Below are 229,041 nucleotides of genomic sequence, written 5' to 3'. Positions count from 1 at the left end.
CAATCGCCCGTGGCCTGGCCTACGCGCCATACGCTGACCTGATCTGGTGCGAAACCGCTAAACCAGACCTGGAAGAAGCCCGTCGCTTCGCCGAAGCGATCAAGAAGGAATACCCGGACCAGATCCTGTCGTACAACTGCTCGCCTTCCTTCAACTGGAAGAAAAACCTGGACGACGCGACCATCGCCAAGTTCCAGCGCGAACTGTCCGCCATGGGTTACAAGCACCAGTTCATCACCCTGGCCGGCATTCACAACATGTGGCACAGCATGTTCAACCTGGCGCACGACTACGCCCGCAACGACATGACCGCCTACGTGAAGCTGCAGGAGCAGGAATTCGCTGACGCCGCCAAGGGTTACACCTTCGTGGCTCACCAGCAGGAAGTGGGCACCGGCTACTTCGACGACATGACCACCGTGATCCAGGGCGGCACGTCCTCGGTGACCGCGCTGACCGGTTCGACCGAAGAAGAACAGTTCCACTGATCGACTTCACCGAGCAAACGGCCTTTGCGGACCGTATAGAAAGCTAACCGCATTGCCGAAAGACTGACGCCCCGACTGGTTCGGGGCGTTTTTTTGCCTGTGACGTGCTGATCGCCTCAGGACTGGCACAGCCTTTCACGCGAAACATTGATCCAGAGCGGTATCCACGTCACAAAAATCGGTTAAAACGGGCGCCGCCGCTACTTGCAGTAACGCGGATATAAGACAACTTCCCAACTGCCCAATCGCTAAACAGTTACAAAACCACTCCAAACGATATTAATTATCATTTAGCAGCAACTATGTTCGTTACATTTCCTACAAAACATAATTCGTGAAATCCCGGCTAATGCCCGCAACGCATGGGCTACAGGGCCATAGAGGTGCGCTATGTCCTTATTCCAATAAATAATTTCGCTATAGGAATTTTACTTGCAGGGTGTTTAGCCATAAAATCAGCGCGATTGATTGCTGCGACATATCGTCACTGCCTTATTTCTTTATCAAGCTCAGAGACCTTTGCTCTCTGTTAAGGATTTCCAGCATGCCCGAAGCGACAGGACTCATGGCCCACAACTGGGGCTTTGCCATTTTCCTTCTGGGTGTAGTCGGCCTGTGCGCCTTCATGCTCGGCGTCTCCAGCCTCCTCGGGTCAAAAGCCTGGGGCCGCAGCAAAAACGAACCGTTCGAGTCCGGCATGCTACCTACCGGTGGCGCCCGCTTGCGGCTCTCAGCCAAATTCTATCTGGTCGCGATGCTGTTCGTGATCTTCGATATCGAAGCCCTCTTTCTCTTTGCATGGTCTGTGTCCGTCCGCGAAAGCGGCTGGACCGGATTCGTCGAAGCTCTCGTTTTCATAGCAATTCTGTTGGCAGGTCTTGTCTACCTGTTCCGAGTGGGCGCCCTTGACTGGGCTCCGGAAGCTCGTCGCAAGCGGCAGGCGAAGCTGAAACAATGAGGCTTTGGCAATGCAATACAATCTCACCAGAATCGACCCCGATGCTCCTAACGAGCAGTATCCGATCGGCCAGCGGGAAACCGTTTCCGATCCGTTAGAAGATCAAGTCCACAAAAACATTTTCATGGGCAAGCTGGAAGACGTGCTGAGTGGCGCGGTCAACTGGGGACGTAAGAACTCCCTGTGGCCGTACAACTTCGGTCTTTCGTGCTGCTACGTGGAAATGACCACCGCCTTCACGGCGCCCCACGACATCGCGCGCTTCGGCGCCGAAGTTATCCGGGCATCACCGCGTCAGGCCGACTTCATGGTTATCGCCGGGACCTGCTTCATCAAGATGGCGCCGATCATTCAGCGTCTCTACGAGCAGATGCTCGAGCCGAAATGGGTTATCTCCATGGGTTCGTGCGCCAACTCCGGTGGCATGTACGACATCTACTCCGTGGTTCAAGGGGTGGACAAGTTCCTGCCCGTGGACGTCTACGTACCTGGCTGCCCGCCCCGTCCAGAAGCATTTCTGCAAGGCTTGATGCTGTTGCAGGAATCCATTGGCCAGGAGCGTCGCCCACTTTCCTGGGTCGTTGGCGATCAAGGCGTTTATCGCGCCGACATGCCTTCGCAGAAGGAACAGCGCCGCGAACAGCGAATCGCAGTCACCAATCTGCGTAGCCCTGACGAAGTCTGATCCAGATCTGTTTCAAAGAAACGAGAAGCTGGCTTCATTCTTTACGTTGACCGAAAGCGAAAAAATAACCATGACTACAGGCAGTGCTCTGTACATCCCGCCTTACAAGGCAGACGACCAGGATGTGGTCGTCGAACTGAACAACCGTTTTGGCGCCGAAGCGTTCACCGCTCAGCCGACCCGCACCGGCATGCCGGTGCTGTGGGTGGCCCGTGTCAAGCTCGTTGAAGTCCTGACTTTCCTGCGCAACCTGCCCAAGCCGTACGTCATGCTCTATGACCTGCACGGCGTGGACGAGCGTCTGCGCACCAAGCGTCAAGGGCTGCCATCGGGCGCCGACTTCACCGTGTTCTATCACCTCATGTCGCTGGAACGTAATAGTGACGTGATGATCAAGGTCGCCTTGTCCGAGAGCGACCTCAGCTTGCCGACCGTCACCAGCATCTGGCCGAACGCCAACTGGTACGAGCGCGAAGTCTGGGACATGTACGGCATCGACTTCAAAGGTCACCCTCACCTGTCGCGCATCATGATGCCGCCGACCTGGGAAGGTCACCCGCTGCGCAAGGACTTCCCGGCGCGCGCCACCGAATTCGATCCGTTCAGCCTGAACCTGGCCAAGCAACAGCTCGAGGAAGAAGCCGCGCGCTTCCGTCCGGAAGACTGGGGCATGAAGCGTTCCGGCCCGAACGAGGACTACATGTTCCTCAACCTCGGCCCGAACCACCCTTCGGCTCACGGTGCGTTCCGCATCATCCTGCAACTGGACGGTGAAGAGATCGTCGACTGCGTTCCGGACATCGGCTACCACCACCGTGGCGCCGAGAAGATGGCCGAGCGTCAGTCCTGGCACAGCTTCATTCCGTACACCGACCGTATCGACTACCTCGGCGGCGTGATGAACAACCTGCCGTACGTGCTCTCGGTCGAGAAGCTGGCCGGCATCAAGGTGCCAGAGAAGGTCGACGTCATCCGCATCATGATGGCCGAGTTCTTCCGGATCACCAGCCACCTGTTGTTCCTGGGTACCTACATCCAGGACGTCGGCGCCATGACCCCGGTGTTCTTCACCTTCACCGACCGCCAGAAGGCGTACACGGTGATCGAAGCCATCACCGGTTTCCGTCTGCACCCGGCCTGGTACCGCATCGGTGGCGTCGCCCACGACCTGCCGCGCGGCTGGGAAAAACTGGTGAAAGACTTCGTTGAATGGCTGCCAAAGCGCCTCGACGAATACACCAAGGCGGCCCTGCAGAACAGCATCCTCAAGGGGCGTACCATCGGCGTTGCCCAGTACAACACCAAAGAGGCCCTGGAATGGGGCGTCACCGGTGCCGGCCTGCGTTCCACCGGTTGCGACTTCGACCTGCGTAAGGCGCGCCCGTACTCCGGCTACGAGAACTTCGAGTTCGAAGTACCGCTGGCCGCCAACGGCGATGCCTACGACCGCTGCATGGTTCGCGTCGAAGAGATGCGCCAGAGCGTCAGGATCATCGACCAGTGCCTGCGCAACATGCCGGAAGGCCCGTACAAGGCGGATCACCCGCTGACCACGCCGCCGCCGAAAGAGCGCACGCTGCAGCACATCGAAACCTTGATCACGCACTTCCTGCAGGTTTCGTGGGGCCCGGTCATGCCGGCCAACGAATCCTTCCAGATGATCGAAGCGACCAAGGGCATCAACAGTTATTACCTGACGAGCGACGGCGGCACCATGAGCTACCGTACCCGGATCCGTACTCCGAGCTTCGCCCACCTGCAGCAGATCCCTTCGGTGATCAAAGGCAGCATGGTCGCGGACCTGATTGCGTACCTGGGTAGTATCGACTTCGTTATGGCCGACGTGGACCGCTAAGCATGAACAGCACGCTTATCCAGACAGACCGTTTCACCTTGAGTGAAACCGAGCGCTCGGCCATCGAGCACGAGTTGCATCACTACGAAGACCCGCGCGCGGCGTCGATCGAAGCCCTGAAGATCGTTCAGAAGGAACGTGGCTGGGTGCCGGACGGCGCTCTGTACGCCATCGGCGAGATCCTCGGCATCCCGGCCAGCGACGTAGAAGGCGTGGCCACGTTCTACAGCCAGATCTTCCGTCAGCCGGTCGGCCGTCACATCATTCGCGTCTGCGACAGCATGGTCTGCTACATCGGCGGCCACGAGTCGGTGGTCAGCGAAATCCAGAACAACCTGGGTATCGGCCTGGGTCAGACCACCGCCGACGGTCGTTTCACCCTGCTGCCGGTCTGCTGCCTCGGCAACTGCGACAAGGCACCGGCGCTGATGATCGATGACGACACCTTTGGCGATGTCCAGCCTGCCGGCGTCGCCAAACTGCTCGAGGGCTACGTATGACCCTGACTTCTTTCGGTCCGGCCAACCGCATCCAGCGTTCGGCCGAGACTCACCCGCTGACCTGGCGCCTGCGTGACGACGGCGAAGCCGTATGGCTCGACGAGTACCAGGCCAAGAACGGTTACGCCGCTGCGCGCAAAGCCTTCGCCGACATGGATCAGGACGCCATCGTCCAGACCGTGAAAGACGCCGGCCTCAAGGGTCGCGGCGGTGCAGGCTTCCCCACTGGCGTGAAGTGGGGCCTGATGCCCAAGGACGAATCCATCAACATCCGTTACCTGCTGTGCAACGCGGATGAAATGGAGCCGAACACCTGGAAAGACCGCATGCTGATGGAGCAACTGCCCCATCTGCTGATCGAAGGCATGCTGATCAGCGCCCGCGCGCTGAAAACCTACCGTGGCTACATCTTCCTGCGTGGCGAGTACACCACCGCCGCCAAGCACCTGAACCGTGCCGTGGAAGAAGCCAAGGCAGCGGGCCTGCTGGGCAAGAACATCCTGGGCAGCGGCTTCGATTTCGAGCTGTTCGTCCACACCGGTGCCGGGCGTTACATCTGCGGTGAAGAAACCGCACTGATCAACTCCCTCGAAGGCCGCCGCGCCAACCCACGCTCCAAGCCGCCCTTCCCTGCCGCCGTTGGCGTGTGGGGCAAGCCGACCTGCGTGAACAACGTTGAAACCCTGTGCAACGTGCCGGCGATCATTGCCGACGGCGTGGACTGGTACAAATCGTTGGCCCGCGACGGCAGCGAAGACATGGGCACCAAGCTCATGGGCTTCTCCGGCAAGGTCAAGAACCCTGGCCTGTGGGAACTGCCATTCGGCGTGACCGGTCGCGAGCTGTTCGAAGACTACGCCGGCGGCATGCGCGACGGTTACAAGCTCAAGGCCTGGCAGCCAGGCGGCGCCGGTACCGGTTTCCTGTTGCCGGAACACCTCGACGCCCAAATGTACGCCGGCGGCATCGCCAAGGTGGGCACCCGTATGGGTACCGGCCTGGCCATGGCGGTGGACGACAGCGTCAACATGGTGTCCCTGCTGCGCAACATGGAGCAGTTCTTCGCTCGCGAATCCTGCGGTTTCTGCACCCCTTGCCGTGATGGCCTGCCATGGAGCGTCAAGCTGCTGATGGCCATCGAACAAGGTCGCGGCCAGCCAGGCGACATCGAGACCCTGCTGGGTCTGGTCAACTTCCTCGGCCCGGGCAAGACCTTCTGTGCTCACGCACCGGGTGCCGTGGAGCCGCTGGGCAGTGCCATCAAATACTTCCGTCCAGAGTTCGAAGCCGGTATCGCGCCTGCAAGCGCCGCCGTCCCGCCTCTGGCGAAGCCGATTGTAGTCGGCGCGTAAACGCTTAAAAAAAGGCGAAGGGTCCGTGCCCTTCGCCTTTCGTCCGATGACGCCTTTCGGGGCTGACTGGATTCGGACGGATAACAAGATTCCATTAGCCACGCCCGCTGACACCGGGCCAACGAAGACCTTTGAACCATGGCCACTATCCACGTAGACGGCAAAGCGCTCGAAGTCGACGGGGCAGACAACCTGTTACAGGCATGTCTGTCGCTGGGCCTCGACATCCCTTATTTCTGCTGGCACCCCGCGCTTGGTAGCGTCGGGGCCTGCCGCCAGTGCGCGGTCAAGCAATACACCGACGAGAACGACACCCGTGGTCGTATCGTCATGTCCTGCATGACCCCGGCCACCGACAACACCTGGATCTCCATCGACGATGAAGAATCCAAGGCGTTCCGCGCCAGTGTCGTCGAATGGCTGATGACCAACCACCCGCACGACTGCCCGGTCTGCGAGGAAGGCGGTCACTGCCACCTGCAAGACATGACCGTGATGACCGGCCACAACGAGCGCCGTTATCGCTTCACCAAGCGCACCCACCAGAACCAGCAACTGGGCCCGTTCATTTCCCACGAAATGAACCGCTGCATCGCTTGCTATCGTTGCGTGCGTTTCTACAAGGACTACGCCGGCGGCACCGACCTCGGTGTGTACGGTGCCCACGACAACGTGTACTTCGGTCGCGTTGAAGACGGCACCCTCGAAAGCGAGTTCTCCGGCAACCTCACCGAGGTCTGCCCGACCGGTGTGTTCACCGACAAGACTCACTCCGAGCGCTACAACCGTAAGTGGGACATGCAGTTCTCGCCGAGCATCTGCCATGGCTGCTCCAGCGGTTGCAACATCTCCCCGGGCGAGCGTTACGGCGAACTGCGTCGCATCGAAAACCGTTACAACGGTTCGGTGAACCAGTACTTCCTGTGCGACCGTGGCCGTTTCGGTTATGGCTACGTCAACCGCACCGACCGTCCACGTCAGCCATTGCTGGCCGACGGCACCAAGCTGAGCCTGGACGACGCGCTGGACAAAGCCGCCGACCTGCTGCGCGGTCGCAATATCGTCGGTATCGGTTCGCCGCGAGCCAGCCTCGAAAGCAACTACGCGTTGCGTGAACTGGTCGGCGCTGAGCACTTCTACTCCGGTATCGAAGCCTCCGAGCTGGAACGCATCCGTCTGGTCCTGCAAGTGCTGAAAGACAGCCCGCTGCCAGTGCCGAACATGCGCGACATCGAAGACCACGACGCCGTGTTCGTCCTCGGTGAAGACCTGACCCAGACCGCCGCCCGCATGGCCCTGGCTCTGCGTCAGTCGGTAAAAGGCAAGGCCGAAGACATGGCCGAAGCCATGCGCGTCCAGCCTTGGCTCGACGCCGCCGTGAAGAACATCGGTCAGCACGAGCTGAACCCGCTGTTCATCGCCAGCCTGGCTGAAACCAAGCTCGACGACATCGCCGAAGAGTGTGTACACGCCGCTCCGGACGACCTGGCCCGCATCGGTTTCGCCGTGGCTCACGCCCTGGACGCCAGCGCACCGGCCGTCGAAGGTCTGGACGCCGAAGCCCTGGAACTGGCCAAGCGCATCGCCGATGCACTGCTCGCCGCCAAGCGCCCGCTGATCATCGCCGGTACTTCGCTGGGCTCCAAAGCCCTGATCGAAGCGGCTGCGAACATCGCCAAGGCCCTGAAACTGCGCGAGAAGAACGGTTCGATCAGCCTGATCGTGCCGGAAGCCAACAGCCTCGGCCTGGCCATGCTCGGTGGCGAATCGGTTGATGCCGCGCTGCAAGCGGTCATCGACGGCAAGGCCGACGCCATCGTCGTTCTGGAAAACGATCTGTACACCCGTACCGCCAAGGCCAAGGTCGATGCGGCACTGAACGCTGCGAAAACAGTGATCGTTGCCGACCACCAGAAGACCGCCACCAGCGATCGCGCGCATCTGGTTCTGCCAGCTGCCAGCTTCGCTGAAGGCGACGGTACGCTGGTCAGCCAGGAAGGTCGCGCCCAGCGCTTCTTCCAGGTTTTCGACCCGCAATACATGGACGCGAGCATTCTGGTCCACGAAGGCTGGCGCTGGCTGCACGCCCTGCGCGCCACCCTGCTGAACCAGCCGATCGACTGGACGCAACTCGACCACGTCACCTCCGCCGTTGCCTCGAGCACCGCGCAACTGGCCGGCATCGTTGATGCTGCACCGTCCGCCGCGTTCCGTATCAAAGGCATGAAACTGGCCCGTGAACCGCTGCGCTACTCCGGCCGCACGGCAATGCGCGCCAACATCAGCGTTCACGAACCGCGCACCCCGCAAGACAAGGACACCGCGTTCGCCTTCTCGATGGAAGGTTACTCGGGCTCCGCCGAACCGCGTCAGCAAGTACCGTTCGCCTGGTCGCCGGGCTGGAACTCGCCGCAAGCCTGGAACAAGTTCCAGGACGAAGTCGGTGGTCATCTGCGCGCTGGCGATCCGGGCACCCGCCTGATCGAAAGCACCGGTGATTCGCTGAACTGGTTCGCCGCAGCGCCACGCGCGTTCAACCCGGCGCCGGGTACCTGGCAAGCCGTGCCGTTCTTCCACCTGTTCGGCAGCGAAGAGAACTCTTCGAAAGCAGCTCCGGTTCAGGAACGCATCCCGGCGGCCTACGTTGCTCTGGCCAAGTCCGAAGCCGATCGCCTGGGCGTCAACGACGGCGCACTGCTGAGCCTCAACGTTGCCGGCCAGACCCTGCGTCTGCCGCTGCGCATCAATGAAGAGCTGGGCGCAGGTCTGGTGGCATTGCCTGCGGGCATCGCCGGCATTCCACCGGCATTCGCCGGCGTATCCGTTGATGGTCTGCAGGAGGCAGCGCAATGACCTGGTTCACCCCTGAAGTGATCGATGTGATCCTGACGGTCATCAAAGCCATCGTGATCCTGCTGGCCGTTGTGGTCGCAGGCGCGTTGCTCAGCTTTGTCGAACGTCGCCTGCTGGGCTGGTGGCAGGACCGTTACGGTCCGAACCGCGTTGGCCCGTTCGGCATGTTCCAGATCGCAGCGGACATGCTGAAGATGTTCTTCAAGGAAGACTGGACCCCGCCGTTTGCCGACAAGGTGATCTTCACCCTGGCACCGGTGGTGGCCATGTCCGCCCTGCTGATCGCGTTCGCGATCATCCCGATCACCCCGACCTGGGGTGTGGCGGATCTGAACATCGGCCTGCTGTTCTTCTTCGCCATGGCCGGTCTGTCGGTCTACGCGGTGCTGTTCGCCGGCTGGTCGAGTAACAACAAGTTCGCCCTCCTCGGCAGCTTGCGTGCCTCGGCGCAGACCGTGTCCTACGAAGTGTTCATGGGCCTGGCCCTGATGGGCATCGTGGTGCAGGTCGGCTCGTTCAACATGCGCGACATCGTCGAGTACCAGGCGCAGAACCTGTGGTTCATCATTCCGCAGTTCTTCGGCTTCTGTACCTTCTTCATCGCTGGCGTGGCTGTGACTCACCGTCACCCGTTCGACCAGCCGGAAGCGGAACAGGAACTGGCCGACGGTTACCACATTGAATACGCCGGTATGAAATGGGGCATGTTCTTCGTCGGTGAATACATCGGCATCATCCTGATCTCGGCGCTGCTGGTCACCCTGTTCTTCGGTGGCTGGCACGGTCCGTTCGGCATCCTGCCGCAACTGTCCTTCGTCTGGTTCGCACTGAAGACCGCGTTCTTCATCATGCTGTTCATCCTGCTGCGCGCTTCGATCCCGCGTCCGCGTTATGACCAGGTGATGGACTTCAGCTGGAAATTCTGCCTGCCACTGACCCTGATCAATTTGCTGGTGACCGCTGCAATCGTGTTGTGGAACACGCCTGCAGTTGCGGTTCAGTGAGGATTTGACCCATGTTCAAATATATTGGCGACATCATTAAGGGTACCGGTACCCAGTTGCGCAGCCTGGTCATGATCTTCGGTCATGGCTTTCGCAAGCGCGACACCCTGCAATACCCGGAAGAGCCGGTCTACCTGCCGCCACGCTACCGTGGCCGTATCGTCCTGACCCGCGACCCCGATGGCGAAGAACGCTGCGTAGCCTGCAACCTGTGCGCCGTGGCGTGCCCGGTGGGTTGCATCTCGCTGCAGAAAGCTGAAACCGAAGACGGTCGCTGGTACCCGGACTTCTTCCGTATCAACTTCTCGCGCTGCATTTTCTGCGGTCTCTGCGAGGAAGCCTGCCCGACCACCGCGATCCAGCTGACCCCGGATTTCGAGATGGCCGAGTTCAAACGTCAGGATCTGGTGTACGAGAAAGAAGATCTGCTGATCTCCGGCCCCGGCAAAAACCCTGATTACAACTTCTATCGTGTTGCAGGTATGGCCGTTGCGGGCAAGCCGAAAGGCGCCGCACAAAACGAAGCCGAGCCGATCAACGTGAAGAGCTTGCTGCCTTAAGGAAGAACGATGGAATTCGCTTTCTATTTCGCATCGGGTATCGCTGTTGTGTCCACACTGCGTGTGGTCACCAACACCAATCCTGTGCACGCCCTGCTCTACCTGATCATTTCGCTGATCTCCGTGGCCATGACCTTCTTCGCCCTCGGCGCTCCGTTCGCCGGCGTGCTGGAAGTGATCGCCTACGCCGGCGCCATCATGGTGCTGTTCGTGTTCGTGGTGATGATGCTGAACCTGGGCCCGGCCTCGGTTCAGCAGGAACGCACCTGGCTCAAGCCCGGCATCTGGGCAGGACCGGTGATTCTCGCCGCCCTGCTGCTGGCCGAACTGCTGTATGTGCTGTTCGCTCACCAGAGCGGTCAGGCCATCGGTCAAACCACCGTGGACGCGAAAGCCGTGGGCATCAGCCTGTTCGGTCCGTACCTGCTGGTGGTCGAACTCGCCTCGATGCTGCTGCTCGCTGCAGCCGTCACGGCGTTCCATTTGGGCCGTAACGAGGCGAAGGAGTAAGACATGCCTGCTATCCCTCTCGAACATGGTCTGGCGGTTGCCGGCATCCTGTTCTGCCTTGGTCTGGTCGGCCTGATGGTCCGCCGCAACATTTTGTTCGTGTTGATGAGTCTGGAAGTGATGATGAACGCCTCTGCACTGGCCTTCATCGTTGCGGGCGCCCGCTGGGCGCAACCGGATGGACAGATCATGTTCATCCTGGTGATCAGCCTGGCAGCCGCCGAAGCCAGTATTGGCCTGGCGATCCTGCTGCAACTGTATCGCCGCTTCCACACGCTCGATATCGACGCTGCCAGTGAGATGCGCGGATGAACCTACTCTTTCTGACTTTCGTATTCCCTCTGATCGGGTTCCTGTTGCTGTCGTTCTCGCGCGGCCGCCTCTCGGAAAACCTGTCGGCGCTGATCGGTGTCGGCTCCATCGGCCTGTCTGCCATCGTCGCGGCCTACGTGATCTGGCAGTTCAACGTCGCTCCACCGGAAGGTGGCGTGTACGTGCATGTGCTGTGGAAGTGGATCTCGGTCGAAGGCTTCCAGCCTAACTTCGCCCTGTACCTGGACGGCCTGTCCGTGACCATGCTGGGTGTGGTGGTCGGCGTGGGTTTCCTGATCCACCTGTTCGCTTCCTGGTACATGCGCGGTGAAGCCGGTTACTCGCGCTTCTTCGCCTACACCAACCTGTTCATCGCCAGCATGCTGTTCCTGGTGCTGGGCGACAACCTGCTGTTCATCTACTTCGGTTGGGAAGGCGTGGGCCTGTGCTCGTACCTGTTGATCGGTTTCTACTACAGCAACCGCAACAACGGTAACGCCGCACTGAAAGCCTTCATCGTCACCCGTATCGGCGACGTGTTCATGGCGATCGGCCTGTTCATCCTGTTCCAGCAACTGGGCACGCTGAACGTCCAGGAACTGCTGGTGAAGGCGCCTGAGCACTTCAAGGTCGGCGATTTCTGGATCGTGCTGGCAACCCTGATGCTGCTGGGTGGTGCGGTCGGTAAATCGGCTCAACTGCCGCTGCAGACCTGGCTGGCGGACGCGATGGCCGGCCCTACCCCGGTTTCGGCACTGATCCACGCCGCAACGATGGTTACTGCGGGTGTCTACCTGATCGCCCGTACCCACGGTCTGTTCGCCCTGGCGCCGGACATCCTGCATCTCGTGGGAATCGTCGGTGGTGTGACCCTGGTACTGGCCGGTTTCGCCGCACTGGTACAAACCGACATCAAACGTATCCTCGCCTACTCGACCATGAGCCAGATCGGCTACATGTTCCTGGCACTGGGCGTTGGCGCCTGGGAAGGCGCGATCTTCCACCTGATGACTCACGCCTTCTTCAAGGCCCTGCTGTTCCTTGCGTCCGGTGCGGTGATCGTTGCCTGCCACCACGAGCAGAACATCTTCAAGATGGGCGGCCTGTGGAAGAAACTGCCGCTGGCCTACGCCAGCTTCATCGTCGGTGGTGCCGCTCTGGCCGCCCTGCCGCTGGTGACCGCAGGCTTCTACTCCAAGGACGAAATCCTTTGGGAAGCGTTCGCCAGCGGCCACAACGGTCTGTTGTACGCCGGCCTGGTCGGTGCGTTCATGACCTCGCTGTACACCTTCCGCCTGATCTTCATCGCGTTCCACGGTGAAGCCAAGACCGAAGCCCACGCCGGTCACGGCATCGCTCACTGGCTGCCACTGTCGGTGCTGATCGTGCTGTCGACTTTCGTCGGCGCCATGATCGTTCCACCGCTGCACGGCGTACTGCCTGAGAGCGTTGGCCATGCCGGTGGCGAAGCCAAGCACAGTCTGGAAATCGCCTCGGGCGCCATCGCCCTGGCCGGTATCCTGCTGGCGGCCCTGCTGTTCCTCGGCAAGCGTCGCTTCGTGACCGCGATCGCCAACAGCGGCATCGGCCGTCTCCTTTCGGCCTGGTGGTTCGCTGCCTGGGGCTTCGACTGGATCTACGACAAACTGTTCGTGAAGCCGTACCTTGCGATCAGCCACATGCTGCGCAAAGACCCGCTCGACCAGACCATCGGTCTGATCCCGCGCATGGCCAAGGGTGGTCACACTGCCCTGAGCCGTACCGAAACCGGTCAACTGCGTTGGTACGCTGCTTCGATGGCTGCTGGTGCCGTACTGGTAATCGGCGCTGTCGTGCTGGTAGCGGTCTGATATGAACCTTGCGAATTTGCGAAAGGAAACGAGCCCGTCATGATTCTGCCTTGGCTAATCCTGATCCCCTTCATCGGCGGCCTGCTGTGCTGGATGGGTGAGCGCTTCGGCGCTACCCTCCCCCGCTGGATTGCGCTGTTGACCATGACCCTGGAACTCGCCCTCGGCCTCTGGCTGTGGGCCCACGGTGACTATTCATTTGCTCCGGCGCCTGGCGCCGATCCGACCTGGGCGCTTGAGTTCAAGCATGTCTGGATCCAGCGCTTCGGCATCAACGTGCACCTGGCCCTCGACGGCCTGTCGCTGCTGATGATCCTGCTGACCGGTCTGCTGGGTATCCTGTCGGTACTCTGCTCGTGGAAAGAAATTCAACGTCACGTTGGCTTCTTCCACCTGAACCTGATGTGGATCCTGGGCGGTGTTGTCGGCGTATTCCTCGCCCTCGACCTGTTCATGTTCTTCTTCTTCTGGGAAATGATGCTGGTGCCGATGTACTTCCTCATCGCGCTCTGGGGTCACAGTTCTTCGGACGGCAAGAAAACCCGTATCTACGCAGCGACCAAGTTCTTCATCTTCACTCAGGCTTCCGGCCTGATCATGCTGGTGGCGATCCTGGGCCTGGTACTGGTCAACTACAACAGCACCGGCGTGATCACCTTCAACTACGCCGACCTGTTGAAGACCAAGATGTCGATGACCACCGAGTACATTCTGATGCTCGGCTTCTTCATCGCCTTCGCGGTCAAGCTGCCGGTGGTTCCGTTCCACTCCTGGCTGCCTGACGCTCACGCCCAGGCGCCGACTGCAGGTTCCGTCGACCTCGCCGGTATCTTGCTGAAAACCGCGGCCTACGGTCTGCTGCGTTTCGCCCTGCCGCTGTTCCCGAACGCCTCGGCCGAGTTCGCGCCGATCGCCATGACCCTCGGTCTGATCGGGATTTTCTACGGTGCGTTCCTGGCGTTCGCTCAAACCGACATCAAGCGTCTGATTGCCTTCTCGTCCGTTTCCCACATGGGCTTCGTACTGATCGGCATCTACTCCGGCAGCCAACTGGCGCTGCAAGGCGCCGTGATCCAGATGCTGGCCCACGGTCTGTCGGCGGCGGCACTGTTTATCCTGAGCGGTCAGCTGTACGAGCGTCTGCACACTCGTGACATGCGTGAGATGGGCGGTCTGTGGTCGCGTATCGCTTACCTGCCGGCGATCAGCCTGTTCTTCGCAGCCGCCTCCTTGGGTCTGCCGGGCACCGGTAACTTCGTCGGCGAGTTCCTGATCCTGATCGGTACTTTCGCCAGTGCGCCATGGATCACCGCGATTGCCACCTCCGGTCTGGTGTTCGGTTCGGTCTACTCGCTGATCATGATCCACCGTGCCTACTTCGGTCCGTCGAAATCGGATTCGATCCTGCATGGCATGGACGGTCGCGAACTGATCATGGTGCTGGGCCTTGCGGTACTGCTGATTTACCTCGGCGTCTACCCGCAACCGTTCCTCGACACTTCTGCCGCCACGATGCATGGCGTGCAGCAGTGGCTCGGCACCGCCTTCACTCAACTCGCTTCGGCCCGGTAAGAGCGCTATGGAATTCACGATTCAACACTTTATTGCGCTAGCGCCACTGTTGATCACCAGCCTCACCATTATCGTGGTGATGCTGGCAATCGCCTGGCGCCGCAACCACTCGCAGACCTTCCTGATTTCGGTGGCGGGTCTGAACCTGGCCTTGCTGTCGATCCTGCCGGCCCTGAAAGTCGCGCCTCTGGCCGTGACTCCATTGCTGCAGATCGACACCTTTGCCTGCCTGTACATGGCGCTGATCCTGGTCGCCACCCTCGCCTGTGTCACCCTCGCCCACGCCTACCTCGGCGACGGCGGTTCGGGTTACCCGGGCAACCGTGAAGAACTGTACCTGCTGATCCTGATGGCCGCCGCCGGTGGCCTGGTTCTGGTCAGCGCGCAGCACCTGGCCGGTTTGTTCATCGGTCTGGAACTGCTGTCGGTACCGGTCTACGGCCTGGTGGCCTACGCGTTCTTCAACAAGCGTTCGCTGGAAGCCGGCATCAAGTACATGGTGCTGTCGGCCGCCGGTTCCGCGTTCCTGCTGTTCGGTATGGCGCTGCTGTACGCAGACTCGGGTTCCCTGAGCTTCGTAGGTATCGGTCAGGCACTGGCCACCACCAACCTGCCAAGCTCGCTGGCGCAACTGGGCCTGGGCATGATGCTGATCGGTCTGGCGTTCAAGCTGTCGCTGGTACCGTTCCACCTGTGGACGCCGGACGTGTACGAAGGGGCTCCGGCACCGGTGGCCGCGTTCCTCGCCACCGCGTCAAAAGTGGCTGTGTTCGCGGTAATGGTTCGTCTGTTCCAGATCTCCCCTGCCGCAAGCAGTGGTGTTCTGAGCAACGTGCTGACCATCATCGCCATCGCCTCGATCCTGTTCGGTAACCTGCTGGCCCTGACCCAGAGCAACCTCAAGCGTCTGCTCGGTTACTCCTCCATCGCGCACTTCGGCTATCTGCTGATCGCACTGGTGGCGAGCAAGGGTCTGGCGGTGGAAGCCATCGGCGTTTACCTGGTCACCTACGTGATCACCAGCCTCGGCGCCTTCGGCGTGATCACCCTGATGTCCTCGCCGTACAACGGCCGTGACGCAGACGCCCTGTACGAGTACCGCGGCCTGTTCTGGCGCCGTCCGTACCTGACCGCCGTACTGACCGTGATGATGCTGTCCCTGGCCGGTATCCCGCTGACTGCAGGCTTCATCGGCAAGTTCTACATCATCGCTACCGGTGTCGAATCGCACCAATGGTGGCTGGTAGGTTCGCTGGTACTGGGCAGCGCCATCGGCGTGTTCTACTACCTGCGCGTGATGGTCACCCTGTACCTGATCGAACCGAACCTGCGCCGCCACGACGCCCAGTTGCACTGGGAACAGAAAGCAGGCGGCGTAATGCTGCTGGCCATCGCTGTGGTCGCGTTCTTCCTCGGTGTGTACCCGCAACCATTGCTGACCCTGGTTCAGCAGGCGGGTCTGGCGGGCTGATTGCCCTGCTGGAATGGCTGCAAACAGAAACGGCACCTTCGGGTGCCGTTTTTGCGTTTATGCCATCACAGTTTCTTCACCATCGGCACGCAGGCCAGTTGCAGACCTGAAGGTGAATGATAAACCGCACTCCCCTCGCCGACGTAACCGCAGCGTCGATAAAAATCAGCGGCATTCAATGTCGCATCCAGACAAACCTCTGCCAGTCCCAGACTCCGTGCCAGCGCTTCAAGAAAGCTCAGCACTCGTTTGCCCAGACCGCGCCGCATGAAATCCGGGTGGATGAAAATTGCGCCAATTTCGCGATGCTCCAGATCGAGCAGGCCGGTTGCCACAGGCTCACCCTCAACGTAACCCAGATAAAAATGCTTTTGCATGAGCGTGTCGTAACCGTCCTGCGCCGAGCCTTTTGTCCAGTCGAGCATTTGCTGCCCGCTGTAGGCACCGATGCATTGGTGACGGATCGCCAGTCGCCGGATCTCGAACGCTATCCAGGCATCCTCCGGGGTAGCTCTTTTGATTTCGAACATTTCTCTCTCCATGAGCCATGTGCGGACAGGCAACGAAAAAGCCCCGTCCATTTCTGGCGGGGCTTTGGGTAACACGTCATTGACCAGACATGCATGACCTTATGGCCCGCCGGAAGCGGTCATAGCGGAGCACATCATGGTCATTCGGTGTTGGGCAGTCATGGCTGGATAGTGCTGCGGATTGTTCGGTCACGTCAATTACAAGGTTCCTCCCTATTCAGTCGAACGCTCCCGCCATACTGGCTGATTCGTCCTACAGGCGTTTTTGCGATCGGTGACTACCGTTGAAAAGGGGGCGAAAAGGATGGCCTGGAGGCCTTGACCAATTCGATCATCGGGACAAAACTATACGCAGGTAACGTACAGAACATGGATGCTCTTTTTATCGAATTACCCGCGTTCCAGAAGCACCGGGACGATTACCTGGATGATGATCTGTTCCGCAGCTTTCAGTTGGAGTTGCTGAAAAATCCCGAAGCGGGCGATCTCATCGAAGGCACGGGCGGGCTGCGCAAAATTCGCTTCTGCGACCAACGACGCGGTAAAGGCAAGCGCAGCGGATTACGAGTGATTTATTACTGGTGGTCCGGTTTTGACCAATTCTGGCTGTTCACCGTGTACAGCAAAAACGAGCATGACGATCTGTTGCCTTCCCAGAAAAGAGTCTTCAAACAGGCGCTGGATAAAGAAATCAACACGAGAACCCAAATATGAAACGTGACATTTTTTCCGAACTGATGGAGGGCCTTGAGTCTCTGGCCGACGAGCGCCAGGGCAAGGTCACCCTTCGTACCCACAAAGTCCAGTTACCAAAACTATTGCCGATCACGGCCGAGGAAGTGGTTGCGATCCGCCAGCAACTCAACCTTTCCCGGTCAGTTTTCGCCATGTACCTGCGAACCAACACTCGAACCCTCGAAAACTGGGAACAAGGTCGAGCAACGCCAAATGCCCAAGCAACGACACTCATTCGACTGGTCGAGCGTTTTCCACAAACGATCGACCACCTTGCGGCTCTGACCTGACTTCCGGGATCTAACAAAATTGTAATCCCCCAATCACCTCCCCGTTATCCGCAGCCTGCAACGATGTCACCCGGCGATCCTACCGGCGGGCCCTTGCCCGTCGAACAATAAAACCCACGCCGAAGCACGTTCCCGTTCTGCCGAACCCAGGAGTGATTGATGGTTAACAACACAAAAATATCGATGGCCGCTTTAGCAGTGGTTGTCGGCGCCGGGCCGTCCACGGTGTTTGCAGAAGACAAACCCGAAGGGTTTATCGAAGGCAGCAGCCTGACGGTGCTCAACCGTAACTTCTATTTCAATCGTGATCACCGCAACGGCCAGTCCAGCCCAACGGGCAATGGTTATTCCGAGGCCTGGGCCCATGCTGTCATCAGCAAGTTCGAATCCGGTTTCACCCAGGGCACCGTCGGGGTCGGGGTGGATGCTTTCGCGATGATCGGCCTGAAACTCGACACCGGTGACGGACGCAACGGTGGCCGCAGTTCGTTCGATGTGTTGCCGGTCGACAGCGACGGTAAAGCGCGGGACGAATACACCAAGGTCGGCGGTGCCGCCAAAGTGCGGGCCTTCGATACGGTGGTGAAAATCGGCGATGTGTTCCCGGCCAACCCGGTGGTTGCGGCGGGTGACTCGCGATTGCTGCCGGAAAGCTTTCGCGGTGTGACGGCGACCAACACCAGCATCGAGGGGCTGTCGATCCAGGGTGGCCGGTTGCATGCGATGAGCCAGCCGGTGTCCAGCGACATGCGCGATAATTTCGCGACCTTCTATGCCGGCCCGGTCAACTCGCCCTGGATCGCTTACGGCGGCGGCGATTATGCGCTGAACAAAAACCTCAGTTTCAGCCTGTACACCAGTCGCCTGAAAGAGGCCTGGAACCAGTATTACGCCGGCACCGCCTGGACGTATCCGCTGTCGGATGACCTGTCGCTGTTCGGTGGCCTGAACTATTACAAAGCGGTCGACGAGGGTAAACAATTGCTCGGCGAGTTCGACAACAACATCTGGAGCGGCCGGGTCGGCGTGAAGCTCGGCGCCCATTCCGTGGCCCTCTCCCACCAGCGCAACAACGGTAACGATGATTTCGATTACCTGCGCCAGTCCGACTCGATCTTCCTCGACAACTCGATCCAGTACAGCGACTTCAACTCGCCGAAAGAGCGCTCATGGATGGTGCGCTACGACCTCGACATGACCACTTACGGCGTGCCGGGCCTGTCGTTCATGACCCGTTATGCCCGTGGCACCGACGCCGATTACTCCAACGCCAACGCCGTGTACATGCGCCGCGATGCCGAAGGCAATCCGCTGACCGACCAGAAGCGTTGGGAGCGTGATATCGAAGTCAAATACGTGGTGCAGAGCGGTTCGATGAAAGATCTGTCGCTGCGTCTGCGCCAGGCCACCACCCGTGCCACGGCATTCGAGTCGGATCTGGATGAAGTACGGGTGATTGTCGAATACCCGCTGGCGATTCTCTGAGTTTCACGAGCAACACATTCACCTTTAGAAGCTCCTTGCTCCTTTGGTAAGAGGTGAATTTTTTGGCGTCCTTCGGGGCGCCTTTTTTATGCCTGAAAAAAGCCCGACTCACTGAACATGAACCGGGCGCTTGTGCCGCTACAGGCGCTATCCACCCTGCTGACGGCAGGTCCCCATTACGCTGTACGTGACGGTGTTGAGCTGCCCTTTGGAATCTTCATAAGTCATCGCAGCCGGCACCACCGCACATTCATTTTTCGGCCGGACAACGCTCACCACTTTCTTCACATCCAGCTTCATTCCGTACGTATATTCCTTGACCACCGGCGCCGCTTTGCCCTGGGCGGCCGCGTACTGCTCCATGGCCTGGGCATTGGCGCTGAGCGCCCGGTCGAACGTTCTGTCGCCACCGCCTTCGGCCAACGCATTCAAGGACATCGCCATGACACCGGTGAATGCCAACAACTTGAGAAATTTCATATCCAGCTCCTTCAAAACACGACTCATAAAAAAGCCCACCATCGATGCGCGATGACGGGCTCATTCACTGGCAGCACGCTTACAGGTCTTGGGTCTGTTCGGCCTTCTTGTCGTTCACGACAACGGGATCCCGGGCCTTTTCCTTGGCAACGAACAGCTCCATGGAACGGTCGTTGTTGGTCATCATCCGGTCGAAGGTCCGGTCACCGCCACCTTCGGCCATCGCCAGGGAAGACACCGCCAACGCCAAGAAAAACGCACCGATCTGTACAGGTTTCATGTTTGATTCCTCATTTAAGTAACTGACGGGATCAAGGTAACAATCCGAACCTTTCGTGACGGTGGCGCCGAAATTACATATCCGTTATGTAGAAAGGCCCGCATTTGCGGGCCTGTTGTTGAGGCTAAAAGTGACTAGGCTGCCGTGGGCGACTCCTCGTCCCGGCGATGCGCAATCTGATACAGCGCTGGCAGGATCAGCAGCGTGAGAATGGTCGAGGACAGGATTCCGCCGATCACCACCGTCGCCAGCGGTCGCTGCACCTCGGCCCCGGTGCCGGTCGCCAGGGCCATCGGAATGAAGCCAAGGGACGCCACCAGCGCGGTCATCAACACCGGTCGCAGGCGCGTGAGTGCGCCGACGTTGATCGCCTCGGACAGCGAACGCCCCTCCTCCCGCAGATTGCGGATGAACGCGATCATCACCAGCCCGTTAAGCACCGCCACGCCGGACAAGGCGATAAACCCGACACCCGCCGAAATCGACAGCGGAATGTCCCGCAACCACAACGCCATGACCCCGCCAGTCAGTGCGAACGGAATCCCGGTGAACACCAGCAAGCCGTCCTTGAGGTTGTTGAACATCATGAACAGCAACCCGAACACCAGCAGCAACGCCACCGGCACCACGATCTGCAAGCGCTTGGCCGCCGATTGCAGTTGTTCGAACTGCCCGCCCCAGGTGGTCCAGTAACCCGCCGGCACCTGCACGTCGCGCTCGATCACTTCGCCCGCCTCGGCGACGAACGATCCGATATCACGCCCACGCACGTTGGCGCTGACGATCACCAGGCGCTTGCCGTTCTCGCGACTGACCTGATTCGGCCCCAGCACCAGATCGAGGCTGGCGACGTCCTTGAGCGCAATGAAACCGATCTGACTGGCGGCATCACCACCCGCTGCCGGCACCGGAATCAGCAGCGCCGACAACCCTTCGATGTCCTTGCGCATGGCGTCGGACAAACGCACGACCATGTCGAAGCGCCGGTCGCCCTCGTACATCGTCCCGGCCTTCTGCCCGCCAACAGCCACCGCAATGGTGTCCTGCACATCGCCGACGTTGAGCCCGTAACGCGCCGCCTTGTCGCGGTCGATGTTGATGGTCAGCACCGGCAGACCGGTGGTTTGCTCGACCTTGACCTCGGACGCGCCATTGACCTTCTGCATCGCGGCGGCAATCTTCGTCGCCGTGGCGTTGAGCACGTCCATGTCATCGCCGAACACCTTGACCGCCACGTCGCTGCGCACGCCGGAGATCAGCTCGTTGAAGCGCAACTGGATCGGCTGCGACAGTTCATAGTTGCTGCCCGGCAGCGTCGCAGCGGCCTGTTGCAGCTCGGCCATCAAGGCTTCGCGGGATTTGCCCGGATCCGGCCACTGGTCTTTCGGCTTGAGCATTACATAGCTGTCGGAGATGTTCGGCGGCATCGGGTCGGAGGCGATTTCCGCCGTGCCGGTGCGAGCGAACACGCGCTCGACTTCCGGCACTTTATTAAGGATCAGTGTTTCCAGCCGCTGCTGCATGTCCACCGATTGCGTCAGACTGGTGCCGGGCACGCGCAACGCCTGCAAGGCAAAATCGCCCTCACTGAGGCTCGGCACAAACTCGCTGCCCATGCGACTGGTAACTACGCCACTGAGCACGATCACACCCAGCGCCGCACCCACGGCAACAGCACGATGCGACATCACCCAGGCCAGCGCCGGTGCATAAACGCGACGTGCGCCGCGCATCACCACGCCCTCTTCTTCCTTGACCTTGCCGGTCACGAACAACGCAATCGCGGCCGGCACAAAGGTGACGGACAAGAGCATGGCGCCAAGCAACGCAATGACCACGGTGAACGCCATCGGATGGAACATTTTCCCTTCGACGCCGCTCAGGGCGAAGATCGGCAGGTACACCACCATGATGATCAACTGGCCGAAAATCAGCGGTCGCCGCGCCTCTTTCGCTGCGGCGAACACTTCATGGAAACGCTCGGATCGGGTCAGCAGACGCCCGTGATGCTGCTGCGCATGGGCCAGTCGCCGCAGGGTGTTTTCGACGATCACTACCGCGCCGTCGACGATGATGCCGAAGTCCAGCGCACCAAGGCTCATCAGGTTGGCGCTGACCTTGTTGCTGAACATGCCGGTGAAAGTGAACAGCATCGACAGCGGAATCACCATCGCGGTAATCAGCGCAGCGCGGATGTTGCCGAGGAACAGAAACAGAATGGCGATCACCAGAATCGCGCCTTCGACGAGGTTCTTCTTTACCGTGGCGATGGCCTTGTCGACCAGATGCGTGCGATCGTACACCGGCACCGCGATCACGCCGCCGGGCAAGGATTTGTTGATTTGTTCGAGCTTGGCGGCGACGGCCTGGGAGACCGTGCGGCTGTTTTCGCCGATCAGCATGAACACCGTACCCAGCACCACTTCACGGCCATTTTCCGTGGCGGCGCCGCTGCGCAGCTCGCGGCCGATATCCACGGTGGCAACGTTCTTGATCCGGATCGGCGTGCCGTCGACATTGGCCATGACGATGTTGGCGATGTCCTCGGTGCTCGCCACTTGCCCCGGTGCGCGAATCAGCAATTGCTCGCCGCTGCGTTCGATGTAGCCGGCACCGACGTTGGCATTGTTGCGTTCCAGCGCCGTCACCAGATCGGTGAGGGTCAGCTTGTAGGCCGCGAGTTTTTTCGGATCGGGGGCAATCTGGTACTCCTTGGCAAAGCCGCCGATGGTGTTGATCTCGGCCACGCCGGGGACGTTGCGCAGTTGTGGCTTGATGATCCAGTCCTGGATCACCCGCAGATCGGTCGGCGTGTAGGGCGTGCCGTCATCCTTCAGCGCGCCTTCTTTCGTCTCGACCGTCCACAAAAAGATCTCGCCGAGCCCGGTGGAGATCGGCCCCATCACCGCCTCCACACCTTCGGGCAATTGCTCCTTGGCGGACTGCAACCGCTCGTTGACCAACTGCCGGGCAAAGAACAGATCTGTGCCGTCCTTGAAGATCACCGTGACCTGGGACAACCCCGAGCGCGACAGCGAACGGGTCTGCTCCAATGCGGGCAGGCCGGCCATCGCGGTTTCAATCGGAAACGTAATGCGCTGTTCGGTTTCCAGCGGCGAAAACCCGGCCGCGCCGGTGTTGATCTGCACCTGGACGTTGGTGATATCGGGCACGGCGTCGATCGGCAGTTTCTGATAACTGGCGATGCCGAGGCCGGCCATGAGCAGAACGGCGAGCAGCACGATGATGCGCTGCTCGATGGCAAACTGGATCAGGCGTTCGAACATGGGAGTCTTCCGCGATTAATGACTGTGCTCGGCCGAGGCTTTGCCCAGCTCCGATTTGAGGACGAAGCTGCCGGCGCTGGCGACTTGCACGCCCGGTTCCAGTCCGGCGGTGACTTCCACCTGCCCCGCCGCGCGGCTGCCCAACTCCACCGCTTGCGCCTTGAAGCCGTCGTCGGTGCGCACGAATACCGTGGGTTTGTCCTCGACGGTCTGGATCGCGGTTTCCGGTACGGCGACCTTGGCCTGACGGCTGTCGGTCGCGACCAGCGCGGTGACAAACAGGCCGGGGCGCCATGAGCCTTGCGGGTTTTCCAGAGTGACGCGCACGGTCGCGGTACGGGTCTGTTCACCGAGCAGGCTGCCGACGTAAGCCACGGTGCCGCGGACTTCAGCGTTCAATTCCGCCGCGCTGACGGTGACGGGTTTGCCCACTTGCACCTTGTTGAGATCTTTTGGCGAAACACCGAAGGTGACCCACACCCGCGACAAGTCCGAGAGCGTGAACGCCGCCGTGGTCTCGTCGACCACCTCCCCCGGCGTCAGGTGTTTTTCCACCACCACGCCATCGAACGGCGCCCGCAGTTCATAGCGATTGCCACCGGTGGCGACCACGCTGCCGCTGAGAACGCTGATCTTTTGCCGGGCGTTGCTCACGGCAATCTCGGCTTCTTCCAGGGCTTGGCGGGCCTGGAGGAAATCCTGTTCGGCGGAGATCTTGTCCTGCCACAGTTTTTTCTCGCGCTCGAACGTCGTGCGCGCCAGGGCCAGACGGCGTTGTGCGGCCGCCTGTTCGCTGCGCTGATCGGAAATCTGCTGACTGGCGATCACGGCCAGCAACTGACCCTTCTTCACCGACTGACCGAGATTGACCGACACCGACTCGACCACCCCCGGTACACGCGGCACCACATGGGCGGTGCGGTCCTCGTCGAAGCGCACTTCGCCGGGGAACGGCAGGCCAAGACTGATGCTTTGCGCTCGCGCTTCGGCCAGTTGAATCCCCGCCGCCGTGATCTGCTCCGCCGTCAATTCGATGTGTCCTTCTTCGCCATGCTCGCCTTCAGCGGCGGCGCCTTCTTCAGCGTGATCCGCATGTTCGGAGGCCTCATCGGCGTGCGCATCGATGCCTGCGTTGCCCGCCCACATCGAGCCGATACCAATGCCGAGCGCCAAGGTCGCCGCAGCGACCACGATCATTTTTTTATCCATGGAAACTCCTCTGCGCCGTGCCATCGCGCAGTGATCAGAAAATTGAAATTCAACGGCTGACGCCGAGGTCGCCAAAAATGCGTTCGATGCGGACCCGGGCGTCGGTCGCCTCGCTCACCGCCTGGATGTATTGGCTGCGAGCGGCGATCAATGTGCGCTGAGCGTCGAGCACGTCGAGGAAGCCGAACTTGCCCATTTCGAAACCGTGAGTGGCGCTGTCGACCGCACTTTGCGCGGCGGGCAGGATGGTCCGATCGAACGCCTGGATTTCACCGTTGGCGGTCTGCCATTGCTCAAGCGTGGTCTGGATTTCCGTGCGCAGGCGCAGCTCGGTAGCGTTGCGCAGATCCCGTGCCTGATCGGCACGCCGCGCCGCTGCCAGCACATTGCCCTGATTGCGGTTGAACAGCGGAATCGGCATCGACAGCCCGACCACGTTGACCCGCTCGCGCTCGGTTTCGCTGTACTGACTGCCGATGCTGACGGTGAGATCGGGAATCCGCTGGGACTTCTCCAGCCCCAGCGATGCTTCGCGCTGATCGATCTGCAATTTCGCCAGACGCAGCTCCGCCGTTTCGTTGAGGCGCTCAAGCAAACGGGTGGGCGGTGGCGCGCTGGAAAGGCCTGGAGTCGAAGTTTGTACCGTGGTCGAAGACGGCAACGGTGCGCCCATGACCTGCGCCAGTTGCTGGTACGCATTGGCCTGATCACGCTCGGCGCGGCTCAGCTCCAGGCGCACTTCCGAGAGCTGCACTTGCGCCCGCGTGCCTTCCACCGGCGACGACTTGCCCGCCTCGATCCGCCCTTGGGCCACACGCAAGCCGTGTTCGGCCAATTGCAGCGACTGACGGCTCAGTTGCAAACGTTGCTGCGCAGTTTGCGCACCGTTGAACGCCTGGATCACGTCGGCGCGCAACGCATTGCGCTTGCGCTCCAGTTCCATGCCGGCGGCATCCTGAGCACGGCTCGCTACATCGATCCGCGCGCCACGCTTGCCGCCTAGCTCGATCGGTTGGCTGAGCATCACCGTGGTGGTGCGCGACTGGCGTCGGGTGTCTTCGGCCTCCCACGAAACCTCGGGATTGGGGATCAGGCCCGCCTGTTTGCGGTCACCTTCGGCAATGCCGATTTCCCACTGCGCAGCGGCCAGATCCGGGTTACTGGCGAAGGCGGTTTGCAGGGCTTGATCGAGGGTCAGGGTCGATGCACTGGCAAGACCTGTACAGGCCAGCAACAAGAGGCCGCTGGCGGTTTTTTTCAGGCGTGAGCGCGCCGTCCGTTCTATTAAACCGGGCAATGGAAGACTTCCTTTAATCAAGAATCTTTGATTGCGCCACGGTAGGGTTTTGAACTTATCGACAAGGTGACTGGAAAATTACAAATCCGTTATCAAGCGTTCATCGAAGTTGTTTTGCTCTAGGATTCCGGATTCGAATGGCGTTGTAGCAACACATGGAAACAAATACTGATTAGTTATCTGCCGAACAGCACTTGCCGAATTCTAATGCAGGAAAAAACCGCTCCATTGCTGCGACAGGCTGTCGCGGATGGCCGTTTTAAAGGGCTTACACGTTGACTCTGTAGCCACTACAGCCTTTACCTTGCACACCATTCAGCAACAAAAACCGTCCGGAAGACCTTACAAAAACAACAACTTTCCGGGCCACCTTAATTAAATATCCATTGAATAAAAGTGGTGAAAGATCATGCGAATCCTTGTCGTCGAGGACGAGCTTAAAGCTGCCGAATACTTGCATCAGGGTCTGACCGAAAGTGGTTATATCGTTGACCACGCCGTTAATGGCGCCGATGGATTGCATCTGGCGCAACAACAGGTTTATGACCTGATCATTCTGGATGTGAATCTGCCGGAACTCGACGGCTGGAGCGTGCTTGAACAACTGCGTCGTACTCACTCCACCCGGGTGATGATGCTCACCGCACGGGGGCGCCTGGCGGACAAGATCCGGGGACTGGATCTGGGCGCCGACGACTATCTGGTCAAGCCGTTCGAGTTCCCCGAACTGCTGGCCCGGGTACGGACCCTGATGCGCCGCAGCGAAAACATCCCGGTGCCCCAGGTACTCAAGGTCGCCGATCTGGAACTCGACCCGGGCCGTCACCGGGCGTTTCGCGGCACGCAGCGCATCGACCTGACCACCAAGGAATTCGCTCTGCTGCATCTGCTGATGCGCCAGTCCGGCGAAGTGCTGACCCGCACCCAGATCATCTCGCTGGTGTGGGACATGAACTTCGACTGCGACACCAACGTGGTCGAGGTCTCGATCCGTCGCTTGCGGGCGAAGATCGACGACCCGTTCGACAGCAAGCTGATCCACACCCTGCGTGGTGTCGGCTATGTGCTGGAGGCCCGGGAATGAAACCGGCCAGCCTGTCGCTGCGACTGGGCCTGACCGTCAGCATTCTTGGTGCGCTGCTGGTGGTGTTTCTGGCGATCCTCGCGTATTTCGCCCTGACCCATGAACTGAACGCGTTGTCCCGTGACAGCCTGGAAAAGAAAATGGCGCAGGTGGAACACAGCCTGTCGCTGTACGTCGATGCCAATGAAGTCAGTGGCAAGCCGCACATTCTGCTCGATCAGGTCATGGGGCATGACAACCTGACGCTGACGATTTATGACCGGGGCAATTTGCGCTCGCCTCTGCTCAAGTCCGGGTCAGGATTGACGGACCCACGGATCGAATTGAAAGCGGTGCGGGCGACGACCGATCAGCTGTCGTACACCGACAGCATCGATGCCGAAGGTGCGAAATTTCTCACCGCCTCGAAGCTGATTCGCCTGAAGGACGGCAGCAACGTGCCGGTGTTGTTGTCGATGGACAATGCCCACGATCAGGCCCTGCTCAGCGCCTATTTGCGCTCGACGCTGATGGCCTTGCCGTTGCTGCTGGTGTTCATCGGTCTGACCGCCTGGGGCGCGGTGCAGCGTGGACTGGCGCCGCTGCGCGAGTTTCGCAAAGTCGCGGCCCGGGTGACCACACAGGACCTCGACCACCGGTTGTCGGTACTGAACATGCCTCAGGAACTGAGTGAACTGGCGCAGGGCATCAACGTCATGCTCGATCGCCTGGACAGCGGTGTGCAGCAACTGTCGCAGTTCTCCGACGATCTGGCCCACGAACTGCGTACGCCGATCAACAACCTGATGGGCAAGGCGCAGGTCACCCTCTCGCGCAAGCGTACGGTCGAGGAATACACGGACGTGCTGGTGTCGTGCACCGAAGAGCTCGAACGCGTCGCGCGGATTGTCTCGGACATGCTGTTTCTGGCCCAGGCCAGTCAGCCGCTGGCGCACGCGTCGTTCGAACCGATTGCACTGGAAGATGAGGCGTTCCGGGTGGCCGACCTGTTTTCCCTGTCAGCGCAGGACAAACAGATCCATCTGAAGGTGGTCGGCAGCGCCCGGGTGTCGGGCGACCGTTTGATGATCCAGCGGGCGATATCGAACCTGCTGTCCAATGCCCTGCGCCACTGCCCGCCCGGCAAAACCGTTTCGCTGTTCATTGAACAGTCACCGACACAAGTGGCACTGCGGGTAAGCAATCCTGGCGCGGGTATCGAAGCGCAGCACTTGCCACATCTGTTCGACCGTTTCTACCGGGTCGACAGCAGCCGCACCCGCTCACAGGGCAGCACGGGACTGGGGCTGGCCATCGTGCGCTCGATCATGAGCCTGCATTCGGGCACCGCACAGGTGCAAAGCCGTCCGGGGGCGATGACGGTTTTCAGTCTGGTGTTCCCTGTTCTTGCGGAAAGGCACTAAACCCTTCCAACAAATTTGTCCGGTGTTTTCTCAATCTTCGTCAGAAAAATCACCGCACAAGTGCGCCATACCTCCATGCAAATCCTTCAGTGCGATTTTGCGTCAGTCTCACGATGAAGCGTCTGACAAGGACAAGGAAAAACTTCGCAGACGACGGGTTCCTGATCGTGTCGTTCGCCGTCTTGCAAGCAGCTCTATCCCCTCTAAAACAAGCCTTTGCGTTGATCCTGATGCGTCCATTCAAGATTTTTCAGTACGTATTTCGGCGCGGGTAAAAACCGCGAACGGAAACGTCTGGATATTTTTGACCCCCTCGTCACTGCCCTCTTAGATTCGGCTCGTGCTTGCAACAGCACACTCAAACAACAAACCAAGGAGAAACCTCATGGGTTACATGGGAAGCTGGAACGCCAACCAGATCGATGAACTCGACGAACAGGAAACCCCTTCGGCCGAGCAGATCGAAGCAATGCAACTGACCGAAGAAGAACAGGCGGAACTGAACGCCGAGTGACAAGACCCGCGAGGGCCGCGCGCCCTCGCGGGTTTTCCAGGAAGGTACCCATGGACAAGACAAGGATGGCCGAACGTGAGCTGACGGCCGATCAGGCAGAGCGACGGATTCAGGCCGAGCTTTCACGCCTCGGCCTCACGCCGGTAACCCGCACACTCGGCAGCAAGGTGGTCGCCGTTCAGGCGAGTCTTCACGGCAGCGACAATCGTCATGCCCGTGGCGGCGGCAAGGGTTATGCGGATCAGGCACACCTGGGCGCGCTGTATGAAGCCCTCGAACATTATTGGACGGATGAACTCTCTGCGACCGATGTTCACCACGAGACGGAGCGCTATTTCAAAGACTCGCCGATCTTTGCCGATGACTCGCTTCTGCACAGGCTCACCTGTCAGCAAAACGTGCGCATCCCCTGCAGAACCTATGTCTGTCCACCGTGGCATGACCGTTTTTCCTATCCGGTTGCGCTGACGTCTCCCAACGGTTCACTTCAGCCTTCTTCACCGGGCACTGCGGACTGCCGTGCCGTGCGACGTTACGCCAGCAACAGCGGCACCGCCATTGGCGCCACTTACAGCGAAGCGATGCTGCACGCCGCCAACGAATGCATCGAACGCGATGCCGTATCGCTGTTTCTGCTCAACCATTTCTATTACGAAAACTACCCGCCTCTGCGACGGGTGGTCCGCCTCAGTGACGGCGATGACCTCGGTCGTCTGTGGGCCGATGCCGAACAGGAAATCGGCGGCGAAATCGTGCTGGCGGATATCAGCAGCGAATTCAAGGCACGAACCTTTCTGGCCTTCACGACGAAGCCGGGAGCTCATCCACAGGTATACGGCAGCGGCTGTTCACTCGACCCACGTCACGCCGCATGGCGTGCGCTCAGTGAACTGGTGCAATTGCAATTGAATGCCGCCGAGCCCGAATACCACCAGACCCTGACCAATGCACTGCGCAACCTGCAGCCCTTCCCGCGCCTGCTGCGCTGCGCGCAATTTGATCCGCAGACGCTGTTGCATCGCTGCCCGCAACACGAAGTAGCGCTGCCCGGCGTCAGTGAGGACATGTCCGTGGACGATCAACTCCACTTGCTGACTCAAGACCTGCAAAGCCACGGCCGTACGCCGGGTGCTTCGATCCTGCAGCGAACCGGGCTCGGCACAACCCTGCTCAACGTGGTGATTCCCGGACTGGAGAGGTTCTTCGTGGTCGCCAGCGGTAACGTTGTCATTCCGCAGGCCCGGGGTCGTACTCTGGAGAGAGCCGCCCCATGAACCGACTCGATCGCTCCCGGGAACTGGCATTGGCAAGCTCCATGGCCCGACACCTGAACGAGAACGGTGGCATCGGCCATTACCTCGAACCGCCAGGCAGCGGACTGCATCACGTTTTTTTCCTGCGGGTGAATGGCGAGGTCTGGGTCGGCCGCAAGCGCCTGCAACGTGACCGGCATTTTCGATGGCGGGCCAGCAGCGTGCTCAAACCCTGCATGTTGCTGGGTCCGCTTCTCCACTCACTATGGGGGGATGAAGGTTTGTCGATCGGCTATCGGACGGCCTCTGTCGAACAGAAAGCGCAGGTCTTTGAACGAGCACTGCGTCTGGCTGACAGCGAGATTCTGTTCCCGTTTCCAATGGTTGACGCGGCAGGACGGGAAGCGGTCTGTCCGGATGATTTCTGGCAATGCAGCGAATCACTGGCCGAACAGTTGAACAACGATGAACAACACCTGCGCGAACAGTGCGCGGGGCTGCTCCAGGCAATCACCGAAACCGGTGCGTTGATCTACGACCCCGCCTGTTCGACGGGCGAATTCATCGCTCACCTCGCCCGCGCCCTGCCCGACTGCCTGTGCCTGGGGAGTGATCGCTCAGACTCGATGATCGAACACGCCCGACAAGTTCATGGGAGCACGTCCGTCGAGTTTCGTTTGCTCGATGCGCGTGACGCCTTTGATGCCGGAATTCACTGCGATGTACTGATCCTGCGTTTCCTCAACGCCGAAGTCTTGACCCGCCGTGAAGCCCGGACCGCATTCGAATCACTGATCCGTTGCATCAAACCTGGCGGCACCCTCCTCGTTTTCGGTCACACCCCGGTGCTGATCCCTGTCGTCTGGCTCGCCGCCGCCCACAAACTGCAACTGGAATCCAGCGTCGCGGCACGTCCGGGACAAACGGAACTGTTCCAGTTCTATTACCTGAAGGTCGCGACCGCATGACGTTTTCCCTGCAAGGCAGAGGCTTTTACCCGACGGACGACGGTCATCAACTCTATTGGGAACGGCACGGAATCACAGGAGGCGAACCGGTGTTTTTCCTGCATGGAGGCCCCGGCGGGCGAATCAGCCGCCATCACCTGGAATTCTTCGACCTGCGCCGTTTCGACATCATCCTGTTTGACCAGCGCGGTTGCGGCCGCTCGAGGCCTTACGGCGAATTACGCGACAACACCACAGGCCAGTGTGTCGAAGACATCGACGCTCTGCGCCAGCATTTCGGCTTCGAAAAGATCAGTGTGCTCGGCGTTTCGTGGGGCAGTTGGCTGGCAATCCAGTACCAGCAGCGCTATCCGCAGCACCTGCTGAAAACCACACTGGTTTCGGTTTTCGTTCCTTTTGCAGCCAATGTCCGGGCGTACGACCGGGCACTCAATTAGGGGCCGGCACAATTGCCGCAAACCGCGTCAGGCCATCGCGCCAGGGACATCTTCCGGATACTCGGCGAAGGCTGCCCGTTGCAACAGCGCGTTGCCGCCATCGAATGGCTGAATGCTGTTCTGCGCCGCACGGGCCAGACGGTTTGCCCCGGCACACTGGAGAGCTTCGTCGATCAGGAAGCGGTACTCGCCATCCGTCTGGAATTGCATTACCACCTTCAAGGCTATTTCTTCCGGCCAAGGGACCAGAAGCTGACCCTCGACGACAACACCCTGCTGATCCAGGGCATCCGCGATACCTTCGGCATGGCCAGCGTACGCTGGCTCAGGCAACGCATGGACATTCACTGCCGACTGCTGCATGCCGGGCACAACGCCTTCGAAAGCGCCATCCTCAAAACCGTGCGCCGGGCGGTGAAACGTGAAATCGAGGGCTGAAAAAAACGGCACCCGAAGGTGCCGTCCCGTCCCGCAAAAACGCTTATTTGCGTGCCGCTTCCCACGACTTGAGCAGTTCGTTGTAGCTCACGGTCTCGCCTTTCGGTTTCTCGTTGGCCAGTTTCGGCTTCGGTGCACCCGGTTGGTCGAACCAGTATTGCGCGTCGCGCTCGGGGTTCATTTTCGGGGCGCAGGTTGCCTGGGCCTTGGAGCGTTCCAGACGGGTCATGATCGCGTCCTGATCCTTGGCCAGGCCGTCGAGCGCCTGTTGCGGGGTCTTGTCGCCACTGGCGGCTTCGGCGATGTGGCTCCACCACAGTTGTGCCAGACGTGGATAGTCCGGCACGTTGGTGCCGGTCGGCGTCCATTGCACCCGGGCCGGGCTGCGGTAGAACTCGACCAGACCGCCGAGTTTCGGTGCCAGGTCGGTCATGGCTTGCGAGTTGATGTCCGACTCGCGGATGGGCGTCAGGCCGACGATGGTTTTCTTCAGCGACACGGTTTTCGAAGTCACGAACTGCGCATACAACCAGGCCGCGAGTTTCTGTTTCTCAGGCGTGGATTTCATGAAGGTCCAGGAACCCACGTCCTGATAACCCAGCTTCATCCCCTCTTCCCAGTACGGGCCGCGCGGCGACGGTGCCATCCGCCATTTCGGCGTGCCGTCGGCGTTGACCACCGGCAGGCCCGGTTTGGTCATGTCGGCGGTGAACGCGGTGTACCAGAAGATCTGCTGGGCAATGTTGCCCTGTGACGGCACCGGGCCGGACTCGGAGAAGGTCATGCCCGCCGCTTCCGGTGGCGCGTAGGCCTTGAGCCAGTCCACATATTTGGTCGTGGCGAACACCGCCGCCGGGCCGTTGGTGTCGCCGCCACGGGTCACGCTGGAACCCACCGGGTGGCAGTCCTCGACGCGGATGCCCCACTCGTCCACCGGCAAGCCGTTGGGCAGGCCCTTGTCGCCGCCACCGGCCATGGAGAACCAGGCATCGGTGAAGCGCCAGCCAAGCGACGGGTCTTTCTTGCCGTAGTCCATGTGCCCATAGATGCGCTTGCCGTCGATTTCCTTGACGTCTTCGCTGAAGAATTTGGCGATGTCTTCATAGGCGGACCAGTTCACCGGCACGCCCAGGTCATAGCCGTATTTTTCCTTGAACCTGGCTTTCAGGTCGGCGCGTTCGAACCAGTCGGCGCGGAACCAGTACAAATTGGCGAACTGTTGGTCAGGCAGTTGGTAGATCTTGCCGTCCGGCGCGGTGGTGAAGGAAATGCCGATGAAGTCCTTGATGTCGAGGGTCGGCGAGGTGAAGTTCTTGCCTTCGTTGGCCATCAGGTCGGTGATCGACTCGGTCTTGCCGTAGCGAAAGTGTGTACCGATCAGGTCCGAGTCGTTGACCCAGCCGTCGTAGATGTTCTTGTCCGACTGCATCACCGTCTGCATTTTTTCCACGACATCGCCTTCCTGCAGCAGGTCGTGGGTGAGCTTGATCCCGGTGATTTCGCTGAAGGCCTTGGCCAGCACCTTGGATTCATATTCGTGGGTGGTCAGGGTTTCCGAAACAACCTTGATGTCCATCCCGCGAAACGGCTCGGCGGCCTTGATGAACCACTTCAGCTCTTCGAGTTGCTGCTCCGGTGTCAGGGTCGACGGCTTGAACTCGCTGCCGATCCATTTTTTTGCCGCGTCCTCGTAGGCATCGGCCCAGGCGGATGCGCTCAAACCGCTGAGTGCCAGCATGGCTGCCAATGAAATGCTATGTCGCAGCTTATTGTTTTTGTCGAACATAGAGACCTCCTGTTTAAGTTCTGGAGCAACATTGCCGAGCGATTCGACTAGCCCCAACGCATCACAGCCAACAGCCACACCAGGGACAACGCGGACGCCACCCAGATGCTCCAGTCGGTTACGCCGATCACCAGCAGGTGCAGGTAGGCGCTGCCGAGAAGACCGATGAACAAGCGATCGCCACGGGTGGTGGCAATCGGCAGAAACCCGCGCCGCAGGATGCTCGGCGAGCGCAGTTCCCAGGTGGTCATGCCCACCAGGATCAAGCCAATCACGATGAAAAACGCCGCCGTCGGGACGGTCCAGCTCATCCATTCCATCATCAGTTCCTCAGACCCGGCCCAGGGCAAAGCCCTTGGCCACGTGGTTGCGAACGAACCAGATCACCAGCATGCCCGGCAGGATGGTCAGCACCCCCGCCGCTGCCAGCACGCCCCAGTCGATGCCGGACGCCGACACCGTGCGCGTCATCACCGCCGCGATCGGCTTGGCATTCACCGAAGTCAGCGTGCGTGCCAGCAGCAGTTCGACCCAGGAAAACATGAAGCAGAAAAACGCCGTCACCCCGATGCCGGAACCGATCAGCGGGATGAAAATCTTCACGAAGAACTTGGGAAAGCTGTAGCCGTCGATGTAGGCGGTTTCATCGATTTCCTTGGGCACGCCGGACATGAACCCTTCGAGAATCCACACCGCCAGCGGCACGTTGAACAGGCAGTGCGCCAACGCCACCGCGATGTGGGTGTCGAACAGACCAATCGACGAATACAGCTGAAAGAACGGCAGCAGAAACACCGCCGGCGGCGCCATGCGGTTGGTCAGCAGCCAGAAGAACAAGTGCTTGTCGCCGAGAAAGCGATAACGGGAAAACGCATAAGCCGCCGGCAATGCCACGCTCAGGGAAATCACCGTGTTCAGGCTCACGTAGTACAGCGAGTTGAGATAACCGGTGTACCAGCTCGGATCGGTAAAGATCACCTTGTAGTTGTGCAACGTGAAATCCTGGGGAAACAGCGTCAGGCCGCCGAGGATTTCGGTGTTGCTCTTGAACGACATGTTCAGCAGCCAGTAGATCGGCACCAGCAGGAACAGGATGTAGAGCAGCAACGGGATCACTTTTCTCTTGCTCATGGCCGGGCCTCAGCGGTTGGCGTCGCTGTGGGTCATGGCGGTATAGAACAGCCAGGACACCAGCAGGATGATCAGGAAATACACCAGCGAAAACGCCGCCGCCGGCCCCAGGTCAAATTGGCCTACGGCCATCTGGGTCAGCGTTTGACTCAGAAAGGTCGTGGCATTGCCCGGCCCGCCGCCGGTAAGCACGAAGGGCTCGGTGTAGATCATGAAGCTGTCCATGAAGCGCAACATCACCGCGATCAGCAGCACGCTCTTCAGCTTGGGCAACTGGATGTGACGGAACACCGCCCAGGCCGAAGCCCGGTCGATCCGCGCCGCCTGGTAATACACATCGGGAATCGCCCGCAGCCCGGAGAAACACAGCAATGCCACCAGCGACGTCCAGTGCCAGACGTCCATCACCAGAACCGTGACCCACGCATCCATGGTGTTGGCCGCGTAGTTGTAGCTGATACCCATGGCATTGAGGCTCGAACCCATCAGGCCAATGTCGGCGCGGCCGAAGATCTGCCAGATGGTGCCGACCACGTTCCACGGAATCAGCAGCGGAATGGCCAGCACGATCAGCACCACCGACGACCAGCGGCCCTTGGTCGGCATGGTCAGCGCAATGGCAATTCCCAGCGGAATTTCGATCAGCAGCACACACGCCGAATAGATGAACTGGCGCAGCAACGAGTCGTGCAGACGCGGATCAAGCAGCACCTGCTTGTACCAGTCGGCGCCGACGAAGTAGCGGCTGGACTGGTCGAAGATGTCCTGCACCGAGTAATTGACCACGGTCATCATCGGGATCACCGCACTGAAGGCCACCAGCAGAAACACCGGCAACACCAGCCACCAGGCCTTGTTGTTCTGCACCTTGTTCATGGCTGCACCTCTTCGCTGGCTTCGAGCAGGAACTCATCGGCATAGACCATCAGCCACTGCGCCGGAAAACTGATGTACGCCGTGCCCTGGGGCACCGGTTTGTCTTCGGCCAGACGCACTTTCAGCGGTGCGCCGTCCAGATCCAGGGTCATGATCTTGTAGGTGCCAAGGTCTTCGACGTGTACGACCCGCGCCTGCATCGCGTCGTCAAACGGCTCGTCCCACACATGAATGAACTCGGGGCGGATGCCGACCTTCAGGTTCTTCCATTGGCCGTGTTCGATATGCCGTTGCAAGGCGTCGGACAGCGGCAGATGGGTCGAGTTGAAACCCACCCCGCCCGGTTGCGGCTGCACCTCGATCAGGTTCATTCCGGGGCTGCCGATGAAGTAGCCGACAAAGGTGTGGCTCGGGCGCTCGAACAGCTCCCGGGGCGTGCCGAACTGAACAATCTGACCGCCGTACATCACCGCGATCTTGTCGGCGAAGGTCGAAGCCTCCAGTTGATCGTGGGTGACGTAGACCATGGTGATGTTGAATTGCTCGTGGATCTGCTTGAGCTTGCGCCGAAGTTTCCACTTCAGATGCGGGTCGATCACCGTCAGTGGCTCATCGAAGAGGATCGCCGAAACGTCGTCGCGCACCAGACCACGGCCCATGGAGACTTTCTGTTTTTCGTCGGCGGTGAGGTTGCGCGCCTTTTTGCTCAACAGGTTTTGCAGGTCGAGGACTTCGGCGATTTCCTGCACCTTGCTGTGGACTTTGGCCTCGGCCATGCCCTGATTGCGCAACGGGAAGGCCAGGTTGTCGAACACGGTCATGGTGTCGTAGACCACCGGAAACTGGAAAACCTGGGCGATGTTGCGCTTCTCCGGGGTCAGGTCGTTGACCGCTTTGCCGTCGAACAGCACATGCCCCTGCGAAGGGCTGAGCAGGCCGGAAATGATGTTGAGCAAGGTCGACTTGCCGCAACCCGACGGCCCGAGCAAGGCATAGGCACCGCCCTGCTCCCAGATGTGGTCCATTTCGCGGATCGCGTAATCTTCCGGCCCGCCTGGGCTTTTGCTGTAACTGTGGGCGAGGTACTGCAAACGGATTTCGGCCATCAGGCAACCCTCGCGACACGCCGGCCCGGTGCCTGCACCAGACGGCCCTGCGCATCGAACACAAACAGTTTATGGGTCGGGATATAGATGCGGATCGGCGCATCGACGTCGTATTCGTGAACGCCGGGCAGGTGCAGCACCAGCAGGAAATGCTCGTTGCGCACGTGCAGGAAGGTTTCCGAACCGCTGATTTCCGCCACCTCGACGGTCACGGCCAATTCAAGGTCGTCATCGTTGCTCGGCACCAGCGAGATATGGCTCGGGCGCACACCGAAACGGAACTCGCCCTCGCCCACCGGGCGCAGATCGACGTTCAACGGGAAGTGCACGAAGTTGGCGAAACTCACTTCGTTACCGGCGATGCGCCCCGGCATCAGGTTGATCGGCGGCTCGGAGAACAGCTCAGCCGCGAGCACCGTTTGCGGCTGGTGATAGACCTCGGTCGACGGGCCGCTCTGGATCACCCGGCCTTCGTGAAGAATGGTGGTGGTGCCGCCCAGCGCCAGCGCTTCGTTGGGCTCGGTAGTGGCATAGATGGCGATGGTGTGGCGCGCCTTGAACAGCTCGCGCATTTCCTGACGCAGTTCTTCGCGTAGTTTGTAGTCGAGGTTGACCAGCGGTTCATCGAACAGGATCAGCTCGGCATCCTTGACCAGCGCCCGGGCCATGGCCGTGCGCTGTTGCTGGCCGCCGGACAGCTCCAGCGGATAGCGCTTCAAGAATTTCTCGATGCGCAGCATCTTCGCGGTGTCCTGCACCTTGCTCTGGATCTGCTCGTTGGAGATCCCGGCTTGACGCAGTGGCGAGGCGATGTTTTCGAACACCGTCATGGTCGGGTAGTTGATGAACTGCTGATAAACCATCGACACGTTGCGCAGACGCACCGGGCGCTGGGTGACGTCGACGCCGTTCATCAGGATGCGGCCGCTGTCGGGCTTGTCCAGACCGGCCATCAGGCGCATGAGGCTGGTCTTGCCGGACAGCGTGCGCCCGAGCAGGACGTTGAAGGATCCGGGTTCGAATTTCAGGTTCGCATCGTCGATCCAGGTCTGGCCCTCGACGGTGCGGCTGACGTGCTCCAGGGTGAGTGACATGGCTCGGCCTTTTTATTATTGGAGTCAAGCGACGTGTGCAACAGAGCGACATTCGTGCCAGAAATCCCAAGCCGTTGATTCACCGCGAAAATCGCCGAAAACGCGGGCAAACCACCTTCATTGCTGAACACATTTGAACAGTTCAACGATTGACAATGAACAATAGTGAACAACACTCTATCGATGCTTTTCAGGTCCCAACGGGCCTAATAACAATAATAAAAACGCTGCTTTCAGAGGCTGACTGCCATGTCCGCACCTGCCCCGCCGCTTTCCCACGAAGCCATCGTCCAGGACTCCTGGTCCCGTTGCCGCGCCTTCGGTCTCAAGCATCAAAGTGCTCCGGCGTTCGATCAGTTGCCCGCCTCCGGTATCGCCCGGTTGCTCGACAGTCACCATTCGCTGGTGCAGACCACCCACCAGGAAGTGCTGCCGTACTACGAGAACATCCTGAGCAATTCCAACTGCCTGATCATGCTGGCCGACAATCAGGGCCAGGTGCTGACGTCCTGGGGTACCCAGCGCTTTATCGAACCGAATCTGGCGCGGGGTTTTCAGGCCGGGGCAAGCTGGATGGAACACGCCAGCGGCACCAATGCCATCGGTACGGCGCTGGCCTGCGAGCAGGCGGTGCACATCGAGCACGACGAGCATTTCCTCAAGGCCAACCGCTTCATGACCGGTTCCGCCGCGCCGATTTTCAACGCCGAGCGCAAGGTCATCGCCGTGCTCGATGTGTCCAGCGACAGCTACCTGCCGCCCTCCCATACCCTCGGCATGGTCAAGATGATGAGCCAGACCGTGGAGAACCGGCTGATCCTCAACCTGTTCCACGGCCAGCATTTTCAACTGACCTTCAACACCGGGTTGAACAACCTCGACAGCCAATGGGCGGGTTTACTGATCTTTGATGAGAGCGGTCAGGTGCTGTCGGCCAACCGTCGGGCTGACAATCTGTTAGGCGTGCGGCTGTCGCGGGTGAGTGTCGAGAGTTTGTTCAAGGTGTCGTTGCTGGAGTTACTCAATCAACCGGACGGCTTGCCGTTTTCCTTGCAGACGTCGGGGCGCAATCGATTCCAGTGCCTGTTGAAGCGGCCTAAACAGGCACCGATTCAGGCGCGGGTGTTTGCGGAGTCCGGACCCACCGAACCGAAAGTCGCCGCACCGACGGGAATCAGCCTGAGCACCCTGCACTTCGGCGACAGCCGCGTGGAAAAAGCCGTGCGCCAGGCGGAGCGACTGCTGGAGAAAGACATCCCGCTGTTGATTCACGGTGAAACCGGGGTCGGCAAGGAAGTCTTCGTCAAAGCCTTGCATCAGGCCAGTTCCCGCAGCAAACAGGCGTTCATCGCCGTGAACTGCGCGGCGATCCCCGCCGAACTGGTGGAGTCCGAGCTGTTCGGCTACGAGAAAGGCGCCTTCACCGGCGCAAACCAGAAAGGCAGCATCGGCCTGATCCGCAAGGCCGACAAAGGCACGTTGTTCCTCGACGAAATCGGCGACATGCCGCTGCCGACCCAGGCCCGCCTGCTGCGGGTGTTGCAGGAGCGTTGCGTGCAACCGGTGGGCAGCAGCGAGTTGTTCCCGGTGGATCTGCGGATCATCTCCGCCACCAACCGCTCGTTGCGCGAACAGGTGCAACTGGGGCGCTTTCGCGAAGATTTGTACTACCGCATCGGCGGCCTCACCCTGGAACTGCCACCGCTGCGCGAGCGCAGTGACAAACAGGCGCTGTTCAAGCGGTTGTGGGAACAACATCGCGAACCGACGCAATGGGCGGGATTGAGCCGCGAAGTGCTGGAGTTGTTCGACCGCCACCCTTGGCCGGGCAATCTGCGTCAGGTCAGCAGCGTGATGCAGGTCGCGCTGGCCATGGCCGAAGAACAACCGGTAAGGCCTGAGCATCTGCCGGATGATTTTTTTGTCGATCTGGAGATGGAGCCGCTGGAAACCCCAGAACCGTTGGGGATCGATCTGAATGACAGTGAGGCGTTGAATCGGGAACTGCAGGCGGCCGGGGGCAATATTTCCCATCTGGCGCGGCGGTTGGGGGTGAGCCGCAATACCCTTTATAAGCGCTTGCGCCAGGCTGACTGCTGACGGCTGCGCCGTCAATCGCGAGCTAGCTCGCTCCCACATTTAATCTGCGCCGTACCCCAATTCCTTGTGGGAGCGAGCTTGCTCGCGAAGGCGTGGGTCCGATCACCCTAAAAAACCCTTCACTGCACCCATTGACCGTACCCGCTAGACTGTGACGAAATGTTTCAGGTTTTCGCCCCCTCTTCCTGATCCTCACAGGGTAAGTTCTTTGACCAACATCTGTTCTACCGGCCTTGATATCGGCTTCGCCTCGCTGGATTACCTGCAAATCGGCATCCTCGGCGTCATTCAAGGCATCACCGAGCTGTTGCCCGTTTCCTCCACCGCCCACATGCGTATCGTCCCGGCCCTGCTAGGCTGGCCGGACCCCGGCTCGGCGTTTTCCGCCGCCATGCAACTGGCCGCACTGGCGGCGGTGGTCAGTTATTTCTGGCGCGATGTGAGACAGGTTGCGACCGGCAGCCTGGAGGCGGTGCGACAACGGGATTTCAACAATCAGTGGTTCATCCTCGCGGTGGCCATCGTGCTGGCAACCATCCCCATCGGTATTGCCGGCATCGCCTTGTCCTCGACGCTCAACGCCTGCAACTCGCCGTTGCGCGGTTTGATGGTGATCGGGATTTCCTGCGTGGTGATGGCGGTGCTGCTGGCCATCGCCGAACTCACCTGTCGCCATCGCCGCACCGTCGGCGAAATGCGTCTGCGCGATGCGCTGATCGTGGGTATCGCTCAGATCGGGGCGCTGATTCCCGGCGTTTCGCGCTCTGGGTCGACGCTGACGGCGGCGCTGTTTCTCAATTTCAAGCGTGAAGAGGCGGCACGTTTCTCCTTCCTGCTCGGGCTGCCGGCCATCGCGCTGGCGGGGTTGAAGGAGTTGTGGGTGTTGTTCCATGCGCAATTGCCGGCGCAAGCCTGGGCGCACCTGATTTTCGGCCTGGTGATTGCCAGCATCTCGGCGTTTTTCGCGATCTGGGGCCTGATGCGCTTTCTGGAGAAGTTCTCCACCTGGCCATTCGTGATTTACCGCGCAGTACTGGGGGTTTTCCTGATCGTCGCGGTCAGCACCGGGCTCTTGAGTTAAGACCCGCCACAAAAAACAAAACCCGTCTGATGCGGGTTTTGTTTTTTGTGGCTTCATACAACGCAGGTTACTGGCAGGTCGGTTCAACACTCATTGATACGGCACCCAAGGTACGCAGCCCCGCCAGCACCACTATCAGCATCCCCAGCCCGGCGAAAACGGCTACGCCGAAACCTGCCCGAGCGCCATAGGCATCAACGATCAAACCCGAGAGCAAACCTCCCAGGGCGACGCCGATGCTGATGCCGGTGGTCATCCAGGTCAGCCCTTCGGTGATCCTCGATGGCGGGATGATGATCGTCCCCAGCTTCATGACCACGACCATGGTTGGCGCAAAGGATATGCCGGCGATAAACAGCATCGCCGAGAGGACGTAAACGTCAGGTGAGAACAAAGGCAATACGCCTGTGATGGCCGTGACCAGGATCCCGATAAAGAACTGCTTTTCTATCGGCAGGGAAATCCTCAAGGCCCCGAACGTCAGGCCCGCCACCAGCGAGCCGAACGCATAGGCGGCGAGGATGAAGGTCGCTGAGGCAGGCCAGCCTTGCGCATTGGCGAAGGCGACGACGGCGACATCGATCGAGCCTCCGATTGCCCCCATCGCCAACAGCGCCAGCACGATGGTGGGAACGCCGGGAATCAGCAAAGTTGACCCCGTATGTCTCGTTTGACCCACAACAACCTTGGGTTCGGTCTGACGCTGCAGGACAAACGCCGTCACCCCGACGGCCAGCAACCCGACCGCGACCAGCGGCCCGGCTTCGGCAAAAAGGCTCACGCTCAAACCGATCGCCAAGGGTGGGCCGATGATGTAAGCGAGTTCGGTCAGCACCGTATCCAGGGAGAACGCCGTATGCAGCTGCGGCTTGCCCCGGAACAGTTGCGTCCAGCGGGCCCGGATCATCGACGGCATGCTCGGCATGGTGCCCGCCAATGCAGCCAGGACAAAAAGCAATGCCGCCGGTGCCCTCATATAGACGGCAAGGATCAGCGCCAGCAACATGCCGATGCTGAAAGTCGTCACGACAGGCAGCACACGGCTCTGGCCACGCTGATCGACGAGTTTCGAGATGTACGGGCCGATCAGTGCATTGGCGAGGGTGAACGTTCCGGCGACTGCACCGGCCAGCCAGTAGATACCGGTTTGCTCCACCAACATGGTAATGATGCCAATGCCGATCATCGCCTGCGGCAATCGCGCGATAGCGCTCGCGAGCACCAACCCCGTTGCGCCGGGGGTTATCAGGAGTTCGCGATAGTGGTTTGCCATGATGTCTCCGTTGTTGGATTCGCCGCTGATGAGCTTCCTGCTGCGTGCAACATCAGGACCTACGCGAACGCCAAAAGCAACCCCTCACCCCAGCCCTCTCCCAAGGGGAGAGGGAGCCGACCGAGGCGTCTGGCGTACTACATCGACCTGAAAGATCCAGTCGATTGTTGATTCAAAGCTTTATTTTCAGGCCACCGGATATCTTCAGCATCCCCCATTCAGTCCCCTCTTCTGGGGGAGAGGGTTAGGGTGAGGGCGTAATCTCAGGTCAACACAAGTCTCCCAACCAGCAGAAAAACAAAAACCCGCACAAGGCGGGTTTTGTTTGTAGCAATCACAGCAATCAGTCAGCCAGACGCCAGGTCGTGCCGCCCTTGCCGTCTTCCAGCACCACGCCCATGGCGGTGAGCTGGTCGCGGATGCGGTCGGATTCGGCCCAGTCCTTGCCGGCACGTGCCGCCAGACGCGCAGCGATCAGCGCTTCGACTTCAGCTGCATCGACACGCCCTTCGGCGCCGGCCTGCAGGAAGTCATCGGCTTCGAGCTGCAACACACCCAGCACGCTGGCCAGTTCTTTCAGGCGCGCCGCCAGACCGGCCGCCGCATCGAGATCGCTCTCGCGCAGACGGTTGATCTCACGCACCATCTCGAACAGCACCGCGCAGGCCTCCGGCGTGCCGAAGTCGTCGTTCATCACCGTGGTGAAACGCTCGACGAAGGCTTCGCCGCCAGCCGGCGCCACGTTCGGCAGGCCTTTCAACGCGTGGTAGAAACGTTCCAGGGCGCCCTTGGCGTCCTTGAGGTTGTCTTCCGAGTAGTTGATCGCGCTGCGGTAGTGGCTCGACACCAGCAGGTAACGCACGACTTCCGGGTGGTACTTGTCGAGCACGTCGCGAATGGTGAAGAAGTTGTTCAAGGACTTGGACATCTTCTCGCCATTGATACGGATCATGCCGCAATGCATCCACGCGTTGGCGTAGGTCTTGCCGGTGGCCGCTTCGCTCTGGGCGATTTCGTTTTCGTGGTGCGGGAACTCGAGGTCGCTGCCGCCGCCATGAATGTCGAAGGTCTCGCCCAGGCAGCAGGTGGACATCACCGAGCACTCAATGTGCCAGCCCGGACGCCCGGCGCCCCACGGCGATTCCCAGCTCGGCTCGCCCGGCTTGACGCCTTTCCACAGCACGAAGTCCAGCGGATCTTCCTTGGCTTCGTCGACCTCGATCCGCGCACCGATGCGCAGGTCTTCGATCTTCTTGCGCGAGAGCTTGCCGTAGCCCATGAACTTGCCGACGCGGTAGTACACGTCGCCATTGCCCGGGGCGTAGGCGAAACCCTTGTCGATCAGGGTCTGGATCATCGCGTGCATGCCAGGGATGTGATCCGTGGCGCGCGGTTCCATGTCCGGCTTCTTGATGTTCAGGCGCGCTTCGTCTTCGTGCATCGCCGCGATCATGCGCTCGGTCAACGCTTCGAACGACTCGCCGTTCTCGTTGGCCCGGTTGATGATCTTGTCGTCGATGTCGGTGATGTTGCGCACGTAGGTCAGGTCATAACCGCTGAACCGCAACCAGCGGGTCACCAGGTCGAACGCGACCATGCTGCGGCCATGGCCCAGGTGGCAGTAGTCGTACACGGTCATCCCGCAGACGTACATGCGCACCTTGTTGCCATCCAGCGGCTTGAAGACTTCTTTGCTCTTGGTGAGCGTGTTGTAGATCGAAAGCACGGTCATTCCTTAAGACTTGATCACTGGCCCCACGAATCACGCAGGGTCACGGTACGGTTGAATACCGGCTGACCTGGTTTCGAGTCCTTGATATCCGCGACGAAGTAACCTTCGCGCTCGAACTGGAAACGGTCTTCCGGCTGTGCGTTGCCCAGCGAAGGCTCGGCACGACAACCGGTCAGCACTTGCAGTGAGTCAGGGTTGATGTTGTCCAGGAAACTCGCGCTGTCTTCGGCCTTCTCCGGGTTCGGAGAACGGAACAGGCGATCGTACAGTCGCACTTCGCACTCGATGCTGGCAGCGGCCGGCACCCAGTGGATCACGCCCTTGACCTTGCGGCCTTCAGGGTTCTTGCCCAGGGTGTCCGGATCGTAGGAGCAACGCAGTTCGACGATGTTGCCGTCGGCGTCCTTGATCGCTTCGTCGGCACGGATCACGTAGCTGCCGCGCAGACGCACTTCGCCGTTCGGCTCCAGGCGCTTGTAGCCCTTTGGCGGCTCTTCCATGAAGTCATCGCGGTCGATGTAGATTTCACGGGCGAACGGCAGCTTGCGCACGCCGAGTTCTTCTTTCTGCGGATGACGCGGCAGTTCGAGGTTGTCGACCTGGTCTTCCGGGTAGTTGGTGATCACGACCTTCAACGGACGCAGCACGCACATGGCGCGCGGAGCGTTGGCGTCCAGGTCCTGACGGATGCTGAACTCGAGCATGCCGAAGTCGACCACGCCGTCGGAACGGTTGGTGCCGATCATGTCGCAGAAGCTGCGGATCGACGCTGGCGTGTAGCCACGACGGCGGAAGCCCGACAGCGTGGACATGCGCGGATCGTCCCAACCGTTGACGTGCTTTTCATCGACCAGTTGCTTGAGCTTGCGCTTGCTGGTGATGGTGTAGTTGAGGTTCAGACGGCTGAATTCGTACTGACGCGGGTGCGCCGGCACTGGCAGTGCGTCGAGGAACCACTCGTACAGCGGACGATGGCTTTCGAACTCCAGGGTGCAGATCGAGTGGGTGATGCCTTCGATGGCGTCCGACTGACCGTGGGTGAAGTCGTAGTTCGGGTAGATGCACCACTTGTCACCGGTCTGATGGTGATGAGCGTGGCGGATGCGGTACATGATCGGGTCGCGCAGGTTCATGTTCGGCGAGGCCATGTCGATCTTGGCGCGCAGCACGCGGGCACCGTCCGGGAACTCACCGGCGCGCATGCGGGCGAACCAGTCCAGGTTCTCTTCCACCGAACGGTCGCGGAACGGGCTGTTCTTGCCCGGCTCGGTCAGGCTGCCGCGGTATTCCTTGGCTTGCTCAGGCGTCAGGTCGTCGACGTAGGCCTTGCCGGCCTTGATCAGCTCGACGGCCCAGTCGTGCAACTGGTCGAAATATTGCGAGGCGTAGCGCACTTCGCCGGACCATTCGAAGCCCAGCCATTTGACGTCGCTTTCGATCGCGTCGATGTATTCCTGGTCTTCCTTGGCCGGGTTGGTGTCGTCGAAACGCAGGTGCGTGACGCCGCCGAACTCCTGGGCCAGGCCGAAGTTCACGCAGATCGACTTGGCGTGGCCGATGTGCAGGTAGCCGTTGGGCTCAGGCGGGAAACGGGTGACGATCTGGGTGTGCTTGCCCGAGTCCAGGTCTGCCTGGATGATCGGCCGCAGGAAATTGACCGGCACGGCAGGGCCGGACTTGGCATTCGAGGTAGGGTCGACAGTGGGCTTGCTCATAGGATCCTTGACTTACATGTGCGCGGCCGCAAAGGGGGCCAGACAAAACAAAGCCGCTATCATAGCCGATGCTGTCAAGGGCCTGACAGAGCACACCCTTATAAAGGCGCGCATTTAATCGCCGGCAATTGAAAAACTGCCTCGAAATTCGCGCCTGTCACGCTAAACTGCCCACCTTGGCCTAAGCAGGCTGAACCGGTTGCGGGGCGTGAGGCTCCAAGACCACGAATTCCTTATGAAGAGTACTGACCATGACTCAAGTCAAACTGACCACCAACCACGGTGACATCGTCATCGAACTGAACGCTGAAAAAGCCCCGATCACCGTGGCCAACTTCATCGAGTACGTCAAAGCCGGTCACTACGAAAACACCGTTTTCCACCGTGTCATCGGTAACTTCATGATCCAGGGCGGCGGTTTCGAGCCAGGCATGAAGGAAAAGAAAGACAAGCGTCCAAGCATCCAGAACGAAGCCGACAACGGTCTTTCCAACGACAAGTACACCATCGCCATGGCCCGCACCATGGAGCCGCATTCGGCTTCCGCGCAGTTCTTCATCAACGTGGCCGACAACAGCTTCCTGAACCACAGCGGCAAGAACGTTCAAGGCTGGGGCTACGCGGTATTCGGTAAAGTGACCGCCGGTACTGAAGTGGTCGACAGCATCAAGAAAGTCTCGACCGGCTCCAAGGCTGGCCACCAGGACGTACCAAGCGACGACGTGATCATCGAGAAAGCCGAGATCATCGAAGCGTGATATTGCTGATTTCAGACTTGCATCTGGAAGAGGAGCGCCCGGACATCACCCGGGCGTTTCTGGATTTGCTCGCCGGACGCGCCCGCTCGGCGAGTGCTCTGTACATTCTGGGCGACTTTTTCGAGGCGTGGATCGGCGACGATGCCATGACCCCTTTCCAGCGTTCCATCTGCCAGGCCCTGCGCGAATTGAGCGACAGCGGCACGGCCATTTTTCTGATGCACGGCAATCGCGACTTCCTGCTCGGCAAGGCTTTCTGCAAGGAAGCCGGCTGCACGCTGTTGAAAGATCCGAGTGTCGTGCAGTTTTACGGCGAGCCGGTCTTGTTGATGCACGGCGACAGCCTCTGCACCCGCGACGAAAGCTATATGAAGCTGCGTCGCTACCTGCGCAACCCGGTCACTCTGTTCATCCTGCGGCACCTGCCGTTGAGCACCCGGCACAAACTGGCGCGCAAACTGCGCAGCGAGAGCCGGGCGCAGACGCGGATGAAGGCCAATGACATCGTCGATGTCACGCCGGAAGAAATTCCGCGGATCATGCAGGAATACGGGGTGAAAACCCTGATTCACGGGCACACCCACCGCCCGGCCATCCACAAGTTGCAGATCGGCGATCAGGCGGCTAAGCGGATTGTGCTGGGGGATTGGGATCGTCAGGGCTGGGCGTTGCAGGTGGATGAGAACGGGTTTGTGTTGGCGCCTTTCGACTTCGCACCGCCGCTGGCATTGCCGCACGGCTGAAGATCGCCACCCCCTCACCCCCCGCCCTCTCCCCCAGGGGGGCGAGGGGGAAAGGGAGCCGATCTTCATGCTGTTCAAACCTGAGTTCGACTCGCGCTCGCAAGCTAGATCCTTCAAGCCCTGAGTTCGACTCGACATCTCAGGTCGGTGTAATCCGAACATTCACCTCGGTCAGTCCCCTCTCCCCCCGGGAGAGGGTTAGGGTGAGGGGCTTTTGATCTTAGTGCCCGGACGCAGCAGGGCCTGCCTTCGCAGCAAACGGCGGCTTGGCCAGCCAGACAATCAGAATCAACCCCATAAACCCCCACCCCAACAGCGTGAAGTAATCCACGGTGGAAAGCATGTACGCCTGACTCGTCAGCACATGATCGAGCTGCGCATACGCCGGATTACCCGCCCCGCCCAATTGATTCAACGCCTCACGGGTCGCGGGCTCATAGGTGCTGATGCTTTCACTCATGTAGGCATGATGCTGGTCCGCCCGGCGAATCCAGATCCAGGTGGTCAGCGACGCCGCAAAGCTGCCGCCCAGTGTCCGCAGGAACGTCGCCAGGCCGGCGCCGTCAGCAATCTGGCTTGGCGGCAGGTCCGACATCAGGATGCTCAGGGTCGGCATGAAGAACAGCGCCACACCGATGCCCATGAACAGTTGCACCAGGGCGATGTGCTGGAAGTCCACCTCGTTGGTGAACTCGGCACGCATGAAGCAGCTCAGGCCGATCGCCAGGAACGCCAGCCCGGCCAGCAGGCGCAGGTCGAACTTGTGCGCGTACTTGCCGACAAACGGTGACAGCACCACCGGCAGAATGCCGATCGGCGCCACCGCCAGACCGGCCCAGGTCGCGGTGTAACCCATCTGGGTCTGCAGCCACTGCGGCAGGATCAGGTTGATACCGAAGAACCCGGCGTAACCCAAAACCAGCACCAGCGTGCCGATGCGGAAGTTGCGGTGGGCGAACAGCCGCAGATTGACCACCGGATGCTGGTCGGTCATTTCCCAGATCACGAACACCGCCAGGGCAATGACCGAAATCGCCGCGCCGATGATGATGAAGTTCGACTCGAACCAGTCCAGGTCATTGCCCTTGTCGAGGATCACCTGCAACGCACCGACGCCGATGATCAGCGTGATCAGCCCGACGTAGTCCATCGGCTGACGGCTGGTGACCACCGGACGCTTGGCCAGTTGCGAACGCACCACCATCACCGCGAAAACGCCGATCGGCACGTTGATGAAAAAGATCCACGGCCAGCTGTAACTGTCGGTGATCCAGCCGCCGAGAATCGGGCCGGCAATCGGCGCCACCACCGTGACCATCGCCAGTAACGCCAGGGCCATGCCGCGCCTGGCGGGCGGATACACCGCGATCAGCAGCGTCTGGGTCATCGGGTACAGCGGCCCGGCCACCAGCCCTTGCAGGACCCGGAAGCCGATCAGCTCGGGCATCGAAGTGGAAATACCGCAGAGAAACGAGGCCAGCACGAACAGCATGGTGGCCCAGAGAAACAGCTTCACCTCGCCGAAACGCCGGCTCAGCCAGCCGGTAAGCGGCAGCGCAATGGCGTTGCTCACGGCGAACGAGGTGATGACCCAGGTGCCCTGCTCCGAACTCACACCGAGGTTGCCGGAGATAGTCGGCAGCGCCACGTTGGCGATGGTGGTGTCGAGCACTTGCATGAAGGTCGCCAGCGACAGGCCGATGGTGCTGAGCAACAGGCTGGGCGGCGAAAAAGAGGCGTTATTGCTCATCGCGAATCCTTTGGAGCCGAATTTTCTGGAGCGGAGACGGGCGCCGCGCCCGTTACGGGGCGCAGCGAAGGGATTGGCGAATCAGCGTTGCGCGGTCTTGCTGACTGCAGCGCTGTTGTCGTGGATCAGTTGCGCGATCATCGCGTCGGCTTCGCCCAACTGACGGTCGTAGACGCTGGTGCTGAACGAGGCCTGTTGCGGCGGCTGCTGCGCCAGTACCGGGCCGCTCTGGTCGTGCAGGTTGACCTCGACATTGGTCGACAGACCGACGCGCAGCGGATGCTTGGCCAGCTCTTCGGCGTTGATGTGAATCCGCACCGGTACACGCTGCACGATCTTGATCCAGTTACCGGTGGCGTTCTGCGCCGGCAACAGGGCGAACGCGCTGCCGGTGCCCGCCCCGAGGCTGTCGACGGTGCCGCTGAATTTCACGTCGCTGCCGTAGATGTCGGATTCGATGTCCACCGGCTGGCCGATGCGCATGTCACGCAGCTGGGTTTCCTTGAAGTTGGCGTCGATCCACAGTTGATCCAGCGGGATCACCGCCATCAGCGCGGTGCCCGGCTGTACACGCTGACCAAGTTGCACGGTGCGTTTGGCGACGTAACCGGTGACCGGCGCGATCAGCGTGCTGCGAGCGTTGGTCAGGTAGGCCTGGCGCAGATCGGCTGCGGCCGACATCACGTCCGGGTGCGACGAAACCACGGTGTCATCCACCAGCGCGCTGGTGGTTTTCAGTTGTTGCTGGGCGTTGGCCAGGGCGTTTTGCGCCGAGGTCAGGTCATCACGAGCGTGGGACAGCTCTTCCTGGGAAATCGCGCCGCCGGCGGCGAGGTTTTTCCGACGGTTGTAGTTGTCCTGGGCTTTCTGCACGTTCGCCTGTTGCGCGTTGACCTGGGCTTTCATGCCGTCGACGTTGCTGTACAAGCCGCGAACCTGACGCACGGTGCGCGCCAGTTTGGCCTGGGCACTTTGCAGGCCGACTTCGGCGTCGTTCGGGTCGAAGTTGACCAGTACCTGACCTTCGTGGACCAGATCGCCATCGTCGGCGCCGATGCTGACCACGGTGCCGGTGACCAGCGGGGTAATTTCCACGACGTTGCCGTTGACGTAGGCGTCATCGGTGCTTTCGTTCCAGCGACCGATGAATTCGTGATACGCCCAGACGCCGGCACCGGCGAGGGCAACCACGACGGCCAGCACCAGCAGCATCACTTTGCGTTTGCGCGGATTGCCGGTGTCGGGGGTGTTGTCTTGAGCTTGAGTGTTTTCGGCAGTGGCCATGACAAATACCTTGAATTAGTTGTGCGTGGTGGCTGGGCTGGCGTTGGCGGCAGTCAGGGTCTGCCCCTGGAAGCCGCCACCCAGCGCTTGCATCAGTTGAATCGACAGGTCGATCTGCTCGGCATTCAGGGTCGCCAGCTGACGCTGGGCCTGCAGCAATTGCTGCTCGATGCTGAGCACGTCCAGGTAGTTGCCGATTCCGGAACCGTAACGCTGGACCACGGTGTTGTAAGAATCCTGGGCAATCTCGGTCGCGTGCTGCTGGGCGCCGATCTGCCGGCCGATGTCACGCAACTGGTTGATGGTGTCGCCGACATCACCCAGGGCTTTCACCAGGCTTTTGTTGTACTGCGCCACGGCCAGGTCGTAATCGGCGTCGCGAGCGTCAAGGTTGGCGCGCAAGCGGCCACCGTCGAAGATCGGCAGCGAAATGGTCGGCGCGATGTTGAAGAAGCGACTGGCGGAACCGAACATCGCGTCACCCAATAACGATTCGGCACCAGCGGAGGCCGACAGGTTCAAGTTGGGATAGAAGCGGGTCTTGGCCGAGTCGATGTCCTTGCTCGCGGCCTCGACACGCCAGCGCGCGGCAACCAGATCCGGGCGACGACCGAGCAGTTCCGCGGGCAGAACAGATGGAACAGCAACGGCACTGGCCTGCAGGACTTTCGGCCGGGCGATTTCGTTGCCGCGATCCGGGCCTTTGCCGAGCAGTACCGCCAGGGCGATTTTCGCGCTGTTCAGGCGCTTTTCGGCGTCGATCAGGCTGGCTTCGGAGCTGGCTTCCAGGCTTTGGGTCTGCTGGAACTGGTACTGGCTGTCGATCCCCGAGCTCAAACGACGCTGGCTCAGGTCGAGCATCTGCTTGGTGCGCTTGAGGTCTTCGTTGGCCAGGTCATAAACGATATGGGCCTGACCCAGATCGCTGTAGGCCCGGGCCACGTCGGCGGCGAGGGTCAGCTGCGCCGCCTGACGGTCGACTTCAGCCGCGCGAGCCTGACCAAGTGCGGCTTCCCAGGCGTCACGCTGACCGCCCCAGAGGTCGAAGTTGTAATTGAAGCCGGCGCTGATGTTGCGCACGGTGGCGTAGGCATCGCCCTGCCCTCGCGGGTCCTGATCCTTGGCCAGGCGCGAACGGGTAATTCCGGCGCTGGCGTCGAGGGTCGGATAACGCTCGGCATCGGCGGCATACGCGGCGGCGCTGGCCTGATGGGCGCGGGCGTCGGCGATCTGCATGTCCGGGCTATCGTGCAGGGCTTCGCGGATCAGACCATCGAGTTGCGGATCGCCGAGGCTGGTCCACCAGTCGCTCTTCGGCCACGCGGCCGGGGACAGTGTCACGCCGTTGAGGGACTGGCCGACCTTGAGGTCTTTCGCATCAAGGTTTTTGCCATGGGTATCGAGGCCACTGTAGTTGGCGCAACCGGCGAGGATCATCGCCGACAGCACCAGTGTCAGGCTGCTGCGCAAGGTTTTACCGCTCATTGTGTTCACCTAACCGCTGGATGGTGATGGGGTCACCGGCCGCCAGCAAAATTTTCTTGAGGATGTATTCCAGGGTTTTCAACTCGTCCGGAGTAATGCCGCCGGCCAACTCGTTCATGGCGTCGGCACCGATGTGCGGCAGACGATCGGCCAGCGCCTGACCTTGCCCGGTGAGCTTCAACTGCACCTGACGGCGATCGCCTTCGCTGCGCTGGCGCACCAGGAAGTCTTTCTGCTCCAGACGGTCGAGCATGCGGGTCATCGAACCGCTGTCCAGCGACAGGTGGCGGCACAGCTCGGCCGGGGTGTCGACGCCGTACTGGGCCATGATGATCAACACCTTGAACTGCGCGGCGGTGATGCCGTGGGGTTCCATGTGGGTGTCGATGATCCTGTCCTTGAGCAAGGCTGCACGGCCGAGCAACAGGCCGAGATGGCAATGCTTGAATTCGTCCGGGGTGAAATGCTTCATGTGCGCACCTAATAACTGCCTAGGCAGTGAATGTATGTCGAGATGTTACTGCCTAGGCAGCGAATGTCAACGTAATAGTTAGGTTGCTTTGTAATTAGTTGACCAGCGGACTGGGTTTTTCTGCCGGGCAGCGACTCGGCATGAAGCCGCTCAGGATTTGTCGGAGGGATGATTCATCGAGGGTGGCTGAAGGGGATGGACTTCCTGTCCACGCAAAGCGGTCGCCATATAACCGCAGGCGCGTCGGGCTCCCGCGTAAATGCCGTGCCAGCCCGGGGGCGCCGGCTCGATGGCGGCATGCAATGCCAACGCATAATCGAGCACCAACCCCGGCGTCCAGGCCATGGCTTCGGCGCGCTTGCGCACCTGGGCCGCGACCCAGAACTCGGGGCTGATGATGACCCGGGCAAAATCCAGCATGCTCGAATGGCCGCGATTCATCGCACCTTCCAGTGCCGCTTCCAGGCTGTGCGCGACGGCACTTGAGCAATTGCGACTGGTGAGGTTGTAGGTGGTGTTCTGCCGATAGTCCGCCCAGAACGCCTGCAGCCGTGCGGCGTCGTAATGCACGAAACTGACCTGAACCGACGACGGGCACCAGTCGGCAACTTCGCTCGCATAGTCCTGCAGAAACCTGCCGGGAACATCGTTGTTCGGCGTGGCCCGCAGCAACCGTACGAAATCCCCCGCCGAACGATCAATGTCGTCCAGCGGATAATGGCTGATGTAGAGATCCGGCCCACATTCCAGTGCCGCATGGCCGGCGGAGATAACGCCGTTGATATCGACCGCCGCGATATAACGGTTGAGCAACCGGTTGCGCACCAGGGTGTCGTCAACCGTACCGCTGGGCGTCCAGACATGGATCACCAACGCGCCACCGTTTGCCGGTGCGTACACCGGGGAAGGTGCCACCGGCGTATGCCCGTTCCTGAACCGCAAGGCCTGCTGCAACAAGGCGCAGCCCGAGAGAAAGATACTCATGCCGATGCAGAACGGTACCGTCCCCTTGTAAAGCGTCGGGTACGGTTCGAGGATGAACAGCGCGAAACCAATCTCGAACAGCCCCGCCAGCAGTGACATTTGCCAACCGACGAAGCGCACCACTACTGCTGCTGCCAAACGAAAGCCGCCGTCGAGCAGAAAAGCCGCACCGAACAGCACCGCGAGAATCAGGCCGGCAGCATGTTGCCGGTCGACGATCAGCAGCCCCAACAGCAGAAAAGCCAGCCCCCGCGCCTTGCGCAACGCCGCCGCCGTGCCGGTTTGCGGGGCCGGCACCAGCAAGATGATCAAGGCTTCGAGCAACAACAGATAGCCGAACACATGCAGCGGGAAATACAGGACACCGTCCAGCGCATCGATGAAGATCGCCCCCCCGGCCGCGCCCCAGACAACACCGGTCAGCGCCAGTGCTGACCAGCGCCGGCGGACAAAGTCGTTACCGAGCAAGACCATACTCAAACGGACCATAGACGCCCCCGGGACGTTTCGGGCAGTCGCAATCTGCAGCCTTGAAGCTGAGGTCAGTCTAATACATCAAAAAAAAGCCGGATCGTGGTGACACGATCCGGCTCTGTGGGAGCGAGGCCTAGAAGTCCCGCTTGTAGAAGATGTCCAGCGAACTGGCCACGCCGCTGGCGGCTTCGAGGTAGACCTTTTTGCTCAACTTGTAGCGCAAGGCAATGGTGTTGGCCGGCTCGAACACGCCGACGCCGTAACGCAGGCTGAGCTTCTCCGAGATATTGCCGCTGGCCACCACGCTGGTGGTATTGCCGCTGCCCTGGGTGTCGAGCTGGAAATCCTGGATGCCCAGATCCTTGGCCAGGTTGCTGGTCACGCCGGAACTGCCCATCAGCCCCAGACCCAGCGCCGCTTGCGCGAGCATATTGTTGTCTTCGCCGTTGCTGCTCAGCGGACGCCCCAGCACCAGATAGGACAACGCCTGCTCCTGGCTCATCGCCGGCTCGGAGAAGATCTGCGTGGTCGGCTGCTCGGCGCTGCCGCTCAGGCGGATGCCGGCGATCACGTCGTCGGTCTGGCGAATCGCCTCGATGTCGAGATACGGCTGATCGATCGGCCCGGCAAACAACAGACGCGCACGACGTACGGTCAGGCGCTGGCCGTAGGCGCGGTAACGACCGTCGTTGAGCCAGAGTTCGCCACGGGTGTCCATGTTGTCGCCGATGTGCACGTGACCTTGCAGATTGGCGGTCAGGCCGAACCCGGCGAAGCTCAGTTTGTCCTCGCCGACCACCACGTCGATGTCCATCTTCATGGCCATCGGTGGTTTGCCCTCTTCGGTCTGCGCGCCGACGATGATCGTGTCATCGGAGACTTTCACCGTCGATGGCGGCAGTTCGCGCACGGTGATTTCACCTCGGGGCACCAACACCTTGCCGGCAATCGCCAGCTCGTCGCCGGCCATGGAAATCTTCAGGTCCGGCGCCACTTCAAGCTTGGCGTAGGGTTCGACGGTGACCGGCAGTTGCGTGCCCTTGAGCGCCAGATCCACCATCAGCGCCTGACCCCAGGCGACGTTGCCGCTGAGGCTGCCTTGCCCGGTCTTGCCGCTTTTCCAGCCGCCATCCAGGCGCACCGATTCGCCGGCGATCACCGCTTGCAGTCGCAGATCCTGCAACTGCAACGGCAGTTCCGGGCCGGACACTTCGCCGTCACTGAGTTGCACGGTGCCGTTGACCAGCGGCGCGAGCAGCCCACCGGAAATCGTGCCGCTGCCATTCAGGCGCCCGGTGAGTTTCTCGACCATCGGCACGAACGGCCGGGCCACCGACAAATCCAGCCCGCTGAGACGGAACGAGCCGTTCAGCGGTTTGTTCTTCGGCAGCGGATTGAGCTGCGCCTGCACCATCAGTTCACCGAGTTTGCCGCCGACGAAATTGAGATCAGTGTCGATGCGTTTCGGCGTCAGTTTGCTGGTCAGCTTGAGGGTCTGATACGGGAAGTCCAGCCACTGATCCTTTTCCTTCATGCGCAAGGTGCCGCCGCTGGCATCGACGCTGATCTGGCCGTTCGGGCCGCTGGCCGGCAGGTCCAGTTGCAGGTCGGCATTGAGCTTGCCCTGCCAGGCGAAATCCTTGGGCAGCCATTGCGCCAGGCTTTCGATCGGGAATTGCTTGAGGTGGTAACGCAGCTTCGGCTCCGGCATCAAACGCTGGTCTTCGCCGCACAGGCTGGCATTGCCGGACATCCAGCAATGGGCGCCGAAGTTGATCTTGCCATCGGCCAGACGCTCGAGTTTCGCCGGGTTTTGCAGCTTCCAGTCCTGACCACCGGCCTGAATGTCACCGCTGGCCAGACGCCCGCGCCAGTTGCCTTTGTCCAGATTGCCGTCCAGCCCCAGCGCAAGTTTCAGCTTCGGCCCGAGCAGGTCGAGGTTGAGCTTCTGGTTTTTGATATCGCCCTGAGCGCCGACGGTCAGCACACCCAGGTTCGTGTCGCCGGCCTGGATGCCGCTGCCCTTCAGATCGATTTTCGCCCGCTGCGCGCTGTCGAGGGTGGCATCGAGGTTGAGGCTTTGCAGGCGATTATCCTGGAACACCAGTTGCGAGCCTTGCAGGTCGAGCTTGCCTTGCGGGGCTTTCAGCGTACCCGCGACATCGACCCGACCGTTGACCTGCCCGCGCAGCTGCGGCCAGAGCTGGGCCAGACGCGGCAGCTTGATGTCGATCTGCCCGGCGAGCTTCTGTTGCAGGCTGCCCTTGCCGTTGATGCTGTTGTCGCCGAGGCGGATTTGCAGGGCATTCAGATTCCACTGTTCGCCGGCGCCGTCAGCCTTGGCTTGCAGCACTGCGGGTTGCCCGCGCAGTTTGCCTTTGAGGTCGAGGTCAGCGTTGAGGCTCAGGCGTTCATTCTTCATTTCGCCCGTGCTTTTCAGCGGCCCGGCCAGTGTGCCCGGCAATTCCGCCATCCAGTACGCCGGGTTGAGCGCAGACAGTTCCAGCGCCGTGTCCCAGGCAATACCGTCGGCGAACTGCACGTTCACATGCCCTTCAGCCTTGCCCTGCCCCGCTTCGAGTTTGAATTGCGGCAGGAAGATCTGCTTGAGGTTGCCGCTGAACGGGCTGCTCAGACTGAACGCCCCCGCCGGGCCATCCAGTGCGGCGACGAAGTTACCGAGGTATTGGCCGTCGGTGTAGGAGACTTCGCCAGTGAACGTGCGCAAGGCGACTTGCGGTTCGTCGATCTCGGAATAGAGCCGATGCCACGGGAAATCCTGCCAGTTGATATTGGCCTGGGCGCTGAGGCCTTTGCTCCAGTCGACATTGCCGGTGAGCTTGAGGCTTTGTTTGTCATTGGCGGTCAGATCGAGGCCGGCGATCTGTGCGCCCTTGGTATCGACCTTGCCCTTGAGCAACAGCGCCACCGGGCCTTTATCCGCAGGCAGCGTCGCATTGCCGAGCAATTGGTAACCGTTTTTCAGGTCGCCTTCGCCGGTCAATACCAGTTGATTGAGTTGCAAAGTGTCCGGCAGGTCGGCGCTCGGCTTGAACGCCTCCGAGGTGATGCGCACCTTGGCCGGCAGGTTTTCCGCCAGCGGTTGCAGCTCGCCGCTCAACTGGCCGTCGAGGTAGCCACGGCTGTCGGCGTGCAGTTTGAGGGTCTTGAGCAGATCGCCGTCGACTTTGAGTGCCAGCGTCCATGGACCGGTTCCCGGCGACGGCAGGGTCAGATCACCGGCGATGTTCAACGGCCAGTTACCGGTCGGTTGCAACAGGCCGGAGAGATTCAGACTCAGGTCGTCGCGTTGCAGTTTCACGCTGTCGATCTGCATGCCCTTGGCGGTCCAGTGCGCCGCCAGTTGCAGGCCTTTGAGCTGTTCGCTGCCGTTGAACAACAGGCTGCCGACTTGCACGTCACCCAGCTCGATGGCCACCGGCAATTGCAGGTCCGGGAGTTTGATCGGGCCGCTTTCGGTGGTTTCTTCGCCGGGCGGGAATTGCAAAATGACCTGATCGGCCTTGAGCTGCTCGATGCACAGCGTCATGCGTGTCAGGCACAGCGGCGACCATTCGAAGATCGGCTTGTTGAGCTCGACGCGGCTGCCATCCTGTTGCCAGAGCAAATGATCGGCGCTCCACTGTCCACCGAGGCGACCCTGGAAATTGTCGACAATCAAACCCGGAACCAGCCCCAGCACCCAACGGCTGCCAGCCTGGGTGCCGAGCACGGCGGCAATGCTCAATACAATAAGCAGCACCAGCGACAACAGCGCCAGCGCCGAAATTTTCAAACCACGCTTCACAGCTCAGGCCCCATGGAAAAGTGCAGCCGGATGCCGCCGTCGTCGTCCAGCGCATGGGCCAGGTCGAGGCGGATCGGCCCCACCGGCGAGACCCAGCGCACACCGATACCGACCCCGGTCTTGAGGTTCGGCAGTTCGAGTTTGTTGAAAGAGTTGCCCTGATCGACAAAGGTCGCGATCCGCCACTTCTCGGCGATCGAGTATTGATACTCGACGCTGCCGGCCACCATGTAGCGCCCACCGATGCGGTCGCCTTTGGAGTTTTCCGGGGACAGGCTCTGATAGTCGTAACCGCGCACACTCTGGTCGCCACCGGCGAAGAACCGCAGCGAGGGCGGCACCGAGCTGTAACCGTTGGTGGCACTGCCACCGACCTGGACACGCCCGAGGAATCGGTGGTTGTCGAACACCGTGGTCAGGCCTTTGATCAGCGCCGTGCCGTACAGCAGGTTGTTGTCCGAGCCGAGGCCTTCTTTCGCCACCTTGCTTTCGAAGGTCAGGCGATAGCCGTTGTGCGGGTCGATGCGATTGTCGCTTTTCAGGTAGGAGTAACTGATGCCGGGCATCAGCAAGGTACTCAGACCCGAATCGTCACCAAGCTGGTATTCCTCGCGCTGCCATTTCAGCGAAATCACCCGTTGCCAGCCGCTGGGCAGCTTGCTGTGCCATTCCGGGCCGAAGGTCAGCAGTTTGCTCAGGGTGTCGGAGCCGTCGATGTCTTCGTACTGATAACCACCGGCCCAGCGCAGTTTGTCGGTCAGCGGCGGGTCCAGCGGAATGTCGTAGAACAGACCGACGTTCTGCCGAGGCGCCGAGAGCTCGGCCTCCCAGCCGTAACTGTCGCCCTGCGGATTGACCCAGTGACGGGTCCAGTTGGCCTTGATCCGCGGGCCGACGTCGGTGGAGTAACCGAGACCGAGGCCCATGGTGCGCGGCTTGCGCGTGTCGAGTTTGACCGCGACCGGGATCACGTCGTCCTTGGCGGCGGTCGGCGCCGCGTCGACCCGCACGCCTTCGAAATAGCCGCTCGATTGCAGGTCGCGATTGAGTTCGGCGATCAGCTCGGAGTCGTAAGGCTCGCCCGGTTTGAACGGCACCATGCGCTGGAGCAGGTCTTCGTCGAACGGTGTGTCGCCTTCAAAACTGACTTTGCCCAGCGCATAACGCGGGCCGCTTTCGTAGATCAATTCGACGTCGGCAACTCCGGCGCGGGGATCGACCATCAGTTTCTGACTGGTGAAATGGCCACTGAAGAAACCGAAGCGCGACGCCTGATTCTGGATCAGGCGCTTGGCGTCTTCGTAGCGGCCATGGTTGAGCACCGCGCCGGGCTTGAGCACGTCGCTCTTCGGTACACGAAAGGATTTGAGGGCGGCAGCGGCTCCGTCGACGCGCACGGTGACATTGCGCAGGCGAATCGGCTCGCCGGGATCGATTTTCAGCACCAGGCGCGGTTTTTCACCGCCCTTCACTTCGCTGTCGATCTGCGGCTGGTAGTAGCCCAAAGCCTGGGCGGCCTTGCGCGCCTGCTCTTCGGCACCGCGACTGAAGCGCTGCAAGGCTTCTTCGTCACGATCGCCGAGGCTGCCGATATAGCCTTCTATATTGGCCTTGAGTTCATCGTTGGACGGTTTGACCCGCACATCCAATTCACTTTGCGCCAGCGCCGCGCAGCTGGTTAACAGCATGAGCACGCCACTGGTAAATCTTCCTGGAAACTTCATAGGGGCGGATGCTATCACGTGCTTGGGAGCGTGATAGAACCAGACTTTTCTGAAAAAGTTCGATGGTTATGCCGTTGCAGTTTGTAACACCTGCGGATTGGCATGGAAAAACACGTGCTCACGTACCGGTCCGACGGCGACTTCGCCGATCTCCTCATAACCCTGACGTTTGTAAAATTCCAGGTAACGCGGGTTGCCGGTATCAAGGATCACACCCTGGGAGCTTTCGTCCACTGCACACCAGTTGTGCACCGCTTGCAGCAGCTGTTCGCCGAAGTGTTTGCCCTGAAATTGTGGATGCACGCCGAGCAGCGGCAACATGTGTACCGAATCGGTCGGCACGCAGGCTTCAACGGCGGCGTGGTATTCCAGATAACGCCGGGTGCAGCGGAAACCGGTGCTCAACACCATGCGCAAACGCCACGCCCAGCTCTCGGTGACGCCCAGACGCCGTTGCGGCGGCGCGATCAGGGCGATGCCGATCAACCGATCATTGACCAACAGGCCGATGGCCGGCAGATCCTGCAGGAAATGCTGTTTGACCAGCTCCCGAACCGTGGCTCGCACCCGTTGTTCGTAACCCGGGCGTTCGGCCTCGAACAGGTAAGCGAAGGTCGGCTCGTGACGGTAAGCCTGATACAGCAGGGATCGCGCTTCACGGGAATAGCCGCGGTCGAGCATGTGGATGTCGGCGATGGCGGTCGAGGTTTCAGGCATGACGGTGATTCTCCCTGGACGGGACTCAACAGGCCCCGTTCTTGTTATACGAGCCTTGGGCTGAAGGGATCGTTCCCACACCCGAAAGACATTAGCAGCGCATATGGACTACCGCCACGCTGGCCCAGATCCTACATGTCAGCTAGCATCGCCCTTTTGCCAGGACTGCCGACCATGAAGATCGTTTCCTTCAACATCAACGGACTGCGGGCCCGCCCGCATCAGCTGGCGGCGCTGATCGAAAAGCATCAGCCGGACGTCATCGGCCTGCAGGAAACCAAGGTCCACGACGACCAGTTCCCGCTGGAAGAAGTGCGGGCCCTGGGTTATCACGTGTATTTCCACGGTCAGAAAGGCCATTACGGCGTTGCCCTGCTGTCGCGCCAGGAGCCGATTGCCGTGCACAAAGGCTTCGCCACCGATGAAGAAGACGCGCAACGGCGCTTTATCTGGGGCACTTTCGCCGACGCCAACGGCGTGCCGGTGACGATCATGAACGGCTATTTCCCACAGGGCGAAAGCCGCGACCATCCGACCAAGTTCCCGGCCAAACAGCGCTTCTACAGCGATCTGCAAACGCTGCTGGAAAGCCAGTTCAACAATGAACAGCCGCTGGTGGTGATGGGCGATGTGAACATTTCCCCGGAAGACTGCGACATCGGCATCGGCCCGGACAACATGAAGCGCTGGCTGAAAACCGGCAAATGCAGCTTCCTGCCGGAAGAGCGCGAGTGGATGGTCCGCCTGAAAAACTGGGGCCTGACCGACAGCTTCCGTCACCTGAACCCGGACGTGGCCGATATCTTCAGCTGGTTCGACTACCGCAGCCGTGGCTTTGAAGACGAGCCGAAGCGCGGTCTGCGGATCGACGTGATTCTGGCGTCCCATGGCTTGCTGCCACGGGTGAAAGCCGCCGGTGTCGACTATGAACTGCGCGGGATGGAAAAGTCTTCGGATCATGCGCCGATCTGGCTTGAATTGAGCTGATAGCGCAATTACCGCAAATGGCTGTGGGAGTTCGCTCCTACAGCCTGAACACTGTCATCTTTCAGAAACGTCCCTGACTTAATCTCCCCGGCAATCCCCTTGGCTGCATTCGGTGCCGGCATGACCCTGCGCGTTTTGTTCGTCTTTCTCCTGAGTGCCTGGCTGCAGGTTTCGGCCGCGGCATTGCCCATTCCCGAGAACGGCCCGGTATTGCGCATCCAGGGCTCCAACACCATCGGCGCGGCCCTCGGCCCGGCGCTGGTTGAAGGCCTGCTGGAAGAACAGGGACTGGTGAAAGTCCACAGCGAAACCCCGGACACTGCCAACGAGCAACGGGTCGTCGGCCTCACGGCTCAAGGTAAACGGGTCGTGGTGGAAATCGCCGCCCATGGTTCCAGCACCGGTTTCTCCGCGCTCAAAAACAACAGCGCCGATCTGGCCGCCTCTTCCCGCCCGATCAAGGACAGCGAACTCGCCAGCCTTGTTTCGCTTGGCGATCTGAAAAGCCCCGGCGCCGAGCAGGTCATCGCCATCGATGGCCTGGCGATCATCCTTCACCCCGACAATCCGCTGAACCAACTGAACACCGAGCAACTGGCGCGGATCTTCAGCGGCGAGGCGAAGACGTGGGAAGAACTAGGCGGCAAGGGAGGGACGATTCATCTGTATGCGCGGGATGATCAGTCCGGCACCTACGACACGTTCAAGGAACTTGTCCTCAGCCGTCGTGGGAAAACTCTGAACAGTTCGGCGAAACGTTTCGAGTCCAGCGAGCAATTGTCCGATGCAGTCAGCGCTGATCCGCAGGGCATCGGTTTCATCGGCCTGCCCTATGTGCGCCAGGCCAAGGCCGTGGCCATCGTCGACGGGCAGTCCCAGGCCATGCTGCCACTGGCCAGCCTGATCGCCACCGAAGACTATCCGCTGTCCCGCCGGCTGTTCTTCTATTTGCCACCCGACAATCAAAATCCATGGGCCGCAGCCTTGGTGGATTTTGCGCAAAGCCGCCAGGGCCAGGCGATTGTCGCGGCCAACGGTTTTATCGCCCAGACCGTGCACGCCATTTCGGTCACGCCGAATGCGCTGATGCCTGAGGGTTATCAATCCCTCAGCCGGCATGCCCAGCGTCTGACGGTGAATTTCCGTTTTGAAGAAGGCAGCGCCAGCCTCGACAACAAGGCCCGCCAGGATCTGGCCCGGGTGTTCGACTATATAAAGCACCACGACAAGACCGACCGCGCGGTAACACTCGTGGGATTCGGCGATGCCAAGGACGACCCGGCCCGGGCGGATTTGCTGTCGAAGCTGCGGGCGATGGCTGTTCGTCGGGAACTGGTGAAGAACGGCGTGGTGTTGCGCGAAGTGCGCGGGTTTGGCGCGTTGATGCCGGTGGCGACCAACAGCGGGGATGAAGGCAGGATCAAGAATCGGCGGGTTGAGGTGTGGGTTTACTGAGCTGACGCTGTCCGATCCCACGTTTTGCGTGGGACCGAACAGGCGCTGAATCAGCGCTCGCTACGCAGCATTTCCTTCGGCACATACTTGCCGATCTCGAACTTTCCGATCGCCGCGCGGTGCACTTCGTCCGGGCCGTCGGCCAGGCGCAGGGTGCGTTGCATGGCGTACATGTAGGCCAGCGGGAAATCGTTCGACACCCCTGCCCCGCCATGAATCTGGATCGCCCGGTCGATCACCCGCAACGCGACGTTCGGTGCGACGACCTTGATCTGTGCGATCTCGCTCTTGGCGACCTTGTTGCCCACGGTGTCCATCATGTACGCCGCTTTCAGGGTCAGCAGGCGAGCCATGTCGATCTCCATCCGCGAGTCGGCGATCTTGTCGACGTTACCGCCCAGACGCGCCAGCGGTTTGCCGAACGCGGTGCGGCTCACCGAACGTTTGCACATCAGTTCCAGCGCGCGCTCGGCCATGCCGATCGAACGCATGCAGTGGTGAATCCGGCCAGGGCCAAGGCGACCTTGAGCGATTTCGAAGCCGCGTCCTTCACCGAGCAGGACGTTTTCGTACGGCACCCGCACGTTGTCGAACAGCACTTCGGCGTGGCCGTGAGGTGCGTCGTCGTAACCGAACACCGGCAACGGGCGGACGATCTTCACGCCGGGGGTGTCGACCGGCACCAGGATCATCGAGTGCTGGGCGTGGCGCGGGGCGTCGGGGTTGCTCAGGCCCATGAAGATCAGGATCTTGCAGCGCGGATCGCAGGCGCCGGAGGTCCACCATTTCTTGCCGTTGATCACCCACTCGTCACCATCGCGCACGGCACGGGCGGCCATGTTAGTGGCGTCGGAGGACGCGACGTCCGGCTCGGTCATGGCGAACGCCGAGCGGATCTCGCCGCGCAGCAGCGGTTCGAGCCAGCGCTGTTTCTGTTCTTCGTTGGCGTAACGCACCAGCACTTCCATGTTGCCGGTGTCCGGCGCCGAGCAGTTGAACGGCTCGGGGCCGAGCAGCGAACGGCCCATGATTTCCGCCAATGGCGCGTATTCGAGGTTGGTCAGGCCGGCGCCCAGTTCCGACTCAGGCAGAAACAAATTCCACAGCCCTTCCGCCTTGGCCTTGGCCTTGAGCTCTTCCATGATTGCGGTCGGCTGCCAGCGGTCGCCCTCGGCAACCTGCCGTTCAAACACGGCTTCGGCCGGGTAAACGTAAGTGTCCATGAACGCGGTCACGCGCTCACGCAGTTCCTGAACCTTGGGCGAATAAGCGAAATCCATGAGCAATTACCTTCTGTGGCAGAGGTTGTTTAAGTCATGCAATCGATGCTAGAACAGCGTTGATAATTTACCTAGCCTATTCTCGGCGTGTATAAACATTCATCACCGATATATGATTGGTTGATTTTCCTGGCCGCCCTGACCCGTGCCATCCATCTATAACAAGAGAGCCGCGTAATGAATCTGAGCAAGGTCGACCTCAACCTTTTCATCGTCTTCGACGCGATCTACACCGAAGCCAACCTGACCCGAGCCGGGCAGATTGTCGGCATTACCCAGCCGGCGGTGTCCAACGCATTGGCGCGGTTGCGCGAGACTTTCAACGACCCGCTCTTCGTGCGCACCGCCCAAGGCATGGTGCCGACGCCCATGGCGCAGAACATCATCGGCCCGGTGCGCAACGCGCTGTCACTGTTGCGGGTATCGGTTCAGGAAAGCCGCATTTTCAACCCCTCGCAAGCGGTCAAGACCTACCGCATCAGCATGACCGACCTGACCGAAGCGGTGATTCTGCCGCCACTGTTCCAGCGCCTGCGTCGTCTGGCGCCGACGGTGATCATCGAAAGTTTCCTGTCCAAACGCCGGGAAACCACCAAGGAACTGGCCGCCGGGCGTCTCGACTTTGCGGTGGATGCACCGCTCAACACCGACCCGCAGGTGCGTCACGTCAAGCTGATGGAAGACCGTTACGTCTGCGCGATGCGCAAAGGCCATCCGCTGGCGACCAAGGAAAAATTCACCCTCGACGATTACCTGTCGCTGACGCACATTCATATTTCCAGCCGTCGCAGTGGTCTGGGCCATGTTGATCTAGCGCTGGGCAAAATGGGCATCCAGCGCAAGATCGCCCTGCGCTCGCAGCATTACCTGATGGCGTCCCAGGTGTTACAGCAGACCGACATGGTGATGACCGTGCCGGAGCGTTTCGCCCGCCGTCATGACTTGCATGCGTTCAATCTGCCGGTCAATGATGTGCCGCCGGTGGAAACCCATTTGTACTGGCACGAAAGCACCGATCAGGACCCGGCCAACCGCTGGATGCGCGAGCAGATGATCGAGTTGTGCCAGCAAGTGACGGCGCACGAGAAGAAGCTCGACAAGCTGCAGGCGCCCGCCACTTGACGTAAACGTCAACCTGCCATTAGCTTAGCGCCAAGACCTTTTTTCGAGCGCTTTCATGAGCAGCCAGACCTACAGCATTTCCGACCTCGCCCGCGAGCTGGACATCACCACCCGGGCGATCCGCTTTTATGAAGAACAAGGCCTGCTCAGCCCTGAGCGCCGAGGCCAGGAACGCATCTACTCGCCACGCGACAAGGTCAGCCTGAAACTGATCCTGCGGGGCAAACGCATCGGCTTTTCGCTGGCCGAGTGCCGCGAGCTGATCGAGCTCTACGATCCTTCCAGCGGTAACACCAAACAACTCAACAGCATGCTGGCGAAAATCAGCGAGCGCCGGGAACAGCTCGAGCAGCAATTGCTGGACATCGAACAGATGAAGCTGGAACTCGACACCGCCGAAGAACGCTGCGTGCAGGCGCTGGAGCAGACGCTCAAGAGTCAGCAAGTCGCGCAGTAGCATCCCGATAATTACAACAGGTCAACGCCATGTCCCTCCCCTCCCAAGTACGCCTGATCGAAGTCGGCCCGCGTGACGGTCTGCAGAACGAAGCCCAGCCCATCAGCGTTGCCGACAAAGTGCAACTGGTCGACGCATTGAGCGCCGCCGGCCTCGGCTATATAGAAGTCGGCAGTTTCGTCTCGCCCAAGTGGGTGCCGCAGATGGCCGGTTCCGCCGACGTGTTCGCGCAGATCCAGCGCAAGCCCGGCGTGACCTATGGCGCACTGGCGCCGAACCTGCGCGGTTTTGAAGACGCGCTGGCGGCCGGGGTCAAGGAAGTCGCGGTGTTTGCGGCTGCATCGGAAGCGTTTTCGCAGCGCAACATCAATTGCTCGATCAGCGAAAGCCTGGCGCGGTTCGCACCGATCATGGAATCGGCGAAACAGCACGGCGTTACCGTGCGCGGTTACGTGTCCTGCGTGCTGGGCTGCCCTTATGAAGGCGAGGTCGCGCCGGAACAAGTGGCCATGGTGGCCCGCGAGCTGTACGCGATGGGCTGCTATGAAGTGTCGCTGGGCGACACCATCGGCACCGGCACCGCTGGCGCCACCCGCCGTCTGTTCGAAGTGGTATCGAAACAGGTACCGCGAGAAAAACTCGCCGGCCACTTCCACGACACCTACGGCCAGGCCATGGCCAACATCTACGCCAGCCTGCTGGAAGGCATCGCGGTGTTCGACAGCTCTATCGCAGGCCTCGGCGGCTGCCCGTACGCCAAGGGCGCCAGCGGTAACGTCGCCACCGAAGACGTGGTGTACCTGCTCAACGGCCTGGGCATCGAGACCGGTATCGACCTCGACGCCTTGATTGCCGCCGGCCAGCAGATCAGCGCGGTACTGGGTCGCCCGACCGGTTCGCGCGTGGCCAGGGCCCGTAGCGCACAGTGAGGGCGAAGGTGTTACCGCTGTGTCCGAAACGTGGGCATAGGCGAGTAACACGGAAACAAACTGTCTGGTTTTGCCTGAAGGAAAAATCCTTCAAAAATCTCAAGCCATTGATTTACAAGGGTTTTTAAAAGTTGGCACGGCTTCTGCTATCTCTATGGCATAACAAGAATAAAAAGCAGCAAACCAATAAAAATAAGACGTACCGACTCTGACATAACAAAAACAACACGGCAGAGACGCAGCTAACAGATTTTTTTGGAGAAGGTGTGCTTTTCAGGGTGTTCCTCGGAATGACCCGCAACCGGGCAGAGAACAATAAAACTACCTTCAGGTAGCTCCCGAATCGGTTGGATCGCTAGACGAGAAAGCAGATCAGCGCTCAAAAAAATACGTTTGCTCTTGACCCCGGATGGGGGTCGCCAAAAACAGCGGTAAAGGGCCACGGTTGCCAAAAACAACAACAGACCGCCCCTCAATAATAAAAAAGAGCACGCGACGACAAAATTAAAGGGGAGCTTCGGCTCCCCTTTGTGCTGTCTGGCCTTCCGAAACCCCGCAGGACGCTGTGGGAGCAACGCCCCCACAGATCCCACCGTCAGCCCTCGTTGCTACGCAACTCCTCGATACTGATCTCGCGCATCCGGAATTTCTGGATCTTGCCCGTCACCGTCATCGGAAACTCCTCGACGAACTTGAAATGACGCGGCGTCTTGAAGTGGGCGATGCGTTCCTTGCACCACGCTTGCAGCTCTTGTTCGGTGGCGCTGTGGCCGGGGTGGAATTTGATCCAGGCGACGATTTCCTCGCCGTAACGCGAGCAAGGAATGCCGATCACCTGCACGTCCGCCACCGCCGGGTGGGTGAAGAAGAACTCTTCCAGTTCGCGCGGGTAAATGTTCTCGCCGCCACGGATGATCATGTCTTTGTTACGGCCGGCGATGCACACGTAACCCTCGTCGTTCATGCTCGCCAGGTCGCCGGTGTGCATCCAGCCCGCCGCGTCGATGGCTTCGGCGGTGGCCTGCGGGTTGTTCCAGTAGCCGAGCATCACACTGTAGCCGCGGGTGCACAGCTCGCCGATGGTGCCGCGTGGAACCGGGTTGCCGGCCTCGTCGATGATTTTGCTTTCGAGTTGTGGCTGGGTGCGGCCGACGGTGGTGACGCGCAGTTCCAGTTCGTCGGATGGCCCGGTCTGCAGGGACACGGGGCTGGTTTCGGTCATGCCGTAGGCGATCTGCACTTCGCTCATGTGCATTTCGTTGATGACCCGGCGCATCACTTCGATCGGACAAGTCGCGCCGGCCATGATCCCGGTGCGCAGGGTCGACAGGTCGAATTCGGCGCGTTGCGGCTGATCGAGCATGGCGATGAACATGGTTGGTACGCCGTACAGCCCCGTGGCCTTTTCTTCGGCGACGGTGTTCAGGGTCAGCAGAGGATCGAAGGCATCGTTCGGATAAATCATGGTGCTGCCGTGGGTGATGCAGCCGAGGTTGCCCATGACCATGCCGAAGCAGTGATACAGCGGCACCGGGATCACCAGGCGATCGGCAGCGGTCAGGCCGAGGCTTTCGCCGACCATGTAACCGTTGTTGAGGATGTTGTAGTGACTGAGGGTCGCGCCCTTGGGGAAGCCGGTGGTGCCGGAGGTGTACTGGATGTTGACCGGTTGATCGAAGTGCAGGCTGTCGCGGCGTTCACGCAATTGTTCTGGAGAGACACTGGCGGCCAGATCTGCCAGTTGCGACCACGGGAGAAAACCCGAAGGCGGCTGCGGATCGAGGCTGATCAACCCGCGCAGTTCCGGCAGGCGCTCGCTGTGCAGTTCGCCGATGGATTGCTCGGCCAGTTCCGGGAGCAAGCCTTGCAGCATGCCGTGATAGTTCGAAGATTTGAAGGCGCCGGCGCAGACCAGCCATTGGCAGCCGGATTGCTTGAGTACGTATTCCAATTCGGAACTGCGGTAGGCCGGGTTGATGTTGACCAGAATCACGCCGATTTTCGCAGTGGCGAATTGAGTGATGCACCACTGCGCGCAGTTCGGCGCCCAGATGCCGAGCCGGTCGCCGGCCTGCAAACCCAACGCCAGCAACGCTCTGGCATGCACGTCCACAGCGTCGGCCAGTTGCCGCCAGGTGTAACGCAGCTGCTGATGGCGCACCACCAGCGCCTCGCCGTCCGGGTACTGCGCGACGGTCTCGTCGAACTTCTGCCCGATGGTCATCGCCAGCAAGGCTTTGTCCTGGGAACCACGGGTATAGCTGCGTTGCGGGTTTGCACTGGGTTGATCCATGACGACCCCTATTGTCTTTATTAGTGGGTGTTGGACCGGAGCCATATCAGCTCCGACCGTTCAGAACTGGCCCTACTCTCGCTCAAGTTGACGTTAACGTAAAGGGTGATTGACAGCCATTCGTCACAGGCTTACGTTAACGTAAAGGTGAGAACTGAAACGCCCTTCTCCCTACCCTACAAAAAAGCCAAAAGGTGACCCATGAGCTACCCATCCCTGAACTTTGCCCTCGGCGAAACCATCGACATGCTGCGCGATCAGGTTCAGTCCTTTGTCGCCAAGGAGATCGCCCCGCGCGCCGCGCAGATCGACAGCGACAACCTGTTCCCGGCCGATCTGTGGCGCAAGTTCGGCGACATGGGCCTGCTGGGTATCACCGTGCCGGAAGAGTACGGCGGCGCGGGCCTGGGTTACCTGGCGCACGTCGTGGCGATGGAAGAAATCAGCCGTGGCTCGGCTTCCGTGGCGTTGTCCTACGGCGCCCACTCCAACCTCTGCGTGAACCAGATCAACCGCAACGGCAACCACGAACAGAAATCCAAATACCTGCCAAAACTGATCAGCGGCGAACACGTCGGCGCACTCGCGATGAGCGAACCGAATGCCGGTTCCGACGTGGTCTCGATGAAACTGCGCGCCGATAAACGCGGCGACCGTTTCGTGCTCAACGGCAGCAAGACCTGGATCACCAACGGCCCCGACGCCAACACCTACGTGATCTACGCCAAGACCGACCTGGAAAAAGGCCCGCATGGCATCACCGCGTTCATCGTCGAGCGCGACTGGAAAGGCTTCAGCCGCAGCAACAAGTTCGACAAGCTCGGCATGCGCGGCTCCAACACCTGCGAACTGTTCTTCGATGACGTCGAAGTGCCGGAAGAAAACATCCTCGGCGTGCTCAACGGCGGTGTGAAAGTGCTGATGAGCGGCCTCGATTACGAGCGCGTCGTGCTGTCCGGTGGCCCGACCGGAATCATGCAGTCGTGCATGGACCTGATCGTGCCGTACATCCACGACCGCAAACAGTTCGGCCAGAGCATCGGCGAATTCCAGCTGATCCAGGGCAAAGTCGCCGACATGTACACCCAGCTCAACGCCAGCCGCGCCTACCTCTACGCCGTGGCCCAGGCCTGCGAGCGCAACGAAACCACGCGCAAGGACGCCGCCGGCGTGATCCTCTACACCGCCGAGCGCGCCACGCAAATGGCCCTCGACGCAATCCAGATTCTCGGCGGTAACGGTTACATCAACGAATTCCCGGCCGGCCGTCTGCTGCGTGACGCCAAGCTGTACGAAATCGGTGCTGGCACCAGTGAGATCCGTCGCATGCTGATCGGTCGCGAACTGTTCAACGAAACCCGCTAACCGGAGCTGTCCATGGCTATCCTGCATACCCAGCTCAACCCTCGTTCAGCGGAGTTCGCTGCCAACAGCGCGGCGATGCTCGAACAGGTCGACGCCCTGCACACCCTGCTCGCCCAAGTGGCACAGGGCGGTGGCGCGAAAGCTCAGGAACGGCACACCTCGCGCGGCAAACTGCTGCCCCGTGAACGGATCAACCGCTTGCTCGATCCGGGCTCGCCGTTTCTGGAAATCAGCCAGTTGGCCGCCCACGCCGTTTATGGCGAAGACGTGCCGGCCGCTGGCGTGATTGCCGGGATCGGCCGCGTGGAAGGCGTCGAGTGCATGATCGTCGCCAACGACGCGACCGTGAAAGGCGGCTCGTACTACCCGCTGACCGTGAAGAAACACCTGCGCGCCCAGACCATCGCCCAACAGAACCGCCTGCCATGCATCTATCTGGTGGACTCGGGCGGCGCCAACCTGCCGCGTCAGGATGAGGTGTTCCCGGATCGTGAGCATTTCGGGCGGATCTTCTTCAACCAGGCCAACATGAGCGCCATGGGCATTCCGCAGATTGCCGTGGTCATGGGCTCCTGCACCGCCGGTGGCGCTTATGTGCCGGCGATGGCTGACGAAGCGATCATGGTACGCAATCAGGCGACGATTTTCCTCGCTGGCCCGCCCTTGGTGAAAGCTGCGACCGGTGAAGTGGTCAGCGCCGAAGACCTCGGCGGGGCCGACGTGCATTGCAAGATCTCCGGGGTCGCCGACCATTACGCCGAAAGCGATGAGCACGCCCTCGCCCTCGCCCGCCGCAGTGTCGCCAACCTCAACTGGCGCAAGCTCGGCGAAGTGCAGCAGCGCGCGCCGATTGCGCCGCTGTACGCCAGCGACGAGTTGTACGGTGTGGTGTCGGCGGACGCCAAGCAGCCGTTCGATGTGCGCGAAGTGATTGCGCGCCTGGTCGACGGTTCGGTGTTCGATGAATTCAAAGCCTTGTTCGGCACCACGCTGGTGTGCGGCTTCGCCCATCTGCACGGCTACCCGATCGCGATCCTCGCCAACAACGGCATCCTGTTCGCCGAAGCCGCGCAAAAAGGCGCGCACTTCATCGAACTGGCCTGCCAGCGCGGCATCCCGCTGCTGTTCCTGCAGAACATCACAGGCTTCATGGTTGGCCAGAAATACGAGGCCGGTGGCATTGCCAAGCACGGCGCGAAACTGGTGACCGCCGTGGCGTGCGCCAAGGTGCCGAAATTCACCGTGATCATCGGCGGCAGCTTTGGCGCCGGTAACTACGGCATGTGCGGGCGAGCCTACGATCCGCGTTTCCTGTGGATGTGGCCGAACGCGCGAATCGGCGTGATGGGCGCCGAACAGGCAGCCGGCGTGCTGGTCCAGGTCAAGCGCGAGCAGGCCGAACGCAGCGGCCAGGCCTTCAGCGCCGAACAGGAAAGCGAGATCAAAAAACCGATTCTCGACCAGTACGAAGAGCAGGGTCATCCCTACTACTCCAGCGCCCGGTTGTGGGACGACGGCGTCATTGACCCGGCGCAGACCCGCGATGTGCTGGCCCTGGCCTTGTCCGCGTCGTTGAACGCGCCTATCGAACCGAGCCGCTTCGGCGTGTTCCGGATGTGATCGGGAGAACCTCATGAGCGACTTCAACACCCTCGAATTGCAGAGCGATCCACGGGGTTTCGCGACCCTGTGGCTGAGCCGCGAAGAAAAGAACAACGCGTTCAACGCCGAGATGATCCGCGAATTGATCCTGGCGCTGGACAAGGTCGCCAGCGACGCCAGCCTGCGTTTCCTGCTGGTACGCGGACGCGGTAAACATTTCAGCGCCGGCGCGGATCTGGCCTGGATGCAGCAATCGGCCGAACTCGATTACCACACCAACCTCGACGACGCCCGGGAACTGGCGGAGCTGATGTACAACCTCGCCAAACTGAAGATCCCGACCCTGGCAGTAGTGCAAGGCGCGGCGTTCGGCGGCGCATTGGGGCTGATCAGTTGCTGCGACATGGCGATTGGCGCCGATGACGCGCAGTTCTGCCTGTCGGAAGTGCGCATTGGCCTGGCGCCGGCGGTGATCAGTCCGTTCGTGGTGCAAGCCATCGGCGAGCGTGCGGCGCGGCGTTATGCGCTGACGGCCGAACGTTTCGGCGGGCAGCGGGCGCGGGAAATCGGTTTGCTGTCCGAGAGCTATCCGGCGACTGAACTGGAGCAGAACGTCGAACAATGGATCGACAACTTGCTGCTCAACAGCCCGGCCGCCATGCGCGCCAGCAAGGATCTGCTGCGTGAAGTCGGCAACGGCGCGCTGACTCCGGCCCTGCGCCGCTACACCGAAAACGCGATCGCCCGCATCCGCGTCAGCCCGGAAGGCCAGGAGGGTCTGCGGGCATTTTTGCAGAAGCGTCCGCCGAGCTGGCAAGCCGCAACCACCATCAAGGAGCCGCGTTGATGAGCGCACCTGTTCTCACCACCCTGCTGGTGGCCAACCGTGGCGAAATCGCTTGCCGGGTCATGCGCACCGCCAAGGCGCTAGGCTTGACCACCGTGGCCGTGCACAGTGCCACCGACCGTGAAGCGCGGCACAGCCGTGAAGCGGATATCCGCGTCGATCTGGGCGGCAGCAAAGCGGCTGACAGTTATCTGCAAATCGACAAACTGATCGCGGCGGCCAAGGCCAGCGGCGCTCAGGCGATTCATCCGGGTTATGGCTTTCTTTCGGAGAACGCTGGTTTTGCCCGCGCCATTGAAGCGGCCGGCCTGATCTTCCTCGGCCCGCCCGCCTCGGCCATCGACGCGATGGGCAGCAAATCCGCCGCAAAAGCGTTGATGGAAACTGCCGGCGTGCCGCTGGTGCCGGGTTATCACGGTGAGGCCCAGGATCTGGAAACCTTCCGCGATGCTTGTGAGCGTATCGGCTATCCGGTGCTGCTCAAGGCCACTGCCGGCGGTGGCGGCAAGGGCATGAAAGTCGTTGAAGACGTCAGCCAACTGGCGGAAGCGTTGGCCTCGGCTCAGCGTGAAGCGCAGTCGTCGTTCGGCGATTCGCGGATGCTGGTGGAGAAATACCTGCTCAAGCCGCGCCACGTGGAAATCCAGGTGTTCGCCGACCAGCACGGCAATTGCCTGTACCTGAACGAGCGCGACTGCTCGATTCAGCGACGTCACCAGAAAGTCGTCGAAGAAGCACCGGCTCCGGGGCTGAGTCCGGAACTGCGTCGGGCGATGGGTGAAGCGGCGGTGCGTTCGGCACAGGCCATCGGTTACGTCGGCGCCGGCACGGTGGAGTTTCTGCTGGATGCTCGTGGCGAATTCTTCTTCATGGAGATGAATACGCGGTTGCAGGTCGAACACCCGGTCACCGAAGCCATCACCGGGCTCGATCTGGTGGCCTGGCAGATTCGCGTCGCCCGTGGCGAAGCGTTGCCGATCACTCAGGATCAGGTGCCGCTGAACGGGCATGCGATTGAAGTGCGGCTGTATGCGGAAGATCCGTCGAATGATTTCCTGCCGGCCACCGGGCGTCTGGAGCTGTATCGCGAATCCGCCGCGGGTCCGGGGCGCCGTGTGGACAGTGGCGTTGAGGAAGGCGATGAGATTTCGCCTTTCTACGACCCGATGCTCGGCAAGCTGATTGCCTGGGGCGAGGATCGTGAGCAGGCGCGGTTGCGGCTGCTGAGCATGCTCGATGAGTTTGCGATTGGCGGATTGAAGACCAACATCAACTTTCTGCGGAGGATCATTGGTCATCCGGCGTTCGCGGCGGCGGAGTTGGATACCGGGTTCATCCCGCGTTATCAGGAACAGTTGCTGCCAGCGCCTGCTGCGCTGAGCGATGAATTCTGGGATGCGGCGGCGCAGGCTTTTGCGCAGAGCCTGCCGGGGACGGCTCGAGTGGATGATCCGGCTTCGCCTTGGGCACTGCACAGCGGTTTGCGTGCCGGATTACCCCGTGAGATCACTTTGCATTTGAGCTGCGAGGGGCAGGATCGGGCGTTGACGCTCGGTGCTGGCGGCAGTGCAAAACTGATTGGCGAGCAACTGGTGATCGAGCATGACGGGCTGCGTCGACAGCTGCGTGCGATTCGTCGTGGAGAGGTTCTGTATCTGCAATGGGACGGCGAGTTGCGACGCGTTGAAACGTACGACCCGATCAGCGCTGTCGAAGCCAGTCACAGTCATCAGGGCGGTCTGACGGCACCGATGAACGGCAGCATCGTGCGTGTGCTGGTAGAGGCCGGGCAATCGGTTGAGGCCGGTACTCAATTGGTGGTGCTGGAAGCGATGAAGATGGAGCACAGCATTCGCGCGCCCCATGCCGGCGTGATCAAGGCGCTGTATTGCCAGGAAGGCGAAATGGTCAGCGAAGGCAGCGCGCTGGTCGAGCTGGAAGACGCTTGAGAGGTGGATCGATCCTACGCCTGGCGAGGATCGATCTGACTAGTATTTGGCCGATGCCTGAACCACGACACCGATGATTCGGCACTCGTCGGTGAACAAGGCTTTCGGCCAGGTCGGATTGAGCGGCATCAGGTAACGCTGGCCGCCCTCTTCGATCAGTTTGCGAAAAATCGCTTCATCGCTGTCCGGCCATTGGACGATCACCAGTTTTCCGGGCTCTGCCTCCAGCGCGGGATCCACCAGGATCATCATCCCCTCGCCGATGCTCTGCCCGGTGGGCGCGGTCATCGCATTACCCGTCACCGTGAGCCAGAACGCCGGGCCACGGGCGTGGTAGTCCGTCAGTTCGAAACGTCGCTTGTCCTTGCCGCTCGAATAGGCCGGTTGGGCTTCACGGGCCTCGATGGGCGTCTTCCAATCGCTGACCGGGTAGCGGAAGTAAGGGTTGTACTTCTGCGCCAGCGGCATTTCGTCGTCCTTGTCGACTTGCGGTTCGCGGATCACCACCGCGACTTCGAGATACTCCATGCCCAGCGCTTTCAGCACGCGGTTCATCTGCGTGATGCCGGGCTCACGGCGTTTGTTCAGCCAATGGCCGATACCGCCCTGAGACATGCCGACGCGCTCGCCGAGTTCGACTTGAGTGACGTTGAGTTCACTCATTTTGGCCTTGACCAACTCAATCCATTTATCCATGTGCGGCACCATACGTGCCCGCCTTCGGCCGGCAAAACACATATTGTAGTATTTAAATTCTGGTCACAAATACTCTAGGTACTATTCTTGGTTCACGGATTTGAATCGACCAAGGAGTGACCTTTCACCATGAATATCACCAGCAACGACCTGCCCGACCTCCAGATGGATACCACTTTCAAGTCTCCACAGGGTTGCGCTGCCGCGCAGCGGGCATTGGACTATTACTTGAAACCGGCTGTGTCAGAACAGGAAGTGGAAGAACGTTTTTTCGGCGTGAACAGTAATTTGAGTGGCGAAGAATCCCTGGTCCACGCCTCGGATTTGCTGCGATGTGCGGCGGCCACTGCATTCAAGGCTGCAGACGGCTTGCAAGGCGTCAGTCGGGATCTGGCGTTTTCGGTCGTGCACATGGTGGACATGGCACGGGCGATGGTCGATCACTCGCTCGATGGCGGTGTTCGCTAAAGACGGACAGGAAAGAATTTTCCAATCGCGCAGATAAAAACGTTTGACTTGCAAATGATAATGATTATTATTGCAAGCAACTGGTCGCGAGATCAGTCGATGGACCAGAGACCTCAGGTCGGTCTTCTGGACTATCTCCTCATCAGGCTAATCACGGTTTTTGACCCGGCTTTTTGCCGGGTCTTTTTTTTGCCAGTTTTCTGGCTTTTGGCTTCAGGCTAATGAAGTCTTTGGGTGCTGCAAATTCGGTGGCGCGGATAATATCAAAAGAATATCGCTTGGCAAGGGAACCCCGTCCGCATTGGGGAAAAGTAATGCCAATTAGCACTTGAGAATCAATCGCACAGCTACTAAGCTGCACCCGCGTCATGGAAGACGCCCCCCGCCACACCCCGCAATTTCCCTCGGTTTCACCCCTGTCTTGCGTGTAAAGTAGCCGCCATAAAAATCATATTCAGGAACCGATTATGACCGTGGCCAAATCTTCGTTCGACATCAGCGCCAACTTCGACAGCGGCAACATCCAAGTCATCGACATCAGCAACCCGCTCAACCCGGTTCTGGCAATTCGGCCAGATACCCGCAGCGCCCATTTCCAGTGGTTCCACTTCAAAGCCAGCGGCCTGCATGTTCATCAGGAACACTGGTTCCGCCTGGTCAACGCCAGCCAGTCCTCCTACAACAAGGCCTGGACCGGCTATCAGGCCGTCGCTTCCTACGACCACGTCAACTGGTTCCGCATTCCGACCCAATTCGAAGGCGACAGCCTGCGCTTCTGCCTTGAAGCCGAGCAGACCCACGCCTGGTTCGCCTACTTCGAACCTTACAGCCGTGGCCGTCATGACTGGCTGATCGAGCAAGCGCTGACCAAGGCCGGCACCGAACTATTGGCCACTGGCAAAAGCGTCGAGGGCCGCGACATCCAGCTGCTACGCAAAGGCACCGGCGCCGAAGGCCGGCGCAAGATCTGGATCATCGCCCAGCAGCACCCGGGCGAGCACATGGCCGAGTGGTTCATGGAAGGTGTGATCGAGCGTCTGGAACATCACAACGATCCAGGGCTGAACAAGCTGTTGGAAAGTGCCGATCTGTACCTGGTACCGAACATGAACCCGGACGGCGCGTTCCACGGCCACCTGCGCACCAACGCCATGGGCCAGGACCTGAACCGGGCCTGGCAGAGCGCCAGTCAGGAAGTCAGCCCGGAAGTGCTTTTCGTACAGCAGCAGATGGAAAAGTACGGCGTCGATCTGTTCCTCGACGTACACGGCGACGAAGAAATTCCCCACGTATTCACCGCCGGCTGCGAAGGCAATCCGGGCTATACGCCACGGATCGAGAAACTCGAAGAGCACTTCCGCAGCCACCTGAAACACACCACCAAAGACTTCCAGACCAAGTACGGCTACACCCGTGACGAACCGGGTCAGGCCAACATGACCCTGGCCTGCAACAGTGTCGGCCAGAAGTTCGACTGCCTGTCGTTGACCCTGGAGATGCCGTTCAAGGATCACGACGATGCGCCGAACCCGCTCACCGGTTGGTCGGGCCAACGCTCGAAACAATTGGGCAAGGACGTGCTGACCACCATCGCCGACATGGTCGACACCCTGCGCTGATCCCCCCCCTGCTTCTCGCCCCATGAAAGATCGTAGCCCTGTCTGCGATCTTTTTTTGCGCCGCACTTTTACCCAATCAGGTTGCAAAACAAAACCAGATTACTTACCGTCATTCCAGTTTCCATTTGAAACCAGAAAAGGAATCAGGACATGAACGCGCAAAATCTCGGCAGTGGTGTTGTGCTGCTGTTCGCCATTGCCTGCGGCCTGGCCGTGGGCAACGTGTATTACGCGCAACCGTTACTGGACGCCATGGCCGAAGCCTTCAACCTGTCGCCCGCGAGCATCGGTATCGTCATCACGCTGACCCAGGTCGGCTATGGCGTCGGGCTGGTTTTGCTCGTGCCGCTCGGCGATCTGCTCAACCGCCGACGTTTGATTGTCACGCAAACCCTGCTGTCGGCCGCAACATTGCTGATGATCGCGCTGGCCACCAACAGCATCTGGCTGCTGATCGGCATGACCCTGACCGGCCTGCTCGCCGTCGTCACTCAAGTACTGGTGGCCTATGCCGCCACACTGGCCATCCCGACGCAACGCGGTCGTGTCGTAGGAGTGATCACCAGCGGCATCGTGGTCGGCATCTTGCTCGCGCGCACCGTGGCGGGCGGGATGGCGGATCTGGCAGGCTGGCGGGCGATTTATCTGTTGTCGGCGGGGCTGACGCTGGTCATGGCACTGCTGCTGTATCGCGTGCTGCCCAGGGACGAGAGTCCGCAACCGGCAACCTCCTACGCCGCGTTGATTACCTCGGTGCTCAGCCTGTTTCGAGAGGAACCAGTGCTGCGGCAACGGGCGATTCTGGCCCTGCTGACCTTCGCCAGCGCCATGGTCCTGTGGACGCCGATGGTTTTGCCGTTGGCCGCCCCGCCGCTGTCGCTTTCCCACAGTGAAATCGGATTGTTCGGTCTGGCCGGCGCGGCGGGTGCACTGGCCGCCGCAAGAGCCGGAGACCTGGCGGATCGCGGATTCGGGCAATGGGTCAGCGGCCTGTCATTGCTGCTGATGCTCGGCTCCTGGCTGCCGATTGCGTTCACCCAAACTTCGTTGTGGGCGCTGTTGCTCGGCGTGATCACCCTCGATCTGGGCTTGCAGGCAGTGCACGTCACCAGCCAGAGCATGATCTACAGCGTCCGCCCAGAGGCACAAAGCCGACTGACCGCCGGCTACATGCTGTTTTACTCGATTGGCAGCGCCCTGGGCTCCATCGCCTCGACGGCCATGTACGCCTGGGCAGGATGGCCGGGCGTCTGCTGGCTGGGGGCGGGAATCAACATCGTCGCGCTGCTGTATTGGTGGCGAACATTGGCACCGCAAAAACGTGGCGAGCAAATATGCTCCCTCGCCACGCCGGATTAACGTCTGCGGTCAGTTGCGATTGCGTCCCCGCAGCATGCTGTCGAGCACCTCGTCGCGGCGCACCCAACCATGGAACAGCGCCGCCGCCAGGTGCAGCAGCACGGTCAGAAACAACAGATACGCCAGATAACCATGCGCCTTGCGCAACAGCGCAAACACTTGGGCATCTGCCGGCAGGATCGACGGCAATTGCAACGAATGGCCAAGCATTACCGGATCCCCCGCCGCGCTGATCATCGCCCAGCCCAGCAGCGGCAACACCAGCATCAAGGCGTACAGCAACAGGTGCGACGCCTTGGCTGCCATCACTTGCCAGCCCGGCAGATCCTCCGGCAGTGGCGGCTGACGCGTACCCAATCGCACCAGAATGCGCACGATCACCAGCAACAGAATTGCGATGCCTAAAGGTTTGTGCAGGTTGATCAGCCATTCATGCCGCGCCGACACCGAAGTCACCATGCCGGCACCGATGAACAACATGGCGATGATCATGAGTGCCATCAGCCAGTGCAGCAGTCGCGCCAGCGGATTGAAATGCGTCGGTGGCGTTCTCATGGGCGTGCCTCCTGTTTGCCAGTGGGCAATTGACTGACTTCGCTGGTGCGACGCAGGTAGGAATCGGCGTAGCCGGCTGAACGAGCAGCGAGCAACGGGTCGTCGGAACCTTCAATCCCGGCAGGCAGGACCAGTGGGTCGTAGTTGATGTCGCGGCATTCGCCACTGAGCTGCGGCTGAGTCTTTTCCAGCACCAGGGTGCCGGCGTTCAGCATTTTGCGACCGGCAGGCCAGACCTTGCTCGCGTCGTTCACCGGATCGTCAGAATTGGCCAACGTAATGTTCAACTGAAAGCGCAGCGGCCCCTCGGCCAGACGTTGCACCAGGTCCTTCTCAAGAAAGTCGCTACCTTCCGGAGCCGCAGCACCCGCAGCGTCCTGGGCCAATGGCATCATGCTCCAGCGCACGGCCTGCTTCTTGCCGCTGGCATCAACCAGATAAAACGCATTGATACTGTTGTAGGTTTCCGTGGCATAGCTGGCCGAAGGTTTGGCCATCTTCACCCAGGTCAGGAACGGCACGGCTTCCGGGTGGGCAGCAAAAAATGCCGGGACCTTGGCCGGATCAGGCTTGCCGGTCGCCGGATCCGGCGATTGCGCCTGCTGCAACTGATAGAACGCTTCAGGGGTGCCCACCGGGAACACCGGCATGCTGTTCATCCCGGTGCGCCACTGCTGGCCGTTGGCCTGAGTAAAACGCAGCGCCAGGCTGCGAATCGGTACAGCGCTGTCCGGCGCATAAGGATTACCCGCCGGCAGCGCGAATCGACCGACTACCGGGGTGCGTGGCTCATTGAACACTTGTGCGACAGAGTAAGGACGCGCCTCACCACTGCTTTCGAAATGGCCGATGACGCAAACACCCTTGGCATGATTGCGACGAAACCCGGGATGCACGCCGTTGTTCTTTTCCAGCACATCGACCAACGCCTTGGGCGTCAGTCGTTGTGGGTCAAAGTTGCCGTGAACGTAGGCAAACGTCCCGGCCACGGCTGCGACAACCACGGCGATACCGCCGAGACGCAACACCAGGCTCGCGGCACTCAATGGCGGGCGTTGTGGCCCGCCGGGCGGTGAGCTGCGATCAACCATGAAAGACTCCAGGGCCATCGGCCATAGGGAAAGGTGCTATGAGACGCACGCCTCGTAGGTTTATTCCCTTTGAACTGTAGTTTCTTTCACGCGGTGACGCGCGAGCCCACCTCCGGTCCGACTACATCAGATCAAACCGTGGCTCGCGCTTTTCCAGAAATGCCTGCATGCCCTCCTTTTGGCCGGGCGTGGCAAACAAGCCGTGAAACGAGCGTCGCTCGAACAGAAGGCCTTCGCGCACCCCTGATTCATCGGCCCGGTCCACCGCCTCCCGCGCAGCTCGTGTCGCGATGCGAGGGAATCCGCCAATCCGCCGTGCAACCGCCAATGCCTCTTCGAACAAATCCTCGGTGGCGACCACCCGCGATACCAGACCCGACTGCTCCGCCTCACAAGCGGACATCGAGCGGCCCGTGAGAATCATGTCCATGGCTTTTGCACGACCGATCAAACGGGTCAGACGCTGCGTGCCACCCATGCCCGGCATCACTCCCAAAGTGATTTCAGGCAGACCAAACGTTGCGGACTCGGCCGCCACAATTACGTCACACATCATTGCCAACTCGCACCCTCCGCCATAGGCAAACCCCGCGACTGCCGCGACCTTCGGAGTACGCAGCGCGGCGAACGCGTCCCAACCAGCAAAGTAATCCTCCTGAATCATGTCCAGACAAGACTTTTCGTACATCTCCTTGATGTCGGCGCCTGCCGCGAAGTAATCCTTCGTACCGATGATCAGGAAACACCCGACGCCAGGATCACCATCCAGTGCTTGCAGGGCTTCCAGCAGCTCACGCATCAATTGTGCGCTGAGCGCGTTACGGGCGTGGGGCCGGTTGAGGCGGATCAACACCACGCGCCCCAGTCTTTCGATCAATATATTCATCGCAGTCTCTTTCTATGTAAGGGGAAGGAAAACGGTAATACGCCCGTCAGGAATCCCAGATCGCGCCGTAGGCCGGAATGCCCCGCCCCTCCATTTCCTTGACCACACGCTCCGTCAACGTCTGGTTGGAAATGCAAATTACCGCCTCTGCGCCGTGGCTTTGAACCGCCGAGTAAGCCAGCGTCACCAGGTCTGGCTTGCCCAACAGATCGGTGTCCCAGATATGGGCATCGGGTTGGGCCTGAAGAATTTCATCGACCAGCGCATCGCCGTAGGTCTTTCGCGGACTGCGGGTCGACCAGATCAGATGAATGGGTACCTGCTTCGCTAAAAGATGCGGCAGCACCGGGCCGATCCCGCTGCCGGTGGCGACATAAACCACTGACTTGAACAGGGTTTCGATACGGGCGACCCCGGCGGTGGTGATGCCCTTGACCCAGACATGGGTTGGCGGTTGCTCGATCAGTTCGCCTGTCCAGTCACCCGCCCGGGAAATGATCAAACGAAAACCGCGCTCGCCTGGTGCAGGAATGTTGGCAAAGGAATGCCATTCCCACAGCGGATTGCGACTGATCGCGGTGGAGGATCCGGCGAACGGCGTATGGTGATCGAAGCGGGCAATGACCGCGTGTGACGAGGGTTTGACCAACGTCACCGGCACCCTGCGCAGACGCAGCCAGGGCAACGCGATGCTGAGCGTCAGCACCGGCAGCATCCAGAACGACACCGACGTCAGCAACACCTGTGTCAGATCCATCGCAGGATTGCGGTCCCGGGCAAACACCAGCGTCATGGCCCAGAACAGCAGCAAGGCAGCCCAACCGGCAAAACGGTGTGTACGTTCAAAACCGTTGTGAAAGCGCGAACGAATCCCTGGCATCGCCATGATCGCCATCAGCAACAACAACCCCAGCAACGTGCCGCTGATCGCCAACAGCGTCAGCGAAACCCCACCTACGCCTTCGATCCGTTGCCAGACCAGCGAGCCGAACAACGCGATAAACCAGGCAATCGCCACCATCGCGCCACCACTGTGCAAACCACCAAAGTGATAGACCTTGGCCAGAGACCGACGAATCGCCAAAGGCCAGGTCGTGGGCGCACGAGTGGCCAGCCAGAACAACACGTTGATCAGGTATTGCTGACGAACCAGAATCGCCATCGACAGGTTGAACAACACCAGCTGCGATAGCGCTTCCAGATCGCTTCCCGACGCTGACCACCACTGTCCGGCAGTCAATCCATGCCCGAGCGCAGCGAAATTGCAGATCAGCACAAGCGCGACCAGTCGGTTGTAATGGGAAAACAGCGGCAGCGTGCCCAAACGTCGCCATAATGCACGCGGCTCGGGCAAAGTGACGCCTGTGTCCAGGCCACTCATTGCACCGCCTCCTGTTCGGCGGCGACACGCTGTGCGTGGTGCGTCTGCGCTCGCTCGAGCAACAGCCGTTTGTCGACCTTGCCCCGCGAGGTCAGTGGAATTTCATCGACCGGCAGAATCATCGAAGGAACGCAGTAATAGGCCAGACGCTCTTCGCAACGGCGTCGTGCCGCATCGACATCCGTGGAAGCGGGATAGACAAAAGCCACCAGATTGCGGTTATCGAACTTCAATGTGACGGCGCGCTCACAACCCGGTGTCGACTCCAGTGCGGCCGACACCGAATCCAGCTCGACCCGAAAGCCCCTGACTTTCACCTGATCATCCACACGTCCCAGGTGCTCCAGTTCGCCCTCATCGGTCCAGCGCCCCAGATCGCGGGTGCGAAACATCATGCGTCCCTGCCCCAGAAATGGATCGAGACGATAGCGTTCGGCAGTCAGTGCGGGGTTGCCCAGATAGCCAGCCGTCACGCAATCGCCACCGGCCCACATCTCGCCCTGCTCGCCCGGCCCGCACAATTGCCCCGCTTCATCCAGCACATAAACCGTGTTGTTCGGCGTCGGTTTGCCGATCGTCAGCCGGCCCGTGCCTTTGTAATGCTGCAGGGTGTTGATGATGGTGGTTTCGGTGGGCCCACAGGCGTTGTAAAAATTGCAAAAGGACGCCCAGCGATCAGCCAACGGCTGCGGACAGGGTTCGCCTGCAAGGGCTACCACCTTCACCTGACTGCAGCGCGCGGGGTCCAGCGTGGCGAGAATCGATGGCGTTGCGATCAATACATCGCATTGCTCGGCCGTCTCGGCGATGTCCTTGCCGCGAATCATCAGTGTTGCGCCATGAGCCAGGCAGCCCAGAACTTCCCAGGCCGCCATGTCGAAAGCGATGTTGAGGATCTGGCCGACTTTCAAACCTGGCCGCATACCGAGATTGCCGGGAGCGGTCAGCAGAATATTGCAGACATTGCGTTGGGTAACCCTGACGCCATTGGGTTGCCCGGTCGTGCCGGACGTGAACAACACAAAGCACAGCGCATCCTCGGACGGCGCGCCACTCCCCACGTTCAAGTCATCGGCGATCGAACCTGGCGAATCGATGAACGCGTCCAGATGAATGCAGTGCTGCCCCGCCGTCAGGGGAATGGCAGGCGCCAGTGTGGAAAGCGTCAGCACCACCCGCGTCGAAGCGACTTCCATGATGTGGCGCAATTGAGTCGCAGGCGTTATGCCAACATGCTGGGGAATATAGGCGGCCCCTACCTTCAATGCGGCAAGCATGCCCACCAGCATCGGGATAGACCGCTCGACAAACAGGGCGACATGATCACCGGGCATCACGCCATGAGCCTTCAGCACTGTCGCCAGCCGGTTGGCCTGGCGGTTCAGTTCACCGTACGAGAGTGTTTGCCCCTGAAAACATGCGGCCAGATTCTGCGGATTTGCCGCAGCCTGCTCTTCGATTGCGCGATGGATCAACGAGAATCCAGGTTCGACCACCGGACCGCATCCGAACTGACGCCACGCATCAGATTCGACAGGCGATGTGAACGGGGTACCCATTGCGATTGCATGCATCTCAAACATCCCTATTGCTCAAATTGTCGTTCCAGCCAAATCAGCCACCCGCCGCCGTCAGGCTGCTTCGGTGGTTGTTTGCGCTTGTCGGACGGGTTGAGCCGGGGAATTTGAATCCATTACACGGACTACAAGATGCGGTGAGTTTTCCTACGTAGCGGGTTATAAAATCTTTCAGCCCGCGGGATGGAATAAGCTGTGTCGAGAGGCGTCTTTCTTTATGACTACCGCGCTTCTGAGCCAGAGCATGCCCCTGCCATGAACACACTCGACGAACAACTTCGCGAAGTGATCCCCCGATTGCGGCGCTTTGCCGTGTCGTTGACGCGCAACACCAGCAGCGCCGACGACCTGGTCCAGGCCAGCCTTGAACGTGCCCTCTCCAGTTGGGGTGACAAGCGCGCCGAGGGCGATCTGCGCGCGTGGCTGTTTTCGATCCTGTACCGCCAGTTCCTCGATGCGCACCGGCGTTCCCGGCGCTACGCGCGGATGCTCGAATTCTTCACCGGTCGCGATGACGCCGAGCCCTCGGTGGAACGCACTGTCATTGCCCGATCGACCCTGCAAGCCTTCGATCGCCTGCCCACCGAACAGCGCGCCCTGTTGCTGATGGTGTCGGTGGAAGGCTTGACCTATAAGGAGGTCGCCGAGATTCTCGACGTCCCCACCGGCACCGTGATGTCGCGCCTGTCCCGCGCCCGCCAGGCTTTGCGCCAGCTCAGCGACGGCGAAATCAGCAGCCCTTCCTTGCGGATACTCAAATGATCAGCCTGCCCCCCAGCGAGCGTGATTTACACGCCTACATCGACCACCAGCTCAGCGACGCCGACCGGCGTGTGCTGGAAAACTGGCTGGCCAGCCACCCGGAAGACGCCGCGTTGATCCGCGCCTGGCAACAGGATGCCCAGCACCTGCGCGCGGCCCTCGGTGGCGCCTTGCAACAACCGGCCAACCCGGATCTGGACCCGGCGTTGATCCGCCAGCGGCTCAAGCATCGATCACACCGACGCTGGGCCAGCGCGGCCGTGTTGCTGATAGCGGTCAGCCTCGGCGGTGTCAGTGGCTGGCAGGCCCGGGAAATGACCCTCGTGCGCTCGATTGCGCCGATGAGCGATGCCCTGCAGGCGTACCGCCTGATCGCTCAGCAAGGGATTCTGCCGGCGGACTACAAGGACGGCGGCGCAGGTGACATGCAGCGTTGGCTCGACCGCTACTTCACGCAGGCCAACCGTCTGCCGGACCTGACGGCAGCCGGGTTTCAACCGGTCAGCGGCCGCCTGCTGAGTACCGATGAAGGCCCGGCAGCGATGGTCATGTATGAGGATCAAACCGGGCACAAGGTCAGTTTCTACGTGCGCCCGCCGGGGCCGAAAAACACCTTCCTGCCACGGGGTAGCCGACGTGACGGGGATCTGCAGGCCGAGTACTGGTCCGGCGACGGTTACAACTATGCAATGGTCAGCCCGACCGACACCCCGGCGGCGCCGTTGCTCCAGCACACCGAGCGCTTCTGACCGGTTCAGAACCCGACATCCAGCACCACATTGTCCAGATAGGTGCCGGCGGGCGGCGTGGTCTGGTCGGTGTAGATCTTCGCGTTGTAATTGAAGATCTGGCTGCCGGTGCCCAGGCCGTTGCCGGGATTGACCTCGGCATCGGTGCTGGCCCGACGCGCCGCGCCGACACTGCCCCAGCGGGTGGTGCCGGCGCTTTTGAAAATGTCGTAGGCCAGATAGTTACTGCCGGAAATCATTCGCCGTCGGCCACCGACACTGATCGCGTTCTGCCCGTCGCCCAAACCCACGGTGTAGGCGCTGCCCTTGGTACAGGCCAGATTGATGGTCTGCCCGGTCACCGGGGTAAACGCACTGATCACCGGTGCGCTGCCGAAAGCGATGTTGGGCGCGGTGATGGTGCAATCGTTGGACACGGTCAGGTTGACCGTCAGCGTCGTGGTGCCGCTGTTGATGTCGCGACCCAGGCAGAGTCCCCCGACCCCGATGCCCGAACAGTAATTCCAGTTCCAGAAAATGCTCAGGGTTTCGGTGTACACCCCGGCTGCCACATTGCTGCCAATCGTGGTGCCGAGGTACAGCGGCACGGTTTTCGGCACCGTGCCGCCTAGCAATCCCAGCGCATCGATAATGCCGTTGCGGGCGAAGTCATAAGCCGTGCCCCGGGTCAGCGGGTAACTGGTGCTGTTGTTGGCGTAGATCGTGTAGCCGATGACATCTCCAGTGGGCCCGAGCAAGCCGCTCTGGGTGGAGGTCACCGTGGCCCAGAAGTGATCGTTGTTGGCCAGCAGCGACAACAGCGACCCCGTACAGCTCAAACCACCGTTCAGCGTGGAACTGGGTTGCGACGTGGTGCGAACCGCAATCGAACTGATCGTGCCGAACCCGGCCGGTGTGGTGGTGACCACCGAACACAGCGCCTGCGCTGCCCCCGGCAACATCAGTGCCAGCCACAGACAGAGCCGTACCCACGTCATTGGCACACCAATGGCCCGATCAGTGGAATCTGATCCTGTTGCAGGTCAACTTTGAACTGCGCCTGGCAGGTCTTGCCATCTGCCAGGGTCACCCGCAGCGAATTCTGCGCCTGCAGGTTTTCCAGATAGACCAGTCCGTCCCAGCCCACCACCGTGCGCGTGCCACTTTCCTCATGCAGCACGCCACTGCCGAGCGGCAACTCCTGCTGCTGCGCATCCACCAGCACGATGCTCGCGGCAATTACCCGGCTCAGCGGAAATTCCAGCAGATAACCGCTGCCACGGCGCACGGCAATGCGCTGTTCGACATTCGGGCTGCGCACGTTGGCCGGCAGGTTCAATGGATCGATTTCATATTTGCCACGGTAGTAGGCGCTGCTCCACGGCACCAGCAAATGGCCGTTGCGGTCGGTCTGGCCTACCTGCTGGTTCTCGTAATGCACCGGCACATCCGCGTAACCATCGGTGCTGACCACGACGAAGGCATCATCGATGCGATTGGCCGTGAACACTTGGTGATCCATCCACACCAGCGAACCGCTGGCATCGGCCCAACGGGTTTCGGCGTCCGAAGTGCCGTAGACACCGGCCTGCAATTGCACCGATTGCAGTCGCCACGTCACGTCAGCCTGCCGGTAATCAGGACCGTCGCCGTTGGCATAACCGAGGTTGAAGCCCACCCCACCCTCGGACGGTACGGCGCGGCTGTAGTTGACGCGTTGTTGAGTCTGCCCGGTCTTGCTGCGTTCGCTGCTGATGGCGAGGCTGCCGCGCAGGTCGAAGGGGATCACCAGTTGCGCCTGCACCGCCCAGTTGGCATCGCCGATTTCGCGGTTGGCCGACAGGTAGAAACTGCTGTTGCGCCACAAGGGTTTGCTCCAGCTCAGGTTGAGCAACCGCGTGCGGGAATCGTCCGCCGCCCGGATATCGAAATAGCCGACACCCAGACTGCCCCAGCGCTCAAGGTTGAGGCTCAAGGTCGCCTGCTCGCTGCGCTTGCTGAGGCTGGTGTAAGGACTGTCGACCACCGTGAGGTCGGCGTACTGGTCACGCCGCTGCAGCCGTTGCCAGGAAAAGCTGAAACGCTGGGCGCTGTACTGATAACCGAGGCTGTATTGCTGACCGCCCTCACCATCGAAACGGCTCTGGCTGATCGCACTGTTGAGCACCCCGAAATTGCCCAGCCGCAGATTGCCGCCGAGCCCGCCGAGGGTCAGTGAATCGGCCGCTTCTGCGTGGCTTTCCAGCGTGAAGCTGTCGCTGATGCCATAACGCAGGCTGCCCGAAGTCACGCCCGGCCCGTAACTGAAGTCCTTCAGCCCGTAATCCCGGCGCAGCGTACCGGCGCTGATCGAGAAATCGCTCAAGCCCTTCTGCAACAGGCTGCTGGTGACATAGAACGGCACGGTGGTCGACACCTGTCGGCCCAGTGCATCGGTGGTCACCACCACGGCTTCGCCCGCACCGTTGATGAAGGGGATGTTGGTCAGGGTGTACGGCCCCGGTTGCAAATCGGTGCTGCTGGACTTGTAGCCGTTGATGAACAGATCCACCGAGGACGGCACTGCCGCCTCACCGGCGAATTGCGGCAGCGGATAAGTCACCAGATCCGGACGCACCGCAAAATCCCGGGAGAACTGCACGCCCCCCAGACGCACCGAACTGCTCCACGGCAAGGCGCCGCTGACCACGTCCCCCGCCTCGTAGCTCAGCATCCGCTCGTCGTCGGAGTAACGCCATGTGGTGTCGTAGCGCAGATAGCCATTGTTCAGCGTACTGACCGAATCCCCCGACAAGGTGCGCCGGTACTGCCCGGTGTTGGACAGCGTGCCCCAGCTGTCGAACACCCGCACCTCGTTCCACGCCGCCAGATAAGTCCCCGCGTCGTCGGTGTCGTTGAGGTACAGGTCATAGTTGAACAGAGCGCCGAAACTGCTTAGCGCCGGGGTACGTGGATAGACCTGACGATTGCCGATGAACTGCTCCGGCAGCCAGTCCGGCGGCACGTCGAGCAGCAATCGCTGGCCGACGCTGTCGTAGTCGCTGTGCAGCCCCGGCAGACCGTCGAGATCGACTTCGGTGCCGGCACTTTCGGGCAGTGTCATGCCGGTGTCGCGCAACACGCTGGCCGGCAGGAACAGCCGCCCGCCGCGCTGTTCCACCGCCACTACGCGTCCGGTATTCATCTGGTTGACCACCAGTTCCAGAAACAACTGTGCATCGCTGACGGCCTCCATGCCGCTGGGAGGCGGCGGCAGTTCGCCGGCCCCGGATGGATGAATGAACATCAGGCAACACGCGCCGGTGACAAGCCACAACGGACGCTGAATACGGCGAGCCCATCCCGGGCTCATTAGCGTGCTTCGTCCGTCAATGGACTGGTTCCTCCTGAAACCGCTGCTGCCCGCCGGCCAATCGCTTGCCCGGCGGCCCCGCACTACCCGGCCCGCAGGCCGAAATCCTTACTTCGCCGGAGCGATGCTCTGCACCTGTGCCGCGCCATTGATCCGACCGGCCAGCTCTCCCGTTGTTGATCCCGGCGCCGGCCAGCGCATGACCGCGCCAGGCAACACATAACCCAACAGACCCTCCGCCAACGGCTTGCTCTGCCCGCCCTGCTTGAGCGCGACATCGGTCAGCCGCGCATGCACCGCGCCCTGGTTGCGCACTTCCACATAGGGTTTGCCGTCGACCGAGACCGTGCGCCAGCTCAGTTGCGGCAGGCCGATGCCCTTGGGATCACGCTGCCGGGTCGTGTCTTCCTTGCTCCACAGGCCGGCACCGTAAGCAAACAGGGGCACCGAATAGCGCATCTGGAAGCGAATGGCCGCAGCCGTCTTTCCTGCATCAGCGACAGGCGGCTGCGCCGAAGGAATCTCGTCGATGATGATCCGGTAAGCCAGTTCCTGACCGGGCGGCACCTCTTTGGTCCGGGTCAGGCGCACCAGTTGTTTCTGCCCCGGCTCAATCTTCGCCACGGGCGGACTGCCGATCACGTCACGCTGGTTCTGGTATTGCTCCTGGTAACCGTTCTGGCTCCAGCCAAACACGCGAATCTGCAGATTCGCGGTTTCACTGCCACGATTTTCCAGCCATAACGCGCTGGCCTGCTGATCGGCTTCGAGCACCGGATCGATGGGCCAGATCAGCACAGAACTGGCCGCCTGAGCCTTGACCGCTCCGAGTGAAGCCAACACCAGCATTGCGCAACCCGCCCGTAACAGCCGTGACGAGACAACCCCCATAAACCCGCTCCTTGTGCCATTCATCACCACGACAGTTGCACCTGCAACACGTCGCTGTACGTCCCCCCGGGCTGATTGCCCGGCAATTGCACCTGACCGTAGATCGGCAGGCTGATGTTGTTCGCATCGCTATAGGCCACCGCCACGCTTTGCCCGATGCCCAGGCTCTGGCTGTAGGCCGCATCGCGAAACAGCGCATAGGCCACCTTCGCGCTGCCACCACTGATCTGCATCCGGCGCCCGCCGCTGTTGTACTGACCGCCATCTACCGTCATGTTCAGCGTCACCCCCGGCGTACATTGCAACTGCACGCCGCCGGTCAATGCCACTTGCACCGTGCCGGTAGCCAGGGCCGAGCGCGATCCGAAGTTCAACCCGCCATAGTTCGATACGCCCCCCACCACCAGGCAGCCCGGGGTGATCGTCGCGCTGACCTGAAAGCTCTGGCTGGTCACCGCCGCCAGCGGCAACGGCACAGCCCCCGCACACAACAGAAGCAGCGCCGCACAACCATGCCGGCCCATGGCACTAGAACGTCAGTTCAACGGAAATCGTGTCGGTGTAAGTACCCGCCGGCAGGCCGGCCTTGCCCACCGCCTGACCATAGATGTTCACCGTTTGCGCCACACCGGTGCTGGCGGCGAGGTTGATCACGCCGTCGATGGCCAGCAATTGCGAGTGCCCGGCATCGGTGTACAAGTCGTAGGGCACGTAGTTGGCAACACCGTCGTAAAGCGCGCGGGTACCGCCGGGCGACAACCCGTCGTGGGCGCCGGCCCGCACCTTGACCGACGGCGTGGTGCCGGCCGAGCAGAGAATCGACAACGCCCCGCCACCGCCGCCCAGCACCTGCCCGGTCGCGGTGGTGAACAGGCTGTTGGCGGTACCGAAGTTCAGGGCACCGAAGTTCAGCCCGGTGGAACCGCCCGAACCGTTGACCTGGCAACTGCTGATCAGGATCAGGCTGGACGTGATCTGACCGGTGACCGTGGTAGCGGCATTGACGCTGGTGGCCAGCGTCAGGCCGAGCAACGACAAACCTATCCTTGATGCAATCGTACCCATGGTGTCCTTCCTCTACGGTTTACCAATCGAGCGTCACCGTCAGGGTGTCGGTATAGACACCGGCCGGTACCGCACGGGTGTTCGCCACCACCGAGCCAAATACCGGAATCGGTATCTGCGCGCCGCTGGTGACAGCGAAATTGTGTTGCTGGCCGATGCTGTAGCTCTGGCTGCCCGACGCATCGAGAAACAGTTGATAGGGGATGGTCTGGCGGCCATTGCTCAGGCGACGGGTATTGCCGTCACCATGAGTGCCGCCGTCGATGCTCACGGTGAAACCGGTCACCGAAGGGTTGCAGGCCACGTTGAGCCTGCCGCTGCTGTCGTTGGCCAGGCTGGCCTTGATGGGGGCGTTCCAGGTCGGGCCCTGCTGGCCGAAATCGAGTTTGCCAAAATCGCCCACCGGGCTGGCGGGGCTGGATGTATTGGTCACTTCGCAGCCGGCGATCAGGGTCAGACGGGCGTGAATCTGCCCGTTGATGGCCGCCTGGGCATCTTCGGTGAGCAACAGCAATGCGCCTGCGGTGATGACCAGCCAGTGCTTGCCTGTCATTGCATCCCTACTCCTTCCGATCCCTGACCGCGTTCGTCATTGAACGCTCCTGCCGCACATGCTCCCGGCCGATCACCAGGTCACCGTCACCTTGACCAGATCCGAATACCGACCGGTTCTCGGCACCTCGGCCATCCGCTCTATCCGGCCGTACAGCGGCAGGTCCACCGAACCGCTGTCGGGCACCCGCCCGCTGACCGGCACGTCCACCACCAGCGGCACCCGCCGTGCGGCGTCCTGGTACAAACGGTAAGGAATGGCTTTGCCACCCGCCTCGCCCGTCATGTAGCGCACTTCGCCGGTCCCGCCATGCAGTCCGCCATCGACGCGCAGCTGATACGGCGTGTCGGGATTGCATTCCAGGCGCGGCAATCGCGCATTCATCAGCGCCGCCCCGAGTGGCCCGGCCGGATCGTCAAGGCGCGCGGCGCTGCCGAAGTCGAGCACGCCCAGTTGCTCGATGCCGGCTCCGCGCTGCTGACCGATCAACTGGCAACCGCGCTGCACATCGACCCGCACTTCGACCTGCAGGTCGGCCGCCTGCACCGGTGTTGCGAGCCCGCCCAGCAATGCCCAGACCACCCTTGCATTCACCGTCCGATCCTTGATGGCGACAGCGTCTCTGCCGTTACAGTGTTTCAGGTTAGCAACGGACGCCGATTGCGCCAGTCGATTGGATCCACTGAACGTGCGGGATATGTTTCGAAAAGTTGTCGATCCGTTACCCCATGGCACTGAAAAAACCTGTACGCGCCGCAGATTACTGTCCAGAAAGACTCTTGGCCGATAAAGCGCAGTGGAAGGCAAACTACCCATCTGGTTACACTACGCCGCCGCGCTCGGGGGGAGCCGGCCCGACGATGACGGAGTGACCTCACCGTGCCCGCCCGACCGCCCGAACGTTCGCGTCTGTCCCAGCGCCTTTCAGGGTTGCGCCGTTTGTTCGGCAAGCGAAATCTGGCCAGTGCCGGCCATTGCGCCAGCGCCCAGTCAATCCGCGATTACTTCCGGCTTAAAGCCCATGGCCAGGGCTATACCCTCAGCCACAGCCAGCAGCGGGTGATCGACTGCATGGCGCAACAGGCCGGAATGTTGTTCGGCCCTGCCGCGCAAACCCCGCCGAGTCTGTACCTGTACGGTGCCGTCGGACGCGGCAAGAGCTGGTTGCTCGACGGCTTCTTTCAGGCCTTGCCGATCCAGCAAAAACAACGCCTGCACTTCCATGAGTTCTTCGCCCGCCTGCATCAGGGCATGTTCCGGCATCGCGAACAGGACGACGCCCTCGGCGCCACCCTTGATGAATTACTGCAGGACTGCCGGGTACTGTGCTTCGACGAATTCCATGTGCATGACATCGGCGACGCGATGCTCATCACCCGGTTGTACAAGGCCTTGTTCCAGCGTGGGATCCTGTTGCTGGTGACCTCCAACTATCCGCCGGAAGGCCTGTTGCCCAACCCGCTGTATCACGCGCGGTTCAAACCGGTGATCGACCTGATCAACGCGCGCATGCAGGTCATGGAAGTCGGCGGCCCCCACGACTATCGCAGCCAGGCGCGCAATCACGCACATCAGCTGTTCACCCAGGGCCATTACGTGTGGCCGGCCACAACGGCACAACGGCTGGCGCTGGATTTGCCGCCACGGGATACCGCGCCGCAACCGATAACGGTTGGCAACCGGGTCTTGCAGGCGCGTCTGTGCGAAGGCCGCCGCGTCGGTTTCACCTTCAATGACCTGTGCGAACAGCCCACGGCCGTGATGGATTATCTGGAACTGTGCCGGCGCTTCGACCACTGGATCATCGATGAACTGCCGGAGCTGGACGAATGCTCGATCGCCATCCAGCAGCGCTTCATCAACCTGATCGACGTGCTCTACGACCAGGACAAACACCTGACGCTGCTCGGGCGCCAGCCTTTGCATGAAAGCCTGGCCGGCAACGCCATCGATCTGGCTCGCACCCGCAGCCGGCTGGGGCAATTGGCGGAAGTGCGCGAACCGGCCTGATTTGCCGTTATCATGCCGCCCATTCCCGGCGTCACGGCGCCCTCTCGATAGCGACCTTTTTACATGCACACCCTTGCTCAATTGCGCGCCGGCGAACTGTCGGGCATCACCCGGCTGGATCTGGTCGAAGGCTTGACCGAGTTCCCACAAGAGATCTTCGACCTGGCCGACACGCTGGAGGTACTTAACCTAAGCGGCAACAAACTGAGCAGCCTGCCGGACGACTTGCATCGTTTGTCCCGTCTGCGGGTGCTGTTCTGTTCCGACAACCGGTTCACCGAGTTGCCCGAGTGCCTCGGTCAGTGCCAGGCCCTGAGCATGATCGGCTTCAAGGCCAACGGGATCGTCCGAGTGTCCGGCGCTGCACTGCCACCGAAGCTGCGCTGGCTGATCCTGACCGACAACCTCATCGAAACCCTGCCCGCCGAACTGGGCGAGCGGCCGCTCCTGCAAAAGCTCATGCTTGCCGGTAACCGTCTGCGCGCGTTGCCGCCATCGCTGAGCCAGTGCCATCGGCTGGAATTGATCCGCATCGCTGCCAACCAGTTGACGGAACTGCCGCAGTGGCTGCTGACCCTGCCGAGCCTGACCTGGCTGGCCTACGCCGGCAATCCGCTGGAAACCGAAGCCGATGCCGTCGCGCTGGAAGCCACGCCGTTGATCGACTGGTCGAGCCTGCGTCTCGAACAGCGGCTGGGCGAAGGCGCGTCCGGGGTCATTTCCCGTGCGTCGTGGCAGCCGGGCGGCCAGCCTGAGCGTTCTGTGGCGGTAAAGCTCTACAAGGGCGAGATGACCAGTGACGGCTCACCGTTGCACGAGATGAACGCCTGCATCACCGCCGGGCTGCACCCGAACCTGATCCGGGTCGAGGGCCGCATCGGCAATCATCCCGAGGGCCAGCAAGGGCTGGTGATGCAACTGATCGATCCGAGCTATCGCAACCTCGCCGCGTTGCCGAGCCTGGCGTCCTGTTCGCGGGATATCTACACCGATGACTGCCGGTTCAGTGCCGATGTCGCCTTGCGCATCGCCAAGGGGATTGCGTCGGTCGCCGAGCATCTGCACGAACAAGGCATCACCCATGGCGATCTTTATGGGCACAACATCTTGTTGAACGATCAGGGCGATTGTCTGCTGGGGGATTTTGGCGCGGCATCGTTCCATGCCACCACCGACAACCTGGAAACCCGCGCGCTGCAACGCATCGAAGTGCGAGCCTTCGGCATTTTGCTGGGAGAATTGCTGGCGCGAATCGACTCGGGGCTGAGTGCGGATCGGCGTGTGCGGCTAGAGGCACTGGAACAGCGCTGCTGTCAGCCGGATGTGCTGGCGCGGCCGGGGTTCAGCGAGGTCGTGCAGCAGTTGGAAGCGTTGTAAACGCTACACCGCCATCGCGAGCGATCTCGCGATGGCGGCGTCATTGACGCAGCGGATCAGCCGGCCAGGCCGACGAACATTTCCTGCACGTCGTCGTGGTTGTCGAGGCCTTCGAGGAACGCTTCAACTTCTGCCATCTGCTCGTCGCTCAGGCCGCTGACCGGGTTCTTCGGCTGATAGCCCAGCTTGGCCGACAGCACGGTGAAGCCTTGCTCCGGCAGGGCTTTCTGCACGGCGTCGAGGTCGGTCGGATCGGTCAGGAACAGGGTCGCGCCCTCTTCGCCCGGCTCGAAGTCCTGGGCACCGGCTTCGATCGCGGCCATTTCCGGATCGGCGTCCGGGGTGTCCGGCGAGGCTTCGATCATGCCGACGTGGTTGAAGTCCCACGCTACAGAACCGGAAGCGCCCAGCTGGCCCTTGCGGAACGCCACGCGGATTTCCGCCACGGTGCGGTTGATGTTGTCGGTGACGCACTCGACGATCAACGGAACCTGGTGCGGAGCGAAACCTTCGTAAGTCACGCGATGGTACTGAACGGTCTCACCCAGCAGGCCCGCGCCTTTCTTGATCGCGCGATCCAGGGTTTCCTTGGGCATCGAGGCTTTCTTGGCCTGTTCGACCACCAGACGCAGGTGTGCGTTGGTGGCGGTATCGGCACCGTTGCGGGCAGCGATGGTGATTTCTTTCACCAGTTTGCCGAAGATCTTGCCCTTGGCGTTGGCTGCCGCTTCTTTGTGTTTAACCTTCCACTGTGCGCCCATTACTCACTCTCTTGATCTGTGGCGCCGAGACATCTATTGGCCGACGCGTGGCGCCAAGTTTATACGGCCTAAAGTCGGCAATCGACCAAAAATTCCGTCACGTGTCGACATCTTCTACGCACCTTGTAGGGCGATTCTGAAAAACCGGTTTGTCATGCCCATTTTGCACTGCGGTTTCGTAACCTCTGTGGCCCGTATTACCCGACAGAGCCCGTCCGAATGCTCAATGACAAGGAAAGTCCCTTCACGCTGACACTCACCGACGGTGGCCTGTGCCTGCCGGTACTGCGCTTCAGCGGCCACGAAGCGTTGAACCGACCCTACCGATTCGAAATTGAAGTCATTGGCCTGGCCCCGGCCCTGGCTCCCGCCAGTCTGTTGCATCGCCCGGCATTCCTGCAGTTGAGTGAAGATCATGGCCTCCACGGCACCCTTCACAGCGCCGGTTGCGAACACCGCGGCACCCACCGGATCGGTTATCAGGTGGTGCTCGTGCCAGACCTGCAGAAACTGGAGCAACAGCCCAGACGCCGGGTGTTCACCCGGTTGAGCGTGCCGGACATTCTCGAGCGGTTGCTGACAGAACATCGCCTGCCCGCGCACGGCTTCCGGTTCGATCTGACAGTGGGGTACTACCCGCCGCGCCCGTTCTGCATCCAGTACGACGAGTCGGACCTGGCGCTGCTGCATCGACTGTGCGAAGAAGAAGGCATCCACTATCACTTCGAGCACCGACCGGATGGCCATGTCGTGGTGTTTGCCGATGACAGCCTGAATCTGTCGCAGCCCCCGATACCCGTGCCCTTCAACCCGGAGAACGAGACACGTGCCCCGTCTCTCAGCACGCTGTTTCTGCGTCACGACCCCGTCACGGCGCAGGTGTCGCCCACCGTCCGAGAACGCGGGCAGCCAGGCAACGAAAATGAAGCGGCCAATCACGCGGTGACAGGCGTCATACCCCTGCGAGGACTTCCGCCAACCGGCCAACGCTACGCTGATCAGCGCAGCCGTCGACAGATGGAGCGCCAGCGCTGCCACTACCGCTGCATTGAGGGGCGCAGCGATTGCCTGCAGCTGCTCAGCGGCCGATTGCTGCAGGTCACGGATCATCCGGTTCGCGCGTTCAACGACCAATGGCTGATCACCGAGTTGCGCCATCACGGACAGCAACCATCGATTCTCGATCCGATGTCCACACCCCGTCGTTATCACAACGATTTCACTGCACAGCCCTGGTCGACGGAATATCGCCCGCCGCTGCGGCAACCGCGCCCGAGCATTCCGGGCTACCACCCGGCGCAAGTGCTGGGCTTGCCCGGGCAACCTGCGCAGCTGGACGATATGGGTCGACTCGCCGTGCGGTTATGGCCCGCGCTGACACACAATGCCGACACTGACGGCATATGGCTGACGATTGCCGTGGTCGGCACCGGTGGCCGGGTCAACAGGGAAGTGCTGCCCCGTGCCGGCAGCGAAGTGTGGGTGAGTTTTCTCGACAGTGACCCGGATCGGCCGATCCTGTGCCTGGACGTCAGCCAGCCTCGCCCGGCACGCAAAACCCGGGAACCGTCCGACAACGGCCTGTTGCTCGACTGGCTGCTCAACCGCGCCCCGCCTTCGTCCTGATGCTCACCCCTTGTCGGCCTTGCCGGCAGCGGCGGCGAATTTCGCCAGGCGCACATCGAGATGCCGAGGCCGCCGACCGTGATCCTCGGCGCGCTCCTTGCGGCGAATGGCGTTGCGCACCATCAGCGAACCCAGATAGCGGATCGGTTCCGGCGGGAAGTAACCCAGTGGTCCGTTGACCAGCGGCGAGCGCGTCCACGGGTTGTCGAGGCCTTGCACCAGCGAGGCGAGAATCTGCCCGCCCATGTGGCACGGTCCGACACCGCTGCCGGAATAACCGAAACCGTAGAACACATTGCCGCTGGCACTCATCTGGCCGAAAAACGGCAGGCCGGTGACCGAGCGATCCGACGGGCCGTTCCACGTTGCGTCGACCTTTACATCGGCGAAAGCCGGGAAGAAATCGTCGAGGCTGCGCTTGAGCAATCCGGCATAAGGCGATGGCTGGTCGAACACCGGCAGCATCCGCCCGCCGTAGGCAAAGGTGTTGCCGCCCTTGCCGAGCATGATCCGGCCGTCCGGGGTGTTGTGGTAGTAGTGCACGAAGATCCGCGAATCGAGCACGGTCACGCCGCTGGTCAGGCCGATTTCCTGCAGCAGTTCCGGGCGCGGTTCGGTGATCAGCATGTCGCTGGAAACGATCGCCACACTGCGTTCGAACTGCGGGAAGGCACGGGCCATCCACGCATTCATGGCCAGAACCACACGGTCGGCGACTACGTTGCCACTGGCCGTCTGAATGCGCGCCGGACGGCCCTCCTCAAGCCCGGTCATCGCGGTGTTTTCATGGATCCTGACGCCGAGTTGCAGCGCGACTCGACGTAAACCACGCACCAGTTTGCCCGGCTGCACACTGGCGGCGGCCGGCGAAAACCAGCCTTCCAGATGCTTGTCGGAACCGGCCATGCGCTGCACGTCGGCAACGGGACGCTGGGTGAACGAGTTGATGCCGTTGCGCTCGAGCGCGGCAATCACCGCATCGGTCGAACCGCACTGCGCGCGGTTGGTGGCGGTGTAAAGCGTGCCGTCGAGGCGGTAATCGGCATCGACGCCGTACTGTTCGCAAAACTCGCCGATGGCGTGGATGCTGCGCTCGGACTCCTTGACCAGCCGCACCGCTTCTTCGACGCCGAACAGCCGCTCGAGGGTGAAATACTTCGCCGACCAAGACAGCGCACAACCGCCGTTGCGCCCACTGGCGCCGGCGCCGCAGATGTCGGCCTCGATTAGCAACACATCGAGTTCGGGGTTCTGCTGCTTGAGCATGATCGCCGTCCACAACCCGGTGTAACCGCCGCCGACGATGCACACGTCGGTGCGCACTTCGCCTTGCAGCGGCGGGCACGGTTCGGACGAATCGAGCTGCAAGGCCTGCTCCAGCCAAAACGGTCTCATGAATATTCTCCAGTCAATCGGCCACGGCACAGCCTGCCGCGAATGCCGCAGCAGGCCGCGAGGCAGGTTTTTCAGTTACGCAGAGGCTTGATGGTCAGGGCCCGATTGGGCACCGAGGCACGGGGTTCCATGACGCCGACCGGGCGGCTGTTCCAGTGTGGTATCAGCACCAGCGCCGAAAACAGCGCGCAACCGGCGAACACGATGAACACCGTCACAGAGTCGAAGTAGCCCGGCAGCAAACCACCAAGTACCGCGCCGACCGAGCCGCAGCCGTTGACGAAACCGGCCGCCGTGGCGCCGGCCTTGGCCTTGCCGAAATCGATGGCGGCTGCGCCGCTGATCATCGAGTCCGGGCCATACAGGGTCAGGCCCATCACGAACAACAACGCGACTACCAACATCACGCTGCCGGTGTGCAAGGCGCCCATGAACAGCGCGAGGGTCACGGTCAGCGCCAGCAGGCTCAACACGCAGGCCGGCATGCGCCGGGCGCCGAACAGTTTGTCCGAGGCCATGCCGATCATGATCGGCCCGAGCAGCCCGGCCAGTTCGAACGCGGTCGGAATGATCGCCGCCCCGACCTTGCCGACCGTGGGCATCTGTTCAAAGACGATCACCGGGCCCCACAACAAAATCGCGTAACGCGCCGGTTTCAGCAGGAAATACGCCAGACCCAGCACCAGCACCGTGCGGTTGCGCAGGATTTCCTTGAGCGGTTCCCAGACGCTGAGTTTGCTGTTGGCTTCGGCTTCTTCGGCGCTGATGAGCGGCTCCGGCTCCACGGCGGGCAGGCCGACATCTTCCGGTTTGTTGCGCTGAAAGATGAAGAACAACAGCGCCACCACGGCCACCACCGCCGCACTGGAAATGAACGCCGCGTGCCACGAACCGATCAGTGTGTAAGCCCACCAACCGGCGAACGGCGACGCCACCAGGCCGCCAAACGCGTAGCAGGAACTCCATAACCCGAGCACCCGCCCGCGCTGTTCGGCGGGGAAGAAACTGCCGAGGTTCTTGCACAATCCCGACCATCCGGTGGATTGCGCCAGGCCCTGAATCAGCATGCAGGTGGCGAAGATCGGCAAGGTCGCGAAACTGCCCATCACCAGCGCGGCAGCGGCGGAAATCAGCAAGCCGCCGAGCACCACGACCCGCGGGCCGAAGCGGTCGGCGAGCATGCCCCAGGTGAACTGACCGATGGCGTAGGCCGCCAGATAAATCGCGTCGAGGTTGGCCATGGCCATTTTGTCGAGCATGAAGGTGGGGTCTTCGGCGATGCCCAGTTTGGCCACCGAAAAGGCTTTGCGGGTGAAATAGAACGCGGCGTAAGCGAGCCAGGTGACAGCGAAGATCTGCATGCGCCAACGCGCAATGGTGCCGATGTGCTTGTTCATTGTGGTTCTGACCTCAGGGTGTGAGTGTGCCGGCAGAATCGTTAAGTAAACGCCTGTGTTTTTTATTGTTGAGCACTGCGATATCACCCCGTCCCTTCGGCGATACCGGTCAGATGAGTCCTGCTGTTGCACGCACAGGCTCATGGCCAGCGTCGCTGCCCGACCGGGCAGTCAGCGTTGGCGTGAGCGGATCAAAGCAATTACTGTTTAATAAATAAAATCGATTTATCGTATTTCACACATAAGCTCAGCTTGTTACTGGAGTCAGTCATGTCGGTTTCCCACGCCCAGCTCAAAGCCTTTCACGCCGTGGCCGTGCACGGAAGCTTCACCAAGGCCGCCGAGCGGCTTTATCTGACGCAACCGGCGATTTCCGATCAGGTGCGCAAGCTGGAGGAGCGCTTCGGTGTGTTGCTGTTCCATCGCAACAAACGCTCGGTGCGCCTGACGGATCTGGGCGAACGCCTGCTGGCAATCACTCAGCGCCTGTTCGTGGTCGAGGCCGAAGCCCAGGAGTTGTTGCAGGAATCTCAGGCTCTGCAGACCGGCAGCCTGATTCTGGCGGTGGACGCGCCGGTGCACGTGCTGCCGCAGATCGCCCGGTTCTGCGAGCGCTATCCGGGGATCAGCGTGAAGATCGAAACCGGCAACACCGATGAATCGCTGTTCCGCCTGTTCAACTATCAGGCCGATCTGGCGCTGCTCGGGCGCGATGTCAGCGATGAACGCTTGCTGTGCGTGCCATTGCGCAACGATCCCATGGTGGCGTTCGTGTCGCGTCATCATCCGTGGGCCGAACGCGAATCGATCTGCCTGGCCGACCTCGATGACACGCCACTGGTGCTGCGTGAACACGGCTCGGTGACTCGTCAGACCCTGGAAGAAGAAATGGCCCGCGCCGGTTTCCGCATCCGCCCGGCGATCCAGGTCGAAGGCCGGGAAGCGGCGCGTGAGGCGGTGGTGGTGGGGATTGGCGTGGGCGTGGTGTCGGCGGCGGAGTTTGGTGCGGACTCACGGGTTTGCGCGCTGCCGATCACCGATTGCACCCGGCGGTTGACCGAAACGTTGGTGTGCCTGCGCGAACAAAGTTCGCGGCGGGTGGTGGCGACGTTTCTCGAGATGGTGCGCGAAAGTCTTGTTCAGACCGGCACCAAACCGAAGAACGCCTGAATCAAGCGCAATTCCCGCCGCCGCTCCACGCAACCGATCATGTGCCGGTTCACCAGCCCTTCTCCCGCGATGGGAACCGCCACCACTCGGGGGTCGTGGCTGACCTCCACCGATGACACCACGCCAACCCCCAATTCAGCCGCCACCGCCTCCGTCACCGCCTCGCGACTGTCCAGTTCCAGCAACACCCGTGGACTCACCGAAGCCTGCGCACAGGCCTGATCAAACGTGCGCCGGGTAATCGAACTCGGTTCGCGCAGGACCATGATCACCTGATCCAGCTCCTTGAGCCTGACCTCGCCGCTGCGAGTCGCCCACGGATGCGCGGCCGGCACCAGTGCGCAGATCCGCGATTCGCTCAGCGCTTGCAGGTGCAGGCCCTTGCGCGGCTCGACTTCGGTCAGCACCGCCACGTCGGCATGCTCGGACAACAACGCCGCCAGAGTCTCTTGGGCATTGCCCAACCGCAAATTCACCGTGATCCCCGGATATCGCGCCCGCAGGCTGGCGAGCATCGGCATGACCATGTGCGGGCCGTCCGCCGCGACCTCCAGACGCCCGGTCAGCAACTGCCGGTTGGCTTCAAGCAGTGCCTGGGCCTCTTCGGCCATGCCGAACATCGCCCGGGTGATTGCCGCCAGTTTGGTGCCCTCCTCCGTCAGCTCGACCCGGCGCGCCGTCCGTCGCAACAGGGTGATCTGGTAATGCTCCTCCAGCGCCTTGATGTGCCCGGTGACCGCCGGCTGGCTGATGAACAACCGCGCGGCGGCACGGGTGAAGCTGCCTTCCCGGGCCACGGCGTCGAAGGCGCGGAGCTGGAACAGGTTCATGAATAACCCTCACTGATGGCTGGCATAACAACAAACAATTTGATTGATGATCCACCGAATTGCAACGTATGCCTCGTAGCTTCATCCCACAGCGCTATCGCGAGGACATACGAATGAGTACTGCCGCACCCATCCTGCTCACTCCCGGCCCGTTGACTACCTCGGCCCGCACCCGTCAGGCGATGATGGTCGACTGGGGGTCATGGGATGACCGCTTCAATCAACTGACCGCCAGCCTCTGCGAGCAACTGCTGGCCATCATCAACGGCGCCGACAGCCACCACTGCGTGCCTTTGCAGGGCAGCGGCACCTTCGCCGTCGAAGCTGCCATCGGCACCCTCGTCCCTCGCGATGGCAAGGTGCTGGTGCTGATCAACGGCGCCTACGGCAAGCGTCTGGCGAAAATCTGTGAAGTCCTCGGCCGCTCGTTCAGCACCTTTGAAACCGCTGAAGACGAACCGACCACCGCCGCCGACGTCGACCGTCTGCTGCGTGCCGACAGCGACATTACCCACGTCGCGCTGATCCACTGCGAAACCAGCACCGGCATCCTCAATCCGCTGCCGGAAATCGCCCAGGTCGTCGCACAGCACGGCAAACGCCTGATCATCGACGCCATGAGCTCCTTCGGCGCGTTGCCGGTGGATGCACAAAAAGTCCCGTTCGATGCACTGATCGCCGCCTCCGGCAAATGCCTCGAAGGCGTACCGGGCATGGGCTTCGTGTTCGCCCGCAAGGAATCCCTGGCCGCAGCCGCCGGCAACTCCCATTCGCTGGCGATGGACCTGTTCGACCAGCACAGCTACATGAAAAAGACCGGCCAGTGGCGCTTCACCCCGCCGACCCACGTGGTCGCCGCGCTGCACGAAGCCCTGCTGCAATACAACGAAGAAGGCGGCCTGCCGGCGCGGCATGCGCGTTACGCCGCCAACTGCCAGGCGCTGATGGAAGAGATGGGCAAGCTCGGTTTGCGCAGCTTCCTGCCCGCCGCCATTCAGGCGCCGATCATCGCGACCTTCCACGCACCGAAAGATCCGCGCTACCAGTTCAAGGACTTCTACGAACGGGTCAAGGCCAAGGGTTACATCCTCTACCCCGGCAAACTGACCCAGGTCGAAACCTTCCGCGTCGGCTGCATCGGCCACGTCACCCCGGCGCAGATGCGCGAAGCCGTCGCGGCGGTGGGCGAAGTGTTGCGCGAGATGGAAGTGCTCGACATCTGATTCACCCGGCCCGCTCCCCCATTTGAATTGCATTGCCAACACAGGATTCTGACCAGCATGAACTACAACAACCCAAGCAAGCTGCAAGCCGCCATCCTCGACTGGGCCGGCACCGTGGTCGATTTCGGTTCTTTCGCCCCGACCCAGATTTTCGTGGAAGCCTTCGCCGAATTCGATGTCCAGGTTTCCATCGAAGAAGCCCGGGGCCCGATGGGCATGGGCAAGTGGGATCACATCCGCACCCTGTGCGACCAGCCGCAGGTTGCCGAGCGCTATCGCAAGGCGTTCGGCCGCACCCCGACCGACGATGACGTGACCGCGATCTACAACCGCTTCATGCCGCTGCAGATCGAGAAAATCGCCGAGCACTCGGCGCTGATTCCCGGCGCACTGGAGACCATCGCCAACCTGCGTCAGCAAGGGATCAAGATCGGCTCCTGCTCGGGCTATCCGAAACAGGTAATGGACAAGGTCGTGGCATTGGCCGCCACCAATGGCTACATCGCCGACCACGTCGTGGCCACCGACGAAGTGCCGAACGGCCGCCCATGGCCGGCCCAGGCCCTGGCCAACGTGATTGCGCTGGGCATCGACGATGTCGCCGCCTGCGTGAAGATCGACGACACCGTACCGGGAATTCTCGAAGGTCGTCGCGCCGGGATGTGGACCGTGGCGCTGATCTGCTCCGGTAACGCGCTGGGCCTGGATTACGAAGGCTATCGCGCACTGGGCAGCGACGCTCTGGCCCGCGAACGCAAGCGTATCCACGCCCTGTTCGAAGGCTCGCGTCCGCACTACATGATCGACACCATCACCGACCTGCCGGAAGTGATCGCCGACATCAACAAGCGCCTGGCCAAGGGTGAGATGCCGCAAAGCAGCTGATAACGCGGCCTGCAGCAAACAAAAACGCCAGTGTCTGCCCGACACTGGCGTTTTTTTTGGGCAAACCCCTGATTTCGCGCAATGAAAGAGTTTTTAGACGCGGGCAATTCGGCCAAAGCGGATTACAGTTAAAGCATGCCGTCGCTCAAGAACGGCACGTTTCGACCCTGATCCGTGAGGAAATACCGTATGCCGTGGACAAGTTCCGAATCACGCTACAGCACCGTGTCAGTCCTGTTGCACTGGTTGATGCTGGTGTTGTTGGTGCTGGTGTATGCCAGCATGGAATTGCGAGGCATCTTTCCCAAGGGCAGTGGCGGCCGCTCGCTGATCCGCGAAGTGCATTACATGCTCGGCCTGACCGTGTTCGTGCTGGTGTGGTTTCGCCTGCTGGCCCGCAGCATAGGCCCGGCGCCGAAGATCTTCCCCGCCTCACCGCAGTGGCAGACCGCACTGGCCCGGCTGATGCACTGGGTCTTGTACCTGTTCATGATCGCCATGCCGATCCTGGGCTGGCTGATCACCAGCGCCGAGGGCCATCAAGTGATGTTCTACGGTTTCGACCTGCCGTTGCTGGTGCACGAGGACAAAGCCTTCGCCAAGCAGGTTGAACACTGGCACGTACTGATCGGCAACATCGGCTACTGGCTGATCGGCCTGCATGCGCTGGCCGGGCTGTATCACCATTATGTGGTGGGCGATAACACGCTGTTGCGGATGATGCCCAAGCGCAATCAGGGTTGACCGTCGAATCCACGCCGGCCCTGCAAGCCGCCGGTATGGACGAAGATCAGGCGCGTTCCACGCTTGAAACGGCCCGCCTCGATGTGTTGTTTGAGCGCGAGCAAGGCCTTGCCGGTGTACAGCGGCTCGAGGGGAACACCGCTGGCTCGTTCGGTCTGCGCGATGAATTCAAGCAACGGCGCATCGACTTTGGCGAAGCCGCCACGGCTGGCGTCGATCAGTTCGTAGTCGCCGATATCACCGACAATCGCCTCGACATTGCCCGCGACGCCGTGATCATCGGGCACGGCCATTGCCCCGTACACCGGGTGTTCACCCGCCTCTGCCAGCACCAGTCCCGCGAGCGTGCTGCCGGTGCCACAGGCCAGCCACCAGCCGTGATAGTCATCCCAGCCGAGCTTGCCGAGTTGTTGACTGACCTGATCCTTCAGTGATGCGCAACCCTGTGCACCCGGCAACCCGCCACCACCTTCGGGCACCGGATACAGCGTCGGGTATTGCTCCCGCCACGGCTGCCAGAACCCCGGTTCATGCCGCGCCCGATAGCCGCCAAACCCGAGCCAGTGCAACTGCATGCCGAAATCCTGCAGATCCCTGACCGTCGGCGTGTCCTGCTGATGCCCGCGCAACAGGCCGACCGTTGAAAATCCCAGGCGCTTGCCCGCCGCAGCCAGTGCATGCAGATGATTGGAGTGCGCGCCGCCCAGGCTGATGATGCCTTCGGCACCCGCATGATCGGCGGCTTTCAGGTGTTCGACGAGTTTGAACCACTTGTTGCCGCTGATCAGCGGATCAATCCGGTCCAGACGCAGGATCGCCACTTCAATGCCGGCGGCAGTGAGCCAGTCCAGATGAAGCGGTTCGAGGGGGGCTGGGGCCAGCCAATCGGAGGGAGGCAGAAACATGAAAGCCGGCTCTGTAAAAAGAGCCGGCATTCTAGGGTGGATCAGAGCTCGGCGGCCAGACGCGAACCCTGATTGATCGCACGCTTGGCATCCAGCTCGGCCGCCACGTCAGCGCCGCCGATCAGGTGCACATTCTGCCCGGCAGCCACCAGACCGTCGTGCAACTCGCGCAACGGATCCTGACCGGCGCAGATGACGATGTTGTCCACCGGCAGCACTTGCGGCTCGCCGGTTTCGCCGATGCGGATGTGCAGGCCTTCGTCATCGATCTTCAGGTATTCGACGCTGTTGAGCATCTGCACCTGCTTGTTCTTCAGACCGGTGCGGTGAATCCAGCCGGTGGTCTTGCCCAGACCGTCGCCGACCTTGGATTTCTTGCGTTGCAGCAGGAATACGTCACGGGCCGGAGCGTGCGGTGCAGCCTTGATCCCGGCCACGCCACCACGGGCTTCCAGGTTCGTGTCGATGCCCCACTCTTTCCAGAACGCAGCACGGTCCTGGCTGGTGGCCACGCCTTCATGGACAAGGAATTCCGACACGTCGAAACCGATACCGCCGGCACCGATCACCGCCACGCGCTTGCCCACCGGTTTGCGCTCGAGCAGCACATCCAGATAGCTCAACACTTTGGCGTTCTCCACGCCCGGAATCGCCGGTACTCGCGGCGCAATGCCGGTGGCCAGGATGACTTCGTCGTAACCGCCCTCGACCAGTTTCGCCACATCAACGCGAGTGTTCAGGCACACCTCGACGTTGGTGGTCTGTAACTTGCGTTTGAAGTAACGCAGGGTTTCGTAGAACTCTTCCTTGCCCGGCACGCGCTTGGCGACGTTGAACTGGCCGCCGATCTCGCTGGCCGAATCGAACAGCGTCACCTGATGGCCGCGTTCGGCAGCCACGGTGGCAGCGGACAGACCGGCAGGGCCGGCACCGACCACGGCAATCTTCTTGATTTGTTTGACCGGCAGATAGTTGAGCTCAGTCTCGTGGCAAGCACGCGGGTTGACCAGACAACTGGTGAGCTTGCCGCCGAAGGTGTGATCGAGGCAGGCCTGGTTGCAGCCGATGCAGGTGTTGATTTCGTCGGCGCGGCCTTCAGCGGCTTTGTTGACGAAATCCGGGTCGGCGAGGAACGGCCGCGCCATTGACACCATGTCGGCATCGCCTTCGGCCAGGATCTGCTCGGCGACTTCCGGGGTGTTGATACGGTTGGTGGTGATCAGCGGAATCTTCACCGAGCCACGCAGCTTGGCCGTGACCTTGCTGAACGCCGCACGCGGCACTTTGGTGGCGATGGTCGGAATCCGCGCTTCGTGCCAGCCGATACCGGTGTTGATGATTGTCGCACCAGCCTGCTCGATGGCTTTGGCCAGGGTGACGATTTCTTCCCAGGTGCTGCCGCCTTCCACCAGATCGAGCATCGACAGACGGAAGATGATGATGAAGTTCGGGCCAACCGCCTCACGCACCCGGCGAACGATTTCCACCGGCAGGCGCATGCGGTTTTCGTAACTGCCACCCCAGCGGTCAGTGCGGTGGTTGGTGTGGGCCGCGAGGAACTGGTTGATGAAGTAGCCTTCGGAACCCATGATTTCCACGCCGTCGTACTCGGCGGTCTGGGCCAGTACCGAGCAGGTGACGAAATCGCTGATCTGTTTCTCGATGCCTTCTTCGTCCAGCTCTTTGGGCTTGAACGGGTTGATCGGCGCCTGGATTGCGCTCGGTGCGACCTGTTTCGGGCTGTAGGCATAACGGCCGGCGTGGAGAATCTGCATGCAGATCTTGCCGCCCGCTTCATGCACCGCACGGGTGACGATGCGGTGCTTGAGGGCTTCTTCCTCGGTGGTCAGCTTGGCTGCGCCGGAGTACACACCGCCCTCATCGTTCGGGCCGATACCGCCGGTCACCATCAGGCCGACGCCGCCACGGGCGCGCTCGGCAAAATACGCCGCCATCCGCTCGAAGCCACCCGGCTTCTCTTCCAGGCCGGTGTGCATCGAGCCCATCAGGGTGCGGTTGCGCAGCGTGGTGAATCCCAGGTCCAGCGGGGCCAGCAGGTGCGGGTAAGTGGCGGTCATCGGTAACTCCACAGCGAGCGATCACGGAAAATGCGGGAGCTCTGCGTCCCCCGTCAGTCATGTTCGACAGCCTAAGAGTCGCATCGCTGTCACTCAATGACCGTAACTGACAAGTTATTGATCCAAATGCGCAGCGCCCCTTGGCAAGCGCAGGCATGGGCCCTACCCTAGTCCCACACTCTGTACCCGGCTGTTGTTGGATTTCATGCGCAAACTTCTGTACCTGACCTTTTCCATGGCGCTCGTCGCCGCGCTCACCTTCTACGCCATGTGGGCGGCTGACCGCCCGGCCGGTCATTACCTGTCGGACCTGCGGATCAAACTGGCGGTCGATCAGGGCACCCGCGCCGATCGTGGCAACCTGCTGGGCATTCAGCCGGAACTGTTCCCCACCGACTACCAAAGCTCCGAGCGCCTGCACCGCAAACTCGCGGCCTATCTGCAGCAGGCGCAGGATCAGGGCCTGCTGAATGACAAAACCATCGTGGTGCTGCCCGAGCATGTCGGCACCTGGCTGATGATCAGCGGCGAAAAAGACGAGTTGTACCAGGCGCCCACCCTCGAAGAGGCGATGAACTGGCTGGCCGCCAGCAATCCGTTGCAGTTCGCCCGCGCCTGGCTCACCGCCAGGGGCAGCAGTCGTCTGGATGACGCCCACCTGCGGATGAAATCCCGAGACATGGCCAAGGACTATCAGCTGCTGTTCGGCGGTCTGGCCAGGGAATTCCACATCACTCTGGTGGCCGGCTCGATCGTGCTGCCCGAGCCGAACATCATCGACGGCCGACTCAAGGCCGGCAGCGGTGCGCTGTACAACACCAGCGTGGTGTTCGGTCGTGACGGCGCCCCGCTCGGCCAGCCACAGCGGCAGATGCGCCCGATCTTCGATCAGGATCAAGCGACCGGCACCGGCGAGGCTTCACAGATCAATGTGGTCGACACCCCCGCCGGACGCCTCGGCGTGCTGATCGGCAACGACAGCTGGTATCCGGACAACTACCGCAGGCTCGACGAACAAGGTGCGCAACTGATCGCGGTTCCTGCGTTCGTCATCGGGCATGGCGTGTGGGATCAGCCCTGGCAGGGTTACAGGGGCTTGAATGTGCCGGACTCGGTCAGCCTCAAGCCGGGAGAGGTCAGCGAAGGCCAGGCCTGGCACCGTTTGACCCTGACGGCACAACCACCAGCGAGCCGGGCGATTGCCGGCATGAGCGTGTTCCTGCGCGGGCAGTTCTGGGACAAGCCGAGTTCCGGGCAGAGCTTCCTCAGCAGCAACGGCCAGCAGTTCGCCGACGGCGAGGCCCGTGGCGCGCGTTTGCTCAATCTCTGGTTGTAGACCATGAAGCCGCTGCCGATGCGTCTCGGGGATCTGTCGGTGGGCTTCGTCCATAGCCTGGCCGATGCCGTGCGCAGCCATGGCGCCGACCCGCAGCCGTTGCTCGAACAATACGGCCTCGACACCGCACGACTGGCCGAGGCCGGCGCACGCCTGTCGATCCCGCGCTACATGCGCCTGGGGCATGGTGCGATCCAGTTGACCGGCGATCCGGCACTGGGTTTGCGCATGGGCCAGCTCAGTCGCCTGAGCCAGGCGGGATTGGCCGGCGTCACGGCCGCACAGGCACCGACGGTGCGCGAGGCCGCCCGCTGCCTGACGCGCTTCGAACCGCTGTACGGCTCCAATTACCGTGGCCAGTCGAGTTTCCACGAAGACGCCAGCGGCGCGTGGCTGCGCTTTTACTCGATCAGCCCGTACAACGCCTATAACCGTTTTGTGGTGGATTCGATCATCGCCGGCTGGCTGCATCAGTTGTCCGGCGTCAGCCCCAAACCGTTGCGCGCGGAACGAATCGAAATAGAGTTCGACACACCGGACTACCGCGACGCCTACACCGTGCTCGGCGAGTGCCCGATCCAGTTCGGCGCCGAACACAATCAACTGCGCCTGAGTCTCGCCAGCCTGGCCGCACGCAACCCGGAACATTGCCCCAGCACCTGGAAACATCTGCTGCAACTGTGTGAACGGGAACTGGAACAACTGACGCGAACCCGCAGCCTGCGTGAACGCATCACGCAATTGCTCGGGCCGTTGCTCAATGGCGGCCGGGAACCCGACCTGGAAGAAGTGGCGGCACGCCTGAAGCTGCCGACCTGGACGTTACGGCGCAAACTGGCCGAAGAAGGCACGCAGTTTCGCGCGATCCTCAACGACACTCGCCGTGATCTGGCGATGACCTACATTCGCGACACCGAACTGGCGTTCGGTGAAATCGCCTATCTGCTGGGCTTTGCCTCGGCCGAAGCTTTCCAGCGCGCCTTCAAGCGCTGGAACGGCCAGACACCGGGCGAGTTTCGCCGCAGTCACCGCAAGACCGGTTGAAGCCTCAGAGCTCGGTGGCGTCTTCCGCAGGCTCCGGCGAATCCAGTTCGTAAGCCTGGAATTCAAGCAGTTCTTCTTGATAGTCATCCATCGTGTAACCCCCCTCACTGCTTTGCTGAAATGGCCTGGAGCAAATGACCAGCGCCTCGAGCATAAAGTGCCCGTATGAAGGAAAAATGAAACACGGCCTTCATGAAATAAACGTAGCAGGCGGTCAGGGATTTATCGCGGGATTTTTCGATGAAAACGCCATGGGTCCGACAGTTGTCGAACCCATGGCGTGAAGATCATTGCCCGGAGGCAGGCATGGCCGGAATCGGCTCGGAAGGTGGCGGCAGGTCGGTCGGGTTGGCAGGTGGCGTAATGACTTCAGTTGCCGGCATTGGTGTAGGCACCAGTTCCGAACCCGGTGCCGGGGTGATCGGTGCGGCTTCGGCCGGCGGAACGACCGGCTCCGAGCTGACCGGCGTCGGTTCTGCAGCCGCAGGGGCCGGAGTCGCGGCAGGAGTTGCAGGCACGGCAGCAGGTGTCGCTTCAGCAGCCGGCGCCGGGGCCAACGCTGCTGGTGCAGGGGCCGCCTTGGGTTCCGGTACGCCCAGATCGGCCTTCGGCTTCTCGGTGATGTGGGCAGCTTTCTTCGCTTCGGCCGGCAGGAACAGCTCGACCAGGGTGAAGAAGCGCTCGTAGAACTTCTGCGAGGACACGGTTTCGCTGGCCACCTTGACCATCGAGTCGTCAGAGGAGCCGATCGGCATCGACACCGAGCCCAACACGCCAACCCCGAGGCTGGCCGAGTTGTTGGTCTTCTTCAGCGCGTAGCGGTCCTGCAGGGCGTTGGCGAACACTGTCGCGTGGTGTGCGGAGCTGCCGTCATCGGTGCACACCACGTTGAAGCTGATCTCCATGTGGGTTTCACCGGTCTGCTGAAAGCTCTTGTGCCCGCTGACCAGTTTCGGGTCGCTGCTGGTGATGATGTAGCCCTGGCTGAGCAACGCACGGCGCGCGGCTTCGCAGCTGGCGGCATCGGTGACCGGATAGTTGCGCGAAAAGGTGCCGGAGTCGTCGAAGTTCTCATGCTCGTAGATAGGCTTGTCCTTGGAGCAGCCGGCAGCGGCGGTCAGCAACAACGCCAACCCGAAAAAACGCACGGGAATAGAATTCAACATTAAACATCCTGAGGGAAAACGGTCCGGGGCGTATTGTGCAACAGATCGCTGCCCCGCGGCGTACGGATTAGTGTCTTAAAACAGTTACAACTCTACTGACCCTCGGCGACCGGAAAAAGTCGCGCCGACAAATGATCGATGAACACCCGCAATTTGGCAGTTGCATGGCGACTTGATGGCCATAGCACCCAGAACTGTCCGACGTGCTCCAGATGCTCATCCAGCACCCGCTGCAGGCGCCCCTGCCTTTGCGCCTCGTGGATCATGAAGTCAGGCAGGCAGGCGATGCCCAGGCCGGCCAGTGCCGCATGGCCGACCGCTTCAATTGATGTGCTGACCAGGCGTGTCGGCAAACTCGGCTCCGGAACGCCCTCCTCGCGCTTCAGCGGCCAGGGTTCCAGTTTGCCCGTGGCGTGAAACGTGTGGCGCAAACAGGCGTGCTTTGCCAGATCGGCGGGGATCAGCGGCACACCGCGTTCGCGCAGATACCCGGGGCTGGCCACCAGCACCATGTGAAATTCCCCCAGGGGCCGGGCCATGAGTCGCGAATCCCGAGGTTTTCCTGTACGGATGACCGCATCGAAGCCTTCCTCGACGACATCGACCATGCGATCGGTCAGGTCCAGATCCAGCTCGATCTGCGGGTACAGCGCCATGAATCCATTCATGACCGGCATCACCAGTTCATGCACCTGGGGCAAGCTGACCCGCAACTTGCCATGAGGCGCCGATGCGGCATCACACAACTCGAATTCAGCCGCCTCGACCTCGGCGAGAATCTTGCGGCAGCGTTCGAGAAACAGCGCGCCTTCACTGGTGAGCGTGATGCTGCGGGTGGTGCGATGGAACAACCTGACCCCAAGCCGCGCCTCCAGCCGCGCGATGCTCTTGCCCACCGCCGAAGATGACACGCCCTGCAAGCGGCCCGCCTCGGTAAAACTGCGGGTTTCCGCCACCTGCACGAACACCGAAATGCTGCCCAGACTGTCCATTCTTTCCCCCTGATTCACGACATTCCTGTCCGAGATGTTCGGAACCCTAACCTGTTTTTCCCGAATGTGCAGAGCCCTACCCTGTGGCCTTCATCTCCCTCGGCAAAATGGATGCTGGCTCATGAACGATGCACAACTCACTTCTGCAACGCTTGCCAACCCGGTCGAACCCGCAGAGCGATTACCGTTGGGTGCCCTGCTCGCACTGGCCACCGCCGGATTCATTACCGTACTGACCGAAGCCATGCCCGCCGGACTGTTACCGCAGATGAGCGCGGGTCTCGATGTCTCTCAGGCACTGATCGGGCAACTGGTCACGCTGTACGCCATCGGATCGATGCTGGCGGCCATTCCGCTGACCATCGCCACCCGAGGCTGGCGTCGCCGACCGCTGCTGTTATCGGCCATTGGCGGTTTTGCCATTGCCAACAGCATCACCGCGTTGTCGGAGTGGTACTGGTTGACGTTGATAGCGCGCTTTATTGCCGGCGTGTTTGCCGGACTGCTCTGGGCGTTGCTGGCGGGGTATGCGAGCCGCATGGTTGCCCCGCATCTGCAGGGCCGCGCCATCACTGTGGCCATGCTCGGCGCCCCTCTCGCGCTTTCGTTGGGCATACCGGCCGGCACGCTGCTCGGCACCGTGGTCGGCTGGCGGTTGAGCTTCGCGATCATGAGCGCGATGACCGTGCTGCTGGTGATCTGGGTACGCTGGCAAGTGCCAGACTTTGCCGGCGAGCGCGCCGGAAAACGCCTGCCCCTGCGTCAGGTGTTTACCCTGCCGGGCGTGCGGTCCGTGTTGTTCGTGACGCTGTCCTACGTGGTCGCTCACAACCTTCTGTACACCTACATCGCGCCGTTCCTCGAACCCTCCGGGCTCGGTGCCCAAATCGACCGGGTGTTACTGGTATTTGGTCTGGCGTCGGTATTGAGCCTGTGGATCGTCGGCAGCCTGATTGATCGCTGGCTGCGAGAGCTGGTACTGATCAGCGCCACATTGTTCATGCTTTCCGCCGTGGCCCTGGCTCTGTGGCGGGAAATGCCCGGCGTGGTCTACGCCGCCACGGCGGTATGGGGACTGGCCTTCGGCGCAATGCCCTCACTGCTGCAGACGGCCTCGGCAAAAACCGCGAAGGACGCCGCCGACACCGCACAATCGATGCTGGTGACCCTGTGGAATGTCGGCATTGCCGGTGGCGGACTGGCGGGTGGCCTGTTGCTGGCGAATTCGGGCGTCAGTGCCTTTCCCTGGATCGTTGCGGGCTTGTTGATTCTGACCCTCTGGGCGACCGCGAATGCCCGGCAACATGGATTCCCACGCGCTGAATAGCGGGCAAAAAAAAGCCCCGGACTTTCATCCGGGGCTTCTTTTATCGCTCAGTCAGGCATCAAAAACGCTTGATGTCCGCTTCGCTTTCCAGCTGCTTGCGGTACGCCGCGAAGTCCTGCTGGCCTTCACGCGAAGCGAGGAAGCGACGGTATTGCGCTTTCTCTTCATCGGTCGGCGCAGCGGCTTCGTTCACAGCGTTCAGACGCACGATGGTCAGGCTGCCATCAGGCAGTGTCACGCTGCTGAAAGTCGGCTTGTCCTTGGCCGCCGGTTTCGGCATGCGGAACAGCGCTTGCAGCACGGCAGGATCGACACCTTCCTGGGCACGGGTCGCCGCCTGGGTGACTTTCCAGTTCTGACCGTCGATGGCCTTGTCCAGTGGGGTCTTGCCGTCACGCAGACCGGCGATCAGTTGCTCCGCCTTGGTCTTGGCAGCCGCGCTGGCGTGCTCTTTGGCCAACTGGGTGCGAATGGCAGTCGCCACGGCTTCCAGCGGCAGTTGCGCAGGCTTGAGGTGTTCCTTGGCACGCAACACGATCACGGTATCCGGATCCAGCTCGATGGCGGTGCTGTTGGCACCATCATCCAGCACTTCGTTGCTGAACGCGGCAGTGACCACGGCGCGGTTGGCCGCAACACCTTCGCCACCCTCACGGCCGAACGGCTTGGAGGTGTGCACGGTCAGTTTCAGATCCTGCGCCGGCTGAGCCAGATCAGACGCCTCGAACGAGGAGTCTTCCAGCTGCTTGGTCGCCTCGACGAAACGCTGCTCGACCTGCTGGGCTTTCAGCTCGTGGGTCAGCTTGTCTTTCAGGCTGGCGAAGGTCGGCACTTCCGGCGCTTCGACGCCCAGCAGCTTGATCAGGTGGAAACCGAAATCGGTGCGAACCGGCTCGGACACTTGATCCTTGTTCAACGAATACAGGGCTTTCTCGAAGGCCGGGTCGTAGACACCAGGACCGGCATAACCCAGGTCACCGCCGTTGTTGGCCGAGCCCGGATCCTGCGAGAACTCCTTGGCCAGCGCTTCGAACTTCTCGCCCTTGGCCAGACGTGCCTGGACTTCCTCGATCTTCGCCTTGGCCTGGGCCTCGGTGGTCTTGTCGTTCACTTCGATCAGAATGTGCGCCGCACGACGCTGTTCCGACAGGTTGGCGATTTCTTTCTGGTACGCCGCCTGCAGGTCTTCGTCCTTGACGGCGACCTGGTCGAAGAACGAAGCCTTCTTCAGCTCGAGGTAATCGATGACTACCTGATCCGGGGTCATGAATTCCTTGGCGTGTTCGTCGTAGTAAGCCTTGACCTCATCGTCGGTCAGCTTCACGGCGGCCGGATCAGCCTTGATGTTCAGCGAGGCGAAATCACGGGTCTGCTTTTCCAGGCGGGCGAAGGCCAGCACTTGAGCGTCAGTCACGAAACCGCTACCCGCTACACCGGCGCGCAGCTGACCGATCAGCATTTCCTGAGCCAGCATCTGGCGGAATTGCATGCGGCTGTAACCCAGCTGACGGATCACCTGGTCAAAACGGTCGGAGCTGAACTTGCCGTCAACCTGGAATTCAGGTGTTTGCAGGATCACTTGGTCCAGCGCCGCGTCGGAGAAGGCGAACTTCGATTTTTCTGCGCCTTGCAGCAGCAGCTTGCGATCGATCAGACCCTTGAGGGCCGATTCGCGCAGCATTTTTTCGTCGAGCAAGGAAGCATCGAAGTCCTTGCCCAGCTGTTGCATCAGCTGACGGCGTTGCATGTCAACGGCCTGGCTCAGCTCGTTCTGGCTGATTTCTTCACCATTGACCTTGGCCGCCTCGTTGGTGTGAGTCGTGGCCTTGAAAATGGCATCGAAACCGGTCAGGGCCATCAGTGCAACGATGACCCCGATAATGGTCTTGGCAATCCAGCCTTGTGAATTGTCCCTGATATTCTGCAGCATGCGTCCCCCAGAAACGGTTGAACTTCAAAAATTAGGCAACCGTGGAGCGTGGGTAGAATCCGGATAGAAGAAAGGCGCATCCGAGGATGCGCCTTCTCGTAACTGGCGGAGCGGACAGGGCTCGAACCCTCGATCCCGGCGTAGCAGACAATTATTCCAAACTGCCTGCTCTACCGCTCCGCTGCCAAGTCAGGCATGACCCCGACCCGGATGGGTAAAAACCTGAATCAAACTTAGTTGACGGCTTCTTTCAGGGCTTTACCGGCTTTGAAACCTGGCTTCTTGGCTGCCGCGATTTCCAGAGTCTTGCCGGTCTGTGGGTTACGACCGATGCGAGCTGGACGATCGGTTACCGAGAAAGTACCGAAACCTACCAGAACTACGGAGTCGCCAGCCTTCAGAGCGCCAGTGACGGATTCGATTACAGCGTCCAGCGCACGGCCAGCAGCAGCTTTCGGGATATCAGCGGATGCAGCGATAGCATCAATCAGTTCCGACTTGTTCACTCTAAGTCCCCTTATATCTATTTTGAGATGATTCTAAGTTTTTTGGTGAAAGCAAAAACGAGTGCTGAATGGCCTACAGACACTTAAGAGCCGCTTTATAACAAGGGCTCTAAAAAACTGTCAACAAGCCCCCCAGCCAAAGACGTATTAATGCGTGCTAATTCTTTCCTTGGAATCGGACTCGCGTTTTTCATCCTTCGCGACAATCTCCGGAGCCACATCCGGCAAGGGCTCCGGCGCGTATTGCAGCGCAATTTGCAGGACCTCGTCAATCCATTTAACCGGTTTAATCTGCAGATCCTGCTTGATATTGTCAGGAATCTCCTTCAGATCACGCACGTTCTCTTCCGGAATAATCACGACCTTGATTCCACCACGGTGTGCGGCGAGGAGTTTTTCCTTCAGGCCACCAATGGCAAGGACTTGACCACGCAGGGTGATCTCGCCGGTCATGGCGACATCAGCGCGCACAGGAATACCCGTCAAAGCCGACACCAGCGCGGTGCACATGCCTACACCGGCGCTCGGACCGTCTTTCGGCGTAGCACCTTCCGGCATGTGAATATGGGTGTCGCGCTTCTCGTGGAAGTCCAGGGGAATGCCCAGGCTCTTGGCACGGCTGCGCACAACTGTCAGGGCCGCAGTGATCGATTCGACCATTACGTCGCCCAGCGAACCGGTCTTGATCAGTTGCCCTTTGCCCGGCACGACGGCCGCTTCGATGGTGAGCAATTCACCGCCGACCTGAGTCCAGGCCAGGCCGGTCACCTGACCGATCTGATCCTGCTGCTCGGCCAGACCGTAGCGGAATTTGCGTACGCCAAGGAAGTGTTCCAGCAGATCAGCTGTCACTTTCACCGAGAAGCGTTTTTCCAGCGCATGTTCTTTGACTGCCTTGCGGCAGACCTTGGCAATCTGCCGCTCGAGGCCACGCACACCGGCTTCACGGGTGTAGTAACGGATGATGTCGCGGATCGCTTCCTCGTCGAATTCCAGCTCGCCTTTCTTCAGGCCGTTGGCGGCAATCTGCTTTGGTGACAGGTACTTGACGGCGATGTTGATCTTTTCGTCTTCGGTGTAGCCCGGCAGACGGATCACTTCCATCCGGTCCAGCAGCGCCGGCGGAATGTTCATCGAGTTCGAGGTGCAGAGGAACATCACATCCGACAGGTCGTAATCGACTTCCAGATAGTGATCGTTGAAGTTGTGGTTCTGCTCCGGATCGAGCACTTCAAGCAACGCCGACGCCGGATCGCCACGCATGTCGCTGCCCATCTTGTCGATTTCATCGAGCAGGAACAGCGGGTTGCGGACGCCCACCTTTGTCATCTTTTGAATCAATCTTCCTGGCATCGAACCGATGTAAGTCCGACGGTGACCACGGATTTCCGCTTCGTCACGCACGCCACCAAGGGCCATGCGCACGAATTTACGGTTGGTGGCGTGGGCAATCGACTCCGCCAGCGAGGTTTTACCCACGCCCGGAGGACCGACCAGGCACAACACCGGGCCACGAATCTTTTTCACGCGTTTCTGCACGGCGAGGTACTCAAGGATGCGTTCCTTGACCTCTTCCAGGCCGTAGTGATCGGCGTCGAGAATGTCTTCGGCACGGGCCAGATCCAGGCGTACCTTGCTCTGGGCCTTCCACGGCACCTGTACCAGCCAGTCGATGTAGGACCGCACGACGGTGGCTTCAGCCGACATCGGCGACATCTGCTTGAGCTTGTTCAGCTCGGCGGTGGCCTTGGCCAGGGCGTCTTTCGGCAGACCCGCAGCGTCGATGCGCTTTTTCAGGTCTTCGATTTCGTTGTGGCCTTCGTCGCTGTCGCCGAGTTCCTTCTGAATGGCCTTCATCTGCTCATTCAGGTAGTACTCGCGCTGACTGCGCTCCATTTGCTTCTTGACGCGGCCGCGGATGCGCTTTTCGACCTGCAGCAGGTCGATTTCGGCGTCCAGCAGAGCCAGAACGTGCTCGACCCGGGCAGCCAGGTCGATGATTTCGAGGATTTCCTGCTTCTGCTCGATCTTCAGCGCCATGTGGGCAGCCATGGTGTCTACCAGACGGCCCGGCTCATCGATGCTGTTGAGCGACGACAGGACTTCAGCCGGGACTTTCTTGCCCAGCTGAACATATTGTTCGAATTGCGACAGCAGCGTGCGCACGAAGACTTCGGACTCGCGCTCGGCGGCGTCGACTTCGTCGATCAGGGAGACTTCGGCACGGCAGTGGCCATCGACCTCACTGAAACGCTCGACAGTACCCCGCTGCTCGCCTTCGACCAGAACCTTGACGGTGCCGTCAGGCAGCTTGAGCAGTTGCAGTACTGTGGCAATGGTACCGACGCGATACAGAGCGTCTTCTCCGGGATCGTCGTCAGCCGGGTTTCTCTGGGCCAGCAGGAGGATCTGCTTGTCGCCCGTCATCGCGGCCTCGAGGGCTTCGATGGATTTCTCGCGCCCCACGAACAGCGGGATAACCATGTGCGGATACACAACGACATCACGCAATGGCAGGAGAGGCAATTCGATGGTGGTCTTCATGATTTCGCCTCTACGGCGGCCATATGGCCGTAATCAGATGGAATTAAGCTTGAAACCAAGATGGGGGCTGCCTTGAAAAAAAACAAGCGCAAAGCGGATGTAAAAAACGACATAAAAAAAAAGAGGCCCGAAGGCCCCTTCTTTGTTCCGGCAGGGTGGACACTTACGCGTCCGGCGCTGCCTTGGCCGTCGGCTCACTGTTTTCGTAGATATACAGTGGCTTGGACTTGCCTTCGATCACGCTCTCATCGATCACGACTTTGCTCACCTCGGACTGCGAGGGGATTTCATACATCGTGTCGAGCAGCACACCTTCGAGAATCGAACGGAGGCCACGGGCACCGGTTTTACGCTCCAGGGCACGTTTGGCGACCGATTTCAGCGCGTCGGAACGGAATTCCAGATCCACGCCTTCCATCTCGAACAGCTTGGCGTACTGTTTGGTCAGGGCATTTTTCGGCTCGGTGAGAATCTGCATCAATGCAGCCTCATCCAGCTCGTCCAGCGTCGCGAGGACCGGCAGACGACCGACGAATTCCGGAATCAGACCGAACTTGACCAGATCGTCAGGCTCGACTTCACGCAGGGATTCACCGACTTTCTTGCCTTCTTCCTTGCTGCGCACTTCTGCGTTGAAACCGATGCCACCCTTGGTGGAACGATTCTGGATCACTTTCTCCAGACCGGAGAACGCACCACCACAGATGAACAGGATGTTACGGGTGTCGACCTGCAGGAACTCCTGCTGCGGATGCTTGCGGCCACCTTGCGGCGGAACGGAAGCGACCGTGCCTTCGATCAACTTGAGCAAGGCCTGCTGCACGCCTTCACCGGAAACGTCCCGGGTGATCGACGGGTTGTCGGACTTGCGCGAAATCTTGTCGATTTCATCGATGTAGACAATGCCCATCTGGGCCTTTTCCACGTCGTAATCGCACTTCTGCAGCAGCTTCTGAATGATGTTCTCGACGTCTTCTCCCACGTAACCCGCCTCGGTGAGGGTGGTTGCGTCGGCGATGGTGAACGGAACGTTCAGCAAGCGGGCCAGGGTTTCGGCCAGCAGGGTTTTACCGGAGCCTGTCGGGCCGATCAGCAGGATGTTGCTCTTGCCGAGTTCGACGTCGTCAGCCTTTTTATCACGCTGGTTCAGACGCTTGTAGTGGTTGTACACCGCTACCGCGAGAACCTTCTTCGCACGCTCCTGACCAATGACGTACTGGTCAAGGATGCCGCTGATTTCTTTAGGCGAAGGCAATTTATGCGCGCTGCTTTCGGCCTGTGCTTCCTGCACCTCCTCGCGGATGATGTCGTTGCACAGGTCGACGCACTCGTCGCAGATAAAGACCGAGGGGCCGGCAATCAATTTGCGCACTTCATGCTGGCTTTTGCCACAGAAGGAGCAATAGAGCAGCTTGCCGTTGTCCTCGCCGTTGCGGGTGTCAGTCATTCGTTCGATCCAAATCCGATAGGCTTGCAACACAAGATGAAGGCTATTGCGGGCTTTTTCAAGCCCGCCACTGATCGGACCAGCCGATCAGGCCTGTTTTGAGCTGCTTATTTTAAGCTGGACGCTGGTTGATCACTTCGTCGATCAAGCCGTATTCCTTCGCAGCTTCTGCACTCATGAAGTTGTCGCGGTTGGTATCGCGCTCGATTTCTTCAAGCGTGCGACCGCTGTGCTTGGCCATCAGCGTGTTCAGACGCTCGCGGATGAAGAGGATTTCCTTGGCGTGGATTTCGATATCCGACGCCTGACCCTGGAAACCGCCCAGTGGCTGGTGAATCATCACTCGCGAGTTCGGCAGGCAGTAACGCTTGCCAGGTGCACCTGCGGTCAGCAGGAATGCGCCCATGCTGCAGGCCTGACCGATGCAGGTGGTCGACACGTTTGGCTTGATGAACTGCATGGTGTCGTAGATCGACATGCCTGCAGTAACCGAGCCGCCCGGGGAGTTGATGTAAAGATGGATGTCCTTGTCCGGGTTTTCCGCTTCAAGGAACAGCAGTTGCGCGCAGATCAGGTTGGCCATGTAGTCCTCTACCGGACCCACCAGAAAGATTACCCGCTCCTTGAGAAGACGCGAGTAGATGTCATAGGCGCGCTCGCCACGAGCAGATTGCTCGACAACCATCGGGACCAGGCCGCCGGCGGCCTGGATATCAGAGTTCTGCTGAATATAGGAATTACGGAACATGCTCTGCAGTCACTCCCAAATAGTCATGTCTTGAATACGCATAAGCCAGCTCGAAGGCTGGCTTATGGTGTGTGCTTCTAACGCAGAAACAATCAGTCGGCTTTTGGAGCTTCTACCGGCTTGACCGCTTCTTCGTAAGAGACCGATTTGTCGGTCACGCTAGCTTTCTGCAGAACAGTATCCACAACTTGTTCTTCCAGCACAACCGAACGGACTTCGTTCAGTTGCTGGTCGTTCTTGTAGTACCAGGACACGACCTGCTCAGGCTCTTGGTAAGCCGAAGCCATTTCCTGAATCATTTCGCGAACGCGGGCTTCGTCTGGCTTCAGGTCGAATTGCTTGACCACTTCAGCCACGATCAGACCCAGAACAACGCGGCGTTTGGCTTGCTCTTCGAACAGCTCGGCCGGCAGCTGGTCAGGCTTGATGTTGCCGCCGAACTGCTGAACAGCCTGCACGCGCAGACGGTCAACTTCATTGGACAGCAGAGCCTTTGGCACTTCGATCGGGTTGGTGGCCAGCAGACCGTCCATTACCTGATTCTTGACCTTGGATTTGATAGCCTGACGCAGCTCACGCTCCATGTTCTTGCGAACTTCGGTGCGGAAGCCGTCGATGCCGCTTTCCTTGATGCCGAACTGGGCGAAGAACTCTTCGTTCAGCTCAGGCAGTTTTGGCTCGGAAACGGTGTTGACAGTTACGGTGAACTCGGCGGTTTTGCCAGCCAGGTCCAGGTTCTGATAGTCCTCTGGGAAGGTCAGGTTCAGAACGCGCTCTTCGCCGGCTTTGGCGCCAACCAGGCCTTCTTCGAAGCCAGGGATCATGCGGCCGGAACCCAGCACCAGCTGAGTGCCCTTGGCGGAGCCGCCAGCGAACACTTCGCCGTCAACCTTGCCAACGAAATCGATGTTCAGCTGGTCTTCGTTCTGGGCAGCGCGATCGGCCACTTCGAAACGGGTGTTCTGCTTGCGCAGGATGTCCAGCATCTTGTCCAGATCGGCGTCAGCCACTTCAGCGCTCAGACGCTCAACGGTGATGCCTTCGAAACCGGCAACGGTGAACTCAGGGAACACTTCGAATACGGCTACGTATTCCAGGTCCTTGCCAGCTTCGAGCGACTTGGGCTCGATCGACGGCGAACCGGCCGGGTTCAGCTTCTGCTCAACCACAGCTTCGTAGAAAGAGGACTGAATCACGTCGCCAATCGCTTCCTGACGCGCATCAGCACCAAAACGGCGCTTGATTTCGCTCATAGGCACTTTACCAACACGGAAGCCAGCAATCTTGGCCTTTTTGGCAGTCTGCTGCAGACGCTTGTTGACCTGAGTCTCGATGCGCTCAGCCGGCACGGTGATGCTCATGCGGCGCTCAAGAGCAGTAGTATTTTCAACAGAAACTTGCATGGATATTCCTCGTTGCACAGACGTTAGCCGGCCGTTTCCGACCCAAGAATCAAGGGCAAGCATTCTAGTAGGTCAAACTCAAGAAGTCACCCTACTGAAAACGGGTAAAAAAACAGCAGGCAAATTGAAGGCGGGGACAAACGGTTGCGCCTCGCCCTGTTAGCAAATACAGCCAATCAAGCCAGGGCCCTGCGCCAACCTCTTCTATATATAGAGGCGGTTGAATCACCTCCCTGACAGCCGACCTCGCAAGCAAGGTCGACGGGCAGTGCAGCATCATCGAGCAACATTGATACGACGAAGCGCCCTGCCCTGCGACCCGAAACCGGCAGTCGCCGAAATCTCGAAACCGTAAAACAAAAAAGGCGCCAGACTGTTAAATCTGGCGCCTTTCGAAATATGGGGTGGACGATGGGGATCGAACCCACGACAACGGGAGTCACAATCCCGTGCTCTACCAACTGAGCTACGCCCACCATATTGCGTGTCAAAGAAGCCAAACAACTTCTTTGTAGAACTTCACCCTACCAACGGCATGAATGAAGCTTTGATTGGTGCGGATGAAGAGACTCGAACTCTTACGCCTCGCGGCGCTGGAACCTAAATCCAGTGTGTCTACCAATTCCACCACATCCGCGGATGAAGCTTTTTAAAGCAAAGGCGCCAGACTGTTACATCTGGCGCCTTTCGAAATATGGGGTGGACGATGGGGATCGAACCCACGACAACGGGAGTCACAATCCCGTGCTCTACCAACTGAGCTACGCCCACCATATCGCGTTACTTGTGCCAAAGCTGCCTAATGGCGCACCCGGCAGGACTCGAACCTGCGACCATCCGCTTAGAAGGCGGATGCTCTATCCAGCTGAGCTACGGGCGCCTTGTTAGCTGTACCCTTGGAGGACTACAAACTAAGTGCTTTCCAGTCTCGCAAAACCTTGATTTCGCTCGACCTTCTTAACCAGTGCTAGGCTGTGCCCGACAAGTGCGACGAATAGTATAGAGCGACCTGCAGGTCGTCAAATCCTTTTTGAAAAAAATTCATTTAATTAAAGGGCTTAGGGGAATTTGCTGACCAAGCGCCTTTGCCCTCACCGTTTGACATGCGAGAATGCGTTCTCTTTTTTTCCCCTCTCGATGGTTAATCACGCGCAATGACTGCACAACTAATCGACGGCAAATCAATCGCCGCCAGCCTGCGCCAGCAGATCGCTCAACGGGTAGCCGAACGTCGCGAGCAAGGCTTGCGTACTCCTGGCCTCGCGGTGATCCTGGTCGGCAGCGATCCTGCCTCTCAGGTTTATGTCTCGCACAAGCGTAAAGACTGTGAAGAGGTCGGCTTCCTCTCCCAAGCCTACGACCTGCCTTCCGAAACCACTCAGGAAGCACTGACCGATCTGATCGATCGGCTGAACGACGACCCGGCAATCGACGGCGTTCTTCTTCAACTTCCTCTGCCTGAGCACCTGGACGCGTCCAAACTGCTGGAACGCATCCGCCCGGACAAGGACGTCGACGGTTTCCATCCTTATAACGTCGGTCGCCTGGCCCAGCGCATTCCGCTGCTGCGTCCGTGCACGCCGAAAGGCATCATGACCCTGCTGGAAAGCACCGGTGTCGATCTGTACGGAATGGATGCGGTGGTCGTCGGCGCTTCCAACATCGTCGGTCGTCCGATGGCCATGGAGCTGCTGCTGGCCGGCTGCACCGTGACCGTGACCCACCGCTTCACCAAGGACCTGGCCGGCCACGTTGGCCGCGCCGATCTGGTGGTGGTTGCCGCCGGCAAGCCGGGCCTGGTCAAGGGCGAGTGGATCAAGGAAGGCGCGATCGTGATCGACGTCGGCATCAATCGTCAGGACGACGGCAAACTGGTCGGTGACGTCGTGTACGAAACCGCCCTGCCCCGCGCTGGCTGGATCACACCAGTACCAGGCGGCGTCGGCCCGATGACCCGTGCCTGCCTGCTGGAAAACACCCTCTACGCGGCAGAAACCCTGCACGCTTAAAGCGCTTTTTCCGCTCCAGAAGAACCCCGCCTTGTGCGGGGTTTTTCGTATCCTCGAAAAAACCTTTACCGTTCGCCGGAAACCCCTATTTTTACAGGGCTTTTCACGACTTTTTCATGCCCTTCAAACAACCATCGACAGATCTTCAGCCATACTCCTAGAATGCGTCGTTTTACGACACAGTCCGTTACAAAAAACGGCATTTCCAACCTTCATGAGTTCGCCCGCGTGAATATTCGTCTGTCCATCCTGAGCCTGGTTTTTGCATTTTCAGGCACGCTCCTCACGCCAACGGTCAACGCCGCCGAAACCACCGCTGCCCCACGAGACGCTTCACAGTTGAAGATTGCCTCCGGCAGCGCCCTGCTGATGGATCTGCAGACCAACAAAGTCATCTACTCCAGCAATCCGGACGTGATCGTGCCGATCGCTTCCGTCAGCAAGTTGATGACCGGCCTGGTCGTGGTTGAAGCCCACCAGAACATGGACGAATGGATTGACGTCGACATCAGCCACACCCCGGAAATGAAAGGCGTGTTTTCCCGGGTCAAACTGCGCAGCGAACTGCCGCGCCGGGAGATGCTGCTGATCGCTTTGATGTCCTCGGAAAACCGCGCCGCCGCCAGTCTCGCCCATCACTATCCGGGCGGTTATGCAGCCTTCATCGCGGCGATGAACGCCAAGGCCAAGGCGCTGGGCATGACCAGCACCCACTTTGTGGAACCGACCGGCCTATCGGAGCGCAACGTTTCCACCGCCCGCGACCTGAGCAAGTTGCTGATGGCTGCGCAAAAACATCCGATCCTGACTGAACTCACCACCACCAAGGAAAAAACCGTCTCGTTCCGCAAACCCAATTACACCCTGGGTTTCCGTAACACCGACCACCTGGTGAACAAGGCCGACTGGGACATCAAGATCACCAAGACCGGCTTCACCAATCCGGCCGGGCATTGCCTGGTGCTGGTGACCCGGATGAGCAACCGCCCGGTCGCCCTGGTGATTCTCGATGCGTTCGGCAAGTACACCCACTTCGCCGATGCCAGCCGCATCCGCAGTTGGGTGGAAACCGGCCGGAGCACCAACGTTCCGGCGGTGGCCCAGCAATACAAGGCCGAGAAGAACCTCAAGGGCCGCCAGAGCGGCGTGGTCGAAGCGTCCAAGTAAATCGCGACACAAGAAAAAGCCCCGAACATTCGGGGCTTTTTTTCGCCTGCCGGTTCAGTCGTTGGGCAGCGGCATCTGGTCATCATCGGGAATTCCGTCGCCGGCACTGGGGTCGCGCCGATGTTCCGGAGTCACCACAGCCGGGCGAGCCAATGGATCGCGCAGCGGACTGTCCGGATCCAGCACCGGATCAACGTCCGGCTCCGGCGTGGTCGGCACACTGTCCGGTTTATGGTCGTCAAAGCTCGAATCGGTACTCATACGCACCTCTCGTTCGGGTAATCACCCGAAAAAACCGGGCATTACCCTTATGAGCGTAGCTGCGCGCCAGGGTGCCCGTCAGGAGACGGACGGAACCTCACTGCCCCGCCAACGCCTTGCGCGCCTGTGCCGCCTCGCGCTCCTGGCCAGCCTGCGCCAGTTCATCAGCGGCTTTCAGCCAACGCTGACGATCGACCGCTGCCGGGAGCTGCGAAGGTTTCTGAATCAATACCGCCCAGCCACCCGACTTCTCGAGCGCAGACTCGAATGAACTGAAACTCATCAACTCACGACGGTTCATCCCCGCGCGCAGCAGAACCTTCTGCTTCTTGCGGTCATAGCCGGAAAGGATCGCGTACCGCGGCTCGGCCCAGAACGCCGATCCCTCGCTGAAACGCACCATCACCGGGTAACCCGCCGCCACCTGAGTCAGCAACGCCGGCAAACGGGCATCTACCGGATACACGACCATGCCGTATTCGCGGGCCAGGTTCTGCATATTCTGCTGAAGCTTGTCCTCGGCGCCCGGCAGGTGGAGTGGTTTTTCCAGCAGGCCCGGAGTGATCACGATGCCTTGCTGCGACAGCAGACTGGCCAACACCTGTGGCCCGCTCTGATTGGCTTCGCCACGATAGAAGGTGCCACTGAGCTCAACGCGCTCCGGCAGGCGCTGGACTTCCGGCGCCACGCTGCCCGCACACCCCACCAAAGCTGTCACACAACCGGCCACCAGCAGTGCCATGCGAATCCGGGAAAATAGCTGCACCATCGTCACTCTCTTGATCAGTTACCGGTCATCGTGTTCCGGCTTGGTCGAGGATCATAGGACGGCACAACGCTGCGGTATAGCCCAAAGGGGCAGATGCATCGGCTGCATAGAGCGAAGTGATTGGTCACCACCGACCTTTGGTCAATAGCCTGAAACACGCCAGCGACTAGACTGTCACTCGAAAGACAGCAAAAGAGTGAGCGCCCGATGCAGGGCAAAGAGGAGGCACCGATGAGCCTGACCATGACCATTGTGATGTTGATTGCCGGCTGGCTGGCCGTTGCCGCCGCCATGTTGTGGGGCGTGCTGCGGATTTCCCGTCGCCATCACCACCCTGTGCAACCAGCACCGATCAAGAAGATCGAGAAACACAGCGCCCGTCACGCCACCGCGCACTGACGTCTTTCAATCGATTCAAACGAAAAAGGCCGCGTGACTCTTGCGAGTGACGCGGCCTTCGCTTTTCCAGCGGTTACGCCTGGGCAGCCAGTTTCTTCTGCTTGGCGCGACGGGACATCATGTTCAACACCTCGATCGCAGCCGAGAACGCCATGGCGGCATACACATAACCTTTCGGTACGTGGGCGCCGAAACCTTCGGCGATCAGCGTCATGCCGATCATGATCAGGAAGCCCAGGGCCAGCATCACCACCGACGGGTTGTCGTTGATGAACTTGGCCAGCGGGTCAGCCGCAAACAGCATCACCAGTACCGAAACCACCACCGCGATCACCATGATCGGCAAGTGTTCGGTCATGCCGACCGCGGTAATGATGCTGTCGATCGAGAACACCATGTCCAGCATCAGGATCTGCCCGATGGCGGCGGCAAAACCCAGAGTCACCGTCGAGGTCGCCGACTTCGGATCGTCCGGCACCGGGTCCATGCTGTGATGGATTTCGGTCGTCGCCTTCCACACCAGGAACAAGCCACCGGCGATCAGGATCATGTCCTTCCAGGAAAACGCCTGGCCCAGGATCTCGATGACCGGCGCGGTCAACTGCACGATGAACGCAATGGTGCTCAACAGGGCCAGACGCATGATCAGCGCCATGCCGATACCGAGGCGGCGGGCCTTCTGCCGGTACTGCTCGGGCAGCTTGTTGGTCAGGATCGAGATGAAGATCAGGTTATCGATGCCGAGCACGATTTCCATCACCACCAATGTGGCCAAGGCAATCCAGGCCGTCGGGCTGGAAGCGAGTTCTAAAAGGTATTCCATGGGTCAGTCCTGACTCTTGTAAGACGGTTTAGATGGTCTTGGAGGAAGATTCGGATTTTTCCGCATCTTTTTCCGGGGCTTCTTTTTTCTCGATCAGGCCGCCAGTGGCTTCGCTGAGCGCCTGCTCGGCGGCTTTGTGCGTGTCGTCGATCGCCTGTTTGGCGCTCTCGGCGGCCTTGCCCATCAATTGCTGGGCGCTTTTTTCAGCCTGGTCGCAGCCCACCATAAGCAGTAAAGACGTAAACATCAGTGCCGGGATCGTGTATTTCATAAGGCTTCCTTCGAATGAACAGACAGGGTCACAGACCGCCCGTCGATGGCTGGGCATTCTAGGGAGACAAACACTTCAGGAAAATTCGTATTTTTAGCGGCTATACTTCGATTTATACGAACTGTATTTGACGGACCGAACGCCATGCTCAATTACCGACAACTGCATTACTTCTGGGTGGTAGCCAAGACCGGCAGCATCGTGCGCGCCTGCGAGCAACTGAACCTGACGCCGCAGACCATCAGCGGGCAGATTTCCCTGCTGGAACAGACCTACGGCATCGAGTTGTTCCAGAGAGTCGGCCGGCAACTCGAACTCACCGAAGCCGGGCGCCAGGCCCTGCCCTACGCCGAGCAGATGTTCCAGCTCGGCGGCGAACTGGAACTGATGTTGCGTGCCCAGCCCAACGAACAGCAGATCCTGTTCCGGGTCGGCGTGGCGGACGTGGTGCCCAAATCCATCGTCTATCGCCTGATCGCGCCGACCATGGAGCTCAGCGAGCCGCTGCGCATCACCTGCCGCGAAGACAAACTCGAGCGATTACTGGCGGACCTGGCGATCCAGCGCCTGGACCTGGTGATCTCCGACAGCCCGATGCCGTCGCACCTGGACATCAAGGGCTACAGCCAGAAACTCGGGGAATGCGGGATCAGTTTCTTCGCCACCGCCGAGCTGGCGGCGTTATACGGTCGGGATTTCCCCCGTAGTCTGCACGGCGCGCCGCTGCTGATTCCCGGCGCGGAAACCGTGGTGCGCAGCCGTTTGCAGCGCTGGTTCGCCGAGCAGCAAATTCAGCCAAGAATTGTCGGGGAGTTCGATGACAGCGCCTTGATGCAGGCGTTCGGCCAGTCCGGCAGCGGGATCTTCATCGGGCCGAGCGTGATTGCCGATGAGGTGAAGCGCCAGTACGGCGTCGAGTTGATCGGTCAGACCGATGCGGTGAGCGAGTCGTTTTACGCGATTTCAGTGGAACGCAAGGTCAAGCACCCCGGCATCAAAGCGATTACCGAAGGTGCCCGACGCGAGCTGTTTACAGAGTTTTAAGCCGGCGCGCAGACGTCGCGCGGCTTGAGCACCATCAACACCATGGCGAGGAAGATCGACAGCAGAATGAACCCGGCTGCGGCGAAACCGACGAAGCCCAGGCCGGCACTGTCAATCACCCGACCGCCAATGATCGCGCCCAGACCAATCCCCAGGTTGGCCCCGGCGATGTTCAGCGACGCGGCGAAAGCCGGCGCCTCAGGAGCGGCTTTCATCAAGCGCACGTGGCTGACCAGAAAGAGCGCCGCCTGCGTCACGCCCCAGATGCCCATGGCCGCCGCCAGACCCAGCGAGGAATTGATGTTGGGCACCAGCGCCACCATCCCGGGGATCATGAACGCACAGAACATCACCGAGGCCATCAGCGGATGGCGATCCACCGCGCGCCCGCCCAGCGAGTTACCGATTAGCCCGACCGCGCCGAAGCCCATCAGGCACCAACCGACCACGGTGCCATTGAAGCCGGCCAGACGCTCGAGAATGTCCGCCAGATAGGTGTAGGCGGTGAACATGCCGCTGAACACCAGGATCGACAGCAGCACATGACCAAGCATCAGCGGGCTGCGCAGGATCTTGAACTGCGAAGCGAAGCTGACCTGATGCTGGTGCAGGCTGGTTTTCGGCAGGTAGACAAACAGCAGCAAGGCCTTGGCGAACGCGATCACCGCCAGAATGGCGAACGCGCTGCGCCAGCCGAATGCATCGGAAATCAGCGTACCCACCGGAATGCCGAACACCGTGGCGCAGACGATGCCGAAGCCGATCTTGGCAATGGCGCGACCGGCGAAGTCCGGGCCGACGATGTCCACGGCGGTTTCACTGGCCAGCGCCCAGAACACCGGCAACCCCAGTGCCGGGATCAACCGCGCGAGGGCCATGACCCAGATGTTCGGCGCCAATGCCGCTACGGTGTTGGCCAGACCGAACATGATCAGGATGGTGATGAACAGTTTGCGCCGTTCGAATCGGGCGAAATAGGCGGTCAAGAAAGGACCGAACATGGCCACGGTGAAAGCGAATAGAGTCACCAGCAACCCGGCTTGCGGGATGGTGACTTCCAGGTCGCGGGCAATCGCCGGCAACAGGCCGACGATGACGAACTCCGTGGTCAGCACCGTGAATCCGGCGGCAGACAACAGAAGGATGGGCAACAGCATGAGGAACTCCAGCAAAACGACGACACCAGCGCTGACCCGAAGGCCCGCCGGCAGAACTTGAAAATAAGGATGCGCAATCTTAACAGAGTGTTTCCCGAGTGACTTGCACAAACCTGTCTATGTTGCCGAACGTTTCGGTGGCAGATCGTCACAGGCCTGAAGGATAAGGCCTACGCTGTGATAAAGTCCGCGCCCTGAAAAACGTACACCCTGTTCAGCCACCCGTTCAACGGCGTGGCTGTCGCGTCATTCCTTTCGGTTCGTGTCTGTGGCCTGCCCCCGATTCATCGCCCGGATCACGCAACCTTGCACCCTATAAAAAAGCAGAGATGCCGTTATGACCGCTTCATCCCCTTCTCTAATGCAACGCCTGAAAAGCCTCAGTCTGGTCACGCAGATCCTGATCGGCCTGATTGCCGGCATCGCCCTGGCGCTGCTCGCACCGGAGGCCGCGAAAGGCACCGCTTTCATCGGCAAGGTGTTCGTCTCGGCACTGAAAGCCGTGGCGCCGATTCTGGTGTTCGTACTGGTGATGGCCTCGATTGCCAACCACAAGCACGGCCAGGAAACCCATATCCGGCCAATTCTGTTCCTCTATCTGCTGGGCACCTTTGGCGCTGCGGCGGTGGCCGTGGTTGCCAGCACCCTGTTCCCGTCGCATCTGGTGCTGTCCACCGACAACGTTGCCGTGACGGCACCGGGCGGCATCGGTGAAGTCCTGCAAAGTCTGCTGCTGAGCGTGGTCGATAACCCGGTCACCGCGCTGATGAACGCCAACTTCATCGGCATTCTGGCCTGGGCCATCGGCATGGGCGTCGCCATCCGCCACGCCGGTGATACCACCCGGGAAGTGGTCAGCGACCTGTCCAACGGCGTGACCCTGATCGTGCGCGTGGTGATCCGCTTCGCGCCGCTGGGGATTTTCGGCCTGGTGGCTTCGACCCTGGCCACTTCCGGTTTTGGCGCACTGGTCGGTTACGCCCACCTGTTGGCGGTGCTGTTGGGCTGCATGGCCTTCGTGGCGCTGGTGATGAACCCGCTGATCGTGTTCTGGAAGCTGCGCCGCAACCCGTACCCGCTGACGCTGAAATGCCTGCGTGAAAGCGGCATCACCGCGTTCTTCACCCGCAGCTCGGCGGCGAACATTCCGGTCAACCTGGAACTGAGCAAACGCCTGGGCCTGCACGAAGACACCTATTCGGTCTCGATTCCGCTGGGCGCGACCATCAACATGGCCGGTGCATCGATCACCATCACCGTGCTGACCCTCGCCGCCGTGCACACCCTGGGCATCGCCGTGGACATCCCGACCGCGATCCTGCTCAGCGTCGTCGCGGCGATCTGCGCGTGCGGTGCGTCCGGTGTAGCCGGCGGCTCGCTGCTGTTGATCCCGCTGGCGTGCAGCCTGTTCGGCATTCCGAGCGAAATCGCCATGCAGGTGGTGGCGGTCGGCTTCATCATCGGCGTGCTGCAGGATTCGGCCGAGACGGCGCTGAATTCCTCCACCGACGTGCTGTTCACCGCTGCGGCTTGCCTGGGCGAAGAACAGAAAGCCCAGCGTCCGGCGTAAAAACCGAGCGCAACAAAAAGCCCGCCAAGGCGCAAACCTTGGCGGGCTTTTTTGTTGCCGGGCTGTTTAGAACGCGCCCATGTAATCGCGCTTGCCGATTTCAACGCCGTTGTGACGCAGCAGGTCGTAAGCAGTAGTCACGTGGAAGAAGAACTGCGGCAGGCCGTAGCTCAGCAGGTAGGCCTGGCCGCTGAAGCGCTTCTCTTTCGGGGTGCCCGGACGGGTCACGATCTCGATGCCTTCCTTGCCGTTGATTTGCTCAGGCTTGATCTCGCCGATGAAGGCCAGGACCTTGGCGATCAGCGCTTGCAGCTCGGCGAAGGTGGTTTCGGTGTCGTCGTATTTCGGGATTTCGACTTCAGCCAGACGCGAGGAAACGCCTTTGGCGAAGTCCACGGCGATCTGCACCTGACGCACCAGCGGGAACATGTCCGGGTACAGACGCGCTTGCAGGAAGGCGTTCGGGTCGATGTTTTTCGCGGTGGCGTGGGCTTCGGCTTTTTTCAGCACATCGCTCAGGGCGTTGAGCATTTGTTGGAAAACCGGGACGGATGCGGCGTACAGGGAAATGGTCATGGCAGTCTCACGTGGTGGCTGGGTGAATCGTGGGGCGATTATAGCCATGCTCGCGGGCCGCGCGACTTGTCTTTTATCCAGCAAGGATTAGGCTAGGCGCCTTCGACTGCAGAGGGAACGCGCGATGTCCACAGAACTTGAAACCAACGTCAACGAACCACGGCTCAACGCCACGGAAATCCGCATTCTGGGTTCGCTGATCGAGAAACAGGCCACCAGCCCGGAAACCTATCCGCTGACCCTCAACGCGCTGGTGCTGGCCTGCAATCAGAAAACCAGCCGGGAACCTGTGATGAACCTGACTCAGGGCCAGGTCGGCCAGAGCCTGCGCGCTCTCGAAGGTCGCGGTTTCGCCAAACTGGTCATGGGCAGTCGCGCCGATCGCTGGGAGCACAAGGTCGACAAGGCCCTGGAGCTGGTGCCGGCACAGATGATTCTGACCGGGCTGATGTTCCTGCGCGGCCCGCAGACCGTCAACGAACTGCTGACCCGCAGCGGTCGCATGCATGAATTCGAAGACGCCGAACAAGTGGTGCATCAACTGGAACGCCTGATCGCCCGGGATCTGGCGGTGCTGATTCCGCGTCAGGCCGGCCAGCGCGAAGACCGCTACACCCACGCGCTGGGTGATCCGGCTGACATCGAGGCGATTATCGCGGCGCGACAGAGTCCGAGTGATCGCGGCGCTGCCAGCGGTGTGTCAGTGGAGCGTATCGAAGAGCTGGAAGCGCGGATTGCGGCGCTGGAAGAGCGTCTGGCCCGCCTCGAATAAGTGCAATAGGGGCGGCGTCACTCGCCGTCCCAGTAATCCACCCCGTCCGACTGCCGCGCCACTGCGACGAACCCCGAGGCATTGCCCTCGGCATCGATGCTGAAGTTATCCATCACCGCGTATTTGTTCGAGTCCGGGTACTCGCAGATGTCCGGTTGCTGCTGGGTGCTGACCGCCAGATAGCGCAGCTCCTGCGAGCTGGTGTTGATGATTTGATGCGCCTTTTCCGGGCCGCCCGGCGGGCAGGCGATCACGTCGCCGGCGCGGATCGGGAAACGCTCGGCCCCCAGACGCACCTCCCCTTCCCCGGCCACCACGTAGAACATTTCCTCATTGACCCGATGACTGTGGAACGGGCTGCCGCGCATGCCCGGCGGCAGCGCATACAGCCGATAACCGAGCTTCTGCGCGCCCAGTTGCTGGCCGACCCGGGCGAACCGCTGCTGGTAACGCCCGGCGGTTTCGCCTTCAGGGGCCAGGGCTTCGGGCAACGGTTCGAGTTCGACATCATTCAGGTTGAGAATGGGCGGGTGCATGCAAACCTCGGTTTTTGTCGTGGGGCAAGTCTGTGCCTGCTGATCCGGCAGTATAGGCAATGACCAACCCCGACACCGGGATCAATCAACTGCGGGCAAACGCCACCGCTGCATCGAACTGCTCGACCGTCGGCCGCACGCCGGTGTACAGCACGAACTGCTCCAGCGCCTGGATCGCGATCACTTCCAGCCCGGTGATGACTTTTTTGCCTTCGGCGCGGCCACGCACGATCAGCGGGGTTTCCGAGGGGATCGCCACCACATCGAACACAGTATCGGCAGATTTGATCACGTCGACTTCAAATGCCAGTTGCCCCGCTTCTGGACCACCGTCCATGCCCACCGGCGTCACGTTGATCAGCATCTGCGGGCGCTCCTCACCCAGATCCGCCTGCCAGCGATAACCCAGGGAATCGGCCAGCGCACGGCCGGCGCGCTCGTTGCGGGCGACAATCAGACCATTTTTGTAGCCGCCGTCACGCAAGGCACTGGCCACAGCCTTGGCCATGCCGCCGCTGCCGCGCAGGGCGAAAGTCGAGTCCTTCGGCACCGCGTGGGTTTCCAGCAACTGGGCGATAGCAATGTAATCGGTGTTGTAGGCCTTGAGATGGCCCTTGGTGTTGACGATGGTGTTGATCGACTGGATCGCCGCTGCCGAGGCATCCAGCTCGTCGACCAGCGCAATGCTCGCTTCCTTGAACGGCATCGACACCCCGCAACCGCGAATGCCCAGCGCCCGGATCCCGCCGACGGCTCCTGGCAGATCCTGGCTGCTGAAGGCCTTGTAGTAGAAATTCAGGCCCAGTTGTTCGTACAAATGGTTATGAAAACGCAGACCGAAATTCCCGGGACGCCCAGACAGGGACATGCACAGTTGGGTGTCTTTGTTGGGGTTCATCTGCATGGGAGTCTCCTTCGAATGCACTTTCGGATGGACGGGATTAGCCAGACCATCGGGTTCTGAACGATCATAAGGCGGTCTGTTCCGGGCATCACAGCCGTTGCCTGAAACCCGGTAAGCAAGTCGGTACAGACCTTACACAAAATTTACCCAGCCGCCGTGCTGTTTTTCCAAATGTTGCTGTCTTAGAAGTATCCCCGCGCTATCCCGAGCCTGTTGCAGGCCCGGACGCCGGGTCGAAGAACCGAGGATTAATCATGATTCGTAAACTCCCCATCGTGGCCTTGTTGATTGGTGCATTCGCGATCACGGGTCAGGCAGAAGCCCACGGCGGTGGCTGGCAGGGCCCGGCGGTATTTGGTGCGATCGTCGGCTCGGCCATCATCGGCTCGGCGCTCATCAACCAGGATCGTCCGGTGTATGTTCAACAGCCTGTTTACGCTCAACCGGCGCCGGTGTACGTGCAACAACCGCCACCACCGGTCTACTACCAGCCGGCCCCGGTTTACGTACAACAACCGGTTTACGTTCCAGGCCCGGTCTACTACGGTCCGCCCCGTGGTTATTACGGCCACCCGCACTACTACGGTGGTCGCTGGTAAGCACACAGACAGAGCCCCGCTTTTACAGCGGGGCTTTTTATTGGCCTCAAGAAAGCCAACCGTCCGTCGGCCAGCGTCTGAAAAAATCTCGCCAAGGTCGCTGTGGGGACAGTTTGAACCGTTAAAGTCGGCATGATGGACTCGACCGTCGGGCCGAAACACAAAACGGTCATCTATTTGTCATGACGGAACCGCAATCTGAATCCGTCCGCATACAACAGGTTGATAAAAACAAGGACGACTGGAATGCCAACACAGAATCCGCACCGCATCGTCGGTTTATGCACCTCGAGCAAGGTCTACAACGCACTGACCGAGCTCAAGCACCTTGAAGGCCATCGCACGGCGAAATTTGTGTCGCTGCTGGCGGAAAACCTGGTGCGCAAGGGCTTGCTCAACGAGCATGAGATCGTGCACATGCTCGATCAAGTGGTCGATTGACCAAGCCCTCAACGGTATCAATGTCCACTATCGAAAGCGTTGATTGTCCCTGAAACGGCCAAGTCCCTAAGGTAGCTCCATAGATTGATGGAGGTACTTTTCATGGCACAGGTTCAAATCATGTCCGTTGTCGGCAGCGCGGTTCCCGCCTCCCTCAGAGAGCTTGGACTGCTCGCCTGCTGGTATCTGGTGCGCGACGGCGAACCGGTCAGCGGCCCGCTCACTTCGCTGCCAGCCGCCCAGGCGCTGTCGCAACGACTGATCAACGGCCCGTTCAAGGCTTAAGGCAACTGCACCTTAGGTCTGGTTTCGACGAACAGAGCCCAGCTCGACATGAACAATGCAGCGATCAGCGGCCCGATCACGAAACCATTAAGACCAAACACCGCCATCCCGCCCAGCGTCGAAATCAGGATCATGTAGTCCGGCATGCGCGTGTCCTTGCCCACCAGCACCGGACGCAGCACGTTATCCACCAGGCCGATCACGAACACCCCGAACAGCCCCAGCACCACGCCCTGCCAGATCATCCCGCTGAGCAGGAAGTAAACCGCCACCGGCGCCCAGACAATCCCGGCCCCCACCGCCGGCAGCAGTGACAGAAACGCCATCAACACTGCCCAGAGCAACGCGCTGGGTATGTCGAGAAACCAGAAAATCGCCCCGCCCAGCGCGCCTTGCGTAATGGCCACCAGCAGGTTGCCTTTGACCGTGGCGCGCACCACCCGATTGAATTTCAGTTGCAGGCGCCGCTTGTGATGCTCTTCCAGCGGCACCGCCGTGCGCACCTTGCGCGCCAGTTCGGCACCGTCGCGCAGAAAGAAGAACAGCAAATACAGCATGATGAAAAAACTCACCACGAAATCGAAGGTGCCCTGGCCGAAACTGAATGCCTGGGTCGCCAGCACCTGACTGCCCTGCATCGCCGCCTTGACGATCTTCTCGCGCACGGCATTGAGTTCACCCATGCCGAAACGGTCGAGCAGATGCTGAAAATACGGCGGCAGGCTGTGCTTGAACTGCGCCAGATACGCGCCGATGTCGAGCTTGCCGCTTTCGATGTTGTCGTAGAGCGTCGCCCCTTCCTGCACCAGCAAGACGCTGATGACGATCACCGGCAGAATCGCGATCACCACGCAGACACTCAGGGTGCACAGTGAAGTCAGGTTGCGTTGCCAGCCGTACTTCTGCTGCAACCGGCGCTGCATCGGCGCGAACACGATGCCGAGGATCACCGCCCAGAACACCGCGCCGTAGAACGGCAGCAGGATCCAGATGAAGGCCACCGTCACCAGCAGCAACAGCACGGTGAGGGATTTGAATTGCAGACTCTTTTGGTTCATGTCCGGTCCATGTCAGTCAGGCGCCACGCGCGCCCGCCCAACTTAGTCAGCCCACGCCCGCGCGAGTGCCATCTTTGTTCATGGAGCATAGATCCAGATCAATAAACCCTCGCTGCACCTCGTTTACCCTCCCGCGCTTTTGCGACCGACACCGCCATGACGCCCTCCTTCACCCCGGAACTGCTCGCCCCCGCCGGCACCCTGAAAAACATGCGCTACGCCTTCGCTTACGGCGCCGATGCGGTCTACGCCGGCCAGCCGCGCTACAGCCTGCGGGTGCGCAACAACGAGTTCGACCACGCCAATCTGGCCCTCGGCATTCGTGAAGCCCAGGCCCAGGGCAAGCGTTTCTATGTGGTGGTCAACATCGCGCCGCACAATGCCAAGCTCAAGACCTTCCTCAAGGATCTGGCGCCGGTGATCGAGATGGCGCCGGACGCACTGATCATGTCCGACCCCGGCCTGATCATGCTGGTGCGCCGGCACTTTCCGCAGATGCCGATTCACCTGTCGGTGCAGGCCAACACGGTGAACTGGGCGAGCGTCGAGTTCTGGCAGCAACAGGGGCTGAGCCGGATCATCCTGTCCCGGGAGCTGTCGCTGGAAGAGATCGGCGAAATCCGCGAGCAGGTGCCGGGCATGGAGCTGGAAGTGTTCGTCCACGGCGCGCTGTGCATGGCCTATTCCGGCCGCTGCCTGCTCTCCGGCTACATGAACAAGCGCGACGCCAATCAGGGCACCTGCACCAACGCCTGCCGCTGGAAATATTCGGCGCAGGAGGCCACCGAAAACCAGCTCGGCGAGATCGTGCAGACCTTCGAACCGCAACCGACCCTCGGCCTCGGCGCCCCCACCGATCAGGTGTTCCTGTTGCAGGAAGCCAACCGCCCCGGCGAGATGATGCCGGCCTTCGAAGACGAGCACGGCACCTACATCATGAACGCCAAGGACCTGCGCGCCGTGCAGCACGTCGAGCGCCTGACCCGCATGGGCGTGCACTCGCTCAAGATTGAAGGCCGGACCAAATCCCACTTCTATTGCGCCCGCACCACTCAGGTCTACCGCCGGGCCATCGACGATGCGGTGGCCGGTCGCGAATTCGACCGCAGCCTGATGACCGATCTGGAATCCCTCGCCCAACGCGGCTACACCGAAGGTTTCCTGCGCCGGCACGTGCACGACGAATATCAGAACTACCAGAACGGCAGTTCGGTGTCGGAACGTCAGCAATTCGTTGGCGAGCTGACCGGCGAGCGCCGGGATCGGCTGGCCGAGGTCATAGTGAAGAACCGCTTTGCCCTGGGCGATCATCTGGAACTGATGACGCCCAAGGGCAATTTCCATTTTGATCTGCATGAATTGCAGAGCCTCAAGGGCGAGGCCATCGACGTGGCGCCGGGGGACGGGCACACCGTGTACCTGCCGATTCCGGATGCGGTGGATCTGCGCTTCGGCTTGTTGATGCGCGACGTGAGCGGGACCTGATCCGGCTCAGGCAAACTCCTCGCGCAACATCGCCACAAACGCCTCACGCGCCGGGTGCACCCCGGCATTTTCATGCCAGTAGAACAAATTGTCGATGGCCGTCAGTTCGGGGAATTCGTAACCCGCACATCCGGCGCCTTTGGCGTACTGCTCGAACACGCCTTTGGGCACCAGCGCCACGCCAGCGCCGGCACTCACGCAACCGACAATCGCCCCGTAACTGGCCAGGCTGACAATCGGCAACGCCAGGCCCTGACGCAACAGCCAGTGCTCCAGCGCGGCGCGATACGGACAGCCCTGCGGCCACATGAACACGGTCTTGTCCTGCAAATCGTCGAGGTCGCGTATCGGCCCGAAAGAAGTCGAAGCGATCAGCAGCAGTTCCTCTCGATACATCGGCGTGCGCTTGAGCTGCGAACGCTCGACGTCCACCGCGACGATGGCGCCGTCCAGACGATGACTGACCGTATCGTCGAGCAACTGGCCCCAGGTGCCGGTGGTCAATTCCAGCGCCACATTCGGATAGCGCTTGTGAAATTTCGCCAGCAAGCGCGGCAGACGCCCGGTTGCCGAAGACTCGATGGCGCCGATGCGCAGCGGCCCGGACGGCTCGGCAGCGGGATCGACCGCCCGCTTGGCTTCGACCGTCAGTGCCAGAATCTTCTCTGCATAAGCCAGAAAGGTCTGCCCGGCAGGACTGATCCGCAATCCCCGCCCTTCGCGCAGAAACAGCGCCACTCCCAGCTCCGCTTCCAGGGATTTGATCCGCGCCGTGATGTTCGACGGCACGCAAAACAGCTTTTCCGCGGCTTTGGCGATGCTGCCGACCTCGGCCACGGTCTTGAACATGCGGATTTGCGCCAGCTCCATATTCATCACTCTGAGTGAACGGTTCGCGCAGTATAAGTCAGTTGTGGCGAATGATTGGCCGCCCGGATACTCGGTGCATCAACCCTGCTGGTGCCTCGCTCATGCCCTCCACTTCGCCTTTGAAAATCCTCTTGGCCATGGCCTTCGTCGTCGGCTGCTGGGCCTATTCGCCGACCGGCATCCACATCGGCCTGCAAGCCTACGATCCGGGTCATCTGGCGTTGCTGCGCTTTCTGCTGGCGTCGCTGTTCATGGCGGTGATTGCAGGCTTCAAGGGCATTCACCTGCCGCGCCTACAGGATTTGCCACTGTTGTTTGCCTTGGGCTTCTTCGCCGTCAGCCTGCATCACGTCGTGTTGAACATCGGCCAGCAAAGCGTCAGCGCCGGCGCGTCGAGTGTGCTGGCGCAATCGACGCCACTGTTCAGCACGCTGCTGGCGCGGTTTCTGTTCAAGGATCGGGTCAGCGTCTGGCGCTGGGGTTGTGTGCTGACAGGATTCGTCGGCGTGGTGATTGTGGTGAGCGGCGATCGCGGCCTCGGCAGCATCGACGCTCATGGTTTGCTGATTTTGCTGGCCGCCGTTTCGTGGAGCGTTTACTTCGCCCTGCAAAAACACCACGCCCGGCGCTACGACGGGCTGACGCTGGTTTGCTACACGGTGTGGTCCGGCACGCTGCTGTTGTTGATCTACTTGCCGGGGCTGGCCGACAGCGTGGCCAGTGCGCCGCTGCGGGTGCAATGGGCGGTGCTCGCTCTGGGGGTATTTCCCAGCGCCCTCGCCTATCTGGCGTGGGCGTTCGTGCTCAAGCACGTGGACCTGAGCCGGGCGACGATGACGCTGTATCTGATTCCGCCGACCGCGATGGGGATTGCTTCGGTGTGTCTGGGCGAACGCCCGACACTGCTGGTGCTGGTGGGGTCGGCGGTGGTGTTGATCAGTGTACTGGCGTTGAATCTGGAAAGGCCGGCGGTGGTCCGGGCCATCGAGACTTGAGTCGCGGCGGCATCAGGCGCCGCCCGCCGAAAACCGGTCGCGACTGTTGCTCAGGTGCAACCACATCGCCGCACGCGCCGCCTCCGGATCCTGGCGTTTGATCGCGTTGAAAATCGCCTCATGCTCCAGGTTCGCCAATTGCCCGAGCTTGCTCAAATCCACCGCCCCGCGCTCGGCCGCATTGACCCGGGTGCGCGGAATCATCGCGCTGCCCAGGTGCTGCATGATTTCGGTGAAGCAGACATTGCCGGTGGCTTCTGCAATCAACAGATGAAAGCGCCGGTCGGCCTCGACGCAACTGTCGTTGTTGGCCAACAGACTCTGATAATCGTCCAGCGCCTGACGCATCTGCAGCAGTTGTTGTTCGCTGCGACGTTGCGCAGCCAGCGCCGCCGCTTGCGTCTCCAGACCCATGCGCAATTCGAGAATGCTGCGCACCCCCAGCGCGGTATCGACATTCAGCCGCAGCCCCTGCTCCGGCGCGCGCTCGATCACGAACGTGCCGATGCCGTGCCGCGTCTCCACCAGCCCCGACGCCTGCAACTTGGAAATCGCCTCACGCACCACGGTGCGGCTGACGCCGTGTTCCTGAACGATCGAGTTCTCCGACGGCAATTTGTCTCCGGGCAGCATCTGGCCGAGCAGGATGCTCTGGGTGAGTTTCTCGACCAGGTCATGGGCCAGGTTGTGCGCGCGTTTGCGGGCGGGGGCGTCGAGGTCTTCTTGCATGGTCGGTTCCGGTGATCGGGGCAAGCCGATCGTAGCACTGCAGGCGATGACTTGTATGAGCTCCTATGATTTCAGGCGCTCAACTTGTATGACAACAAGCGATTTTCGCTAGAAAACTTTCACTGTTTTCACGCCAACACTCCACTTTTGCTGGACTGGCACTCTGCACCCTGGCCCGCAACCATCCTTTAAAGCCCAACAAATACGGCACATCAAATCCAGAAAAGCATAAAAACCCTTCCCCGTAGATAAATTTGATTGAGCGCTCTCACTTGTAGGACAAAAAAATTCAGTTGTATGATGTCTATCAACAACGCAGCACTCAGCCACACCCCGCATAAAAATAACGAGTGGGAGAAAACCAAGTGAAATCATCCATTGCCGGGATGAACGAGGGCGCCGATTCGGTGCTGTCCTCCGCCATTGCCAAAGTCAAACGCCACGTCCTGCCGCTGTTCGTCATCATGTTCATCGTCAATTACATTGACCGGGTGAACATCGGTTTCGTCCGCACCCACATGGAACATGACCTCGGCATCGGTGCCGCGGCCTACGGTTTCGGTGCCGGGCTGTTCTTCATCGGTTATGCGCTGTTCGAAGTCCCCTCCAACATGCTGCTGCAAAAGGTCGGCGCGCGAATCTGGCTGACCCGCATCATGCTCACCTGGGGTCTGGTGGCCGCCGGCATGGCGTTCATCCAGAACGAAACCCACTTCTACATCCTGCGTTTTCTGCTCGGCGTGGCCGAGGCCGGATTCTTTCCAGGGGTGATCTACTACTTCACTCGCTGGTTGCCGGGGGCCGAGCGCGGCAAGGCGATTGCGATTTTCCTCAGCGGTTCGGCCGTGGCCTCGCTGATTTCCGGCCCGCTGTCCGGCCTGCTGCTACAGATCGAAGGTCTGGGCCTGCACGGCTGGCAGTGGATGTATTTCATTGAAGGGATGTTCTCGGTCGGCCTCTGCGTATTCGTCTGGTTCTGGCTCGACGCCAAACCCCACGACGCCAAGTGGCTGACCCGCGCCGAGCAGGATGCGCTGGTCAAAGCCATCGACGACGAACAGAAGGCCCGCGAAGCCGCGACGCCGGTCCGGCCGTCGCTGGGCAAACTGCTCAAGGATCGCCAGATCATCCTGTTCTGCCTGATCTACTTCTTCATTCAATTGACGATCTACGCCGCGACGTTCTGGCTGCCGAGCATCATCAAGAAGATGGGCGAGATGAGCGACTTCCAGGTCGGCCTGTTCAACTCGATTCCGTGGCTGCTGTCGATCATCGGCATGTACGCGTTCGCCTCGTTCTCGGCGAAGTGGAAACACCAGCAGGCGTGGGTCGCCACGGCATTACTGATCGCCGCTGCGGGGATGTTCATGTCCACCACCGGCGGGCCGATTTTCGCGTTCGTTGCGATCTGCTTTGCCGCACTGGGTTTCAAATCCGCATCGTCGCTGTTCTGGCCGATCCCGCAGGCCTATCTCGATGCGCGGATCGCCGCTGCCGTGATCGCGCTGATCAACTCGGTGGGCAACCTCGGCGGCTTCGTCGCCCCCACCACTTTCGGCTTGCTGGAACAACACACCGGTTCGATCCAGGGCGGCCTCTATGGTCTGGCCGCGACCTCGATCATCGCCGCGATCATCGTGTTCGCCGCCCGCATGACACCCAAATCCGCACCTGACGTCGCCGTGGCCGATGCCGCGCCGAAACACGCTTGAAAGGACAATCCCAAATGACCGCACACGACATCGCCAGAGCCCCGATCATCACCGAGATGCAAGTCATCCCGGTGGCCGGCCACGACGGCATGCTGCTCAATCTGAGCGGCGCCCACGGGCCGTTTTTCACCCGCAACATCGTCATCCTCAAGGACAACGCCGGCCACACCGGCGTCGGTGAAGTGCCCGGCGGCGAACGCATCCGCCAGACCCTCGAAGACGCCCGCAGCCTGGTGGTCGGCAGCCCGATCGGCACTTACCAGAAGATCCTCAACCAGGTGCGCCAGACCTTCGCCGACCGCGACGCCGGCGGCCGTGGCCTGCAAACCTTCGACCTGCGCATCACCATTCACGCGGTCACCGGGCTGGAAGCTGCCCTGCTCGACCTGCTCGGCCAGCACCTCGACGTGCCGGTGGCGGCATTGCTCGGCGAAGGCCAGCAGCGCGACGAAGTGAAGATGCTCGGTTATCTGTTCTACGTGGGCGATCGCCGGGAAACCGACCTCGCCTACCGCAGCGAACCGGATGCCGACAATGACTGGTTCCGCGTACGTCACGAGAAAGCCATGACCGCCGACGCCGTGGTGCGTCTGGCCGAGGCTGCCCACGCGCGGTATGGCTTCAAGGACTTCAAGCTCAAGGGCGGCGTGCTCAGCGGCGATGCGGAAATCGAAGCGGTGACCGCACTGGCCGAGCGCTTCCCCGACGCCCGCATCACCCTCGACCCGAACGGCGCTTGGTCACTGAAAGAAGCCATCCGTCTGTGCCGCGACCAGCATCATGTGCTGGCCTACGCCGAAGACCCGTGCGGTGCGGAAAACGGCTATTCGGGCCGTGAAGTGATGGCTGAATTCCGCCGCGCCACCGGCCTGAAAACCGCCACCAACATGATCGCCACCGACTGGCGCGAAATGGGCCACGCAATCCAGTTGCAGTCAGTCGACATCCCGCTGGCCGACCCGCATTTCTGGACCATGCAGGGTTCGGTGCGCGTGGCGCAGATGTGCCACGAATGGGGCCTGACCTGGGGCTCGCACTCCAACAACCACTTCGATATTTCCCTGGCGATGTTCACCCACGTCGCGGCCGCCGCGCCGGGCGACATCACCGCCATCGACACCCACTGGATCTGGCAGGACGGCCAGCGCCTGACCAAGGCACCGCTGCAAATCGTCGACGGCTGCGTGCAGGTGCCGAAGAAACCGGGGCTGGGCGTGGAACTGGACATGGATCAGGTGGCCAGGGCCCACGAACTCTATAAAGGCATGGGACTGGGTGCACGGGATGACAGCGTGGCGATGCAGTTTCTGATTCCGGGCTGGACGTTCGATAACAAACGGCCGTGTCTGGTGCGCTAAGCCTGCGCGGCCTCCAGCAACCAGTGCCTGAACGCCGCCATCGCCGAGGTCTCCGGCCGTGACTGCAACCGCGTCAGCCAGTAGCTGCCAGTGGTGATTTCGATGGCAAAGGGTTGGCGGATCAAATCCGCCGCCAGTTGCCGGGCAAACATCAACGGTGGCGCCAGTGCCACCCCGCCGCCCTGCAACGCCGCTTCCATCATCGCCAGCGACGAGTCGAACACGATGCTCTGGGGCGGCGCGGCATGGGTCGCCAGACCGGCCGCGTGAAACCAGTCCGGCCACTCATCGGTGCGATAGGAACGCAGCAGACGCTGCTGCAAAAGATCCCCCGGCGTGTGCAATTGCCGGGCGATTTCCGGCACACAGAGCACTGTCAACGGCGCCTCCAGCAACCGGGTCGCCTCGATACCGTGCCACGCCCCGGCGCCAAACCGGATCGCGTAATCCAGCCCTTCGGCGGCCACGTCCACCCGGTTGTTGTTGGTCGACAGCCGCAAATCTATGAGCGGATGTTTCGCCTGGAAGTCCGCCAGCCTCGGCAACAACCAGCCCACGGCGAAAGTACCCACCGCGCCGACCGTGAGCATTTCCCGATATTGCCCGCCCGCCAGACGCTCCAGCATCTGCGCGATATGATCGAACGACGTGGTCAGCACCGGCAGCAGGGTTTCGCCCTCGCCGGTCAGCATCAGCCCACGGGGCAGGCGTTTGAACAGGATCACGCCGAGTTGCGCCTCCAGGCTTTTGACCTGATGGCTGACGGCGGCCTGGGTCACGCACAACTCCACGGCGGCGCGAGTGAAGCTCAAATGACGCGCAGAAGCTTCGAAGGCGCGTAATGCATTCAAAGGCAATTGAGGTCGAATCATGCCAAGTCCCAAATTTTTCTAATGGCTCATCCGAGTTTTCATCGTTTGTCGAAAGACGCCGGACTGCCTAGATTTGGCGGCGCCGATCAGCCGGCCCGACGGAAAACGCTCGCAGTGTAGCGGGATAACACCATCAACACTCATGGAGAGTGGTTCAAGCATGTTTTCGATCAACCTGAACAAACTCAAGTCCCTCAGCGCTTTCGGACTCTTCTTCGCCGCCGCCACTTGCCTGGCCGCCCCGCAAACCGACGATCAGTTGCAGGCGCTGGTGAAGGCCACCGTGACACCGGTCATGCAGAAACAGGACATCGCGGGTCTGGCCGTAGCCGTGACCGTCGATGGCAAAGCGCATTACTTTAACTACGGTGTTGCCGACAAGAGCACCGGGCAAGCGGTGAGTGAAAACACCCTCTTCGAAATCGGCTCGGTGAGCAAAACTTTCACCGCGACCCTCGGCGCCTACGCCCAGGCCAGCGGCAAACTGGAATTCTCCGACAAGGCCAGCCAGCACTGGCCCGAGCTGAAAGGCAGCGCCTTCGACCAGATCAGCCTGCTGCAACTGGGCACCTACAGCGCCGGCGGCCTGCCGCTGCAATTCCCGGATGCCGCGGATTCTTCCGACAAGATGCTTGGTTATTACCAACAGTGGAAACCGACTTATCCGGCCGGCAGCCAGCGTCTGTACTCCAACCCGAGCATCGGCCTGTTCGGTTACCTGGCAGCAAAAAGCCTCGGCCAGCCGTTCGATCAGATCATGACCGAAACCCTGCTGCCGAAACTCGGACTCAAGCACACCTTCCTGTCGGTGCCGGCGTCTGAACAAAAGCTCTATGCCCAGGGCTATGACAAGAACAACAAGCCGATTCGAGTCAGCCCCGGCGCACTGGACTCCGAAGCCTACGGCGTGAAAACCAGCACCGCCGATCTGCTGCAATTCGTCCAGGCCAACCTCGACAGCGCGAAACTCGAAACACCGCTGCAAAAAGCCATCGCCCTCACCCACACCGGCTACTACACCGTCGGGGACATGACCCAGGGCCTGGGCTGGGAACGCTACGCCTACCCGATCAGCCTCGAGCGCCTGCTGGACGGCAACTCCACGCCGATGGCCATGGAACCGCACAAAGTCAAATGGCTGAATCCGCCACAACCTGAGCCGGCGAACGTGCTGCTGAACAAGACCGGCGCTACCGGTGGCTTCGGTGCGTACGTGGCGTTCGTGCCGTCGAAGAATGTCGGGATCGTGATTCTGGCGAACCGCAATTATCCGAATGGAGAGCGGGTGAAAATCGCGCACAGGATTCTGGGTGAGTTGACCCGGTAATCACGCCATAAAAAACGGGCGACCTGAGAAGGTCGCCCGTTTTTGTTTGAGGGTTTGAAAACTACGCCTGTAGCTTCCAGCCCAGTACATCCATCAGGTCGCAGCTGTCGCGCAGCGGGATCGCCAGCACCCGGGCGAAATCCTGCAGCAGCAAGGCGTCGTGGCCAGAGCCTTCTCCGAGCGAAATGGTTTCCAGCAATTGGGTCACGCTGCGCAAGCGGTATGCAGCGGTGCCGTGGAGTACGTCTACCGGAGCTTCGCGGTCGATCAGGAGGCAGGGGATCTGGCAGTCGATGCCGGTGATGGGGATGTAGCGGGGTTTGGGGGTGACAATGTGTTCGGGGGACTCTGGGTTCGTGGGAGTTTCCGGCCTGTTTGGATCTGTTTTTTTCATGTGTGAATACCTCTGACATTAAGGGAGAAACTGCCGAACTCCCTTCCACGAGAGGGTGGCAGCTTTGCGCAGGTGTGGAAGTCCGGGGTCAGAGAAACCCGGTGCACTTGAGAGTGCTCCTGCGCATAGCTGCCATAAACGACGATGGTGGCATAAAAAATACCAACATCTGGTCAAAGGCGCACATACGCTTCCCTGTTATCCCCGGACTTCCACATCCGACCGCTGATTTTGCAGCGGCCCGGAAAGGTTATCGGCATGGGTCTCGGAGCACCAGATCACCAGTGCCGACGCGCGTTGCAGGAAAAATCCGATGGATTTGAAGGGTGTTGCGTAACTCATTCCACTGGGAATATGCGGCAACTATTTTCATAAGGCGGGTATCACTACAACGGGTGACACGCGGGCAATAAAAATGGCGAACGGTAAAACCCGTTCGCCATTTTTTGTTCAGGTCACCCGAACCGCGCTCTCAATCATCCGGCATTTCCGGCGGCTTGGCGGGTTTCGCAGGTTTTGCCGGTTTGCCGTTCTTCGTCCCCTTGGCCGGTGCTGCCTCGGCGGCCGCTGGAGGTGGGGGCGCGGCGACCAGTTCCTTCTCGGCGGCCGGCAATGCATCGATGGTGTCGAAGACTTTCTTCAGGTCCACCGACTTTGCCTCGTCCCCGGCGGCCGACAGTTTGGTTTCCCCGTCCTTGCCCATCAGAAAAACTTTCGGATAGGCCCCGGCGCCCAGCTTCAGCGAGCGCAGCAACGCCATGGTGTCCTGTTGGCCTAGATCCTTGCCGTCAAGCTGCCCGGCCATATTGAGGATGGTGTAGACCTTGAGCTTGCGGTCGGCGATCCCCTGCTTGTTGGCCGGATCCTCAAGGGACTTTTTCAGGCTCACCCAGACCGGGTCGACCGTACTGCTGGCGATGACGATCAAGGGGCGGTAGTTGCCTTTGTCGACATCCAGAGGGGAATCGTTGTCCCCGGCGAACAAGGGGCCGGCAATCGCCAGCAAGAGTGTCAGGGTCAATGACCTGATGAGCATGCGCATCTCCTTTTGATATCCACGCTCTAATGATTGCGCATCGTGGCGATTGTTCCGGGGTTGCCCGGCAAATATGTTTCGCCTTGTTCAAAGCGTAGGTCAGCAACGATTTTGCGCAACCGGACGGGCGCGATCCTGTCGCCCGTTTGTTTACCTTTTATGACCGCCCCGGAGCGACTGTCGAGCTTGCCGGGTCATGCCGGCACGCGGATCAGAACGCCAGCTTGTAACCGATCAGCACCAGCATCGTCGCCAGGCACGGGCGCAGCAGTTCATCGGAGACCCGACCGGTCAAGTGGCTGCCGAGCCAGATGCCCGGCAGCGACCCCACCAGCAGGAAGCCCAGCACGCCCCAGTCCATGTTGCCCATGCTCGCGTGGCCGAGACCGGCGACCAGGGTCAACGGTACGGCGTGGGCGATTTCGGTGCCGACCAGGCGGCGGGTCGGTAGCAGCGGGTAAAGGATGAACAGCGCAACGGTGCCGAGGGCGCCAGCGCCGATGGAGGTCAGGGCGACCATGGTGCCGAGGATCAGGCCGGTGATCACCGTCATGATATTCAAGCGAGTGCCGCTGGGGTTGTAGTTGCCGCCGGCGCGTTTATGGGCGAATTCCAGCAGGCGCTTCTTGAAAAGAATCGCCAGCGCCGTGGCGAACAGCACGAAGCCCAGCGCCTGCTTGATGATTGCGTTCATCGCGTCCGGCGCGGTGTGCAGGGTGCTGAGGAACCACAAGGTCATCGCCACCGCCGGGACACTGCCCAGGGTCAGCCAGCCGGTGATGGCCCAGTCGATGTTTTTGTTCTTCCTGTGCACCAGCACGCCGCTGGATTTGGTGATGGCGGCGTACAGCAGGTCAGTGCCCACCGCCGTGGCCGGGTTAATACCGAACCACAGCAGGATCGGCGTCATCAACGAACCGCCGCCGACACCGGTCATGCCGACGATAAAGCCCACCACCAGCCCGGCAATCACCAGACCGAAATTTGCCAATTCCATGAAGACATCCAGAAGACGACAGGAAAAATCTGGCCCGCAGCATAGCGATTTTTCTTATAACCTCCTATATCGATCCGATCTATCGTTATGCCATTTCATGCTTCAGTGCTGTCGCCGACCAGGTTTGAAACTGTGGGTGGAATTGATCCACACCGTAGCCAGCGCAATCAGCGACAAAATCAACAGCGCCCACGGAAACGACATCGCCCCGGCCCGGTCCAGCAGCAACCCGCCAAACAATCCGCCACCGGCAATCGCCACGTTCCACGAGGTGGTGAGCATCGCCTGCACCACATCGACATGTTCACCGGCAGAGTCCGCTGCGGCGGTGAGCAGCAACGTCGCCGAACCGCCGAACGACAATCCCCACACCGCCATGCAGGCATAGATCAGCCACGGCGACGGTGCGGCCAGTGCCAGCACCAGTGCGGTCACGGCAAACACCGCGAGGCTGATCAGCGCCAGTCCGCGCAACCAGCGATCCACCAGTAGGCCGATGATCCAGATCCCCAGCAGCGAACACAGACCGAACACCAGCAACACCAGATCGACACGCTCGGCGAGGCCGGCCTGCATCAGGAACGGTGCAATATAGGTGTAGAGAATGTTGTGGCCGAGCATCCAGGTCAGCACCACGAACAGTACCGGGCGCACGCCGGGCAAGCGCAGTGACTGCATCAGCGGCAAACGTTCGGCGCGGGCCTGGCCCGGACGGTCCGGCACCGCGATGACGATCCACGCCGCCAACACCAGAGCCAGTGCCGACATGATCCCGAACGAGGCGCGCCAACCGATCACATTGCCCAGCCAGGTGCCGGCCGGCGTGCCCAGCGACAACGCCACCGGGGTGCCGAGCATGGCAATCGCCAGCGCCCGGCCCTGCTGATGCACCGGCACAATCCCGCGCGCGTAACCGGCCATGATCCCCCAGGAAAGCCCTGCCGCCATCCCGGCCAGAAACCGCGACGCCAGGGTCACGCCATAATGAGTGGAAAACGTGGTGACGGTGTTGAACAGCAGAAACCCGCCAACCGTCATCAGCAGTACCCGCTTGCGCCCCCAGCCCCGGGTGGCGACCGTCAGCGGAATCGCCGCGACAATCGAGCCCAGTGCATACAGCGTCACCAGTTGCCCGGCCAGCACTTCGCTGACGTTGAGGCCGGCGCCGATCTGCGGCAACAGACCGGCCGGCAGGGTTTCGGTGAGGATGGCAATGAAGCCGGTCATGGCAAACGCCAGCAACGCGGCGTAAGGCAGTTTGTCGGTGCGGGTGGCCCTTTCCAGGCTCGTGTATTCGGCGCTTGCGGGGTCGGTCATGACAGGTGCAGCTCCCTTTGAGTCAAATCGGACGAAAGATTGTATACAAACCTTATCGTCCGCCACTCTACCCGACTCAGCTCACTGCACTGGCAAAAAATTCAAAAACAGCAGGCTCTGGGCGTAATTCAAACCGATGCGCCGGTAGCGTTCGTCGAGCATCTGGGTCAGCAGATCCAGGCGCGCCACGACTTTGCCGAACTCTGTCGCGAAGCTCAGGTTGCTGCCCTCTTCTGAAATTTCGTTGGAGAACAGCAGCGGCTGACCTTCCTTGTTCTGTCGCTGGGCGAGGATCCACGTGGCTTTTTCGATGTTGCGCGCGGCGTTGTTGACGAAGGTCGGGTTGATCGCATCGGTCATGTAGAACTCGATGCGGTTGCCGTGGGCCGTGACCAGCATGCTGCCGATCGCATAGATGAACGCGCCGACCCGGTCACCGAGAAACTCCGGGCTCATGGCGTAACTCAGTGCCGCCAAATCTTTTTTGCCGCCAAGGGTCGGCAGCGGTTGCTGCTGTTCGATGGCCAGCCGCACCTGCTTGACCGCCGTGCGGATGTCGAGGAAACCGGATTTGCGCAATTCGTCCGGGTTGCGCAAGTACAACTTGCCCATCAAGCGATAGAGGCTGTCGAGGTTGTCGCGCATCGCCAGGGTGGCCATGCGGTCGACGCTGGTCTGAAGAAACTCCTGAGGCCTGCCCTCGCGCATCTGGCTGATGAAATTGTTGCCGTCCTGATGGCTGCAAGCGCCGAGCAACAGCGTCGACAGGCAGGCCAGCAACAGGCACGGGCGATGAATGAATGCAGCGATGTGGGGCAAAAATCTCGGCATGAATTCTTTGACGGACACATTCCTGTGCGGCGGGAGTCACCGCAACCTGGCCATGGATAGAGCCGGGGATTGCGCAAAAGTGCAGTGCCGCAGCGGTTTCCCGACTTTCGGCGTTTGACGAACCACTATTTAGTCCGACTTTATTTTTGCAATAAACGTTTAATCGTCTATAAATTTTCATTCGCACGACAATTAGCATGACTATTTAGTGATTTTGAAAACAACAACAAAAAAGGAAGGTCAACCATGCTTCAATCCCGACACTCACTCTGCGGCCTCGGACTGTCCCTGATGATCGCCACCCTCACCGCCCAGGCCGCCGGTCTGTCCAGCGAACACAAAGCCTTCGGCAAAACCAATGACGGCACGCCCGTCGAGCAATACATCCTGCGTAACAGCCACGGCATGCAGGCCACGGTCATCACCTACGGCGCGACCTTGCAGGCGCTCCAGGTGCCGGACAAACACGGCAAGCTCGACGACATCGTCCTCGGTTTCGACGATGTGCAGGGTTACCAGAAAGGCACCGCGTACTTCGGCGCGACCATCGGCCGCTTCGGCAATCGCCTGGCCGGCGGCGCCTTCGAACTCGACGGCAAACGCTATCAAGTGCCGCAGAACGACAAGACCAATGCCTTGCACGGTGGCACTCAGGGCTTCGACAAAAAGGTCTGGAAGGCACAGGAAACCAAAGACAAGGATTCGGTCGGCGTGACCCTGACCTACCTGTCGGCGGATGGCGAAATGGGTTTCCCCGGCAACCTCATCACCGAAGTCACCTACCGCCTCACTGATAACAACGAGCTGCGCATCGACTACAAGGCCAGCACCGACAAACCGACAGTGCTCAACCTGACCAACCACAGTTACTTCAACCTCGCCGGCGCCGGCAACGGCGATATCCTCAAGCAAGTCGCCACCCTGCACGCCAGCCATTACACGCCGGTCACCGCCAAACTGATCCCGACCGGTGAACTGGCGCCCGTGGCCGGCACGCCGATGGACTTCACCCAACCCACCGCCATCGGCCAGCACATCAAGGTCGATCACCCGCAACTGAAATTCGCCGAACCGCAACACGGCGGCTTCGATTTCAACTGGGCGCTGGACACCAAGGGTAACGTCAGCAAACTCGCCGCCGAAGTCAGCGACCCGCAATCCGGTCGCCACTTGCAGCTGTTCACCAACGAACCCGGCGTACAGTTCTACACCAGCAACTTCCTCGACGGCACGGTCAAGGGCAAGGGTGGCAAGGTCTACCCGCACTGGGGTGCGTTCACCCTGGAGACCCAGCACTATCCGGACTCGCCGAACCAGCCGAACTTCCCGAGCACCCGGCTGGATCCAGGACAGACCTACACGCAGAGTGTGGTGTTGAAGTTTTCGGCGAAGTAGCCGCCCTCGCCTCCTTTCTGGAACCGGACGGAACCCGTGGGCTATCCTGCTGCCCACCAAGGTATCGACCGTTTCGGAAAGGAGGTTTGAATGCGTACCCTCGAACTGGCTGGCGTACAGGTTCCGGTGATTGGCCAGGGCACCTGGCGCATGGGCGAAGACCGCTCGGCGCACAAGCGTGAAGTGGCGGCCCTGCGCAGCGGCATCGAGCTGGGCATGACCCTGATCGACACCGCCGAAATGTACGCCGAGGGCGGTGCCGAAAGCGTGGTCGGTGAAGCCATCGCCGGCCTGCGCGATCAAGTGTTTCTGGTGAGCAAGGTCTACCCGCACAACGCCAGCCGCAAAGGCATTCCCCAGGCCTGCGAGCGCAGCCTGCGCCGGCTCGACACCGATTACATCGATCTCTATCTGCTGCATTGGCGCGGCCAGTATCCGCTGGACGAAACCGTCGAGGCCTTCGAGCGCCTGCGCGAGGACGGCAAGATCGGGCGCTGGGGCGTGTCGAACTTCGACGTGGACGACCTCGAAGAACTGTCTTCATCGGCGTGCGCGACCAATCAGGTGCTGTACAACCTGGAAGAGCGCGGCATCGAATTCGACCTGCTGCCATGGTGCCAGCAACAGCGCATGCCGCTGATGGCGTACTGCCCGATCGGCCAGGGCGGCGCGATGCTCGCCGAGCCGGTGCTGAAACAGATCGCCGCTCGTCACGACGTGACCCCCGCACAGGTTTCGCTGGCGTGGATTCTGCGTCAGGATGGGGTGATTGCGATTCCCAAGGCCGTGCGCCCGGAACACGTGCAGCTCAATGCACAAGCGGCGCAGCTGCAACTCGATGCCGGGGATCTGGCGGCGCTGGACCAGGCGTTTCACGCGCCACAACGCAAGCAGCGGCTGGCCATGGTCTGAGCCACCGCCGACTGACAGAGGGCTTCGCCATGAGAAGCACTGATCAGGACGATCCATTCAACCTGCAACGTTTCGTGCTCGCCCAGGACCCGGTGTTCGAGCGGGTCCAGCGCGAGCTCGGCGAGGGCCGCAAGCGCAGCCACTGGATGTGGTTTGTGTTTCCGCAGTTCGCCGGGCTCGGGGGCAGTGAGATGTCCCGGCGCTTCGCCATCGGCTCCGCCGGTGAAGCCCGGGCCTATCTGGCCCATGAGCTGCTCGGTGCCCGGCTGCGCACCTGCGCGCAGCTTGTGCTCAATGTGCCGCAGCGTTCGATTGCCGAGATTTTCGGCCACCCGGACGACCTGAAATTCCACTCATCGATGACCCTGTTCGCCCAGTTCGCGGACGACGACAGCCTCTGGCATCAGGCGCTGGAGCGCTACTTCCACGGCATTCAGGACGAATGGACCCTGCAACTGCTGGACTCAAAACAGGCCCAGTTGCCCCCCGATCAGGGTTGAGAAATCGTCGTCGACAAATGGCAGGATCGCATCCGCCACCGGTTGCAGCTGGCGGGTGATGTAGTGGTCGTAGTCGATGGCCGCGCGGCGTACTTCCAGCGGCTCGGGGCCGGCCAGGGTGATGACGTAGCTGATCCAGCCGCCGTTCTGGTATTGCCGTGGCCGCTCGTGCTGCGCGTTGTAATCGTCGGCCAGCCGTGCGGCGCGCACGTGGGGCGGAACGTTGCGCTCATAGTCGTCGAGGGTGCGGCGCAGGCGCTTGCGGTAGACCAGTCGCTCATCGAACTCGCCGGCCAGGGTCTTGCGCACGTATTCGCGCACGTAATCCTGATACGGCTTGCGCTGGAAGATCTTCTCGTACAGTTCCTGCTGGAATTGCCGGGCCAGCAGCGACCAGTCGGTGCGCACGGTTTCCAGGCCTTTGTAGACCATTTCTTCGCTACCGTCGGCGCGGGTCACCAGACCGGCGTAGCGTTTTTTGCTGCCCTCCTCGGCGCCGCGAATGGTCGGCATCAGGAAGCGTTTGTAGTGAGTTTCGAACTGCAATTCGAGGGCGCTTTCCAGCCCGTACTGCTCGCGCACGTGCTCGCGCCACCAGTCGTTGACGTGCGCAACCAATGCCCGGCCGATTTGCGCTGCCTCCTCCTGACCGTGGGGACGACGCAGCCAGACGAACGTCGAGTCGGTATCGCCATAGATCACCGCGTGGCCCTGAGCCTCGATCAGCTGCCGGGTACGCAGCATGATTTCGTGGCCGCGCAGGGTGATCGACGACGCCAGCCGCGTATCGAAAAACCGGCAACCGCTGGAACCGAGCACGCCGTAGAAGGCGTTCATGATGATCTTCAGCGCCTGGGACAGCGGCGCGTTGTGTTCGCGTTTGGCAGTCTCGCGACCCTCGGCGACCCGGGCGACGATGGACGGTAGGCAATGCCGGGTGCGAGAGAAGCGAGCGCCGCGAAAACCCGGCACCGAATCGGCGTCATCCGGATGCTGCAAGCCTTCGATCAGCCCCACCGGGTCGATCAGGAAGGTGCGGATGATCGACGGATAAAGACTTTTGTAGTCGAGCACCAGAACCGACTCGTACAACCCCGGCTGCGAGTCCATGACAAACCCGCCGGGGCTGGCCTGCGGAGGATTGGTACCAAGGTTCGGCGCCACAAAGCCCTGACGGTGCATCAACGGCATGTACAAATGAGTGAACGCCGCCACTGAGCCGCCGCTGCGATCCGCCGGCAGACCGGTGACGCTGGCGCGCTCCAGCAAAAACTTCAGCAGTTCAGTCTTGGCGAAGATCCGCGTGACCAGCTCGCAGTCCTTGAGGTTGTACTTGGCCAGTGCCGGTTTGTCCTCGGCGAACATGCGGTTGATCTCGTCCATGCGCTGGTACGGGTTGTCGATGGACTTGCCCTCGCCGAGCAACGTCTGGGCGACGTTCTCCAGGCTGAACGACGGGAAACTCCAGGTCGCCGAACGCAGGGATTCGATACCGTCGATGATCAACCGCCCGGCCGCTGCCGCAAAGTAATGATTGCGGCTGCCGTGTTCGCGCCACTGCATTTCCTCGCCCCCGCGCCCGAGCTTGAGCGGCACACCGAGACGTCGGGCATGTTCGTGGAGAATGCGCAGATCGAACTGCACGAGGTTCCAGCCAATGATCGCGTCGGGGTCGTGACGGGCGAACCAGTCGTTGAGCTTCTTGAGGATCAGCGTGCGTGATTCGCAGTACTCAAGGTCGAAGTCGACAAGGCTGTCATCACCGTTCGGCGCGCCGAGCATGTACACCTGTCGCTCACCGCAACCTTCCAGCGCGATGGAATACAACTCGCCCTGCTCGGTGGTTTCGATGTCCAGTGAGACCAGTCGCAGTTGCGGACGATAGTCGGGTGAAGGCTTGAGGTGGGCGTCGAGCAGCACACCGTCGGCATCGGGCGTGCCGCTGAACCACACCGGCGCCGTGATGAAACGCTCCATCAAGTAGCGCTCGGGCGGTCGCACATCGGCTTCGAAGACATCGACACTGTGGCGGTTGAGCGCGGTTTCCAGACGCATCAACTGACCGTGCTGCTGGCAATACAGCCCGAGCACCGGGCGATGCTCGAAATCCTGCAGGGCCAGGGGGCGCAGTTCGACGTTCTTTTCATCCGCCAGCACTCGCTCGGCCTGCTCGCGTTGCACAGCCGGAATGAACGCCACCGACGGCTGATGCGGCAGGCGTACGCGGCGCGGCCCGGCGTCGGTCGCCAGCCAGAACTCGACTTCGGTGCCGGCCGGGGTATCGCGCCAATGCCGGGTCAGGACGAAGCCCTGCTGTAAATCCACCACTGCGACCTCGAGAATTGAACCAGTGTGGCGAGTTTACGCGTCTCGGGGCGATATTGCTGACGAGCGCCAAAGCCTGGGCACTGTCAAAGTTGACAGGTTACCCATCACATCGATGTTGATAGCATTCGCAGAGAAATTACCTCGAACTCTCATTGGTGCGATGCACTGCAGGATCGGGCAAATTGACTAGCTCCGTACATCACCGTACGCCTTCACTCATCGTGATGGACGGGCGAGGCCTGCCGGTTCGCGAGGTGTCCTGTCTACGCACTACGGTGGGGGCACCTACGGAGTCGCTGATTACCCGAAATCACTACGACACCGCTGGCCGCCTGGTGGAGTGCCGGGATCCCCGCCTCTTTGGCAGCGCACTCAATGCCAATCTGGTGAGCGTGTATGGATTGCAAGGGCAAGTGCTCAGGACCGAGAGCGTCGACTCCGGCGATCGCGCGAACCTGCCCGGTTTGGCCGATCAGATACTCACCCGCTGGGATGGACGTGGCTACGTCTGGAACAATCACTACGACAGCCGTATGCGCCTGATTGCCGTCGGAGTGAATGACCAAACCGATATCGAAACGCTGACCTTCGGCCGGGCCGACGCTGATCCCGGACAAAATTTGCGCGGGCAGCTCATTCACAAAGTCGATCCTTCAGGATCAACGGACTTCGGCCCCTTCAGTCTGTCGGGGTTGCCGTTTGCAGAAACCCAAACGCTCGATAGCAGTGCCTACACCACTCGATGGCACTACGGCGCCGACGGCAAGCCACTCAGCCAGACCGATGCCGGTGGTCACTTGCAAGAATCTCGATATGACATCGCCGGACAACTGATACAGGTAACGTTGCAACTGGCCGGCAGCCACACCGTCCAGGAGATTCTCAAAGACTCTCGTTACAACGCGGAAGAGCTGCCCGTGGAACAGACACTGGGCAATGGGGTGATTCGAACCTGGGATTACGACAATGCCAATGGCTGGCTGGCCACCATCAAGGCTGGTGTGCCCGGCCAGCCCCTGCGCCAGTATCTGGAGTATGGCTACGACAAGACCGGCAACGTGGTCAGCCTTCAGGATCACACCTTTCAACCGAAGTTTTTTGCCAACCAGCTTATCAACGGGATACGTCACTTTACCTATGACTCGTTGTACCGACTGATCAGCGCTACCGGTCATGACGCCTTGCCTGCGACCGGCACCCCGGGCCGTCCGGTGCCGAGCGATCCCGCCCATCATCTCAATTACCGCCAGACCTACAGTTACGACGCAGGCGGCAATCTGATCCAGATGGTGCATAACCGCGCGGTGGGTGGGTATACCCGACAGATGTTCATTCAGCCTTCAAGCAACCGGGGCGTGCCATGGCAGGCAGGGGATCCCGATCCGGACTTCTCCACGCTGTTTGATCGTCATGGCAATCTTCAGCAGCTACACCCGGGCCAACCCCTGGCATGGAACATCCATGACGAACTGGCCAGCGTCACACTGATCGAGCGCAGCGGCGAGCCGGATGACAAGGAAACCTATCGCTACAGCGGTGGCAGGAGGGTTTCCAAACGGCACGAGACTCATACCCCGTCCACCTCGCATTTTCACCAGGTGTACTACCTGCACGGCCTGGAAATCCGCACGCGGGAAACCGGCGAGGTCTTGCATGTCATTACCTTGCCGAATGCGATCGGCAATGTGCGCTGCCTGCACTGGCTCGCCGGGCGCCCTGCTGAAGTCGACAACGACCAAGTGCGCTACTGCCTCGACGACATCCAGCACTCCGGCATGCTTGAGCTCGATCAGCAGGGCCGCCTGATCAGCCAGGAAGACTACTACCCCTTTGGCGGTACGGCCGCGTTGACGGCTGGCTCGGCCCGGGAAGTGAGTTACAAGACCCTGCGCCACTCGGGCGAGGAAATGGACGAAACCGGGCTCTATGCCTATGAAAGGCGCTACTACGCCTGGTGGTGCCAGCGCTGGATCAGCGCTGACCCGGCTGGTGCGGTGGATGGATGGAATCTGTATGCGATCGTCAGGAACAATCCCGTCAGTGCTGTAGACGTGCTTGGGTTGACTGGCGAAAAGCTCAACCAGCGAGTCAGTAGCCGAACGACTGCCATGATCACGGCGGGCAAAAATGCCGCGACAGGCACCCCTGCACAAATCAAGAAAAGACTGGCGGCAAACCCGGATTCTCGATACTCGAAGAAATATCGAGACACCGTTGCCGTGGCACACGCCGGCGCACTGATCCCGGGGGCAAGCGCGAAAGAGGACATTATCCTCACGGACTTCATCAATATCCCATTGGAGAAGGAACCCCTGACGAGGGCCAAACAGGGGATCCATCTGTCCAGAGCCGTCGATTACAAACTTGGAAATGACAATCTCGCGTCCCTGGGCGTCTATGAGGTCACTGACCTCGGACGTTTGAAAGACTACATGAAGGAGCAATACATCAAGCGCCTGGCCGACAAAGATGTCGCGGTCAAAGTGTACAAAGGCGCATCAACCGAGCCGCTCGGCCTCTCCGGGATGCAATACGAAGTGCCTTCCATCCACGATGCGATACTGGATCGCATGGAGCGGCATGTTAAAGCCAGTAACATGCATCTGCCGGTCAGTCGAGGCCTGCCGGGGGCTCATGCAGAAGTGCAGGCTGCCAGTGTCTCCCTCTACCTCCAGCAAACCCTGACCGGATCTACCGATCCAGGGTCGATCTCGCTGGTGACGCAACGACTGCAAAACGCTGAACACGCTCAGGCTTTTGAAGCCTGCTTCAGTTGCGCCGGGCATTTGGTGGCCACTTACGACAATGCGGTCAAACCCTTTAAAGTTTTGACAGGCTCCACCGGCCTGACGCACGAGATCTGGAAAAACCAGCTGGGTGCACTGCAGTAAAGCTGCGTGCAGATAGACGAAAGCCGGTCAGGGAGAACCTGACCGGTGATTATCTCGCGACGGCCTATGTCGCCTTGTTCAACGCATCCAGCGTCAGCGTTTTCAATAACGCTTTACGCTCCTCGGCCAACGCCAGCAACTCTCGCTCGTACACCTGCTGCGTCAGCGACCCCGTCATTTGTCGCCCGAGCAACACTTCCAGCCTTGCGTTGAAATCCAGAGCATTCTGCGCAAACGCCTGCTGATGCCGGCTTTTCAGATATTTGCGCCAGAAGCGTTGTTCTATGATCTGGTTGACCAGCCCTTCACCAGCCTCAAGTCCCAGAACGGAGTCATAGGCCTGTTCAATCCGGGCATCCGTGACCTCGCCTATCTCCCTGAACAACATGCCCCGCGATTGCCACGGCAGCTCCAACCGTTGCGCCAGGCCAGTCTGGAACGACAGGTAAATTTCCACCTCGTCGATCGTGCCAGTCATGTCCCCGTCTTCATCCACTGCGATAAATGATTCACCGGCCTGCAGACGGGACCTGACAGTGGCCCGTGCAATCTCATTGACCTGATCCAGTCGGGATTTGCCTTTGGCCAGCGCAATCAGTGCAGCTTCAACCTGCTCGGGAGTGCCCGCCAGATACGCTTCGCGGATCAATACCTTGATGCCCATTTCATTGAATATCTGCGCACCGGCATCTGCGCACGATTCTGGATGGCTGGCCATGCCAAACAGCTCTTCGCGCAACGGCGCGTCTTGCGCGGCCGCATCAATCATTCGCCAAACCCGCTGCGTCAGCTCCGCACGATTCGCAGCTTCGATGTAATCTGCCGATTCGACCAACTGCTCCAGAACTTCGAAAAACCCCTGGGAGTCCGCTTGCGCCTCAAGCTGATTCCACGTGGCTTGCCTGCCCAGCAGTTCCGAGCCGCTCACACCCTCCAGCCAGTGCACACTGGTTTTCTCACCCTTGGGCGGATAGCTGCGCGCGGGGTCATAACCGACTGAACGCATGTAGGTCTGAAACTGTTCACGAACCGGGTCAGGCAATCGGTCACGGCTCAAACGTGTACGGGCAACCAGTCGGGCCTGTTCGGAGCCAGGTACCACTTGAGGTAGTCGATCGATTGGATTGTCCAGCAGATCCAGCTCGAAACCCCGCGGCCTTGGCAGGGCAAACAATCCTTGGGGCCAATCGACCAGACCACTGTCATGTAGATCCAGCCTCACCAGTTCAGACAGGCGACTGACATCCGGCGGCAGCGACAACGCCGGGTTGTTTCCAAGATTCAACGTTTGCAGATGAGTCAGCTCCGCCAGTTCCGCGACACTTTCAGCGCTCAAGGTCAATTGGTTGGCGGACATATCCAACGACTCCAGCCCCCTCAAGCTCCCCTTCAGGCGCGGCAGTGCCACAAGCTTGTTGTCGCTCAAGTCCAGTGATTTCAAATCGGGGAAATAATCCAGAAATCCATCGATATTGGTACGCAACTCCGCACTGCGAAACCGCAAGGTACTCACATGCGGGAACTCTACGTCCAGCGCCGGCAGATATTCCAGAAAGTCACTGGTCCAGTGAAAGTCCAGATCCAGGATGCAACCGTTCGCCGAAGGTGTATGCGCGGCTTGCCAGCAGCGCTTGATCGCCTCGGCAAAACGCCCCTTGTGGTAGCGCTGATCCATCGGTAACAACTCGCCCCTTTCGATGGCCACCCACCCGTCCAGAGTGTCGTTCAGTGCCTGAAAGCTTTGTTCTTGCTCACCAATGCGTTGCCGTAACCGAGAAGGTGTGCCCGACTCCCGGGCAAAGGCATTGAACGACGCTTCGGTCGATTGCGGATACAGCGTTTTGAACCTCTGCTCCAGACTTGGCATATCTCCCGTACCCAGAGGCGTCTCGTCGATTCGCACCGGGTCCTGCAGGAGGATCGTTTCCGGTTCTGCGATGCGTAAACGTGATCGACCCTCGCCTGAATCAACGACCTCCATCCGTTCGATCCACGGTGATGACTTGAGCGGTTTCAGAGCCCAGCACACTACCTGCCGCTGCCCATGCCCCCAACTGAATCAGGTCTTCAACCACACCGAGCACATGCTCCGCCGCTTCGGTACGCTGCCCCTCGGACCACTCCACGATGCCCTCGAACGTTTCATCCAGCAGCTGATAGGCGGTATAGGCCAGCATCAGCTCGCCCAGCACCGGCACAAAGGGGGCTGCGACGAATGCACCGGCTTCCAGCACCGTGACGACGACTTTCTGAAAACTGTCCCAACGCGCCCAACGCGACTTCGCGTCTTCATCACCGGCAGGAACGGCCCGGGTCCTGGCATCGGCAAACAACTGGTTCAAGTGGCGGGCAAAGGCGTGTTCCCACACATCACCGACAATCCTCGCGCTGGTCAGTCTCAAGTCCGGACTGGCAACCGGCTCGGGGCGCCACGTCGGCTGTTGCGTACCAGGAACGGACGCATGCCATTGCAGTTCTACAAGCCGTTCATTGAGCTGAAAGAAGAAATTTCCACGGTGCCGATGAGGAACGAAACGACTGAAAAATTGCTGGTAAGCCGGAGTCCGCAACTGCTCAGTCAACACTGCAGCGAATCGTGCAGCCGAGGGATAGCGCCTGATCGGGTGATGGGGGTCATGAGGGACGTAGGCAATGACGGGTTCGACCGAACGACTGCCCTCGAGATCTCCCGCGATCAGTAGGATTGAACTCAGATCGACGCCCATCATCGTCACCGTATGACAATGCAGGGATTTTGCGCCGAGCGTTAATGACCGGTCTCCTTGTGCCAGCCGCAAAAGCAGCGCATGGGTCTGCGAATCAATGTCTCCTTTCATGAGTGCGAGTTCGCTCGCCACCACCAGAGCGTCTTTTTCACAGGCCTGGAAAGCCAGTTTCAGCCGTGCCTTGACCACCGGTTGGGTGAAGTCAAAAAAAACGTCGAGATAAGTCTGGTATCGACGCCCGATGTCCAGCTCACGACAGAGTGAGGCAAAGGCCTCGACCGACAGCCGTGACTTGATCGGCACGATCTCGAACTGTTCCGCCGCCGAAGGTCGGGTTATGAATTGGCTTGCGGCGTCGAAATAGCCAGCGCGGGTTTCCTTTGCTTCGAAGTTGTTCAACGCCGCGTCGAGCAAGGACACTGTCCGCACTTCGAATCCACCGGCCAACCCCGTTGAACGATACGTTCTGAGGAAGGTATTTCTGATATCAACTGTGACGGCGAATCGGGTCTTGAGCGCTTCGACCAATAACGGCTCGGCGAACGCTTCAATTTGCTGGAGACGACCAAAAACCCTGTCGGACTCGTTGCGTGAGTGCCAACTGGCCGCAAGTGCCTTTTTGAGGGCCATGCGTTGCGCTGCGTGCACCTGGTGATACCAGGGCAGATCACGCCTGGCCGCCGTCCGCATGGCGAGACGATGAGCATCTCTGGACTTCAACAACCAGGAAGGCATTGAACTTGCGATTGATCGGGCCGCTGCATTCTTGGGCGGTTGTTGACTGCTGATCCGTACATTTTGCATTTGATGCTGTCATCCATGACATTGAGGGCCCTGGAGTCTACAAAAAACGCAGCGCCGTTCGCTCCGGACTCTGTTTCGAAACTTGTGAGTGCTTGTGGTCACACCTGCAATCGGCAGTGGGTTGAAGCCATTTACCGGGAAATGACGTTTTTTGCGTGTTATCTGCCGTTTTGCGACCTTGCTCTGTGCGCCACGGTCTACGATGCTTGGAGAACAACGACAACACCTGAGTAACCGCCATGAAAACCGTCGCCCAGCTGCTCAAGCTCAAAGATCAGAAAAATCAGGAAGTGCACCAGATCAAGCCCGATCACATGGTGCTCGAAGCGCTGATGAAGATGGCCGAGAAAAACGTCGGCGCCTTGCTCGTGGTGGAGGACGAAAAAGTGGTGGGCATCATCAGCGAGCGTGATTACGCACGCAAACTGGTGCTGCACGGGCGCTCGTCAGTCGGCACCCCGGTACGAGACATCATGGTCGCGAACGTGATCACGGTGGACACCCACCAGACGGTCGACACCTGCCTGAGCATCATGTCCGACAAGCGCCTGCGTCACTTGCCGGTGGTCGAGAACGGCAAACTGCTGGGCCTGCTGTCGATCGGCGACCTGGTCAAGGAAGCGATTGCCGAACAGGCCGAGCTGATCAAACAGCTGGAGCAGTACATTCGCGGGGAATGATCAACCGGGCCAATGCCTTGCAAAGACCGGCGCCAGCACCGGGTGCCGGTCGATGCGTTGCAGCCACGCATAAAACCCCGGCCGGGCCTGGCGCAGGTGTTCGCGGGTGCCGGCCCAGCGCGTGACCACCGCCGCCAGCACGTCCAGTGCTCCCGGTGTTTCATCGTCCAGATACAGCTCGGCGGAAAACTGGTCGGCGAACACTTCCCACATCCAGTGCAATCGCTCCCGGGCACCGGCCATGAGGTTCTGCCGCGACGCTTCGTCCGGCATCACCAGCCAGCGCTCGGGGTAATCGATGACGCCGATGGCCCCGTAGCAATTGCTGACGATGTACACCAGTCCGCGAATGGCCTGGTCACGGTCAGCGGTATCGGCCGGCAGCAGGCCTGACTTGGGAAAGCTCAGCCCCAGGTGAATCAGGATCGCCGCGCTTTCGGTCAGTGCGCTGCCATCGGGCAGTTGCAGGGTCGGAATCTGCTTGAGCGGATTGAGCCTGGCCAGTTCCTGCGCAGCTTCGGCGCTGGCTTCGGTGTCGATGAAGCGATAGGCGATCTGGCACAGTTCGAGCGCCGCCTCGATGGCCGCTGCCCCTGAATTCCTGTGGCCGTAAAGTTGATACATGTTCCCCCCTCGAAATAGCGACTCCCCGTCTGCCCTGGAGTGTAGAAGGCGCGGCGGATATCGCCGCCGCGAGCCGATGACTGAAGCGTCAGTCCCGGGCCATGCAGCGCCGATAACGCTCATCGACCCGCTTGGCGAACCACGCGGTGGTCAGTTTGCGGGTGATCTTCGGGCTTTGCAGGACAATCCCCGGCAGCACCGCCTGGGGCAATGATTTGCCTTCGGCCTTGTCCGCCAGTTCGAAAACCCGTTGATACAGCTTGGTCTCCTCGAATCCCGGGGTGTTGCCCTTCTCCAGTTGCTCGCGGATCACCGGATTGCGCATGCCCAAAGGCTTGCCAAGCTTGCGCACCGCCAGTTCGGTGGTACCCGGCATGATCGAGTCGTAGCGGATCAGGTCGCCATCCAGGGCCAGCGGCACACCCGACACGCGACTGACCGCATTCTGAAACGCCGCGTTGCGACTGGCGTACCACCCGGCGTTGAAGTCGGCGAAACGGTACAGCGGTTCGCGATAACTCACCGGGTAACCCAGCAAATGGGCGATGCCGAAGTACATGCCGCCACGGCGGGTGAACACTTCGTGGCGAATCGTGCCGTTCACCGGATACGGATAACCCTTGGCATGCTGCTCGGCGAATTCGATGCTGACCTGCATCGGCCCGGCGGTGTGCACCGGGTTGAAACCGCCAAACAGCGTGCGCCCCATCGGCACCATGCCGATGAAGTCATCGAAAATGGCGCTCAGGTCTTTCTCGGTGCGTGCCGCGCTCAGGCGCTCGCTGTAGCTCTTGCCGTTGGGCGAGCGCACCTGCAAGGCGCCGCTGACCAGCAGGCTCGGGATGTGCACTTTGGCGGCGCGCCGGTCGATCTCGTCGCGGGCGATCTTGCCCAGGCCGGGTACCGGCGGGTCGACCTGAAAGTTGGATTCCTGCTCGGCGACGGCCAGCACCGAACACAGGTTTTGCGTGGTCGGGCTGATGCCCTGGGCGGCGAACGCGGTGTAGATGTCCGTGGCCCAGCCCTGGCGGTCGGCGGTTTTCGCCGGCAGCAGGCGCACGATCTGCGCCTTGACCTCGGCCGGTGCGCGCGGGGCCGGTTCCTGGCTGCGCTGCCCGGCGCAACCGGCCAGCACCAGCAGCGCGGCGAGGCTGAGAAATATTCGAGGGCTTTGCATAACGCTCCATAAAGTCCGTTGAGCCGGGTTTACCCTACGCCCAATCCCGGGTTGCAGGATAGGACTGCGGGCCGGCGGCGCTGTTCCATCGCCCCGTTTGGCAGGCCAACTGGCCGTGCCCGCCCGCTGATCCATACTTGCTGCTGCACACTCAGTGGCAAAGGGCACGCGAGGAGGACAGACCATGAACCGCAGTGACGTTCTGATCATCGGCGCGGGCCCCACCGGACTGGTACTGGCCCTGTGGCTGAGCAAACTGGGCGTGCGCGTGCGCATCCTCGACAAGACCTCAGGCCCCGGCACCACCTCACGGGCACTGGCGGTGCAGGCGCGAACGCTGGAGCTGTACCGGCAACTGGACCTTGCCGAAGCCGTGGTGCGCAACGGGCATCGGGTGGCGGCGGCGAATTTCTGGGTCAAGGGCAAAGCCGTGGCGCAGTTGCCGCTCAACCGCATCGGCGAAGGCCTGACGCCTTACGCCTTTCTGGAAATCTACCCGCAGGACGAACACGAGCGACTGCTGATCGACCGCCTCGAAGACTACGACGTGACGGTCGAACGCAACACGACGCTGGAGAGTTTCACGGAAAACGGCGATGGTCTCACCGCCCATTTGCGTCTGCCGGATGGTGAACAGGAAATCTGTCAGGCCTGCTACCTGGCGGGTTGTGACGGCGCCCGCTCGGTGGTGCGCAAGACCCTCGACACCGGTTTCCCCGGTGGCACCTATCAGCAGATCTTTTACGTCGCCGACGTGCAGGCCAGCGGCCCGGCGCTCAACGGCGAATTGCATCTGGATCTGGATGAAGCGGACTTTCTCGCGGTGTTCCCGCTGGCCGGCGAAGGTCGTGCGCGACTGATCGGCACGGTGCGCGACGAACGTGCGGATCGCGCCGAAACCCTGGAGTTTTCCGACGTCAGCAGCCGCGCCATCGAGCACTTGAACGTGCACATCGAGGACGTCAACTGGTTCTCCACTTACCGCGTGCATCATCGGGTGGCGGATCACTTTCGCAAGGGCCGGGCGTTTCTGCTTGGCGACGCCGCCCACGTACACAGCCCCGCCGGTGGTCAAGGCATGAACACCGGCATCGGCGATGCGATCAACCTGGCGTGGAAACTCGCGGCGGTGCTCGGCGGCGCAGCCACGCCAAAGCTGCTCGACAGCTACGAAACCGAGCGCATCGCCTTCGCCCGGCGGCTGGTGTCGACCACCGACAAGGTCTTCAGCTTCGTCACCGCCGAAGGGCGAATGGCCGACCTGTTGCGCACACGGCTGGCACCGTTCGTGATCCCGAAAATGGCCTCATTCGAGACCAGCCGCGAATTCCTGTTTCGCACGGTGTCGCAAATCACCGTCAACTATCGGGGCATGGCGTTGAGCGAAGGCGTGGCCGGGCACGTCCACGGCGGCGACCGCTTGCCGTGGGCCCATGATGGCGAGGGGGACAATTACGAACCGTTGCGCAACCCGTGCTGGCAGGTGCATGTGTACGGCGACACCAGCGACGAGATGATCGCCTGGTGCAATGAACATCACTTGCCGCTGCACGTGTTCGACTGGCGCCCGGCGTTTGAAACGGCGGGACTGGGGCGCAACGGCTTTTACCTGTTGCGCCCGGATACCTACGTGGCGATTGCCGACAACAGCGCGGATCCGAAGGTGATCGAACGGTATTTTCGTGATCACGGGATCCGGCCGTTTTTCAATTGCCCCTAAAGGATCAGATCCCGGCCAGGGCCAGGTCCATCGCAAAGTAGGTGAAGATCAGATCCGCACCCGCGCGTTTGATCGCACCGAGGCTTTCGCGCACCACGCGGTCTTCGTCGATGGCCCCGGCCTGGGCGCCGAACTTGATCATCGCGTACTCGCCGCTGACCTGATACGCCGCCAGCGGCAGGTTCGAGGCTTCGCGGATGTCGCGGATGATGTCCAGGTACGCGCCGGCCGGTTTGACCATCAGTGCATCGGCGCCTTCCTGCTCGTCGAGCAGCGATTCGCGCAAGGCTTCGCGGCGGTTCATCGGGTTCATCTGATAGCTTTTGCGGTCGCCCTTCAACGCGCTGCCACCGGCCTCGCGGAACGGGCCGTAGAGCGCCGAAGCGAATTTGGTCGAGTAAGCCATGATCGGAATCTGCGTGAACCCGGCATCGTCCAGTGCCCGGCGAATCGCCCGCACCTGGCCGTCCATCGCGGCCGACGGCGCGATCACGTCGGCACCGGCACGGGCCGCAGCCACGGCTTGCTTGCCAAGGTTGATCAGAGTCTGGTCGTTGTCGACTTCATGGTTGTGCATCACGCCGCAATGGCCGTGGTCGGTGTACTCGCAGAAGCAGGTGTCGGACATCACGATCATCTCCGGCACGGCGTCCTTGGCGATCCGCGACATGCGCGAGACCAGACCGTTTTCACGCCAGGTGTCGCTGCCGTTGGCGTCCAGGTGATGGGACACGCCGAAGGTCATCACCGACTTGATCCCGGCACGGGCGTAACGCTCGATCTCGCCGGCCAGTTTGCGCTCCGGAATGCGCATCACGCCGGGCATGCTTTTGATCGGCACGAAGTCGTCGATTTCTTCTTCGACGAAGATCGGCAGCACCAGATCGTTGAGCGAAAACTCGGTTTCCTGGAACAGGCTGCGCAGGCTCGCATTGCGGCGCAGACGGCGTGGACGTGCTTCGGGGAACTGACTGGACATGAGGCCTTTCCTGAAAAACGGGCAGATGAGACGAAAGTCGTAGGGGGCGAAGCTTATGCCTTGCGGGGGACGGGGTACAAACCTGGATCAATCAACAGTGCATTACCGGGCACGCAATAATGTGCGCACCCGGCTCACACCGACTTATGAAGGGATGGTCAACCCGCGCACCACCGCCGGCCGCGCCAGAAAGCGCTCCAGCACCCGAGTGACGTTCGGGAAGTCCTTGATGCCGACCAGATCGCCCGCCTCGTAGAACCCGATCAGGTTGCGCACCCACGGGAACGTGGCGATGTCGGCGATGGTGTAGCGCTCGCCCATGATCCAGTCGCGCCCTTCAAGGCGGGTGTTGAGGACGCTGAGCAGGCGTTTGCTTTCGTCGACGTAGCGGTCGCGGGGACGCTTGTCTTCGTAATCCTTGCCGGCGAATTTGTTGAAGAAGCCGATCTGGCCGAACATCGGGCCGATGCCGCCCATCTGGAACATCAGCCACTGAATGGTTTCGTAGCGCAGTGCGCCTTCCTGGGCCAGCAACTGGCCGCTCTTGTCGGCGAGGTAGATCAGGATCGCGCCGGACTCGAACAACGGCAGCGGTTTGTCCTCGGGGCCGTGGGGGTCGAGGATCGCCGGGATCTTGTTGTTCGGGTTCAGCGACAGGAACTCCGGGGACATCTGATCGTTGGTGTCGAAACCCACGCGGTGCGGCTCGTAGGGCAGACCGATCTCTTCGAGCATGATCGAGACCTTGACGCCGTTGGGGGTCGGCAAGGAATAGAGCTGAATCCAGTCGGGGTACTGCGCCGGCCATTTCTGGGTGATCGGGAACGCGGACAGATCGGTCATGTGTAGCATCCAGTCACAAAATGAAAGGCCTGAGCATAATCCACGTTTTCCGCGCTGGCTCGGGTTCTTTTTGTCCTGGCCTGCGGACTTACTTAAATCCGCAACATCCTGTCGTTAACCTGCCCTTCAGCCGTGCGGCGACGCCTTTAAAGTGGGCCCCGCCAAACGGATCGAACCAAAGGCCTTCAGAGGGCTCCAAGGAAACCACTCAAGACAGGGAAAACACCCGGCCCCGGCAGCCTGCGGTGCAGAGGTTTGTCAGCCTTAACCGAACAGACTGAAGACCCTTTATTTCATGACGAACTTGATGAAAGTCGCCAGACGCTTCAAACATCGCGCCTACGTTGCCCTGCCCTCGCTGCTGGCGATGAGCGCGCTGTTCCTGTCCCTGGAATCCAGCGAAAGCCGCGCGCAACCGGTGGACGGCACCCAGACCCTGATCTTCCTGCGTCACGGGGAAAAACCTGCCGGCGGCCTCGGCCAGCTCAACTGCCAGGGCCTGAACCGCGCCATCGAGCTGTCGACCCTGCTCCCGGAGAAATTCGGCAAGGCCGACTACGTGTTCGCCGCCAACCCGACGCGCAACGTCGAAGAAGGCGAGCTGGACAACTCCTACAGCTACATTCGCCCGCTGATGACCATCAGCCCCGCCGCGATCAAGCTCGGCCTGCCGGTGAACATCGAGTTCTCGGCCAATGACACCAGCGACCTGGCTCGGGAGCTGATCGCCGACAAGTACCACAACTCGATCATCTACACCGCGTGGTCCCACGGCTACCTGCCGGAGCTGATCAACAAGGTCGCCGGCAAGGCCGTTGGCGAGAAACAGAGCATCACCGAGGACTGGGCGTCCGGCGACTATGACTCGCTGTACGTGCTGACCCTGACCTGGCACAACGGCAAGGCCAGCCTGCAGAGTCACAGCTACAAGCAGGGGCTGGACAACGGCAAGGTCACTTGCCCGACCTGAGTGTTGTGGAGCCCCTGCCGGGGCTCTCGCTTCAGCGCTTCTGATTCAACCGCTGGCGCAGATACTCGATCACTGCCCCGCACTCCCCGGCAAACTCGATCCGCGCGCCCTTCTTCTCGCGCTGAAACACATACATCGGGTCGTAATACTCACGCAGCAACCCCTCGATCCAGCCCCGGTGCAAGTCCACCGAACCGCTGCGCCCCTGTTCGACCAGCGCGTCTTCCATCAACAGCAGCATCCGTCGATGGCGTTCGCCGCCCAGACGTTTCTGCACATTGTTCAGGCTCTCGAGCAAGCGTTCGGAGAACAGCTCGAACCCCTGCTCGCCATGCACCGCCGAAAACTCGGCCGACAGGTCCACCACGTAATCGCGCAGGATGCGCTGCACCCGATCCTCGAAGCTGTCTTCCAGCCAGACCATCGGGTACTGCTGCATGCCCTGATACAACGGCAGTGGCAGCGCGCAACTGCCCACCACCCGGCTCTCGTCTTCGAGGACGAACTGGTCGATACCGGCGTCGCGTTTCTTGAGGAAATCGATGGCCAGGCGGTTTTCAAAGTCGATGTTCGACGGCTGGCCGGTGGCGCGCTTGCCGAAGCTGGAGCCGCGATGGTTGGCGTGGCCTTCCAGATCCAGGCTGTTGCGCAACTGCACCAGCAGTTCGGTCTTGCCGGTACCGGTCATGCCGCCCAGCAGCACGAAATCACATTGGGTCACCGCTTGTTCGAGGGTGTCGATCAGGAAGTTGCGCAGTGCCTTGTAGCCGCCACCGATGCGCGGATAGTCGATCCCGGCTTCGCTCTTGAGCCACTGCTGGGTGATCTGCGAGCGCAGGCCACCGCGAAAACAATAGAGATAACCGTCGGGATGGGCCCGGGCGAATTCGGCCCAGGCCTCGATGCGTTCGGCCTTCACCGCACCGGACACCAGATGGTGGCCCAGTTCGATCGCGGCCTGCTGGCCGTGCTGTTTGTAGCAGGTGCCGACCTTTTGCCGTTCGAGGTCATTCATCAGCGGCAGATTGACCGCGCCGGGGAACGCGCCCTTGTGAAACTCGACCGGCGCGCGGGCATCCATCAGCGGCCGGTCGTTGAGGAAAATGTCGCGGTAATCGGTGCAGTCGCGGAGCATCAAATCACCTCGACTGCGTGGGTCTGTCGCTCGACCAGCTCACCGATCGGCGCCAGGTTCAGGCCCAGCTCTGCGGCTACCGCGAGGAATTCGGCGTTGCCTTCCGGGGTCACGGCCAGCAGCAGGCCGCCGCTGGTCTGCGGATCGCACAGCACCCGCTTGTGCAGTTCCTGCACGCGCCCGAGCTTGCTTGAATAGCTGTCGAAATTGCGCAAGGTGCCGCCGGGTACACAGCCCTGATCGAGGTAGTACTCGACGCTGTCCAGACGCGGCACGCGGTCATAGGCGATGCGCGCGGTGAGGTGGCTGCCATCGGCCATTTCCACCAGATGCCCGAGCAGGCCGAAACCGGTGACGTCGGTCATCGCGGTCACTCCGGACAACTTGCCGAAACGGCTGCCGGGCTTGTTCAGCGTGCACATCCAGTCCCGGGCCACGCCGATGTCGGCGTTACGCAGCTTGCCCTTCTTTTCTGCGGTGGTGAGGATGCCGATGCCCAGCGGTTTGGTCAGGTACAGCAGGCATCCGGCGGTGGCGGTGTCGTTGCGCTTCATGAAGCGCTTTTCCACCAGACCGGTGACGGCCAGGCCGAAGATCGGCTCCGGCGCATCGATCGAATGGCCACCGGCCAACGGAATACCCGCCGCGTCGCACACCGCACGACCACCGCGAATCACTTCCCGCGCCACTTCCGGCGCCAGCACGTTGACCGGCCAGCCGAGGATGGCAATGGCCATCAACGGGTCACCGCCCATGGCGTAGATATCGCTGATGGCGTTGGTCGCGGCGATACGGCCGAAGTCGAACGGGTCATCGACGATCGGCATGAAGAAATCGGTGGTCGACACCACACCGCGTTCGGCATCGATTTCATACACCGCCGCGTCATCGCGCGAGGCGTTGCCGACCCACAGCTTCGGGTCGAGGTTCTGCGCGCCGCTGCCGGCAAGGATCACTTCCAGCACCTGCGGCGAAATCTTGCAGCCGCAACCGGCACCGTGGCTGTATTGGGTCAGACGGATGGGTTCGCTCATGGGGCAACCTCTGGCTGGGAATGGGGCGGATTCTAGCAGAGGGGATTGCCGAGCAAAAAAAACCGCCCTTTCGGGCGGTCAAAGTGCTTCGACCACGATCAGAAGCTTTGGCTGAAGCTGATGGTCATTGCGCTGTCGTTGTTGTCGCTGGACACCTGGCCCGAATAGCCGATGCCGAGCTTGCCGGTCGGGCTGATCTGGAAGTCCACGCCGGCTTCAAGCAGTGCGCTGTCCTTGGCGATCGGCACACCCTGGGTGCTGAACGACGCGCCGCCGTCGATGAAGGTCAGGTCGGCATCCGGCTTGGTGTCGCCGTAGGCATGCCGCCAGCCGATGGCTGCACGCGGGGTCAGTTGACTGCCGTTGGCCAGGGTCACCAGCTTGCCGATGCGCACACCGAGGGTCGAGTAGGTGATGTCCTGATCGGCATCGCCTTTCAGGCGCCCCACCCCGCCTTTTTCCTTGGCGGTGTCGCTGTCGTAGTTGACGTAGGCCAGGCCGGCGAACGGTTCGATGGCTACACCTGCCGCATTGATGGCGTAACCCACTTCACCGAACACCTGGGCACTGCGGGCATCGTAGTCGGCCTTCAGACGGTCGTTGTAGGCGCCGACGCTGACGTCGCGTTTGGTCTCGATGCTGTGCCAGCTGTAAGCCGCGCCGAGGCGCACGGCCAGGGCATCGAACTGCGAACTCAGGTACGCCGCCAGGTGGTAGCTGTCGACCTTGGCATCGGAGTTGCGGTCGTGGGCGTTGAGGTTGCCACGGGTGTAGCCCGCTGCCATACCGGCGCGCCATTGATCGTCGAGTTGCTTGTCGGTGCCGAGCATGAAACCGCCGAGGCTGCGATCGACTTTCGCCGTGTTGCTGTCGCCGCCCATGTCGCCCCAGGCGCCGATGGCACGGGCCCAGCCGACCATTTCACCGTGGCAACCGTTGCTGCTCAGCTGGGTGTCGCTCGGGGCCAGTGTGCGGCGTGGATCATCCGACGCGCTGCAAGTCGGTTGACGCATCCGGTCGTTGACCGCTTCACGCACGAAACGTGAATCCTCGAGGACCGCGCTCGCGGTGCTGGCATGGATTTCCCCCGACAGACTGTCGAAGGCGTGACGCGCACCGGCCACGCTGAGGTTGACGATTTCGTTCTGCAGCGCAGCGCCTGCCGGACCGTTGCGCATCAACGCCGAGGCGGTGTTGCGCTGGTTGCGGGTGGCGGCAACGTCGGCGAACGAATTGCCGTTGCGGCTGACCACCAGGTTCACCGCGTCAGGGCTGTACACCAGCGCCGTATCGAGGAACGCGTATTGCGGCAGATCGGCGGCGCTGAACGTACCATTCACGCCACCGCCGGCGGTGATCAGCGAGTACACGGTGTTGCCGGTGAACGGCGCCAGGCTGTTCACTTGCAGGCCACCGCCCAGGGTTGCCGTGCCGCCGACGGCCAGAGGCGTTGCGGTTGGCGAGCTGACCGTCAGGGCCAGAACACCGTCGGCAGCGTTGGTCAGGTTGCCCGCCACGCTCAGGGTGCCGTCGCCGCCACCGGAGGCCACCACACCGTGGTTGACCACCGAACCGACGCTGCCGTTACCGCTCAGACCCGCGCCGTTGGCCACCGTAACCTGGCCGCCCAGGGAAGCCCGAGCCGCACGGCTGCCGACTTGCAGCACGCCCTGATCGACCGACACGGTGCCGCTGAACGGCTGGTCACCGGTCAACAACAAGGTTCCGGCACCGCGTTTGGCCATCGCACCGACACCGCTGAGACGACCGTTGAACTGGCCATTGGCGTTCTGCTGGAACACCAGCGAAGCGTTGTCGATGATGTTGCCTTGCAGGCTGCTGGTGTTACCGATCAGCGTACCGCCGCTGACGGTGGTGCCACCGCTGTAAGTGTTGGCGCCGGTCAGGATCAGCGTGCCGGAGTCCAGTTTCTCGATCCCGCCCGTGCCCACCAGCGGCACATCGATTTGCGTGGTGGCGCCGGCATTGACGCGAATGGGCGCCGGAGTGCCGCCAGGCCCGTTGACCGGGGTCAGCGTGTCACCGGCATCCGGCACCAGGCTGTAGCCGTTGACGAGGAATTGCAGCCCGGTGAAGTTCTGATTGCCCTGCACGGTGACCGTACCGCCCTGCCCGCCGAACACCGCGAACTGGCCGTTGGAGCCCAGCGCCTGAGTGCCGGTCGGGTCGGTCCAGTTGGTGCCTGGGCCCCACACACCGCTGCCGCCACCGATACTGCCGTCCGGATTGGTTTTGCCACCGTTCCAGAACTGCACCTCGCCCGGCGTGTTCTGTACCAGCAGGTTGACCTGATTGGCCAGCGCGGTTTGCAGGGTCAGATTGGCCGCCGAAACCGGCAGGCTGCCGTAGACCAGACCGTTGTTGGTCAGCGTGCCGCCGTAACTGAAGAGTTGATACACACCGGTGCCGAAGCCGCCGGCGTTGGTGATGTTCAGCGTACCGTCGAGGGTCAGGTTGCCGGCAACGTTGACCACGGTCGTGGAGCTGGCGGCCGAGCCGAGGGTGAAGTCCAGATTGGTCCCCGAAGACAGCGCCAGCGAACCGACCGACAACGCGGTCGAATGCCCGCCACCCAGCAGGGTCGCACCGTTGGCCAGTTGCACGGCCCCACCGAACTGGCCGCCACCCCCGATCTTCGCGCCGCTGGCGACATTGACGTTGGCACTGTTGAGCACGCCATTGACGTTCAGCGTACCGGCCTGCACCGAAGTGTTGCCGGTGAAGGTGTTGTTGCCGGTCAGCAGCAAGGCGCCGGTGCCGGTTTTGTTCAGGGTGCCGGCACCGGTCAGATTGCCGGTGTAGCTGCCGTCACTGTTCTGCTCAAAGGTCAGCGTCGCGTTGTTGACGATGGCGCCGTGCAGGCTGCTGGTGTCGCCACGGGTGCTGCCGCCGTTCAGCGTGGTGCCGCCGCTGTAGGTGTTGGCGCCGCTGAGCAGCAGGTCGCCATTGCCGTTTTTCACCAGGCTGCCGCTGCCGGTGATCGCACCGATCAGCGTGGTGTTCTGGTTGCCGGCCAGGGTCAGTTGCGCGCCCAGGTTGATGGCGTTGGCCAGTTGCAGCGCCGAGGTGCTGTCGAGAGTGCCGTTACCCGACACACTCAGTGCACCGCTGCTGATAGCGCTGTTGTTGCCCAGAACCAGCGTACCGCCGGCGAGCTGGGTACCGCCGCTGTAGGTGTTGCTGCCGTTGAGGGTCAGGCTCGATGGGCCGGTCTTGATCAGACTGCCGCTGCCGCTGACCACACCGCCGAGGGTCAAGGCGTTGGAACCGGCGACGGTGAGTCCGCCGTTGAGCACCACCGCGTTGGCCAGGCTGACCGCCGTATTGCTGTCCAGCGCCGTGCCGTTGGCGGCGGTCAACACGCCAGTGCCAAGGGCCGCATTGTTGCCGACCACAATCTTGCCGCCGTTGAGCGCGGTGCCGCCGGTGTAACCGTTGGCGGCGTTGAGCACCAGGGTGCCGGTGTCATATTTGCCCAGCGTGCCGGCGCCGTTGAGCGCAACGCCCACGGTGGCGGTGACGTTCGGATCGACCCGCACGGTGGCATTGCCCAGCGAACCGTTGACCAGATTCAGCGAACCCGCCGTACCGTTCTGCAGGCTATAGCCGTCGGTGACGAACTGCATGCCGGTGATGGTTTGCGCGCCGTTGACGGTCACGGTGCCTGCCGCGCCCTGGAACACCGCGAAGCTGTTGGTCCAGGCCTGATTGGTGGTGCCGTTCACATCGGTCCAGTTGGTGGTGCCGCTGCCCCAGGTGCCGCTGCCGCCATCCACCGAACCGTTGGCGACGAGCTGGTTGCCGTCCCAGAACTGCACGGTGACGCCCGGTGCGGTGACCAGCAGGTTGATCTGGTTGGCCAGCGCGGTTTGCAGGGTCAGATCGCCCGGGGTGACGCTGCCCGGCACAGTGCCGATCAGCATGCCGTTGTCGGTGAGGCCGCCGGTGTAGTTGATCAGTCGATACACGCCGCTGCCGAAACCGCCGATGTCGCTGACGTTGAGAGTGCCGTCGAGGGTCAGGTTGCCACCGACGTTGACCAGCGCGTTGCCGCCACCGGACACCGGCGCGCCGAGGCCGACGTCGAAGTTGGAGTTGGCGTTGAACACCAGCGAGTTGACCGACAGGGTGCTGCCGGTGGCGCCGGCCAGATGACCACCGTCCGCCACGGTCACCGCCCCGCCGAGCGAGCCGCCGCCGGTCAGGGTGCCGCCGCTGTTGACCAGTACGTTGGCGCTGTCCAGCGAACCGCTGACGTTCAAGGTGCCGGCGTTGACCGTGGTGTTGCCGGTCAGGCTGTTGAGGCCGGTCAGGGTCAGCGTACCGGTGCCGAGTTTGCTCAGTTCGCCGGTGCCGGTGAGTACGCCGTCGAAAATACTGCTGGCGTTGTTGCCGCCGATGCTCAGGGTGTTGCCGCCGCCGATCAGCGCTGTACCGCTACCGGTCAGGCTGGCGAGGCTGCCGGAACCGCCGAGGTTGAGGGTCGCCGCAGCGCCGAGATTGACTCCGGCATTGCTGCCCAGTGCCGAGTTGCCCAGGGTGGTCAGGCTCCCGGACTGCACGTCGAAGGTGCCGCTGAAGGTGTTGTTGCCGGTCAGCGTCAGGTCGGCCAGACCGTTCTTGGTCAGGGTGCCCGCGCCGGCGATCACGCCACCGAGGGTCAGGTTGTTGTTGCCCGCCACGCTGAGGTTGGCATTGACGTTGAGGTTGTTGGCCAGCACCAGCGGCGCCGTGGTGTCGAGGGTCGATGCGCCCGCCACGGTCACCGCGCCGGAGCCCAGGCCCGCCGACGTGCCGAGGGTCACGGTGCCGGCGTTCAGCGTAGTGCCGCCGCTGTAGGTGTTGATGCCGTTGAGAGTCAGGTTGGAGGCGCCGTTCTTGATCAGGCCGCCGGTGCCGCTGACCACGCCGCTGAGGGCCACGTCGCTGTTGCCGGTGTTGGTCAGGTTGGCGTTGAGCACCACGTTGTTGCCCAGCGACACCGAGGTGTTGCTGTCCAGCGCCGAGGCACCGGCCACGGTCAGGTTGCCCAGACCGAGGGCGCCGTTGCTGCCGGCGGTCAGGCTGCCGGCATTGAGGGTGATGCCTCCGAGGAAGTTGTTGGCCCCGCTCAGGATCAGGTTGGCCGCGCCGTTCTTGGTCAGGCTGCCGGCGCCGTTGATGGCACCGCTGAGGGTCAGATCGTTGCTGCCGACGATAGCGAGGTTACCCGCCAGGTTGATCGCGTTGGCCGCGCTGAAGGCGCCGCTGGCATCCAGGGTGGTGCCGTTGGCCGCGTTCAGGGTGGCCGAGCCCAGCGCGCTGTTCGACGCCAGAATCAGACCACCCGCGTTCAGTGCCACCGGCCCGAGGAAGGCGTTGTTGCCACCGAGGGTCAGGCTGGCCGAACCGTTCTTGATCAAACCGCCGGTACCGGAAATGACACCGTTGAGGGTCAGCGCATTGCTGCCGAGCACGGTGAGGTTACCGTTCAACGTGGTCGCGTTGGCCAGGGTCACGGCGGTGTTGCTGTCGAGTTGCGTGCCGGCATTGGCGATCAGCGCGCCAGTGCCCAGTGCAGTGTTGCTGCCGACGACCAGGGTGCCGCCGTCCAGTTGCGTGCCGCCGGTGTAGCTGTTGGCGCCGTTGAGCACCAGGGTGCCGGCGTCGAGTTTGTTGAGGATGCCGCTACCATTGATGTTCACACCGACCGTGGCAGTCACGCCCGGATCGACCCGCATCGCCGTGGTGCCACCGCTGCCGTTGACGGCGGTCAGCAGACCCGACGTACCGTTGACCACGTTGTAGCCATTGGTGAGGAATTGCATTCCGGTGAACAGTTGCGTGCCGTTGACCGACACCGTGCCGGCCGTGCCCTGGAACACCGCGAAGTCGCCGGCCCAGGTCTGGTTCAGCGTGCCGTTGGAATTGGTCCAGTTGGTGCCGCCGGCATCCCAGGTGCCAGTGCCGCCATCCACCGTGCCGTTCGGGATTGTCTGGCTGCCGTCCCAGAAACGCAGGTTGGTGTTCGGCGCCGACACCACCAGGTTGACCTGGTTACCGAGGGTCTGCACGAGGATGTCGCCGAGGCCGTAACCCACCGGCACGCCGGCCACGGTCAGGCCGTTGTCGGTCAGTGCACCGATGTAGTTGAACAGGCGATAGACACCGACACCGAAGCCGCCGGCATCGGTGACGTTCAGATTACCGTCGAGGGTCAGGTTGCCGCCGATGTTCATCAGCGAGCTGGTCGATGGTGTGGCGAGGCTCGCGTCGACATTACTGTTGGCCGTAAGGATCAGCGACGAGGTCGACAAGGTATTGCCCGAGGACAACGCCAGATGACCGCCGCTGTTGACGGTGATGACGCCAAGCGCCGAACCGGTCCCCGTGAGGGTCGCACCGTTGTTGACGTTGAGCTGGGTGCTGGCCAGCGAACCTGTGAGGTTCAGCGTACCGCCGTTGACGTTGGTGTTGCCGGTGATGCCGCTGCTGCCGGTGAGGTTCAGCGTCCCGGTACCGACTTTGGTCAGGGTACCGCTGCCACCAAGGTCGCCGTCGAAGGTGCTGGTGTTGTTCACACCGCCCACGGTCAGGGTGTTGCCGCCGGCGACCTGCACGCTGCCGCTGCCGCTCAGCCCGTTGAGGCTGGCGCTGCTGTTGAGGTAGAGATTGGCACCGGCGCTGATGTTGGCGCCGGAGGTGTTGCCCAGCGCCCCGCTGCTCACGGTGGTGACGCTGCCGGAGGCGATGTTCAGCGCACCGGTGAAGGTGTTGTTGCCGCTGAGCGTCAGGTCGCCGAAGCCGTCCTTGGTCAGACTGCCGGCGCCATCGATCACGCCGCTGAGGTTCAGGGTGTTGCTGCCAGCCAGAGTCAGGCCGGCGTTGAGGGTGATGTTGTTGCCGACGCTCATGCCGGTGCTGGTATCCAGCGTCGAAGCGCCACCGACGGTCAGGCCGCCACTGCCCAAGGCAGCGGCCGAGCCCAGTGTCAGCGTACCCGCGTTGAGCGTGCTGCCACCGCTGTAGGTGTTGGTACCGTTGACGGTCAGGTTGGCCGCGCCGTTCTTGATCAACTGGCCGGCGCCGCTGATCACGCCGCCGAGGGTCAGGTCCTGGGTGCCGCCGACGCTCAGTGCCGCATTGAGCACGACCGCGTTGGCCAGGCTGACCAGCGGCGAACTGCTGTCGAGCGTCGCTGCACCACCGACGGTCAAGGCACCAGTGCCGAGGGCCGAGCTGTTACCGACGGTCACCGTACCGGCGTTCAGCGTGGTGCCGCCGACGTAGGTGTTGGTGCCATTGAGGTTGAGATTGGCCGCGCCGTTTTTCACCAGGCTGCCGGCTCCGGCGACAGTGCCGGTGAGGGTCAGGTCTGCGCTGCCACCCACATTCATCGCACCGGCCAGGTTGACCTGGTTGCCCAGCGTGACGGCGGTGTTGGTGTCCAGCGTGGTGCCCGCCGCTGCGTTCAATGCGCCGCTGCCGATCGCGGTGTTGCTGCCGACAATCAGCTTGCCGACGTTGAGTGCGGTGTTGCCGAAATAGGTGTTGGCGCCGTTGAGAATCAGGTCGGCGGGGCCGCTTTTGGTCAGGCCGCCGACACCGGAGACCACACCCGCGAGGGTCAGCGCGTTGCTGCCGCCGATGGTCACGTTGCCGCCGAGGTTGACGTTGTTGGCCAGGCTGGTCGCGGTGCTGGCGTCCAGCGTGGTGTTGTTGCCGGCGTTGAGCACGCCGGTGCCGAGCGCGGTGTTGGAGCCGACGATCAGTGTCCCGGCGTTCAGCGACGTAGAACCGGTGTAGGTGTTGTTGCCGGTCAGGGTCAGGGTCGAGGAGCCGGTCTTGATCAGGTTACTGCCGCCGCTGATCACGCCGCCGAGGGTCAGCGGGTTGGCACCACCGGCGGTGAGGTTGGCGTTCAGCGCAATGGCGTTGTTCAGCGTCACGTTGGCGCTGCTGTTGAGCGTTGCGCCCGCCCCGCCCACGGTCAGCGTGCCGGTGCCGAGTGCCGCGCCGTTGCCGACGGTCAGGCTGCCGGCGTTGAGTGCGGTGCCACCGGTGAAGGTGTTGGCGCCGTTGAGGGTCAGGTTGGCGGTGCCGTTCTTGATCAACTGACTGGCGCCGCTGAGCACGCCGCCCAGAATCAGGCCGTTGCTGCCGCCGATGGACAGGTTGCCGTTGAGGGCGACGTTGTTGTTGAGGATGACCGAGGTGTTGCTGTCGAGTGTCGCAGCATTGGCGACGGTCAGGGCGCCGCTGCCCAGTGAGGCGGCGTTGCCGACGGTCAGGGTGCCGGCGTTCAGTGTGGTGCCGCCGCTGAAGGTGTTGGCGCCGTTGAGAATCAGGTTGGCCGCGCCGTTCTTGGTCAGCCCGCCGCTGCCGCTGACCACGCCGCCGAGGGTCAGGTTGGCGTTACCGGCAATGTTCAGATTGCCGCCGAGGGCGACCGCATTGCTTAGCGCCACGGTGGTGCTGGCGTCGAGGGTGGTGCCCGCCGCCGTGGTCAGCGCGCCGGTACCCAGCGCGGTGTTGGAGCCGACGATCAGCGTCCCGTTATTCAGCGCCGTACCGCCGGAGAAGGTGTTGTTGCCGCTGAGGGTCAGGTTCGCGGTGCCGCCCTTGATCAGATTGCCAGCACCGCTGATGACGCCGCTCAGGCCAAGCGCCTGAGTGCCGCCGATGGTCAGCCCGCCCGCCAGCGCCACAGCGTTGGCCAGCGTCACCGCCGTGGTCGCATCCAGCGTGGTGCCGGCCGCTGCGTTCAATGCGCCGGTGCCGAGGGCGGTGTTGCTGCCGACGAACAAGGTGCCGCCGTTGAGTGCGGTGGTGCCGCTGTTGGTGTTGTTGCCGGTCAGGGTCAGGCTGGCGCTGCCGCTCTTGGTGATCGCGCCGGTGCCGGAGACGATGCCGGCCAGGGTCAGGGCGTTGCTGCCGAGCACGTTCAACGCACCGGTGATGCCGACGTTGTTGGCCAGCGTCACGTTGCCGGTGCTGTCGAGGCTGGTGCCGTTGCTGGTGTTGAGGACCCCGGTGCCCAGAGCGTTGTTGTTGCCCACGCGCAGGGTGCCGGCGCTGAGGCTGGTGATCCCGGTGTAGGTGTTGATGCCGTTGAGGGTCAGGCTGCCGCTGCCGGTCTTGGTCAGGTTGGCGGCGCCGCTGATCACCCCACCCAGGGTCAGCGCACCGGTGCCAGTCGCGGTCAGGGTGCTGTTGAGCGTGATCGCGTTGGCCAGCGAAATCGGCGCCGTCGCCGAGATGCTCGAAGAGCCGCCGACGGTGATGCCGCCGGTGCTGAACGCCTGGTTGTTGCCCACCAGCACCACACCGCCGTTGAGCACGGTGTTGCCGGTGTAAGTGTTGATGCCGTTGAGGTTGAGCTGACCGCTGCCGATCTTGGTCAGGCCGCCGGAGCCGGAAATCACACCGTTCAGGGTCGTGCCGTTGATGCCCTGCTGGGTCAGGCCGCCCGCACCGAGGTTGATCTGGTTGGCCAGCGTCAAACCGGCGTTGCTGGCCTGAAGGATGCCGCCGTTGGACGTCAGCACTCCGCTGCCGAACGCGCCGTTGTCGTTGAACTGTGCGACACCGCCATTGAGGGTGGTCGCACCGCTGACCAACGGGCCCTGCAAGGTCCAGGTGCCGCTGTTGAGGGTCAGGTTGTTGAAGTTGACATAGACCGCGCTGGACGCCGTGCCGGTCCCGGTGGTGCCGCCGCCGAGGCCGATCGGGTTTTGCAGGATCAGTGTGTTGGTACCGGCTGCGCCGCCGTCAATCTTGCCGGTCGGGGCGAAGGTCAGGTTGACGCCGATCAGGCCACCAAGGCCCACGGAGACTTGCACGCCGTCACCGACGTTAACGCTGGAACCGGTGATCGCGTAGAAGGTGTTGGTGCTGCCCGCCCCCATCGACAAACCGCCGGTGATGTTACCGGCGTTGGTGAAGGTGTTGCCCGCCACTGACGTTTCGAACGCCATCCGGCCGTTGATCGTGCCGCTGGCGCTGTTGGTCATGTTGACCTGCGAACCGCCATACACCCCGACCACCGGGGTATCGGCCAGGGTGATCCCGCCGACCGACAGCCCGGTCGAGGTAATTGTGCCGTCGTTGGTGATGGTCGTCGTGCCCGACACCGAGTTGTTCACGGCAATCCCCAGACCGTCGATGCTGGTCAGGTTGAGGCCGAGCAACATGCCGGTGCCGCGAATGATCCCGGTGGTGTTGTTGGCGATGCTCACCGTGCTGGTCGCGCCGGTGCCGATGAACGCACCGCCACTGAGGATCGAAACCAGCCCGAGCAACGCCGGGTCAAGGGTGCCGGAGTTGTTCAGGTTGATGTTGGCCCCGGTCAGGTTGATCACCTTGCCGCCCAGCGTCGCGTTCATCTGCGCGCCGTTGGTGACGTTGACCGTCACGCCGCTGCTGGCGCTGCTGTAGTCATTGAGAAACAGCGGCAGAGTCGGAACACCCGAACAGGTGATCGTGGAGCCCGCGGCCGAGCAGGTGGCGAACGCCTGCTCGCTGACCCCGCCGAACAGAAGTCCGGCGACGCTCAGGTGCACTGCAAGGGAAAGTGGGGAAAAGCGCGAAACGAGGGCGACACCAAACCTTGCTTCCACGGGCTACTCCTTGTCGTGGCCAATTTCTTCCTTGAGCGCGTGTAAAGCGGTGCTTATTCCACACGCGAATCAAGACTGCGACGGTCATCACAAAACCGTTGATTGGTGACAAAGCTAGTAGACGCCCTGACATGGGGCACGGATTAAATAGTGTTAATACTTTAATACTAGCCCCATCCAGGACAGGGGCTGGCCAGCCCGCAACACGCGTCCTGGTGCGTCTTGCAGTCCCGGACGGGAGGCTGCCCGCCGACGATGGAGATGCGCGCGAACCCGCTGTCTTGGCTGATTCACCGCCATTGAAGACAGGCCTGTCTTTACGCCTTTTGTTAAACACCCGAAGAAGTGGTACGGCTTGTGCAAACGTTTGCGAATCGTCAATCTCGACGTTTTCGTCACAAAACCATACCGCCCCGCAAAACCCGGGCCTCGCCCCGCAAAAAGGACTTTGAATGCACGCTGCATCCTTTCTTCGCGCGCCGTTTGCGCGCACCTTTGCTGTTTCTTTGCTACTGACCGGCGTTACCGGAGTTCTCAGCCACACTGCGCTGGCGCAACCTGCATTGCCCGAAGAATCCGCCCAGGGCGAAGCCCTCAGCCCCGAAGCCAGCCCGCCGAAAAAAGGCGCGTACCTGTCGGACTGGTACAACCAGGACCTGATGCTGATCGGCAGCAAGGACATCAGCTTCGGACCGCAACCGGCCGACGATATCTACCTGGAATACGAATACTTCGGGCGCAAGGGCCCGTTCGAGCTGTATGGCTACATCGACATTCCGAAGATCTTCAACATCGGCAACAGCCATGACAAAGGCGTGTGGGATCACGGCTCGCCGGTGTTCATGGAGCACGAACCGCGCATCTCCATCGACTACCTCGCCGGCCGCAGCCTGGCCATCGGGCCGTTCAAGGAATGGTACGTGGCGTTCGACTGGATTTACGACCACGGCAGCCGCAAGGAAAACCGCGCCAACACGCTGTACAGCGGTCTGGGTACCGACATCGACACCCACTCGCGGGTCAACCTGTCGGCCAACCTGTACGGGCGCTACCAGTGGGAAAACTACGGCGCCAGCAATGAATATTCGTGGGACGGCTACCGTGCGCAACTCAAGTACATCGTGCCGATCGACAAATTCAGCAACGGTGCCTCGCTGACCTACATTGGTTTCACCAACTTCGATTTCGGCTCGGACCTGCACAAGGACAACCCCGCGCGCACCGCCAATGCCACGGTGGCGACCAACGTCTTGCTGTACTCGTTCACCCACCTGCGTTTCACCCTGGTCGGCCGTTACTTCCACAACGGCGGCAACTGGGAAGACGGCAGCGAGCTGAACTTCGGCGACGGCAACTTCCGCGCACGCTCCAACGGCTGGGGCTACTACGCCGGCATCGGTTATCAGTTCTGAATCCAGGAGCCATCATGAAAGCAATGACGCGTGTATCACTGGCCGCTGCGGCCCTGCTCTCCTCCACCGCCTGGGCGGCCGAGGCACCGATTCAACCGAAAGTGGTGCTGATCACCATGTTCGCCCCGGAGGCGCAAAACTGGATCGAGCGCCTCGAACTCAAACAGGAAATCCGCGTGCCGGGCCTGTCGGCCGAGTACCCGACCATCCGCTGCAACACGCAGCAGGTGTGCCTGTTGACCACCGGCATGGGCCAGACCAATGCCGCCGCTTCGACCCTGGCACTGGCGCTGTCACCGAAATTCGACCTGCGCAAAAGCTACCTCCTGATCGCCGGGATTGCCGGCATCAGCCCGAAACACGGGACCATCGGCACCGCTGCCTGGGCGCATTATCTGGTGGAGTTCGGCACCCAGTGGGAACTGGATTCACGCGATGCGCCGTCGAGCTGGCCAACCGGTTACCTCGGCATCAACACCAAAGGCCCGAACGAAAAACCGCCGCTGGACTACAAGACCGAGGTCTTCGAACTCAACCCGAAACTGCAGGCCAAGGCCTTCGCCCTGAGCCACAAGGTCGAACTGAGCGAGAGCAAGGAATCGGCCGCGTGGCGCCAGAAATACCCGGCAGCACCGGCCAATCAGCCGCCGGTGGTCACCCGCTGCGACACGCTGGCGGGCAACACCTGGTTCTCCGGCACGCGCCTGAGCGAACGCGCCGAAGTCTGGACCAAATTGCTGACCGACAACAAGGGTGAATACTGCACCACCCAACAGGAAGACAACTCCACCTACGAGGCGTTGTTGCGCGCCAGCCGCGAGGGCCTGGTGGACGTGCAGCGCCTGGCCGTGGTGCGCGCCGGCTCCGACTTCGACCGCCCGGCGCCGGGCGGCAGCGAAGTGGACAACCTGCTCAAGTACGCCGATCAGGGCGGATTTGTGCCGGCCCTGGAAAACCTCTACCGCACCGGTAATCCGCTGGTGCAGGACATCCTGAAGCACTGGTCGGCGTGGGAGCACGGCGTGCCGGACGCATAAGCATCAAGGCATCAAGGCATCAAGGCATCAGGATGACCTTGTCGCCGCTGCCCTGATTGACATCGGCATAGCGCGCCAGCCCGTCGGCCAACGGTGCTTCGACCAGTCCTTGCGGCAGTGGCAGCAGGTCCTCGTCGAAGAACCGGCCGAACTGCTCGAGCATCGCCGCACAGGCTTCAACGCCGTACAGCAACGAGTTGATGCCAACCACGGAGCCACCCTTGCGATACAGGGCCAGCGCCGGCAGTTGCACATGGCCGTCCACCGGCGCAGCGATGATCGCAATGCGTCCGAACGGTGCCAGCGCCGGCACCGAGGCAGGCAACCAGAACCCGGTGGTGTCGAAGATCACGTCGGCGCCGCCGCGGTATACCGCGTTGACCTGAGCGCCGAGTTCTTCAGGCTTGTCCAGCTGGATCGTCTGATAGCCCTGCGCCTGCAAATCCTTGACCTGCTCCGGCCGCCGCGCCGCCGCCAGCAACTGCGCGCCGCGCACCTTGGCCAGCGCCAAGGCTGCCGTCGCCACCGCCCCGCCACCGATCACCAGCAACCGGGTTTCGGCACTCACCAGACTGCGCTCCAGCGCATCCCACGCCGTGGTGTAAGGCACGCCGAGGCTCGCGGCCTGGGTGAAACTCAAGTGCGAAGGTTTGTGCGCCACGCCATTGGCCGGCAGTTTGACGAACTGCGCATGGGAGCCATCGGCGAAAAAGCCCAGCTCGCGCCCGGTGCCCCAGACTTCCTGACCGATCAACGCCTGCGGCCCTTCAACCACCACCCCGGCAAAGTCCCGACCGGGAATACGCGGCAACGTGGTGTACGGGAATCGCCCGAGCACGTTCTTCACGTCACTGGGATTGAGGCCCGCAGCCTTGATCTGCACCAGCACCTCGTCGGCCCCCGGCACCGGCGTCGGCACCTCGACGAAGCGCAGGGAAGACAGGTCGCCGGTTTTATCGAATTGCAGTGCTTTCATGAGTTCATCCACCGAATGAAAAAAGGAAATTCAGGACAACCAGCCGCTGACCAGTTGCCGGCCCAGCGGCCACAACTGCTCGCCTGCCAGCATGCCCAACAGGCCGACCAGCGCGATGGCCGGTGGTGCCGGGGAACGGAAATCCAGCGCGCCATACAACAGGCCGACACCCAGACCGATGCCCAGGGAAATCAGGTAGTTCATGGGATCACTCCGCCACACAAAGGGAATGGGCAAAGTCTAGGGAAGGCTGTGCGAAAGCACCGGCCAAGGACTTCTGAATTTCGGCCAAATCAGCCCGGAAGCTGCCCGGCACCGAACTGCGAAGGCGCTACGCCCAGCTCACGACGGAACATGTCGCTGAAACTGCTCGGCGAATAACCCAGCTCCCGGGCAATCGCGCTGACTGGCACACCCTGAATCAACTCGGCGACTGCCGTCGCCAGTTGCACCTGCCGCCGCCACTCGGCGAAACCCATGCCCAGACCTTCCTTGAACAACCGCGCCAACGTTCGCACGCTGGCCCCGGCGTTTTCGGCATGTTGCTCGAAAGGAATCTCCAGCGATGGCGCGGCCATCACCGCCTGACACAGACTCATCAACCGCCGGTCGGCATCGTCCGGCAGCGGGATTTTCAACTGTGAACGCCTTGCGCGTTTCAGCTCCAGCAGCGCCAGCCCGACCAGCGCCTCGTAATACTCGGTATCACCGCTGTCGCCCTGCGCCACCAGTCCGACGATCAACTCACGCAACAGACCGCCGACCTCGATCACCTGCACCGTCTGATCCAGCGTTGCCGCCAGCGCCGGGCGCAGGTAGATATTGCGCATCTGCAAATCGGACACCACCCGAATCCCGTGGGGCACCCCCGGCGGCAACCACACCGCCCGTTGCGGCGGCACCACCAGCGCCTCGTGCGGGGTCTCGACCCACATCACCCCGCTCATCGCATACAGCAACTGCCCCCAGACATGCTCGTGCGGCTCAATGAACAACCCACGCGGATAGGTGCGCGCCAGCGGCTGCACCGGCACATCGGTATCACTCAGATCGGGGGGCGTGGCGAGGGCCATGGCGAACATTCATCAGGGTTGGCGAAGGCGTCATGGTAACCAGTGCGCCCGGTTCCTCGCCATTGATAGATACCGTCGGACAATCCGAGTGAATTTTCCCGGTGCGCAGCGATCCTTCTATTACCACAGGGAGGAAGAACGGCTTTATGAACAACGCAAAACTTTACGTCATCGATTACACCCTTCACGGCACGCCAAAGTCGTTCATTATCCGCTCGGACAAAATGGACAACACCGAGGCGTGGCACTGGGCAAGCTGCGACGCCGGGGTGGGCCGCATACCGCGCTTCGGCCGGGAAAAAGTGCAAAAGACCAGCAAGCCGATGGCAGAAAAATTCGGCGTGGAAAACGTGACGTGGCGACCGGCAAGCTAAGCTTGCGCGCAGGTGGGAAGTATTTCGGGGGAACTCACATGACGACCATCAGCAGCCCGGCGCATCTGGACTACAGCCTGGACACCGCAACCGGCCGGGTCACCCGAAGCATCGACTGCCCGGTTGGCCTGGAACCCGTCGAAAACGATCCCTACTGCTTCGCCCTGCGCGTCCCGGCCCCACAACCGGAAGACCTCGAACGAGCCACAACCGTCGACGTCCGGGTCGAAGGCCGACGCCTGCAAGGCACCGTCCGCCACACCGAACGCCTGGACGACGACAGCCTGAAACTGCAAGTGGAGCCTGACTAGGCTCCACTTTTTCATGCAGCCCGTTATTTCGGGTGCGCGCAATGGCAACCCTTGCCGGAACACTCTTCACCGCCCTTGTGGTGATGAGCGCAGGCCTCACAGCAATAGTGCTTGCCGTGCGCCACGTAGGAATGCTCGCCTTCCTTGATCTTGCAGCTACATCCCGGGCAATCGCATTTTCTGTCGGCCATGGAACAGACTCCTTTGGTGGTGGTTGTCTGAGGCTGAAGGAACAAGCCGTGCTACCAGTGTAGAAGGTGAAAACCACCAGACAACCCAACAACCAAACCACCCACTCCCCATACCCCAACACTCACCACGATGAGCGTTAGCTCGAGTAAAGCTTTTGATCTCAAGGCCCGTCGGTAGGCTGAGTGGAGGGATTGATCCGGGGGTGGGAGCGCAGCGACCGTGCGGCGCAGCCGCATGCATCGAGAGGAGGTGCAGCGAAGCAAACCGTAGGCGATGCCCCCGGATCAATCCCGGAGCGAAGGAACCCGAGCCACAGCGAGGGCCGTACGTCAGGGCACAGACCTTTTGGTTACTTTTGGGGCGTTTGCCAAAAGTGACCCGCCGTAAGGGCGGAACCCTAAGAAGCCGTTACCGCAGCAACGGATATGTAATCAACCCACCTGCCGAACACTGCTGCGATACATGAATACCAACGCCAACCCCAGACAGACCATCGCCAGAATCCGCGCGCCCGACAGCTCAATGGCGGAATTCCCCAGCCAACCGAAATTGTCGATCAGCATCCCCATCCCCAACTGCCCGACAATCACCGCCACCGTCGCCACAGCCGTCCCCACCCGAGGCACCGCCCCTACCATGACCATCATATAAACCACGCCAAACAAGGCACCACTGAGTTGCCATTTCGGCACCTCAAGCAGACTCACCGCCTGCGCCGGTTCGAAAAACAGAATCAGCAATCCGGTCGAAACCGCCCCGACCACAAACGTCAGAAGGCTGCTGCGCAACACCCCAACAGTCTCCCCCAACCGCCCGTTGATCGCCGCCTGCACACTCAACACCGCACCGGCCAACACCACCACCGCCAACAAAATCACCAGACTCATCTCATCAACCCCGCGCAATCAAAACCAGTGCCGCCACAATCAACCCCAACGCCAGCCAGCGTTCAGCGTTGACCTTCTTGCGCGTAGCGCCGAACCAGCCGAAATGGTCAATCAGCACACTCTTGCCCACCTGCCCCGACAAAATCGCAATCATCGTCATGGCAATCCCGATATGCGGCGTCGCCAGCGTCAACACCACCACATACATCGGCCCCAGAAACCCGCCGATCAACTGCCAGCGCGGCAGATCGGTCAGCGCCGGACCTTTCTGCGGCCCCGCAAACAGCAACAGCAAAAACAGAATCGCCGAGCCGACGCCGAAGATGCTCAAGGTCGCCCACAAGTGCCCGACCTGCTCACCCAACGGCCCCAGCAACCCGGCCTCCACCGACAAACCCATGCCGGCCAGAATCACCAGCGGCAACAGCAACAAGCGCAAACCCGGCCGGGCGACCGGAGCCGGCGCGGCACTCACTTCATCAAACGACTGCATTCACAAAACCTCTGAAGGAAACGATGGCGCGGATTATCGGCTGGCGCAGCTGTGCGATAAATGGGAGCATCCGGACAACACTTTTGCGCAACTCGCACAGCAGGACACTTGATGCACGGACTCAACGAACTGGGATTCAAGGCACTAAGGCTGTTTGTGGCGGTGCTCGACCACGGCAGCTTTTCCGAAGTCGCCCGCCGCGAAGGCGTGGCGCCCTCCTCGATTTCCCGACAGATCCAGTTGATGGAACAGGCGCTGAACCAGCAACTGCTCTACCGCCACACCCGCGCGGTCACGCCGACCGAGGCCGGGCGCATGCTCGGCCACCACGCGCGGCTGGTGCTGGTGCAACTGGAGGAAGCCGAACAGGCGTTGCAGGAACAGCAAAGCGAGCCCACCGGGCTGGTACGGATCAACGCCCCGGTGGTCTTCGGCCAGCGCCATCTGACGCCATGGCTCGGCCGATTGTGCGAGCGTTATCCGAAGCTGCAACTGGACATCCAGCAGACCGACCACTACATCGACCCGCTGCAGGAAGGCGCCGACCTGCTGTTCCGCATCGGCCCGTTGCACGATTCGAGCATGCAGGCACGGATACTCGCGCCACACCGCTTTCAGGTCGCGGCCAGCCCGGCGTATCTCAAGCGTTTCGGCACGCCGCAGCATCCTGAAGACCTCGCCCGCCATCAGTGCCTGGCCTACAAGGGCGCGACCGGTCAGCAGCGCTGGTTTTTCCGGCAGGATCAGGGCGAGTGGACACCGTACTCGGTCAAAGGCCCGATTACCGGCAACCATGCGGACACCCTGACCCAGGCCGCTGAACAGGGTTTGGGGCTGGTGATGTTTCCGTCATGGCTGATTGGCGAGGCGGTGCGTGAGGGCACGCTGGTGCCTGTGCTGGGGGATTATCAGGTGTCGAACAGTGTGGAGCCGCAGCAGATTTCGGTGCTGTGGCCGGGGAGCCGGCGGTTGTCGGTGAAGGTGCGGACGGTGATTGATTTCTTTATCGAGTGTTTTGGGGAGGTGCCGTATTGGGACAGACCCTGACGGTCTGCCCCGGCAACGGCATCAGATCCGGAACTGCCCGACCAGTTTGCCCAGCCGCTGCCCCAGATCCGCCAGGCTGCGCGAAGTCTGCGCCCCCAACTGTGTCTCATCCGCCACGTTATCCACCGCCACCGCAATCTGATGCACGCTGCGGTTGATCTCTTCGGCCACGGCGGTCTGCTCTTCTGCGGCACTGGCGATCTGCGCGTTCATCGAATTGATGGTCGCAATCAGATCCGCCATGGCATCCAGCGACGCCCCCGCCTGATTGGCCTGAGCCGAGGTGCCGTCACCCGCCTCGCTGGAACGGCGCATCGCCTCGACCGCCGACTGCGTACCGGCCTGCAAGCGATCAATCATCCCCTGGATTTCCTGCGTGCTGATCTGCGTGCGCGACGCCAGCGCCCGCACCTCATCTGCCACCACCGCAAACCCGCGCCCGGCCTCACCGGCCCGGGCCGCTTCGATCGCGGCGTTCAGTGCCAACAAGTTAGTCTGCTCGGCAATCGAGCGGATCACTCCGAGTACGCCGACAATCGACGATACGTCCTGCTGCAGACTATCGAGGGACACGCCGCTGCTGCGGATGTCGTCCACCAGCGCATGAATCTGCTTGATGCTGCCGGCCACCACGCGCTTGGCAGTCTGGCCTTCTTCGTCGGTCTGCTGCGCGGCGACGGCGGCGTTCTGTGCGCTCTTGGCGACTTCTTGGGCGGCGGCGGACATTTCGTTGATCGCCGTAGCCACCTGATCGGTTTCATGGCGTTGACGCTCCATGGCCTGGTCGGAACGCTGGGCCTGATCCGAGACCTGAGTCACCAGACCGGTCAATTGCGAGGTCATCTCGGTGATCTGCCGCACCAGGCCGTGGATCTTGTCGACGAAGCGGTTGAACGAGCCGGCCAGTTCGCCGAGTTCGTCCTGACTGGTGATGGTCAGACGGCGGGTCAGGTCGCCCTCGCCTGCCGCGATGTCGTCAAGGTTGGCTTTCATCAGGTTCAGCGGCCGCAGAATGGTATTGGCCAATACCAGCCCCGCCACCGCGATCACCAGCAGCACGACCACCGCCACGCCGACGATGCTCAGCACCACGCCTTCCATGCGCTCCTGAACCTGGGCCTGGACCAGCGCCACTTGCGCCTCGATGCCGTCGAGGTTGACCGACGTACCGACCGCCATGTCCCACTTCGCCAGGTATTCGGTGTAGCCGAGTTTCGGCACCAACACCTGCGCATTACCCGGCAGCGGCGAGCTGTATTGCAGGTAATGAGTGCCGTCTTTCGCCACTTTCACCAGGTCGCGGTTGACGTAGACGCCGTTCGGGTCGCGGTTGTCCTTGAAGCTTTTGCCCACGCCTTCGGGATCGGTGGACTTGAACAGGCGCACGGTCTCGGAATCGTAGCCGAAGAAGTAGCCGTCCTTGCCGTACTTGATGCCCGACAGCAGCTTGATCACCTGCGCCCGTGCGTCGGCGTCACCGGGGGCGGCAGCGTCGTACAGCGGTTTGATGGTGGTCATGGCCACCGCGACATAACTGGCCAGAGTGGCCTTGGCATCGCCGAGCAGGCGCTCGCGGGTCTGTTCGACTTCCTTGTGCGCCTGCTCCTGGAGAATGAACAGCGTGGTCAGGCTGATCACCAGCGCAAAGAGCAAGACCGGAAGGACGGCAAGGGACAGGACTTTAGCCTTGAGACTCAGGCGCATGGGGGCTCACTCTTTTGGTTTTATTGGCGTGGTTAAAGGCGTTAACGGCACGCGAAAGCAAAAGTTGAGCTGAGGTCTAACCAGATCGTTACCACGTTCTGAGCAGTAACGATCCGGTTTGGGGTGTTACAAGACCATTGCGGCCATCCAGCCGGCCGCCAGCAACGGCAGGTTGTAGTGCAGGAAGGTCGGCACCACGGTGTCCCAGATGTGGTGGTGCTGGCCGTCGATGTTCAGGCCGGAGGTCGGGCCGAGGGTCGAGTCCGAGGCCGGCGAACCGGTGTCGCCCAATGCCCCGGCAGTGCCGACGATGCAGACGATTGCCATCGGGCTGAAACCCAGTTGCACGCACAGCGGGACGAAAATCGCCGCGAGGATCGGCACCGTGGAGAAGGACGAACCGATGCCGATGGTCACCATCAGCCCCACCAGCAGCATCAGCAGCGCGCCAATGGCCTTGCTGTGATCGATCTGCGCCGCCGCGCTTTCGACCAGCGTGCGCACCTCGCCGGTGGCCTTCAACACTTCGGCAAAACCCGAAGCGGCGATCATGATGAAGCCGATCATCGCCATCATTTTCATGCCTTCGGTGAACAGGCCGTCAGTCTCGCGCCACTTGACGATGCCCGACGCCGAGAAGATCAGGAAACCGGCCAGCGCCCCGATAATCATCGAGTCCAGCAGCAGTTGGATAATGAAGGCTGCAGCGATCGCCAGACCGGCAATCCCGATGGTCATCGGGTTGTAGGCGACGCTGACCTGTTCGACCTGCTCGATCTTTTCCAGATCATAGACACGCTTCTTGCGGTAGCTGAAGAACACCGCCATCAACAAACCGAACACCATGCCTGCGGCCGGAATGGCCATCGCATGCATGACGTTGACCTGGCTGATGTCCACGCCAGCTTTGCTGACGTTGGCCAGCAGGATCTGGTTGAGGAAGATGTTGCCGAAACCCACCGGAAACACCATGTACGGCGTGATCAGGCCAAAAGTCATGACGCAGGCGATCAGCCGGCGATCCAGTTGCAGCTTGGTCAGTACATATAGAAGCGGCGGCACCAGCAATGGAATGAACGCAATGTGGATCGGCAGGATGTTCTGCGAGGCGATCGCCACCACCCACAACAAGCCGATCAGCAGCCATTTGACGCTGCCGCCACCGGATGCGTGCTGACGGTCGACCATCGCCAGGGCCTTGTCGGCCAGCGCATGGGCCAGGCCGGATTTGGCAATCGCCACCGCGAAAGCACCGAGCAACGCGTAGGACAACGCCACCGTCGCCCCGCCGCCCAGGCCACTGTTGAACGCCTTGAGCGTGGCGTCGATGCCCAGGCCGCCGGTCAGGCCACCGACCAGCGCACCGACGATCAACGCGATCACCACATGCACCCGGGACAGGCTGAGGATCAGCATGACGCCGACCGCAGCAATCACTGCATTCATTTCACTACCTCAAAAACACGACGGTAAAGCCATTCACCGCCAGACAGGATGAGTCCGGCCGGCAAGCCACGAAGGTCGCCAGCGGATTTGCATAGAGGGTCTTATTAGAAGGGCGCGCACTGTGCCGCAGAGCGCGCGCAGTGTCAAAGCGACCGGTCGCGTCACTGTGTAACTTTCCATGATCAAACCGGCGACAACGGCATATCCGCCACAAAGTGCGTCAATTCGCCATATTGCGTTTGCGCCATAAAGAAAGTCGAAACGCGGCCGTTACAGTGCAAAGTCTCAGATATTTATCGAATAAGGACGTCTCCATGTCGCTCAGACAACTTTCCATCCAATGGAAAATCACCCTGCTCGCCGGCCTCTGCCTGGCCGGTATCGTGACCCTGTTGGTGGGTCTTTCGCTGTATCGCATGGAGCACAGTTCTGAACTGGTCAAAGCCTCCAGCATGGAGATGCTCACCGAATCGGCCCAGGCGCGCATCGAATCCCAGGGCGAAGTTCAGGCGGCGGGCATTCGCCAGCAGTTCATGGACGCCTATCAATATGGCCACGGTTTTTCGCGTCAGGTGCTGTTCCTGCGCGAACAGGCCGAGAAGCGCTTCCTCGATGCCTTCGACCTGCGCGAAGACATGACCCGCCAGGTGAAATCCGCACTGCAGGCCAACCCGGAATTACTCGGCCTGTCGCTGGTGTTCGAAGCCAATGCACTGGACGGCAAGGACGAGCTGTTCGCCGGGCAAAGTGAATTAGGCAGCAACGACAAGGGCCGCTTCGCCCTGTACTGGTCACAGCCGACGCCTGGCAAAGTGACCTCGATGGCGCTGCCGGAAAGCGACATGGCCGACACCAGCACCGGCCCCAGCGGCCAGGCCGCCAATGCCTGGTTTACCTGCCCGCGCACCACGCTCAAGCCGTGCGTGATCGAGCCCTATTTCTATGTGATCGACGGGCAAAAGGTGCTGATGACCAGCATCGTGTTCCCGCTGATGGTCAACGGCAAAGTCATCGCCTCGCTGTCGGTGGACATCAACCTCAACAGCCTGCAGGCGATCAGCCAGGGCGCGAGCAAAAAGCTCTATGACGGCCAGACCGCCGTGAGCATCATCAGCCCCGCCGGCCTGCTCGCCGGTTACAGCCCGGACGCCAACAAACTCAGCCAGCGCCTGGATGCCGTGGACACCACCAGCGGCGCCGAACTGCTGCGCCTGCTGGCCTCGAGCAAAACCGTCAGCAGCCTGCACAGCAATGCGCAGCTGAAAGTGCTGTCGCCGTTCCAGCCGATTCCCGGTGGTCCGTCGTGGGGCGTGCTGCTGGATGTGCCGGAGAAAGTGCTGGTGAGTCGCGCCGAAGCACTCAAGCAGCAACTGGATGCCAGCAACACCTCGGGCACCCTGATCGAACTGAGCCTGGGCGTGCTTGCAGCACTGCTCGGCCTGCTGCTGGTGTGGCTGATGGCACGCAGCGTGACCAAGCCGATCCTCGGCGTGGCGCACATGCTGGAAGACATCGCCAGCGGCGAAGGCGATCTGACCCGTCGTCTGGCCTATGACAAGAAAGACGAACTCGGCCAACTGGCCGGTTGGTTCAACCGCTTCCTCGACAAGCTGCAACCGATCATCGCTGAAGTGAAACGCTCGGTGCAGGATGCGCGCAACACCGCCGACCAATCTTCGGCCATTGCCACCCAGACCAGCGCCGGCATGGAGCAGCAATACCGTCAGGTCGATCAGGTCGCCACCGCGTCCCACGAAATGAGCGCCACCGCCCAGGACGTGGCCCGCAGCGCCGCGCAAGCCGCCGAAGCGGCCAAGGACGCCGACCGCGCCACGCGTCAGGGCCTGACCGTGATCGACCGCACCACCGCCAGCATCGACACCCTGGCCGCCGACATGAGCGCGGCGATGGTCCAGGTCGAAGGCCTGGCGGCAAACAGCGAAAAAATCGGCACGGTGCTGGAAACCATCCGCGCCATCGCCGAGCAGACCAACCTGCTGGCCCTCAACGCCGCCATCGAAGCCGCCCGTGCCGGTGAAGCCGGACGTGGCTTTGCGGTGGTCGCCGACGAAGTGCGCAACCTCGCCCGCCGCACCCAGGAGTCGGTGGAGGAAACCCGCCAGGTGATCGAGCAATTGCAGAACGGCACCCAGGACGTGGTTGGTTCGATGGGCAACAGCCATCGTCAGGCCCAGGGCAGTGTCGAACAGGTCGGCCAGGCCGTAACCGCGTTGCGCCAGATCGGCGATGCGGTGACAGTGATCAGCGACATGAACCTGCAGATCGCCAGCGCCGCTGAAGAACAGAGCGCGGTGGCCGAAGAGATCAACAACAACGTGGCGACGATCCGTGATGTGACGGAATCGCTGTCGGGGCAGGCGAATGAGTCGGCGCGGGTGAGTCAGTCGCTCAATAGCCTGGCGAATCAGCAGCAGAGTTTGATGGATCAGTTTCGGGTCTGACGCTCAAACCCGCTCACCACAGATTCCTGTGGAGGGCGGGTTCACCGCCGGGGCAACTGAATCTCCACCTTCAACCCACCCCACTCACTCTCCCCCAACACCAAAACCCCACCCCACGTCTCGACAATATCCCGCACAATCCCCAGCCCCAATCCATGCCCATGGGTCTGTTCATCCAGCCGCGTGCCCCGACTGAACACCTGATCGCGCTGTGCCTCGGGAATCCCCGGCCCATCGTCTTCCACGCTCAATACAAAACCTTCAGCCGTCTCGACCACGCTCAGCCGCACCTCGGCATCCGCCCACTTGCAGGCGTTGTCCAGCAGGTTGCCGAGCAGTTCCAAGAGGTCCTCACGGTCCCACGGCAATTGCAGCCCGGTCGGCGCGACGTAGCTCAACGAAAGGTGTTCGCCGTGGATCATGTTCAATGTCGCCAGCAACCCCGGCAGCTCCGCGTCGCAATCGAACAGCGCCCCCGGCAACGCATCACCGGACAGCCGCGCACGGTTGAGCTCGCGGTTCAGCCGCTGCTGAACCTGTTCCAGTTGTTCCTTGAGGGTCTTGCGCAGCTCGGGATGGGCATCGAGTTTTTCGTTCGAGGCCAGACTCAGCAGCACCGCCAGCGGGGTTTTCAGCGCGTGCCCCAGATTGCCCAGGGCATTGCGCGAACGCTTGAGGCTGTCTTCAGTGTGCGCCAGCAAGTGGTTGATCTGCGCCACCAGCGGTTCCAGTTCTGCCGGCACTTGCTCATCGAGTTGCGAGCGCTGGCCTTGCTGTAACTGGGCGATCTGTTCGCGAGCCTTTTCCAGCGGTCGCAAGGCGCGGTGCACGGTCAGTCGTTGCAGGATCAGGATCAGCAGCAGCCCCGCCAAACCAAGGCCCAGACCGATCTGACGCATGCGCTGGAAGCTCTCCCGCACCGGGGTGTAATCCTGGGCCACGCTGATGGAGATCGACTGGCCGAGCCGTCGGTAATCCGAGCGCAGCACCAGAAGTTGCTGCCCGTCCGGCCCCAGTTGCAGATTGCTGTGCAGACCGGGCTCCGGCAACAGTGGCAGGTCTTGATCCCACAAGGAGCGTGAGCGCCAGTGACTGTCGGCAAAGTCGATGCGGAAATAGTGGCCGGAAAACGGTCGCTGATAAGCCGGCGACAGGTGTCGCTCATCCAGTTGCAAGCCTTGCGGGCCACGGACCAGCGCCACCAGCAGGCTTTCACTGTCATTGCGCAGGCCGGCTTCGAGGTAACGCTGCAAACCCACTTCGAACAGCCACAGACTGGTTTGCGCCAGTATCACGCCGACAACCACCATCACGCTGATCAGGCCCAGGCTCAAGCGGCGCTGGATCGATCTCACGAAGCCTGTCCGCCGAACAGATAACCCTGGCCGCGCCGGGTTTCGATCACGCTTTTGCCAAGCTTGCGCCGCAGGTGATTGACGTGAACTTCCAGCACATTGGAATCGCGCTCGGTCTCTCCGTCGTACAGGTGTTCGGCGAGGTGGCTTTTGGAAAGGATCTGCTCCGGGTGCAGCATGAAGTAACGCAGCAGGCGGAATTCGGCAGCGGTCAGTTGAATATCGGCACCGTCACGCACGACACACTGGCGGCCCTCGTCCAGATGCAGCCCTGCGGCCTTGAGCGTCGGCTGGTTGGCCTGCCCCTTGGAGCGACGCAGCAGCGACTGGATGCGCAAATACAGTTCTTCCGGATGGAAAGGTTTGGTCAGGTAATCGTCGGCGCCGGCCTTCAGGCCTTCGATGCGCTCGGCCCAGGAATCCCGGGCCGTGAGGATCAGCACCGGCGTCGCCAGCCCGCCCGCGCGCCATTGCGCCAGCACTTCAAGGCCCGGCACGCCCGGCAGGCCGAGGTCGAGAACGATCAGGTCGTACGGTTCGCTGCGGCCCTGATAGACCGCGTCGCGCCCGTCCGCCAGCCAGTCCACGGCATAACCCTGGCGTTGCAGGCCGGCGATCAACTCATCGGCCAGGGGGACGTGGTCTTCCACCAGAAGCAAACGCATCGATCAATCTTCCTTGTCTTTCAGTAAACGGCCGGTGGCGGCTTCGAGATGGAGTTCGCGGGTCACCCCGTCGACAGTCAGCAACTCGACTTCGTAAATGTAGACGTCGTGCTTTTCTTCCAGCTCGACTTCCAGCAGTTTCGCACCGGGGTAGCGATCCAGCGCGTTATGCAGCACCTGCTCCAGCGGCAGAATCACCCCCTGCTGGCGCAGGCGCAGGGCTTCGTCCTGATCGAGATCACGAGCCCCGGCCACCGAGCAGAAAATCAAAAGCGCCAACGCGGTTCGACCGGTGGCGCGAGCATTCACCTTCATTACGTATCCTGATGATCCTTGAGCACTTGCCCGCTGACCGCGTCCAGTTCCACATCCCATTCCAGCCCCTGCGGGTCGCGCAGATCGAGCTGGTAGAGGTACTTGCCGTACTTCTCTTTCAGCTCGGCGTCGGTAATGGTGGAACCCGGATGCCTGTCCAGCGCCGTGGCATTGAGCTGCTCGAAGGGCACGATAGTACCAGCGTCGTGCAAACGTTGGGCTTCATCCGGGCCAAGATCCCGTGCGTGGGCCAGGCTCGCGCTCAGACCGATGAACGAGGCAAGGCTCAGGGCAGTCAGGGTTTTCATGGGTTCTCCGTATTTTCAGTGCCGCTACGGAGCACCATAACGGTGCGAACTTAACTGAAACTGAATGGCCATCACTGGGCCAGCTTCAGCAGCGTCGGCAACATGTGCTTATAATCTTTCGCTTGCTAACGATCGAGACCGGTATGACAGCCATCCACATCAAGTTCCCTTCCCTGACCCTCAAGGCTGGCCCGCGTGCCATGGCACGCATCCGCGCCCAGGGTCTGAACGCTGCCGATGTCGGCACTTTGCCCGGTGCGGCCGGCGGACCGAAGGCGCTGGGGATTCAGGGGCTGGATCTGGCGCTGTTCGGCGAGTGGCTGCCGGCGGCTCCGCGCGAGCGTTCGCTGATCGGTGCGTCGGTCGGCTCCTGGCGCTTCGCCAGCGCCTGTCTGCCGGACGCCGCCGAAGGTATTCGTCGCCTCGGCCATCTGTACACCGAGCAGAACTTCAACAAGGGCGTGACCATCAGCGACGTCAGCCGCAGTTCGCAGCGCATGCTCGATGACCTGCTCGACGGCCGCGATGCGCTACTGCTCGACAATGCCCATTACCGCTTGAACATCATGGTGGTCAAAAGCCACGGCGGGCTGGCGAACGACCATCGTGGCCGGCTCGGGCTGGCGCTGGGTTCGGTGATCGCCGACAACCTGCGGGGCCGGGCGCGGCTGTCGCGGCACTTCGAACGGCTGATCATCCACGACCCGCGCCTGGCGCCGCCGGTACACGCGTTGACCGATTTCCCGTCGCGCTTCGTCGCCCTCGATGCCGGCAACCTGCGTCAGGCGCTGCTGGCGTCCGGTTCGATCCCGATGGTCATGGAAGGCGTGCGCGATCTGCCGGGCGCCGGCGCCGGCACCTTTCGTGACGGCGGCCTGCTGGACTATCACCTCGACCTGCCCTACAGCGGCGACGGTATCGTGCTCTATCCGCACTTCACCGACCGGGTGATCCCGGGCTGGTTCGACAAGACCCTGCCGTGGCGCAAAGCCTCGACCGAGCGTTTGCAGGACGTGCTGTTGCTGGCGCCGTCCAAGGAATACCTGGCGCGCCTGCCCTACGGCAAACTCCCCGACCGCAACGACTTCAAGCGCTTCATGGGCGATGCACCGAGTCGGCAGAAATACTGGCGCGCGGCGATGGACGAGAGCCGCCGGCTGGGCGACGAATTCCTTGAACTGACTGCCAATGGTCGCCTCGCCGAGCGCTTGCTGACCCTTTAGTCAGCACAGCCGGAGACAAGCTGGTAAACTCGCCGCCTGCCCGAATTCGCTGCGGCGAACGCCATCTGAACAGAGCTGAAATCACTGTGGAAATCTTCAAGGAATTTACGTTCGAATCCGCCCACCGCCTGCCCCACGTACCGGACGGCCACAAGTGCGGACGCCTGCACGGTCACTCGTTCAAAGTGGCGATTCACCTGAGCGGCGACCTCGACCCGCACACTGGCTGGATCCGTGATTTCTCCGAGATCAAGGCGATTTTCAAGCCGCTGTACGAGCGTCTGGACCACAACTACCTGAACGACATTCCGGGCCTCGAGAACCCGACCAGCGAAGTGCTGGCCAAGTTCATCTGGAATGAGTTGAAGCCCCTGTTGCCGGAACTCAGTGCGATCCGCATCCACGAGACCTGCACCAGCGGTTGCATCTATCGCGGCGAGTAAATCCCGCGACACAAAAAACCACCGAGACCGGTGGTTTTTTTACGCCTATGCTTTTTGGCTCGAACCCGCCAAGAGGACAGGCCCATGACGGACTGGCTGCTGGATCAGGTCTTTGATTTCAACGGGCGACAGATTCGCCACGGGGTGCGCGGCGACGGCCCGCCGCTGGTGTTCGTACATGGCACGCCCTTCTCATCTTATGTGTGGCACCGCATCGCGCCGCATTTTTTCGCCACGCATCGGGTGCATTACTTCGACTTGCTGGGCTACGGGCGCTCCGAGCAACCGGACGCCGATGTCTCCCTCGGCGTGCAGAACGAATTGCTCGCGCAACTGCTGGATCACTGGGGCCTGCAACGCCCGGACGTGGTTGCCCACGACTTCGGTGGCGCCACCGCCCTGCGCGCGCACCTGCTCAACGGCAAGGATTACCGCACCCTGACCCTGATCGACCCGGTGGCGCTGACGCCCTGGGGCTCGCCTTTCGTGCAGCACGTGCGCCAGCATGAAGCGGCGTTCAGCGGCCTGCCGGATTACATCCAGCGCGCCATCGTGCCGACCTACATTCGCGGCGCCATTCACCGGGACATTCCCGACGATGAACTGGCGCCCTACGTGCAGCCGTGGCTGGGCGATCCGGGGCAAGCGGCGTTCTACCGGCAGATCGCGCAGATGGATCAGCGCTACACGCTGGAGGTGCAGCCGCTGTACCCGACGATTCGCTGCCCGGTGCAGATTCTCTGGGGCGAGGAAGATCAGTGGATTCCCATTGAGCGCGGACGCGAGTTGCACAACATGATTCCAGGATCGCAGTTTCACCCGATTCCGAATGCCGGGCATCTGGTCCAGGAAGATGCGCCTGAAGCCATTGTCGCTGCTCTGCTGCGTTTTCTCTGAGCCGAAAAACAACCGGCCTGATGGCTCCCACTTTGTGCTTCAGCGGAGGCAGGCGCACCGCTTTCGCGCCAAATCCGATCTCTCGTCTATACATAACCTCGCCAATCGGTAACTGGCACGACCGCTGCAACCTCCTCGCGTCCTCCCCTTTCCAGCAAGGAACGCCCGCCATGACGCAGAACGATCCCGGCAACGACTACCCCCTCAGCGAAGTCCCTATGCACGCCCGCAAAGGCCTGGCCTCGACGGCCATGGTGCTGCTGGGCTTCACCTTCTTCACCGCGACCATGTTTGCCGGCGGCAAGCTCGGCGTGGCGTTCGGCTTTGGCGAGATGATGGCGGTGATCATCATCGGCAATCTGCTGCTGGGCCTTTACGCCGCAGCACTGGGTTACATCGCCTTCAAGAGCGGCCTGAACTCTGTGCTCATGGGGCGCTTCTGCTTCGGCGAAGTGGGCAGCAAGCTCAGCGACCTGATCCTGGGTTTCACCCAGATCGGCTGGTACGCCTGGGGTACTGCGACGGCAGCGGTGGTACTCGGTAAATATTTCGCCCTGGACGACGGTACGGTGCTCGGGCTGATGGTGCTGTTCGGCCTGGTGTTCTGCGCCACGGCGTATGTCGGTTATCGCGGGCTGGAGATTCTGTCGTACATCGCGGTGCCGGCCATGATGTTGCTGCTGATGCTGTCAATGTGGGTGGCCACGGTGAAGGTCGGTGGCCTTGAGGGTTTGCTGGCCGTGGTGCCGACCGGTTCACTGGACTGGTCCACCGCCATCACCCTGGTGTTCGGCACCTTCGTCAGCGGCGCGACCCAGGCCACCAACTGGACGCGTTTCTCACGCTCGGCGCGGGTCGCGGTGCTGGCCAGCCTGATCGGTTTTTTCATCGGCAACGGCCTGATGGTGCTGATCGGCGCCTATGGCGCGATCGTCTATCAACAACCCGACGTGGTTGAAGTGTTGCTGCTGCAAGGTTTCGCCATGGCGGCTATGGCCATGCTGCTACTGAACATCTGGAGCACCCAGGACAACACCATCTACAACTTCGCCGTCGCCGGCTGCAACCTGCTGCGCACCGGGCGCCGCAAGACCGTGACCCTGGCCGGTGCGGTGATCGGCACGCTGCTCGCGCTGTTGGGCATGTATGACATGCTGGTGCCTTATCTGATCCTGCTCGGCACCGTGATTCCACCAATTGGCGGGGTCATCATGGCCGACTTTTTCTTCCGCTGGCGCGGTCACTATCCGCGCCTGGCCGACGCACGGCTGCCGGCCTTCAACTGGCCGGGGCTCGGGGCCTACGCGGTTGGCACCCTCGCGGCGTTTCACTCGCCGTGGATCGCGCCGCTGGTGGGGATCGCCGCTGCCGCGCTAACGTATGTCATCGTCACCGGCCTGCTGGGCGCCCGCCGCGCCAGCGCGCCACTACAAGACCTATAAGAAGGATTTGCCTGATGCACATCATCAACGCCCGACTGCGCAACCAGGAAGGTCTGCACGAATTGCACCTCGAAGACGGCCTGATCCGCAGCATCGCGCGCCAGACCGAAGCGCCGACCCTGGGCCCCGACGACCTCGACGCCGGCGGCAATCTGGTGGTGCCGCCCTTCGTCGAGCCGCATATTCACCTGGACGCCACCCTGACCGCCGGCGAGCCGCGCTGGAACATGAGCGGCACGTTGTTCGAAGGCATCGAATGCTGGGGCGAGCGCAAGGTCACCATCACCCAGGAAGACACCAAGACCCGGGCGAAAAAGACCATCCAGACCCTGGCCGCCCACGGCATCCAGCACGTGCGCACCCACGTCGATGTCACCGACCCGCAACTCACCGCGCTCAAGGCCATGCTTGAAGTCCGCGAAGAAAGCCGTCACCTGATCGACCTGCAAATCGTCGCGTTCCCCCAGGAAGGCATCGAGTCGTTCCGCAACGGTCGCGAGCTGATGGAAGAAGCGATCCGCATGGGCGCCGATGTGGTCGGCGGGATTCCGCATTTCGAATACACCCGCGATCAGGGCGTCAGCTCGGTGAAGTTTTTGATGGACCTGGCAGAACGCACCGGCTGCCTGGTGGACGTGCATTGCGACGAAACCGACGACCCGCACTCGCGCTTCCTTGAAGTGCTGGCCGAAGAGGCCCGCAGCCGCGACATGGGCGCACGCGTGACGGCCAGCCACACCACCGCGATGGGCTCCTACGACAACGCCTACTGCGCCAAACTGTTCCGCCTGCTCGGGCACTCGGGGATCAGTTTTGTCTCCTGCCCGACCGAAAGCATTCACCTGCAAGGCCGCTTCGACAACTTCCCGAAACGCCGTGGCGTGACCCGCGTCAACGAGTTGCTCGAAGCGGGCATGAACGTCTGCTTCGGCCAGGATTCGATCGTCGACCCGTGGTATCCGCTGGGCAACGGCAACATCCTGCGCGTGCTCGAAGCCGGGCTGCACATTTGCCACATGCTCGGTTACCGCAACCTGCAAAGCGCACTGGATCTGGTCACTGACAACAGCGCCAAGGCCATGCACCTCGGTGAGCGCTATGGCCTGGAACAGGGTCGCCCGGCCAACCTGCTGATCCTGTCGGCGGACAGTGATTACGAAGTCATCCGCAGCCAGGGCTTGCCGCTGTATTCGATCCGTGGCGGCAAGGTGTTGATGAAGCGGCAGATGCCGGTGGTGGAGTTCGTCTAAGGTGTAAAGGTCGGCGTCGCAACGGCGCCGACCTTTCCCGATGGACGCCCTGTCATGCCGTAGTTCGCGCGTAGTTGCTTCGCTGCCATCCTCATTGCTGCATGAGGACGCGACATGAACCCCAAAACTGCTTCCGATCCCATGGCCACGCTGTATCGCGAAGGCCGTCATACGTTTATCGATCTGGTGCCCGATGGCGGCGCCCGGCTCGATGCCTTGTTTCATACCGCTCCCGCGTTGGGCGAACTGGCCGTTGGCGTGGTGTACGGGCATTTGCACGCACGCCCCGGTCTCGACCCGCGATTGCGCGAGGCGGTGTCATTTGCCTCCGTTGTGGCATCGGGCATGGTCGGACCGCCACTGAGCGTGCACCTCAAGACCGGGCTCGCGTCAGGCCTGGCGCCTGGCGAAATGACCGAGGTGCTGCTGCAGGCCTCGGCGTTTGCCGGTTTTCCGCGAGCCGTCAGTGCGGCGGAGCAACTCAATCATTTATTTGCAGAAGCAGGCCTGGCCTCACCACCAGGGCCCACGCCAAGAGAAATCTCTCTGAAATTCTGCGCAGCGGTTCGCGAGGGCCACCCACCGATTCCGGTCAGTGCGGCGGTGAAACGGCAGTTGCGCGACGCTGACCGGCTGGCGATACAGGCCTGCGGGGCGCAAGCGGTCATCGTCGAATGCTTCAAGGATGCGCAGACCACTCCGCAGGCACTGCTGCATCTGACGGTGGACACCGCTGCCGTGATTGCAGTGAAACTGTTCAAGGCGCACTGAATCGAGGGAACTCATGGTTATGGGTCGGGGCGGCGTTATCGCAAAACGATAGAGCCGCCCTGTCAAATCTGACAGGCGACAACCGCTGCCAACCGGTCCACAGTGAAGTCCAAGGGATCCATCGTTCCCGGGGGGACGATCATGAAAGGGACTTCATCTTTTTGTCTGATGCGCGGTGCCGAACAGACGCACGCCAGTCAGTTCACCGCCCTCTTCTTCCAGCAATACCGGTGCCGTCCCGCCCGGCATGAGCACCTGCACCTCTCCCGCTGACACCCAGCCCGCCCGCCAGGCCGCACACGCCACTGCACTGGCGCTGGTGCCGGAAGACGCCGTCGGGCCTTCGCCCCGTTCGAATACTCGTGCGGCGATGCGTTGATCGCCTGCGTGCATCGCCCACTGCAGATTGACCCCGGCCGGGCACGGCCGGCCGGCGCCGACGGGCATGGCGTAGGCGATGGCGGTCAGACTGTCTGCCAGCGGCGATTCAAGCATCTGTGCGTTGCCCGGCAATGCGGCTTCATCCTGTACCAGCGTCACACAATGCGGATTGCCGATGCGCACGAACTGACTGTGCGCCCAGGCGGGATCGAGTTGCGCCAATGGCTTCACGCGGCTGACTTCTACGTTGTTGAATCGCACCGACTCAACGCCGACTGCACCGACAGCTGACGGACCGAAACCGGGTCGCCCGAGATCCAGCCAGAAGCCTTGCACGCCGGCCACTTCTGCCGGTTTGACGGAAACGGGCACTGGCGATGACGCATCCTGCTTGTCGTGATGCACCTGCAACGATGCCCCCTCTTCCAGCATCAGCCCCTGTTCGAGCAGCGCCTGAGAGAAAATCGTCAGGCCATTGCCACTGCGCTCGGCGAGCGTGCCGTCGGTGTTGACGATCAGCAGATCGAAGGGTGGTGAGGCCTGGAACGGACCGATCAGCAAGCCATCGCTGCAGTGGGACTTGCTGCCGGCAGGTCGCTGACCGTCGGGCCAGTCACAACACAGGGCGATCGCGGCGCGGCTCCACGCCTGTCGAGACAAGGCACATTGCTCGGCATCGGTGGGCAGGTCGATGCCCGACTCCCGTAGCGCCCGGGGTGAGATAACCCCGTAGATATTGCCCCGTGCATCGTAGAACTGCGTCATGAACCGCCCCTTGGTTTCAAGTTGCCAAAGGCGTCACTGTAAAACGCAATTCCCTGTGGGAGCGAGCTTGCTCACGATGGCGGTGTATCAGTCAATGAGTTCGACTGACACGACGCTATCGCGAGCAGGCTCGCTCCCACAGAAGAGCTGTGCAAGGATGTCCCCTGCTGAAACGTTTTTTGCCAAGGATTCCCATGACCAGTCTCACGCCCAACGACACCTTCGTCCCCGGACGTCTGCAACAGATGTCCACGCGCATCGCCTTCTTCATCGCCGGGCTCGGCATCGCCGCATGGGCGCCGCTGGTGCCGTATGCCAAGGCGCGGGCCGGGCTCGATGAAGGGACGCTGGGCCTGTTGCTGTTGTGTCTGGGGGTAGGTTCGATTCTGGCAATGCCGCTGGCGGGGATTCTGGCCACGCGGTTCGGCTGTCGGCGTGTGGCAACCGGCGGCACCTTATTGATCTGCGCGGCATTGCCGTTGCTGGCAACGGTGTCGTCTATCCCGGCGTTGATCGCCACGCTGTTCATGTTCGGCGCCGGGCTCGGCACGGTGGACTCGACGGTGAACCTGCAAGCGGTGATCGTCGAGCGAGCCAGCGGCAAGAACATGATGTCGGGGTTTCACGGCCTGTTCAGCCTCGGCGGGATCGTCGGCGCGGCAGGCGTCAGCGCCCTGCTTGGCCTTGGATTGTCGCCATTGGCGGCGATGCTGGTGGTGGTCGTGGTGCTGATCGCGGCGCTGTTCAAGGCTGTGCCGCACATGTTGCCTTACGGCAGTGAAAGCTCGGGACCGGCGTTCGCGATCCCTCACGGGATCGTGCTGTTCATCGGCGGGATGTGCTTCATCGTGTTCCTCACCGAAGGCGCGGCGCTGGACTGGAGCGCGGTGTTTCTGGCGCAGGAACGCGGGATCGATACGGCGTATGCAGGGCTGGGTTATGCGGCGTTCGCGCTGACGATGACGGCGGGTCGTTTGACTGGTGACCGGATTGTTCGCGCACTGGGTGCGACGCGGATCATTCTGTTTGGCGGTCTGCTGGCGGCGGCGGGTTTGTTTCTGGCAACGTTCGCGCCGAGCTGGGAAGCCGCGCTGGTCGGTTATGCACTGGTCGGCGCCGGCTGTTCGAACATCGTGCCGGTGCTGTACACGGCGGTGGGCAAGCAGACGGTGATGCCGGAAAGCATCGCCGTGCCGGCAATCACCACGCTGGGTTACGCGGGGATTCTGGCGGGGCCGGCGGTGATCGGGTTTGTCGCCCATGCCAGCAGCCTGAGTTTCGCCTTCGGGTTGATGGCGACGCTGCTGGTGGCGGTGGCGATAGGCGGCAAAGCCCTCAAGGTCTGAATCGGCTCGTTCCCGCGCCGTGCGGGAACGAACCGTGCGGGGTCAGAAACCGACGCTGGCCTGCACGAAGAACGTACGCGGCGCGCCGACATACATCCCCGAGTTGTTGTCGCTGGAGCGGGTGAAGTACTGCTTGTCGAAGATGTTTTTCACCCCGGCGCCGAGCTTCAGGTTCGACAGCTGTGCACCGAAGTCATAGCCGCCGCGCACGTTCCAGGTCACGTAGCCCGGGATGTCGCCGTACTGACCGTCCGCCGTGCCTTCGGTGATGTAGTTGTTGCTGAAGCTGCCATCGGCATTCACGCCGGTGCCCGGTGAACGCTGCTTGGACTGGGCGAAACCATCGATGTTGTAAGTCCAGCGGTTGATGTCGTAACGCAGGCCGACGGTCGCCACCTGACGCGAATAGAACGGCAGGTCGCGGCCCTTGAAGCCTGGAATCTCGCCTTCATAGGTCGCGCGGGTGTAGGTGAAACCGGCGTTGGCGGTCAGGCCATCGAGACGCGGATCGAGCGCCGCCATGTCGTAGTGCACCGAAGCCTCGATACCCTGGTGCTTGGTGGCGCCGAGGTTGGTCCAGCCCACATCGTTGCTGATGTATTGCAGTTCGTCGTCGAAGTCGATGTAGAACAGCGTCACTTCACCGCCCCACACGTCATCGTTGTAGCGGGTGCCGATCTCGTAGGTTTTGGCCTTTTCCGGCTCCAGGCCATTGGCGGTCTGGTCACCCGAGCCGCCCTGCCCCAGCTGGAAATACTGCAGGCTGCCGAACGAGGTTTCGTAGTTGGCAAACAGCTTCCACGCATCCGACAGGTGATACATCACGCTCAGCGCCGGCAGCGGTTCGTTGCTCTCGATGCTGCGGTTTTTCTCCGGCACGCGTTTGCCGGCGGTGTCGAGTACGGCGCGGTCGTGCCAGTCGGTGTTGATGTGCTCGAAGCGAATGCCCGGGGTGATGGTCCATTTGCCGACGTCGATCTTGTTGTCGACGTAGACCGAGTTGGCCTCGGTGCCGCCGGTACGGTCCTGGAACACGTGGCCGTCGGAAGTCTTGGTGACCACCGGCTCATTGTTGACCAGCGCCAGACGGCTCGACTGCTCGTGCATGGCCTCCTTCAGGTAGCGATAACCGACACTGACTTCCTGAGTGGTCGGGCCGACATCGAATACCCGCGAGACACGTGGCTCGATACCCAGCGTGTAGTAGGAGCGCGGATACGAGCTCAGGGTTTTCTGGTCGCGGGCGGCGATGGTGCTGCCACGGAAGCTGTCGGTGTAATAGGTCAGCACTTCGGCCTGAGTGCGCTCGTCGATCTGGCGGATCCACTTGAACGACACATCCTTGCGGCGGCCGCTGAAGTTGTCGTAGTCGCGTACCGAATCGTACGGTTTGTCGTCGTACTGTTTCTGCGTCAGGCCGCCGGGCATGTCGGCGCTGGCATCGTAGTAATGGAAATTGAGGCTGAAATCGTCCTGATCGGTCGGCGCCCAGTGGGTCTTGAGCAGCACGTCGTCGATGTCGTTGCCGTTGTTGCGCTCGCGGTAACCGTTGCCGTTGACGCCGGAGTACAACAGCGCGACGCCCATGCCATTGTCGGCGGTGCCGCCAAGGAACGCGGTATCGATGTGTTTCCAGCCGCCATAACGGGTGGTTTCCAGGGTGGTTCCGATTTCACCGGTGGCTTTTTCCGGGATGGCACGGGTCACGAAGTTGATCACGCCGCCGACGTTCTGTGGCCCGTAACGCACGGAGCCGGCGCCGCGCACGACGTCGATGCTGTCGAGGTTGCCGGAGGAAATCGGTGCCATCGACAGTTGTGGCTGACCATACGGCGCGAACGCAGCCGGCACGCCGTCGATCAGCACGGTGGAGCGCGGCGACAGACGCGAAGTCAGGCCACGTACGCCGACGTTCAGCGAGATGTCGCTGCCGCCGGTGCCGTTGGAGTCCTGCACCTGCACGCCCGGCACACGCTTGAGGACATCGCTGACGTTCATCGCGCCCTGCTCGACCATGGCTTCGCGGCGAATCACCGTGCGCGCGCCCGGGTGGTTCTGTACCACGGCGGCATCGGCGTCGCCGAGCCAGTCACCGACCACTTTGATGTCGGTCACGCCCAGTTCCAGCGGGCCGTTGGCGGCTGCGGTCGGCGCTGGCGACAGGGTCACCGAGCCTTCATTGATCTGATAGTTCAGGCCGCTGCCCTGCAACAACTGGCGCAGCGCGTCCTCCGGCGAAAGATTGCCATCGACCGCCGGGGCCTGTTTGCCGGCGACCAGGTCCGGGCTGAAAAACACTTGCAGCGAGGTTTGCTGACCCAGTTCGCTCAGCGCCTGGCCCAGTGGCTGCGCGCGGATATGAATGGCGTCGGCGGCGAATGCCAGCGGCATCGCAGTGTTGACCGCCAGCGCAAGCGCCAGCGGCAACCAGGGGGATTTTTTGTTGTTGGCAGTGGTGTTTTTCACGTCGTACGGAGTCCTGTGGATCGCAAGAGTGTGCGGCTGTTAATGCAAACCAGTTGCAGTTGAACAGGAAGACGACGAACTCGAAAAAAACCTGAATTTTATTTTGAAATTATTTCCTGACTGCCGTCGGCGTGGGTCCGCACGGCCACCGGAAGGATGCTCGGCAAGGCCTTGAGCAAGGCGTCGGTGTTGTCGGATTTGAACACGCTGGTCAGGCGCAGACTGGCCACGGCCGGGTTGGCGACGGTCAACGGCTTGTCGCGGTATCGAGACACTTCTTCGACCACTTCGCTGAGACTGGCGTTGTTGAACACCAGTTTGCCGCTGCGCCACGCCGTCAGCTCCGCCGGGTTGACCGCGTAAGCCTGAGCCACAACGCCATGGGCGTCGACATGGGTGCCGAGGCCGGCCGTCAGGTTGATGAACTCGTTGTCTGGCGCATGCCGCCCCTGCACCTTGACCGTACCCTGCTCCACGGCGACCCGGGTTTGCGTCACGTCACGGCGCACATCGAAGCGCGTGCCAGTGACCGTGACCTTGCCGCTGCCGGCCTCGACCACGAACGGTCGCGAAGTGTCGTGCTCGACGCTGAACATCGCTTCGCCTTCGGTCAACTCGATCAGGCGCCGATCCTTCTCGAATCGCACCTGCAGACGGCTGCGGCTGTTGAGGTCGATCACCGAGCCGTCCGGCAATGCCACATGCCTGCGCTCGCCCAGCGCGGTGACGAATTCGGCGCTGTAACCCGCTGGGTGATTCAAGCCACTGAACAGACCGAGCCCGAGGGCCACCGCGACCACACTGGCCGCCACTGCATAACGCAGCAGCGGACGACGTTCGCGACGCGCTGGCGGAGTGTCGCACAGAGCCTTGAGCCGTGGCGCCGGCAGCAGATCCGCCGCTGTCCACAGGCCTTGCAGCAACTGGAATTCATCACGGTGCTGCGGATGTTCGTTCAGCCAGGTTTCGAAGTTCCGATATTGTTCGGCGTCGACAGCAGGCTCCTGCAAACGCACAAACCAGCGTGCCGCCTCATCGCGCACCGTTGTTTGCCCGCACGCGCAATCACGAGTATCCATCATGGAATGTCCTGTTTGGCTGGGGATGAAAAGACGCCGCGGCTCATGATTGCGCCCCGTCCAGGCGATCACGCAGATGCCGCAGGGTGCGGATCATATACTTTTCCACCATGTTCTTGGACAGGCCCAGGCGCTCGGCGATTTCCGCCTGGGTCAGGCCTTCGATCTTCTGCCAGACGAAAATCCGCCGGCAGTTGACCGGCAACTCGGTGAGCGCCCGTTCGATGGAATCGGCCAGCTGGATCGCATGCATGTAATGCTCCGGGTCGCCGGTCGGCGACTCACTGAGATCGATCGCCTCCGACTCCATGGCACCCCGCCGGTCCTCACGCCGATAGCCGTCCACCGCGATGTTGCGCGCCGTCTGGTGCAAATACGCCCGGGGTTGCTGCACCGCCGACGAATCGGATTCGAGCACCCGCACAAAGGTGTCGTGCGCCAGATCCTCGGCCTGCGAGCGATTGCGCAGGCGACGGGTCCAGGTGCCGATCAACTCTTCGTAATGCTCGAGAAAGCCGGGTCTGCGGGGCAGCATGGGGATCATTGCGGCGTGCTGAGGAAAGGGGAGCGAATGGTAATACTTCCCATTAAGGCGAAGCAATGGATTCCTCGGAGCGTCAACGATGTGAATCATGAAGACTCATCATTGAAACGTTTCAGGCACCCTCCGGCATTGCGCATAGATCGCTTGCAACTCAAAGGGCACGACCTGCTCACCCAAGAGACCAGGCAATACACTCGACTTCCATTGATTGACCAGCTCGTCGCCATTGACTCCCGCCTCAAGGCACGCCAAACCCAGTGACTCCAGTTCCTGGTAGCAGGCACTGAATACATCCGTCATGGCGCGCAACTCGAAATCGAGTTTGCCAGTGACCTGATTAATGGACAGCGCTCCCGCCTCGCGTAACCTCACCCACAGGTAAGCGCCGCCCCAGGCATCATTATCACTGTTCAGATCTGCGTGCGACGTATTGGCGTCATAGCCTTTTCGGGCATACCAGAAAATACGATTCAAAAAGATGAACAGAACAAGTTCCGGAAACTCTCTGGCGCTCTCGACAAGTTGCAAATCCGCCCAGAGCTCTCCAACAATGGCAAGATTCCCGCCACTGACGCGTAACGACTTGTCTTTCGACGGAACAACTCGCCACACCCCCACGCGATGACACATTTCATGTAACAGGGAATACAGACAGACGACTTCCTCCAAACAATCCGAAAAACCGTCTTCGAACATTTTATTTACATTACCCGAACCCACCAGCCGCAATATCGGCGCATGCACTTGTTTAAAAATCCGCGTCGATACTTCTACCAGCTCAAAACCAAAAATATGCTGTTCTTCCTCACTGCGAAGTCCGGCACCAAAAGGAAAATAGAGAAATACATTATTAAACAAGGCTATCTCGTAATCGGCCTCGACAATACGCACTGGAAAGTGCTCGGGCCATTTCACTTTTTCACCCACATTGCAGCGTTGGGAAACTCTGGCAAGTAAGGTGTCGGCACTCAGGCGGCGAGCCAGCCAGGCTTGCATCCGCTCTTCCAGATCCACGCGCCTGGCCAATGTCGCCCGCACATGAACATTGCGGTCTTTGGTGAAGCTGTATCGTCCGTCCAGGAACACAGGCTCCGCCGCGCGGATCTTCTCGCCCAGTTGCGCCAGATCGTCTAATGAGAATACGCGGCTCACGGTCTGCTCCTGGTCAGCCCGGCAGGCTGGATAATGGTGTTGCCCGCAGCACTCAAGGCATCCTTGGCCTTGACCAGCGACTCATCCTTGATGAAAAACAAGTCTCCGGCGAAGGTCGAGATCGTCAACAGGCTGATACCGGCCCCGGCCAGCACATGGCTGACAAAGGCAATCAGACCTACCACATCGGCCGGGTGCTCACTGACTACTTCGAGGCACCGCCAGGTGAGGCTGGCCTGATCGATTTCACAACCCGTGACTTGAAGATCACTTCTGCAAATAAGGGTAATTTCATTCGGCGCAATCGACAGGGACAGAACATCCTTGCTCGCTGACAGACAAGCGATATCCGGAATCCCTTTAAGCCTGTATACCGAATACAGAGATTCATGCACTTTGAAAACCAATTCAAAACCGGCCATATCCTTCCACCACCAAGACACTCTCTGCACAACTCTTATGTTATGCAAAGGCATTGAGTTTAAACCCGGAAAGTCACTATTTATCCTTGCCAACCCCAACAGACTGCTGGCGCACAAACACTATTGTCAAGCCATATCAAAAATGAATAACCCACAGAAAACTGGATATTTTTCTTCCTCGTTATTTTCATATAGCTTGGCCGCCAATTGAAAAAATCGTTTATCTGCAGTCGAATCAACCGCAGTGACTACTTGGCCTGAATCACATTGAAGACTGTTCGCCAATAGCGCGACTACAGCAGTCTTCCTTGCTACTGGGCGCTGAAAAAAACAACAGCATCACATGGATTTGAATAAGAGAGGCCCAGGGTATGTTCAACGAATGTTTACATGACTTTCTGACTGCACGAGTGGCGTTGGCGCCTGAGGCGACAGCGGCTGTTTTCAATGACTCACTGTTGACCAATGCCCAATTGGAGAAACGGGCCGAACAGATTGCGCGCAGCCTGCTTGGCAAGGGCCTATCCCCCGGCAGCCGAATCGCAATCCAGGTGCCGCGCTCGCTGGACATGCTGGCAGGTGTCATCGGCATTCTGAAGGCCGGCTGTACCTGTGTTCCCATCGACCCGGAAGATACCGACGAGCGTCGGGCCGCCATCCTCGACCACTGTGATGCCCAGGCGCTGGTCGTCGAACAGGCGAGCGCAAACGTTGAAGGTGCCTGGAGCGGTGTCACGCTAACCCTTGATCACCTGCTTGACTCGCCGCCCATCTCTGGCGCGCAAAGCCTGCCGACGGTAAGCGCCGATCACCTGGCCTTTGTGTTCTACACCTCGGGTTCTACCGGGCAACCCAAAGGCGTCATGCTGTCCCATCGCGCCTTGGTCAGCGGTCAGCGTTGGTTGCAGACGCGATTCCCGCTGAACGAGAACGACCGCCAGTTGCTGCGCACGACCCTGAGCGTCACCAACCTTGTCCGGGAAATTTTCTGGCCCCTGCTTTCAGGTTGCGTGATTGTCGTGTTGCCGCCCGGCGAGCACAGAAGCCCGTCGAAACTGGTCCAAACCATCAACCAGAGCCGTATTTCGGTATTCCTGGCGGTGCCGGCACTGTTGGCGGGCATGATCGAAGAGCCGGAATTCAAGCAGAATCGCTCGCTGCGCTATGTGTTCAGCAGCAGCGATGTGATGCCGGGCGATCTGCCTTCAAGGTTTTTCGCCTGTGATATCCCGGCCCGACTGTTCAATCTCTACGGCCTCACCGAAGCGCTGTACAGCTGCCATTGGGAATGCCTGCCCGAACAGCAATATGCCGGTTTTGTCCCTGTCGGTTTCCCGGCGGAACTGACGCCTGTCATCGTCGATGAATCGCTGCGTAAAGTCGCCGAGGATCAACCCGGTGAGTTGCTGATTACCGGTGTCGGTATCGCAGACGGTTATTTCAAGCAGCCCGAACTCACTCGCGAGCGCTTTGTACAGACGCCTTATGGAATGGCGTTCCGCACCGGGGATATCGCCAGACAAGGCGCGGATGGCCGGATCGACCTGCTGGGACGAATCGACGATCAGTTGAAAGTCGCCGGCTATCGTGTGGAGCCCGGTGAAATCGAGGCTCAACTGAACCGTTGCCCTGGCGTTAAAGAAGCGGTGGTGGTGGGTATCCGCTCGCCAAGCGGCAATACTCGCCTGTCGGCCTATCTGACCGTCGAGGCCGGCATTGAGCCGAGTGCTGCGCAACTTCGCGCCAGTCTGGCCAACCGCCTGCCCGACTACATGCTGCCCGCCAGATTCCTGATCGTGAATGCCATTCCCTATACCGACAACGGCAAGGTCGATCGCAAGTCGCTGCGCGATTCGCGCTCTCGGGAGCTGGAACTGTCGGAAGACAACACGCGGCCCACGACCGACACCCAGGCACGGATTGCGGCGCTGTGGGAAGAAGTGTTGGGGATGAAGAACATCGGCATTCACGACAACTTTTTCTCCCTGGGGGGGGACTCCATACAGGGCTTCCTGATCAGTGCAAAGGCACGTCAGATCGGTATAAAACTGTCGGCCACGCAAGTGTTTGAAACACCCACAGTGGCGGAAATGGCCGTGCATGTGGAGTGCCGTAGCCTGGATGAGCCGTCAGTCGGTGCCCGCTCCCCGGCGGCGAACGACACCGCGTTCGTACCCGATGACGCCGTACGTAAAGTCATGGCGGCGCATGGCGCTCAATCCTGCTCTGCACTGACGGACATGCAAAAAGGGATGCTGTTCCACTCCCTGCTCGACCCTGACTCGGGCGTTTATTTCGAGCAATTCATCTATCACCTCGAAGGTAGCGTGGTTGAGCTTTCATTGCGAAAGGCATGGGAGCAGGTGGTCCAGCGCCACGAAATCCTCCGCACTGCGGTGGTCACTGACGGCCTGCGGGAACCTCTGCAATTCATTCACGAACACGCATCGCTGGACTGGACCTCACTGGATCTTTCCGGTGTCGCACCAGACCAGGTGCCATCGTCCATCGAGGCCTATCTGAACGAGGACCGGCGACGCGGCTTCGTGTACGAGCGGGCACCGCTGTTCCGACTGACATTGATTACGCTGGGCAACCAGCAATACAAGCTGGTCATGAGTTATCACCACCTGATTCTGGACGCCTGGTCGCTGTTCATTCTGCTCAGTGATTCTTTGGAGTTTTACCGAGCCGAGCTTGATGGGACACCACCTGCACTGGCCCCGGCCAGACCGTTCAGGGACTACGTGAGCGCACTGACGCAAGAAGATGTGGATGCCGCGCAGGCGTACTGGAAAAATCGCCTCAAGGATTTCAACACACCGACCATCATCAGCCAGGCCGAGAAGCTGAACCTCTCCGCCAGTGCTCAAGAGCTCCATGCCGAAGCCCGCCTGGACATGACCGAACTGGAAACCGAACGCCTGCAAGCCTTCGGCAGACAGCATCAATTGACCCTGAACACTCTGGTGCAGGGCGCCTGGGCGCTGGTGCTGGCCAAGTTCAGTCAGCAGCGCGATATCTGCTTCGGCATCACCATCACTCATCGTCCGGTGGATCTGGCCGGGGTGCAGGATATGGTGGGCATTTTCATCAACAGCTTGCCGATGCGCCTCAACATCACGCCACAAGCCACGCTGGATCAGTGGCTTCAAGAGGTGCAAGCCGTCCAGGTCGGAGCCCGTGCCTATGAGCACTATCCGTTGCCACTGGTCCAGGCCGGGGCCGAGGTCGCCAGCGATCAACCCCTGTTCGAAACCCTGCTGATTTTCGAAAACTTTCCGCGCACGTCCGACTGGCGTGCAAAAAAAGGTATCAAGATCCGCCAGGAACGTTACGTCGGCTGGACCAACTATCCCTTTGCAATCGAGGCAATGCCCGAAGAGACGCTGTACTTCCAGGTCAAGTACGACAAGGGTTTCTTCAGTCCGGCCAAGGTCAACGAAGTGCTGGAGGATTTCCGTTCGATCCTCAATGCGATCAGCATGGACACCCTCAAAACCCTGGGGGAACTGGTTGGCCAACTGAACCGGACCACAGCATCCGAAAACCCTGGCCACGGCACCTATACCCGTGGTCACGCATCGCTGCCAGTCCAGCCCACCGGCGCCAGCGGTCAAGCGCAAGAGCGACTGGCCGGCATCTGGCAACAAGCCCTGGCGTTGGATCAAATCGACGTGTTCACACCGTTCCTGGCCTTGGGTGGCAACTCGCTGCTGGCGTTGCAAGTGTATGCGCGGTCGCGAATGGAAGGGTTCGACTTCGAGCTCAAGGATCTGCTGAGCGACAACGGAACGATCGAGCATCTGGCTTCTTTTTTCTGAAAAGCCGAAATGCCCGGTCGCCCTTCCTGGAGGGGCGACCGGGCACTTGATGCAGCAGTGAGTGCGCAATAACAGGGAAGTCCAAGAAACATGTCGCTAAACCCGAATATTCAGATTGATTTGCCTGATAACGCTCAAGCGAAATCGATAGAGGACTTGCTATGGTCCTTGGCCGAAAAAGGCATCGCGGTCAATAAACGGCGAGGTGACCTGGCATTCGACATCCCCTCCCCTTGCCCGTCTGAAACATTGATCGCTCAGGTAAACAGTGTCGCGCCTCAAGCGCTGGCGTGCATCAATCGCAACCCGGGCGTCCTGGTCGTCGATACGGAAAAACAACCCGACAACGTGGTTTTTCCCATGACGGATTTGCAGACGGCCTACCTTGTCGGCGAATCGGAACTCGATACATTGAGCACCGCCGCGTTTGTCACCCAAGGCTACAAAGTCACCGGACTGAATCTCGAACGGCTGACACGGACCGTCAACACACTGCTGGTCAGGCACCCGATGCTGAGGGTCAAGGCCTCGCTTGAACGGGGTGGCCAATCGATCAATCAGACGCCGGATCCCTGGCTTCCGATCCATGAGTGTTTTTCTGACCCGGCCGAGGCACTCGAAAGGTACAAGGCCTTGCTCGACTCACCGCAGACACTGCTTCCCGACCTGTCACAAGGTCCGCAGCTGGGCTGTATCGTGATCGACAACGGCAGCTTCCACTACTTGATCCTCAGCACTCGCCTGTTCGTACTGGACGCGCGATCTATCACCCTGATCTACCGTGACTTTACGACGCTCTATAAAGCAGACAACGGCGTCCAGGCGCAGGCACACAGTCTGTATCCATCATTTATCAAGGCTTTGACGCACTACCGGCACAGCCAGCAGTATCGAAACGCGATCGCCTACTGGACACGACGACTGGGAGAACTTCCCGGTGGGCCGCAGCTACCTGCGAGTCGCGACGCTCACCCGTCGCAGCCTCATCGCTCCTCGTTCAAGCGGATCACCCACCGGCTGGAACCTGAGTCATGGCAGAGGCTCCAGGCCTGCGCTCGGCAATACAATCTGACGACCAATGCCGTGCTATGCACGCTCTATGGGCAAGTCCTGAAAAGGTGGTCAGAGTGTGATCATTTCTGCCTGACTGTCCTGGTCAGCGCTCGACCGCAGATCATCTGCGACGAGCCCATTCATGAGCAACTGGGTAATTTCGGCTCGACCTTGTTGCTGGAAATGAAACCGCAAGGCGACACCTTCCTGGCGTGTGCGAAAGCGGTACACGCACAACTTGTATGCGACCTTCAGCACAGCATGGTGTCCGCTACCCAGGTGGCCCATCGCATGCGCAAGTCCGACAGCGATGCGGGTCTGAGCAACATCCCTTATGTCTTCGCTTCAGGACTCGATACCCAGGGACAGGACAGCCCTCCCCAACGCATAGATCTCCCTGGCTGGGAACTGGACAGCAAGTCGATGCACACCCCGCAGGTCATTCTCGACCATCAAGTGTTCGAGGATGCGGGCCACCTGGTCACACAGTTCGATTACGTGGCGGCGGCCTTCCCTGCGCACCTGATCGAAGAGCTGGTACTCACTCACCAGCATATGCTCAAGCACCTGGCCGGATGCGCAGAACACTGGCTCACGCCCTGGGAAATACCTCTGGACACAGCGCTTGTCCTGGGTCGGCGGAGCGCCAACGACACCACCGTTGCCTTTAACGAAAACGGCCTGTTCGACCTGGCCAATCAGCACATCAAATCGTTGCCTGACCAGTGTGCAATCGTCAGCGGCGAGACACAAATGACCTATGGCGAGCTGGGCGCCCGGGTGAACGTACTTGCGGCGGCCATCACAGACGCCGACAAAAGCGAGCAGGTGTCCGAAGTCGTCGGCATTCTTGCAGGCAAGTCGCCGGCGCAATACACGGCGGCGCTGGCCGTTATCCAGGCGGGCAAGGCGTATCTGCCGCTGCACATTGACTGGCCGATCCAGCGCATCAAAGCAGTTCTGGAAAAGAGCCGGGTCAATACCTTGATGCTGGATGCCAGGGGTTTGGCAAAACTGGCGGGAGAACCCGGCGAGCTCAAACTGATCGACATCGAACCCGACAGCGCTGCACTGGCCACCAGTACCTTGCGCCAGCCGGACGCTCAAGCGCTTGCCTATGTCATCTATACATCGGGCTCCACCGGTTCGCCCAAAGGCGTCGCGATCAGACACGGCGCAGTGCAAAACACGATTTTCTCCATGATTCGTCGATTCGGACTGTCGAGCAGCGACCGCATCCTTTCACTGTCCGAATTGAACTTCGACCTGTCGGTGTTTGACTTGCTGGGCGGCATCGCCACAGGCGCGACGATTGTCCTGCCCCCCGCCATCGCCCAACGCGACCCGCAGACGTGGAGTCAGTGCCTGACCCGATCCGGGGTCACCGTGTGGAACACCGTCCCGGCGCTTCTGGAAATGTTGCTTGATCACCTTGGCGATCAGGCAGCCCAGGCCATGGCATCCTTGCGACTCGTCCTGTTGAGCGGCGACTGGATACCCCTGTCACTGCCCCGGCGCCTGAAAGAGTGCTGCCCGCAGGTGCGCCTGATTGCGCTCGGTGGAGCGACCGAAGCGTCAATCTGGTCCAACTATTACGAAGTCGGTGAAGTCCGTCGCGACTGGAGAAGCATTCCGTATGGCTACCCGCTGGACAACCAGACCTTCGATGTTCTGAGCCGTGACCTGCAGCACCAGCCCAACTGGGTGCCAGGCGAGCTGTACATTGGCGGCGCAGGTGTTGCTGCCGGCTACCATCACGACCCGGAATTGTCAGCGCAAAGCTTTATTGTTCAGCCTGACGGATCCCGCCTGTACCGAACGGGGGATTACGGTTGTTACTGGCCCGATGGAACCCTGGAGTTTCTCGGACGTCGGGACAGCCAGGCCAAAGTGCGGGGCTATCGGGTCGATCTGTCCGAGGTTGAAAAATACCTGACGCAGACAAAGGGCGTCACCGCAGCCGCCTGCCTGCTCATTGGCGAAAATGCCGGCAAACGTCTGGCTGCCGCCATCGTCATCGATCCGGACACCTTTGAGGGCATGGACGCGCTGCGCTCATCACTCAGCGACAACCTTGCGCTTTACAGTCTTCCCGAGCAGATTCGCTGTATCGATGCCATGCCCCTGACAGCCAATCAGAAGCGCGACACGGCCGCATTGGCGGCGCTCCTTCTGCCCACCTGCAGCGCGCTCGTCGAGGATGAAGGCACTCACAGCGAAATCGAACGTGCACTGGCCCGACTGTGGAACGAAGCGGGTTCCATCAGCGTTTCTGCGGTGGACATGGATTTCTTCGCCGCTGGAGGCACCTCGTTATCCGCAATCAGGTTGATTCGCCAGATCAATGACCGATACGACGTCAATCTGTCACTGGCCAACTTCTTTGAATACGCAACGATCGCCAGACAAGCCAGCCTGATTGGCAGCCTGACAGCGCGAGCAGCCGTTTCAAGTTCTTTTGTCCGGCTCAGAAAAGGTGAGGAACATACAACGCCCCTGGTACTGATCCATCCAGTGGGTGGTCACCTGGTTTCCTATCAGCCGCTGATCAATGCGCTCTCGATGAAGTTCGACATCTATGGCCTCCAGTGCCCTGCCATCGAGCAGATTCCAGACACCCTGGAGGCACTTGCGCGTCACTATCTCGATCAGCTTTCAGCAGAAATCGATATTCAACGCACCTATCTCGTTGGCTGGTCCATGGGCGGAATCATCGCCACTGAGATGGCCAGACAAGCTGCACGTCTGGGGCATTCACCGCGCAAGTTGTTTGTCATCGACAGTTACGCCGCCGACAACCGGCAAGTTTCCGGTTACCTGCAATGTGATTCGATCCACGGCTTCTTCAATGACTATTTGCAAGGAGCGGTGAGCGGTGAAAACCCTGTTTTGCCTTCAGACAATTTCGATTCCGCTTATCACCGACTGGCAGATGAGCATCCGGAACTGGGAAAGGTCGGGCATCGCGAACTTTTCAACTTGTACCGCATTTATGAAGCGCTGTATCAGCGGCTGCTGGCCTATGTCCCACCTTCAGCGATGGCGATCAATTGCCAACTGTTTCGTGCGGCCAATGCCCATTCGCAGCGCTTTTCTCATCTGGCGCCCTACGGTTCGAGCCTCGACCCGAAACCCGTGATTTTGAGCGGCGATCACTACTCACTGATGAACCCGGTGAATGTTCATCAGGTCGTGCAATTCATCGAATAAAACCTAAGCCCTCGTTGAAACAATCCATCAAAAAGGAAATTGAAATGTCGCAGCCAAAAATCGATGACATCGTGATCCTCGGCCAATCCGAAGCCGAAGTCTTCAACGTGAAAAAAGGACCCGACCGCCTGATTTCCGGCGATCCAGACATCGTCAACAGTGTCTACTTCCGCAGCCAGGACAAGCGCTTCACTTCTGGCATATGGGAAAGCACGCCGGGCAAATTCGTCTGCATCTACGAAGAAGACGAGTTCTATTTCATGCTCAGTGGAAAAGTGGTCATTACCGACCATGTGGGCAATAGCAAAACGTTCGTACCTGGCGACAGCATCGTCGTGCCTGCCGGTTTCACGGGGCAATGGGAAGTTCTGGAACCCACCAAAAAGTTCTTTGCGCACTATCTCCCCGCCTGATCGAGGGAGAGCAAGGAACGGTGTCAAGGATCGGGAGGATGAACTTCGTTCACCCGTCGTGACCGTTTCCACCCGCGGTTTTGTCCACGAATTTCCTGAGGCCTGATGATGCGTTGCATACCCCCCAGCAGTGACACCTACGATATTTTAGGCATTGGTTTTGGTCCCTCCAACCTGGCTTTGGCCGTCGCGGTTTCCTCGTCGGGTTACAACGGGGCAGTCGGCTTCATCGAGGACAAGACCGCTTTTTCCTGGCACGGCGACATGATGCTTCCCGGTGCCAAAATGCAGGTCATGTTTCTAAAGGACCTGATCACGCAAAAAGACCCGACCAGTCCTTTCACGTTCATCAACTATCTCCACGAACAGGAGAGGCTCAACAGCTTTATCAACTTGCGTGCGTTGTATCCCTCACGCAACGATTACCAGGGCTATTTCGCATGGGCCGCGGACAAGTTTTCTCACTGCGTCCAATATGCCTGTTCAGCGTCGATGATTGCGCCAATCGAAAACGCGACAGGCGAAGTAGAAGGATTCGAGGTTCATTGCCATGACCTGCGCAGCGGTGAACGTACGATCAAACGCGCTCGCAACATCGTGATGGCAACCGGGGGCAGCCCTGCACTGCCCTGTGGGATTTCCCCCCAGGACTTGAGTGCCAGGCTGTTCCACAGCTCTCAGTACCTCTCGCGCCTGGAGGCACTCAAGGCCACCGAGAAAAACCCCGCATTGCGGGTGTTGATCGTGGGCGGAGGACAAAGCGCAGCGGAGATTTTCCAGCATGTGCTCCATGAGTTTCCACACGCCAGGGTGGATCTGGCCGTGCGAAACCACTCATTGATGCCGGCCAACAGCAGCGCATTCAGCAATGAAATTTTCGACCCGGCGAGCGTCGACGCCTTTTACGAATCGTCCGCGACCATCAAAGAACACACCTTGCGCCACCTTCGTCATACCAACTATGCGGCTGTCGACGAGGATCTGATCCAGGCGTTGTATGGGCAGTTGTACGAAGAAAGACTCGCGGGACATGACCGTGCCCGGATCCTCAATTATCACGCCCTGACCCACGTCACGAAGGACGATCAATTCCTTGACGTGACCCTGCGGGACGAGCGTACGCAAGCCACGACCGTCAATCGCTATGACACCGTAATCCTCGCCACGGGCTACAACCAGCAACACGCTCACCGGCTGTTGAGCGGCGTGGACCACTTGCTGCTACGCCACCCGGATGGTTCGTTGAAAGTGGCCAGGGATTATTCGCTTGAAACCCGACCCTCGGTCTCTGCGCGCCTTTTTGTGCAAGGGCCGACGGAGCACAGTCATGGCCTGACCAGCAGCCTGATATCGATCCTGCCGTTCCGAGCCCACGACATTCTGAGTGCCGCCAGTAAAGCCCCGGACACCCACCTGCACGATAAAACCGCGCTCGCCATGGAATGCATCTGAACATGACTTCTTACTCCATTACCCGTAAAGCCGACGCGCCTTCCAGTCAGGAATACGGCTGCCGTTTTACCCGTTATCTGCCATGGGGCAACCCGCAACCCTCGGACAACGGTGCAGCCGTCTCGGTGATAGGTCCCGGGGAGCAATCACTCGCACACGAGCACGATGAGTATGAGTTTTTCTATGTGTGCAGTGGCGCCGGTCTGTTCTGGGCGCGGGACCGATCGGAAAAAATTCAGGCCGGCGATGCAATCTGGGTGCAGCCCGGAACCCGGCATCATTTCGAAAACACGTCGAGCGCTGCAACACTGGAAGTTTTCAGCGTCTGGAGCACCGAGAGCAAAGGAGCAGAAGCATGAACAGCACCCCTTCGAATAAAAAATACCTGGTCACTGCAACGCCACCTACAACCAACGGCGATCTGCATGTCGGTCACTTGTCGGGGCCCTATCTTGCCGCCGATGTCTTTGGCCGCGCACAGAAACTCCAGGGACATGAAGTGCTGTACTTGAGCGGTGGTGATGATCATCAAACCTATGTCGTCACGCGGGCCGAAAAACTCGGCGTGACGCCTCACTCCCTGGCAGCGCGGTGCAACGAAGAGATTCGTTCCACGCTGCAGGCCGGCGACATTGGCATCGACTCATTCAATGCGCCCGATGCTCCCTATATCGAGGCGGTCCAAGCGTTTTTCTCGACACTGGAGCAGCGCGCGATCATCCGTGACAAGACCGTGGTCTTCCCTTACAGCAAAAAACAGGAACGTTACCTGTTCGAAGCCTACGTGAGCGGCATTTGCCCGGAATGCTACAGCAGCACCGCCGGCGCCATCTGTGAAACCTGCGGGCATCCCAACGATGCCAATACACTGATGTTTCCTTCATTTGGCAGCGCGGTGGACGAACAGGATATCGAGTACAGATCCCTGACGATCAAGGTACTGCCGCTGGAAGACTACCGCGCCGACATCCTCGCGTTTTATCAGCAACACAACACAATCATGCGGCCTCATTTGCGTGCGTTCGTCGATGAAATGATGTCCAGGCCACTGGAGGACTTTCCCGTCACCTATCCGAGCCATTGGGGGATTCGTGCTCCATTTCCAGGCTGCGAGGATCAGGTGTTGAATGTATGGGCCGAGATGTTGCCAGGGCTGATTCACATGACGAACACCACCTCGCCCGACTCGCCGTGGCGCCCGGACAGCGGATACCAGCTGGTCCAGTTCATGGGGTTTGACAACAGCTACTATTTTTCCCTGGTTCACCTCGCCATGCAGTTGGCACAGGGTGATCTGGTCACGCCAACCGCCATTATCACCAATGAGTTCTTCCATCTGGAGAACCAGAAGTTTTCCACCAGCCGCGGCCATTTGATCTGGGCCGCCGACTTATTGAAGGACTATGGTGCCGACAACGTCAGATTCTTCCTGGCGCTCGCCAATCCGGAAACCCAGACGGCCAACTTCAGCGAAAAAGAGTTCATCGAGGCGATCCAGCAAAAACTGCACACTCCTCTGGGTCAGATTGCAGAAGCCATCGCCCGGCAGTCGCCCGGTGAAATGGACGTCAGTGAACTGCACGTTCACTTCCTGCGCTATGCCGAGCGTATGACACGCCTTTACTCCCTGGAAACTTTCTGCCTGCGACAAGCGGCCGAAACCACCGTGCAGCTCTTGCGTCTGCTATCGGAAAAAGCACACCAGGCCCCGATTGATGACCGTCAACTGGCGTTTGTCAGTCTTGGCCTCTGCTACATCTCACACTATGCGGCCCCGCTCATGCCCGCGTTTTGTGAACGTCTCAAACAGGTGCTGATGGTTCGCACGAGCGCGCCCGGGCAGGCTGTTCCGCAAGCGATTCAGCGTCTGGCCATTGAGAAACTGAACCCGGCGTTACTTCTGGCTCCCCTCAAGAAACAGGAAAACCGCTGTCAGGCACTCCCGGCTTACGGGCGGGACAAGTCCACCGCCACATTGCAAAACGCGAGAGCCGCCGACCTCCTCCCCGGCTGAAATAACAGAGCGCCGCCTTGTCAACGACATTCAGGAACACCCTCGCATGAAAATCCAGGCTCTGATTCGCATTTCGCCGTTCAAACGCATGTGGTCGGCAATGTTTCTCAGCATGCTTTGCAGCTTTGCCATCATGATCGCGGTGTCGATCCACCTCTTTCACGGTTTCCATTCCACGCTGCTGGCGTCCGGTATCTACGCCGTCCAGTTCGGCCTGCCGGTCCTGTTCGTGGGACTGGCAGGCTGGCTGTGCCAGCGAGTCACACCCGTGCGGTTGCTGATCACCGTCGAGTTGCTCAGTTTCATCGCGTTCGCGACGCTGGCGACCTGGATCGAAACGCTGCTGCCAGTCATTGTGCTCACCGTTTTTCTCAGGGGCTTCGCGGAGATCATCATCAAGAGCACACGAGCCAAACTGGTCAAGCACCTGTTCAGCCCGGCCATTCTGACCGATGCCAACACCTGGATGATGACCTCCTATTATCTGGGCTCGGCATTGGGAGGCGCGCTCGGTGCCTGGCTGTATGACCGCTATGGTGTCCAGACGACGATCTACTTGTGCGCTCCCCTGAGTCTCGTTGCCGCCACGCTCTACCGTGGCTTGCCGGCCGTCGAGACAGTCCAGGGAGCTCAGGAAAACGCAACTCGAGTTTTCAGTTCATGCCTGCAACTGCTCGCGCGTCAGCCGCAACTGGTCAGACCCTTGACCGTGCTGACCTTGAGTGTGGTGGTCTTTCAGGGCGCTCACCTGATCGCACGCAGCTGGATTCCCATGACTCACCTGCAACTCAGTCAGTCCGGTGTGGGCGTGTTCCATTGTGTGAGTGTCTTCGGCATTTTTCTGGGTGCCTTGTTCGTCACCACCGCATTGTTCAAAAAAAATGAAGCATCCCTTTCGAATGACCAGACATTTACTCTGGGGCTCGCAGCGATGGCGGTTCCCTTCCTGATAACCTCAGGCTTTCTGGTCATACCCGCCTACTTTGTCTTCATGTTCATCTTCGAAGTTGCTTTCATGCGTGCCTACAATGAGTTGCTCATGGAAACACCGGAAGAAGACATCAGCGTTGTGATGGTGACATTCCATTCACTGGCGCCCCTGGGTATGGCCCTCGTTGCAGTGACAGGCGGGTACGCTATCGATCATGTCGGCGCGTTCCCGGTCATCGCGGGTCTCGTTATCTTTGCTTTCTTCATCTTATGTTCAGCACGCTGGCTTTCAACCCGGCCGGTCAACGTGGTCCAGTAATCGCAAACGCACTCAAGGATTCTCATGACACAAGATCTATTCGACTCCATCACTCGTGTGAGCCGCTCGGTTGGTACGCCGTTCTGGTTGTACGACGCGAAAATCTTTCGCCGGCAGATCCGGCGACTGGAGTCCTTTGACGTCATCCGTTATGCGCAAAAGGCGTGCTCCAATATCCATATCCTGTCGTTGATGCGCGAAGAAGGCGTGTTGGTCGATTCCGTATCGCTGGGCGAAGTCGAGCGGGCCATGAGCGCGGGTTATCCGACTCAAGGCCCTCACTCACCCATCGTGTTCACCGCTGACTTGATTGACCGGGCCACCCTCCCTCGACTGGCCGAACTGAAAATCCCGGTCAACGCAGGCTCTCCACAGATGCTTGAACAACTGGGCAGCGTCAGCCCAGGGCATGAAGTGTGGTTACGGGTCAATCCGGGCTTCGGCCATGGCCATACGCGCAAGACGAATACCGGCGGGGAACACAGCAAACACGGGATCTGGCACACCGAGATCCGTAACAGCGTGGAGTTGATCCGCCACCATGGCCTGAAACTGGTGGGTCTGCACATGCACATTGGATCGGGCGCCGATTACGAGCACCTGGCACAGGTCTGCGATGCCATGGTCGACCAGGTCAAGCAACTGGGGGTTGATATCAGCGCCATCTCGGCCGGCGGTGGTCTGTCGATTCCCTATGCGGAAGGCGAGGAAGAAATCAACACCGAACATTATTTCCAGCTCTGGGATTCGGCACGTCGAGAAATCGAAAAGTTCCTTGGCCACCCCGTCAGCCTGGAGATCGAACCGGGTCGATACCTCGCAGCGCAAGCCGGAATCCTGGTCGCAGAAGTGCGAGCTTATAAGCAAATGGGCAGTAACGCCTTCGTCCTCGTCGACGCTGGCTTCAACGATCTGATGCGACCCGCCATGTACGGCTCGGCACATCGCGTCAGCGTCATGACCCCGACCGGGCAAATCAAACGCGATGGCCTGCGACCGACCGTGATTGCCGGCCCTCTCTGTGAGTCGGGCGACGTGTTCACCCAAAAAGAAGGTGGAGAAGTCATCACCCAAATGCTACCGGAGGTAGAAGTCGGTGACCTTTTGATCTTCCACGATTGCGGAGCTTATGGCGCAAGCATGTCTTCCAACTACAACACGCGTCCATTGATCCCGGAAATTTTGAAAGATGGCGATGAACTGAAAGTCATCAGAAAGCGCCAGACGTTCAATGATCTTCTGCATCTGGAACTTGACGCGGGCCAGTCACTGCCGACGCGCTGACAGATGAGGTGGCCCATATTCCTGTGAATATGGGCCATCCGCAATATGATCAGTTCGCCAGTTCGATACCCGTCGCAGCCGTTATCTGGCTTATTGTCGCCTTGGCTTGCTCGAGCGCCGTTGAATAGTGTTCAGCGACGATATGGATATACCCGAGTGAAGAGTCATTACCGGTCATCGGCAATATCACTTGCCCTTCCTGAATCGCGATCGAGTGCTCCCTGACCCACGGGAAGTGTTCTTGCATGTAACCGGCATCGACCGTAGCCCGCGAGATGGTTTGTTGCATCGGTGCCAGGCGCCGGGAGGTCGAAAACAATCGGGTCTTCGCCTGAGTCTCTACAACCTTGCCCAGGTAGGTATCCAGCAAAATATCAAAGGCGCTTAACGAAGTGGATTTTTGAAACAGCGTCGACAATGCGCCACCCATGAATCGGGGATTCACTTCTACCAGATCGACGCGACCGTTGCCGACAATGACTTCGATATGAAAAACCCCGACATCCAGCTTCAGGCAGTCGACGACTTTCTCACAGTATTCAAACACCGCACGCTCATCGGCGTAGTGCCCCCGCGGGGCCATGGTCGACTCAATTTCGAGCAGCTCATTGTGTTTTGCCCGGTCGCGCCTGGTGAGCATCAACGGATAGAAACCGTGCTCGTTTCTCGCCACCTCGGCTGAATACATTTGGCCGTTGATGTACTCCTCGACGGTATACTCATCGGATATGAAGCCGCGGAACGCGCTGTCGATATCGTTACGCGTCGACTCATACTCGGTCATGAACTGCTGCAGATCCTGCGGCGTTTCGAGGTGCGCGGTCAGGTATTTGGCAAACCCGGAGACGGGCTTGACGATGCACGGATAACCGATGGCATCCACCGCTGACGGCAGTTGTTCGAGCGTGCGGCAAGTGCGATGAGCACAACGTGTCAGCCCTTCGGCCTTCAGCAGGTCGCGCGCTCGAGCCTTGTTCTTGGCATTGGCCACACCTTCATGGGAAGTCCCTTTGAGATTGGCCCCCCGGGCCGCCGCCGCGACCAGTTCAACGATATCGTCAAGGGGTGTAAAGACAGCCGCAACAGGATACGTGTGACTGATCTTTTTCATGAGGTTTTCAAGCGTTTCGACATCCAGAGAGGACTCGACATCGTAGGTTGCTACGGTATTTCCGGTGAAGAACTCATTCGTCAAGGACGTGTGATTACGGGTCAATTCGGACCGTATAAAAATAACGCCAAGATTTCTCTTGTTAGCAGCCGTGATGATTGCAGAGGTGACATCCGTGCAGTCAACCATCAATACATAGTCCATCTTGATCTCCCTGAATTTTATTTGAACAGCACAAGTAAAATCGAAAAAACCGACACCGACCGCCCTGAAAACGTCAACATCATTATTGAACAGTCATTCAAAAACAATTTGGCAGGTGGGCTGTAAAGTACGACCGATCATAGCAATCGGTCACCGTCACGTCAGCATCCCGATACGTCCCCAGAACCCTTTCCGGTGATGGCAGATAATCTTTTGCACCCGTCCATATCAGAAATGGATCCATTATTTCAAAAGTGGCATGGACGTGTGTATGATCGCGCCGCGACCCAAGGTCTGCGCCGGCAGGTACGACGTAAGTCTTCCTCCCATGGATCGAGGTCTCGGGACTTCAAAGGTGCAACCCGAAAACAATAAGAACTTATTAAAAATGACAATAATAAAACTTTAAACGTGCTGCCAGATTATCAAAGGAATGACGATGAAAGTATCGATAAGGCACGTCGAGATTTTTAAGGCCGTCATGGCATCCGGAAGTATTACCGGAGCCGCTGATGCTTTAGGAACATCTCAACCAACCGTCAGCCGTGAACTGTCCAGTTTCGAACGTTCAATGGGCATGCAATTATTCGAGAGAACCAAGGGCCGACTTAAAGCGACCCGACAGGGTGTGGCCCTGCACAATGAAATACTTAAAACCTACGATGGCTTATCAAAAATCGGCCTGGCTGCCGCAGAGATAAAACAGGGTTTATATGAAAAGATCACCATTGTCAGCCTTCCGATCCTGTCGCAAACATTGTTGCCGGATTCGATTTCAAAGTTCTTGCAGCATTACCCTGAACTGAACATCAGTCTGACCACTCATGACTCTCCCTTACTGGAAGAAAGTCTGTCTCTGCAGTCGCATGACCTGGGCTTGATCGAGGGTTCCAGAGCCCCCATGGGGACAACTGCAGAGCCCCTGCTCAGGGTAGATGAAGTTTGCATACTGCCGCCCCATCACCCGCTCTGCCACCAATCGGTTATCGATCCCGCCGCTCTGGCAAACCACACCTTTGTCCACCTCGCGCCCAACGATCCCTACCGGCATCAACTGGATGACCTGTTCAATACGCGAGGCATCAATCGCCGGCAAATCATTGAAGTCGACAACTCGGCAACGATTTGTCAGATGGTTCTACGCGGGGTCGGTGTTTCGATCATCAATCCTCTTGCGGCAAACGTTTATGCAAGCCAGGGCCTGCAAGTAAGAAGACTGGCA

At 60.9% G+C, this 229,041-nt stretch carries 194 protein-coding genes, 4 tRNA genes and 3 pseudogenes (2 of these 201 running past the window's edge); 96 read left to right on the top strand and 105 right to left on the bottom strand.

The genetic code is table 11. The features are described from left to right. The 14 genes from aceA to nuoN all read left to right on the top strand — a co-directional run. Positions 1-488: the end of an isocitrate lyase gene (aceA, locus tag ACKLNA_RS01805; RefSeq protein ID WP_039767419.1), read on the top strand. It extends 838 nt beyond the left edge of the window; only the last 488 of its 1,326 coding nucleotides appear in the window; its start codon lies off the left edge, out of view; the stop codon is at positions 486-488. A 544-nt stretch (positions 489-1,032) separates the two neighbouring features. After that, entirely contained in the window at positions 1,033-1,446 is a 414-nt protein-coding gene (locus ACKLNA_RS01800) for an NADH-quinone oxidoreductase subunit A (RefSeq protein WP_003223812.1), read from the top strand. 10 nt (positions 1,447-1,456) lie between these two features. Continuing rightward, positions 1,457-2,131, top strand: a complete 675-nt coding sequence (locus ACKLNA_RS01795; protein WP_007951456.1) for an NADH-quinone oxidoreductase subunit B family protein — start codon at positions 1,457-1,459, stop codon at positions 2,129-2,131. A 70-nt stretch (positions 2,132-2,201) separates the two neighbouring features. Then, positions 2,202-3,986, top strand: coding sequence for an NADH-quinone oxidoreductase subunit C/D (nuoC, locus tag ACKLNA_RS01790; RefSeq protein ID WP_408984669.1), 1,785 nt, complete (start codon positions 2,202-2,204; stop codon positions 3,984-3,986). A 2-nt stretch (positions 3,987-3,988) separates the two neighbouring features. After that, a complete protein-coding gene (gene nuoE / locus ACKLNA_RS01785) occupies positions 3,989-4,486 on the top strand; it encodes an NADH-quinone oxidoreductase subunit NuoE (protein ID WP_003223804.1) in 498 nt (165 codons plus the stop codon). Next, positions 4,483-5,838 carry an NADH-quinone oxidoreductase subunit NuoF gene (gene nuoF, locus ACKLNA_RS01780; protein ID WP_064380702.1) on the top strand — a complete coding sequence of 452 codons (1,356 nt, stop codon included), beginning with the start codon at positions 4,483-4,485 and terminating at the stop codon, positions 5,836-5,838. The genes nuoE and nuoF overlap by 4 nt, the downstream gene beginning before the upstream one ends. A gap of 138 nt (positions 5,839-5,976) precedes the next feature. Next, the gene (nuoG, locus tag ACKLNA_RS01775; protein ID WP_248741015.1) at positions 5,977-8,691 is read left to right on the top strand and encodes an NADH-quinone oxidoreductase subunit NuoG; all 2,715 of its coding nucleotides are present in this window, start codon (positions 5,977-5,979) and stop codon (positions 8,689-8,691) included. Next, positions 8,688-9,695 carry an NADH-quinone oxidoreductase subunit NuoH gene (gene nuoH, locus ACKLNA_RS01770; protein ID WP_007951460.1) on the top strand — a complete coding sequence of 336 codons (1,008 nt, stop codon included), beginning with the start codon at positions 8,688-8,690 and terminating at the stop codon, positions 9,693-9,695. The genes nuoG and nuoH overlap by 4 nt, the downstream gene beginning before the upstream one ends. Positions 9,696-9,706: 11 nt before the next feature. Then, complete coding sequence (gene nuoI / locus ACKLNA_RS01765; RefSeq protein ID WP_085712394.1) at positions 9,707-10,255, top strand: NADH-quinone oxidoreductase subunit NuoI; 549 nt, start codon at positions 9,707-9,709, stop codon at positions 10,253-10,255. Positions 10,256-10,264: 9 nt separating this feature from the next. Beyond that, on the top strand, positions 10,265-10,765 hold the full coding sequence (nuoJ, locus tag ACKLNA_RS01760; RefSeq protein ID WP_085690004.1) for an NADH-quinone oxidoreductase subunit J: 501 nt from the start codon (positions 10,265-10,267) through the stop codon (positions 10,763-10,765). 3 nt (positions 10,766-10,768) lie between these two features. Beyond that, a complete protein-coding gene (gene nuoK, locus ACKLNA_RS01755) occupies positions 10,769-11,077 on the top strand; it encodes an NADH-quinone oxidoreductase subunit NuoK (RefSeq protein ID WP_003180046.1) in 309 nt (102 codons plus the stop codon). Further along, on the top strand, positions 11,074-12,927 hold the full coding sequence (nuoL, locus tag ACKLNA_RS01750) for an NADH-quinone oxidoreductase subunit L (RefSeq protein ID WP_085712395.1): 1,854 nt from the start codon (positions 11,074-11,076) through the stop codon (positions 12,925-12,927). Before nuoK ends, nuoL begins: the two co-directional genes overlap by 4 nt. Positions 12,928-12,966: 39 nt before the next feature. Then, complete coding sequence (gene nuoM, locus ACKLNA_RS01745) at positions 12,967-14,499, top strand: NADH-quinone oxidoreductase subunit M (RefSeq protein WP_007951464.1); 1,533 nt, start codon at positions 12,967-12,969, stop codon at positions 14,497-14,499. Positions 14,500-14,506: 7 nt separating this feature from the next. Then, a complete protein-coding gene (gene nuoN / locus ACKLNA_RS01740) occupies positions 14,507-15,970 on the top strand; it encodes an NADH-quinone oxidoreductase subunit NuoN (protein ID WP_085712396.1) in 1,464 nt (487 codons plus the stop codon). A gap of 65 nt (positions 15,971-16,035) precedes the next feature. On the opposite strand, the gene ACKLNA_RS01735 is transcribed toward nuoN, so the two are convergent. Further along, the gene (locus ACKLNA_RS01735; RefSeq protein ID WP_408984668.1) at positions 16,036-16,500 is read right to left on the bottom strand and encodes a GNAT family N-acetyltransferase; all 465 of its coding nucleotides are present in this window, start codon (positions 16,498-16,500) and stop codon (positions 16,036-16,038) included. 369 nt (positions 16,501-16,869) lie between these two features. Between ACKLNA_RS01735 and ACKLNA_RS01730 the strand changes: the two genes are divergently transcribed. The 3 genes from ACKLNA_RS01730 to ACKLNA_RS01720 all read left to right on the top strand — a co-directional run bounded on the left by ACKLNA_RS01730 (position 16,870) and on the right by ACKLNA_RS01720 (position 19,010). After that, complete coding sequence (locus ACKLNA_RS01730; protein ID WP_408984667.1) at positions 16,870-17,214, top strand: toxin; 345 nt, start codon at positions 16,870-16,872, stop codon at positions 17,212-17,214. Next, positions 17,211-17,525: a helix-turn-helix domain-containing protein gene (locus ACKLNA_RS01725; protein WP_408984666.1), complete on the top strand. Its 315-nt coding sequence runs from the start codon at positions 17,211-17,213 to the stop codon at positions 17,523-17,525. The genes ACKLNA_RS01730 and ACKLNA_RS01725 overlap by 4 nt, the downstream gene beginning before the upstream one ends. Before the next feature lie 159 nt (positions 17,526-17,684). Continuing rightward, complete coding sequence (locus ACKLNA_RS01720) at positions 17,685-19,010, top strand: OprD family porin (RefSeq protein ID WP_408984665.1); 1,326 nt, start codon at positions 17,685-17,687, stop codon at positions 19,008-19,010. A 147-nt stretch (positions 19,011-19,157) separates the two neighbouring features. On the opposite strand, the gene ACKLNA_RS01715 is transcribed toward ACKLNA_RS01720, so the two are convergent. The 5 genes from ACKLNA_RS01715 to ACKLNA_RS01695 all read right to left on the bottom strand — a co-directional run bounded on the left by ACKLNA_RS01715 (position 19,158) and on the right by ACKLNA_RS01695 (position 25,563). Further along, entirely contained in the window at positions 19,158-19,490 is a 333-nt protein-coding gene (locus ACKLNA_RS01715) for a DUF2790 domain-containing protein (RefSeq protein ID WP_408984664.1), read from the bottom strand. 79 nt (positions 19,491-19,569) lie between these two features. Continuing rightward, complete coding sequence (locus tag ACKLNA_RS01710; RefSeq protein ID WP_408984663.1) at positions 19,570-19,770, bottom strand: co-regulatory protein PtrA N-terminal domain-containing protein; 201 nt, start codon at positions 19,768-19,770, stop codon at positions 19,570-19,572. 134 nt (positions 19,771-19,904) lie between these two features. Beyond that, positions 19,905-23,057, bottom strand: coding sequence for an efflux RND transporter permease subunit (locus tag ACKLNA_RS01705; protein WP_408984662.1), 3,153 nt, complete (start codon positions 23,055-23,057; stop codon positions 19,905-19,907). Positions 23,058-23,072: 15 nt separating this feature from the next. After that, complete coding sequence (locus tag ACKLNA_RS01700) at positions 23,073-24,266, bottom strand: efflux RND transporter periplasmic adaptor subunit (RefSeq protein WP_408984661.1); 1,194 nt, start codon at positions 24,264-24,266, stop codon at positions 23,073-23,075. Positions 24,267-24,315: 49 nt separating this feature from the next. After that, positions 24,316-25,563, bottom strand: a complete 1,248-nt coding sequence (locus ACKLNA_RS01695; RefSeq protein WP_408984660.1) for a TolC family protein — start codon at positions 25,561-25,563, stop codon at positions 24,316-24,318. Positions 25,564-25,972: 409 nt separating this feature from the next. Here ACKLNA_RS01695 and ACKLNA_RS01690 point away from each other — a divergent pair, with 409 nt between their 5' ends. The 7 genes from ACKLNA_RS01690 (at position 25,973) to ACKLNA_RS01660 (ending at position 31,660) form a co-directional block, all read left to right on the top strand. Continuing rightward, positions 25,973-26,647, top strand: coding sequence for a heavy metal response regulator transcription factor (locus ACKLNA_RS01690; protein ID WP_007951475.1), 675 nt, complete (start codon positions 25,973-25,975; stop codon positions 26,645-26,647). Continuing rightward, entirely contained in the window at positions 26,644-28,050 is a 1,407-nt protein-coding gene (locus ACKLNA_RS01685; RefSeq protein ID WP_408984659.1) for a heavy metal sensor histidine kinase, read from the top strand. The genes ACKLNA_RS01690 and ACKLNA_RS01685 overlap by 4 nt, the downstream gene beginning before the upstream one ends. Before the next feature lie 385 nt (positions 28,051-28,435). Next, a complete protein-coding gene (locus ACKLNA_RS01680; RefSeq protein WP_408984658.1) occupies positions 28,436-28,564 on the top strand; it encodes a hypothetical protein in 129 nt (42 codons plus the stop codon). Between the two features lie 50 nt (positions 28,565-28,614). Continuing rightward, complete coding sequence (locus ACKLNA_RS01675; protein WP_408984657.1) at positions 28,615-29,838, top strand: YcaO-like family protein; 1,224 nt, start codon at positions 28,615-28,617, stop codon at positions 29,836-29,838. After that, entirely contained in the window at positions 29,835-30,785 is a 951-nt protein-coding gene (locus ACKLNA_RS01670; RefSeq protein ID WP_408984656.1) for a class I SAM-dependent methyltransferase, read from the top strand. Before ACKLNA_RS01675 ends, ACKLNA_RS01670 begins: the two co-directional genes overlap by 4 nt. Further along, the gene (locus tag ACKLNA_RS01665; protein ID WP_408984655.1) at positions 30,782-31,222 is read left to right on the top strand and encodes an alpha/beta fold hydrolase; all 441 of its coding nucleotides are present in this window, start codon (positions 30,782-30,784) and stop codon (positions 31,220-31,222) included. Before ACKLNA_RS01670 ends, ACKLNA_RS01665 begins: the two co-directional genes overlap by 4 nt. Before the next feature lie 12 nt (positions 31,223-31,234). Then, entirely contained in the window at positions 31,235-31,660 is a 426-nt protein-coding gene (locus ACKLNA_RS01660; RefSeq protein WP_408984654.1) for a hypothetical protein, read from the top strand. A gap of 43 nt (positions 31,661-31,703) precedes the next feature. Here the strand turns inward: ACKLNA_RS01660 and ACKLNA_RS01655 are convergent, their stop codons facing one another. Genes ACKLNA_RS01655 through ACKLNA_RS01630 form a run of 6 tightly spaced genes read right to left on the bottom strand, consistent with a single transcriptional unit; the run spans position 31,704 to position 37,653 of the window. Continuing rightward, positions 31,704-33,446 carry an ABC transporter substrate-binding protein gene (locus ACKLNA_RS01655; RefSeq protein ID WP_265813943.1) on the bottom strand — a complete coding sequence of 581 codons (1,743 nt, stop codon included), beginning with the start codon at positions 33,444-33,446 and terminating at the stop codon, positions 31,704-31,706. 47 nt (positions 33,447-33,493) lie between these two features. After that, on the bottom strand, positions 33,494-33,766 hold the full coding sequence (locus ACKLNA_RS01650; protein WP_039767461.1) for a DUF2160 domain-containing protein: 273 nt from the start codon (positions 33,764-33,766) through the stop codon (positions 33,494-33,496). Positions 33,767-33,776: 10 nt separating this feature from the next. After that, a complete protein-coding gene (locus ACKLNA_RS01645) occupies positions 33,777-34,577 on the bottom strand; it encodes a carbohydrate ABC transporter permease (protein WP_119428986.1) in 801 nt (266 codons plus the stop codon). A gap of 9 nt (positions 34,578-34,586) precedes the next feature. Next, a complete protein-coding gene (locus ACKLNA_RS01640) occupies positions 34,587-35,453 on the bottom strand; it encodes a carbohydrate ABC transporter permease (RefSeq protein ID WP_085712412.1) in 867 nt (288 codons plus the stop codon). Beyond that, positions 35,450-36,559 (bottom strand): ABC transporter ATP-binding protein, encoded by a 1,110-nt coding sequence (locus ACKLNA_RS01635; protein ID WP_408984653.1) that lies wholly within the window; start codon positions 36,557-36,559, stop codon positions 35,450-35,452. The genes ACKLNA_RS01640 and ACKLNA_RS01635 overlap by 4 nt, the downstream gene beginning before the upstream one ends. Further along, positions 36,559-37,653, bottom strand: coding sequence for an ABC transporter ATP-binding protein (locus tag ACKLNA_RS01630; protein WP_408984652.1), 1,095 nt, complete (start codon positions 37,651-37,653; stop codon positions 36,559-36,561). Before ACKLNA_RS01630 ends, ACKLNA_RS01635 begins: the two co-directional genes overlap by 1 nt. Before the next feature lie 249 nt (positions 37,654-37,902). On the opposite strand from ACKLNA_RS01630, the gene ACKLNA_RS01625 reads away from it, so the two are divergent. Both ACKLNA_RS01625 and ACKLNA_RS01620 read left to right on the top strand, forming a co-directional pair. Beyond that, on the top strand, positions 37,903-39,753 hold the full coding sequence (locus ACKLNA_RS01625) for a sigma-54-dependent Fis family transcriptional regulator (RefSeq protein ID WP_408984651.1): 1,851 nt from the start codon (positions 37,903-37,905) through the stop codon (positions 39,751-39,753). Between the two features lie 208 nt (positions 39,754-39,961). Continuing rightward, on the top strand, positions 39,962-40,834 hold the full coding sequence (locus ACKLNA_RS01620) for an undecaprenyl-diphosphate phosphatase (RefSeq protein WP_119428988.1): 873 nt from the start codon (positions 39,962-39,964) through the stop codon (positions 40,832-40,834). Between the two features lie 67 nt (positions 40,835-40,901). On the opposite strand, the gene ACKLNA_RS01615 is transcribed toward ACKLNA_RS01620, so the two are convergent. From ACKLNA_RS01615 to ACKLNA_RS01605, 3 genes are all read right to left on the bottom strand, one after another. Then, positions 40,902-42,107 (bottom strand): MFS transporter, encoded by a 1,206-nt coding sequence (locus ACKLNA_RS01615; protein WP_408984650.1) that lies wholly within the window; start codon positions 42,105-42,107, stop codon positions 40,902-40,904. Positions 42,108-42,450: 343 nt separating this feature from the next. Beyond that, on the bottom strand, positions 42,451-43,833 hold the full coding sequence (gene cysS, locus ACKLNA_RS01610; protein ID WP_248743201.1) for a cysteine--tRNA ligase: 1,383 nt from the start codon (positions 43,831-43,833) through the stop codon (positions 42,451-42,453). A gap of 20 nt (positions 43,834-43,853) precedes the next feature. Beyond that, the gene (locus tag ACKLNA_RS01605; protein WP_096822284.1) at positions 43,854-45,554 is read right to left on the bottom strand and encodes a glutamine--tRNA ligase/YqeY domain fusion protein; all 1,701 of its coding nucleotides are present in this window, start codon (positions 45,552-45,554) and stop codon (positions 43,854-43,856) included. Positions 45,555-45,805: 251 nt separating this feature from the next. Here ACKLNA_RS01605 and ACKLNA_RS01600 point away from each other — a divergent pair, with 251 nt between their 5' ends. Beyond that, complete coding sequence (locus ACKLNA_RS01600; protein WP_085712420.1) at positions 45,806-46,312, top strand: peptidylprolyl isomerase; 507 nt, start codon at positions 45,806-45,808, stop codon at positions 46,310-46,312. After that, entirely contained in the window at positions 46,309-47,055 is a 747-nt protein-coding gene (lpxH, locus tag ACKLNA_RS01595; RefSeq protein ID WP_408984649.1) for a UDP-2,3-diacylglucosamine diphosphatase, read from the top strand. Before ACKLNA_RS01600 ends, lpxH begins: the two co-directional genes overlap by 4 nt. 220 nt (positions 47,056-47,275) lie before the next feature. On the opposite strand, the gene ACKLNA_RS01590 is transcribed toward lpxH, so the two are convergent. The 8 genes from ACKLNA_RS01590 to ACKLNA_RS01555 all read right to left on the bottom strand — a co-directional run bounded on the left by ACKLNA_RS01590 (position 47,276) and on the right by ACKLNA_RS01555 (position 59,753). Beyond that, positions 47,276-48,805, bottom strand: a complete 1,530-nt coding sequence (locus ACKLNA_RS01590; protein WP_085712422.1) for a DHA2 family efflux MFS transporter permease subunit — start codon at positions 48,803-48,805, stop codon at positions 47,276-47,278. A gap of 81 nt (positions 48,806-48,886) precedes the next feature. Then, positions 48,887-50,089, bottom strand: coding sequence for an efflux RND transporter periplasmic adaptor subunit (locus ACKLNA_RS01585; RefSeq protein ID WP_085712423.1), 1,203 nt, complete (start codon positions 50,087-50,089; stop codon positions 48,887-48,889). A gap of 15 nt (positions 50,090-50,104) precedes the next feature. Next, a complete protein-coding gene (locus tag ACKLNA_RS01580) occupies positions 50,105-51,574 on the bottom strand; it encodes an efflux transporter outer membrane subunit (protein ID WP_114884062.1) in 1,470 nt (489 codons plus the stop codon). Beyond that, the gene (locus ACKLNA_RS01575; RefSeq protein WP_085712425.1) at positions 51,564-52,046 is read right to left on the bottom strand and encodes a MarR family winged helix-turn-helix transcriptional regulator; all 483 of its coding nucleotides are present in this window, start codon (positions 52,044-52,046) and stop codon (positions 51,564-51,566) included. Before ACKLNA_RS01575 ends, ACKLNA_RS01580 begins: the two co-directional genes overlap by 11 nt. A 150-nt stretch (positions 52,047-52,196) precedes the next feature. Continuing rightward, complete coding sequence (locus ACKLNA_RS01570) at positions 52,197-53,519, bottom strand: hypothetical protein (protein ID WP_408984648.1); 1,323 nt, start codon at positions 53,517-53,519, stop codon at positions 52,197-52,199. Positions 53,520-53,637: 118 nt separating this feature from the next. Further along, the gene (locus ACKLNA_RS01565; protein ID WP_408984647.1) at positions 53,638-57,312 is read right to left on the bottom strand and encodes a translocation/assembly module TamB domain-containing protein; all 3,675 of its coding nucleotides are present in this window, start codon (positions 57,310-57,312) and stop codon (positions 53,638-53,640) included. After that, complete coding sequence (locus ACKLNA_RS01560; RefSeq protein WP_408984646.1) at positions 57,309-59,036, bottom strand: autotransporter assembly complex protein TamA; 1,728 nt, start codon at positions 59,034-59,036, stop codon at positions 57,309-57,311. Before ACKLNA_RS01560 ends, ACKLNA_RS01565 begins: the two co-directional genes overlap by 4 nt. 66 nt (positions 59,037-59,102) lie before the next feature. Then, the gene (locus ACKLNA_RS01555; protein WP_085712429.1) at positions 59,103-59,753 is read right to left on the bottom strand and encodes an N-acetyltransferase; all 651 of its coding nucleotides are present in this window, start codon (positions 59,751-59,753) and stop codon (positions 59,103-59,105) included. A gap of 174 nt (positions 59,754-59,927) precedes the next feature. On the opposite strand from ACKLNA_RS01555, the gene xthA reads away from it, so the two are divergent. Together xthA and ACKLNA_RS01545 are read left to right on the top strand one after the other, a co-directional pair. Continuing rightward, complete coding sequence (gene xthA / locus ACKLNA_RS01550) at positions 59,928-60,740, top strand: exodeoxyribonuclease III (RefSeq protein ID WP_408984645.1); 813 nt, start codon at positions 59,928-59,930, stop codon at positions 60,738-60,740. A gap of 120 nt (positions 60,741-60,860) precedes the next feature. Then, positions 60,861-62,195, top strand: a complete 1,335-nt coding sequence (locus ACKLNA_RS01545) for a substrate-binding domain-containing protein (protein ID WP_114886738.1) — start codon at positions 60,861-60,863, stop codon at positions 62,193-62,195. A 50-nt stretch (positions 62,196-62,245) separates the two neighbouring features. On the opposite strand, the gene ACKLNA_RS01540 is transcribed toward ACKLNA_RS01545, so the two are convergent. Next, entirely contained in the window at positions 62,246-63,475 is a 1,230-nt protein-coding gene (locus ACKLNA_RS01540) for an acyl-CoA dehydrogenase (protein ID WP_041075051.1), read from the bottom strand. A 177-nt stretch (positions 63,476-63,652) separates the two neighbouring features. On the opposite strand from ACKLNA_RS01540, the gene ACKLNA_RS01535 reads away from it, so the two are divergent. From ACKLNA_RS01535 to ACKLNA_RS01525, 3 genes are read left to right on the top strand one after another with little or no spacing between them, the layout of a single operon-like run. Further along, a complete protein-coding gene (locus ACKLNA_RS01535) occupies positions 63,653-64,597 on the top strand; it encodes a LysR family transcriptional regulator (protein WP_011334997.1) in 945 nt (314 codons plus the stop codon). 55 nt (positions 64,598-64,652) lie between these two features. Further along, the gene (locus tag ACKLNA_RS01530) at positions 64,653-65,054 is read left to right on the top strand and encodes a MerR family DNA-binding transcriptional regulator (protein ID WP_007951507.1); all 402 of its coding nucleotides are present in this window, start codon (positions 64,653-64,655) and stop codon (positions 65,052-65,054) included. A gap of 29 nt (positions 65,055-65,083) precedes the next feature. Next, positions 65,084-65,983, top strand: coding sequence for a hydroxymethylglutaryl-CoA lyase (locus ACKLNA_RS01525; protein WP_408984644.1), 900 nt, complete (start codon positions 65,084-65,086; stop codon positions 65,981-65,983). 595 nt (positions 65,984-66,578) lie between these two features. Here the strand turns inward: ACKLNA_RS01525 and ACKLNA_RS01520 are convergent. Next, positions 66,579-68,276 (bottom strand): AMP-binding protein, encoded by a 1,698-nt coding sequence (locus ACKLNA_RS01520; protein ID WP_408984643.1) that lies wholly within the window; start codon positions 68,274-68,276, stop codon positions 66,579-66,581. A gap of 201 nt (positions 68,277-68,477) precedes the next feature. Here ACKLNA_RS01520 and ACKLNA_RS01515 point away from each other — a divergent pair, with 201 nt between their 5' ends. From ACKLNA_RS01515 to ACKLNA_RS01500, 4 genes are read left to right on the top strand one after another with little or no spacing between them, the layout of a single operon-like run. Next, positions 68,478-69,641 carry an isovaleryl-CoA dehydrogenase gene (locus tag ACKLNA_RS01515; RefSeq protein ID WP_085712435.1) on the top strand — a complete coding sequence of 388 codons (1,164 nt, stop codon included), beginning with the start codon at positions 68,478-68,480 and terminating at the stop codon, positions 69,639-69,641. A 12-nt stretch (positions 69,642-69,653) separates the two neighbouring features. Continuing rightward, positions 69,654-71,261, top strand: a complete 1,608-nt coding sequence (locus ACKLNA_RS01510; RefSeq protein ID WP_408984642.1) for a carboxyl transferase domain-containing protein — start codon at positions 69,654-69,656, stop codon at positions 71,259-71,261. 13 nt (positions 71,262-71,274) lie between these two features. After that, positions 71,275-72,090: a gamma-carboxygeranoyl-CoA hydratase gene (locus tag ACKLNA_RS01505; RefSeq protein WP_408984641.1), complete on the top strand. Its 816-nt coding sequence runs from the start codon at positions 71,275-71,277 to the stop codon at positions 72,088-72,090. Beyond that, complete coding sequence (locus ACKLNA_RS01500) at positions 72,090-74,039, top strand: acetyl/propionyl/methylcrotonyl-CoA carboxylase subunit alpha (protein ID WP_408984640.1); 1,950 nt, start codon at positions 72,090-72,092, stop codon at positions 74,037-74,039. Before ACKLNA_RS01505 ends, ACKLNA_RS01500 begins: the two co-directional genes overlap by 1 nt. 39 nt (positions 74,040-74,078) lie before the next feature. On the opposite strand, the gene ACKLNA_RS01495 is transcribed toward ACKLNA_RS01500, so the two are convergent. Continuing rightward, positions 74,079-74,735, bottom strand: coding sequence for a LexA family protein (locus tag ACKLNA_RS01495; RefSeq protein ID WP_408984639.1), 657 nt, complete (start codon positions 74,733-74,735; stop codon positions 74,079-74,081). 129 nt (positions 74,736-74,864) lie between these two features. Between ACKLNA_RS01495 and ACKLNA_RS01490 the strand changes: the two genes are divergently transcribed. Beyond that, positions 74,865-75,203 carry a DUF6124 family protein gene (locus ACKLNA_RS01490; RefSeq protein ID WP_114884082.1) on the top strand — a complete coding sequence of 113 codons (339 nt, stop codon included), beginning with the start codon at positions 74,865-74,867 and terminating at the stop codon, positions 75,201-75,203. A gap of 151 nt (positions 75,204-75,354) precedes the next feature. Here the strand turns inward: ACKLNA_RS01490 and ACKLNA_RS01485 are convergent, their stop codons facing one another. After that, positions 75,355-75,573 (bottom strand): hypothetical protein, encoded by a 219-nt coding sequence (locus ACKLNA_RS01485; RefSeq protein WP_114884084.1) that lies wholly within the window; start codon positions 75,571-75,573, stop codon positions 75,355-75,357. 97 nt (positions 75,574-75,670) lie between these two features. On the opposite strand from ACKLNA_RS01485, the gene ACKLNA_RS01480 reads away from it, so the two are divergent. Both ACKLNA_RS01480 and ACKLNA_RS01475 read left to right on the top strand, forming a co-directional pair. Further along, positions 75,671-76,822, top strand: coding sequence for a M14-type cytosolic carboxypeptidase (locus ACKLNA_RS01480; protein ID WP_408984638.1), 1,152 nt, complete (start codon positions 75,671-75,673; stop codon positions 76,820-76,822). Between the two features lie 150 nt (positions 76,823-76,972). Beyond that, a complete protein-coding gene (locus ACKLNA_RS01475) occupies positions 76,973-78,181 on the top strand; it encodes an MFS transporter (protein WP_408984637.1) in 1,209 nt (402 codons plus the stop codon). Positions 78,182-78,190: 9 nt separating this feature from the next. Here the strand turns inward: ACKLNA_RS01475 and ACKLNA_RS01470 are convergent, their stop codons facing one another. The 5 genes from ACKLNA_RS01470 to ACKLNA_RS01450 all read right to left on the bottom strand — a co-directional run bounded on the left by ACKLNA_RS01470 (position 78,191) and on the right by ACKLNA_RS01450 (position 83,653). Then, positions 78,191-78,736, bottom strand: coding sequence for a cytochrome b (locus tag ACKLNA_RS01470; protein ID WP_114884090.1), 546 nt, complete (start codon positions 78,734-78,736; stop codon positions 78,191-78,193). Further along, complete coding sequence (locus ACKLNA_RS01465) at positions 78,733-79,827, bottom strand: catalase family peroxidase (protein ID WP_408984636.1); 1,095 nt, start codon at positions 79,825-79,827, stop codon at positions 78,733-78,735. The genes ACKLNA_RS01470 and ACKLNA_RS01465 overlap by 4 nt, the downstream gene beginning before the upstream one ends. A 121-nt stretch (positions 79,828-79,948) precedes the next feature. Further along, positions 79,949-80,713, bottom strand: a complete 765-nt coding sequence (locus ACKLNA_RS01460; RefSeq protein ID WP_408984635.1) for an enoyl-CoA hydratase-related protein — start codon at positions 80,711-80,713, stop codon at positions 79,949-79,951. Positions 80,714-80,759: 46 nt separating this feature from the next. Next, the gene (locus tag ACKLNA_RS01455) at positions 80,760-82,094 is read right to left on the bottom strand and encodes a hypothetical protein (RefSeq protein ID WP_408984634.1); all 1,335 of its coding nucleotides are present in this window, start codon (positions 82,092-82,094) and stop codon (positions 80,760-80,762) included. After that, positions 82,091-83,653, bottom strand: a complete 1,563-nt coding sequence (locus tag ACKLNA_RS01450) for an amino acid adenylation domain-containing protein (protein WP_408985541.1) — start codon at positions 83,651-83,653, stop codon at positions 82,091-82,093. The genes ACKLNA_RS01455 and ACKLNA_RS01450 overlap by 4 nt, the downstream gene beginning before the upstream one ends. A 273-nt stretch (positions 83,654-83,926) precedes the next feature. Between ACKLNA_RS01450 and ACKLNA_RS01445 the strand changes: the two genes are divergently transcribed. Both ACKLNA_RS01445 and ACKLNA_RS01440 read left to right on the top strand, forming a co-directional pair. After that, on the top strand, positions 83,927-84,433 hold the full coding sequence (locus tag ACKLNA_RS01445) for an RNA polymerase sigma factor (RefSeq protein ID WP_408984633.1): 507 nt from the start codon (positions 83,927-83,929) through the stop codon (positions 84,431-84,433). Next, positions 84,430-85,182, top strand: coding sequence for an anti-sigma factor family protein (locus ACKLNA_RS01440; protein WP_408984632.1), 753 nt, complete (start codon positions 84,430-84,432; stop codon positions 85,180-85,182). The genes ACKLNA_RS01445 and ACKLNA_RS01440 overlap by 4 nt, the downstream gene beginning before the upstream one ends. A 5-nt stretch (positions 85,183-85,187) precedes the next feature. Here ACKLNA_RS01440 and ACKLNA_RS01435 read toward each other — a convergent pair whose 3' ends face one another. The 7 genes from ACKLNA_RS01435 to ACKLNA_RS01405 all read right to left on the bottom strand — a co-directional run bounded on the left by ACKLNA_RS01435 (position 85,188) and on the right by ACKLNA_RS01405 (position 91,616). Beyond that, on the bottom strand, positions 85,188-86,159 hold the full coding sequence (locus tag ACKLNA_RS01435; RefSeq protein WP_408984631.1) for a spore coat protein U domain-containing protein: 972 nt from the start codon (positions 86,157-86,159) through the stop codon (positions 85,188-85,190). Continuing rightward, entirely contained in the window at positions 86,156-88,513 is a 2,358-nt protein-coding gene (locus ACKLNA_RS01430) for a fimbria/pilus outer membrane usher protein (RefSeq protein WP_408984630.1), read from the bottom strand. Before ACKLNA_RS01430 ends, ACKLNA_RS01435 begins: the two co-directional genes overlap by 4 nt. Before the next feature lie 108 nt (positions 88,514-88,621). Further along, positions 88,622-89,404, bottom strand: coding sequence for a molecular chaperone (locus ACKLNA_RS01425; RefSeq protein WP_408984629.1), 783 nt, complete (start codon positions 89,402-89,404; stop codon positions 88,622-88,624). A 23-nt stretch (positions 89,405-89,427) separates the two neighbouring features. Beyond that, a complete protein-coding gene (locus ACKLNA_RS01420; protein WP_408984628.1) occupies positions 89,428-89,928 on the bottom strand; it encodes a spore coat U domain-containing protein in 501 nt (166 codons plus the stop codon). Between the two features lie 4 nt (positions 89,929-89,932). Further along, positions 89,933-90,469 (bottom strand): spore coat protein U domain-containing protein, encoded by a 537-nt coding sequence (locus ACKLNA_RS01415; protein ID WP_114884104.1) that lies wholly within the window; start codon positions 90,467-90,469, stop codon positions 89,933-89,935. A 19-nt stretch (positions 90,470-90,488) separates the two neighbouring features. Then, positions 90,489-91,022 (bottom strand): spore coat U domain-containing protein, encoded by a 534-nt coding sequence (locus ACKLNA_RS01410; RefSeq protein WP_085712451.1) that lies wholly within the window; start codon positions 91,020-91,022, stop codon positions 90,489-90,491. 72 nt (positions 91,023-91,094) lie between these two features. Beyond that, entirely contained in the window at positions 91,095-91,616 is a 522-nt protein-coding gene (locus tag ACKLNA_RS01405) for a spore coat U domain-containing protein (protein WP_408984627.1), read from the bottom strand. Positions 91,617-91,901: 285 nt separating this feature from the next. Between ACKLNA_RS01405 and zapE the strand changes: the two genes are divergently transcribed. After that, positions 91,902-93,032, top strand: coding sequence for a cell division protein ZapE (zapE, locus tag ACKLNA_RS01400; RefSeq protein WP_408984626.1), 1,131 nt, complete (start codon positions 91,902-91,904; stop codon positions 93,030-93,032). A gap of 63 nt (positions 93,033-93,095) precedes the next feature. Next, complete coding sequence (locus tag ACKLNA_RS01395; protein ID WP_408984625.1) at positions 93,096-94,409, top strand: leucine-rich repeat-containing protein kinase family protein; 1,314 nt, start codon at positions 93,096-93,098, stop codon at positions 94,407-94,409. 56 nt (positions 94,410-94,465) lie between these two features. Here the strand turns inward: ACKLNA_RS01395 and ACKLNA_RS01390 are convergent, their stop codons facing one another. After that, entirely contained in the window at positions 94,466-95,170 is a 705-nt protein-coding gene (locus tag ACKLNA_RS01390; protein WP_085712455.1) for a YebC/PmpR family DNA-binding transcriptional regulator, read from the bottom strand. Positions 95,171-95,389: 219 nt separating this feature from the next. Between ACKLNA_RS01390 and ACKLNA_RS01385 the strand changes: the two genes are divergently transcribed. Then, the gene (locus ACKLNA_RS01385) at positions 95,390-96,796 is read left to right on the top strand and encodes a type VI secretion system Vgr family protein (RefSeq protein ID WP_408984624.1); all 1,407 of its coding nucleotides are present in this window, start codon (positions 95,390-95,392) and stop codon (positions 96,794-96,796) included. 3 nt (positions 96,797-96,799) lie between these two features. On the opposite strand, the gene ACKLNA_RS01380 is transcribed toward ACKLNA_RS01385, so the two are convergent. Further along, complete coding sequence (locus ACKLNA_RS01380; RefSeq protein WP_408985540.1) at positions 96,800-98,197, bottom strand: FAD-dependent oxidoreductase; 1,398 nt, start codon at positions 98,195-98,197, stop codon at positions 96,800-96,802. Between the two features lie 65 nt (positions 98,198-98,262). Next, positions 98,263-99,588 (bottom strand): MFS transporter, encoded by a 1,326-nt coding sequence (locus tag ACKLNA_RS01375; protein ID WP_408984623.1) that lies wholly within the window; start codon positions 99,586-99,588, stop codon positions 98,263-98,265. Positions 99,589-99,858: 270 nt separating this feature from the next. Here ACKLNA_RS01375 and ACKLNA_RS01370 point away from each other — a divergent pair, with 270 nt between their 5' ends. Next, entirely contained in the window at positions 99,859-100,758 is a 900-nt protein-coding gene (locus tag ACKLNA_RS01370; RefSeq protein ID WP_408984622.1) for a LysR family transcriptional regulator, read from the top strand. On the opposite strand, the gene ACKLNA_RS01365 is transcribed toward ACKLNA_RS01370, so the two are convergent. Continuing rightward, positions 100,728-101,588 carry a LysR substrate-binding domain-containing protein gene (locus ACKLNA_RS01365; RefSeq protein WP_408984621.1) on the bottom strand — a complete coding sequence of 287 codons (861 nt, stop codon included), beginning with the start codon at positions 101,586-101,588 and terminating at the stop codon, positions 100,728-100,730. The two genes, ACKLNA_RS01370 and ACKLNA_RS01365, sit on opposite strands and share 31 nt — an antisense overlap. Positions 101,589-101,701: 113 nt before the next feature. Here ACKLNA_RS01365 and ACKLNA_RS01360 point away from each other — a divergent pair, with 113 nt between their 5' ends. The 3 genes from ACKLNA_RS01360 (at position 101,702) to ACKLNA_RS01350 (ending at position 104,440) form a co-directional block, all read left to right on the top strand. Next, on the top strand, positions 101,702-102,811 hold the full coding sequence (locus ACKLNA_RS01360) for a 2-aminoethylphosphonate--pyruvate transaminase (protein WP_408984620.1): 1,110 nt from the start codon (positions 101,702-101,704) through the stop codon (positions 102,809-102,811). A gap of 57 nt (positions 102,812-102,868) precedes the next feature. Further along, entirely contained in the window at positions 102,869-103,696 is an 828-nt protein-coding gene (gene phnX / locus ACKLNA_RS01355) for a phosphonoacetaldehyde hydrolase (protein ID WP_408984619.1), read from the top strand. A gap of 189 nt (positions 103,697-103,885) precedes the next feature. Further along, positions 103,886-104,440 (top strand): cytochrome b, encoded by a 555-nt coding sequence (locus tag ACKLNA_RS01350; RefSeq protein ID WP_085712462.1) that lies wholly within the window; start codon positions 103,886-103,888, stop codon positions 104,438-104,440. Here ACKLNA_RS01350 and ACKLNA_RS01345 read toward each other — a convergent pair. Both ACKLNA_RS01345 and ACKLNA_RS01340 read right to left on the bottom strand, forming a co-directional pair. After that, positions 104,431-105,345, bottom strand: a complete 915-nt coding sequence (locus tag ACKLNA_RS01345) for a 1-aminocyclopropane-1-carboxylate deaminase/D-cysteine desulfhydrase (RefSeq protein ID WP_408984618.1) — start codon at positions 105,343-105,345, stop codon at positions 104,431-104,433. The genes ACKLNA_RS01350 and ACKLNA_RS01345 overlap by 10 nt on opposite strands. Before the next feature lie 41 nt (positions 105,346-105,386). After that, positions 105,387-107,423: an FAD-dependent oxidoreductase gene (locus tag ACKLNA_RS01340; RefSeq protein ID WP_408984617.1), complete on the bottom strand. Its 2,037-nt coding sequence runs from the start codon at positions 107,421-107,423 to the stop codon at positions 105,387-105,389. Positions 107,424-107,628: 205 nt separating this feature from the next. On the opposite strand from ACKLNA_RS01340, the gene ACKLNA_RS01335 reads away from it, so the two are divergent. Continuing rightward, on the top strand, positions 107,629-108,759 hold the full coding sequence (locus ACKLNA_RS01335; protein WP_408984616.1) for a carbon-nitrogen hydrolase family protein: 1,131 nt from the start codon (positions 107,629-107,631) through the stop codon (positions 108,757-108,759). A 3-nt stretch (positions 108,760-108,762) separates the two neighbouring features. Continuing rightward, positions 108,763-109,803, top strand: coding sequence for an AraC family transcriptional regulator (locus ACKLNA_RS01330; protein WP_408984615.1), 1,041 nt, complete (start codon positions 108,763-108,765; stop codon positions 109,801-109,803). Between the two features lie 4 nt (positions 109,804-109,807). Here the strand turns inward: ACKLNA_RS01330 and ACKLNA_RS01325 are convergent, their stop codons facing one another. The 3 genes from ACKLNA_RS01325 to ACKLNA_RS01315 form a co-directional block, all read right to left on the bottom strand. Beyond that, positions 109,808-109,957 (bottom strand): hypothetical protein, encoded by a 150-nt coding sequence (locus ACKLNA_RS01325; RefSeq protein ID WP_408984614.1) that lies wholly within the window; start codon positions 109,955-109,957, stop codon positions 109,808-109,810. A gap of 133 nt (positions 109,958-110,090) precedes the next feature. Further along, a complete protein-coding gene (locus tag ACKLNA_RS01320) occupies positions 110,091-110,969 on the bottom strand; it encodes a DUF2242 domain-containing protein (RefSeq protein WP_408984613.1) in 879 nt (292 codons plus the stop codon). A 92-nt stretch (positions 110,970-111,061) separates the two neighbouring features. Beyond that, positions 111,062-111,961 carry a LysR family transcriptional regulator gene (locus tag ACKLNA_RS01315; protein WP_408984612.1) on the bottom strand — a complete coding sequence of 300 codons (900 nt, stop codon included), beginning with the start codon at positions 111,959-111,961 and terminating at the stop codon, positions 111,062-111,064. A 121-nt stretch (positions 111,962-112,082) separates the two neighbouring features. Between ACKLNA_RS01315 and ACKLNA_RS01310 the strand changes: the two genes are divergently transcribed. Next, a complete protein-coding gene (locus ACKLNA_RS01310) occupies positions 112,083-113,288 on the top strand; it encodes an MFS transporter (RefSeq protein ID WP_408984611.1) in 1,206 nt (401 codons plus the stop codon). Between the two features lie 58 nt (positions 113,289-113,346). On the opposite strand, the gene ACKLNA_RS01305 is transcribed toward ACKLNA_RS01310, so the two are convergent. The 10 genes from ACKLNA_RS01305 to ACKLNA_RS01260 all read right to left on the bottom strand — a co-directional run bounded on the left by ACKLNA_RS01305 (position 113,347) and on the right by ACKLNA_RS01260 (position 122,746). Next, positions 113,347-115,218, bottom strand: a complete 1,872-nt coding sequence (locus ACKLNA_RS01305; RefSeq protein ID WP_248743238.1) for a SurA N-terminal domain-containing protein — start codon at positions 115,216-115,218, stop codon at positions 113,347-113,349. A gap of 233 nt (positions 115,219-115,451) precedes the next feature. Then, positions 115,452-115,724: an HU family DNA-binding protein gene (locus ACKLNA_RS01300; RefSeq protein ID WP_002552737.1), complete on the bottom strand. Its 273-nt coding sequence runs from the start codon at positions 115,722-115,724 to the stop codon at positions 115,452-115,454. A 147-nt stretch (positions 115,725-115,871) separates the two neighbouring features. Beyond that, complete coding sequence (gene lon / locus ACKLNA_RS01295) at positions 115,872-118,268, bottom strand: endopeptidase La (protein WP_085712471.1); 2,397 nt, start codon at positions 118,266-118,268, stop codon at positions 115,872-115,874. 163 nt (positions 118,269-118,431) lie between these two features. Beyond that, on the bottom strand, positions 118,432-119,715 hold the full coding sequence (clpX, locus tag ACKLNA_RS01290; protein ID WP_016775335.1) for an ATP-dependent Clp protease ATP-binding subunit ClpX: 1,284 nt from the start codon (positions 119,713-119,715) through the stop codon (positions 118,432-118,434). 112 nt (positions 119,716-119,827) lie between these two features. Further along, positions 119,828-120,463: an ATP-dependent Clp endopeptidase proteolytic subunit ClpP gene (gene clpP / locus ACKLNA_RS01285; protein WP_053161532.1), complete on the bottom strand. Its 636-nt coding sequence runs from the start codon at positions 120,461-120,463 to the stop codon at positions 119,828-119,830. Between the two features lie 92 nt (positions 120,464-120,555). After that, positions 120,556-121,866: a trigger factor gene (gene tig, locus ACKLNA_RS01280; RefSeq protein WP_408984610.1), complete on the bottom strand. Its 1,311-nt coding sequence runs from the start codon at positions 121,864-121,866 to the stop codon at positions 120,556-120,558. 400 nt (positions 121,867-122,266) lie between these two features. Next, positions 122,267-122,342 (bottom strand) — tRNA-His (locus ACKLNA_RS01275). A gap of 76 nt (positions 122,343-122,418) precedes the next feature. Next, positions 122,419-122,503 (bottom strand) — tRNA-Leu (locus ACKLNA_RS01270). 58 nt (positions 122,504-122,561) lie between these two features. After that, positions 122,562-122,637, bottom strand: a tRNA-His gene (locus ACKLNA_RS01265). A gap of 32 nt (positions 122,638-122,669) precedes the next feature. Further along, positions 122,670-122,746 (bottom strand) — tRNA-Arg (locus ACKLNA_RS01260). Between the two features lie 274 nt (positions 122,747-123,020). Here ACKLNA_RS01260 and folD point away from each other — a divergent pair. Both folD and pbpG read left to right on the top strand, forming a co-directional pair. Beyond that, positions 123,021-123,875: a bifunctional methylenetetrahydrofolate dehydrogenase/methenyltetrahydrofolate cyclohydrolase FolD gene (gene folD / locus ACKLNA_RS01255; RefSeq protein ID WP_085712473.1), complete on the top strand. Its 855-nt coding sequence runs from the start codon at positions 123,021-123,023 to the stop codon at positions 123,873-123,875. 228 nt (positions 123,876-124,103) lie between these two features. Beyond that, positions 124,104-125,042, top strand: coding sequence for a D-alanyl-D-alanine endopeptidase (pbpG, locus tag ACKLNA_RS01250; protein WP_085712474.1), 939 nt, complete (start codon positions 124,104-124,106; stop codon positions 125,040-125,042). 54 nt (positions 125,043-125,096) lie between these two features. Here the strand turns inward: pbpG and ACKLNA_RS01245 are convergent, their stop codons facing one another. Both ACKLNA_RS01245 and ACKLNA_RS01240 read right to left on the bottom strand, forming a co-directional pair. Then, positions 125,097-125,303, bottom strand: a complete 207-nt coding sequence (locus ACKLNA_RS01245) for a hypothetical protein (RefSeq protein WP_102621718.1) — start codon at positions 125,301-125,303, stop codon at positions 125,097-125,099. 97 nt (positions 125,304-125,400) lie between these two features. Continuing rightward, positions 125,401-126,072 (bottom strand): peptidase C39 family protein, encoded by a 672-nt coding sequence (locus ACKLNA_RS01240; protein WP_265813888.1) that lies wholly within the window; start codon positions 126,070-126,072, stop codon positions 125,401-125,403. Positions 126,073-126,303: 231 nt separating this feature from the next. On the opposite strand from ACKLNA_RS01240, the gene ACKLNA_RS01235 reads away from it, so the two are divergent. Beyond that, positions 126,304-126,471: a hypothetical protein gene (locus tag ACKLNA_RS01235; protein ID WP_167443780.1), complete on the top strand. Its 168-nt coding sequence runs from the start codon at positions 126,304-126,306 to the stop codon at positions 126,469-126,471. Positions 126,472-126,544: 73 nt separating this feature from the next. Here the strand turns inward: ACKLNA_RS01235 and ACKLNA_RS01230 are convergent, their stop codons facing one another. After that, positions 126,545-127,294, bottom strand: a complete 750-nt coding sequence (locus tag ACKLNA_RS01230) for a TerC family protein (RefSeq protein WP_134827432.1) — start codon at positions 127,292-127,294, stop codon at positions 126,545-126,547. A 28-nt stretch (positions 127,295-127,322) separates the two neighbouring features. Next, positions 127,323-127,565, bottom strand: coding sequence for a hypothetical protein (locus ACKLNA_RS01225; RefSeq protein WP_408984609.1), 243 nt, complete (start codon positions 127,563-127,565; stop codon positions 127,323-127,325). Positions 127,566-127,709: 144 nt separating this feature from the next. On the opposite strand from ACKLNA_RS01225, the gene nhaR reads away from it, so the two are divergent. After that, on the top strand, positions 127,710-128,609 hold the full coding sequence (gene nhaR, locus ACKLNA_RS01220; RefSeq protein ID WP_408984608.1) for a transcriptional activator NhaR: 900 nt from the start codon (positions 127,710-127,712) through the stop codon (positions 128,607-128,609). Here the strand turns inward: nhaR and ACKLNA_RS01215 are convergent. Then, entirely contained in the window at positions 128,606-129,766 is a 1,161-nt protein-coding gene (locus ACKLNA_RS01215) for an MFS transporter (RefSeq protein WP_408984607.1), read from the bottom strand. The genes nhaR and ACKLNA_RS01215 overlap by 4 nt on opposite strands. Positions 129,767-130,103: 337 nt before the next feature. On the opposite strand from ACKLNA_RS01215, the gene sstT reads away from it, so the two are divergent. After that, positions 130,104-131,336: a serine/threonine transporter SstT gene (sstT, locus tag ACKLNA_RS01210; RefSeq protein ID WP_408984606.1), complete on the top strand. Its 1,233-nt coding sequence runs from the start codon at positions 130,104-130,106 to the stop codon at positions 131,334-131,336. A gap of 66 nt (positions 131,337-131,402) precedes the next feature. Here sstT and ACKLNA_RS01205 read toward each other — a convergent pair whose 3' ends face one another. Further along, a complete protein-coding gene (locus ACKLNA_RS01205) occupies positions 131,403-131,912 on the bottom strand; it encodes a DUF1993 family protein (protein ID WP_065259353.1) in 510 nt (169 codons plus the stop codon). A gap of 124 nt (positions 131,913-132,036) precedes the next feature. Here ACKLNA_RS01205 and ACKLNA_RS01200 point away from each other — a divergent pair, with 124 nt between their 5' ends. Next, entirely contained in the window at positions 132,037-132,684 is a 648-nt protein-coding gene (locus ACKLNA_RS01200) for a YceH family protein (protein WP_408984605.1), read from the top strand. Positions 132,685-132,701: 17 nt separating this feature from the next. Here ACKLNA_RS01200 and ACKLNA_RS01195 read toward each other — a convergent pair whose 3' ends face one another. Continuing rightward, on the bottom strand, positions 132,702-133,220 hold the full coding sequence (locus ACKLNA_RS01195) for a cupin domain-containing protein (protein WP_085712484.1): 519 nt from the start codon (positions 133,218-133,220) through the stop codon (positions 132,702-132,704). Positions 133,221-133,305: 85 nt separating this feature from the next. Then, complete coding sequence (locus tag ACKLNA_RS01190) at positions 133,306-134,124, bottom strand: shikimate 5-dehydrogenase (protein ID WP_408984604.1); 819 nt, start codon at positions 134,122-134,124, stop codon at positions 133,306-133,308. A 254-nt stretch (positions 134,125-134,378) separates the two neighbouring features. On the opposite strand from ACKLNA_RS01190, the gene ACKLNA_RS01185 reads away from it, so the two are divergent. From ACKLNA_RS01185 to ACKLNA_RS01175, 3 genes are all read left to right on the top strand, one after another. Beyond that, the gene (locus tag ACKLNA_RS01185) at positions 134,379-134,723 is read left to right on the top strand and encodes a hypothetical protein (protein ID WP_025108898.1); all 345 of its coding nucleotides are present in this window, start codon (positions 134,379-134,381) and stop codon (positions 134,721-134,723) included. 246 nt (positions 134,724-134,969) lie between these two features. Then, positions 134,970-135,164, top strand: coding sequence for a hypothetical protein (locus ACKLNA_RS01180; RefSeq protein WP_085712486.1), 195 nt, complete (start codon positions 134,970-134,972; stop codon positions 135,162-135,164). Between the two features lie 102 nt (positions 135,165-135,266). Continuing rightward, complete coding sequence (locus tag ACKLNA_RS01175; protein ID WP_085712487.1) at positions 135,267-135,449, top strand: hypothetical protein; 183 nt, start codon at positions 135,267-135,269, stop codon at positions 135,447-135,449. On the opposite strand, the gene ACKLNA_RS01170 is transcribed toward ACKLNA_RS01175, so the two are convergent. Then, positions 135,446-136,507, bottom strand: coding sequence for an AI-2E family transporter (locus tag ACKLNA_RS01170; protein ID WP_408984603.1), 1,062 nt, complete (start codon positions 136,505-136,507; stop codon positions 135,446-135,448). The two genes, ACKLNA_RS01175 and ACKLNA_RS01170, sit on opposite strands and share 4 nt — an antisense overlap. A gap of 156 nt (positions 136,508-136,663) precedes the next feature. Here ACKLNA_RS01170 and yegQ point away from each other — a divergent pair, with 156 nt between their 5' ends. Beyond that, complete coding sequence (gene yegQ / locus ACKLNA_RS01165; protein WP_408984602.1) at positions 136,664-137,992, top strand: tRNA 5-hydroxyuridine modification protein YegQ; 1,329 nt, start codon at positions 136,664-136,666, stop codon at positions 137,990-137,992. Between the two features lie 6 nt (positions 137,993-137,998). Here yegQ and ACKLNA_RS01160 read toward each other — a convergent pair whose 3' ends face one another. Continuing rightward, complete coding sequence (locus ACKLNA_RS01160; RefSeq protein WP_408984601.1) at positions 137,999-138,862, bottom strand: LysR family transcriptional regulator; 864 nt, start codon at positions 138,860-138,862, stop codon at positions 137,999-138,001. 101 nt (positions 138,863-138,963) lie between these two features. Between ACKLNA_RS01160 and ACKLNA_RS01155 the strand changes: the two genes are divergently transcribed. After that, a complete protein-coding gene (locus ACKLNA_RS01155) occupies positions 138,964-139,857 on the top strand; it encodes a DMT family transporter (RefSeq protein WP_408984600.1) in 894 nt (297 codons plus the stop codon). Between the two features lie 12 nt (positions 139,858-139,869). Here the strand turns inward: ACKLNA_RS01155 and ACKLNA_RS01150 are convergent, their stop codons facing one another. Continuing rightward, entirely contained in the window at positions 139,870-140,586 is a 717-nt protein-coding gene (locus ACKLNA_RS01150) for a FadR/GntR family transcriptional regulator (RefSeq protein WP_408984599.1), read from the bottom strand. 365 nt (positions 140,587-140,951) lie between these two features. Here ACKLNA_RS01150 and ACKLNA_RS01145 point away from each other — a divergent pair, with 365 nt between their 5' ends. Continuing rightward, positions 140,952-142,298: an MFS transporter gene (locus ACKLNA_RS01145; protein WP_085712493.1), complete on the top strand. Its 1,347-nt coding sequence runs from the start codon at positions 140,952-140,954 to the stop codon at positions 142,296-142,298. A 14-nt stretch (positions 142,299-142,312) separates the two neighbouring features. After that, the gene (gene gudD / locus ACKLNA_RS01140) at positions 142,313-143,656 is read left to right on the top strand and encodes a glucarate dehydratase (RefSeq protein ID WP_408984598.1); all 1,344 of its coding nucleotides are present in this window, start codon (positions 142,313-142,315) and stop codon (positions 143,654-143,656) included. Here gudD and ACKLNA_RS01135 read toward each other — a convergent pair. Continuing rightward, complete coding sequence (locus ACKLNA_RS01135) at positions 143,653-144,528, bottom strand: LysR family transcriptional regulator (protein WP_305834003.1); 876 nt, start codon at positions 144,526-144,528, stop codon at positions 143,653-143,655. The genes gudD and ACKLNA_RS01135 overlap by 4 nt on opposite strands. A gap of 160 nt (positions 144,529-144,688) precedes the next feature. Here ACKLNA_RS01135 and ampC point away from each other — a divergent pair, with 160 nt between their 5' ends. Next, positions 144,689-145,855 (top strand): class C beta-lactamase, encoded by a 1,167-nt coding sequence (gene ampC / locus ACKLNA_RS01130; RefSeq protein WP_408984597.1) that lies wholly within the window; start codon positions 144,689-144,691, stop codon positions 145,853-145,855. A gap of 61 nt (positions 145,856-145,916) precedes the next feature. Here the strand turns inward: ampC and ACKLNA_RS01125 are convergent, their stop codons facing one another. The 5 genes from ACKLNA_RS01125 to ACKLNA_RS01105 form a co-directional block, all read right to left on the bottom strand. Next, entirely contained in the window at positions 145,917-146,189 is a 273-nt protein-coding gene (locus tag ACKLNA_RS01125) for a hypothetical protein (protein ID WP_408985539.1), read from the bottom strand. Positions 146,190-146,721: 532 nt separating this feature from the next. Beyond that, positions 146,722-147,285: a DUF4174 domain-containing protein gene (locus ACKLNA_RS01120; protein ID WP_085732272.1), complete on the bottom strand. Its 564-nt coding sequence runs from the start codon at positions 147,283-147,285 to the stop codon at positions 146,722-146,724. Between the two features lie 211 nt (positions 147,286-147,496). Further along, positions 147,497-148,282 carry a sulfite exporter TauE/SafE family protein gene (locus ACKLNA_RS01115; protein ID WP_169431041.1) on the bottom strand — a complete coding sequence of 262 codons (786 nt, stop codon included), beginning with the start codon at positions 148,280-148,282 and terminating at the stop codon, positions 147,497-147,499. Between the two features lie 102 nt (positions 148,283-148,384). After that, a complete protein-coding gene (locus tag ACKLNA_RS01110) occupies positions 148,385-149,599 on the bottom strand; it encodes an MFS transporter (protein WP_248741136.1) in 1,215 nt (404 codons plus the stop codon). A gap of 81 nt (positions 149,600-149,680) precedes the next feature. Further along, positions 149,681-150,430: a hypothetical protein gene (locus ACKLNA_RS01105; protein WP_408984596.1), complete on the bottom strand. Its 750-nt coding sequence runs from the start codon at positions 150,428-150,430 to the stop codon at positions 149,681-149,683. Positions 150,431-150,676: 246 nt separating this feature from the next. On the opposite strand from ACKLNA_RS01105, the gene ACKLNA_RS01100 reads away from it, so the two are divergent. The 3 genes from ACKLNA_RS01100 to ACKLNA_RS01090 all read left to right on the top strand — a co-directional run bounded on the left by ACKLNA_RS01100 (position 150,677) and on the right by ACKLNA_RS01090 (position 153,237). Then, complete coding sequence (locus ACKLNA_RS01100) at positions 150,677-151,825, top strand: aldose epimerase family protein (RefSeq protein WP_408984595.1); 1,149 nt, start codon at positions 150,677-150,679, stop codon at positions 151,823-151,825. Between the two features lie 90 nt (positions 151,826-151,915). Continuing rightward, a complete protein-coding gene (locus tag ACKLNA_RS01095; RefSeq protein ID WP_408984594.1) occupies positions 151,916-152,737 on the top strand; it encodes an aldo/keto reductase in 822 nt (273 codons plus the stop codon). 29 nt (positions 152,738-152,766) lie between these two features. Next, a complete protein-coding gene (locus ACKLNA_RS01090) occupies positions 152,767-153,237 on the top strand; it encodes a DUF1810 domain-containing protein (protein WP_085712507.1) in 471 nt (156 codons plus the stop codon). Here the strand turns inward: ACKLNA_RS01090 and ACKLNA_RS01085 are convergent. Further along, positions 153,202-155,562, bottom strand: a complete 2,361-nt coding sequence (locus tag ACKLNA_RS01085) for a DNA polymerase II (RefSeq protein ID WP_408984593.1) — start codon at positions 155,560-155,562, stop codon at positions 153,202-153,204. The genes ACKLNA_RS01090 and ACKLNA_RS01085 overlap by 36 nt on opposite strands. Before the next feature lie 185 nt (positions 155,563-155,747). Here ACKLNA_RS01085 and ACKLNA_RS01080 point away from each other — a divergent pair, with 185 nt between their 5' ends. Then, entirely contained in the window at positions 155,748-158,456 is a 2,709-nt protein-coding gene (locus tag ACKLNA_RS01080; RefSeq protein WP_408984592.1) for an RHS repeat-associated core domain-containing protein, read from the top strand. A 64-nt stretch (positions 158,457-158,520) separates the two neighbouring features. Here the strand turns inward: ACKLNA_RS01080 and ACKLNA_RS01075 are convergent, their stop codons facing one another. Both ACKLNA_RS01075 and ACKLNA_RS01070 read right to left on the bottom strand, forming a co-directional pair. After that, positions 158,521-160,437, bottom strand: a complete 1,917-nt coding sequence (locus tag ACKLNA_RS01075; RefSeq protein ID WP_408984591.1) for an NEL-type E3 ubiquitin ligase domain-containing protein — start codon at positions 160,435-160,437, stop codon at positions 158,521-158,523. Beyond that, positions 160,424-161,917, bottom strand: coding sequence for a dermonecrotic toxin domain-containing protein (locus ACKLNA_RS01070; protein ID WP_408984590.1), 1,494 nt, complete (start codon positions 161,915-161,917; stop codon positions 160,424-160,426). Before ACKLNA_RS01070 ends, ACKLNA_RS01075 begins: the two co-directional genes overlap by 14 nt. 308 nt (positions 161,918-162,225) lie before the next feature. Between ACKLNA_RS01070 and ACKLNA_RS01065 the strand changes: the two genes are divergently transcribed. Then, positions 162,226-162,666 (top strand): CBS domain-containing protein, encoded by a 441-nt coding sequence (locus tag ACKLNA_RS01065; protein WP_085712511.1) that lies wholly within the window; start codon positions 162,226-162,228, stop codon positions 162,664-162,666. On the opposite strand, the gene ACKLNA_RS01060 is transcribed toward ACKLNA_RS01065, so the two are convergent. Together ACKLNA_RS01060 and ACKLNA_RS01055 are read right to left on the bottom strand one after the other, a co-directional pair. Continuing rightward, positions 162,667-163,290, bottom strand: a complete 624-nt coding sequence (locus ACKLNA_RS01060) for a glutathione S-transferase N-terminal domain-containing protein (protein WP_408984589.1) — start codon at positions 163,288-163,290, stop codon at positions 162,667-162,669. It abuts the gene before it with no gap. Between the two features lie 88 nt (positions 163,291-163,378). Continuing rightward, positions 163,379-164,467, bottom strand: a complete 1,089-nt coding sequence (locus tag ACKLNA_RS01055) for a DUF1615 domain-containing protein (protein ID WP_408984588.1) — start codon at positions 164,465-164,467, stop codon at positions 163,379-163,381. A 184-nt stretch (positions 164,468-164,651) separates the two neighbouring features. Between ACKLNA_RS01055 and ACKLNA_RS01050 the strand changes: the two genes are divergently transcribed. Beyond that, positions 164,652-166,187: an FAD-dependent oxidoreductase gene (locus ACKLNA_RS01050; RefSeq protein ID WP_408984587.1), complete on the top strand. Its 1,536-nt coding sequence runs from the start codon at positions 164,652-164,654 to the stop codon at positions 166,185-166,187. Positions 166,188-166,191: 4 nt separating this feature from the next. Here ACKLNA_RS01050 and hemB read toward each other — a convergent pair whose 3' ends face one another. Next, a complete protein-coding gene (gene hemB / locus ACKLNA_RS01045; RefSeq protein WP_085648205.1) occupies positions 166,192-167,166 on the bottom strand; it encodes a porphobilinogen synthase in 975 nt (324 codons plus the stop codon). A 144-nt stretch (positions 167,167-167,310) separates the two neighbouring features. After that, positions 167,311-168,009, bottom strand: a complete 699-nt coding sequence (locus tag ACKLNA_RS01040) for a glutathione S-transferase family protein (RefSeq protein WP_408984586.1) — start codon at positions 168,007-168,009, stop codon at positions 167,311-167,313. Positions 168,010-168,304: 295 nt separating this feature from the next. On the opposite strand from ACKLNA_RS01040, the gene ACKLNA_RS01035 reads away from it, so the two are divergent. Next, entirely contained in the window at positions 168,305-168,979 is a 675-nt protein-coding gene (locus ACKLNA_RS01035; RefSeq protein ID WP_408984585.1) for a histidine phosphatase family protein, read from the top strand. Positions 168,980-169,010: 31 nt separating this feature from the next. Here the strand turns inward: ACKLNA_RS01035 and mnmH are convergent, their stop codons facing one another. The 3 genes from mnmH to ACKLNA_RS01020 form a co-directional block, all read right to left on the bottom strand. Then, a complete protein-coding gene (gene mnmH, locus ACKLNA_RS01030; RefSeq protein ID WP_408984584.1) occupies positions 169,011-170,114 on the bottom strand; it encodes a tRNA 2-selenouridine(34) synthase MnmH in 1,104 nt (367 codons plus the stop codon). Beyond that, positions 170,114-171,148: a selenide, water dikinase SelD gene (gene selD / locus ACKLNA_RS01025; protein WP_085712520.1), complete on the bottom strand. Its 1,035-nt coding sequence runs from the start codon at positions 171,146-171,148 to the stop codon at positions 170,114-170,116. The genes mnmH and selD overlap by 1 nt, the downstream gene beginning before the upstream one ends. Before the next feature lie 98 nt (positions 171,149-171,246). Further along, positions 171,247-181,767 carry an autotransporter-associated beta strand repeat-containing protein gene (locus ACKLNA_RS01020; RefSeq protein WP_408984583.1) on the bottom strand — a complete coding sequence of 3,507 codons (10,521 nt, stop codon included), beginning with the start codon at positions 181,765-181,767 and terminating at the stop codon, positions 171,247-171,249. Between the two features lie 452 nt (positions 181,768-182,219). Between ACKLNA_RS01020 and ACKLNA_RS01015 the strand changes: the two genes are divergently transcribed. Both ACKLNA_RS01015 and ACKLNA_RS01010 read left to right on the top strand, forming a co-directional pair. Then, the gene (locus ACKLNA_RS01015; RefSeq protein ID WP_408984582.1) at positions 182,220-183,179 is read left to right on the top strand and encodes a nucleoside-specific channel-forming protein Tsx; all 960 of its coding nucleotides are present in this window, start codon (positions 182,220-182,222) and stop codon (positions 183,177-183,179) included. A gap of 14 nt (positions 183,180-183,193) precedes the next feature. Further along, a complete protein-coding gene (locus ACKLNA_RS01010) occupies positions 183,194-184,216 on the top strand; it encodes a purine-nucleoside phosphorylase (protein WP_408984581.1) in 1,023 nt (340 codons plus the stop codon). 19 nt (positions 184,217-184,235) lie between these two features. Here the strand turns inward: ACKLNA_RS01010 and ACKLNA_RS01005 are convergent, their stop codons facing one another. The 3 genes from ACKLNA_RS01005 to ACKLNA_RS00995 form a co-directional block, all read right to left on the bottom strand. Further along, positions 184,236-185,192: a zinc-binding alcohol dehydrogenase family protein gene (locus tag ACKLNA_RS01005; RefSeq protein WP_408984580.1), complete on the bottom strand. Its 957-nt coding sequence runs from the start codon at positions 185,190-185,192 to the stop codon at positions 184,236-184,238. A 30-nt stretch (positions 185,193-185,222) separates the two neighbouring features. Continuing rightward, positions 185,223-185,396, bottom strand: a complete 174-nt coding sequence (locus ACKLNA_RS01000; protein WP_085712525.1) for a DUF1427 family protein — start codon at positions 185,394-185,396, stop codon at positions 185,223-185,225. 89 nt (positions 185,397-185,485) lie between these two features. After that, positions 185,486-186,274, bottom strand: coding sequence for an AraC family transcriptional regulator (locus ACKLNA_RS00995; RefSeq protein ID WP_408984579.1), 789 nt, complete (start codon positions 186,272-186,274; stop codon positions 185,486-185,488). A 137-nt stretch (positions 186,275-186,411) separates the two neighbouring features. Here ACKLNA_RS00995 and ACKLNA_RS00990 point away from each other — a divergent pair, with 137 nt between their 5' ends. Further along, positions 186,412-186,639, top strand: a complete 228-nt coding sequence (locus ACKLNA_RS00990) for a DUF6555 family protein (RefSeq protein ID WP_064597962.1) — start codon at positions 186,412-186,414, stop codon at positions 186,637-186,639. A gap of 38 nt (positions 186,640-186,677) precedes the next feature. Then, a complete protein-coding gene (locus ACKLNA_RS00985; RefSeq protein ID WP_134827471.1) occupies positions 186,678-186,950 on the top strand; it encodes a hypothetical protein in 273 nt (90 codons plus the stop codon). Positions 186,951-186,973: 23 nt separating this feature from the next. On the opposite strand, the gene ACKLNA_RS00980 is transcribed toward ACKLNA_RS00985, so the two are convergent. From ACKLNA_RS00980 to ACKLNA_RS00970, 3 genes are all read right to left on the bottom strand, one after another. After that, entirely contained in the window at positions 186,974-187,141 is a 168-nt protein-coding gene (locus ACKLNA_RS00980) for a metallothionein (RefSeq protein WP_085686659.1), read from the bottom strand. 432 nt (positions 187,142-187,573) lie between these two features. After that, complete coding sequence (locus ACKLNA_RS00975) at positions 187,574-188,029, bottom strand: DMT family transporter (RefSeq protein WP_408984578.1); 456 nt, start codon at positions 188,027-188,029, stop codon at positions 187,574-187,576. Positions 188,030-188,033: 4 nt separating this feature from the next. After that, a complete protein-coding gene (locus ACKLNA_RS00970) occupies positions 188,034-188,522 on the bottom strand; it encodes a DMT family transporter (RefSeq protein ID WP_039770247.1) in 489 nt (162 codons plus the stop codon). A 111-nt stretch (positions 188,523-188,633) separates the two neighbouring features. On the opposite strand from ACKLNA_RS00970, the gene ACKLNA_RS00965 reads away from it, so the two are divergent. Then, complete coding sequence (locus ACKLNA_RS00965; protein WP_408984577.1) at positions 188,634-189,569, top strand: LysR family transcriptional regulator; 936 nt, start codon at positions 188,634-188,636, stop codon at positions 189,567-189,569. Between the two features lie 21 nt (positions 189,570-189,590). Here the strand turns inward: ACKLNA_RS00965 and ACKLNA_RS00960 are convergent. From ACKLNA_RS00960 to ACKLNA_RS00950, 3 genes and pseudogenes are all read right to left on the bottom strand, one after another. After that, positions 189,591-190,184, bottom strand: a pseudogene (locus tag ACKLNA_RS00960) (methyl-accepting chemotaxis protein); the annotation flags it as partial. A gap of 312 nt (positions 190,185-190,496) precedes the next feature. Beyond that, a pseudogene (locus ACKLNA_RS00955) lies at positions 190,497-191,273 on the bottom strand (cache domain-containing protein); the annotation flags it as partial. Between the two features lie 126 nt (positions 191,274-191,399). Next, positions 191,400-192,719: a Na+/H+ antiporter family protein gene (locus ACKLNA_RS00950; protein ID WP_085712531.1), complete on the bottom strand. Its 1,320-nt coding sequence runs from the start codon at positions 192,717-192,719 to the stop codon at positions 191,400-191,402. Positions 192,720-193,033: 314 nt separating this feature from the next. On the opposite strand from ACKLNA_RS00950, the pseudogene ACKLNA_RS00945 reads away from it, so the two are divergent. Further along, positions 193,034-194,323, top strand: a pseudogene (locus tag ACKLNA_RS00945) (HAMP domain-containing protein); the annotation flags it as partial. Between the two features lie 102 nt (positions 194,324-194,425). Then, positions 194,426-195,181, top strand: coding sequence for a methyl-accepting chemotaxis protein (locus ACKLNA_RS00940; protein WP_371807414.1), 756 nt, complete (start codon positions 194,426-194,428; stop codon positions 195,179-195,181). Positions 195,182-195,222: 41 nt separating this feature from the next. On the opposite strand, the gene ACKLNA_RS00935 is transcribed toward ACKLNA_RS00940, so the two are convergent. Genes ACKLNA_RS00935 through ACKLNA_RS00920 form a run of 4 tightly spaced genes read right to left on the bottom strand, consistent with a single transcriptional unit; the run spans position 195,223 to position 197,824 of the window. Beyond that, entirely contained in the window at positions 195,223-196,536 is a 1,314-nt protein-coding gene (locus ACKLNA_RS00935; RefSeq protein WP_408984576.1) for a sensor histidine kinase, read from the bottom strand. Continuing rightward, positions 196,533-197,201 (bottom strand): response regulator transcription factor, encoded by a 669-nt coding sequence (locus tag ACKLNA_RS00930; RefSeq protein ID WP_085712534.1) that lies wholly within the window; start codon positions 197,199-197,201, stop codon positions 196,533-196,535. Before ACKLNA_RS00930 ends, ACKLNA_RS00935 begins: the two co-directional genes overlap by 4 nt. Before the next feature lie 3 nt (positions 197,202-197,204). After that, entirely contained in the window at positions 197,205-197,516 is a 312-nt protein-coding gene (locus ACKLNA_RS00925; protein WP_119428499.1) for a PepSY domain-containing protein, read from the bottom strand. Beyond that, complete coding sequence (locus tag ACKLNA_RS00920; protein WP_408984575.1) at positions 197,516-197,824, bottom strand: PepSY domain-containing protein; 309 nt, start codon at positions 197,822-197,824, stop codon at positions 197,516-197,518. Before ACKLNA_RS00920 ends, ACKLNA_RS00925 begins: the two co-directional genes overlap by 1 nt. A 143-nt stretch (positions 197,825-197,967) precedes the next feature. Between ACKLNA_RS00920 and ACKLNA_RS00915 the strand changes: the two genes are divergently transcribed. The 6 genes from ACKLNA_RS00915 to ACKLNA_RS00890 all read left to right on the top strand — a co-directional run bounded on the left by ACKLNA_RS00915 (position 197,968) and on the right by ACKLNA_RS00890 (position 203,850). Then, entirely contained in the window at positions 197,968-199,047 is a 1,080-nt protein-coding gene (locus tag ACKLNA_RS00915; RefSeq protein WP_408984574.1) for a patatin-like phospholipase family protein, read from the top strand. An 86-nt stretch (positions 199,048-199,133) separates the two neighbouring features. Next, positions 199,134-199,490, top strand: a complete 357-nt coding sequence (gene queD, locus ACKLNA_RS00910) for a 6-carboxytetrahydropterin synthase QueD (protein WP_007955941.1) — start codon at positions 199,134-199,136, stop codon at positions 199,488-199,490. Positions 199,491-199,574: 84 nt separating this feature from the next. Continuing rightward, entirely contained in the window at positions 199,575-200,387 is an 813-nt protein-coding gene (locus ACKLNA_RS00905; RefSeq protein WP_408984573.1) for an alpha/beta fold hydrolase, read from the top strand. 170 nt (positions 200,388-200,557) lie between these two features. Next, positions 200,558-201,829, top strand: a complete 1,272-nt coding sequence (gene codB, locus ACKLNA_RS00900) for a cytosine permease (RefSeq protein WP_408984572.1) — start codon at positions 200,558-200,560, stop codon at positions 201,827-201,829. 14 nt (positions 201,830-201,843) lie between these two features. After that, the gene (gene codA, locus ACKLNA_RS00895) at positions 201,844-203,079 is read left to right on the top strand and encodes a cytosine deaminase (RefSeq protein ID WP_085712539.1); all 1,236 of its coding nucleotides are present in this window, start codon (positions 201,844-201,846) and stop codon (positions 203,077-203,079) included. 114 nt (positions 203,080-203,193) lie between these two features. Then, the gene (locus ACKLNA_RS00890; protein WP_408984571.1) at positions 203,194-203,850 is read left to right on the top strand and encodes a carboxymuconolactone decarboxylase family protein; all 657 of its coding nucleotides are present in this window, start codon (positions 203,194-203,196) and stop codon (positions 203,848-203,850) included. Between the two features lie 153 nt (positions 203,851-204,003). Here the strand turns inward: ACKLNA_RS00890 and ACKLNA_RS00885 are convergent, their stop codons facing one another. Next, on the bottom strand, positions 204,004-204,996 hold the full coding sequence (locus ACKLNA_RS00885) for a diaminopimelate epimerase (RefSeq protein WP_408984570.1): 993 nt from the start codon (positions 204,994-204,996) through the stop codon (positions 204,004-204,006). A gap of 194 nt (positions 204,997-205,190) precedes the next feature. Here ACKLNA_RS00885 and ACKLNA_RS00880 point away from each other — a divergent pair, with 194 nt between their 5' ends. Further along, on the top strand, positions 205,191-206,342 hold the full coding sequence (locus tag ACKLNA_RS00880; RefSeq protein ID WP_134827483.1) for an MFS transporter: 1,152 nt from the start codon (positions 205,191-205,193) through the stop codon (positions 206,340-206,342). 42 nt (positions 206,343-206,384) lie between these two features. Here the strand turns inward: ACKLNA_RS00880 and ACKLNA_RS00875 are convergent, their stop codons facing one another. The 5 genes from ACKLNA_RS00875 to ACKLNA_RS00855 form a co-directional block, all read right to left on the bottom strand. Then, positions 206,385-208,808, bottom strand: a complete 2,424-nt coding sequence (locus tag ACKLNA_RS00875) for a TonB-dependent siderophore receptor (protein WP_408984569.1) — start codon at positions 208,806-208,808, stop codon at positions 206,385-206,387. A gap of 98 nt (positions 208,809-208,906) precedes the next feature. Beyond that, positions 208,907-209,890 (bottom strand): FecR family protein, encoded by a 984-nt coding sequence (locus ACKLNA_RS00870; protein WP_408984568.1) that lies wholly within the window; start codon positions 209,888-209,890, stop codon positions 208,907-208,909. Between the two features lie 40 nt (positions 209,891-209,930). Further along, positions 209,931-210,431: a sigma-70 family RNA polymerase sigma factor gene (locus tag ACKLNA_RS00865; RefSeq protein ID WP_045121794.1), complete on the bottom strand. Its 501-nt coding sequence runs from the start codon at positions 210,429-210,431 to the stop codon at positions 209,931-209,933. A 99-nt stretch (positions 210,432-210,530) separates the two neighbouring features. Then, positions 210,531-211,583 carry a hypothetical protein gene (locus tag ACKLNA_RS00860; RefSeq protein ID WP_408984567.1) on the bottom strand — a complete coding sequence of 351 codons (1,053 nt, stop codon included), beginning with the start codon at positions 211,581-211,583 and terminating at the stop codon, positions 210,531-210,533. Next, positions 211,580-212,005, bottom strand: a complete 426-nt coding sequence (locus ACKLNA_RS00855; protein WP_408984566.1) for an ACT domain-containing protein — start codon at positions 212,003-212,005, stop codon at positions 211,580-211,582. Before ACKLNA_RS00855 ends, ACKLNA_RS00860 begins: the two co-directional genes overlap by 4 nt. Positions 212,006-212,376: 371 nt before the next feature. Between ACKLNA_RS00855 and ACKLNA_RS00850 the strand changes: the two genes are divergently transcribed. The 8 genes from ACKLNA_RS00850 (at position 212,377) to lysA (ending at position 226,504) form a co-directional block, all read left to right on the top strand. Then, the gene (locus tag ACKLNA_RS00850) at positions 212,377-215,829 is read left to right on the top strand and encodes an amino acid adenylation domain-containing protein (protein ID WP_408984565.1); all 3,453 of its coding nucleotides are present in this window, start codon (positions 212,377-212,379) and stop codon (positions 215,827-215,829) included. Between the two features lie 90 nt (positions 215,830-215,919). After that, positions 215,920-220,092, top strand: coding sequence for a non-ribosomal peptide synthetase (locus ACKLNA_RS00845; RefSeq protein ID WP_408984564.1), 4,173 nt, complete (start codon positions 215,920-215,922; stop codon positions 220,090-220,092). Between the two features lie 44 nt (positions 220,093-220,136). Beyond that, complete coding sequence (locus tag ACKLNA_RS00840) at positions 220,137-220,505, top strand: cupin domain-containing protein (protein WP_408984563.1); 369 nt, start codon at positions 220,137-220,139, stop codon at positions 220,503-220,505. A 105-nt stretch (positions 220,506-220,610) separates the two neighbouring features. Further along, positions 220,611-221,957, top strand: coding sequence for a lysine N(6)-hydroxylase/L-ornithine N(5)-oxygenase family protein (locus ACKLNA_RS00835; RefSeq protein ID WP_408984562.1), 1,347 nt, complete (start codon positions 220,611-220,613; stop codon positions 221,955-221,957). Between the two features lie 2 nt (positions 221,958-221,959). Then, complete coding sequence (locus ACKLNA_RS00830) at positions 221,960-222,316, top strand: cupin domain-containing protein (protein WP_408984561.1); 357 nt, start codon at positions 221,960-221,962, stop codon at positions 222,314-222,316. Continuing rightward, a complete protein-coding gene (locus ACKLNA_RS00825; protein WP_408984560.1) occupies positions 222,313-223,971 on the top strand; it encodes a class I tRNA ligase family protein in 1,659 nt (552 codons plus the stop codon). Before ACKLNA_RS00830 ends, ACKLNA_RS00825 begins: the two co-directional genes overlap by 4 nt. Positions 223,972-224,017: 46 nt before the next feature. Further along, the gene (locus ACKLNA_RS00820; protein ID WP_408984559.1) at positions 224,018-225,220 is read left to right on the top strand and encodes an MFS transporter; all 1,203 of its coding nucleotides are present in this window, start codon (positions 224,018-224,020) and stop codon (positions 225,218-225,220) included. A gap of 24 nt (positions 225,221-225,244) precedes the next feature. Next, positions 225,245-226,504, top strand: a complete 1,260-nt coding sequence (lysA, locus tag ACKLNA_RS00815) for a diaminopimelate decarboxylase (RefSeq protein WP_408984558.1) — start codon at positions 225,245-225,247, stop codon at positions 226,502-226,504. 49 nt (positions 226,505-226,553) lie between these two features. Here the strand turns inward: lysA and ACKLNA_RS00810 are convergent, their stop codons facing one another. Then, positions 226,554-227,819, bottom strand: a complete 1,266-nt coding sequence (locus ACKLNA_RS00810) for an acetyl-CoA carboxylase biotin carboxylase subunit family protein (protein WP_408984557.1) — start codon at positions 227,817-227,819, stop codon at positions 226,554-226,556. Between the two features lie 439 nt (positions 227,820-228,258). Between ACKLNA_RS00810 and ACKLNA_RS00805 the strand changes: the two genes are divergently transcribed. Beyond that, positions 228,259-229,041, top strand: the 5' portion of a protein-coding gene (locus ACKLNA_RS00805) for a LysR family transcriptional regulator (protein ID WP_408984556.1). It continues 159 nt past the right edge of the window; the window shows 783 of its 942 coding nt (coding positions 1-783); it begins with the start codon at positions 228,259-228,261; the stop codon falls past the right edge of the window.

Source organism: Pseudomonas sp. UV AK001, assembly GCF_046097675.1.
Lineage (GTDB): Bacteria > Pseudomonadota > Gammaproteobacteria > Pseudomonadales > Pseudomonadaceae > Aquipseudomonas > Aquipseudomonas kribbensis.
The sequence above is the reverse complement of the archived record's forward strand: the minus strand, read 5'-3'. Positions and strand labels throughout refer to the sequence as shown.

Excerpts from the sequence above, each read along its gene's own strand:
- ACKLNA_RS01600 (WP_085712420.1), top strand. The coding sequence starts at position 45,806 with ATGACTCAAGTCAAACTGACCACCAACCACGGTGACATCGTCATCGAA.
- ACKLNA_RS01200 (WP_408984605.1), top strand. The coding sequence starts at position 132,037 with ATGTCCACAGAACTTGAAACCAACGTCAACGAACCACGGCTCAACGCC.
- ACKLNA_RS01000 (WP_085712525.1), bottom strand. The coding sequence starts at position 185,396 with ATGAACTACCTGATTTCCCTGGGCATCGGTCTGGGTGTCGGCCTGTTG.
- ACKLNA_RS01170 (WP_408984603.1), bottom strand. The coding sequence starts at position 136,507 with ATGAACCAAAAGAGTCTGCAATTCAAATCCCTCACCGTGCTGTTGCTG.
- ACKLNA_RS01370 (WP_408984622.1), top strand. The coding sequence starts at position 99,859 with ATGTCGGTTTCCCACGCCCAGCTCAAAGCCTTTCACGCCGTGGCCGTG.
- ACKLNA_RS00925 (WP_119428499.1), bottom strand. The coding sequence starts at position 197,516 with ATGAAGGTGAATGCTCGCGCCACCGGTCGAACCGCGTTGGCGCTTTTG.
- xthA (WP_408984645.1), top strand. The coding sequence starts at position 59,928 with ATGAAGATCGTTTCCTTCAACATCAACGGACTGCGGGCCCGCCCGCAT.
- ampC (WP_408984597.1), top strand. The coding sequence starts at position 144,689 with ATGTTTTCGATCAACCTGAACAAACTCAAGTCCCTCAGCGCTTTCGGA.
- ACKLNA_RS01195 (WP_085712484.1), bottom strand. The coding sequence starts at position 133,220 with ATGCACCCGCCCATTCTCAACCTGAATGATGTCGAACTCGAACCGTTG.
- ACKLNA_RS01630 (WP_408984652.1), bottom strand. The coding sequence starts at position 37,653 with ATGTCACTCACCCTGGAGCACGTCAGCCGCACCGTCGAGGGCCAGACC.
- ACKLNA_RS01605 (WP_096822284.1), bottom strand. The coding sequence starts at position 45,554 with ATGAGCAAGCCCACTGTCGACCCTACCTCGAATGCCAAGTCCGGCCCT.
- ACKLNA_RS01060 (WP_408984589.1), bottom strand. The coding sequence starts at position 163,290 with ATGTATCAACTTTACGGCCACAGGAATTCAGGGGCAGCGGCCATCGAG.
- ACKLNA_RS01475 (WP_408984637.1), top strand. The coding sequence starts at position 76,973 with ATGAACGCGCAAAATCTCGGCAGTGGTGTTGTGCTGCTGTTCGCCATT.
- ACKLNA_RS01190 (WP_408984604.1), bottom strand. The coding sequence starts at position 134,124 with ATGCAGATGAACCCCAACAAAGACACCCAACTGTGCATGTCCCTGTCT.
- ACKLNA_RS01705 (WP_408984662.1), bottom strand. The coding sequence starts at position 23,057 with ATGTTCGAACGCCTGATCCAGTTTGCCATCGAGCAGCGCATCATCGTG.
- ACKLNA_RS01570 (WP_408984648.1), bottom strand. The coding sequence starts at position 53,519 with ATGGTCCGTTTGAGTATGGTCTTGCTCGGTAACGACTTTGTCCGCCGG.
- ACKLNA_RS01615 (WP_408984650.1), bottom strand. The coding sequence starts at position 42,107 with ATGGCAAACCACTATCGCGAACTCCTGATAACCCCCGGCGCAACGGGG.
- ACKLNA_RS01120 (WP_085732272.1), bottom strand. The coding sequence starts at position 147,285 with ATGCTCATCAGGTCATTGACCCTGACACTCTTGCTGGCGATTGCCGGC.
- ACKLNA_RS01150 (WP_408984599.1), bottom strand. The coding sequence starts at position 140,586 with ATGCAAGAAGACCTCGACGCCCCCGCCCGCAAACGCGCGCACAACCTG.
- ACKLNA_RS01515 (WP_085712435.1), top strand. The coding sequence starts at position 68,478 with ATGAGCTACCCATCCCTGAACTTTGCCCTCGGCGAAACCATCGACATG.
- codB (WP_408984572.1), top strand. The coding sequence starts at position 200,558 with ATGACGCAGAACGATCCCGGCAACGACTACCCCCTCAGCGAAGTCCCT.
- nuoL (WP_085712395.1), top strand. The coding sequence starts at position 11,074 with ATGAACCTACTCTTTCTGACTTTCGTATTCCCTCTGATCGGGTTCCTG.
- tig (WP_408984610.1), bottom strand. The coding sequence starts at position 121,866 with ATGCAAGTTTCTGTTGAAAATACTACTGCTCTTGAGCGCCGCATGAGC.
- ACKLNA_RS00950 (WP_085712531.1), bottom strand. The coding sequence starts at position 192,719 with ATGAATGCAGTGATTGCTGCGGTCGGCGTCATGCTGATCCTCAGCCTG.
- ACKLNA_RS01395 (WP_408984625.1), top strand. The coding sequence starts at position 93,096 with ATGCACACCCTTGCTCAATTGCGCGCCGGCGAACTGTCGGGCATCACC.
- ACKLNA_RS01235 (WP_167443780.1), top strand. The coding sequence starts at position 126,304 with ATGAGCCTGACCATGACCATTGTGATGTTGATTGCCGGCTGGCTGGCC.
- ACKLNA_RS00905 (WP_408984573.1), top strand. The coding sequence starts at position 199,575 with ATGACGGACTGGCTGCTGGATCAGGTCTTTGATTTCAACGGGCGACAG.
- ACKLNA_RS00885 (WP_408984570.1), bottom strand. The coding sequence starts at position 204,996 with ATGACGCAGTTCTACGATGCACGGGGCAATATCTACGGGGTTATCTCA.
- ACKLNA_RS00970 (WP_039770247.1), bottom strand. The coding sequence starts at position 188,522 with ATGCAGTCGTTTGATGAAGTGAGTGCCGCGCCGGCTCCGGTCGCCCGG.
- ACKLNA_RS01215 (WP_408984607.1), bottom strand. The coding sequence starts at position 129,766 with ATGCTGTTGCCCATCCTTCTGTTGTCTGCCGCCGGATTCACGGTGCTG.
- ACKLNA_RS01070 (WP_408984590.1), bottom strand. The coding sequence starts at position 161,917 with ATGCCTTCCTGGTTGTTGAAGTCCAGAGATGCTCATCGTCTCGCCATG.
- nuoF (WP_064380702.1), top strand. The coding sequence starts at position 4,483 with ATGACCCTGACTTCTTTCGGTCCGGCCAACCGCATCCAGCGTTCGGCC.
- ACKLNA_RS00975 (WP_408984578.1), bottom strand. The coding sequence starts at position 188,029 with ATGAGTCTGGTGATTTTGTTGGCGGTGGTGGTGTTGGCCGGTGCGGTG.
- ACKLNA_RS01495 (WP_408984639.1), bottom strand. The coding sequence starts at position 74,735 with ATGGATAAATGGATTGAGTTGGTCAAGGCCAAAATGAGTGAACTCAAC.
- ACKLNA_RS01685 (WP_408984659.1), top strand. The coding sequence starts at position 26,644 with ATGAAACCGGCCAGCCTGTCGCTGCGACTGGGCCTGACCGTCAGCATT.
- nuoN (WP_085712396.1), top strand. The coding sequence starts at position 14,507 with ATGGAATTCACGATTCAACACTTTATTGCGCTAGCGCCACTGTTGATC.
- ACKLNA_RS01530 (WP_007951507.1), top strand. The coding sequence starts at position 64,653 with ATGAGCAGCCAGACCTACAGCATTTCCGACCTCGCCCGCGAGCTGGAC.
- ACKLNA_RS01730 (WP_408984667.1), top strand. The coding sequence starts at position 16,870 with ATGGATGCTCTTTTTATCGAATTACCCGCGTTCCAGAAGCACCGGGAC.
- ACKLNA_RS01650 (WP_039767461.1), bottom strand. The coding sequence starts at position 33,766 with ATGGAATGGATGAGCTGGACCGTCCCGACGGCGGCGTTTTTCATCGTG.
- ACKLNA_RS00845 (WP_408984564.1), top strand. The coding sequence starts at position 215,920 with ATGTCGCTAAACCCGAATATTCAGATTGATTTGCCTGATAACGCTCAA.
- clpX (WP_016775335.1), bottom strand. The coding sequence starts at position 119,715 with ATGACTGACACCCGCAACGGCGAGGACAACGGCAAGCTGCTCTATTGC.
- ACKLNA_RS01415 (WP_114884104.1), bottom strand. The coding sequence starts at position 90,469 with ATGGGTACGATTGCATCAAGGATAGGTTTGTCGTTGCTCGGCCTGACG.
- sstT (WP_408984606.1), top strand. The coding sequence starts at position 130,104 with ATGACCGCTTCATCCCCTTCTCTAATGCAACGCCTGAAAAGCCTCAGT.
- ACKLNA_RS01590 (WP_085712422.1), bottom strand. The coding sequence starts at position 48,805 with ATGAGCAATAACGCCTCTTTTTCGCCGCCCAGCCTGTTGCTCAGCACC.
- ACKLNA_RS01010 (WP_408984581.1), top strand. The coding sequence starts at position 183,194 with ATGAAAGCAATGACGCGTGTATCACTGGCCGCTGCGGCCCTGCTCTCC.
- codA (WP_085712539.1), top strand. The coding sequence starts at position 201,844 with ATGCACATCATCAACGCCCGACTGCGCAACCAGGAAGGTCTGCACGAA.
- ACKLNA_RS01465 (WP_408984636.1), bottom strand. The coding sequence starts at position 79,827 with ATGGTTGATCGCAGCTCACCGCCCGGCGGGCCACAACGCCCGCCATTG.
- ACKLNA_RS01320 (WP_408984613.1), bottom strand. The coding sequence starts at position 110,969 with ATGTTGAATTCTATTCCCGTGCGTTTTTTCGGGTTGGCGTTGTTGCTG.
- ACKLNA_RS01440 (WP_408984632.1), top strand. The coding sequence starts at position 84,430 with ATGATCAGCCTGCCCCCCAGCGAGCGTGATTTACACGCCTACATCGAC.
- ACKLNA_RS00870 (WP_408984568.1), bottom strand. The coding sequence starts at position 209,890 with ATGATGGATACTCGTGATTGCGCGTGCGGGCAAACAACGGTGCGCGAT.
- selD (WP_085712520.1), bottom strand. The coding sequence starts at position 171,148 with ATGAGCGAACCCATCCGTCTGACCCAATACAGCCACGGTGCCGGTTGC.
- ACKLNA_RS01375 (WP_408984623.1), bottom strand. The coding sequence starts at position 99,588 with ATGAACAAGCACATCGGCACCATTGCGCGTTGGCGCATGCAGATCTTC.
- ACKLNA_RS01450 (WP_408985541.1), bottom strand. The coding sequence starts at position 83,653 with ATGGGTACCCCGTTCACATCGCCTGTCGAATCTGATGCGTGGCGTCAG.
- hemB (WP_085648205.1), bottom strand. The coding sequence starts at position 167,166 with ATGTCCAGTCAGTTCCCCGAAGCACGTCCACGCCGTCTGCGCCGCAAT.
- ACKLNA_RS00850 (WP_408984565.1), top strand. The coding sequence starts at position 212,377 with ATGTTCAACGAATGTTTACATGACTTTCTGACTGCACGAGTGGCGTTG.
- ACKLNA_RS01560 (WP_408984646.1), bottom strand. The coding sequence starts at position 59,036 with ATGAAGTTTCCAGGAAGATTTACCAGTGGCGTGCTCATGCTGTTAACC.
- ACKLNA_RS01310 (WP_408984611.1), top strand. The coding sequence starts at position 112,083 with ATGAACGATGCACAACTCACTTCTGCAACGCTTGCCAACCCGGTCGAA.
- ACKLNA_RS01540 (WP_041075051.1), bottom strand. The coding sequence starts at position 63,475 with ATGGATTTCGCTTATTCGCCCAAGGTTCAGGAACTGCGTGAGCGCGTG.
- ACKLNA_RS01050 (WP_408984587.1), top strand. The coding sequence starts at position 164,652 with ATGAACCGCAGTGACGTTCTGATCATCGGCGCGGGCCCCACCGGACTG.
- ACKLNA_RS01460 (WP_408984635.1), bottom strand. The coding sequence starts at position 80,713 with ATGAATATATTGATCGAAAGACTGGGGCGCGTGGTGTTGATCCGCCTC.
- ACKLNA_RS01040 (WP_408984586.1), bottom strand. The coding sequence starts at position 168,009 with ATGACCGATCTGTCCGCGTTCCCGATCACCCAGAAATGGCCGGCGCAG.
- ACKLNA_RS01655 (WP_265813943.1), bottom strand. The coding sequence starts at position 33,446 with ATGTTCGACAAAAACAATAAGCTGCGACATAGCATTTCATTGGCAGCC.
- ACKLNA_RS01175 (WP_085712487.1), top strand. The coding sequence starts at position 135,267 with ATGGCACAGGTTCAAATCATGTCCGTTGTCGGCAGCGCGGTTCCCGCC.
- ACKLNA_RS01230 (WP_134827432.1), bottom strand. The coding sequence starts at position 127,294 with ATGGAATACCTTTTAGAACTCGCTTCCAGCCCGACGGCCTGGATTGCC.
- ACKLNA_RS00930 (WP_085712534.1), bottom strand. The coding sequence starts at position 197,201 with ATGCGTTTGCTTCTGGTGGAAGACCACGTCCCCCTGGCCGATGAGTTG.
- ACKLNA_RS00980 (WP_085686659.1), bottom strand. The coding sequence starts at position 187,141 with ATGGCCGACAGAAAATGCGATTGCCCGGGATGTAGCTGCAAGATCAAG.
- ACKLNA_RS00820 (WP_408984559.1), top strand. The coding sequence starts at position 224,018 with ATGAAAATCCAGGCTCTGATTCGCATTTCGCCGTTCAAACGCATGTGG.
- ACKLNA_RS00995 (WP_408984579.1), bottom strand. The coding sequence starts at position 186,274 with ATGTTCGCCATGGCCCTCGCCACGCCCCCCGATCTGAGTGATACCGAT.
- ACKLNA_RS01065 (WP_085712511.1), top strand. The coding sequence starts at position 162,226 with ATGAAAACCGTCGCCCAGCTGCTCAAGCTCAAAGATCAGAAAAATCAG.
- lysA (WP_408984558.1), top strand. The coding sequence starts at position 225,245 with ATGACACAAGATCTATTCGACTCCATCACTCGTGTGAGCCGCTCGGTT.
- ACKLNA_RS01720 (WP_408984665.1), top strand. The coding sequence starts at position 17,685 with ATGGTTAACAACACAAAAATATCGATGGCCGCTTTAGCAGTGGTTGTC.
- mnmH (WP_408984584.1), bottom strand. The coding sequence starts at position 170,114 with ATGCTCCGCGACTGCACCGATTACCGCGACATTTTCCTCAACGACCGG.
- ACKLNA_RS01390 (WP_085712455.1), bottom strand. The coding sequence starts at position 95,170 with ATGGGCGCACAGTGGAAGGTTAAACACAAAGAAGCGGCAGCCAACGCC.
- nuoC (WP_408984669.1), top strand. The coding sequence starts at position 2,202 with ATGACTACAGGCAGTGCTCTGTACATCCCGCCTTACAAGGCAGACGAC.
- ACKLNA_RS01665 (WP_408984655.1), top strand. The coding sequence starts at position 30,782 with ATGACGTTTTCCCTGCAAGGCAGAGGCTTTTACCCGACGGACGACGGT.
- ACKLNA_RS01585 (WP_085712423.1), bottom strand. The coding sequence starts at position 50,089 with ATGGCCACTGCCGAAAACACTCAAGCTCAAGACAACACCCCCGACACC.
- ACKLNA_RS01680 (WP_408984658.1), top strand. The coding sequence starts at position 28,436 with ATGGGTTACATGGGAAGCTGGAACGCCAACCAGATCGATGAACTCGAC.
- ACKLNA_RS00810 (WP_408984557.1), bottom strand. The coding sequence starts at position 227,819 with ATGGACTATGTATTGATGGTTGACTGCACGGATGTCACCTCTGCAATC.
- ACKLNA_RS01160 (WP_408984601.1), bottom strand. The coding sequence starts at position 138,862 with ATGGAGCTGGCGCAAATCCGCATGTTCAAGACCGTGGCCGAGGTCGGC.
- ACKLNA_RS01490 (WP_114884082.1), top strand. The coding sequence starts at position 74,865 with ATGAATATCACCAGCAACGACCTGCCCGACCTCCAGATGGATACCACT.
- ACKLNA_RS01645 (WP_119428986.1), bottom strand. The coding sequence starts at position 34,577 with ATGAGCAAGAGAAAAGTGATCCCGTTGCTGCTCTACATCCTGTTCCTG.
- nhaR (WP_408984608.1), top strand. The coding sequence starts at position 127,710 with ATGCTCAATTACCGACAACTGCATTACTTCTGGGTGGTAGCCAAGACC.
- ACKLNA_RS01635 (WP_408984653.1), bottom strand. The coding sequence starts at position 36,559 with ATGGCCGAAATCCGTTTGCAGTACCTCGCCCACAGTTACAGCAAAAGC.
- ACKLNA_RS01350 (WP_085712462.1), top strand. The coding sequence starts at position 103,886 with ATGCCGTGGACAAGTTCCGAATCACGCTACAGCACCGTGTCAGTCCTG.
- ACKLNA_RS01420 (WP_408984628.1), bottom strand. The coding sequence starts at position 89,928 with ATGGGCCGGCATGGTTGTGCGGCGCTGCTTCTGTTGTGTGCGGGGGCT.
- ACKLNA_RS01640 (WP_085712412.1), bottom strand. The coding sequence starts at position 35,453 with ATGAACAAGGTGCAGAACAACAAGGCCTGGTGGCTGGTGTTGCCGGTG.
- ACKLNA_RS01365 (WP_408984621.1), bottom strand. The coding sequence starts at position 101,588 with ATGAACCTGTTCCAGCTCCGCGCCTTCGACGCCGTGGCCCGGGAAGGC.
- ACKLNA_RS00880 (WP_134827483.1), top strand. The coding sequence starts at position 205,191 with ATGACCAGTCTCACGCCCAACGACACCTTCGTCCCCGGACGTCTGCAA.
- ACKLNA_RS01800 (WP_003223812.1), top strand. The coding sequence starts at position 1,033 with ATGCCCGAAGCGACAGGACTCATGGCCCACAACTGGGGCTTTGCCATT.
- ACKLNA_RS01325 (WP_408984614.1), bottom strand. The coding sequence starts at position 109,957 with ATGCTCGAGGCGCTGGTCATTTGCTCCAGGCCATTTCAGCAAAGCAGT.
- ACKLNA_RS01330 (WP_408984615.1), top strand. The coding sequence starts at position 108,763 with ATGAAGCCGCTGCCGATGCGTCTCGGGGATCTGTCGGTGGGCTTCGTC.
- ACKLNA_RS01075 (WP_408984591.1), bottom strand. The coding sequence starts at position 160,437 with ATGGAGGTCGTTGATTCAGGCGAGGGTCGATCACGTTTACGCATCGCA.
- nuoG (WP_248741015.1), top strand. The coding sequence starts at position 5,977 with ATGGCCACTATCCACGTAGACGGCAAAGCGCTCGAAGTCGACGGGGCA.
- ACKLNA_RS01500 (WP_408984640.1), top strand. The coding sequence starts at position 72,090 with ATGAGCGCACCTGTTCTCACCACCCTGCTGGTGGCCAACCGTGGCGAA.
- nuoI (WP_085712394.1), top strand. The coding sequence starts at position 9,707 with ATGTTCAAATATATTGGCGACATCATTAAGGGTACCGGTACCCAGTTG.
- ACKLNA_RS01580 (WP_114884062.1), bottom strand. The coding sequence starts at position 51,574 with ATGAGCGGTAAAACCTTGCGCAGCAGCCTGACACTGGTGCTGTCGGCG.
- ACKLNA_RS01315 (WP_408984612.1), bottom strand. The coding sequence starts at position 111,961 with ATGGACAGTCTGGGCAGCATTTCGGTGTTCGTGCAGGTGGCGGAAACC.
- ACKLNA_RS01100 (WP_408984595.1), top strand. The coding sequence starts at position 150,677 with ATGCTTCAATCCCGACACTCACTCTGCGGCCTCGGACTGTCCCTGATG.
- ACKLNA_RS01485 (WP_114884084.1), bottom strand. The coding sequence starts at position 75,573 with ATGACGCGGGTGCAGCTTAGTAGCTGTGCGATTGATTCTCAAGTGCTA.
- ACKLNA_RS01110 (WP_248741136.1), bottom strand. The coding sequence starts at position 149,599 with ATGACCGACCCCGCAAGCGCCGAATACACGAGCCTGGAAAGGGCCACC.
- ACKLNA_RS00920 (WP_408984575.1), bottom strand. The coding sequence starts at position 197,824 with ATGAAAACCCTGACTGCCCTGAGCCTTGCCTCGTTCATCGGTCTGAGC.
- ACKLNA_RS01090 (WP_085712507.1), top strand. The coding sequence starts at position 152,767 with ATGAGAAGCACTGATCAGGACGATCCATTCAACCTGCAACGTTTCGTG.
- ACKLNA_RS01225 (WP_408984609.1), bottom strand. The coding sequence starts at position 127,565 with ATGAAATACACGATCCCGGCACTGATGTTTACGTCTTTACTGCTTATG.
- ACKLNA_RS00825 (WP_408984560.1), top strand. The coding sequence starts at position 222,313 with ATGAACAGCACCCCTTCGAATAAAAAATACCTGGTCACTGCAACGCCA.
- ACKLNA_RS01135 (WP_305834003.1), bottom strand. The coding sequence starts at position 144,528 with ATGATTCGACCTCAATTGCCTTTGAATGCATTACGCGCCTTCGAAGCT.
- ACKLNA_RS01670 (WP_408984656.1), top strand. The coding sequence starts at position 29,835 with ATGAACCGACTCGATCGCTCCCGGGAACTGGCATTGGCAAGCTCCATG.
- ACKLNA_RS01430 (WP_408984630.1), bottom strand. The coding sequence starts at position 88,513 with ATGAGCCCGGGATGGGCTCGCCGTATTCAGCGTCCGTTGTGGCTTGTC.
- ACKLNA_RS01480 (WP_408984638.1), top strand. The coding sequence starts at position 75,671 with ATGACCGTGGCCAAATCTTCGTTCGACATCAGCGCCAACTTCGACAGC.
- ACKLNA_RS01520 (WP_408984643.1), bottom strand. The coding sequence starts at position 68,276 with ATGGATCAACCCAGTGCAAACCCGCAACGCAGCTATACCCGTGGTTCC.
- ACKLNA_RS01690 (WP_007951475.1), top strand. The coding sequence starts at position 25,973 with ATGCGAATCCTTGTCGTCGAGGACGAGCTTAAAGCTGCCGAATACTTG.
- ACKLNA_RS01240 (WP_265813888.1), bottom strand. The coding sequence starts at position 126,072 with ATGGTGCAGCTATTTTCCCGGATTCGCATGGCACTGCTGGTGGCCGGT.
- ACKLNA_RS01155 (WP_408984600.1), top strand. The coding sequence starts at position 138,964 with ATGCCCTCCACTTCGCCTTTGAAAATCCTCTTGGCCATGGCCTTCGTC.
- ACKLNA_RS01185 (WP_025108898.1), top strand. The coding sequence starts at position 134,379 with ATGATTCGTAAACTCCCCATCGTGGCCTTGTTGATTGGTGCATTCGCG.
- ACKLNA_RS01245 (WP_102621718.1), bottom strand. The coding sequence starts at position 125,303 with ATGAGTACCGATTCGAGCTTTGACGACCATAAACCGGACAGTGTGCCG.
- ACKLNA_RS01725 (WP_408984666.1), top strand. The coding sequence starts at position 17,211 with ATGAAACGTGACATTTTTTCCGAACTGATGGAGGGCCTTGAGTCTCTG.
- clpP (WP_053161532.1), bottom strand. The coding sequence starts at position 120,463 with ATGTTCCGTAATTCCTATATTCAGCAGAACTCTGATATCCAGGCCGCC.
- ACKLNA_RS01105 (WP_408984596.1), bottom strand. The coding sequence starts at position 150,430 with ATGCCGAGATTTTTGCCCCACATCGCTGCATTCATTCATCGCCCGTGC.
- ACKLNA_RS01675 (WP_408984657.1), top strand. The coding sequence starts at position 28,615 with ATGGACAAGACAAGGATGGCCGAACGTGAGCTGACGGCCGATCAGGCA.
- ACKLNA_RS01445 (WP_408984633.1), top strand. The coding sequence starts at position 83,927 with ATGAACACACTCGACGAACAACTTCGCGAAGTGATCCCCCGATTGCGG.
- ACKLNA_RS01305 (WP_248743238.1), bottom strand. The coding sequence starts at position 115,218 with ATGCTGCAGAATATCAGGGACAATTCACAAGGCTGGATTGCCAAGACC.
- ACKLNA_RS01795 (WP_007951456.1), top strand. The coding sequence starts at position 1,457 with ATGCAATACAATCTCACCAGAATCGACCCCGATGCTCCTAACGAGCAG.
- ACKLNA_RS00865 (WP_045121794.1), bottom strand. The coding sequence starts at position 210,431 with ATGATCCCCATGCTGCCCCGCAGACCCGGCTTTCTCGAGCATTACGAA.
- ACKLNA_RS01360 (WP_408984620.1), top strand. The coding sequence starts at position 101,702 with ATGAGTACTGCCGCACCCATCCTGCTCACTCCCGGCCCGTTGACTACC.
- ACKLNA_RS01035 (WP_408984585.1), top strand. The coding sequence starts at position 168,305 with ATGACGAACTTGATGAAAGTCGCCAGACGCTTCAAACATCGCGCCTAC.
- ACKLNA_RS00985 (WP_134827471.1), top strand. The coding sequence starts at position 186,678 with ATGACGACCATCAGCAGCCCGGCGCATCTGGACTACAGCCTGGACACC.
- nuoH (WP_007951460.1), top strand. The coding sequence starts at position 8,688 with ATGACCTGGTTCACCCCTGAAGTGATCGATGTGATCCTGACGGTCATC.
- ACKLNA_RS01575 (WP_085712425.1), bottom strand. The coding sequence starts at position 52,046 with ATGAAGCATTTCACCCCGGACGAATTCAAGCATTGCCATCTCGGCCTG.
- folD (WP_085712473.1), top strand. The coding sequence starts at position 123,021 with ATGACTGCACAACTAATCGACGGCAAATCAATCGCCGCCAGCCTGCGC.
- nuoM (WP_007951464.1), top strand. The coding sequence starts at position 12,967 with ATGATTCTGCCTTGGCTAATCCTGATCCCCTTCATCGGCGGCCTGCTG.
- ACKLNA_RS00835 (WP_408984562.1), top strand. The coding sequence starts at position 220,611 with ATGATGCGTTGCATACCCCCCAGCAGTGACACCTACGATATTTTAGGC.
- ACKLNA_RS01115 (WP_169431041.1), bottom strand. The coding sequence starts at position 148,282 with ATGGAATTGGCAAATTTCGGTCTGGTGATTGCCGGGCTGGTGGTGGGC.
- ACKLNA_RS01505 (WP_408984641.1), top strand. The coding sequence starts at position 71,275 with ATGAGCGACTTCAACACCCTCGAATTGCAGAGCGATCCACGGGGTTTC.
- ACKLNA_RS01095 (WP_408984594.1), top strand. The coding sequence starts at position 151,916 with ATGCGTACCCTCGAACTGGCTGGCGTACAGGTTCCGGTGATTGGCCAG.
- ACKLNA_RS01525 (WP_408984644.1), top strand. The coding sequence starts at position 65,084 with ATGTCCCTCCCCTCCCAAGTACGCCTGATCGAAGTCGGCCCGCGTGAC.
- ACKLNA_RS00990 (WP_064597962.1), top strand. The coding sequence starts at position 186,412 with ATGAACAACGCAAAACTTTACGTCATCGATTACACCCTTCACGGCACG.
- ACKLNA_RS00890 (WP_408984571.1), top strand. The coding sequence starts at position 203,194 with ATGAACCCCAAAACTGCTTCCGATCCCATGGCCACGCTGTATCGCGAA.
- ACKLNA_RS01700 (WP_408984661.1), bottom strand. The coding sequence starts at position 24,266 with ATGGATAAAAAAATGATCGTGGTCGCTGCGGCGACCTTGGCGCTCGGC.
- yegQ (WP_408984602.1), top strand. The coding sequence starts at position 136,664 with ATGACGCCCTCCTTCACCCCGGAACTGCTCGCCCCCGCCGGCACCCTG.
- ACKLNA_RS01425 (WP_408984629.1), bottom strand. The coding sequence starts at position 89,404 with ATGGGGGTTGTCTCGTCACGGCTGTTACGGGCGGGTTGCGCAATGCTG.
- phnX (WP_408984619.1), top strand. The coding sequence starts at position 102,869 with ATGAACTACAACAACCCAAGCAAGCTGCAAGCCGCCATCCTCGACTGG.
- ACKLNA_RS01345 (WP_408984618.1), bottom strand. The coding sequence starts at position 105,345 with ATGTTTCTGCCTCCCTCCGATTGGCTGGCCCCAGCCCCCCTCGAACCG.
- ACKLNA_RS01385 (WP_408984624.1), top strand. The coding sequence starts at position 95,390 with ATGCTCAATGACAAGGAAAGTCCCTTCACGCTGACACTCACCGACGGT.
- ACKLNA_RS01205 (WP_065259353.1), bottom strand. The coding sequence starts at position 131,912 with ATGACCATTTCCCTGTACGCCGCATCCGTCCCGGTTTTCCAACAAATG.
- lon (WP_085712471.1), bottom strand. The coding sequence starts at position 118,268 with ATGAAGACCACCATCGAATTGCCTCTCCTGCCATTGCGTGATGTCGTT.
- ACKLNA_RS01435 (WP_408984631.1), bottom strand. The coding sequence starts at position 86,159 with ATGACGTGGGTACGGCTCTGTCTGTGGCTGGCACTGATGTTGCCGGGG.
- ACKLNA_RS01510 (WP_408984642.1), top strand. The coding sequence starts at position 69,654 with ATGGCTATCCTGCATACCCAGCTCAACCCTCGTTCAGCGGAGTTCGCT.
- ACKLNA_RS01625 (WP_408984651.1), top strand. The coding sequence starts at position 37,903 with ATGTCCGCACCTGCCCCGCCGCTTTCCCACGAAGCCATCGTCCAGGAC.
- ACKLNA_RS01180 (WP_085712486.1), top strand. The coding sequence starts at position 134,970 with ATGCCAACACAGAATCCGCACCGCATCGTCGGTTTATGCACCTCGAGC.
- gudD (WP_408984598.1), top strand. The coding sequence starts at position 142,313 with ATGACCGCACACGACATCGCCAGAGCCCCGATCATCACCGAGATGCAA.
- ACKLNA_RS01055 (WP_408984588.1), bottom strand. The coding sequence starts at position 164,467 with ATGCAAAGCCCTCGAATATTTCTCAGCCTCGCCGCGCTGCTGGTGCTG.
- ACKLNA_RS01545 (WP_114886738.1), top strand. The coding sequence starts at position 60,861 with ATGACCCTGCGCGTTTTGTTCGTCTTTCTCCTGAGTGCCTGGCTGCAG.
- ACKLNA_RS00840 (WP_408984563.1), top strand. The coding sequence starts at position 220,137 with ATGTCGCAGCCAAAAATCGATGACATCGTGATCCTCGGCCAATCCGAA.
- ACKLNA_RS01470 (WP_114884090.1), bottom strand. The coding sequence starts at position 78,736 with ATGAGAACGCCACCGACGCATTTCAATCCGCTGGCGCGACTGCTGCAC.
- ACKLNA_RS00855 (WP_408984566.1), bottom strand. The coding sequence starts at position 212,005 with ATGGCCGGTTTTGAATTGGTTTTCAAAGTGCATGAATCTCTGTATTCG.
- ACKLNA_RS01005 (WP_408984580.1), bottom strand. The coding sequence starts at position 185,192 with ATGAAAGCACTGCAATTCGATAAAACCGGCGACCTGTCTTCCCTGCGC.
- ACKLNA_RS01735 (WP_408984668.1), bottom strand. The coding sequence starts at position 16,500 with ATGTTCGAAATCAAAAGAGCTACCCCGGAGGATGCCTGGATAGCGTTC.
- ACKLNA_RS01715 (WP_408984664.1), bottom strand. The coding sequence starts at position 19,490 with ATGAAATTTCTCAAGTTGTTGGCATTCACCGGTGTCATGGCGATGTCC.
- ACKLNA_RS01335 (WP_408984616.1), top strand. The coding sequence starts at position 107,629 with ATGCGCAAACTTCTGTACCTGACCTTTTCCATGGCGCTCGTCGCCGCG.
- ACKLNA_RS01455 (WP_408984634.1), bottom strand. The coding sequence starts at position 82,094 with ATGAGTGGCCTGGACACAGGCGTCACTTTGCCCGAGCCGCGTGCATTA.
- ACKLNA_RS01710 (WP_408984663.1), bottom strand. The coding sequence starts at position 19,770 with ATGAAACCTGTACAGATCGGTGCGTTTTTCTTGGCGTTGGCGGTGTCT.
- ACKLNA_RS00965 (WP_408984577.1), top strand. The coding sequence starts at position 188,634 with ATGCACGGACTCAACGAACTGGGATTCAAGGCACTAAGGCTGTTTGTG.
- nuoE (WP_003223804.1), top strand. The coding sequence starts at position 3,989 with ATGAACAGCACGCTTATCCAGACAGACCGTTTCACCTTGAGTGAAACC.
- ACKLNA_RS01410 (WP_085712451.1), bottom strand. The coding sequence starts at position 91,022 with ATGACAGGCAAGCACTGGCTGGTCATCACCGCAGGCGCATTGCTGTTG.
- ACKLNA_RS00940 (WP_371807414.1), top strand. The coding sequence starts at position 194,426 with ATGGAGCAGCAATACCGTCAGGTCGATCAGGTCGCCACCGCGTCCCAC.
- ACKLNA_RS00830 (WP_408984561.1), top strand. The coding sequence starts at position 221,960 with ATGACTTCTTACTCCATTACCCGTAAAGCCGACGCGCCTTCCAGTCAG.
- ACKLNA_RS01340 (WP_408984617.1), bottom strand. The coding sequence starts at position 107,423 with ATGACCGCCACTTACCCGCACCTGCTGGCCCCGCTGGACCTGGGATTC.
- nuoK (WP_003180046.1), top strand. The coding sequence starts at position 10,769 with ATGCCTGCTATCCCTCTCGAACATGGTCTGGCGGTTGCCGGCATCCTG.
- ACKLNA_RS01015 (WP_408984582.1), top strand. The coding sequence starts at position 182,220 with ATGCACGCTGCATCCTTTCTTCGCGCGCCGTTTGCGCGCACCTTTGCT.
- ACKLNA_RS00915 (WP_408984574.1), top strand. The coding sequence starts at position 197,968 with ATGACAGCCATCCACATCAAGTTCCCTTCCCTGACCCTCAAGGCTGGC.
- ACKLNA_RS01555 (WP_085712429.1), bottom strand. The coding sequence starts at position 59,753 with ATGCCTGAAACCTCGACCGCCATCGCCGACATCCACATGCTCGACCGC.
- ACKLNA_RS01535 (WP_011334997.1), top strand. The coding sequence starts at position 63,653 with ATGAATCTGAGCAAGGTCGACCTCAACCTTTTCATCGTCTTCGACGCG.
- nuoJ (WP_085690004.1), top strand. The coding sequence starts at position 10,265 with ATGGAATTCGCTTTCTATTTCGCATCGGGTATCGCTGTTGTGTCCACA.